Genomic DNA, 225,255 nt, shown 5'->3' on the forward strand with positions numbered 1-225,255 from the left:
CTCCAACACCTTCATCCAGGAAGTGACGGGTCTGTCGTACAACGCGGGTTTCGGCAACCTGTCCGCGCTCGATCGCTACGACCAGAACGCCAAGAGCATCGCGCTGTTTACCAACAACAGTTTCCATGTCACCGAGGCCTTCGACATCGTGCTTGGCCTGCGCTACACCAAGGAAGACAAGGAGCTGGATTCGCTGTACAGCAATCCGTCCGGCGGTGGTGCCTGTGGCACGCTGTTGACGATGATGCAGACTGCGGCTGGACGGGCCGCGCTGGCGACCCGCATCGGGACTTCGCTGACCAATCGCAGCGTGCCGTTTGGGTCGTTGCCGGCGCAAACTCAACAGACCATCATCAGCAATGTGGTCGGTTATTCCTGTCTGCCGTGGGTGAATCCGCTGCACAACGCGGCCTCGCGCGATTCCCACCAGGAACTCAGCGAAAAGGAATGGTCCGGCACGCTCAAGTTCGCCTACCGGATGAATGACAACGCGATGTTCTACCTGTCCGGTGCGCGCGGCTACAAGGCCGGCGGCTTCAACCTGGACCGCGTGCAGTCGTCGAATGGCCTGTCCAGTGGCGGTACGGGCGTGTTGCCGGTGCTGGATACGTCGTTCCCCGGCGAATTCGTCGACAGCTATGAACTGGGTACGAAGACCACCTGGCTGGGTGGCAACCTGCTGCTCAATGCCGCGTTGTTCCACCAGACCTACAGCGATTTCCAGCTCAACAGCTTCCTCGGCACCAGTTTCGTGGTGCGTTCGATCCCGGAAGTCGTCTCGCGCGGCATCGATACCGAGGTGCTGTGGCAGTCGGCCGCGATCAAGGGCCTGATGCTGCAAGGTGGCGTGACCTACGCCAAGACCGAATATGGCGACAGCATCCCGGGTTGCGACTTCGTCGGGCCTAGCCAGGTATCGGCCGCGTGTCCCACGGTCGGTGCCCTGTACAAGTTGCCGGGCAGCCAGATCAGCTTCGCGCCGGAAGTGTCCGCTTCCGCCGCGGTGACGTATGAGCGTGAAATCGATGAAGGCGTGATGGCGCGCTTCAATATCGGCGCCAAGTACATGTCCGAGTTCAACACCGGCTCCGACCTCGATCCGGAGAAGATGCAGGATGCCTACACGGTGGTGAACGCCCGCATCGGCGTGGGCGCCAGCGACCGTAGCTGGGCGTTGGAGTTGTGGGGGCTGAACATCTTCAACAAGTACTACAACCAGGTCGGGTTCGATGCGCCGCTGCAGAATCTGTCGCCGCTGCCGAACGTCGCGTTGAATTCGTTCAATGCCTTCCCGGGCGCGCCAGCAACTTACGGAATCACTTTCCGCAAGCGTTTCTGAGCCGTCTCCATGCGTCGCGAAGCCGGCCCGCAATGCGGGCCGGTTTCGTTTCGGGCGTGCATGTTGCGCAGGCATGCGCTACAACGCGCATGCCTGCCAGTGATGAGCCGCCGATGATCGTTCCCACCGATGCCGAACTTGATGCGCTTTCGCAAGCCACCGGTGCACGCCTGCAGGCTGCGCGGCAGATGCTGGTCACCGCCGAGAGCTGTACCGGTGGTTGGATCGCCAAGGCGGTGACAGACGTGGCCGGTTCCTCGGCCTGGTTCGACTGCGGCATGGCCGTCTACAGCTACGAGGCCAAGCAGGCCATGCTCGGTGTCAATCCGCACACCCTGGAAGTGCACGGTGCGGTCAGTCGCGAGTGCGTGGTGGAGATGGTCAGCGGCGCGCTGGTGCATTCCGGTGCCAGCATCGCAGTGGCGGTGACTGGCATCGCCGGCCCGGGTGGTGGCACGGAAGACAAGCCGGTCGGTACGGTCTGGGTCGCCTGGAAGCGGCGCGGCGGCTACCCGCGCGCCGAAATCTTCCACTTCGAAGGTGATCGTGACGCAGTGCGCCGGCAAACCGTGGCGGCGGCCCTGCGTGGCCTGGAGCACCAACTGGGTTGAAATCCTGGTTCGGGTGTTGACGGGTCAATTCGTTAGTAGTATTACTACTAACCATGAGCCTGACCGACACCCAGCGTGGCATCCACGCCTTCATCGCCGAACGCATCGAGGCGGACGGCTTCGCCCCTTCGCAAGCGGAGATCGCCCGCGCCTTCGGCTTCAAGGGGGTGCGCGCCGCGCAGTACCACCTTGAAGCGCTTGAGGCTGCCGGCATCGTCGAGCGCAGCCCAGGCCGTGCGCGCAGCCTGCGCCTGCTGCAGTTGCCGGACGGTCCGCAGCAACTGCCGCTGCCGACCAATGACGACGTGCTGCAACTGCCGGTACTGGGGCAGGTGGCCGCTGGCGTGCCGATCGGCGCGGACATCGGCTCCGAGCAGGTGGTGCTGATGGACCGCACCTTCTTCTCGCCGGCACCGGATTACCTATTGAAAGTGAAAGGCGATTCGATGCGCGACGAAGGCATCTTCGATGGCGACCTGATCGGCGTGCACCGTACCGCCGACGCGCGCAACGGGCAGGTGGTGATCGCCCGCATCGATGACGAGATCACCGTCAAACTGCTGAAGATCGGGCAGGGCCGCATCCGCTTGCTGCCGCGCAACCCCGACTACGCGCCGATCGAAGTACAGCCCGGGCAGGATTTCGCCATTGAAGGGCTGTATTGCGGCCTGGTGCGCCCGAATGCGTGACGCGCGCAAGCCTCAGTCGTGCTCAGGGCATTCTCTGATACCTGCGGGCATCTCCCATCGGCATCTTGAACGCACGGCGCGCATCGTCGCAGCATTTGCGATACCCGCCGCCTAACCTGCCCATATTCCGAATTCACACGCATTACCGACCTTGAGGAACACCACGATGGACGAAAACAAGAAGCGCGCGCTTGCGGCGGCCCTGGGCCAGATCGAGAAGCAGTTCGGCAAGGGCTCGGTGATGCGCATGGGCGAACGCGCAGTGGAAGCCGTGGAAACCATCGGCACCGGCTCGCTGATGCTGGACATCGCGCTGGGCATCGGTGGCCTGCCGAAGGGCCGCGTGGTGGAAATCTACGGCCCGGAATCCTCCGGCAAGACCACCTTGACCCTGCAGACCATCGCCGAATGCCAGAAGGCCGGCGGCACCTGTGCCTTCATCGACGCCGAGCACGCCTTGGATCCGGTGTATGCGCAGAAGCTGGGCGTGAACCTGGACGAGCTCTACCTGTCGCAGCCGGATACCGGCGAGCAGGCGCTGGAAATCGCCGACATGCTGGTGCGTTCCAACGCGATGGACATGGTGGTCATCGACTCGGTTGCGGCGCTGACGCCGCGGGCGGAAATCGAGGGCGAGATGGGTGACCAGCTGCCCGGCCTGCAGGCCCGCCTGATGAGCCAGGCCCTGCGCAAGCTGACCGGCAACATCAAGCGCAGCAACTGCATGGTGTTCTTCATCAACCAGCTGCGCCAGAAGATCGGCATCATGATGCCCGGCCAGAGCAACGAAGTGACCACTGGCGGCAATGCGCTGAAGTTCTACGCATCGGTGCGCCTGGATATCCGCCGCATCGGCTCGATCAAGAAGGGCGACGAGATCATCGGCAACCAGACCCGGATCAAGATCGTCAAGAACAAGCTGGCGCCGCCGTTCAAGCAGGTCATCACCGAGATCCTCTACGGCGAGGGCATCAGCCGCGAAGGCGAACTGATCGACATGGGCGTGGATGCCAAGCTGGTCGAGAAAGCCGGCGCTTGGTACAGCTACGACGGTGAGCGCATCGGCCAGGGCAAGGAAAACGCCCGCACCTACCTCAAGGAAAATCCGGCTGCGGCGCAGAAGCTGGAAGCCGCCCTGCGCGAGAAGTTCGTGCCGGAAGAAATCTCGCGCGACGAAAGCGCTGGTAGCGACGAATGACGGTGCCGGGCGGCGGTGGCGGTGAAACGTCCTCGTCAGCGCGTAAGTGCCGTCGCCGCCCGGAGCCTTCACCCACCCAGCGTGCGTTGGGTTTGCTGACCCGGCGCGAGCATTCCCGGCAGGAGTTGTCGCGCAAGCTGGCGCATCGCGGTGTCGAGGCAGGAGACGCGCGGGCCGCCATCGACAAGCTTGCAGCCGCTGGTTGGCAGGACGACACCCGTTTCGCGGAATCGCTGGTGCGTAACCGCGCTTATGCCGGCTACGGCCCCGCCTTCATCCGCGCCGAGTTGAGCACGCACGGACTGGCCAGCGAGGCGATTACCGCCGCGCTCGATGGCTTCGAAGGCGATTGGGTGGAAAATGCCCGCGACCTGTTGCGCCGTCGCCATCCGGGGGCGATGACGGGCGACCGGGTTGCGCAGCGCAAGGCAGGGGATTTCCTGCTGCGGCGCGGTTTCGGCATGGAGCAGCTTCGGCACGCCTTGCAGGCCGCGCCGGACGAGGACTGAGGCCGGACCGGGCCTGTAGAATTGCATGATTGGGTTGCCAACTCGATACCGCGCCCGCATCTTGACGGGATCGCGGCGCATTCAGGCGCCCGCCCATTCCCAGATGCCTGCATGAACATGCCTGCCAACAGCGCGCCCGTCAAAACCACTTCCGATATCCGCCAGGACTTCCTGGAGTTCTTTGCCTCGAAGGGCCACACCATCGTGCCGTCGGCGCCACTGGTGCCGGGCAACGATCCGACCCTGATGTTCACCAACTCCGGCATGGTCCAGTTCAAGGACGTGTTCCTGGGTGCGGAGAAGCGCAGCTACGTGCGTGCGGCCGATGTGCAGCGATGCCTGCGGGCAGGCGGCAAGCACAACGACCTCGACCAGGTCGGCTACACCGCGCGCCACCACACCTTCTTCGAGATGCTGGGCAACTGGTCGTTCGGCGATTACTTCAAGAAGGAAGCAATCGGCTGGGCCTGGGAGCTGCTGACAGAAGTCTGGAAGCTGCCGAAGGACCGCCTGCTGGCCACGGTCTACCACACCGATGACGAGGCCTACGACATCTGGTTGAACGACATCGGCCTGCCGCCGGAGCGCATCATCCGTATCGGCGACAACAAGGGCGCACCGTTCGCGTCGGACAATTTCTGGCAGATGGCCGATACCGGCCCCTGCGGCCCCTGCACCGAGATCTTCTACGACCATGGCCCGGGGCATTTCGGTGGCCCGCCTGGTTCGCCGGACGAGGATGGCGACCGCTACATCGAGATCTGGAACAACGTGTTCATGCAGTTCGATCGTGCGGCCGACGGCACCCTGACCCCGCTGCCGGCGCCTTGCGTGGATACCGGCATGGGCCTGGAGCGCATCACTGCGATCCTGCAGCGCGTGCACTCCAACTACGAGATCGACCTGTTCCAGGCGCTGATCAAGCACACCGCCGAACTGACATCTACCCCTGACCTCGACAACAAGTCTCTGCGGGTGATCGCCGACCATATCCGTGCCAGCGCTTTCCTGATCGTCGATGGCGTGCTGCCGTCGAACGAGGGTCGTGGTTACGTGTTGCGCCGGATCATCCGCCGTGCGCTGCGCCACGGCTGGATGCTGGGCGTGCGCGAGCCGTTCTTCTACAAGTTGGTGTCCACCCTCGATGCATTGATGGGCGATGCCTATCCGGTGCTGCGCGAAGGCCGCACCACCGCTGAGCGCGCGTTGAAGGCCGAAGAAGAGCGCTTCGCCGAAACGCTGGATTCGGGCATGCGCATCTTCAATGACGTGGCGGCGAAATCCGGCGCCATCATTCCCGGCGCCGATGCTTTCCGCCTGTACGACACCTACGGCTTCCCGCTGGACCTCACCCAGGACATGGCGCGCGAACGCGACATGTCGGTGGACGTGGCCGGCTTCGACGCGGCGATGGCGCAGCAGAAGGAAACCGCGCGTGCCGCGGGCAAGTTCGGCGGCGGCGTGCAGCTGCCGGCCGATCTTGTCGCGAAGCTGACGCCGACGAAATTCCTCGGCTACGAATCGCTGGCGGCTGGCGGACTCGAAGTGTTGGCGTTGTTGAAGGACGGCAAGCCGGTTGCGTCGATCGAAGCCGGCGATAGCGCCATCGTGATCCTCGACGCAAGCCCGTTCTACGCCGAATCCGGCGGCCAGGTTGGCGATACCGGTGAACTGGACGAGCAGGGCGTGCGCTTCGCCGTGGACGACACGCTCAAGCTCGCCGGCCAGTTCCACGGCCACGTCGGCACGCTGGCGGCGGGCACGCTGAAGCGCGGCGATCGCGTGCTGGCTTCGGTCGATGCCGCCCGTCGCGGTGCCACCATCCTCAACCACAGCGCCACCCACCTGCTGCACGCCGCACTGCGCAACGTGCTGGGCACGCATGTGCAACAGAAGGGCTCGTTGGTTGCGCCGGATCGGCTGCGTTTCGACTTCTCGCATTTCCAGCCGGTGACGGCGGCGGAGTTGGCGCAGATCGAGCGCCAGGTGAATGCCGAAGTGCGCGCCAACCATGAAGGCGAAATCCGCCACATGGGTATGCAGGAGGCGCTGGATTTCGGTGCGATGGCGCTGTTCGGCGAGAAGTATGGTGAGGAAGTGCGCGTGCTGCGCTTCGGCCCCACGTCCACAGAGCTGTGTGGTGGCACCCATGTGCGCCGCACCGGTGACATCGGCTTGTTCAAGATCGTGTCCGAAGGCGGCGTCTCCGCCGGCGTGCGCCGGATCGAAGCGCTGACCGGGCAGGGTGCACTGGACTACGTCGCCGAGGAAGAGCGCCGGCTGGGTGAGGCAGCATCACTGCTTGGCGGCACCGTCGGCGATGTCGGCGACAAGTTGCGTGGCCTGCTCGACCGGCAGAAGAAGCTTGAGCGCGAATTGGAAGCGTTGAAGGCGAAGGCAGCCTCGGGTGCGACCAGCGACCTCGCTTCGCAGGCGCAGGATGTGGCCGGCGTCAAGGTGTTGGCGGTTCGCCTGGAAGGCTTCGATGCCAAGGCCTTGCGTGATGCGGTAGATCGCCTCAAGCAGCAGTTGGGCGATGCCGTCGTGTTGTTGGCGGGTACCGAGGGCGGCAAGGCTGCACTGGTAGCCGGCGTCAGCGGATCTGCCGGCGGCAAGATCAAGGCCGGGGAACTGCTGGGCCATGTCGCCGGTCAGATCAACGGCAAGGGTGGCGGTCGCCCTGACATGGCGCAAGGCGGTGGCGATGATGGCCCTGCGCTGGTGACCGCGCTAGGCGGCGTACCCGAATGGATACGCAGCCGAATGGTGTAATTCCTGCCCCCCGGTTGTGAAAACTGAATGAAGGCCCGTATCATCGGACGCAATTGGATGCACTCCGTACCCGTACGCAGGACGCGTGTCGGGACGGCTGCAAGCGACAGGAGAGTTGCACGATGTTGATCCTGACCCGACGGGTAGGCGAGACACTGATGATCGGTGATGCGATCACCGTTACCGTGCTCGGCGTGAAGGGTAACCAGGTGCGCATCGGCATTACCGCACCAAAGGACGTGGCGGTGCATCGCGAAGAGATCTACCAGCGCATCCACGATGACGAAGGCGGCAAGGGCGGCGGCGATAAATCGCCCTGAAGGTTTGCCGGATCGAAGCGCAGCCTGTATCCTTCGCGCTCGCTTGAACAGCCTCGGAGACTTGCCCGAGAGGCCGAAGGGGCTCCCCTGCTAAGGGAGTATGGGGTCAAAAGCTCCATCGAGGGTTCGAATCCCTCAGTCTCCGCCACTTGGTTGTTCATGCGTTGGAATACACCTGATTGACGAGCGTTTCGTTGGTTCGGCATAATTCCACTACTGCGCCCGTAGCTCAGTTGGATAGAGCACCAGGCTACGAACTTGGGGGTCGGGCGTTCGAATCGCTCCGGGCGCACCATACGCAAGGGCCGATGGGAAACCATCGGCCTTTTTTTCGCCTGCGATTCGCCTTGTATTCGCACGCATGCCGATTGCACACTGCAGCGATGCAATCGCCCACTCGCGCGAAGAAGAAGACCAAGGCCACTTCGATGGACATCGCCCATCGTGCGGGCGTGTCGCAGGCCACCGTATCGCGCGTGTTGCGCGGCAGCCCGTTGGTCAACGCGGAGACCCGCAAGCGGGTCGAGGAGGCGGTGCGCGAGCTCAACTACAAGGTCGACCGCCACGCGTCCAGCTTGCGAACCCAGCGCGCCGGCACCCTGGCGCTGCTGCTGTTCGAGGATCCCACCCCGGACGACTCGCACATCAATCCGTTCTTCCTGTCGATGCTTGGCTCGATTACTCGCGCCTGCGCGCGCCACGGCCACGACCTGCTGGTGTCGTTCCAGCAGCTGTCGGACGACTGGCATGCCGATTACGAGGACAGCATGAAGGCCGATGGCCTGATCCTGCTCGGCTACGGCGATTACCTGGCCTACGAAAGCAAGCTGGCGCACCTGGTCGCGCAGGGCACGCATTTCGTGCGTTGGGGCGCGGTGCTGCCGGGGCAACCCGGCATCTCAATCGGTTGCGACAATGCCGAGGGCGGTGCGCTGGCCGGCCGTCACCTGGTCGGGTTGGGGCGCAAGAAGATCGCTTTCCTTGGCGATGCGTCCACCCACTTCCCGGAGTTCTTCGCGCGGTATTGCGGCTGTGATGCCGCGTTGCGTGAGGCCGGCCTGCGCATGAACCCGGCGCTGCAGGTGGATGCCGCCAGCACCGAGCAGGCCGGCTACGAGGCGGCAAGGATGCTGATTGCGCGCGAGCTGCCGTTCGATGCGGTGTTCGCCGCCAGCGACCTGATCGCCATTGGTGCGATGCATGCCTTGAAGGAAGCCGGTCTGCGCGTGCCCGAAGACGTGGCGGTGGTCGGTTTCGACGGTACGCCGATGTCGCGGTTCTCCAATCCGCCGCTGACCACAGTGGTGCAGGACACCTCCATGGCCGGTGAGCTGCTGGTGGACACCCTGCTGCACCTGGTGCGCGACGAGCCGGCGGAAAGCATCACCATCGCGCCGACGCTCGAGGTTCGCCAGTCCAGCGCGGGCTGAGCCGCCTCAGCGTGGGCGGCTGGCGTCGCCCATCGCCGTTGCCAGCGCGGCTTGCAGAGAAGGCTCGGTGACCGCGGCATCCAGCAGGTAAACCTGCACGCCGTGTGCGGGCACGTCGGCCTCCAGCCTGCCATTCGCGGCGACGTCGATCGCGCTGCCGTCCAGCGCGGAGCGCCAATTGCCGGCCTGCAGCATCGATGCGATCCCGAAACGCTGCGGCGCATCGCCCTTGTTGAGCAACACCAGCGCGATCTGGTGTTTGCCGTCGTGCTGGTACACGCGATAGAACGCGGCGCGGTCGCCCTTCAGCTCGATGTTGACCTGCACGCCGCGCTGCAACGCAGGCGATTGCACGCGTGCGTTGGCGATGCGCGAAAGCGCGGCATGGATCGGGCTGCGTTGCGCCGCGGCGATGCCTTCCACGCCGAAATAATTGCGGTTGCCGCCGTGCTCCGCGCGTCCGCGCATGAAGCCCATCTCCGAACCGTAGTACACGACCGGGATGCCGCGCGCGGTGAACAGCCAGTTGTGCGCATCGATGAAGCCCTCGTCACTAGCGTCCATGCGCGGCATGTCGTGGTTGTCGTAGAACGTGGCCAGGTCGTACGGATTCGCGTACGGCCCGCCCTGCAGGAACAGCGATGGTGCCAGCCGTTCGTAACCTGCGTCCTTGCGGCCGAACACTTCGTCCATCGCCTGCTTCATCGGGAAGTCGAGCACGCTGGTTTCGCCATGTCCGGGCAGCGTATGCGTCGCGATCTTCGCCGCGTCGTAATCGAACGCCTCGCCGAACATGAAGAAGCCCGGATGTTTGGCGCGAATGCGCGTGGTGAACTGCTGCCAGAAGGCATCCGGCATCCACGCGATGGTGTCGATGCGGAAGGCATCGGCGCCCTGGTCGATCCATTGTTCGTAGGCGCCGGCCAGGTAGTCGAGCACGGCCGGATTGGCAGCATCGAAATCCGCCAGCTGCGCCAGGTTGCCGTCAAAGATCGAACCGGTGGCGCCATCGACCGGGCCGGTGGTGTTGTAGAAGCGCTGCAGCGGGTTGTGCGCGGGATCGAGCTTTTGTGGCGGCAGGTTCTGGTGGTCGGCGATCAGCTTGCCGTCCTTGTCGAAGATCTGGCCGAATTTCGGCTGTGGCTTCGGCATGCCCCAGGCCGGCGAGCCGTGGTTGCCGACGATGTCCAGCACCAGCTTCATGTCCTTGGCATGCATGGCATCGGCCAGGCCTTTGAAGTCCAGGCCGGGGCTGGGCAGGTGTTCGTCGAGCTTGTAGAAATCCACGCCCCAATAGCCGTGGTAGCCGGACTTGCCCTGGTCGGTCAGGATCGTGCCGCAACCGGGCTTGCCGCCGCCGGTGAAGGCTTCGTCGGGGTTGTCGACGATGGGCGTGATCCACACCGAGGTGAAGCCCATGCCGCGGATGTAATCGAGATTGTCGGCGATGCCCTTGAAGTCGCCACCGAGGTAACCGATGTTGCCGGCCACGCCGTCGCAGGGCGGCAGCGGGATGTTGAAGGTGCGGTGCTTGCCACCCTGCGTGCGCTGATCGTTGGAGGTGTCGCCGTTGACGAAGCGGTCGGTGACCACGAAGTACACCGCGTTCGCGGCGAATGGCTCCAGCGTGCCGTAGTAGTCGGCGGGTGCAGCGGTCGCCGCGGCGCTGGCGTCTGGCGCCGGCGTGCGGGCGCAAGCGCCGATGGCAAGTGCAATGGCGGCGGCGAGTGCGGCAGTGGTGATGCGCATATTGGTGTCTCCTTCAGGCCGCATGTGCAGTGGGTTCAGGCACGCGCAGCACGCACAGGCCGGCCACGAGCATGCTGATGCCACCCATGATCAGGATTTTCGACGGGTCGTCGGCGAACAGGTGTTTGAGGATGTAGCCCAGCGTGGCCACCGCCACCAGCTGCGGGATCACGATGAAGAAATTGAAGATGCCCATGTACACGCCCATCTTCTGCGCGGGCACGCTGTCGGACAGCAGCGCGTAGGGCAGGGACAGGATCGAGGCCCAGGCGAAGCCGACGCCGACCATCGACAGGATCAGCCAGTTCTCGTTCGGCATGAACGGCAACGAGATCAACCCGAGACCGCCCAGCGCGACATTGATCAGATGGCTCTTGCGCAGGCCGAGGCGATTGGCCATGAACGGGATCGCGATGGCAGCCAGCGCGGCGAATCCGTTGTAGGCGGCGAACAGCACGCCTACCCAGTTGGCGCCGGTGTTGTAGGCGGCCGAGGTGGCGTCGGTGCTGCCGTAGTAGACCGAGGTGACGGTGGCGGTGGTGTAGATCCACATCGCGAACAGCGCGAACCAGGAGAAGAACTGCACGATGGCGAGTCGACGCATCGTGGTTGGCATCGCGTAGATATCGGTCATCACTTGCGAGAAGCCGTTGTCGCGGCCCACCACGTTCAACGTGAGCAGGGCGATGCCATAGGCCGCGAGCAGGCCGCCGAGCAGCAACAACTCGCGTGGCAGGCCCTGTATTGCGACCAACGCAAGTCCCAGCACGCCAAGCCCCAGCCACAACAGGCCGAAGCGCGTGGATCGCGCGCGGTCGAGTGGCGCGCGATCCAGCGGTGGCGCTTCGTCGTAGGCATGCAGCGTTTCCGGCGGATATTCGCGGGTGCGCAGCACCGTCCAGGTGATCGCGCCCAGCAACACGCCGGCACCGGCATAGAACGCGTAACGCACGGTGTCCGGCACGTGGCCGGCTTCCGCGGTATTGGCAACGCCCCATTTCTCCAGCATCCACGGCAGCATGCTGGCGACCACCGATCCCACGCCGATGAAGAAGCTCTGCATCGCGTAGCCCTTGGCGCGCTGGCTGACCGGCAATTGGTCGCCGACGAAGGCGCGGAACGGTTCCATCGAAATATTGATCGATGCGTCCAGCACCCACAGCAGGCCGGCGGCGATCCACAGCGTGGGCGAGTCCGGCATGAAGATCAGCGCGATCGATGACAGGATCGCGCCGACCAGGAAATACGGACGACGGCGGCCGAGTCCGGTCCAGGTGCGGTCGGACATGTAGCCGATGATCGGCTGCACGATCAGGCCGGTCAGCGGCGCGGCGATCCACAGCCCCGGCAGCGAATCCATCTCCGCACCCAGCGTCTGGAAGATGCGGCTGACGTTGGCGTTCTGCAGTGCGAAGCCGAACTGGATGCCGAGGAAGCCGAAACACATGTTCCAGATCTGCCAGAACGACAGCTGCGGCTTTTGAATCGTCCGGTGTGGGACTTCGCTGTTCGACGCCATCGGAAATCCGCCGCTGCATGGAGAGTTGCCCGAAGTGTGCTGCAGCGATCCGCCCGCGTCGTGATGCAGCGCCGCATATCCGCCGCATTTCTGGCCACATCCTGCATGTAAACGTATTCAATCCGAAAGCGTGTGCCATGTCAGGCGCACGAGGCGCGCCGACGCGGCATAGTCCGTGACCATCGCATCGGCGTGGAGCGGGGATGGCAGGGCAGCATTGGTGGCGCGGCGCGGTGATCTACCAGATATACCCGCGCAGCTTCCTCGATACGGATGGCGACGGCATCGGCGATTTGCCGGGCATCGTCGATCGCCTCGACTACATCGCCTCGCTCGGCGTGGACGCGATCTGGATCTCGCCATTCTTCAAATCGCCGATGGCCGATTTCGGCTACGACATCTCCGATTACCGCGATGTCGATCCATTGTTCGGCACGCTTGAAGATTTCGACCGCCTGCTCGCGCAAGCGCATGCGCGCGGGCTGAAGGTCATGATCGACCAGGTGCCAAGCCACTGCTCGATCGAGCATCCGTGGTTCGTCGAAAGCCGGGAAAACCGCGACAACCCGAAGGCCGACTGGTTCGTGTGGGCCGATGCCAAGCCCGACGGCAGTCCGCCCAACAACTGGCTGTCGATCTTCGGCGGCGTTGCGTGGACCTGGGAACCGCGCCGGCGCCAGTACTACCTGCACAACTTCCTGAGTTCGCAACCGCAACTCAATTTCCATTCGGCTGAAGTGCGCGCCGCGCAGCTCGACAACCTGCGCTTCTGGCTGGATCGCGGGGTGGACGGCTTCCGCCTGGATTCGATCAATTTCCCGTTCCACGACGCGCAGCTGCGCGACAACCCGGCCAAGCCGATGGAACTGCGGCAAGGTCGTGGCTTCAGCCCGGACAATCCTTACGCGTTCCAGTACCACACCTACAACAACACGCGGCCGGAGAACCTGGGCTTCCTCGAAGACGTCCGCCGGCTGATGGATGGCTACGCGGACGTGGCCGCGCTCGGCGAGATCTCGTCCGATGATTCGCTGGCGACGATGACCGAATACGTGCAGCCGCATCGGTTGCACATGGGCTACAGCTTCGAATTGCTGACCGACGACGGTTCGCCTGCGCATATCCGCCGCACGGTGGAAGCGCTGGAAGCGCAGCTGCAGGAAGGCTGGCCGTGCTGGGCGATCTCCAACCACGACGTGCAACGTGCCGTCACCCGTTGGGGTGGCAGCGAAGCCGGCGATGCGCTGGCGAAGCAGCTGGTCGCGCTGGTGTGCTCGCTGCGCGGCTCGGTCTGCCTGTACCAGGGCGAGGAACTCGGCCTGCCGGAAGCCGACGTGCCGTACGAATCCTTGCAGGATCCCTACGGCAAGGCGTTCTGGCCCAACTTCAAGGGCCGCGACGGCTGCCGCACGCCGATGCCGTGGGGCGGCACGGACAACGCGGGCTTCAGTGGCGCGAAGCCGTGGCTGCCGGTGCCGGAAGGGCATCGCCTGCGCAGCGTCGATGCGCAGAACGCGGATCCCGCATCGGTGCTCAACGCGGTGCGCGCGTTCCTGCACTGGCGCAAGACCCAGCCCGCATTGACCGGGGGGGCGATCCGGTTTGTTGACGCCCCGGCATCGATCCTCGCCTTCGTGCGCGAGCATGCGGGCGAGCGCATGTTGGTCGCGTTCAATCTTTCGCAATCGAGTGTCGAGTGGGTGCCGCCGGAGCGTATCGCGTTGATCGATGCGCCCGGTATCGATACGGCGCGTCTGCAGGGCGATGCGCTGCACTTCCCGCCGCATGGCGCGGCCTTCGCACGCGCGGTTTGATGACTCGCCTGCGCTGGGTATTGCCGCTGGCGGCATTGGCCGCAGTCCCGGTGCAGGCCGCAACGGCTGATTGCGACGGCCCCGTCGCCACAACGCTGCACCCCGCCGCGTACGCGGCCACCGACGCCCGTGCGTACTGGCTGGATGCCGACACGATCCGCTGGCCGAAGATGCCGGCGCAGGCAAGCTACCGGTTGTATGCATCGGCCACTGCAGGCCTGAAGGTCGAGCGCGGGGCGCCGGTACAGGGCGCCGATGCGGTGCTCGCGTTGCAGCCCGCAACGGCGTCCGCGGAAGCCGCAGCCCGTTTCGGTTTCACAAGTGCTGGCGCGGAGATGCGCATTGCGGCAAGCGACGCGACGCGCTTACACGGCCTGTTGATCGGGCAACTGCTGCTGGTGCAGGAAGATGCGCAAGGCCACGTGCTGGATGCGACCTATCTGCAGCACCCCGGCGCGCTGGATGACTTGTACGCGGCAGCCGATGCGGATCCCGCTCCGCTGGGCGCAACGCCTGGCAAGGGCTCGACGCACTTCCGCTTGTGGGCACCAACCGCCAGCAAGGCGTCGCTTTGTCTATATCGCGATGGTATGGCCAGCACGGAAAGCGCGTCGCCCTTGCAGCGCGATGAGCGAAGCGGCGTCTGGCAGCAAACGATTTCGCGTGACCTGCGTGGAAATTACTACGCCTACCTCGTCGATGTGTTCGTGCCGGGCATCGGCATCGTCCGCAATCGCGTCACCGATCCGTATTCGATCAGCTTGACCACGGATTCCGCGCGCAGCTACATCGCCGACCTCGATGATCCTGCCATGAAGCCCGCAGGTTGGGACGATACGCCGCGCCCACCCGCGCTGGCCTCGAATACCGACATGGCGATCTACGAATTGCATGTGCGCGATTTTTCGATTGGCGACGGCAGCGTGCCGCAGGCGCATCGCGGCAAATACCTCGCCTTCACCGATTTCGAAAGCGCCGGCATGCGCCATTTGCGCGCACTCGGCGAGGCGGGCATCACCGATATCCACCTGCTTCCGGTCTTCGATATCGCCACGATCCCGGAAGCGGGCTGCGAAACGCCCGCGATCCCGCAGGCCGCAGCGGACAGCGAGGCGCAACAGGCGGTCGTCATGTCGGCGGCGGCGAAGGACTGCTTCAACTGGGGCTACGACCCGTTCCACTTCAACGCGCCGGAAGGCAGTTACGCCAGTGACGCGGCCGATGGCATGGTGCGCATCCGCGAGTTCCGCGCCATGGTGCAGGCCCTGCATGCGGCCGGCCTGCGCGTCGGGATGGATGTGGTCTACAACCACACCACGGCATCGGGACAGTCGCCGCGCTCGGTGCTGGATCGCATCGTGCCGGGCTATTACCAGCGGCTTGATGCGAACGGCAAGGTCGAGACTTCGACCTGTTGCGACAACACTGCCACCGAGCACCCGATGATGGCGCGGCTGATGCGCGATTCCGTCGCCTTGTGGGCGAAGCAGTACCGCATCGATTCGTTCCGTTTCGACCTGATGGGCCACCAGCCGCGCGATGCGATGATCGAGGTGAAGCGCGCGGCCAATGCCGCTGCGGGGCGCAATGTGCCTTTGCTCGGTGAGGGTTGGAACTTCGGCGAGATCGCCAATGGCGCGCGTTTCCCGCAGGCTGCGCAGGGCATGTTGAACGGTACCGGCATCGCCACCTTCAGCGACCGCGCGCGCGATGCGCTGCGCGGTGGTGGCTGCTGCGACAGCGGTATCGAGCTGTTCGGGCAACAAGGGTTGCTCAACGGCCTGGCCTACGTGCCGAATGCGCGCGCGCGCGGCAAGGCGACACGCCGCGACCTGCTGCATGCCGCCGATCTCGCGCGTGCGGGGCTGGCCGGCACCTTGCGTGACTACCGCACCACGCTTGCAGACGGCCGCATCGCGCCACTGTCTGCAGTGGACTACAAGGGCATGGAAGCCGGTTATGCCAGCCAGCCGGGCGAAGTCGTCAACTATGTCGAGAATCACGACAACCCGACGTTGTGGGACATCCATGCGCTGAAATTGCCGCAAGGCACCAGCGCCGAGGAGCGTGCGCGGGTGCAATTGCTTGGTGCGGCGTTCGTCGCCTTCAGCCAGGGCGTGGCGTATTTCCACGCCGGCATGGACGTGCTGCGCAGCAAGTCGCTGGATCGCAACAGCTTCGATTCCGGCGACTGGTTCAACCGCCTTGACTGGACCTACGCGGACAACGGCTTCGGCTCGGGCTTGCCACCCAAGCAGGACAATGGCAAGGACTGGGAATTGCTGCAGCCGGTACTGCGCAACGCGAATGCAAAGCCGGCCCCGGCCGATATCGCCTGGATGCGCGATGCCTTCCGCGACATCCTGCGTATCCGTGCCAGCACGCCGCTGTTCCGTCTTGCCTCGGCTGACGAAATCTCGAAGTGGCTGGTATTCCGCAATGTCGGGCCGAAGCAGAATCCGCTGGTCGTCGTCGGCCACCTGGACGGCAACGGGATGGCGGGCGAATTCGCGGAAGTGCTGTACCTGCTCAATGTGTCGCCCGATGCGCAAACGCTGGTGTTGCCGGAGGAAGCCGGCAAGGCATACGTGCTGCATCCAGTGCTGGCGGCGGATGTCGCTGCCGACCCCCGCACAAGGCAGGCGCGCTATGCGCTGGGCGATGGCAGGTTCGAGTTGCCGGGGCGCACGGCCGTGGTATTCGTGATCGAAAAGGGAGCGCATGCGCGATGAAGGGATTACTGTTCGGACTCTTGTTGGTGCTGGCGTTGCCGGGTTTCGCGCATGCGGAGCAGGTGGCGCAGGCATCGTCGCCGGATGGGCGCATCGTGGTGCAGCTGGATCTCAATGGGGAAGGGCGGTTGGCGTACCGCGTGTTGCGCGATGGCAAGCCGGTGATCGCCGATTCGCGGCTGGGTTTCATCTTTCGCAATGGACGCCAGATCCTGCGCGGCCTGCAGTTGGACAAACAGGCATCGCGCAGCGCCGACGGTACCTGGGAACAGCCTTGGGGCGAACGCCGCTACGTGCGCGACCACTACAACGAATTGCGCGCAAGTTTCGTCGAGAAAGACCACGACAAACGCCACTTCGACATGGTGTTCCGGGTGTTCGACGATGGCGTCGGCTTCCGCTACGACATTCCCGAGCAGCCGAGACTGGCCGAGGCGCAGATCGTGCAGGAGTTGACCGAGTTCGCCATCGCGCGGCCGGCCACCGCGTGGTGGATACCCGCCTTCGAATGGAATCGCGAGGAATACCTGTACCACCGCACGCCGTTGGCTGAAGTCGGCGTGGCGCAGACACCGATCACCCTGCGCACCGATGATGGTGTGCACCTCAGCATCCACGAGGCGGCATTGGTCGATTACGCCGGCATGAACCTGATGCGCGATGGCGGCACGCTGCGCGCGATCCTGACCCCAGGCAGCCCGACCCCGGTAGTGCGCAAGACTCCGTTCGCCACGCCGTGGCGCACCATCACGATCAGCGACCGCGCTGGCGGATTGGTCGAATCCAACCTGATCCTCAACCTCAATGAGCCGAACAAGCTCGGCGATATCAGCTGGTTCAAGCCCAGCAAGTACGTGGGTGTGTGGTGGTCATTGCACATCGACAAGGAGACCTGGGCGACCGGGGCGAAGCACGGCGCGACTACGGCGAACACCAAGCGCTACATCGACTTCGCTGCTGAAAATGGTTTTCGTGGCGTGCTGGTGGAAGGATGGAACATCGGTTGGGATGGCGACTGGTTCGCCAACGGCTGGGACTTCGATTTCCGCAAGCCCACGCCGGACTACGACCTGAAAGGCCTCGCTGCCTACGCGAGAACAAAGGGCGTGCACCTGATCGGCCACCACGAGACCGGCTGCGCGGTCAGTCACTACGAACGGCAGATGGACGAGGCGTTCGCGCTGTTCGGCAGGCTTGGCATCGATGCGGTCAAGACCGGCTATGTCTGCGATGCTGGGCAGATCGAGCGGCAGGACGTTGCGAACGGGCCGGTGCTTCGCGAGTGGCACGAAGGGCAATGGATGAGCAACCACCACCTGCGCGTGGTGCAGGACGCGGCGAAACACCACGTCGCCATCAACGCGCACGAACCGATCAAGGACACCGGCTTGCGGCGCACGTATCCGAACTGGATTTCGCGTGAAGGCGCGCGCGGGCAAGAGTTCAATGCCTGGGGCGACCCGCCGAATTCACCGGAGCACGAAGTCACCCTGGTCTACACGCGCATGTTGGCCGGTCCGATGGACTACACGCCGGGCGTGGTCAGCCTGACTGGCAAGAACGGGCAGGAGATCGGCAGCACGCTGGCACGGCAACTGGCGCTTTACGTGGCGCTCTACAGCCCGATTCAGATGGCAGCCGACCTACCGGAGCATTACGCGCAGCACGCCGATGCCTTCCAGTTCATCAAGGACGTGGCGGTGGATTGGGACGAAAGCCGGGTGCTGGCCGGCGAAGTGGGCGAGTACGTCGCTATCGCACGCAAGCAGCGGGGCGGTGGCGAATGGTTCATCGGCGCGATCAACGACCGCAATGCGCGCACCGTGCCGCTGAAGCTGGATTTCCTCGATCCCGGCAAACACTACCGCGCCGAGATCTACCGCGATGGCGAAGGCGCCGGCTGGAAGGGCGAGTCGCGCTTCCGCTTCGCGCGCGAAGCGAAGACGGTGACGCGAGGCGATGCCTTGGCGCTCTGGCTGGCCGGCGGTGGCGGCGCGGCGGTGCGCTTCGTGCCCATCGATGGTTGACAGCGTGCGATTCATCGCCGGCCTGTGCCTGTTGTTCGCATGCGCGTTCGCACAGGCGCAGGGCATCCGCGTCGATACATTGGAACAGGCCGCTCCTGGCCTTTCCGACAAGCCGATCCGCGTGCGCATCTACTTGCCGCCGGATTACGGATCGACGCAGGCACGCTACGACACGCTGTACGTCAACGACGGCCAGGACATGGAAGCGGTCGGCATGCAGGCAACGTTGGAACGCCTGTATGCGCGGTATGAAATCCGCCGGATCATCGTGGTCGCCATCGACATGCCGCCGGATCGCATGGCTGGCTACGGATTGTTCGATCGGGCGAAAGGCGAAGCCATCGCCGCGTCGACGAAATATGGCGTGGTTGGCGCACATGCGCAGCTCTATGCGCGTTGGCTGACACACGATCTGGTGCCGACGATCGATACGCGCTACCGGACGGTGGCCAGCACGGAGGGGCGCGCCATACTCGGTTGGTCGTTGGGTGCGCTCAGTGCATTCGGCATCGGCTGGCAGTCTGCGGAGATGTTCGGAGACGTCGGCGCGTTTTCGCCGTCGTTCTGGTTGTCGGCGGACAACACGAATGCCGATGCGGTGCAGGCCACGCGCGTCGTGCATGCATTGGTCGACAGCAGTCCGCCAATGTCGCGCCCGCGATTGTTCTTCGGCATCGGTACGAAGGAAGAAACCGATGATCGCGATGGCGACGGCATCATCGATGTGATCGACGATACCCGCGAGCTGATCGATGGTTGGAAGGCACCCGACGGTACCGCGCGCAAGGGTGTTCGCGAGCTGGGTCAAGGCGCGAGCGGGGATGCGGCGACGCTGTTTCTCCTCGCTGGCGGTCGCCACGATCAGCCAAGTTGGGCGCGGATGTTGCCCGTATTCCTGCGTTGGGCCTATGGCGCATCGGATAAGCCACCGGGGTCGTGATCGCCGGCGGTCATGACAATGTCGCTGCGATATGTTGCGTCGCGACAAAACTGGGCTGCGGTCCATGCGATGGATGCCGCCGGACGTTCTCCCGCTTCCTCGAGACTCGCTGATAGCGAGCAATGACGCGGATTTCAGGATGTTCTTAACGGAATCGTCATGAATACGTATGCAGGTTCGCGTTGTCGGGAAACTCCGCGACTACTATCAGTCGCGTTCACGCATGGGCTGTCGATGCATGCGGGCCCGACGGAGCGGACGGCAACGATCGTCCGACCATTCAAACGATTCCTGGAGGGGAAGATGGTGCAGTTGAAGCGAAACCTGCTGAGCATGGCGCTGGCCTCGGCGACGATGATGTTGACCGCGCAAGTGCATGCGCAGTCCGCGCAGCCCGCGGGCCAGACCGAAGATGATGCTGCGGCTGCCAAGAAGAAGGCGGAGGATGCGAAGACCCTCGACAAGGTCACCGTGACCGGTATTCGTGGCGGCATCGAGCGCGCGATCGACATCAAGAAGGATGCGACCTCGATCGTCGAAGCCATCTCCGCCGAAGACATCGGCAAGCTGCCGGATGTCAGCATCGCCGAGTCGATTGCGCGCCTGCCCGGCATCGCCGCGCAACGCGTGGCCGGTCGTGCGCAGGTGATCAGCGTGCGTGGCCTGTCGCCTGATTTCGCCACCACCACCCTCAACGGTCGCGAATTGGTCAGTACCGGCGACAACCGCAGCGTCGAGTTCGACCAGTACCCGTCCGAACTGATGGCCGGCGTGACCATCTACAAGACCCCGGACGCGGCGCTGGTCGGCCAAGGCCTGTCCGGCACCATGGACATGCGCACCGTGCGTCCCCTGAACTACGACGAGACCGTGGTCGCGATCAGCGGGCGTTGGCAGCGCAGTTCGTTGGGCGACGCCGCGAATGCGGATGCCGATGGCAATCGCTTCAACGCGGCCATGATCACCCAGTCGGCGGACCGGAAGGTCGGCTTCTCGATCGGTTACTCGCATTCGGATACCCCGGTCCAGGAAAACCAGGTCGGCCTGTACGAACCGTGGCAGGCGATTGGCGACAACTGGCGGCCTGGCGTGCCTGCGGGTACCTACTATTCGGACGGTATCAAGGCGCTGCGTCGCACCGGCTACACCAAGCGCGACGGCGTGATGGCGACCCTTGAGTTCCGGCCTTCGGATGCCTGGATCAGCACCCTCGATTTGTTCTACACGAAGTCCAAGCAAGAGAACACCGCGAATCAGTTCGAGGTGCATATCGGCGACTACAACGGCAACTACGGGCGCCTGGATGTCGACAACCCCGTCATCAACGCGAACGGAACCTTCACGGGCGGCACCGCGAACAATGTGTATCCGCTGGTCCGCGGCATGTACAACGACCGCAAGGACACCATCAATGCGGTGGGTTGGAGCAACGAGTTCTTCGTCGGTCGCGCCAAGCTGGTCGCCGACATCAGCTGGTCGCGCGCCAAGCGCGATGAACTTAACCTGGAGAACAACCTGCAGTTGACGCCGGCGCCGCAACTGGATTCGGTGGTGCTGGACTTCGCGAACGGCGACTTCCCGCAGCTCAACCCGGGACGCGATTATTCCGACCCCAACAGCTTGTACCTGCGCGGCACGATCTACGGCTCGGGCTACGGCAAGGTGCCCAAGGTCGTCGACGAACTCGGCAGCATCCGGCTGACCGCCAACCTTCCTGCGCCGGAAGCGGCGAGCAACCTGTTCGCGGACATCGACTTCGGCATCAACTATGCCGATCGCGAGAAGCAGAAGTGGCAGCCCGAAGGCAATATCAATGTCGGTTCGCAGGGCGATACCACCATTGCCTCCGAGCTGCAGTACGGGCTGGTGGATCTCGGCTTCGCGGGCGTTGGCTTGATTCCCTCCTGGGACGTGCCGGGCGCAGTGGCGCGCTACATGACCTTCAACCCGACCGACGACACTGCCGCCTACCTGATCCCCAAGGCATGGACCGTCAACGAGGAGATCACCACCGGTTTCATCCGCGGCAACATCGATACCACGTGGGGTTCCATCCCCGTGCGCGGCAATATCGGCCTGCAGGTGCAGCGCACCGACCAGTCGTCGGATTCGCGCGTGTGGGACAGCTCGCAGCCGGCCGGACAGGAGATCCGCCCGTTCTCCAATGGCAAGACCTACACGGATGTATTGCCCAGCCTGAACTTGGCGTTCTCGCTGGCGAACGACCAGACCCTGCGCGTTGCGCTGGCGCGCCAGGTGGCGCGCGCACGCGTCGACCAGCTACGTTCCTCCGTTGAATTCGGGGTCGATACCGCCACCGGCAAGCCGGGTGCGGGCGGCGGCAATCCGCTGCTGGATCCCTGGCGCGCGAATGCGTTCGACATCTCGTGGGAGAAGTACTTCGGCAGCAAGGCCTATGTCGCCGCGGCCTACTACTACAAGGACCTGCGCAGCTACATCTTCACCCAGACCCGCGATGGCTATGACTTCACCGACCTGTTGCAGGGCTGGGTACCGCCGGCGGGCATGACCGTGCCGGTGCAGACGACCGGCACCATGTCTGCACCGTTCAACGGCAAGGGCGGAACCCTGCAGGGCATCGAGTTGACTGCATCGCTGCCGCTGGACCTGGTCTTCGGCCAGGCGTTTAACGGTTTCGGCATCGTGGCAAGCGCAAGCTTCAACGACAGCGACATCACCATCCTCGCGCCCGAGAACTCGAGCAGCGTGGGCAATGCCCCGATCTCGCTGCCGGGCTTGTCGGACCGCGTCTACAACTTCACCGCCTACTACGAGCGCAACGGCTTCGAGGTTCGCGTGAATAACCGTCGTCGTTCCGACTTCATCGGCGAGATCGGCAATTTCGACGGTGCACGCACGTTGCGATACGTGGTCGGCGAGAACATCACCGATGCGCAGGCCAGCTACACCTTCGGCGAGAACAGCAGCCTGAAGGGCCTCAGCCTGCTGCTGCAGGCGAGCAACCTGGGCAATGAGGACTACCGTACGTACGCAGGCAGCAAGGACCGCCCGCTGGAAACCATCGAGTGGGGCCGCACGCTGCTGTTCGGCGTCAACTACAAGTTCTGACCATCTCAGTGATGTGATGACGTGACCAAACCCCTGCCTGTCCCGTACAGGCAGGGGTCTTTTTTTGATGCGGGCCACGCGTGCGGGCCGCAGGGAGGAGGAGTCGATGGAAACCAACATGGTGCAGCTCGCGGTTTTCCTGGGATTGACCGCATTGGTCGCGCTGGCAACGTGGTTGCGTTATCGCAAGGATGCGAAAAGCGCGGATAACACGCAGGATTTCTTCCTGGCCGGCAAGCACCTGAGCTGGCCGTTCATCGCCGGCAGCCTGCTGCTGACAAACATCAGTGCCGAGCAGATCGTGGGCATGAACGGCGCGCAGAACCTGCTGCAGGTGTGGTGGGAGTTCGGTGCCGCCGCCGGCCTGCTGGTGCTGGCCTGGGTGCTGGTGCCGATGTACTACAAGTACAACTGCACCACGACCACCGAATTGCTGGAGAAACGCTTGCCGAATGGCGCGTCGTTGCGGCGCACGGTCTCGGTGCTGTTCCTGCTGGGCTACATGTTCATCCTGCTGCCGATGGTGCTGTACACCGGCGCGCGCTTCATGAAATCGATGTTCGAGCCGGACATGTCGATCATGACCATCGCCATCCTGTTCGCGCTTGCAGGGCTCGCGTATGCGGCGCTCGGCGGCCTGCGCGCGATCGCCATTTCCGACACCTACATGGGCGTGATCCTGCTGGTGATGGGCGGACTGGTGACATGGTTTGCGCTTGAGCGGATCGGCTGGGATTTCTCGGGCATTCCGGCGGATCGGCTGACGCTCTGGGGCGGGCCGGATTCGGACATCCCGTGGCCCACGCTGCTCACCGGCATGGTGTTCGCCCACATCTTCTACTGGGGCACCAACATGCTGATCGCCCAGCGCGCATTGGCGGCCAAGGACATCCGCGAAGCGCAGAAGGGTATCTATGCGGCGGCGGCGATGAAATTCCTCACGCCCTTCATCGTGATCCTGCCCGGCATCATCGCGTTCAAGCTGTATGGCGATATCGACGACAACGCCTATGGTCGCCTGGTCGGCGACGTGCTGCCGCCATGGCTGGCCGGCGCGTTCGCGGCGGCGATCACCGGCGCGGTGCTGTCCAGCTACAACGCCGGCCTGAACTCGGCGGCCGCGTTGTTCACCGTGGACCTGTACCTGCCACTGGTGAATCCGAAGGCGGACGGAAAACGCATCGGCCAGGTCGTGCAACTGGTCTTCATGCTGGTGTCGCTGGCACTGGTGCCGCTGTACCAGAACGCGACCAGCATCATCGGCACGTTGCAGAAGTTGAACGGCCTGTATTCGATGCCGGTGCTGGCGGCCTTCATCGTCGCGATCTTCGTCAAGGGTGCGAACGCGAAGGCGATTCGCATCGCGCTGGTGTTCGGCGTGGCGCTGTACGCGATGTTCACCTTCGTGTGGGCGCCGCCGCTGCATTACCTGCACCTGATGTTCATCACCCTGGTCGCGACCATCCTGGTCGCAGTGGGATTGAGCCGAGCGATGGGTGCGCCGGCTGCAGCTGCCGACGTCGCCTGATCAGCGCTTGAGCGCGGCGGCCTCGCTTGCGAGGCCGCCGATGCGTTGCCAGTCGCCGGTCTTCAGCGCATCGGCAGGCACCATCCACGAGCCGCCGACGCAGGCGACGTTCGGCAGCGCGAGATAGCCAGGGGCCTTCGCCGCATCGATGCCGCCGGTCGGGCAGAACCGCACCTGCGCGAACGGGCCGGCGAAACCGCGCAGGGCAGGCATGCCGCCGCTGGATTCGGCGGGGAAGAACTTGAAGCGTTGCCAGCCATGCTCCAGCCCGCGCATCAGTTCGCTGGCGGTGGCGATGCCGGGAATCAGTGGGACCGGGCCATCGGCCGCAGCGCGATACAAGGTGTCGGTGGCACCGGGCGAAATCGCGAAGCGCGCACCGGCCTGCGTGACCGCATCGAGGTCGCGTGCATTCAACACGGTGCCGGCGCCGACGCAGGCATTCGGCAGTTCGCGTGCGATCAACGCGATCGCATCGACGGCGCAGGCGGTGCGCAAGGTGATTTCGAGCACCGGCAGGCCGTTGTCGGCCAGTGCGCGCGCCAGCGGCAGGGCATCGTCGAGTCGTTCGATGGTGAGCACGGGGATGACCGGTGCAAGCGCGAACACGGCATCGACTTGGGCGGAATGGCGGGCGGTATCGAGCATGGCGTGGCTCACAGTTCCTTCGAGCGCAAGGCAGTGGCGGCACCAAGCAGCCCCGGTTGCGGATGGGTGATGACGTGGATCGGCACGGCTTCCAGCAGTGTCGCCATCCGGCCTTTTGCAAGGAAGCGTTCGCGGAAGGCGCTGCTGCGCAGGAACGGAATGAAGCGCGGCACGATGCCGCCGGCGATCACCACGGTGCGCGCGCCGTGGATCAGCGCGCAGTCGCCGGCCACGCTGCCGAGTACCGCGCAGAAGCGCGCCAGCGTTTGTCGCGCGGCGATGTCGTGGCCTTCCAGCGCCGCTGCCACGATCTCCGCCGGATCGCGCAGGGACTGGCGTTGCAGGCTGCTTTCTCCCGGCATCAGGTTGGTGGCGGGCGCAAGTGCAGCGCCGCCGCGCAACACCAGGTCAATCTCGGACAGGCCCTTGCCGCACAGCAGGCGTTCGGTCGAGGTACGTCCGTGTTGCGCGGTGAGCCAAGCGGCGATCGCGCGCTCCTCGTCGCCGAGCGGGGCGAAGCTGGTGTGGCCGCCCTCGGTTTCCACCGCATGCCAGCCGTGTGCGTGCGAACCGACCAGCAGCGCGACGCCCAGGCCAGTGCCGGGGCCCATCACCGTGACCGGCCCGCGCAACGGTGCGGCGGGATCGCCGTGCAGGGTGACCAAGCTGTCGGGCTGCAGCGAGGGCACGGCCCAGGCCACGGCGCCGAAGTCGTTGATCATCCGCAGCTCGTCCAGGCCCAGCGTGCGCTGCAGTTCGCGGCGGCTGAACGACCAGGCGCGATTGGTGAGGCGGATTTCGTCGTGGCCAACCGGACTGGCCACCGCCAACGCCGCGCGCGCGGGCTTGGCATCCACGCCGGACAGGTAGTGTTCGATCGCGTGTTGCATGCTGGCGAAGTCCGCATTGCGCAGCGACTGCGCCTCGTGCAGTTCGACGCCTGGCGTGGATAGGTCGGTCAGCGCGAAGCGCGCATTGGTGCCGCCGATGTCGCCGACCAGCGCAAGCTGACTCATGCGGCGTCCTCGTCGAGGAACAATGAGCACGCGCCTTGTTCGGCAGGGCTGACATTCCTGCGCATCAGCGCGAACAGTTCGCGGCCATGGCCGATGCGGTTGGCGGCGAGTGTCGGTTTTGCCAACGCGCGCGTCGCCCATTCGCCGGCATCCACCAGCGCCTCCATCGTGCCGGCCTCGGCATCGATGCGGACGATGTCGCCCTCGTGCAGCTTCGCCAGTGCGCCGGCATCGACCGCTTCCGGCGTCACGTGGATCGCCGCGAGCACCTTGCCCGAAGCGCCGGACATGCGGCCGTCGGTGAGCAGGGCGACGCGTTGGCCGCGATCCTGCAAGGCGGCCAGCGTCGGCGTCAGTTTGTGCAGTTCCGGCATGCCGTTGGCGCGTGGGCCCTGGCCGCGAACGACCGCGACGAAGTCGCCGACCAGTTCATCGGCCTTGAATGCGTCCAGCAAGGCGTCCTGCGATTCGAAGATGCGCGCGGGCGCTTCGATGCGGCGGAACTCCGGTGCCACCGCGGAAATCTTCACCACCGCACGGCCCAGGTTGCCCTGCAGACGACGCAGGCCGCCTTCGCTGTCGAACGGCGCGGCCACGCCGCGCACCACGCTGACGTCCTTCGATTGTGCGGGCGCGTCGCGCCACTGCAACTGCAGTCCGTCGAGGTGCGGTTCCAGCGCCTGCTGGCGCAGGTCGCCGCCATGCACGCAGGCGATGTCGGCATGCAGTAGGCCGGCATCGATCAGCTCGCGGATGACCAGTCCCAGGCCGCCCGCGGCGTGAAAATGGTTCACGTCGGCCGAACCGTTCGGATACACGCGCGCCAGCAGCGGCGTAGCCTTCGACAGTTCGTCCAGGTCGTTCCAGTCGATGATCAAGCCGGCGGCGCGGGCGATGGCGACCAGGTGCAGCGCGTGGTTGGTGGAACCGCCAGTGGCGGCCAGCCCGACCATCGCGTTGACCATGGCTTTCTCGTTCACGGTGCGCGCCAGCGGGCGGTAATCGTCGCCCAGTGCGGTGATCCGCAACACCTGCTCGGCGGCGGCGACGGTCAGCGCATCGCGCAGCGGCGTGCCCGGGTTGACGAAGGCGCTGCCCGGCATGTGCAGGCCCATCACTTCCATCAGCATCTGGTTGGAATTGGCGGTGCCGTAGAAGGTGCAGGTGCCGGGCGAATGGTAGGACGCCGCTTCGGCATCCAGCAGTTCCTCGCGGGTGGCTTCGCCGAGTGCATAACGCTGGCGCACCTCGGCCTTCTGCTTGTTGGGGATGCCGGAGGGCATCGGCCCCGCCGGCACGAAGATCGTCGGCAGGTGGCCGAAGCTCAGCGCGCCGATCAACAGGCCGGGCACGATCTTGTCGCATACGCCCAGCATCAGCACGCCATCGAACATTTCGTGCGAAAGCGAGACCGCCGTGGCCATCGCGATGGCGTCGCGCGAGAACAGCGACATCTCCATGCCGGCGCGGCCCTGTGTCACGCCATCGCACATTGCCGGCACGCCGCCGGCGACCTGCGCGCTGCCGCCGGCATTGCGCGCGGCCATGCGGATCAGCGCGGGGTACTGCTCCATCGGCTGGTGCGCGCTGAGCATGTCGTTGTAGGCGGTGACGATGCCGATATTGCCGCCACGACCGCTGCGCAATTCCTGCTTGTCCACGCCCGAGGCCGCGAAGCCGTGCGCAAGGTTGCCGCAGCCCAGGTCGCGGCGCGCCGGCCGGGTTTCGCGCGCGGCGTCCATCCGTGCCAGGTAGTCGTCGCGCAGGCGCTTGCTGCGCTCGGCGATGCGGGCGGTGACGCGTTCGACGACGGGATGCAGCGTGGACATCACGGACTCCAATGGATCTGCAGGCGATGGTCGCGCGCATGCAGCAGTGCGGCAACCGGATAGGGGATCGCGCCGCCATCATCCTGCTGTTGCGCTTGGCGCAGCACGCCTCGCTTGTCTTCGCCGGTGACGACCAGGTGGATCGAACGCGCGTGGAGCAGGCGCGGCAGGGTCAGGCTGATCCGCGCGAACGGCGCTTCCGGCGGCAACGGATCGGGCAGGGTGGCGATGGCGTCGATGCCGCTGTCCATCGCGAGGCCTTCGGCAAAATTCGCCGCACCGGGGAACAGCGAGGCGAAGTGGCCGTCCGCGCCCATGCCCAGCAGCACGAAGTCGAAGGGTTGCGCATTCAATGCAAGCAACGCGCGGGCTTGCGCCAGCGATGCGGTTTCGTCGCCATCGTCACGGGTGATGCCGTTCGCGGTGATGCCGGCACTCGATGCGAACGCCTTGCGCAGGGCGCGCAGGTTGCAGGCCGGATGGTCGTGCGGCACGCAGCGTTCGTCGGTCGGGATCGCGGTGATGCTGCCGTCGAATGCCGATGCGGCGAGCCGCGCGTAGATCGGCAGCGGCGTGCGCCCGCCCGCGAGCGCTAGCCAGGCAACGCCGCGTTCGCGTGTGGCATCGCGACAGGCGTGTTGCAATTCTTGCGCGACCTGTTCGATCAGCGCATCGGTGTTTGGGTAATCGTGCTCGATCCAGCCCATCAATCGCGCCAACTGTGGCCGTGGCGTTCGATCAGCGACACCGCCGCGCTCGGCCCCCAGGTGCCAGCCGGATACGGCTTCGGCGCGATATTCGCGCTGCGCCAGCCGTCGAGGATCGCATCCACCCATTGCCAGGCGGCTTCGGTTTCGTCGCGGCGCACGAACAGGGTGCCGTTGCCTTCGATCGCATCGAGGTAGAGGCGTTCGTAGGAAATGCGGCGGCGCGCGTTGGCGAATTCCTCGTGGAAGTCCAGGTCCAGAGCGACTTGCGACAGGCGCAGGCCGCTGCGATCCAGCCCCGGCGTCTTCGCCATCAGGTCGAGTTCGATGCGTTCTTCCGGTTGCAGGCGGATCAGCAGGCCGTTGGGCAGCATGTCGCTACCAGCGCGGCCGCCGAAGATCGAATACGGCACCTTGCGGAACTGGATGTAGATCTCGGTGCAGCGCGACGGCAATCGCTTGCCGGTGCGCAGGTAGAACGGCACGCCCGACCAGCGCCAGTTGTCCACGTGCGCGCGCAGGGCGACGAAGGTTTCGGTCCTGCTGTCGCGGCCGAGTTCCTGCGCATAGCCGGGCACCGCCACGCCATCGATCGCGCCGGCGCTGTACTGGCCGGCGACGGATTCGCTGGCGACGTGATCGCGGCCGATGGCGCGCAGCGAGCGCAGCACCTTGATCTTCTCGTTGCGCACGGCGGTCGGTTCGAAGCGCGCCGGCGGCTCCATCGCCACCAGGCACAGCAGTTGCAGCAGGTGGTTCTGCAGCATGTCGCGCATCGCGCCGGAATCGTCGTAATAGTCGCCGCGGCCTTCCACGCCGACGGTTTCGGCCACGGTGATCTGCACCTGCTCGATGTGGCGCGCGTTCCACAGCGGCTCGAACATCACGTTGCCGAAGCGCAGCGCGATCAGGTTCTGCACGCCTTCCTTGCCGAGGTAATGATCGACGCGATAGACGCGGTCTTCGTCGAAGTACTGCGCCACGCCGTCGTTGATCGCCTCGGCGCTGGCCAGGTCCTTGCCGATGGGTTTTTCCAGCATTACTCGCGTTCCAGCATCGGCAGCGCCGTGCGCGGCCAATGCGCGGCAGGCCGGTACATAGAAGCGCGGCGCGGTGCTGAGGTGGTAGAGCACGTCGCCATCGCGCAATTCCTCCACTTTCGCCGCGAGCTTCGCCATCGAGGCATCGTCGTCGACGCTGGCCGGGATGTAGTCGAGGCGATCCAGCAGGCCGCGTAGTGCGGCTTCATTGCATTCCTCGGCGGGGATGCGCTCGTGGATGGTGTTCGCCACCAATTCGGCGAAACCCTCGCGGGTCAGCTCGCTGCGCGCGGTGCCCAGGATGCGCAGTTTGTCCGGCAGCAGCTGTTCGGCCTGCAGGCTGTACAGCGAAGGGAGCAGCATGCGTTGGGCAAGATCCCCGGTGGCGCCGAAGATGGTCAGCAGCGAAGCAGGCGCAGGTCGCGTCACTCGTGTGTTCCGTGCAAAGTCGTCATCGAAGCTTAATACGCTTGCGTGTGTGTTGCCCGTGCATTCGATTTCACCCGGGTAAACGGCCAAAGCCGCGCCATTGCTCGCATACGCATAGGTATGTCGGGGGTTGGCCCGTAGAATCGAGTTTTTACTCCAGAGGTCGCGTGATGACCCGTTCGTCCTCGCTGGATCGCGAGCAACTCCTGGCCTGCGCTCGCGGCGAATTGTTCGGCATGGACAATGCGCGCCTGCCCGCGCCGCCGATGCTGATGTTCGATCGCATCACCGCCATCACCGAGGATGGCGGCGCTTACGGCAAGGGCTTCATCCGTGCCGAACTCGACATCCATCCGGATCTCTGGTTCTTCGGTTGCCACTTCCTTGGCGATCCGGTGATGCCCGGCTGCCTGGGCGTGGACGCGATGTGGCAACTCACCGGTTTCTTCCTGCCGTGGCTGGGCGAGCAAGGGCGCGGGCGCGCACTCGGCGCTGGCGAGATCAAGTTCACAGGCCAGGTGATGCCGGACGCGAAGGTGGTCAGCTACGAGATCGATATCCGCCGGGTCATGCGTGGCCGCCTGAAGATGGTGATCGCCGATGGCCGCACCTATGTCGATGGCCGCGAAATCTATGTGGCCCGCGACATGCGCGTGGGACTGTTCCAGTCCATGGAGGCCATGTGAACACGCAACGACGCGTTGTGGTCACCGGCATGGGCATCGCGTCCTGCCTGGGCAATGACCTGGATACGGTTTCCGCGTCGCTGCGCGACGGGCGTGCGGGCATTCGTCATTTGCCGGACGCCGCCGAGCGCGGCCTGCGTAGCCAGGTCGGTGGTGCGGTCGAAGTCGACCTGGAAGCCGCCATCGACCGCAAGCTCAAGCGCTTCATGAGCGATGCCGCGGCCTACAGCTATCTGTCGCTGCGCGATGCGATTGCCGATGCCGGTCTGGACGAAGCGGCAGTGAGCCACCCGCGCACCGGCCTGATCGCCGGTTCCGGCGGCGGTTCCAGCGAATGGCAGGTGGAAACCGCCGATCTCCTGCGCGATCGCGGCGTGCGCAAGGTCGGCCCGTACATGGTGCCGCGCACGATGTGCTCGACGGTCTCGGCCAACCTGGCCACCGCGTTCAAGATCAAGGGCCTGAGCTATTCGCTGTCCGCTGCCTGCGCGACCTCCGCGCATTGCATCGGCGCGGGTGCCGACCTGATCCGTCATGGCGCGCAGGACATCGTGTTCGCCGGCGGTGGCGAAGACCTGCACTGGACGATGACGGTGATGTTCGACGCGATGGGCGCGCTGTCCACCTCGTACAACGACACACCGGCGACCGCCTCGCGCCCCTACGATGCCAACCGCGACGGCTTCGTGATCGCCGGCGGTGGCGGCATGCTGGTACTGGAGGATTACGACCACGCTGTCGCACGTGGTGCGCGCATCCATGCCGAACTGCTGGGCTATGGCGTGACCAGCGACGGCGCCGACATGGTGGCGCCCAGCGGCGAAGGCGCGGTGCGCTGCATGCGCATGGCGATGGAAGGCGTGGACGCGCCGATCGATTACCTCAACACCCATGGCACTTCCACGCCGCTGGGCGATGTCACCGAATTGAATGCCGTGCGCGAGGTGTTCGGCGATGCGGTACCGCCGCTGTCCTCGACCAAGGCGCTGAGTGGGCATTCGCTGGGCGCGGCCAGCGTGCACGAGGCGATCTACAGCCTGTTGATGCTGCGCGACGGTTTCATCGCCGGATCGGCAAATATCGAGAACCTCGATCCGCGCTGCGAAGGCTTCCCGATCCTGCGCGAAAGCCGCGATGCGCAGCTGCGTACGGTGATGTCCAACAGCTTCGGCTTCGGCGGCACCAACGCCACGCTGGTGTTCGGCAAGGTCTAAGCGGTCAGGAAGTCCGCCACTGCGTCTGGCTGTTTCATCCAGGCGTAGTGGTCGGCGCGCGCGCCAAGCGTCGCAGCATCGAAGGTCGCAGCCTGCACGCGGGCGTCGCGCAGCTTGCCGGTGAGGAAGTCCATCGACGAAGGCGGTGCGAGCCAGTCGCTGTCCATCGACAGTGCGCGTACGGCGCCATTGAACTGCACCATCGCGGCATCGAGATTGGTGTCGATGCCGGCCGCGGCGTAGCGGCCGCTCAAGGCGGTGCGCGCCCACTCCTCGATCACGCCGCGCGCTTCATTGCCGCCGAAGCCCACGCTGCGGCCCGGCAGGAAGCCCTTGCGCTGTGCCAGCCACGGCAGGAAGCGGTAGGCCAGCGGCAACCACCAGCGTGAGGGTGCAGGGAATGCGCGCCAGTAAGGTGAGCCGCTGGCGACCAGCCACAGTGCGCTTGCTGCCTGTGGATCCAGCGCCAGATGGCAGCAGGCCAGCTGCCCGCCCAGGCTGTGGCCGCCGATGATGCGCTCGATGCCCGGCGCGGTATCGGTGGCGCATTGCTCGCTGGCGGCGATATCGGCCAGCAGTTCGCGATAGCCCCAGTCGATGTCGGGCGATGCGCGCAGGTTGCTGGAACCATTGCCGCGCCATTCGTGCAGGAACACCGCGATGCCGCGCGCTGCCAGCGCGTCGGCCAGCGGGATGTAGTGCTTGGCGGCGATGCCAAGCGCCGGCAGCCACAGCAGGCGGGCGCGGGGTGCATCCGGGATGCGCGCGATCAGCGTGGCGTGATGGGCGCCGTCGGTGCCGACCGGCAGTTCAAGCGCGCGCATCAACCGCGCACCACCGGCCCAGCGCCGAAATGATCGAGCACCAGTACATCGCCGCGACCCGGGCGATAACCCAGGCGCAGGGCGCGATGCACGTAGTCGGTAGCAGCCTCGCAGGCGGCCTGCATCGGCAGGCCGTGGCACAGGTTCGCGGCGATGGCCGATGCCAGCGTGCAGCCGGTGCCGTGGGCGTCGATGGCCAGGCGTTCGTGTGCGTACTGCGCGATGGAATCGCCATCCCAATAGCGGTCGATCACCCAATCCGTGGCCGGCAGGTGTCCACCCTTCAGCAGCACCGCGTTGGCGCCAAGGTCGTCGACGAATTCGGCCAGTGTGGACTCGGCTGCAGCATCGTCGGCAATGGTGTGGCCCAGCAGCAGTTCGGCTTCCGGGATGTTCGGCGTGACGATACTGGCCAATGGCAGCAGGCGCGTTCGCAGTGCGTGCAGCGCATCGTCCTGCAGCAGCTTGGCGCCGCTGGTAGCGACCATGACCGGATCCAGCACCACGAATGGGGGGCGATGCTGTTCCAGCGCACCGGCCACGGCATCGATCACCTCGGCGGTCGCCAGCATGCCGATCTTCACTGCGCCGATGCGGAAGTCCTCGAAGCAGGCATCCAGCTGTGCGCGCAGGAAATCGACATCCGGTACATGCACCGCCGTCACGCCGCGGGTGTGCTGCGCGGTCAGCGCGGCGACGGCACTGAGCCCGTGCACGCCATGTGCGGCGAAGGTCTTGAGATCGGCCTGGATGCCGGCACCGCCGCCGGAATCGCTGCCGGCGATGGTGAGGACGCTGATGGGGCGCGGATCGTTCACGAACGGATTCCCGGACAGGGGTGCGAATGATGCCGGTTCACGCGGCGTCCGTGTGGCGGTGCAATTGCAACTGGCGGTACAGCGCATAGCCCAGCCCGACACTGCCGGTGACCACGGCGGGCACCATCAGTGCTGCATAGCCGAAACGCACGAATAACAGCGCGCCCAACACCGCACCGGTGAAGAAGCCGCTGATGATCAGCCCGCACAGCAGCAGGCGGCGCTTCTGCAGCGGCATGCCGCGAATGGCATGACCCAGGCCGATGCCGAGGTCGGTGAACATGCCGGACAGGTGACTGGTGCGGATCACCGCGCCGCTGTAGGTGGTGGCCATCGCGTTCTGCAGGCCGCAGGCCATCGCCGCGAGCAGGGCGCCTGCGAGTTGGCCGTGGTGGAACAGCGGGATCGCCGCGAACAGCAGCAGCGATTCCAGCACCAGGGCGATGCCGTAACGGCGGCCGAGCCTGAGCGTGCTGTCCTGGATGATCATTCCGCTGAGCGCGGCGCCGGCCATGAAGGCCAGCACCATGCCGGCCAGGTGCGAGATCGCGCGAACATCGCGTTTGGCCACCGCTTCGCCCAGCAATGTGGTGGTGCCGGTCAGGTGGGTGATCGCTTGATGCTCGAAGCCGAGATAGCCGACCACGTTGACCATGCCGGCGACGCAGGCCAACAGGCCTGCGCCGACCCACACCCAGCGCGGCAACGCCACTCCCATCGTGAATTCGCCGCGGCGCTACAACACTTCCGACGCGAAGTCCGCCAAGCGCGAACGCTCGCCACGGCGCAGGGTGATGTGCGCGCTGTGCGCCCAGTTCTTGAAGCGATCTACGGCATAGGTCAGGCCGGATGTCGTTTCGGTGAGGTAGGGCGTGTCGATCTGCTCCACGTTGCCGAGGCAAACGATCTTGGTGCCGGGGCCGGCGCGGGTGATCAGGGTCTTCATCTGCTTGGGCGTGAGGTTCTGCGCTTCATCGAGGATGAGATACCGCGAGAGGAAGGTGCGACCGCGCATGAAGTTCATCGAGCGGATCTTGATCCGCGATGCCAGCAAGTCGTTGGTGGCCGCGCGGCCCCAGGCACCGCCATCCTGGTTGTGGGTGAGCACTTCCAGGTTGTCGGTGAGCGCGCCCATCCACGGTGTCATCTTTTCCTCTTCGGTGCCGGGCAGGAAGCCGATGTCCTCGCCCACGCTGACCGTGGCGCGAGTCATGATGATCTCGCGATAGCGCTGCGCGTCCATCGTCTGCGCAAGACCCGCAGCCAACGCCAGCAATGTCTTGCCGGTGCCGGCAGTACCGAGCAGGGTGACGAAGTCGATCTCCGGGTCCATCAACGCGTTCAGCGCGAAGTTCTGCTCGCGGTTACGGGCGAGGATGCCCCATACCGCATGCTGGCTGTGGCGGAAATCATCGACGATTTGCAGGACGACCTTGTCGGCGGTGACCTTCGCCACCTTCATCTCGGCGTCGTCGTCGCCCGGCAGGTACAGGAACTGGTTCGGGTACCAGTCGTCGTCCTCGCTGCGCGAGATTTCGTAATAGGTGCGGCCCTTGTCCGTCCACGAGCGCAGGTCCTTGCCGTGGCGCGTCCAGAAATCTTCTGGCAGTGCGGTGGCACCGGTGTAAAGCAGGCTGAAATCATCCAGCGCGCGATCGTTCTCGTAGTCCTCGCTGACGATACCGGCGATCGAGGCCTTGATCCGCAGGTTGATGTCCTTGGACACGAACACCACCGGCGCGCCGGGGTCGGACTCCTTCAGCGCCAGGATCGCGCCGAGGATGTGGTTGTCCGGGATCACCGCGCCGAAGCGCTTGCCGGCATCGAAATCACCGGTCTGGAACAGTAGCCGGCCGGCGCTTTCCGCGCCACGCAGTTGCAACCCGTTCGGACGCACCAGTGCCACACCGTTGTGCACGTCGGTGTTGCCGTGCGCCTCGATCAGTTCGTTGAGGAAGCGGCTGACCTGGCGTGCGTTGCGGCTGGCTTCGCTGGTGCCTTTCTTGCCGTTGTCGAGTTCCTCCATCACCTGCATCGGCAGGTAGACATCGTGCTCCTCGAACTTGAACAGCGCGGTCGGGTCGTGCATCAACACATTGGTGTCGAGAACGTAGATGCGCTTGCTTCGCGTCATGCTGAGATTCCTGCAGTCGGACAGCGGCGGGCCATCGCATCCCGCGGGGCGGGGCGATGGAAGTGGGTGGAAACGAGGTTGGTCACTTGGTCTTTGCGGCCTTCAATGCGTCGAGCACGGCCTGTGCGTGCCCGGACACTTTCACCGGTTGCCATTTCTCACGAATGACGCCGGCGGGATCGATCAGGAAGGTGCTGCGCACGATGCCGATGTATTCGCGGCCATACAGCTTCTTCGGCTGGATCACGCCGAAGGCATTGCAGACGGCTTCGTCGGCATCGCTGACCAGATCGAACTTGAAGCCCTGCTTGATGCTGAAGTTCTGGTGCGACTTCAACGAATCCTTCGACACGCCCAGCACCTGCGCGCCGGCGCGCTTGAAATTCGGCAGCAGCGCGTTGAAGTCCTGGCCTTCGGTGGTGCAGGCCGGCGTCGAATCCTTCGGGTAGAAGTACAGCACCAGCCACTTGCCGGCGTAATCGCCCAGCGATGCGGACTTGCCGCTGGACAGGGCGAGCGGGAGATCGGGGATGCGATCGCCGATATCTGCCATCAGTACTTCATCGGATCCATGATGGCATCGAGGTTCAGGTGGTCGCAGAACTCGAGGAAATCGTCGCGCAGTGCGGCGATGTGCATGTCCGAGGGCACGCCGATGGTCAACTGCGCGGAGAACATGTCCGCGCCAGTCTGCATCGCCCGGTAGCGCGAGCAATGCAGGCTTTCGATGGTGATGCCCTGGCGGTCGAAGAAGTCCGCCAGCTGGAACAGGATGCCGGGCTTGTCCGAGGCGATCACCTCGACCACGTAGGGCAACAAGCTGGATTGCACCGGCTTCGGCCCGGTGCGGTACCAGATGAGTTTCAGGCCTTCCTCGCGCTCCAGCTTGGTCAGCATGGTTTCGAGCTTCGCCACCGCATCCCACGAGCCGGTGGCGAGCGCGGTCACCGAGACATCGCGGCCGACCGTGGCCAGGCGGGTATCAACCAGGTTGCAACCGGAGTCGGCGATGCGGCGGGTGACGGCAAGCAGCGGCGACTGCGGATGCGTGCTGTACGCGTTGATCAGCAGGTGGTTTTCGTTCGGCGCTGGCCGTGCGGTGATGTCGGTCAAGGGGGCGTCCGAAGCGATTGGGGTCTGGCTCGAATCGGCGGGCGCAAGGCTCGCCGCACATGGCCAGCATACTTGCCGGGCCTTTCGCGCCGCAAGTAAGATCGACGGCGCGCAAGCACTCCTTTCCCTTCGCGTCCCGGCGATCCGCCGGGCGCCCAGCCGCGAGCACAGCCCTTGCAACTTTTCGGCAGCATCACCGCGCTGGCGACGCCGTTCACGGCGTCCGGCGAGATCGACCTATCCGCCTGGCAGCGCTTGCTGCAGGAGCAGCTTGATGCGGGCATCCGGGGCGTCGTCGTGGCCGGCTCGACTGGAGAGGCGGCGGCGCTATATGACGCCGAATACGACGCACTGCTGCGGACCGCGGTGGAGCAGGTCGGCGGGCGCATCCCGGTGCTGGCCGGCACCGGCCAGTCGAACACCGCCAAGACCATCGAAGCCAACCGCCGCGCCGCGGCGTTGGGCGCGGATGTCGCATTGGTGGTAACCCCGCCTTACGTACGGCCGACCCAATCCGGCCTGCTGGCGCATTACCGCGCGGTGGCCGATGACGGTGGGCTGCCGGTGGTGCTGTACAACGTGCCGGGACGCACCGGTTGCGACCTGGCGGCGGAGACCAGCGGCGAGCTGTCGCTACATCCGAACATCGTCGGGATCAAGGAAGCGCGGGCCGATGCCGAGCGCATGGAGACCCTGCTACCGCTGCGACGTGACGGCTTCGTCGTGCTCAGCGGCGACGACCCGACGGCCGCGCGGGCGATGCTGGCCGGTGCCGATGGCGTGATCTCGGTCGCCTCCAATGTGGTGCCGAATGCGTTTCGTCGCCTGTGCGAGCTCGCCATGGGGGGCGATGCCGAGGCCACCCAGGAGTTCGATGCGCGCCTGGACGCGCTGTACCACTTCCTTGGTAGCGAGCCGAACCCGATTCCGGTCAAAGCCCTACTGGCGCTGAACGGAATCGGCCATGGACTGCGCCTGCCGCTGCAGCCGCTATCATCGGCACATGCCGCCGAGGTTCAGCGCCTGCATGCGGACATCTTCCAACTTGAACAACGCTGCCGCGTCCGCGCGGCCTGACAGGAGCTCCTGATGCCCCGTTTCTCCCAAGCTTCCCGCCTTGCCGTGCCGGTGGCCGCCCTCGTGCTGGTCGCCGCCGTGTCCGGCTGCAGCATGTTCGGCAAGAAGAACGAGCTGTATACCCAGAGCGGCGAAAGCCGGCCGCTGGAAGTGCCGCCGGACCTGGATCGCCCCAGTGCAGATCGCGCCATGGCGCTTCCGTCTACCGGTGGCAGCGTGTCCGCCTCGGGCATGAACACGACGGGCGCCGCCGCACCGATCGGTTTCAACGCCAGTGGCGATCGCGACGCCATCTTCGCCAAGATCGGCGACGTACTGGGCGCGACTTCGGGCGTCAACGTGGTGAACAAGGCGCAGATCCTTGGCACCTACGATGTCGATTACATGGGCGCCAAGTTCCTGGTCCGAGTGACCAAGGCCGGCGACGGCGCCTATGTCTCCGCGGTCGATCCGCGCGGCCTGCCGCCCACCGGCGAGGCGCCGGCCAAGCTGATCGGGGCGCTGAAGGCGGCCATCGCGCCCTGATTCAACGGCCCGTGGAATGCGAAAGGGCGCCGCGAGGCGCCCTTTTTCGTGGCGGTGGCGTGGCTCAGCGTTCGAGCAACGGCAGCTTGTCCGGCTTGCCGTCCCACTCCGCGGCATCCGCCGGCGGATCTTTGCGAACGGTGAGTACCGGCCACTCCTTCGCCAGTTCCGCGTTGAGCGCGGCGAAGCCTTCCTGTCCGGCGGGCACGTCCTCTTCCGGGTAGATTGCGTTGACCGGGCATTCCGGTTCGCACAGGGTGCAGTCGATGCACTCGTCCGGATCGATCACCAGGAAGTTCGGGCCTTCGTGGAAACAGTCGACCGGGCACACCTCGACGCAGTCTGTGTGCTTGCACTTGATGCAGTTTTCGGTGACGACGAAGGGCATGGGGCGTGATCCGTGGTGCGGTACGGGTAGTTTAACGCTGCGGGTCACGGGATAGACGCGGCACGTCCTGTGCCGCGCCCTTCGCTACGCGACGCGGGCAGCCTTCGGCTGCCCAGATTCGCTCCAGGCGAATCTGTCGAACCCTGCGGGTTCTCATCTCGAAGGGCGGATCATGAAAAAAGCCCGAGTCATTCGACTCGGGCTTTTTTCATGATTGGTACTCCCAACGGGATTCGAACCCGTGTTGCTGCCTTGAGAGGGCGGCGTCCTAGGCCTCTAGACGATGGGAGCAGATGGAACGTAGCTTCGCCGGTTGGACGGCCGGCCCGGCAACGGCAAAGCCGTGCACCGAGCTTGCTAGTATAGAGGGCCGCGTCGTCCACTGGCAACGCGTCCGCCAGCCAAGGGAAGAACGCGGCACGACCGCAGCGCATGACCGATACCTCCGTACAACCCATCCAACCCACGCCCGAACTGCGCGTCATCCCGCGCGACGAGCACGACATCTCGCGCAAGCAGATGAGCCCGAACGCCCTGCGCGTGCTGTACCGCCTGCGCGAAGCCGGCTTCGGCGGCTACCTGGTCGGCGGCGCGGTGCGCGACCTGCTGGTTGGCGGCGCGCCTAAGGATTTCGACGTGGCTACCGATGCCACGCCTGAACAAGTCAAGGCGCTGTTCCGCAATTGCCGGTTGATCGGCCGCCGTTTCCGCCTTGCGCACGTGGTGTACGGGCGCGAAATCATCGAAGTGGCGACGTTCCGTGCCAACAGCGCCAACGACAACGACGATCGCGAGACCGACGACGGCGGCCGCCTGCTGCGTGACAACGTGTACGGCAGCATCGAGGAAGACGCGATCCGCCGCGACTTCACCGCGAATGCGTTGTATTACGCCATCGAGGATTTCTCGGTGCGCGATTACACCGGCGGCTACGACGACGTGCAGGCGCGCCTGCTGCGCCTGATCGGCGATCCCGAAGCCCGCTACCGCGAAGACCCGGTGCGCATGCTGCGCGCCGCCCGCCTCGCGGCCAAGCTGGGCTTCACCATCGAGGCCGCCACCGCCGAACCGATCCCGCGCTTGGCGCACTTGTTGGCCGAAGCCGCGCCGGCGCGCCTGTTCGAGGAAACCCTGAAGCTGTTCCTGTCCGGCCATGCGGTGGCCAGTTTCGAACTGCTGGAGTCGACCGGCCTGCTGCCGGCGTTGCTGCCGGAAACCGCGCAGGCGCTGGCCTCCAATAAATCCGGCGCGTTGCGGCGAATGCTGGTGCAGGGCTTGCGCAATACCGATGCGCGGGTGGCCAACGACGATTCGGTCTCGCCGGCCTTCCTCTATGCCGTGCTGCTGTGGCCGGCGTATTGCCGCGCGCTGGCGCTGCTGCAGGCGCAGGGCGTGCACGCGGCCGAGGCGCAACGCCGCGCCGCCGACCGCGTGACCTTGCACCAGGTCGGTCGCACGGCGCTGCCGCGCCGCTTCTCGTTGCCGATGCAGGAAATCTGGCTGTTGCAGCCGCGGTTCTCGCTGCGCCAGCGCAAGCGTGTGTTCCGCCTGCTGTCGCACCCGCGTTTCCGTGCGGCGTTCGATTTCCTGGAACTGCGCCTGTCCGCATCCGATTCGCATGCCGAGGACGTGGCGTTCTGGCGCGAGGCGCAGCTGCATCCCTCCGAAGCGGTTGCCGACGCGGAGCATGGGGCGCAGGAGCCCGCAGCGGAAGTGGGCGATGAAGACAGTGCGCCGCGCAAGAAGCGTCGTCGTCGCCGGCGCAACGGATCCGCTTCGCAAGCACCGGCATGACCCTTGCTGCGGTCGGGCTGGGTGCCAACCTGGGCGATGCGGCGGCGACGCTGCGTGATGCCATCGCCGAGCTTGCGCAGTTGCCGGAAACGACGCTGTTGCGTGCTTCACGCCTGTATCGCACACCGGCCTGGGGCCGCACCGAGCAGCCCGATTTCATCAATGCGGTGGCACTGGTCGAAACCGATTTGCCGGCGCGCGAGCTGCTCGACGCCTTGCTCACCATCGAACGACAGTTCGGCCGCGTGCGCCTGGATGGCGAACGCTGGGGCCCGCGCACGCTGGATCTCGACCTGTTGTTGTACGGCGACGTCGTGATCGACGAACCCGGCCTACGCGTTCCGCACCCGCATCTGCACGAACGCGCTTTTGCACTGCTGCCGCTGGCGGACATTGCGCCGGACATGGCGATTCCCGGCATCGGCAGTGTTGCCGCCATCGCCGCCGGCATGGCAGTGGACGGTATTGAAGCGTTACCTTAGCCAATGGATCGACGGGAGCCACGCATGAGCGATACGCCGCAAAAACCGTGGACGGTGCCGATGCTGGCGCAGGCGCGTGCCGAAGGCCGCAAGCTGGTGATGCTGACCAGCTACGACGCCAGTTTCGCCCGCGTGCTGGACGACAACGGCGTGGACCTGATCCTGATCGGCGATTCGCTGGGCATGGTGGTGATGGGGATGGCCTCGACGCTGCCGGTCACCGTCGATGCCATCGCGTACCACACCCGCTGCGTTGCGCGCGGCGCCAGGCACGCGTTGAAAATCGCGGATTTCCCCTTCGGCTCGGATGCCACGCCGGAACAGGCGCATGCCGCCGCGGTGCGTTTCATCCAGTCCGGTGCGGCCATGGTCAAACTGGAAGGTGCCGGCTACAAGTTGGACATCATCCGCTTCCTGGTCGAGCGCGAAATCCCGGTCTGCGCGCACCTGGGCCTGACGCCGCAATCCGTGCTGCGCATGGGCGGCTTCAAGGTGCAGGGGCGCGAGGATGCCGCCGCCGCAAAACTGCGCGAGGACGCTTTGGCCGTGGCCGAAGCCGGCGCGGCCTTGCTGGTACTGGAAGGCGTGCCGGCCGCGTTGGCGGCGCAGATCACCGCTGCCAGCCCGATCCCGACCATCGGCATCGGCGCCGGAGCGGATTGCGATGGGCAGGTGCTGGTGCTGCACGACCTGTTGGGGCTGGATACCGGCCATCGCAAGCCGAAATTCGTCAAGGATTTCCTCGCCGAGGGCGGTTCCGTCGCCGGCGCGATCCGCGCCTATGCCGATGCGGTGCGCGACGGCAGTTTTCCCGACGCCGACCACGCCTACGCCTGACGCCGACATGATCGAAACCATCACCGACCTTTCCATCCTGCGCGAACGCGTCCGCGGCTGGAAGCGCGAAGGCCTGCGTATCGGCTTCGTGCCGACCATGGGCAACCTGCACGCTGGCCATTACTCGCTGGTGGAACTTGCCCGCCAGCATGCGGACCGCATCGTCTCCAGCGTGTTCGTGAACCCGACCCAGTTCGGACCGAACGAGGACTTCACCCGCTACCCGCGCACGCCGGATGCCGATACCAGCGGGCTGCAAGCTGCCGGTTGCGACGCGCTCTGGCTGCCTGCCGTCGAATTCATGTATCCGTTTGGCGTCGAGCTGGCGGCGAAGGTGCATGTGCCCGGCGTGAGTTCGGTGCTGGAAGGTGCATTTCGCCCCGGCCACTTCGATGGCGTGTGCACCGTGGTCAGCCGGTTGTTCAACCAGGTGTTGCCCGACGTGGCCGTGTTCGGCAACAAGGATTACCAGCAGATGGCGGTGATCCGGCAGATGGTCGCCGACCTGCAATTCCCCATCGAGATCGTGGGTGGGGCTATCGTCCGCGAGGCCAATGGACTGGCGATGAGCTCTCGCAACCAGTACCTGTCGCCGGAAGAGCGCGCGCTGTCCGCGACGATTTACCGCGCGCTGCAGGCGATGCGCGATGCGATCCGCGCCGGCACGCCGCGCGCGCAGGTCGAAGCCGATGCCGATGCGTTGCTGCGCGATGCCGGCTTCGTGCCGGATTACGCAGTACTGCGCTCCCCGGATTTCAGCGAGCCGGCCGATGGCGAGGGTGGGGCGCGGGTTGCCCTGATTGCGGCCCGTTTGGGCCGCACGCGGCTCATCGACAACCTGGAATTTGACGCCGGCTGAACGCCGGAACGGCGATGTTGCAGTGCGGAATCAGACCCCTATACTGCGCCGTGCCGGGCGTTTGCCCGGGTCGTTCGCTGGAGCCGAAACAATGCAACTGACCCTGCTCAAGGCCAAGATCCATCGTGCCACCGTCACCCACGCGGAGCTGCACTACGAAGGCTCCTGCGCGATCGACGGCCGCCTGCTGGACATCTCCGGCATCCGCGAATACGAGCGCATCGAGATCTACAACGTCAACAACGGCAAGCGCTTCGCGACCTATGCGATCCGTGGCGAGGAAGGCAGTGGGGTGATCTCGGTCAACGGCGCCGCCGCGCACCAGGCGCAGCCGGGCGACCTGGTGATCATTTGCGCCTACGGCCATTGCGACGAAGCCGAGGCGGCGAAGTACAAGCCGACCTGCGTCTACGTGGATCGCGACAACCGGCTGACCCACACCAATCATTCGATGCCGAAGCAGGCCGCATGAGTGCGCTCGCCGGCCTCGATGCGCATGCGCAGCGGTTGGCCGGCACCTCGATTGCTGGGCTGATCGAAACCGACCCATCACGCGCGCGCGATTTCGCGCTGCGGGTCGGGCCGCTATACGCCAACTTCGCCCGCCAGCGCTACGACCGGGCGGCGCTGGATGCGCTGTTCGCGATCGCCGAACGCACCAATCTGAAAGCGGCGATGCGGCGCCAGCTCGACGGCGAGATCATCAATGCCACCGAAGGCCGCGCGGTGCTGCACACCGCGCTGCGCGGCGACAACTCGACGGCAGCGGTAGCGCGCGATGCGCGCGCGCAAGCAGTGGCTGCGCTGGGACGGATGCGCGAGCTGATCGCCGGGCTCGAAGCCAGCGATGTCACCGACATCGTCAGCATCGGTATTGGTGGTTCCGACCTCGGGCCGCGACTGGTGGCCGATGCGTTGGCCTTGCCCGGCGCCAGGTTTCGCGTGCATTTCATCTCCAATGTCGATGGCAACGCCGCGCAGCGCACGCTGGCCGGGCTGGATCCGAAGCACACGGCGGCCATCGTCATTTCCAAGACCTTCGGCACGCAGGAAACCCTGCTCAATGGCCGCATCGTGCACGAGTGGCTGCAGGACGACTCGCGCCGCCTGTACGCGGTCAGCACCAACGCGCAGCGGGTCGCCGACTTCGGCATCCCCGCCGAACGCACGCTGCCGATGTGGGATTGGGTCGGTGGGCGCTATTCGCTGTGGTCGTCGGTGGGTTTCCCGATCGCGCTGGCCATCGGCATGGACCGCTTCGAGCAATTGCTGGCGGGCGCCGGCGCGATGGATGCGCATGCCGCCGAAGCGCCGCTGCGCGCGAATATCGCCGTTTGGCATGCGCTGACCGCGATATGGAACCGCAATGCGTTGCACGCCGCGACGCAGGCCGTGCTGCCTTACGACGAACGCCTCAAGTTGCTGCCGAATTACCTGCAGCAACTGGTGATGGAGAGCCTCGGCAAGTCCGTGCATGTCGATGGCAGCGCTGTCGATGCCGAGACCGTGCCGGTGTGGTGGGGCGGTGCCGGCACCGATACCCAGCACAGTTTCTTCCAGGCCCTGCACCAGGGTACGCAGGTGGTGCCGGCCGATTTCATCGGCGTGCTGCAGGCTGCGCATCCGTTCCACGACAACCATGCCGCGCTGCTTGCGAACCTGTTGGCACAGACCGAGGCGCTGGCAAACGGACAGGCCAGCGATGATCCGCACCGCCGCTATCCGGGCGGTCGTCCAAGCACCTTGTTGCTGCTGGATGCGCTGACCCCGCAATCGCTGGGCATGCTGATCGCGCTGTACGAGCACAGCGTGTACTTGCAATCGGTGCTGTGGGGCATCAATGCCTTCGACCAGTTCGGCGTGGAACTCGGCAAGCAAGTCGCGAACCGCTTGTTGCCGGCGTTGCAGGGTGAAGGCGAGGCGGACGATACGGTCACTCGCGAACTGCTGCGCGAATTCAACGCGCGGCGCTGAGGCTCTTCTCTTTCTGCTGTCGGCTTTTCGGTCACGCAGCGGCAGAAATTCGATGGGACGGATGGCCCCGGTTTGCTCCGGGACCTTCGGCGACATGGATGTCGCCGATGAGCCTACATGGATGTATTCACGGCGTGTCCCGGAGTGAATCGGGGCCAGCCGGCCTGATCGTAAACCGTTGTTTCAATCGATCCGCCGTTGCTGCTGCAACGCCCATTCCACGTGCTCGCGCACCACGGGTGATGGATGCTCGCGGCGCGATTGCAGCGCGGCAATGACCGCATCGGTTCCTGGCGCATTGCCCAGCGCTACCGCGATATTCCGCAGCCAGCGCTCGTGCCCGCTTCGACGAATCGCCGAACCTTCGGTGCGTTGCAGGAATTCTTCCTCGTCCCAGGCGAACAACTGGGCCAAGGTCGCCTGGTCCAGGTTGTTGCGCACCCGGAAATCCGGCTCGTCCGTACGCTGCGCGAACTTGTTCCATGGGCAGACCAGCTGGCAATCGTCGCAGCCGAAGATGCGGTTGCCGATTAGCGGACGCAGTTCCTCGTCGATGCTGCCTTCGTGCTCGATGGTGAGGTAGCTGATGCAGCGCCGCGCATCCAGTCGATACGGCGCGGTGATCGCCTGGGTCGGGCAGACCTCAATGCAGCGCATGCAGCTGCCGCAATGTGCGCTGGCCGGCGGGTCGACGGGTAACGGCAAATCGACGAACAGCTCGCCGAGGAAAAACCAGCTGCCGCCATCCTTGTCGATCAGGCAGGTGTGCTTGCCGATCCAGCCCAGCCCGGCGTTGCGCGCCAACGCGCGTTCCAGCACTGGTGCGGAATCCACGAATACGCGATGCCCGAACGGCCCGATTTCCTTCGCCACATCGTCAGCCAGTTTCTGCAGGCGGTTGCGCATCAGCTTGTGGTAGTCGCGGCCCAGCGCATAGCGCGCCACGTAGGCGCGTTCGCCAGCGCGCAGGTTGTCCCAAGCGGCATCGGCATCGCGGCCGTAATCCAGCCCCACCGACACCACGCGCAAGGTTTCCGGCACCAGCTCGGCCGGGCGTGAGCGCTTGTCGCCGTGGCGCGCCATCCACTCCATCGAACCATGCAGGCCTTGTTGCAGCCAGTCGCGCAGGAAGGCTTCGTCCTCGGGCAATTCCACCCCGGAAATGCCGATTCGCTGGAAGCCGGCCGCCAGCGCCAACGCGCGGATGCGCTGGGCGAGTGCGATGTAGTCGGGCGTTTCGGCTGGCATGCGCGAAGTATAGGAGCGCGTTCTAGAATTGGCCGATGCACAGCCCGTTTCCCCTGTACGACGCCGACGCCCTGCGCCTGCTGGAAGCGCGCGGTACAGCGTCTTCCGATGGCGATGCCTTCGCATTGATGGCGCGCGCCGGGCAGGCCAGCTGGCGCCGCGTGTTGAAGCATTGGCCGCAGGCGCAACGGATCGCGGTGGTGTGCGGGCCCGGCAATAACGGTGGCGATGGCTATGTACTGGCGCGGCATGCGCAGGAAAGTGGCCGCAACGTGCAAGTCGTGAGCCTGCTGCCACCGGCCACGCCATTGGCACGACGCGCCTGCGATGAATACCTCGCGGCTGGCGGCCGCATCGTTGAAGCACCCGAGGGGTTGCAGGGTGCTGAACTCATCGTCGATGCGCTGTTCGGTATTGGCCTGTCACGAGAGCCGGATGCGGCAACGGCGGCGCTGATCGAAACGATCAACGCACACCCCGCACCCGTGCTGGCGCTGGACGTGCCCAGCGGTCTCGATGCACGCAGCGGTTCCGCGCCGGGCACGGCGATCGTCGCGGACCGCACCCTGCAGTTCATCGCCCGCCATCGAGGCCTGCGCACGGGCGTGGCGATGGATCATGTCGGCGAACTGGAACTGGCGACGCTCGACCTGCCGATGTCATCGTTCGATGGGATCGCTCCTGCGGCATCGGCTTACCGGCACGATGCGTTGCACGGTTTCTTCCCGCTGCGCCCGCGCGATTCGCACAAGGGCCGCAACGGCCATGTGCTGTGCATCGGCGGCGATGCCGGCAGCGGCGGTGCGGTGATGCTGGCGGCGGATGCGGCGCTGCATTGCGGTGCGGGCCTGGTCAGCGTCGCCACGCGTCCCGCGCATGTACCGGCCTTGCTGGCGCGGCGACCGGAGGCAATGGCGCACGGCATCGACGATGTCGAACAACTCACCCACTTGCTCGAACGCGCGGACGTGATCGCCATCGGCCCGGGAGTGGGGCAGGGCGCATGGGGACAGGCACTATTCGACCTCGTGCTGGCCTGTGCAAAGCCACGCGTGTTTGATGCCGATGCGTTGAACCTGTTGGCGCAATCGCCACGACGCTTGAACGAATGCGACGTGATGACGCCGCATCCGGGCGAAGCTGCGCGACTGCTCGGCATCGCCACGGTCGATGTGCAGCGCGACCGTTTCGCGGCCGCGAACGCATTACGTGAGCGCTACGGTGCGCAGGTGGTGCTCAAGGGCGCAGGCAGCATCGTTGCATCGCCAGAAGCGGTACCTGCCGTCATTTGTGCCGGCAATCCGGGCATGGCGGTGGGTGGCATGGGTGATCTGCTCACTGGCTGCATCGCCGCATTGCTCGCGCAAGGGTTCGCGCCGCGCGATGCCGCCATTGCCGGCGCATTGCTGCATGCAAGTGCAGGCGACGCCGCGGCGCGCGTGGATGGCGAACGCGGCCTGCTGCCCAGCGATCTGCTGCCATGGTTGCGTCGATTGGCCAATCCGATGCGACGATAGCGGCATGCAGACACTGACTTCGAACAATCTCCTGCTGGAGGATGCGGATGCCACCGCCGCGCTCGGTGCCCGACTTGCGCGGCACCTGCCTGAGCGTGCGGTCGTCCACCTGCACGGCGACCTCGGCGCGGGCAAGTCCACGCTGGCGCGGGCGTTGCTGCGTGCGCTGGGCGTGACCGGCACTATCCGTAGCCCGACCTACACCCTGGTCGAGCAATACCCGTTGGCGGTGGGCGGCACCGCCCTGCATCTGGATATGTACCGGATCGGCGATCCGGGCGAGCTGGAATTCCTCGGGCTGGACAGCGCAGACATCCGCCTGTGGCTGGTCGAGTGGCCGGAGCGCGGGCGGGGTGCCTTGCCCGCCAGTGACCTCGATATCGAGCTGGCGGTGGCGGGATCCGGCCGTCGTTGCCTGTTGCGTCCGAACAGCATGGCCGGGCAGGCTTGGCTGAACGGATTGGCGTCAGATTGAGCTTTCCGGGCAGGATCGTATTCCTGCCGCAGGAATATCCGGCAGGTTACGGATTATTAAGGGAAAAGTGCTTGCCAAGCGTTCTTGCAAGTGCTTAACTTCAGGCCATGCGCGTCAAGGGGATCCGCTTCGAGCAAGTAGTGATGGCCGCCATGTTGCTGGCCGCGCTCTGCTGGAATCTCGCAAATGCCTCTGAAATCAAGCAGTTGCGCGTCGATTCCGGCGCCACCGGAACACGTGCCGAGTTCCTGCTGGATCGCGAAGGCGCCTACAAGCTGATCGACCTACGCAATCCGGATCGCCTGGTGGTCGACTTCCCCGAAAGCCAACTTCGTCGCGGCCTGAGCCTTCCCAAGGCCGCAGGCGTGATCAAGGCCGTACGCTCTGGCCAGCCTGAACCGGGCACCGTCCGCATCGTGTTCGATCTTTCCGGCAGTGTGGCTGTGCTCAAGCCGCGCATCGAGCAATCCGCCGAAGGCCCGCGTCTGGTGCTGGAATGGCCGGGGGATGGGGTGGCCGATGTCGCGCTTGCCTCCAAGCCGGCAGTCGATGTGCCTGCGCCCGTGCGCGACCCGATCGCGGAGATCGCCAGGGCTTCCGCAACCGTGCCTGCGACTGCTGGCACGCCCGACAAGGGCATCGACAAGGCCGCCACGGTCTCTCAGTTGCCGGGCACTGTCGCAACAGGGGTTCCGACCCGCATTGCGACTGGCAAGCCGGAGCCCACTGTCGCGCCACTGCAGGGCGAACAGCCCTCCGTGCCGGTGCCGCGCCGCCCGATGCAGTCCGGCGTGCGTCCGCTGGTGATCGCGATCGATGCCGGCCACGGAGGCCAGGATCCTGGCGCGCATGGTCTGAACGGCACGCGCGAGAAAGACGTGACCCTGTCCATCGCCCGTGAACTGGCGCGGCAGATCAATGCCACGCCGGGCATGAAGGCGTTCCTTACCCGCGACACCGATGTTTTCATCCCGCTGGGCCAGCGCGCGCGCCGCGCCAGCGCCAACAAGGCCGACATCTTCCTGTCGATCCACGCCGATGCCGCGGAAAACCGCAATGCGCGCGGCTCCTCTGTCTACGTGCTGTCTACCCGTGGTGCATCCTCGCAACGCGCGCGCTGGCTGGCAGACAAGGAAAACGCGGCCGACGTGATCGGCGGCGAGCGCGTGCGCACCGCCGACAACACCCTGACCTCGGTGCTGCTCGACCTTACCCAGAGCGGCAACATGAAGGCCTCCGAAGACGCCGCCGGCCACGTGCTGGGCGGCCTGAAACGGGTCGGCAACAACCACAAGCCCGAGATCGAGCGGGCCAACTTCGCGGTGCTGCGCACCTCGGACAAGATGCCGGCGATGCTGGTCGAGACTGCCTTCATCTCCAACCCTGACGAGGAAAAACGGCTGATCGATCGCGACTTCCAGCGCACCCTGGCGACTGCGATCCTCGACGGTATCGACGATTATTTCTCGCGCCAGCCGCCGCCAGGCACGCTGTATGCGGCACGCGCGCAAGCCAGGCAAGATGGTGGCGTGGTCAGCGTCGGTGCCGGCGGAAGCCCGTAAAGCCAACAGGCGCGCACGTTAAACTTGGCGGGTGAGCATCCGCCAACTACCCGATACCCTCATCAACCAGATCGCCGCCGGCGAAGTGGTCGAACGTCCCGCGTCCGTGGTCAAGGAACTGGTCGAGAACGCGCTGGATGCCGGCGCGAAACGCATCGACATCGAACTCGAGGAAGGCGGGGTGCGCCTGATCCGTATTCGCGACGACGGCGGCGGCATCGATGCATCCGAACTTCCGCTCGCGGTGCAGCGCCACGCGACCAGCAAGATCGCCAGCATCGAAGACCTGGAATCCGTCGCCACGCTTGGCTTTCGTGGCGAGGCGTTGCCGTCGGTGGCCTCGGTCAGCCGCTTCCGCCTAAGCTCGCGCCGCAACGGCAGCGAGCATGGCGCGATGCTGCAGGTCGAAGGCGGCAAGCTCGGCGAAGTCGCGCCGCATCCGCATCCTCCCGGCACCACGGTGGAAGTGCGCGACCTGTTCTACAACGTGCCGGCGCGACGCAAGTTCCTGCGCGCGGAACGCACCGAGTTGTCGCATATCGAGGAATGGCTGCGCTCGTTGGCGCTGGCGCGACCCGATGTGGAGCTGCGCGTCTCCCACAACGGCAAGCCGTCGCGCCGCTGGAAAGGCGAGGGCGATCTGCTGAGCGACGTGCGCTTGCATGAAGCCCTCGGCGAGGACTTCGCGCGCAATGCGCTGCACGTGGATCACGAAGGCGCGGGCCTGCGACTGCACGGCTGGATTGCGCAGCCTGCCTACAACCGCGCCAGCGCCGACCAGCAGTACCTCTACGTCAACGGCCGTAGCGTGCGCGACCGCAATGTCTCGCACGCGGTGCGCCAGGCCTTCGCCGACGTGCTGTTCCATGGCCGGCATCCGGCTTACGTGTTGTTCCTGGAACTCGATCCGCGCGGCGTGGATGTCAATGTGCATCCGGCCAAGCACGAGGTGCGCTTCCGCGAATCGCGGCTGGTGCATGACTTCGTCTATCGCAGCCTGCATGCGGCATTGGCGGAAACCCGCGCTGGCAGTGCGTCGATGCCGATGCAGCAATCGCAGGCTTCGGTTGGTTGGTCGATGCCGCCACCGCAGCAATCGGCGATCGGCCTGCGCGTCAGCGATGCGCCATCGGCCTATGCCGCCTTGTATGCGCCGCGCGACACCTCGTCAGCGGAGCGGACGGAATCGTTCGCACCCATGTCGATGCCGGACGATGCGCCCGGCGGCATGCCGCCGCTCGGCTTCGCCATCGCGCAATTGCACGGCATCTACATCCTGGCCGAAAACGCCGATGGCCTGATCGTGGTGGACATGCACGCCGCGCACGAGCGCATCGGCTACGAAAAACTGAAAAACGCCCACGATGGCGCTGGCCTGCGCACGCAACCGCTGCTGGTGCCGGGCAGCATCGCCGTCTCTGAGCGCGAAGCGGAGATCGCCGAACGCGAGGCGGAGACGCTGGCGCAGCTCGGTTTCGAGGTGCAGCGCAGCGGCCCGCAATCGCTGCTGTTGCGCAGCGTGCCCGCGCTGCTGGCGCATGGCGATGTGGAAGCCCTGTTGCGCGACGTGCTGGCCGACTTGCGCGAACACGGCACGACCCGTCGCGTGGCCGAAACCCGCGACGAGTTGCTGGCGACGATGGCCTGCCACGGCGCGGTGCGCGCCAATCGCCGGCTGACCGTGCATGAAATGAACGCGTTGCTGCGCGACATGGAGGCAACCGAGCGTTCCGGACAATGCAATCATGGGCGTCCCACGTGGACGCGGTTCAACCTGGCGGAGATTGATCGATGGTTCCTGCGCGGACGATGAAAACACTCGGCATCGCACTGGCCTGCGTATTGGCGTTCACCGCCTGCGAACGCGGACCGTTGAAACCGACACCGGAACAAACCGCCCAGGCCAACCGCGATGCCGTCGAGTTCGCGCGCGAGCAATACCTGTGGCGCGCCAAGCGCGTGATCGACCTGAACCGGCCGGATGGCTGGACCAGCCTGGTTGGCCTGCATTGGCTCGACCCGGGGCCGCACCGCGTCGGCAGTGGCGCGGACAACGGCATCCGCACCGCCATGGGACCGGAACACCTGGGCGTGTTTACCGTGCGCGGCAAGCAGGTCGGTTTCGTGCCGGATACGGTGGTGACCGTGGACGGCAAGCCGCAGATCGGTGCCACGACCCTGCGCATCGACAGCGATCCGCAAGGCCCCAGCGAACTGGTGTTCGATGGCGGCAAGGGGCTGGCCACGGTGATCGAACGCGGTGGCCGGCTTGCGCTGCGGGTGAAGCACGCGGATGCCGAAACCCGCCTGCATTTCGCCGGCATCGATCATTGGGTCGGCGGCAGGGACTGGCAGATCCCCGCGAAGTTCATCGCGCATCCTCCTGGCAAGACCTTGCCGATCGCCAACATCATCGGCACCACCGACAACATTCCGAATCCGGGCGCAGTGGAATTCGAACGCGGCGGCAAGACGTATCGGCTGGAAGCCCTGGACCAAGGCGAGGGCACGCTGTTCCTGGTGTTCGCCGACCGCACCAGCGGCCATGGCAGCTACGGCGCCGGGCGCTTCCTCGATGCGACGATGCCGGATGCGCAGGGTCGCCTGACGCTCGACTTCAACCAGAGCTACAACCCGCCGTGCGCGTTCACCCCGTTCGCCACTTGTCCGCTGCCGCCACCGGAAAACCGGCTGGACCTGGCGGTGGAGGCGGGCGAAAAGGCGTACGCCAAACCCGCCCATTGACGACAGGATGCCCAACTTGAAACCCCGCCTGACCACCGTTGCCCTGGCCGCCGCGCTGGCCTTGCCGGCCGCGTTCGCCGAACAACCGCAGGCGACTGTCGCCAAGGCCCCGGCGCCGACGCAGCAGGCGTTGTTGTGGAAGGTGTCCGATGCCGACAACAGCATTTACCTGCTGGGCTCGTTCCACCTGCTCAAGCAGGACGACTATCCGCTGCCGAAAGAGATCGATGCGGCGTTCGAGGATGCCGAAGCGCTGCTATTCGAGGTCGATCCGCACGAGATGACCGCGCCGGAAACCATGGCGACCATCCAGAAATACGCGGCCTACGAGCCGGGCCAGAGCCTGAGCACGGTGCTGCCGAAGCCGACGCTGGACAAGCTGGGCAACCTGATCTCGATGACCGGCGGTTCGGTGCAGGCGCTGGAGCAGAGCGAACCGTGGATGGTCAGCCTGAGCCTGGTGCTGGGCATCACCAACGCGATGGGTTTCAAGGCCGAACTCGGCTTGGATCGCCACCTGATGGCACGCGCTGCGGAGGCAGGCAAGCCCGCGGCGGGGCTTGAAACCATCGACGACCAGATGAAGGCGATGGATTCAGTGCCCTATGTCGAACAAACGCAGGGCCTGGACGAATTCCTTGGCGATCCGAAGCATGCGATCCAGCAGATGCAGGACATGCACGGCTGGTGGCGCAGCGGCGATGTGGCCAAGCTGGACGGCGAAATGCGCGCGGAAATGGCGCAGAAAACGCCGGAATCCTACCGGTTGCTGGATGTGGATCGCAACAACGCGTGGCTGCCGAAGATCGAGGCCCGATTGAAGGATTCGAAGTCCGACGACACGCTGGTCGTGGTCGGCACCTTGCACCTGCTGGGCGCGGACGGCCTGGTCGAGAAACTGCGCGCGAAGGGTTACGCCGTCGAGCGCATGTGCGATGGTTGCGAGGCGCCGGCCGCGCAATAAACCCTCAATCGGCCGGTGGCTGCATCACGATGCAATCCACAGGGCAGGGCGGAATGCACAGTTCGCAGCCGGTGCACAGCGGTTCGATCACCACGTGCATCAGCTTGGGCGCGCCGATGATGGCATCGACCGGGCAAGCCTGGATGCATTTTGTACAGCCGATGCAGTCGGCTTCGATGACCGCTGCGACCAGCCTCGGCTTGTGCGTGCCGCGACTGCGGTCGTAGGGTTTCGCTTCGGCACCAAGCAGTTTCGCCAGCGCGCGTGCGCCGGCATCGCCGCCGGGCGGGCAGTGGTCGATGCCGGCATCGCCGCGCGCCATCGCTTCCGCGTACGGACGACAACCGTCGTAACCGCATTGCCCGCACTGGGTTTGCGGCAGCAGGCGGTCGAGGCGTTCGACCAGTTCGATGGAACCAAGCGGCGCGCGCGCGCTCACTTCACCGGCATGCCCGGTTGCGCACCGGCATCGGCATCCAGCAGCGACAGCCCGCCGCCGTCGAAACCGGCCGACAGGATCATCCCTTCGCTGGTGCCGAAGCGCATCTTGCGTGGTGCCAGGTTGGCGATGAACACCACGTTGCGGCCCACCAATTTTTCCGGCTCGCCGTAGCTGGCGCGGATGCCGGAGAAGATCTGGCGGCGGCCCAACTCGCCCGCATCCAGCAGGAAGCGCAGCAGCTTGTCCGAGCCTTCCACGAAGCCGCATTCCAGCACCCTGCCGATGCGCAGGTCGAGCTTGGCGAAATCGTCGATGCCGATGGTGGCCGGTGCGCTCGCGTCCTGCTTCGCGGCGGGCGCGGCTTCGGTTTTCTTCGCAGGCTTGGCCGCCGTCGCCGTCGCCGTCGCCGTCGCAGCGGCGAGCGTGTCCTTGCTGGCCTCGATCATGACGTCGATATGCTTCGGGTCGATGCGGGTGAACAGCGGTGAATACGGCTTGATGCCGCGTGCAAGCAGCGGCGAGGCGAGGTCGTTCCAGCCGGCAACCGGCGCATCGAGGAAAGCTTCGGCTTGCGCTGTGGTGCGCGGCAGCACCGGCTTCAACGCGGCCGCGAGCACGCGGAACAGGTTCAGGCCCTGCGTGCAGACGGCCTGCAGTTCGGCATCGGCGCCATCCTGCTTGGCGAGCACCCACGGTTTGTGTTCGTCGATGTACTTGTTGGCCTCGTCAGCCAGTGCCATGGTTAGGCGCAGTGCGGTGGCGGCTTCGTTGCGTTCGTAGGCGTCGATGATCGACGGCAACGCGGCGGCGAAGCGCTGGTGCTGCGCGGCATCCGGCAACGCCGTCGCCAGTTGGCCGTCGAAGCGCTTCTCGATGAAGCCGGCGCAGCGGCTGGCCAGGTTGATGAACTTGCCGACGATGTCGCTGTTCACCCGCGCGATGAAATCGCTCAGGTTGAGGTCCAGGTCATCGACGCCGCCCGAGGTCTTGCAGGCGAAGTAGTAACGCAGCGCTTCCGGATCCAATCCTGCTTCAAGGTAAGTACGCGCCATCACGAAGGTACCGCGCGACTTGCTCATCTTCGCGCCGTCGACGGTGAGATAACCGTTGACGTGCAGGCGCGTGGGCGCGCGATGGCCGGAACCGTGCAGCACCGCCGGCCAGAACAGACCGTGGAAATTGACGATGTCCTTGCCGATGAAATGGTGCAATTCCGCGTTGCTGTCCGCACGCAGATAGGCGTCGAAATCGATGCCGCGCGCTTCGCACAACGCCTGGAAGCTGGACAGGTAGCCGATCGGCGCGTCCAGCCAGACATAGAAATACTTGCCGGGCGCGCCGGGGATTTCGAAACCGAAGTAGGGCGCATCGCGCGAGATGTCCCAGGCGCGCAGGCCGCCCTCGGCATCCAGCCATTCGCGCAGCTTGGCTTTCACCCCCGGCGCGGCGACGTCGCCGTCCAGCCATTCGCGTAGGAAGGCTTCGAAGCGCCCGACCTCGAAAAAGTAGTGCTCCGAATCGCGCAGCTCCGGGGTGGCGCCAGAGAGCACCGACTTCGGTTCCTTGAGCTCGGTCGGTGCGTAAGTGGCGCCGCAGTTCTCGCAGTTGTCGCCGTACTGGTCGGGCGTGCCGCAGTTCGGGCAGATACCCTTCACGTAGCGGTCGGGCAGGAACATGCCCTTGTCCGGATCGTAGAACTGCTGCACCGAGCGCTGGCCGATGTGGCTGTTCGCCTTCAGTGCGGCGTAGATCGTCTCGGTCAGCGCGCGGTTGCGCGGCGAGTTGGTGGAATCGTAGTGATCGAAGGCGACGCCGAAATCGGCGAAGTCGCGTTCGTGCCCGGCCTGGATGTTGGCGATGAACGCCTCGGGCGTGATCCCGGCCTTTTCCGCCGCCAGCATGATCGGCGTGCCGTGTGTGTCGTCCGCGCACACGTAGTGCACCGTATCACCGGCCATGCGCCGCGCGCGCACCCAGATGTCGGCCTGGACATAGCCCACCAGGTGGCCCAGGTGCAGCGGGCCGTTGGCATAGGGCAGGGCGTTGGTGACGAGTGCGTTGCGGGGCATCGTGGGTAGGCGTGCGGGCGGTCGGCAATTATCGCATGGCAACAAAAAGCCCCGGCAGGCCGGGGCTTCAGGATGCGCATGCCGCGTTGATTACTGTTTGACCCAGACCTGCTGCCGGCAGAAGAACGCGATGCAGCCGGACATGCCGAGCTTCCTGCCGCCGTCCAGCAATTCGAGCTTCGATTTGTAGGTTTTGCCGTTTTCCGGATCCAGCACGGTGCCGCCGCTCCATTTGCCCTTGCCGTCCGGCTTCAGGCCCCAGAGGATGGCCATGCCCTTGATCGGCTTGCCGTGCAGCGCGCCTTTGCATTTGTCGCAGGCGGGATTGGGGCCGTCCTTGGTGTCCAGGATTTCGGCCACGCGCCCGGCGAAGCTGCCGTCGCGGGTCTGGTGGATTTCGACGATGGACTTCGTCTTGCCGGTGGCATCGTCGATGGTCTTCCAGCGGCCGGCCGGCGATTCCTGCGCCTGCGCCAGCAACGGGAGGGACAGCAATGCGATGAGGAGGATGCGCATCGGTTTTCCTGTGTCGAAATCACTCTTCGGAAATGGAAACGGCCCGGAATACGGGCCGTTTCGATGGATGCCGCGGCGCGATCAGTTCGCGCGTACCCAGGTGGCGGTCTTGCAGAAGAAGGCCACGCAGCCCTTCACTTCCAGCTTGTTGCCGCCATCGACCAGTTTCACCGATTTGGCGGTGAACTTGCGGTCATCGGACGGCTTGTAGCCGTTGCCGCCACCCCACGTACCGTCCTTGTTGGCCTTCAGGTTCCACAAGGTGACGATGCCGACGAAGGGCTTGCCCTTGTACTGTCCGCTGCATTCGTTGCAGTTGGGGGGCAGGCCAAGATTCTCGGTGATCTTCGCCGCCAGCGTGCCGTTCTTGGCTTCGTAGATTTCGGTGATGGTCATCGCCTTGCCGCTTTCGTCGTCAAGCGTCTTCCACTTGCCGAGCGGCGAGCCGTGGTTCTGCGCCGTGGCCGAAAACGCGATCGAAGCGAGCAGGCCGGCGAGGATGATCTTGCGCATGTGTGTATCCCCTCCCAGGGACGTAGCGGGGCGCGGCGCGCCCGTTGTGGGATTTATACCCCATTCGTCGCAGTATGGAATCCTGCTGTGCAGCGCGTTCAGCGCACGATGGCAAAAAACTCGGCCGCTGTTCATAAAGGCCTAGAATTAGCTAGTTAGGCCTAAAGTAGACGAATCAAACATGCCCCGTCTCCCCACCCACGCCGTCCAGGGCGAGCTCAAGCCGCTCGCCAACGTCCGCAACATCATCGCCGTGGGTTCCGGCAAGGGTGGGGTGGGCAAGTCCACCACCGCCGTCAATCTGGCGCTGGCCTTGGCCGCGGAGGGTCTGGCGGTGGGTGTGCTGGACGCCGATGTCTACGGCCCCAGCGTGCCGATGATGCTGGGCCTGTCGGGCAAGCCGGACAGCCCGGATGGCAAGACCATCGAGCCGATGCGGGCGCATGGGGTGGAGGCGATGTCGATCGGGCTGCTGGTCGACCAGGACACGCCGATGATCTGGCGCGGGCCGATGGCGACCTCGGCGCTGACCCAGCTGCTGACCGAAACCCGCTGGGGCGACCTGGACGTGTTGGTGGTCGACTTGCCGCCGGGTACCGGCGACATCCAGCTGACCATGGCGCAGAAGATCCCGGTGGCCGGTGCGGTGATCGTCACCACGCCGCAGGACATCGCCACGCTGGACGCGCGCAAGGCGCTGAAGATGTTCGAGAAGCTAAATATTGCCGTACTCGGCTTGGTCGAGAACATGGCCGTGCACGTCTGCACGAATTGCGGCCACGCCGAGCACATCTTCGGCGAGGGCGGGGCGGGGCGCATGTCCGCGCAGTACGGCGTGCCGGTGCTGGGCGCGCTGCCGCTGGAAGTGGGCATCCGCGAACAGGGTGATGCCGGCACGCCGATCGTCGCCGCGCAGCCGGATTCAGCGGTGGCCAAGGCCTATCGCGATGTTGCCCGGGCGATGCTCGGCCAGCTCGAGAAGCGGCCCAAAGTCCGCAGCGGAATCATGGCCAACCTGCTTGGCGGTTAGGCGGGCAGGTAGAATCACCGGCTTCACCTTGAGACCGAAGACGCGATGAGCATCAAGAGCGACCGCTGGATCCGCCGCATGGCGCAGGAACACGGCATGCTGGAGCCGTTCGAGCCCGGCCAGGTCAAGCAAGTCGACGGCCAGCGCATCGTCAGCTATGGCACCTCCAGCTACGGCTACGACGTGCGCTGCTCGCGCGAGTTCAAGGTGTTTACCAACATCAATTCCACCATCGTCGATCCCAAGCACTTCGACCCGAAGAGCTTCGTGGACGTGGTGGCAGACAAATGCATCATCCCGCCGAATTCGTTCGCGCTGGCGCGCACCGTCGAATACTTCCGCATCCCGCGCGACACCCTGGTGGTCTGCCTTGGCAAGAGCACCTACGCGCGCTGCGGGATCATCGTGAATGTCACTCCGTTGGAACCGGAGTGGGAAGGCCACGTGACGCTGGAATTCAGCAACACCACGCCGCTGCCGGCGCGCATCTACGCGAATGAAGGCGTGGCGCAGATGCTGTTCTTCCAGGCCGATGCCGACGATATCTGCGAGACCAGCTACAAGGATCGCGGCGGCAAGTACCAGGGGCAGACCGGGGTCACGCTGCCGAAGACCTGAGGTATTGCTGGACGCCGATTACTGGCAGACGTAGTCGCCAGCGGCGGACTTCGTGCACATATCCGGCGGGCCGTACTTGTCCCAGATTTCCGGGAAATGGAAGGCGCGAAGATAGGCGTCGAACTCGGGCAGGGCGCGGATCGGTGCGCCTTGGCGCGTCCAGATCCAGTTCATCGCGTCGATGCCTTCGCCCATTTGCCGCGTATTCAATATCTCCAGTCCCAATTTCGGCGCATCCAGCCGGAACAGGTACAAGGGCAACGTCGGCATCGCCCGTTTAGATCCAAGCTTGGCGAGCACGCCTTGCAACGTTTGTACGGCTTCCTGCTTGGCAGCGGCATTGCCGAAAATGCCACGATGCACGGCCGCCAGTTCATCGCGCGTCATGTTGAAGTCCAGCCCCATGTTGCCGTCCACCCACATGCGGGCCGAAGCCTCCGCGTCGCCGTGGTGCATGGCGATTTCCGACAGCGCGTTCGCAGTGTTCACCAGGCCAAGATCGTAGGCGCGTTGCAGCATCGGCTCTGCGCGCGTGAAGTCGCCATCCTGCAGGTACAGCATGCCGCGCCAACGCAGGGCATTCGGCATCATCGGATCCAGTGCCAGGGTGTGCTCGATCTGCGCCGTGCCTTGGCGTCGGTAACCGGTGGTCAGCAGGCTCAGTCCGTTCCAGAACACCGCGTTCGGGTCGTTCGGGTTGATCCGCATCGCCTGTTCGTAGGCGTCGCGGCTTTCCAGCTGCGTGTCGCGGAACTTGCTGAGCGAGGCACCGCGCGCTGCCCAGGCTTCTGCCGAATCGGGATCAAGGGCCAGCGCCTGGGCAGCGTGGCGCATGACCTGCTCACTCGCCTGCCTCGGATCGGCATCCGTATAGGAAGGGAGCACGACATACAGGGATGCCAGACGCGCGTAGGCGCGGGCGTAATTGGGATCGAGCTTGACTGCGCGCTGCAGGGCGGCGATGGCATCCAGGAAACGGGTGCGGTCGCGACGGTTGAAGATCGATGACGCTTGCAGGTACAGCTGGTAGGCCTCGGGGTTGCTGGTGCCGGTATCGACCAGTTGTGCTTGCTGGCGGTCGTTGAGCAGCAATTGCAGGCGTCCGGCGATGTTGCGGGCGATGCGTTCCTGCAGGGCAAACACGTCCTTCAAATCGCCGTCGTAGCTGTCGGCCCAGAGTTGGCGGTTGTCGCTGACGCGGGTCAGGCGCGCGCTGATCCGCACTTGCTCGCCCTGTTTGCGTACGGAGCCTTCCAGCACTGTCGCAACGGCGAGTGCCTTGCCGAGTTCCGCCAGCGGCAAGTTGCGCCCCTTGTAGTACGCGGATGATGCGCGCCCGGCCACCTTCAAGCCCTGCACCTGGGCCAACGCATTGAGCAATTCCTCGGCGATGCCGTCGGAGAAGTAGGCCTGATCTTTCGCCGGACTGAGATCGTCGAACGGCAGCACCGCGATGGATTTTTCGCTGACCGCAGTCTTGCTGATGCCGGCCTCGGCCTTGACCGCCTTGGTGGTGTCCGCCACCAGCGCCGCCTCGCGGCGCGGCGCCAACACGAATTTGTCGAAGGCGAAGAAGCCTAGCGCCAGTGCCAGCAACAACAGGAAGACGCGCTCCATTCGTCGCGCAGTCTGCGGGGCGATGGACTGCTCCGGCGGCACGTCGGCATCGCGCTTCAGGCCATCGGGGGTCAGCTCGAATGCCCAGGCGAACGCCACCGCCGGAATGAAGCCGGCTGCCAGCACGCCCACCACCGCCTTCATCGCCCATGCCGGCGCATCGAACACCGGCAGCAGTGTGGCTGCCACTTGCGTCACCAGCCACGCGCCGACCAGATACAAACCCGCCATGCGGATGACGTTGCGACGTTTGAGTTCGGTAAGAAGGGTCATGGTGTTGCGACCGACAGCGACGGATAGCGGATCGCCACCGGCGGCGGCCAGGGCAGGCCGGATTCATCCAGCCGCGCCTTGAAGTTGGGCGTGGCGGACAGGTCGAACGGCGCGCCGCAGCCGCAATAGGTCACCGCGATGGCGAGCAGCAAGCCGCCGGCCGGGCGCGCATCCAGCTGTGCGGCAAGACGATTGGCTTCTTCGCGTTGGCCGAACAGCGCGGCATCGACCAGATCCACGATCTGCCATTGCATCATCTTGATGTCGGTGCGTGTCCCCGGGCGAATCCAGGCGTGCGCCTGCGTGCGATCCATCCCGCGCAGCCGGGCCACCTGCATCGCGATGCCATAGGTGGTGCCTGCGGGATCGGCCAATGCGGCAGGGCGACCTTGCAGGGCGTCCTTGTGCCCAAGCATCGCCTGTGCGAGGTATTCCTGGGGGCTCTGCGGCAGTCCCGGCCTGTAGCCGCGCAACTGCGCATAGATCGACTGGACGCGCCCGGCGTTGCCGGCGGCGCGCGCCACCCACGCCCGCGTGTTCCAGTTGATCGAATTCAACGGATCGCACACGGTGGCGCGTTCGAGCACGGGCTCCAGCGCGTCGGCATAACCGAAGGCGCTGGCGAATACCGGCATCCAGTTCGGTGCGCCGCAGCCGGGCTGCGCCAGCGCATCCGACAGCCGGGTGGCGATGCCGCGCCAATCGTCGCTGAGCATCTGCCGCTCGGCCAGTGCGAACTCGCGTTGCTGCGCATCCGGGCCGGTCTCGGCGGCGCGCGCCAGCGTCTGCAGAACGGCGCGTTGTGCGTCCCGGCGCTCGGCCTGGGTGGTGCGGTCGTCGATCAGCGTGTGTTCGTACAGATCGGCCTTGGCGTAATGCGCCATCGAGTAGTTCGGTTCCAGCGCGATGGCATTGTCGAACTGCGCATTCGCCAGGCGCAGGCCATCGAGCAGGCTGATCTTCTCGTCGCGGTGCGCATCGAGGTACAGCTTCCAGCCTTTCTGGTAGGCGATGAAGGCATCCACATTGCCCACGCCGGCCTTGCGCATCATTGCGCGTTGCTTGTCGTCCAGCAGCACATTGAGCGCGCCGGCCACGTTTTCGGCGATGTCCAGCTGCACCGCCAGCGTGTCCTGCAATGTACGGTCGTAGGTTTCCGACCACAGAAGCTTGCCGTCGCTGGTGCGGATCAGTTGCGCGGTGATGCGCGCGCGCTGGCCTTCGCGGCGCACGCTGCCTTCCAGTACGTTGGCCACGCCGAGTTTTTCGCCGATGTCGTGTGGGCTGTCGTCCTTGCCCTTGAACTGGAAGGAAGAGGTGCGCCCGACCACCTGCATGCCGTCGATGCGCGCCAACGAATTGAGGATTTCCTCGGACAAGCCATCGGCGAAGAATTCGTTGTCGGCCTCGTTCGAGCGGCTGACGAAGGGCAGTACTGCGATGGAATGATCGCTCGCCTTGGCGACGGACTTGGCCGCAGTGCGCGCCGCCTCCTGTGTCTGCACCGAACTCACCAATGCGGCATCGCGGCGCGGCGACAGCACGAATTTGTCGAAGCCGAAATAGCCCAGCGCCAGCACCAGCACCACGATGATCATTCGATCCATCCGCCGCGCGGTCTGCGGGGCGATGGATTGCTCCGGAGAAACGTCTGCATCGCGCTTCAGCCCGCTCGGGGTGAGCTCGAACACCCAGGCGATGATCAGGGCAGGGACGAAGCCGATAGCCAGCACCACGATCACGCTGCGCGCCACCCAGTCCGGTGCACCGAACAGCGGCAGCACGGTGGCGGCAACCTGGGTGATCAGCCACGCGCCGACCAGATACAAGCCGGCCATGCGGATGACGTTGCGGCGGCGCAGTTCGGTGATGAGGTTCATCGTGCAGCCGCAGCCTTTTCACGCGCCAGCATGTTCTGCAGCAGCGGCGTGTAGTTTTCGATCACGCCCAGGGCTACGGTCTGGTTGGCCACCCAGAAGCGCAGTTCACGCAACAAGTTGGGATCCTTCATGTAGCCATCGAGTACGGCCTGCGCCTGCGCTTCGGTGATCGGTGCCTCGCAATCGAACAGGTACTGTTCGCCCGGATTGGGCTGCTGCCAGCACTTCGCCCAGATATGGTCGGCCACTACCGAAGGCGTCAGCCCGCGCACGATCCTGCGGTACTCCGGTTGCAGCATGAACAGGTAGGCGGTGCCGGAACCGTTCTCCAGGTAGTACTGCGACAGCGTATCGCGCAGCCCTTGGTCATGGATCAGGCCAAGCTCGCCGCCACTGCGCATTTCCTGATAGGTCGAGTCCGAGGTCACCCACTGCCACAGCTGGCTGGCCTGGTAGAACGCCAGCACCGTTTTCCAGGCGGAGCCATCGACCAACTCGCCGGTTTCCGCATAGTGCGTGGCGGCCTTGCCGTAGTTGATCACCTGGCCCCAGAACGCCTTGCGGCGCTGGATCGATGTCACGTCGGCTTCCAGGTTGACGCGGATGCGGGCCAGGTAGGCCTGCGCCTTGGCGTCCTCCGCGCGTTGCTCGTTCCAGTTGGCGGCCTGGATGCCGAGGAACACGCCGCAGACCAGCAAAACGAACTCGACCAGGATCGTCGTCCAGTTCTGTTCCTTCAGCGATTGCGGAAAGCGGCGAAAGATCATGGCGGCGTGCCCTCGGTGCGCTTGGCATCCGGTTCAAGCAGGGCTATCACGGCGACGGCTTTCTCTTGTTGCAAGCGGACGTTGAGCACGTGGGCAAACGAAGCACTGGCGAACGTGTTCAGGGCCGTCTCGATGCCCGGATCAGACGCCAATCGCGCAAGGTCCACATCGGCCCATGGTTCCCCGCCATCGCGCAGGATCTTCTGCGGGTCCAACTGCGCTGCATCGGCGCTGCGGTCGAACTGCATGTGCCTCACCAGGGTTGGCCGCTGCGGGTCGACGCGCTGCACCAGCACGTCGTAGGCCTTCAGGGTGAAGCCGGCCTGGGTGTCGTAGTCCGCAAGCGCCTCGCGCAAACGGCTGTCGCGGAGCAGTCCCAGCCGTCCGGCGGAGAGCAATTCGACATAGCTGGCGGCGCGCGGTGCGGGGATCCGACTGCCCATGGTGGCATCCAGGTCCCCCAGCATCTCGACCTTGGCACGCGGCCATGCGCGTCGCTGGCGGAACGCGTCCAGGTCGTTGATCAAGCGGACCGGCGCAGCGGCCGTGTCCTCCCAGCGTGTCAGGTTGATGGACAGGCGCGCATCGATGGCGCTGAAATCGCGTTGCAGCCGCGCAATGTATTCGGCTTCCAGCGCATGTTCGCGTCGCTGCTCGTTCCAGTTGGCGGCCTGGATGCCCAGGAACACGCCGCAGACCAGCAGCACGAACTCGACGACGATGGCCGTCCAGTTTTGCTCCTTCAGGTTCTTGGCAAGGCCGCGCAGGATCATGGCGAATTCCTCCGCGCGTTCATTTGCCAATCCCCATGCCGGGAGCGCCGATGGAAACCGTGATCTTTCGGTAATCGCGCCAATCCGCGATCGGCAGGCCCCGCGCCGTGCAGAACTGCGCCATGCCGGAATAGTCGGCGCCGGACGGGTGCTTGCCTGATGCGTTGAGAAACAGTTCGACGATGTCGGTTGACGGCGCGTTGCCGGCGTCGGCGATCCTGCGCATGCGCTGCTGGGCGGCGAGCGCCTCGTATCTGCCGAGGAAACGCAGTTCGTTGATGCTGGTCAGCAGATCCGCCCGTACCGCAGGATCGAGCGCGATGGGGTCGCGCATTGTCATCAATCGTCCATTGAGGTGGCGGGCTTCCGCCGTGCTCTCGCGGGCCTGAGCCATGTCGCCGCTGATGCGACCCAGGTAGACCTGGCGCTGCGGCGCGAAGTGGGCGGCGGTACCATCGGCCACCAGCGTGTCCCACACCGGGAATCGATGCGGACGGTTGGGCATGCGCACCACGTACTGCAGCGTGGTATTCGCGGTGTAGACCGGCTGCGGCGTCAGGGTGTCACCGCTGTCCAGCACGTTGCGGCTCAACGCCGCCAGTTGCGCGTCGATGCAGGGCTGGCTGACATAGACTTCCGCTCCCCACAGGAAGGCCCAGGCGATGTCGTCCCGCAGGCGCACCTCGGCATCCTGCACCTTGCTGCGCCAGGTCCAGTCCTGCACTGCTTCGTTGGCGGCGAGCGCGATCACCACGCCGACCACCACGATCAGGATCTCGCTCCAGAACGCGCGCCAACCCATCGAGGGCGAGAAGCGCCGCCAGTGCGAGCGGTGTGCGGAGCTCGCGGACTCCTCCAGCGGCCCACTCATGGCTGCTCCTTGGCGATGGCGCGCAGGTTCTGCATGAGTTCCCGGTTGTTGCTGGTCAAGTCGAACATGCGCGTTTGGAGGTCGGCGATGCGCAGGCGCAGGAAGCGCACGATGTCGGGATTGGAACGCAGCGCGCGCGCCGATTCGGCGATCACCTGCGCGGACAGGCCGGCGCTGCAGGGGTAATCGAGGTTGCCGTGGATGGTTGCGTAGTCGCCGGGCTGGATGACGTGGTCGCCGCAGTTCGTTGCCAGCGCACGCTGCACGTCGTTCGGCAGGCTCATGCGGAAGGCCTCGCGATAGCGCGACTGCATGCCTTCGCGCGTCAGGTTGTCGAAGGTGGCGATGTTGTTGGCCTGGATCGCGGTGTTGCGCAGTGTCTGGTCGCGAATCAGGCCGATGTTGCCGGTCGAGATCAGTTCGTCGTAGGTGGATCCGCGGCGGTTGCGCTGCCGGTATTGGGTGGCGCGGTAAGCGGCGACCAGCAGGGCCTCGTCCGACAGTGGCGCCTTGCCCTCCAGCGCTTCGACCGCCCGGTTCGCGTTGGCCAGCACTTCGCCGTTGTAGGCAAGCGCGAACTGATAGGCCCAGTCCTCCCCGCGCAGGTCGGTCCTCAGGCGTTGGGTAAAGACCTCGCCCTTCAGGCGGTCTTCGCGCTCGGCGTTCCAGTTGCTGACCTGGATGCCGAGGAACACGCCCAGCACCAGCAGCACGAACTCGACGGCGATGGCCGTCCAGTTCTGCTCCTTCAGCGATTGGCTGAGGCGGCGCAGGATCATGGTGCTTCCTCGCGCTCGATTCTTGCGATCATCGCGTTGGCTTCGATGCGCAGTTCGCGCATCAGCTTCAAGTGCCGGTTGGTGTAGAGCCAGTAGTTCCTGGCGGCGGCGAGCAGGCGTGGGTTCCCGGCGAAGGCGTGCACGATTTCGTCCGCCGGCATGTCATCGGCGGGGGACAGGCCGGCTTGCTGCTCCGCATCGATCAAGGCGACCCGGCTTTGCTTCATCTCGGTCTCGAAGACCAGTGCCCCGTCGACCGCCGCGTAATAGGCGCGAATGGCGCGGATCAGCGACGGATCGCGGATCACGCCGATGCCGGCGTTGTCGATCAGGGTGTCGTACGTCAGTCGATTGCCCTTCAATGTGGTCAGGATGAACATGGCGATCCCGATCGACCTTGGATCGCTTGCGTCGTAAGGCGGCACGTTCTCGATCGCGATCCTGCCGCGCGCGGAATCGAAGCCGGTGGGCAAGGCCTTGCCGCTCGCGTTGCGGATCAGGTAACCGAGCGCCGCCATGCGCTGGGTCGAGATACGGGTGATCTCGTCGCTCTCCGCGACATCGCTGCGGATGTCTTCGACCAGACTCGACAGATAGGTCGCTTCCAACGCGCGATCATGGCGCTCGGCATTCCAGTTGGACACCTGGATGCCGAGGAACACGCCCAGCACCAGCAGCACGAATTCGATGCCGATCGCCGTCCAGTCCTGCTTCCGGAAATGCTCGACGGCGCGGCGCAGGATCATGGGATCTGCCTTGCAAGGATGGATTCGGTAGACCTGTGGCGTCGGCTATATCCGTGGTGCCGCGGAATCCATTCCGGTTGCGTCAAACCCTTGATGCAGCGGTCGGCGATCTGCCGACTATTTGAAGGGAGAACGGCGGAAAGCCGGGTTTCAGGCCAAGGCCGCGCCGAGTGCCCGCACGCGCTGGATCAGTTCCTCCGGCGCATACGGCCTGGCATCCGCCGCGCCCCAGACCGGCCGCGGCCAGGCGATATCGGTCTTGTAGCGGGCGATCACGTGCACGTGCAGCTGCGGTACCAGGTTGCCCAGCGCGGCCACGTTGAGCTTGTCCGGCTTGAACAGGGCCTTGAGTGCGTGGCAGGCGGCATCGATCTCGGTGGTGAGCTGGGCGCGTTGGGCCGGATCCAGCTCGATGAATTCCACGATGTCGGCCACCCGCGGCACCAGCACCAGCCAGGGATGGTTGGCATCGTCCATCAAGCGGACTTCGCACAAGGGAAGCTCGATGACGGGCGCAGTGTCGTCCGCGAGTTGCGGGTGCAGGTGCCAGGCGTTCATGAGGTGTGCTCGGCGAGGAAGGCGAGGGTGCGTTCGCGCGCAAGCGCGGCGCTGGCGGCGTGGTAGTGGCGGGGATCGACATCGCGATTGAAGGCGTGGCCGGTATCGGCATACACGAACAGTTGCGCGTCCGGCTGCAATTCGCGGTGGAGCTGGATGTCCTCGGCGCTGATGCTGGGGTCGTGGCCGCCGAAGTGGAATTGCATGGGTGCACGCAGTTCCTCGCCCAGGACGGGCACGGTACGCGCGCCGTAGTAGCTGACCGCCGGCAGGCCGAGCCGGGTATTGGCGAGGAAGGCCAGCGTGCCGCCCCAGCAATAGCCCACCACGCCGGGACGATGGCCGGCTTCGTGCAGCCAGCGGGCGGTAGCCGCGATGACCTGCAGGGCGCGATCGGTGCCGAGTGCGTTGACGAACTCGCGGCCTTGGGCGAAGCCGGCTTCGTCATAGCCCAGCTCGGTGTCCGGCTGCACCGGATCGAACAGCGCCGGCGCCATGGCGACGAAGCCATCAGCGGCAAACCCGTCAGCCACCGCGCGCATATGCGCGTTCACCCCGAAGATTTCCTGCAGCACGATCACCGCGCCACGCGGCGGTTTGTCCGGTTGCGCCAGCCAGGCGCGGACGGGGCCGGCGGCGGTATCGAGCGGAATCCAGCGACCCATGGGCGTGCTCCAGGAGGGCGGTCAGGCCGGGGCGTATAATTTCGCACCTTTTCGCGGTGCCCGTGCATGTCCCTGCAGCAACCCAAAGTCGGATTCGTCAGCCTTGGCTGCCCCAAAGCGCTGGTCGATTCCGAGCGCATCCTCACCCAGCTGCGGGTGGAGGGCTACGACCTGGTGCAAAGCTACGACGATGCCGACGTGGTGGTGGTCAACACCTGCGGCTTCATCGACAGCGCAGTGACCGAATCGCTGGACGCCATCGGCGAGGCGATGGCGGAGAACGGCAAGGTCATCGTCACCGGTTGCCTGGGCAAGCGCAGCGAAGTGATCCGCGAGGCCTATCCGGACGTGCTGTCGATCAGCGGCCCGCAGGACTACGCCAGCGTGATGGACGCGGTGCATACCGCGCTGCCGCCGAAGCACGATCCGTTCATCGACCTGGTGCCGGATTACGGCCTGAAGCTCACGCCGAAGCACTACGCGTATCTGAAGATTTCCGAAGGCTGCAACCACCGCTGCAGCTTCTGCATCATCCCGTCGATGCGCGGCGACCTGGTCTCGCGCCCGGTCGATGAGGTGCTGCGCGAAGCCGAAAAACTGGTGCGTGGCGGGGTGAAGGAGTTGCTGGTGGTCTCGCAGGACACCAGCGCCTACGGCGTGGACCTGAAGTACGCGACGCGGTTGTGGCACAACAACGTCTACCAGACGCGGATGAAGGCGCTGTGCGAGGGGCTGAGCGAGCTCGGTGTGTGGACGCGCCTGCACTACGTGTACCCATACCCGCACGTGGACGAGATCATTCCGCTGATGGCGGAAGGCAAGTTGTTGCCTTACCTCGACATCCCGTTCCAGCACGCCAGCCCGCGCGTGCTGAAGCTGATGAAGCGGCCGGGTGCGGTGGACAAGACGCTGGAGCGCGTGCAGCGCTGGCGTTCGATCAGCCCCGATCTCACCATCCGCAGCACCTTCATCGTCGGCTTCCCCGGCGAGACCGAAGCCGAGTTCGAAGAGCTGCTGGACTTCCTCGACGAAGCGCAGCTGGATCGCGTCGGCGCGTTCGCCTATTCGCCGGTGGACGGCGCCAAGGCCAATGAACTGCCGGATCCGGTGCCGGAAGAGGTGAAGCAGGAACGCCTGGCGCGCTTCATGGAAAGGCAGGCGGCGATCAGCGAAGCGCGGCTGGCGGCCAAGGTGGGCAGCGTGCAGACCTGCATCGTCGATGCCATCGACGGCGACCTCGCCATTGCCCGTTCGATGGCCGATGCGCCGGAGATCGATGGCCTGGTGCAGATCCAGGACGGGCGTGAAGCCGGCCTTGCGCCGGGCGAATTCGTCGGGGTGCGGATCATGGGCAGCGATGAGCACGACCTGTATGGCGAGGTCGAATACAACGACTGAGCCTCAGTCGTTATAGCGAATCTCGAGAATGGCGAAGCGCACCACGCCACCCGGCAGTTGCGCTTCGAATTCGTCGTCTACCCGCTTCTTCAGCATCGCCCGCGCCAGCGGTGCGTCGATGCTGATCCAGCCGCGTTGCGCATCGGTCTCGTCCGGGCCGACGATGCGGTAACGCAGCAGTTCGCCACTTGCGGTGTTTTCAAGTTCGACTTCGGCGCCGAAGAACACCGCGTCACGGTCGGACGGCGCGGCATCGACCACTTTCAGCGCTTCCAGCCGCTTGCTGAGGTAGCGCACGCGGCGGTCGATCCCGCCCAGCTGTTTCTTGCGGTAGGTGTATTCGGCGTTCTCCGAGCGGTCGCCCTCGGCGGCGGCGGCGGCCAGCGCACGCACCACCTCCGGCCGCTGCACGCGCCACAGATCGTCCAGTTCCGCTTTCAGGCGGTCGTGGCCCTCGCGGGTGATCAGTGCGGTGCTGCCCGCGGCGGGCGGGCGCCAGCGCCCCATCGCTCAGCTGCGCTTGAGGCTGTAGTTCAGGCCGCTGTCGATCGGCTTGCCTTCGCCGTCCAGCATGCGCACTTCGGTGGGCGAGACCACTTCCACCCAGCTGTCGCTTTCTTCCTTGCTGGTCGGATCCAGCAGGATGCGCTTGCCATCGGCATCCAGCGTCCAGTTGCCTTCGCTGACGCTGCTGTTCTCGCGTTCCTGGTAGCGCAGGGTTTGCGTGTACTTGCCTTCGGGTGAGAAGGCGATGCTGGCATCGATGCCGGGGCAGTCGGCGCACGGGATGGTGCCGTTGTAGGTGCCGGCGAAGGCCTTGACGTCGAACGTGGGCGAGGCGCTGGCCGGCGAGTTGTGGTCGACTTCGGAAATCACCGCGCTCTTGATCTCTTCGGTAGGCGCGGTGGCGGTCTCAACCGGTGGCGGCGCTTCGGCTTCGCGCTTGCACGCGCTGAGGGCGAATACGGCAAGGCCCGCAAGGGCAATGGTGCGATATCGATTCATCGGAATGGCTCGTCTCTGGAAGTGGATGTATTCGAGAAAGGGCGCGCTCAGCGTTTGCCGCCGAGGATGCTGCCCAGCACGCCGCGCAGCACCTGGGTGCTCAGGCGCCGCGCTTCGTTGCGCGCGACTTGTTGCACGATGCCGTCTCGCTTGCCGCCGCGCGGGCCGGTGGAGCCGAACAGGAAATCATGGAAAAAGCCGCCGACGCTGCCTTCTTGCTGCGGCTGCGGTGCCTGCCCGGCGCCACTGCCGGCGTTGCCAGCGCCGGGATCCGGTGCGTCCGCTTGCGCGTGGCGCTGGGCCAGTTTCTCGGCAGCGGATTCGCGGTCGATGGGCTTGTCGTATTTCCCGCCGACCGGGCTACCGGCGCGCACCTGCGCGCGTTCGGCATCGGTGATTGCGCCCATGCGGCAACGCGGCGGCGCGATCAGGGTCTTTTCCACCGGCATCGGCACGCCTTTTTCCAGCAACATCGACACCAGCGCTTCGCCAACACCGAGCTGGCCGATGGTTTTCGCCACGTCGAGGTCAGGGTTGGTAACGAAGGTCTCGGCGGCGGTCTTCACCGCTTTCTGGTCGCGCGGGGTGAACGCACGCAGCGCGTGCTGCACGCGGTTGCCGAGCTGACCGAGCACGTTGTCGGGCACGTCGTCGGGGAACTGCGAGCAGAAATACACGCCCACGCCCTTGGAGCGGATCAGGCGCACGACCTGTTCGATGCGTTGCTGCAGCGCCGGCGGCGCATCGTCGAACAGCAGGTGCGCCTCGTCGAACACGAACACCAGTTTCGGTTTGTCGAGGTCGCCGACCTCGGGCAGGGTTTCGAACAGTTCAGACAGCAACCACAGCAGGAAGCTGGAATACAGACGCGGCTTCAGGATCAGCTGGTCGGCGGCGAGGATGGAGATCATGCCGCGCCCGTCCTGGGTGGTGCGCATGATGTCGGACAGTTCCAGCGCCGGTTCGGCGAAGAACGCGTTGCCGCCCTGTTGTTCGACCTGCAGCAAGGCGCGCTGGATGGCGCCGATCGACTGAGTGCTGACCAGGCCGTATTGCGTCGAGATGTCCTTGCGGTTCTCGCCGACGTGGCTGAGCAGCGCGCGCAGATCGTCGAGGTCGAGTAGCAGCCAGCCGTTGTCGTCGGCCAACTTGAACACGATTTCGAGCACGCCTTCCTGGGTGTCGTTGAGTTCCAGCATGCGGCCGAGCAGAGTAGGGCCGATCTCGCTCACCGTGCCGCGCACCGGGTGGCCGAGCTTGCCGTACAGATCCCAGAAGATGACCGGGTTCGCTTCGTTGCGGTAATCCTGCACGCCGATCTCGGCGACGCGCTGCAGCAACTTGTCGCTTGGCGTGCCCGCCACCGCCAGTCCGGCCACGTCGCCCTTCACGTCCGCCATGAACACAGGAACGCCCAAGCGCGAGAACCCCTCGGCCAGCGTCATCAGCGTGACCGTCTTGCCGGTGCCGGTGGCGCCCGCGACCAGACCGTGGCGATTGCCGTATTTCGGCAACAGGAACACGTTACCGCTGGTGTCGGTGGTGACGGCTTTGCCTACGAGGATCGGATCCATGCGTCTTCCTGTGTGTAATCGTCCGCGGTTCAAAGTGAATGCGGGATGCGTCGATTCTATGCGATGGCGGCCGCGCTTCCATGACTGGCGGCAGGTTGCCCCGGCACGCGCGCGACGGCTACCCTGCCAGCCCCACGCCGTCACCGAAGTTTCCATGTCCTCTCGCGTTTCCCTGTTCGCCGCACTTGCGGTTGCCTGCATCGCCGCCGTTCCTGCCCCCATTGTCCATGCGCAGTCCAAGCGCGACCTGGCCGCCACGGCGGTCTTGCAGCAGCGCATGGAGGCCGCCGAAAAACACTACCGCGACGCGATGCTGGCGGAGGACGAGGAAGCCGCCGCTACCGCAAGTAATGCGGCTTTGGCCGAAATCAGGGCGGTGGTCGAAGCCTGCGGCAAGCAGCGCGGATGCGCGGTACCGCCCATGCTGGAGACCTACGAGCGTCTGTTGAAGGCCACGCCGCAGCTGGGCGAGGAGGTGTTCGACGAGGACCAGGACCCGATCGACGAAGGCGATTTCACATCCACGAATGTGCCGGATTCGGCCAACGCGTCCTCACTGCTGAGCGATGACGGCCAGCGTTTCGTGCGCATGGTGCAGTTCAACCCGGCGGTGCAGGCCGGCATCCGCCGCTGGCTGACCGACATGCGGCCGTCGCTGATGGACAGCTACGAGAACTACCGCTACATGCAGCACTTGATGTCGCCGGCGTTCAAGCGCCACGGCCTGCCGGAAGCGCTACTGTTCGGGATCATGGCCAAGGAATCCAACGGCAAGGTGCATGCGGGTTCGCGCGCGGGCGCGGTGGGGCCGCTGCAATTCATGCCGGCCACCGGTCGCCGCTTCGGCTTGGGCAATGACGGTACGGGTTTCGATACCCGCTACGACCCGGCCGCCTCGGCCGACGCCGCGGCGCAGTACCTGAGCGAGCGCATGGCTCAGCTGGGCAACAGCATCGAACTGTCGCTGGCCGGCTACAACGGTGGCGAGGGCCGCGCACTGCGCGTGTACCAGGGCAGCGGCGGGCGCAGCTTCTGGAATTACGACGTGTACAACCAGTTCCCGGCGGAGACCAAGGACTACGTGCCGATGGTGATCGCCGCCGCCTGGTTGTTCCTGCACCCGAAGGAATACGGCATCCGCTGGCCGCGGGTCAGCGCCCGCCCGGCGACGATCACGCTGTCGCAACCTGCCTCGATCTACGAACTCACCATCTGCCTGGGCAACTACGGCTCGCGCGACGGCTACATGCGCGCGCTGCGCAATCTCAACCCGCGTTGGGATGCGGACAGCACCATTCCGGCCGGTTCGGCGATCAACGCCACCACCCGCATCGCCTGGCTGTACCGCTTCAACTGCGGCGCCAACAGCAAGCGCGCGCAACTGGCCGAACAGCTGGTGGCCAGCAATGTGCAGTCCGCGCTGGTGCGGATCGGGCCGATGACCACCGCACCCGACGCGGCCGCGGATACCAGCCTCCCCGCGCAGGACGCGCCGCCACCGCCCAAGCCCGCAACGCCGGCAAAGCCGAAAACCTACAAGGTGCAGCGTGGCGAGAACCTGACCGGCATCGCCCGCAAGTTCGATTGCGACCTGGGTGATTTCGCCAAGGCCAACAAGCTGAAGGCACCGAAGTACGCGATCCGCCCGGGGCAGGCGTTGAAGCTGGAAGGCTGCAAGAACTGACGCCTGCCGCCTGCATCGGCGGTGAGCGCCGCGGGCATTCGCTTCGCGCCTCGAAATGGCGCTGCGCTAACGCCCGCGGCACTCACCGCCGATGCGTGATGGTTACAGGCGCATCGCCAGCCGCTGCCCCAACTTCACTGGCGTTTCCGCCCCCAGCTGCGGTGCCAGCTGCGCCGCGCCCTTTGGCAGCAGCACGATCACCGTGCTGCCGTAATTGAAACGGGCCATTTCGGCGAAACGTTCCAGGGTGATGCCCTTGCCGCGATAGTCCTTGCGGGTGATGCGGTCGGCGTAGGCGGGGATTTCGACGCCGCTCCACACGGTTTCCACGCCCGAGACCAGCAGCGCACCGACCATCACCGAGGCCATCGGCCCGAAATCGGTATCGAACAGGCAGACCAGGCGTTCGTTGCGGGCGAACAGGCGCGGCACGGACGCCACCGCATCGGTGCCCACCGAGAACAGCCGGCCGGGGACATGCACGGTTTCGCGCAGGGTGCCGATCCACGGCATGTGCACGCGGTGGTAGTCGCGTGGCGACAGGTACACCGTTGCGAACAGGCCGTCGGCAAAGGGTGCGGCGTCGGCTTCGCTGCCCAGCAGTTCGGTGGCGGTATAGCTCTGGCCCTTGGCCTGGAAGATGCGCCCATCGACGATGCTGCCGCATTGGCTGATATGGCCATCGGCCGGCATCAGCAGTGCATTCGGATCGGGATCGGGCACGCGCGCGCCGGGCTTCAGGGCGCGGGTGAAGAAGGCGTTGAAGCTGGGGTAGGCGCGCGGATCGGGTTCGGCGGCTTCCGACAGGTCCACGCCGAATTTGCGGGTGACGGTATCGATCAGCCATTGCTTGACCGACGGGTTAGTCGAATACGCCAGCGAGCGCGCCAGCGAGGACAGCGCGCGATGCGGCAACACATAGGTGAGGGCGGTCAGCGGGCTCATGGCGTGGCCTTGCTCAGGACGGTCATGTCGGCGGCGATGGCCTTTACGTCGAATGGCGGCTGGATCACCCCGGCCATACGCGCCTGCGGATCGAGCACGACGAAACCAGCGGAGTGGTCGATGCTGTAGTCGTCCGGCTTGCCGCTGGTGCCCGGTACCTTCATGAAGACCAGCGACAGGCCGCGGGCGAATTCCTCCAGCGCCGGCAGTGGAGCGGTGGCGGCAAGCGAATCGGCATGGAACGCGTGCGCGTACTTGCCGGTGAGTGCGGGGCTGTCGCGTTCCGGGTCGGCGGAGATGAACAGCACGCGCGGGCGTGAAGCCTCCGGCATCGCCGCCCATTGCTTCTGTGCGCCGGCCAGCTGCGCCAGCGTGGTCGGGCACACGTCCGGGCAATGGGTGAAGCCCAGGAACACCAGTGTCCAGTGGCCCTTGAGCTCATCCGCGGTCAGCGGCGTGCCGTCCGATTGCTGCAGGGAAAAGGCGGGCAAGGTGCGCGGATTCGGCAGCAGGGTGATGCTGGTCACCTTGGGCTGCGCGCTGGTCACCGGCCCGAAATGACGTTGCGAGGCCCACAGGCCCAGTCCGGCGGCGAGGGCGACGATGACCAGCAGGAGGATGGCGCGTTTCGACATGAGCGATGGCAATGACGGCAGGGCGGCCATGATAACGGCCGGCCACCGCTATACTTCACGGCCTTGCAACGCCCGCGCCCGCCATGTCCGAAGAATTGCAGACGATCATCGACCTGATCCGCTACGGCGCCAGCCGTTTCAACGCGGCGGGCCTGACCTTCGGCCACAGCTACGACAACGCGCTGGACGAGGCCACCCAACTCACCCTGCATGCGCTGCACCTGCCGCACGACCTGTCGCCGGTCTACGGCAACGCGCGTGTCACCGAGGCCGAAAAAGAAGACGTGCTGGGCCTGTTCCTGCGCCGCATCGAGGAACGCATCCCGGCCGCCTACCTGACCGGCGAGGCCTGGTTCGCCGGGCTGAGCTTCAAGTCCGATTCGCGTGCACTGGTGCCGCGTTCGCCGATTGCGGAAATGATCGAGGCCGGTTTCCAGCCCTGGCTGGGCGATCGCGAAGTGCGTCGCGCTCTGGACTTGTGTACCGGCTCGGGCTGCATCGCCATCGCCATGGCGCATTACAACCCGGATTGGCATGTCGATGGCGTGGACATCAGCGACGATGCGCTGGCGCTGTCGCGCGAGAACGAAAAGCGCCTGCATGTCGAGAACGTGCGCTTCGTGAAGTCCGACCTGTTCGCCGGCCTGTCCGGCGAGCACTACGACCTGATCGTCACCAATCCGCCCTATGTCACCAATGACGAGACTGATGCCCTGCCGCGCGAGTATTCGCACGAGCCGGAGCTCGGCTTGCGTGCGGGCGATGATGGCCTGGACCTGGTGCTGAAGATCCTGCGCGATGCGCCGCTGCACCTGGATCGCGATGGCCTGCTGGTTTGCGAAGTCGGCGAGGCCGAACGCGCGCTGGTCAAGCTGCTGCCGGAGCTGCCGCTGGCCTGGGTGGAATTCAAGGTCGGGCAGATGGGGATCTTCGTGGCTGAATGTGTGGATCTCATCGCCCATCACGACCAGATCGCGAAGCTGGCCAGTGCGCGCGAAGCGCCGCGTACGCCACCTGGCGATTTGTTCTGACCCTTTGAACACCTTCGGCCAGCTGCTGCGCGTCACCACCTTCGGCGAATCGCACGGGCCGGCCATCGGCTGCGTCATCGACGGTTGCCCGCCGGGTATCGCCATCGCGGCGGAAGACTTCGCGCACGACCTGGCGCGGCGCGCGACCGGCAAGACCCGCCACACCTCGGCGCGGCACGAAGCCGATGCGGTCGAGATCCTCAGTGGCGTGTACGAAGGCAAGGCCACCGGCACGCCGATCGCCCTGCTGATCCGCAATACCGACGCGCGCAGCAAGGACTACAGCCGCATCGCCGAACAGTTCCGCCCCGGCCATGCGGATTACACCTATTGGCAGAAATACGGCATCCGCGATCCGCGCGGTGGCGGGCGCAGCAGTGCGCGTGAGACCACGATGCGCGTTGCGGCGGCGGTGATCGCCAAGAAATGGCTGGCGGATACGCACGGCGTGTGCGTGCAGGGCTGGATGTCGCAGATCGGCGAGATCGTGCCGCAGGGTTTCGATGCTTCGGTCATCGAAACCAATCCGTTTTTCTGGCCGCACGCGGCGCAGGTCGATGACCTCGAAAGCTACATGGATGCGCTGCGCAAATCCGGCGATTCGGTCGGTGCGCGAGTGACCGTGGTCGCCGATGGCGTGCCGCCGGGCTGGGGCGAGCCGATCTACGGCAAGCTCGATGGCGAACTGGCTGCGGCGATGATGTCGATCAATGCCGTGAAGGGTGTGGAGGTCGGCGACGGCTTCGCATCCGTTGTGCAAAAAGGCAGCGAGCATCGCGACGTGATGACGCCGGGCGGCTTCCTGTCGAATCATGCGGGCGGCATTCTCGGTGGAATTTCCTCCGGGCAGCAGGTGGTGGTCTCGGTGGCGTTCAAGCCGACCTCCAGCCTGCGCCTGCCGGTAGAGGGCCTGGATGCCGATGGCAACGTGGTCGACATCGTCACCACCGGCCGCCACGATCCCTGCGTCGGCATTCGTGCCACGCCCATTTGCGAGGCGATGCTGGCGCTCGTGCTGATGGACCAGGCGTTGCGCCATCGCGCGCAATGCGGCGACGTGGGCGAGGTTTCGCCGCGCATTCCCGCGATCATCGACAAAAAACGATAGCGGCCAGTCGCGCCATCGCCCCCACGGGCCACGACTGCGCCGCAGTGATAGCAGCAAACACATCCATCAGGCAGGCGCGTTGCGCGCCGCAATCAGGACAACCAACAAATGAGCAAGCAATTCAAGGTGGCAGTGGTCGGTGCAACCGGCGCCGTGGGCGAAGTGATGCTGTCGATCCTGGCCGAGCGCGATTTCCCGGCCAGCGAAGTGATCGCCCTGGCCAGCGAGCGTTCCGCCGGCAGCCTGGTCAAGTACGGCAACGACGACATCGTGGTGCAGGACCTGGCCACGTTCGATCCGGCCGGTGTCGATATCGCGCTGTTTTCGGCCGGTGGCGCCACATCGAAGGAATACGCGCCGAAGTTCGCCGCTGCGGGCGCAGTGGTGATCGACAATTCCTCGACCTTCCGCTACGACGACGACGTGCCGCTGGTGGTGAGCGAAGTGAACCCGGAGCAGGTGGGCAACCGCCCGCGCGGGATCATCGCCAACCCGAACTGTTCGACCATGCAGCTGATGGTGGCGCTGAAGCCGATCTACGATGCAGTCGGCATCCAGCGCATCAATGTGGCTACCTACCAGTCGGTGTCCGGTGCCGGGCGTTCCGGGCTGGAGGAACTCGGCATCCAGACCGGCCGCCTGCTGAACTTCCAGGACATCGAACCGAAGAAGTTCCAGGCGCAGATCGCCTTCAACCTGATCCCGCACATCGACGACTTCCAGGACAACGGCTACACCAAGGAAGAAATGAAGCTGGTGTGGGAGACCCGCAAGATCCTCGGCGACGATTCGATCCAGGTGAACCCGACCGCGGTGCGCGTGCCGGTGTTCTACGGCCATTCCGAGGCGGTGAACGTCGAGACCCGCGACAAGCTCAGCGCCGAGCAGGCGCGCGAGCTGTTGGAACGCGCGCCGGGCGTGGAAGTGGTGGATGAGCGCGTGCCGGGCGGCTATCCGACGCCGGTCACCCATGCCTCGGGCACCGATGCTGTATACGTGGGTCGCATCCGCGAGGATTTCTCGCATCCGCATGCGCTGAACCTGTGGATCGTGTCCGACAACATCCGCAAGGGCGCGGCATTGAATGCGGTGCAGATTGCGGAACTCGTTGCCAGCGAAGGCTGAGCACGGCTAGAGTCGGTGCGGGGAAGCAGGGCGGGAGTGCATGTGATCGGCAAATTGCGAATGACGGTGCTGGCTGCGTTGCTGCTGGCAGCGGGCAATGCCGCGGCGCTGGGCCTGGGCCAGATCGAGGTGAAGTCGCGGCTCAACCAGCCGCTGCTGGCCGAAATCCCGATCATCTCCACCACGCCGGGCGAACTGGAAGCGCTGCAGGCGCGGCTGGCCTCGCCGGACACGTTCCGTCGCGTTGGCCTGGCACCGCCCAGCGGCGCCGCCGCCAACCTGCAATTCAGCCTGGGTAGCGATGCGCGTGGCCGCCCGGTGATCCGGGTGACCACGGTGGCGCCGGTCGACCAGGCGGTGTTGAATTTCCTGATCGAGGTGGATTGGGGGCAGGGGCGCCTGGTGCGCGAATACTCGGCATTGGTCGATGCGCCGCGCACCACCAGTGCGCCGGTGCAGCCGCCGATCAGTGCGCCGGTAGTCGCGGCGCCGAACGTGGTACAGCGACCCGTTGAACTTGCGCCGCAGCCTGCGCCGGTCGCCGTACCGCCGCCTGCGCCGACACGTCCGTCACCACTGCCTCCGGTTGCGCAGTCGCCAATGCCGGCCCCGGCTGAGGCGGAACCCGTGCCGTCGCCGATCGCGATCGCCCCGTTGCCGCCAACGATGCCGTCGGCGGCGCGTCCCGCGCCGGTCCCGGCCGCCGCAACGCCACCCGCCGCCGCAGAAGCGCCAGCGCACTATGGGCCGATCAAGCAGGGCGAAACGCTGTCGAAAATCGCAAGCAAGCTTGATCTGCCCGGTGGCTACAGCCTCGACCAGGGCATGTTGGCCTTGCTGCGTGCCAACCCCGATGCCTTCCTTGGCGATGACATCAACCGGCTCAAGCGCGGCGCCGTCCTGCGTGTGCCGGGCGATACCGAACTGGGTCGCATCGGTGCGGACGAGGCGACATTGGTCGTACGCGAGCAGATGCAGCAGTGGCGGCAGGCGCGGCGCGCGGTTGCGCAGCCGACGGCCACTGCGGCCACTGACGGCAAGGCGCCGGCAGTCGCTGCTGCTACAACGGCGGTAGCCAAACCCGCGGCGAAATCTGCAGCAACGGCACCGCGCCGGCAGCAGGCGCAGGCGCGGCTCGAAATCGTGCCGCCATCGGCACCTGGCAAAGCCACGGGAACACGATCCGGCACCAATGCCGGGGGCGAGGGCAGCATGCTCCAACAACAATTGCGGCAGAAAGACGAAGACATCGCTGCGAAAACTTCCGAGATCGGCGATCTGAAAGAACGCGTTGCCGAGCTGGAAAAACTCCAGCAACAACAGCAGCAGTTGCTGACACTGAAAGACAGTGAACTGGCCGCCGCGCAACAGCGCCTGGCCGAGGCGCACAAGACCGCCGCGGCGGCGCCTGCGATGCCGGCCGCAACGACGGCGCAAGCCGCGCAAACTGCCCGGGCACCCGAAACGCCGCAAGCATCGAATACGTTGCCGTGGCTGTGGGGTGGGTTCGCCTTCATCGGCGTGGCATTGCTGGCCTGGTTGTTCGTGCGTCGCAGCAGGTCGGAGACATCGTCGAAGCCGGTCGTGCGGCGTGGCTTCGACAGCGAAGCATTGGCGGCCAGCATGGTGGCACCTACGCTTGATGCCGTGCCGCAGGACGCCATCGTTGCTGTTGCGGACGAGCCGCCTGCGCCTGCGGTCACGGTCGTCGAGTTGGACGCAGTACCGACAAGCCCATCGCCACGCAGCGAAGCGCCGAACTGGCATTCCGGTTGGGTGAAGGCAGAAAAGGCGCTGCCTCCGGCAACGGCCGCGCCGCAGCCGCGCTTCGTTCCGCTGACGGAGGCGGAACCGAGGACGCCGCCACCACAAGCCAGCGCCGAACAACGCATGAAACTGGCCCGCGCCTTCCTCGATATCGGCGACGATCATTCCGCGAAGGAATTGCTGCGCGAAGTGCTGGATGGCCCGGATCCGGCCATGCGCACCGAGGCCGCGCGCCTGCTGCGCGAGCTGGGCTGAGGATCGCGCAGGCAAGCATGCGTCTGGCGCTTGGAGTCGAATACGACGGCGGCGGTTTCTCCGGCTGGCAACGGCTGAGTGCGGCCGGATTACAGTTGCCGGATGGGAGCCTGCAGACGGCGCTGGAGATCGCGTTGTCGAAGGTCGCTGATGCGCGCGTCGACACCGTTTGCGCCGGCCGCACCGATGCCGGCGTGCACGGCCAGTGCCAGGTGGTGCATTTCGATACCGATGCCGTGCGTGATGCGCGCAGCTGGGTGCTGGGTGCCACGGCGAATCTGCCGTCGACCATGGCGGTGCGCTGGTGCGTGCCAGTTGCCGAGGATTTCAACGCGCGTTTTTCGGCGCGTGCGCGTCGCTATCGCTACCGCATCCTGAACCGGGGCACGCGCCCGGGGTTGGAGCGGCAGTACCTCGGCTGGGAGCGCCAGTCGCTGGATGCCGATGCCATGCACGCAGCCGCGCAAGCGCTGCTGGGCGAACGGGATTTTTCCGCGTTCCGCAGCGTGCAATGCCAGGCCACGCATGCGCGCCGCAATTTGCAGGACATCCATGTGCGTCGCGATGGCGGTATGGTGCAGGTCGAGGTGCAGGCGAACGCGTTCCTGCACCACATGGTGCGCAACATCGTGGGGTCGTTGCTGGTGGTGGGCCGTGGCGAGCGCCCGCCTGAATGGATCGGTGAATTGCTGGACAAACGCGACCGCACAATCGCCGGCCCGACCGCGCCCGCATCCGGACTGCTGTTCATCGGCCCGCGCTATCCGCGAGAATGGGGGCTTCCGCAGGAGGTCTGCGGCGACGAGTGACTGCCTGATGGTTCGTCCGCTGTTCCGCACCCGCGTCAAGTTCTGCGGCCTGACCCGCGCCGGCGACGTACGCCTCGCGGGCGAATTGGGCGTGGATGCCGTTGGCTTGATCTTCGCGCAGCGCAGCCCGCGGCGGGTCACGCCGCAAGCCGCGCGTGCCCTGCGCGATGCGATGGCGCCGCTGGTGGACGTGGTGGCGCTGTTCATGGACAACGGTGTCGACGAGGTGCGCGAGGCGATCGCGCACGCGCGGCCGACCCTGCTGCAGTTCCACGGCAGCGAGGACGACGAGTTCTGCCGTCGGTTCGGCCTGCCGTACTTGAAGGGGATCGGTTTGCGCGGCGCGGGAACTGGTGTGAATGGCCGGGTGTTGCACGCGCGTTACCCGCATGCGGCGGGTTTCGTGCTGGATGGTCATGTTGCCGGCGAACCCGGTGGCAGCGGCCAGCGCGTGGATATCGCCGCGATTCCTGCCGACATGAGCAAACCTTTCGTGCTTGCCGGCGGCCTGTCGGCGGATAATGTGTTTGCCGCGGTGCGCGCGGCATCGCCTTGGGGCGTGGATGTGTCCAGCGGCGTCGAGAGTGAACCGGGCATCAAGGACGGCGTGATGATGCGGCGTTTCGTGGAGGAAGTACGGCGTGCCGATTGCATCGAACTTGCCGAGAACAGCGAAGACGTCAGCGAGTGCTACGCCTGTGGCCGTTGAGTCCATTGATTTTCATGCATATCCGGACGCCAACGGCCATTTCGGCCGCTACGGCGGGCGCTTCGTCGCCGAGACCCTGATCGGGCCGCTGGAAGAGCTGGCGGCTGCATACGATGCCGCAAAAGTGGATCCGGCTTTCATCGCCGAATTCGAGGCGGATCTGGCGCATTACGTCGGCCGGCCCAGCCCGATCTACCACGCCGAGCGCCTCAGCCGCGAAGCCGGCGGCGCGCGCATCCTGCTCAAGCGCGAGGACCTGAACCACACCGGCGCGCACAAGATCAACAACACCATCGGCCAGGCCCTGCTGGCCAGCAGGATGGGCAAGACCCGGATCATCGCCGAGACCGGCGCCGGCCAGCACGGCGTGGCCAGTGCCACCGTGGCTGCGCGTCTGGGCCTGGAATGCGTGGTCTACATGGGCGCCACCGACATCGAGCGGCAGAAGATCAACGTCTACCGGATGAAGTTGCTCGGTGCGACGGTGGTGCCGGTCACCAGCGGTTCGGCCACACTGAAGGACGCGCTGAACGAGGCGATGCGCGACTGGGTCACCAACGTGCGCGATACCTTCTACATCATCGGCACCGTGGCCGGCCCGGATCCGTATCCGCGCATGGTGCGCGACTTCAATGCGGTGGTCGGCCGCGAGGCCCGCGCGCAGATGCTGGCCGAATACGGCTGCTTGCCCGATGCGGTCACCGCCTGCGTCGGTGGCGGCAGCAACGCCATCGGCGTGTTCCATGCCTTCCTGAACGACCCGGGCGTGCGCATCGTCGGCGCGGAAGCGGCGGGCGACGGCATCGAGACCGGCCGACATGCATCTTCGCTGGCGGCGGGCCGCCCCGGCGTGCTGCACGGCAACCGCACCTATGTGATCTGCGACGACGACGGCCAGATCATCGAAACCCATTCGGTCTCGGCAGGCCTGGACTATCCCGGCGTCGGCCCCGAGCACGCGTTCCTGAAGGACAGCGGCCGTGCCGAATACGTCGGTGTGACCGACGACGAGGCGCTGGCGGCATTCCACCTGCTGGCGAAGACCGAGGGCATCCTGCCGGCGCTGGAATCCAGTCATGCCATCGCCCAGGCGCTCAAGCTGGCACGGGACATGCCGAACGACGGCATCGTCCTGTGCAACCTGTCCGGGCGCGGCGACAAGGACGTGCACACCATCGCCGGACGCGAAGGCCTCGCTCTGTAATCCGGGCCAGGACGCCCGATCTGGCCTGTGGGCCCGGTTTCGGCGAGAATAACCGGTTCAATCACTTGATCAGGAGTCCCGGCCATGGCCGATGAACAGCAGGCCCAGACCGTGGCCGAGAACAACGAAGCCGCCACCCAGGGCGGCACGCAGGTCGATCCGGCGTTTTTCGATGCAGTCAACGCCTACCTGGCGGTGTCCGACGAACAGACCCGCAAGTTCGGGGTCAAGCCGGCTGCGATGGCGATGAACTACGCCGCGGCCCGCCACAGCGCGCACATGTATCTGGTCAGCGTGAAGCCGATCGATGCCGCGAACGAGCGCGCGGGCTTCCTCGACTACATGTCCACCATGTTCCGCCGCATGCTGAACGAGCATCTGGATGGCATGGGTGAGGAGCGCGGCATCGACGTGGGTGAGTCCGAACTGGCCGCCGAATATGCCGCTGCCGGCGTGCAGATCGGTCGCATGAAGCAGCAGACTCCGGCCAACGAGTACGTTGCCGCCGCAGGCGCGACGCCGCCGGCAGCGTCGAACGAATGAGCCGGCTCCAGACCCGGCTGGATGCGCTGCGTTCGGCCGGTCGCAAGGCACTGGTGCCCTTCGTCACCGCCGGCGACCCGTCGCTGGCGGCCACGGTGCCGGTCATGCATGCGCTGGTCGATGCCGGCGCGGACGTGATCGAGCTGGGCGTGCCATTTTCTGATCCGATGGCCGATGGCCCGGTGATCCAGCGCAGTTCCGAGCGCGCACTGGCGCGCGGCGCCGGTATTCGCTACGTGCTGGATTGCGTGCGTGCATTCCGTGCGCGTGATGCGCTGACCCCGATCGTGCTGATGGGTTACCTGAACCCGGTCGAGATCCGCGGTTCCGCCAGTTTCGCCGCGGCTGCGGCGGAGGCGGGCGTGGACGGCGTGCTGCTGGTGGACCTGCCGCCGGAAGAGGCGGAGGAATACCGGGCCGCGTTCGCGCACAGTGGACTGGCACTGATCTCGCTGGCTTCGCCGACCACGCCGGAAGCGCGGTTGCAGCGCCTGGCGACGCAGGCGGACGGTTATCTCTACTACGTCAGTTTCGCCGGCGTGACCGGTGCGGATCGCCTCGACATCGGCGATGCCGGCCAACGCCTCCGGCACCTGCGCACGATGGCCGAGATCCCGGTGTACGCCGGCTTCGGCATTCGCGATGCGCAAAGCGCGGTGGCGATGGCCGAACATGCCGATGGCGTGGTGGTCGGCAGTGCGCTGGTCTCCGCCCTCGAAGGCAGCGCGGACGAGGCCGAAGCGGCCAATCGCGCCGGTGATTTCCTGCGTCCGCTGCGGCAGGCGCTGGACGGACTGGCCGAGGCGGCCTGAGCTAGACTGCGATGCCGTCATCCCGGCTTTAGCCGGGATGACGAGCAAAGAAAAAATGCGCTCGACGAACTGCGGTGATCGAACCGAATGAGCTGGCTAAAAAAACTGATGCCCGCCCGCATCCGCACCGAAACCGGGGTGGATCGCAAGCGCAGCGTGCCGGAAGGCTTGTGGGAGAAATGCGAGCGCTGCGGCGCGGTGCTGTATCGCCCCGAGCTCGAGGAAAACCTCGAGGTCTGCCCGAAATGCGGCTTCCACATGCCGATCCGCGCCCGTGCGCGGCTGGCGGCACTGCTGGACGACGGCATGGGCCACGAGATCGGCGCCGAACTCGGTCCGACCGACGTGCTCAAGTTCAAGGATCAGAAGAAGTACTCCGACCGCATCAAGGCCGCGCAGAAATCCACTGGTGAGCGCGACGCGCTGATCGCGATGGAAGGCAAGCTCAAGGGCCACGAGATCGTCGCCGCGGCCTTCGATTTCGCCTATATGGGCGGTTCGATGGGATCGGTGGTCGGTGAGCGTTTCACCCTCGGCGCGGAACGCGCGCTGGAGTTGCGCTGCCCGTTCGTGTGCTTCTCCGCCAGCGGCGGCGCACGCATGCAGGAAAGCCTGTTTTCGCTGATGCAGATGGCCAAGACCTCGGCCGCGCTTGGCCGCCTGCGCGAAGCGGGGCTGCCCTATATTTCGGTGCTCACCCATCCGACCACCGGCGGCGTGTCCGCCAGCTTCGCGATGCTGGGCGACCTCAACCTGGCCGAGCCCGAAGCCCTGATCGGGTTCGCCGGCCAGCGCGTGATCGAACAGACCGTGCGCGAGAAATTGCCGGAAGGCTTCCAGCGCAGCGAGTTCCTGCTGGAGCACGGCACCGTCGACCAGATCGTCGATCGCCGCGAGATGCGCGATCGGCTGGCCGACCTGCTGGCGATGATGATGAAACAGCCGGCGCCGGCCAACGACGCCGAGGCCGCATGAGCCGCCGTTATTTCGGTACCGATGGCATCCGCGGTCGGGTCGGAGAAGGTGCGATCTCGGCCGATTTCGTCCTGCGCCTGGGCAATGCCTATGGCCATGCTCTGGTTGCCGCCGCGCGCGGCGGGCAGGAATGGCGAAAACCTGTCGTGGTGATCGGCAAGGACACCCGCATCTCCAACTACATGTTCGAGGCCGCGCTGGAAGCGGGCCTGGTGGCCGCCGGCGTGGACGTGCAGCTGATGGGGCCGATGCCGACCCCCGCCGTCGCGCACCTGACCAACTCGATGCGCGCCGACGGCGGCATCGTGATTTCCGCCTCGCACAACCCGCACCACGACAACGGCATCAAGTTCTTCTCCGCGCAGGGCGAGAAGCTGGACGACGCCACTGAACTGGCGATCGAAGCCGCCCTGGACGCGCCGTTCCGCACCGTGCCGTCGGAACAGCTGGGCAAGGCGGTGCGCACCCGCGACACCATCGGCCGCTATGTGGAAGCCTGCAAGAATTCGGTGCCGCGCGGTTTCAACCTGGGCGGCATGCGCATCGTGGTCGACTGCGCGAACGGCGCGACCTACCAGCTCGGCCCGCTGGTGCTGCGCGAACTCGGCGCGCGCGTCGATGCCATCGGCGTCGAACCGAACGGCATCAACATCAACGATGGCGTGGGTTCCACCCATCCGGAATTGCTGGTCGTGCGCGTGCGCGAAACCGGCGCCGACCTCGGCATCGCCTTCGATGGCGATGGCGACCGCGTGCTGTTCGTGGACGCGCAGGGCAACGTGCGCGATGGCGACGACCTGCTATACGTGTTGGCCTGCGATTGGCAGCTGAGCGGTCGCTTGCGCGGCCCAGTAGTCGGCACCCTGATGACCAACTACGGTTTCGAGCGCGCGCTGGCCGATCTTGGCATCGGCTTCATCCGCGCCAAGGTCGGCGACCGTTACGTGCACCAGCAATTGCTGGCGAACGACGCGATCCTGGGTGGCGAAGCCAGCGGTCACCTGCTGTGCCTGGATCGAACCAGTACCGGCGATGGCATCGTCAGTGCGTTGCAGGTACTGGAAGTGCTGCAGCGCCGCGGCATCGGCCTTGCGCAGGCACTTGAAGGGTTGCACAAGGTGCCGCAGAAGACCGTCAACGTGCGCTACACCGGCAATGCGAAACCGGTCGATGCAGAGAGCGTGAAAACCGCATTGGCTGAAGCCCAGCATGCAGTCCAGGGCCGTGGGCGCGCCTTCCTGCGCCCATCCGGCACCGAACCCGTGGTGCGGGTGACCGTGGAAGCAGACGACGCGGCCCTGGTCGAATCCACGCTCGCCGCGCTTGCGGATGCGGTACGCGTCGCGGCAACCTGATCCGGATCAATTCCCTTTCGCGGCAGCCGAGGCACACTGGTTGCACGCCTACTGAAGACATCGACATGGCCAGTCCGATCCCGACCCTCGACATCCGCCGTTTCACCCATCCGTCCAGTCCGGAAGACCGCCAGGCCTTCATCGATGAACTCGGTGCGGCCTATCGCGAATGGGGGTTCGCCGGCATCCGCAACCACGGCATCCCGCAGGTGCAGATCGACGAGGCATACCAGACCTTCCAGGCGTTTTTCGCATTGCCGGAAGAAGCGAAGAAGCGCTACCACGTCCCCGGTGGCGGCGGCGCGCGCGGCTACACGCCGTTCGGCGTGGAAACCGCGAAGGGCGCCAAGTATTCCGACCTCAAGGAGTTCTGGCACATCGGCCGCGAGATCCCGCGCGATTCCAGGCATGCCGGCGTGATGGCGGAAAACCTGTGGCCGGTCGAAGTCCCGGAATTCCAGCGAGTGGGCTATGGGCTGTACGAATCGCTGGATACGCTGGGCTCGCAAGTCCTGTCCGCGCTGGCGCTGCACATCGGCCTGGCGGAGGACTACTTCGCCGACAAGACCGACGAGGGCAATTCGATCCTGCGCCCGATCCATTACCCGCCGATCACCACCGACGACATCCCCAATGTCCGCGCCGGCGCGCACGAGGACATCAACCTGATCACCTTGCTTGTCGGCGCCAGCGCTGCCGGGCTGGAAGTCTTGTCTAAGAAGGGCGAGTGGGTGCCGTTCACCTCGGATGCCGACACCATCGTGGTCAACATCGGCGACATGCTGCAACGCCTGACCAACCATGTGTATCCGTCCACCACCCATCGGGTGGTCAATCCGCCCGGCGAGCAGGCGCGCCAGCCGCGCTATTCGACTCCGTTCTTCCTGCATCCGAATCCGGATTTCCTGATCGACGTGTTGCCGTCCACGATCACTGCGGACAATCCGAGTCGCTATCCGGAGCCGATCACCGCCCAGGGCTATCTCGAAGAACGCCTGCGCGAGATCAAGCTGAAGTGAATCGACAAGGTCACCGCAAGGTGGCCTTCGTCCATGAGGCGGTTACGCGCCCATCCAGAAGAACACCGCGGTCATCCGCTCGTCGGCAAGTATCTCGCCGCAATAGGCGGTGGCGCTGTGGATCATTGCTGCACTGTAGACCAGCAGGCGGTTGAAGCGGTTGGGCACGCGCACATCCTCGACGAACGCATCCGGCGGCACGAAGCGCGTACCGAGCGCCTCGACCAGATTGTTGTGCGGCTTGTTCACGGTGTTGCCGCCCAGTTGGCCATTCGGCATGCGTTGGCGGTAGAAGCTGGTGCCGCAGTCTTCCGGTGCGTTCGGGGTCAGGTACAGCACAGCGGCGTAACGGCACAATGCGCGCGAATCCGTATGCGGGCGCGCACTCGCTTCGCGCTTGCCCACTACTTGCACGCAGTTGTGGTTCAGCGTCTTGCCGTCCGGCGCATCCTGCACCCAAAGCTTCTTCATGCCGGTGGCATCGCGCACCTTGCCTTCCAGGTGCGCCAGCTCGTCCGGTTCAAGTGCCGGGATTGCGCGCCGACCCGGCCAGCTCTCGCCGGTGTGTGGAAACCCGAGTTCCCAGTCCTGCTTGCCCATGCAGCGTTCGCGTATGTCGCCGGCATTCGGCAGTACGTCATCGAACAGCCAGTAGTCGCGCCCTTCGGTCGGTTTGCGATAGGGCAGGATGCGCAGGGGCGGGAAGCGCTGGTTCATGCGCGGACTATAACGGCGGCACGGCCGGGATTGCTAAACTTCGCGTTTCATACGCAAGGAGTCGTGCATGCGCCGCAAGATCGTTGCCGGGAACTGGAAATTGCATGGCAGCCGCGCCTTCGCCACTGACCTGGTCGGCCAGATCGCCGCGATGTCGCCGCCAGGCGTCGATCTGCTGATCCTGCCGCCGCTGCCCTACCTGGGCGATCTCATCGAGGACTTCGAGGGAACTCCGCTGGCGTTCGGTGCGCAGGATGTCAGCTGCAACCGGCAGGGCGCGTACACCGGCGAGGTTTCGGCCGACATGCTGGTCGATGTCGGCGCGAAATACGGGCTGGTCGGCCATTCCGAGCGCCGGCAGTACCACTACGAAGGCAGCGCACTGGTCGCCGCCAAGTTCACCGCCGCCCGTGACGCCGGGCTGACGCCGATCCTCTGCGTGGGCGAATCCCTGCAGGAGCGCGAGGCCGGGCAGACCGAAGAACGGGTACGGGAACAGTTGCAGGCGGTGTTCGATGCCGCCGGGCCGCAGGCCTTCGCCGGTGCGGTGGTCGCGTACGAACCAGTGTGGGCGATCGGTACCGGCCTTACCGCCAGCCCGGAACAGGCGCAGGCGGTGCATGCCTTCATCCGTGGCGAGGTGGCCGCGCGCGATGCTACAATCGCCGGCTTGCTGCCGATCCTGTACGGCGGCAGCGTGAAGCCCGACAACGCGGCCAGCCTGTTCGCCCAGGCCGACGTGGACGGCGGACTGATCGGCGGCGCCTCGCTCGTCGCCGCGGATTTCCTGGCCATCGCATCCGCCGCGGTGGCCTGACTCACACCCTGATAAAAGATGGGATAAGAACCACGATGTTGCTGCAACTCATCCAAGTGCTGTACGTGCTGGTGGCGATCGCGATGATCGCGCTGATCCTGATGCAGCGCGGCGCCGGCGCGCAGGCCGGTTCCGGCTTCGGCGGTGGCGCCTCCGCCACCGTGTTCGGTGCGCGTGGCGCCTCGAACTTCCTCAGCAAGAGCACCAAGTGGCTGGCCATCGTGTTCTTCACGGTCAGCATGGGCATGGCCATCTACGCCAGCAAGGCCGCTCGCCAGGGCGATACACCGGCTGCGCCGGATCTTGGCGTGATGGCGCAGCCGGCGGTGCCGGCTGCGCCGGTGCAGCAAGTGCCGAGCGCGCAGGTGCCGTCTGCGCCGTCGCAGCAACCGGCCGCACCCGTCGCTGCACCGCAGCAACCGGCGACTGCGCCGGCCGCCGGGCAAGCGCCTGCACCGGCCAAGTAATCGGCAATCGGATTTACAATGCGGTCGCGGCGCAAGCCGCAACACCTGCCCAGGTGGCGGAATTGGTAGACGCACTACCTTGAGGTGGTAGCGATTTAGGTCGTAGGGGTTCGAGTCCCCTCTTGGGCACCATACAAAGCAAAACCCGCCGAAAGGCGGGTTTTTTTTGTGGCGCCGGGCCGCGGGGAGGCAGAAAGGAATCTCGTCCGTCAGGACTGTTCGAATTCGTCTTCCGGCAGGGCAAGGAATGCCCAGAAAGGAACGTCCCGCTGCGACCAGTCGGAGACGGCTTCGTCGAGGATTTCCAGCAAGGTATCGAAGCTGGTTTCGTCGGCATCGCGCAGGTCGCGGGCATCGTCGAACAGCAGGGCGTAGCCGGCGGCGGGCAGCCAGGACAGGTCGCGCAGGCGATCACTGAGCGCATCCCAGTTGCGGCCACTGCCGGGTGGGAAGTCCAGGGCGGTGGACAGGCGCAACATCAGGGTCGCCTTGTCGGCGCAATCGCGCAGGTCGATCCGCCGGGCCAGCAGGCCGGCATCACGGCTGGCCATGTCGAGGGTGCCGATGTCGTCGGCGGTGACGAAGTACACGCCGGTGCGCGACGCATCGTCCAGGCCCAGGTCGAAACCGGAATCGGTCACTGCAATCCTCCGGTGGCGTCGAAGCGGCGGAAGCTGTCGTAGTGGTCGTCGGTGTAGTACCACTCGCTCGGCGGATCGCCGCCGGTGATGATGCGACGTGCGCCACGATGGCTCAGCCGGGGGGTGTCCACGGTGTATTCGCGATACCAGCCGTGCGTCTTGCGCGGCAGGCGGCCTTCGCGATTGCCGAACACGCTGCCGTCCTGCCGGTGCGGGAACGGGCCGCCGCGCCTGATCAAGGCGATGGTGTCCGCCGCCTCGGGCGGCAGGAAATCGGGAAGCCGCGTACGCGACTGCGTGTCCGGTTCGGTAGGCGGGGATTCGCCGCGCGGTAGCGGCCGTGGCGCTTGTTCGGTGGCTGGTGGAGGCGAAACAGCACCGCTGGCGGGCATCGCGGGCGAATGCACCTGCTGTCGCGGCCAGGCCATCCAGCCGCCGACAAGCACGATGGCCAACAGCAGCCATGGGATCCATGCATTGGAATTGCGGTTCGTCATCGGTCAGCCGTGGCGGATGTCGAAGGGCGGATGCTCGTTGAGCGTGCCATCGGCTTCCAGCACGGCGTACGACTTGCGATCGCCGTCGAACACGACCGGGATCGACGGCTGGAAGATCGGGCGGCGGACGAATTTCAACTGCCAGCCGTAGCGTTCAAGCTCGGCAAGCGTGTCACGCTGCGCCTCGTTCAATTCGGCGCGCAGGTCGCGGGAAGATTTGTGTTCATCCTTGCGGCGTTCCTGCTGGGTCATGTGTAGCCCCCTTGCGGCATCCTGTCCTGAGCGCAGAATGGCCCCGTCCCCATACGCATGCAAGCCCATGGCCCGCGATCCCCGCATTGATGCCTATATCGAACGCGCTGCGCCGTTCGCGCAACCGATCCTCACCCGGGTGCGCGAGCTGGTGCGCGAAGCCTGTCCGGACGTCGAGGAAACCATGAAATGGTCGATGCCGACCTTCATGCACGCGGGCGCGATCCTGTGCGGCATGGCCGCATTCAAGCAGCACGCATCGTTCGGCTACTGGAAGCACGCGTTGGTGGTGGGCGAGGGCGAGCCGCGCGACGGCATGGGCAGCTACGGCAAGATGACGTCGCTAAAAGACCTGCCGCCGAAGAAGATGCTGCTGGCGCATCTCCGCAAGGCGATGAAGCTCAACGAGGACGGCGTGAAGTCGCCGGCCACGCGAAAGACCACGCCGAAACCGCTGCCGCAAGCACCGGACGACCTGCTTGTGGCGCTGAAGAAGAACAAGGCGGCGCAGGCGACGTTCGAAGGATTCCCTCCCGGCTGCAGGCGCGAATACATCGAATGGATCGTCGAGGCCAAGCGCGAGGATACCCGTGCGAGGCGACTGGCCCAGGCCATCGAATGGATGGCTGAAGGCAAGCGCCGCAACTGGAAGTACGAAAACTGCTAATGCGGCTCAGTGCGTGGAGTCGGTGCGCATGACCGGATAGCGGTTGGTGCCAGGATCCCATGCTTGGTGCCGGCGATAGAAGAAATCCAGGCGCGCACCGGGATTTTTCGCGAACTCGGCATCGTCCTTCAGTTTCTTCTCGAATTCCGCCTTCAGCGCGGGATCCTTGGCCAGCATCTTGCGTGCCTCTTCCTCGGCGACATAGCCCTCCATGTATTCCTTGCGCTCGAAGGCGTTGTTGAAATCGCCCCAGGCCGCCATCGAATCGCCCGCGGTCGGCTCAAGGATGTTGACCAGCAGGCGTGCGTTGGCCTGCGCGATCGGCACGAACAAGCCGCCGGCCGCGATGTTCGCCACCTGCGGCGTCCATTCGCCTTTCAGGTTCACGCGCTGGTGGCCTTCGACCGAGGTTGGCGAGAACTGCGCGCTGTCGGCGATGAACGCCTGTGCCTTGGCATCGCGCAGTGGCGCGGTCAGCACGCGGAAGTCGATGCCGTGCGTGAGCAGGTGCTTCGCCACGGCCACCGCGTACGGCTGCGGCACCAGGTAGCCGCCCTTCGGCGCGATCACGCTGTTGCCGGGCACGATCTCGTCGCGCAGCGGGATCTTCCAGGTTTGCGGCTTGGTTTCGTCGTAGCGCGTCATCAATGCGCCGGAAATTTCCGAAGGCGTGCGGGTGTATTCGTAGCCGAGGAAATCGATGGTGCGCACCTTATCGGTGGCCTTGTAATCGAGTGGCACCGGTTGGCCGCCGAGCTGCGCCGCGCGGGCGTCCGCGTCATGCGCAAGTTTCAGCCAGTGACCGCCATTGGCGGCAACCAGTTCCAGCGCGTCCAGCACCGTGTTGTAGGTGCTGCGCACGCGCTCCGGATAGGTCCGCCAGGAGTGGGTTTCGACCAGGATGCCGATGCGGTTTCGCAGCGGGAAATAGCCGTTGGAGAAACGCGGCGTGCTGACGCCGTGGATGAAGCCGGAAGCGGGATCATCGTCCTCCACGAAGCTCGGGTAGAAGCCGACCGGCTTCGAGCCTTGCCCGGCCAGCTTGGCGATGATGCCGTCTTTCAGTCCGTTGCCGGCTTCGCGCAGGGCGATGTCGCCTGAGTTGGTGGGCTCGCCGGTGATCGAAATATCGTGCTGGAACTTGGCGCCGTCGGTGACGTGCAGGTCGAGCATCGCCAGCGGATCCCACTGGTTGATGAGCCCCAGCATCGCCTGCATTTCGGCGCTGTCGGCCTTCACGTAATCGCGGTTGAGGTTGTAGCGTTGCGCGGTGACGCGAAAGCCCATCTGCTCCGGGCCGCGCTGGTTGGGTCGGTTCCAGGCGCGGAAGTTCTCGTGGCCATCGGCGTTGAATACCGGCACGAACAGCAGTACCTGCTTGTCCAGCAGGCCTTTACCGACCTTGCCCTGCAACAGGTCGCGGATCAGCCAGAAGCCGGCGTCCTTGCCGTCGATCTCGCCGGCGTGGATGCCGCCCTGTGCCAGTACGACCGGCAAGCCGCGCGCATGCGCCGTCTTGGTGTCCAGCGCGCCGCTGGTGGACACCGCCATCGCCTTCATCGGCCGCCCCTCGGGCGTGGTGCCGAAATTGAAGCAGCGTACCGCCTTCGGGTACGTCTGCTGGAAGGCGTTGCATAGCGCGATCACCTCGTCGTAGCGGCCGGTCTGTTTGAAGCCGCTGCGTTCGGCGACAGTGCTCAGCGCCGGGCTAGCGGCGAAGACGGGCAGGGTGCAAGCGAACAGGGCGGTACCAAGCAGGGCGAGGCGCATCGGCGTTTCTCTGGCGGGATGGCCCGATGGTAACCGCGCTGGCATTCCTGCCGGGCCTGCCCATGGTCATGCGTGCTGCGCCTGCGTCGCATGCGAAACTCCGCCATCGCCGTTTCCCGGATCGCACATGGACACCACGCTTTACTACGCCCCTGGCGCCGCCAGCCTGCTGGTGCATTGGCTGTTGATCGAACTCGACGTGCCGCATGCACTGCACTTGGTCGATACCGCGGCGAAAGCGCAGAAATCGCCGGAATACCTCGCGCTGAACCCGAACGGCGTAGTGCCGACCTTGGTGATCGACGGCAAGCCGCAGTACGAAGCGGCGGCGCTGGCGATCCTGCTTGCCGAGCGTTATCCCGATGCGCGCCTAGCGCCGGCCTTCGACGATCCGCAGAGCGCCGAATACCTGCAGTGGATGTTCAACCTCTGCAACATGGTGCAGCCGTTGTTCCGCCAGTGGTGGTACCCGGGTGAACCGGCAGGCGAGGCGAATGCCGAGGCCCTGCGTGCGCATTGCGCGCCGCGCATCGAAGCGGAGTGGCAGCGCATCGACGACCACTTGGCGACCAACGGCCCGTACTTGCTGGGTAACGACATCAGCGCCGCCGATTTCTACTTGACGATGTTGATGCGCTGGTCGCGCAACATGCCGAAGCCTGCAACCGAATGGCCGCAGCTGGCCGCGTTGGCGCAACGGATGAAGGCGCGGCCCTCGTTCAAGTCCCTGTACGAACGCGAAGGCCTGACCGAATGGGCCTGACCGCCGGATCGGTTAGGCTGCACCCACGATCAAAGTGAAGAACGACGCATGAGCCAAGCCACCGTTGCCGACCCGAACGCGCGCCTGCCGCGGCAGATTCCCTTCATCATCGGCAACGAGGCCTGCGAACGCTTCAGCTTCTATGGGATGCGCAACATCCTGGTGCAGTTCCTGGTCAGCAGCGTGATCCTGGCCTACGTGCCGGAGGCGGAGCGGCAGAGCGTCGCCAAGGACGTATTCCACAGCTTCGTGATCGGCGTGTATTTCTTCCCGCTGCTCGGCGGCTGGCTGTCGGACAGGTTCTTCGGCAAATACAACACGGTGCTGTGGTTCTCGCTGATCTATTGCGCAGGTCATGCCTGTCTTGCGATGTTCGAGGACAACCGCACCGGCTTCTACACCGGCCTGTTCCTGATCGCGCTGGGCAGTGGCGGCATCAAGCCCTTGGTGGTCAGTTTCTGCGGCGACCAGTTCACCACCGCCAACAAGCACCTCGCCAAGATCGTGTTCGACGCGTTCTACTGGACGATCAACTTCGGCAGCTTCTTCGCCTCGCTGCTGATGCCGCTGTTCCTGCGCAACTTCGGGCCGGCGGTGGCGTTCGGCATCCCCGGCATCCTGATGTTCATCGCCACCCTGATCTTCTGGTTGGGCCGCAAGCAGTACGTGCGGGTACCGCCGACGCAGGGCAAGGATCCGGATTCATTCTTCAACGTCGCGCGCACCGCGCTGACCACGCAGGTGGCGGGGCAGGGGCGTGCCGGCTTGCTGGTGGCAGGCTTCGGCGTGGCGCTGGCGGTGGCGATGCTGCTGTGCTGGGCGCTGCATGCGTGGTTCGGGGTGAGCCTGCCGTTCTGGCCGGAGGATTTCCATTTCGTGATCACCGCCTGCCTGGCATTGGGTGCATTGATCGCGTTCGGCGGCATCGGCGTGTCGATGCAACTGGAGCGCGCACGCGGCAAGCATCCGGATGCGGCGGTGGACGGCGTGCGCGCGGTGCTGCGGATCCTGATCGTGTTCGCGCTGACCACGCCGTTCTGGTCGCTGTTCGACCAGAAGGCCAGCACCTGGGTGATCCAGGGCAAGGAAATGGTGGTGCCGCACGATGCATGGTGGTGGCCCAGCTGGCTGGTGAAGGAAGCCGGGCAGATGCAGGCGCTGAACCCGCTGCTGATCATGCTGCTGATCCCGTTCAACAACATCGTGCTGTATCCGGCGTTGCGTCGCATGGGCTTCGAACCCACCCCGCTGCGCCGCATGGGCTGGGGCATCGCCTTCGCCGGCATCGCCTGGATCATCGCCGGCCTGATCCAGCTGAAGATCGACAGTGGCGTGCAGACCTCGCTGGCCTGGCAGACCTGGCCCTACCTGCTGCTGACCTTCGGCGAGGTGCTGGTCTCCGCCACCGCGCTGGAGTTCGCCTACAGCCAGGCCACGCAGTCGATGAAGGGCGTGATCATGGCGTTCTGGTACCTGACCAGCACCTTCGGCAGCCTGTGGGTTCTGATCACCAACGTTGCCGTGCGCAACGAGGCCGTCACCGCACAGATCGCCACCACCGGCTACAGCGAGAACGCGTTCCTGATGTTCTTCTTCGCCGTATTCGCTTTCATCGCCGCGCTGGCGTTCGCCGCCTATGCGCGTACCTATCCGATGCAGGACAACTACCGGGCGGCCTGACGCATGAATTTCTCGCTCACGATCGTCATCGTCGCCATCACCGTGCTGGTGTCGTGGCGCGCCTTCAATGATCGCGCGCTGCTGGAGCGGCTGATCCTGTGGCCGCCTGCGGTGGAACGGAACAAACAGTACGACCGCCTGCTGACCCATGGCTTCATCCACGCGGACTGGATGCACTTGCTGTTCAACATGATCACCCTGTGGTCGTTCGGTACCGCGGTGGAGCGGGTGTTCTCCGAATGGATCACGCCGATCGGCTACGTGCTGTTCTACCTGTCTGCGATCGTGATCGCGATCCTGCCGACCTACCTGCGCCATCGGCACGATGCGAACTACCGCAGCCTGGGCGCGTCCGGCGGCGTTTCGGCGGTGTTGTTCTCCTTCATCCTGTTCGATCCGTGGTCGAAGCTGATCATCTTCCCGATCCCGGTGCCGATCCCGGCCTTCCTGTTCGCGTTGCTGTACGTGGGTTACAGCATCTGGATGGATCGCCGCGGCGGCGACAACGTCAACCACAGCGCGCATCTCTGGGGCGCGGCGTACGGCGTGCTGTTCACACTGGTGCTGGAGCCGCGAGTTTTCAGCCACTTCACGCAAAGCCTGCTGCAATCGGGATCGCCATGACCCTGGAGCCTGCCATGTCCGAGATCCGCCACGATGCCGCCCACCACCGTTTCGTGACCGAAGTGGACGGCCACGTCGCCTTCGTCGAATACGAGCCGGGTGCCAGCGCGATCGCCATCACCCATACCATCGTGCCGGCGGCCATCGGCGGGCGCGGCATTGCCGGCAACTTGGTGCGCGCGGTACTGCTGCATGCAAGGAATGAGGGCTTGAAGGTCGAGCCTTTATGTTCCTACGCCGATGCGTGGATGCGCCGCCATCCGGAATTCGAGGCCCTGCGTGCCTGATCCAGACCCATGGGCGCGTAGAATGCGCCCCCATGCGCCTGAACCGACACATCGCCGATAGCGGCTTCTGCTCCCGCCGCGAGGCCGACCGCCTGATCGCGGAGGGCCGGGTCACCGTGAACGGGATCCGTGCGCGGATCGGCAGCGAACTGGGCGAAGGCGACGAGGTCCGCGTCGACGGCAATACACTGGCGGCACGCACGGCGGCAAAGGGTCAGCGCCGGCACGTCTACATCGCGCTGAACAAACCGGTGGGGATCACCTCCACCACCGATTCCGGGGTGAAGGGCAACATCGTCGATTTCGTCGACCACCAGCAGCGCATCTTCCCGGTCGGCCGGCTGGACAAGGATTCCGAAGGCCTGATCCTGCTGACCAGCAACGGAGACATCGTCAACCGCATCCTGCGCGCGGAGAACAAGCTGGAGAAGGAATACCTGGTTGCCGTGAACCACCCGGTGACCCCGGAATTCCTGCGCGGCATGAGCCGCGGGGTACCGATCCACGGGGAAATGACCTTGCCGTGCAAGACCGGCAAGCTGGGCAGCCAGGGCTTCCGGATCGTGCTGACCCAGGGCCTGAACCGGCAGATCCGGCTGATGGCCGCCCATTTCGGCTTCCGGGTGAAGCAGTTGCTGCGGGTGCGGATCGGCAACGTGAAGCTGGGCCGGCTCAAGCCCGGGCAGTGGCGGAACCTGACCGACGCGGAGTTGCGCGGCCTTCTGCCGGAGCAGATGGATTGGTGAGCAAGTGTTCGCCGGGCTCCGGGGCGGCAAAAAATAATTGCCACCCATTCACAAATGTCCAGAAAAGTGCGGTATGGTGCGCCCACTGTTTCAAGCGGGATCACGGTACATCGTGACCCGATGCGGTAGATCCATGTGATCCGCTACATCGTGTGCGTTACCCCTTGCTCGACAGTCGCGGTTCGCCTCGGTGGATCGTGTCACCATTTCAAACTGTTCTAGGAGTAACAAACATGTCGGATCGTCAGACCGGTACCGTCAAGTGGTTCAACGACGCCAAGGGCTTCGGCTTCATCACCCCGGAAAGCGGCCCGGACGTCTTCGTCCACTTCCGCTCGATCCAGGGCACCGGCTTCAAGTCCCTGCAGGAAGGCCAGAAGGTCTCCTTCAAGGTCGTGCAGGGCCAGAAGGGCCTGCAGGCCGACGAAGTGCAGGCGATGTAATTCGCCTGGCGCTCGCGCCAAGAAAAGCCCGGCCTTGGCCGGGCTTTTTCTTTCGTGGTGAAGCCACGGCTTGCAGATTTCTCACACGTTCTTCAACGTCCGCTGGCTAGCCTGAATCACGTTTCCGTTTCTGATATCCCAATTCATCGTGCTCATGCGTCCCCACCGCATCGTTTACATCCTCGTGTCATGCGCCGTGCTCGCCGCCTGCGATCGCGCCACCACCCCAGCGCCGGACGGGCAAACGCCCGCTGCGCCTGCGCCTGTCGTTGCGTTGCAGGACGTGGTCGAAACCCGGCCCGACTATATCGTCGGCATCAGTTATCCGAAATCGGCTGCCGGTCACCCGTTGTTGGCGCAGGCGCTGAAAGCCTATGCCGATGCCGCCCGTGGCGATCTGATGAAAGCCGTGGCCGGCCTGCAGGGGCAGAAGCCCACTGCGCCCTACGATCTCAGCCTGCAGTTCACCGGATTGGTGGACACCCCGCAAGTGGTCGCCGTGGCCGCCGACGGCAGCAGTTATACCGGGGGTGCGCACGGTAATCCGCTGGTGGCGCGTTTCGTCTGGCTGCCGCAGCGACAATCGATGTTGAAGGCGAATCAGTTGATCGCCGATGCCGCCGGCTGGCAGGCGATTTCCGATACAAGCCGCGAACAGCTGATGACCGCGCTGTCGCAACGGCTGGATGCGGATGAAGTGGAAGGCGCGGATCGCGCCCAGCAGCTCGAAAACGGCAGCCGGATGATCGACGATGGCACCAAGCCTGATCCAGCGAATTTCGCCCAGTTCGAGCCGGTGATGAATGCTGAAGGGCAGATCCGCGCGATCCGCTTCGTGTTTCCGCCATACCAAGTCGCGCCCTATGTGGAAGGCACGCGCACCGTGGAAATCCCGGCACGGGCGCTGCTGCCGCATCTGGCCGCCGACTACCGCAAACTGTTCCAGGGCGGCTGATCGAGTAGTGGCACACAGCCGCTGTCGCGGCGGCTGAGACGGAGCAAAGCCAGCATCGACCGATGCACGGTAGCGCCCAGATCCGTTTCGATTTCGACCATCAACGCGTTCATTCGTCGATGCCCGAGGCGGCGGATAATCCACGCATGTCTGCGCATCCTGCGCTCGCCGCGTTCCATCCCGCCGTGGCCGCCTGGTTCGCGGGCAGCTTCCCCGCGCCGACCGAAGCGCAGATCGCCGCATGGCCAGCCATCGCCAGCGGCCGCGATACCCTCATTGCGGCACCCACGGGCTCCGGCAAGACCCTCACCGCATTCCTGACCGCCATCGACGCGTTGGTGCGCGAAGGCCTGTCATTCGGCCTGCCGGATGCGACGTTGGTCTTGTACGTGTCGCCGCTGAAGGCGTTGTCCAACGACATCCACATCAATCTCGAGGCGCCGCTGGCCGGCATTCGCGAGGAACTCGCCGCGCAGGCGCTGCTCGATGTCGACATCCGCGCCGCGGTGCGTACCGGCGACACCCCGCAGTCCGAACGCGCGGCCCTGCGCAAACGCCCACCGCACATCCTGGTGACCACGCCGGAATCGCTCTACGTGCTGCTGGGCTCCGAGTCCGGGCGGTCGATGCTGGCCAGTGTGCGTACGGTGATCGTCGATGAAATCCATGCGCTGGTACAGAGCAAGCGCGGCAGCCACTTGGCGCTTTCACTGGAGCGGTTGGATGCACTGACCGGCAAGCGGGCGACGCGGGTGGGGTTGTCGGCAACGCAGAAGCCCATCGAGGCGGTGGCGAAGTTCCTGACCGGTACCGAGGGCGAAGACTGCGCCATCGTTGATATCGGTCATTCGCGCAAGCGCGACCTGGTGCTGGAACTGCCGCCGGTGCCGTTGGCGCCGGTCATGTCGAATGCGCAGTGGGAACTGGTGTACGCGCGGATCGCGCAGTTGGTGGAAACGCACGCGACCACGCTGGTATTCGTCAACACCCGGCGCATGGCCGAGCGCGCGGCGCGCCACCTCGGCGAACTGCTGGGCAAGGAACACGTGGCCGCGCACCACGGCTCGCTGGCCAAGGAATTGCGGCTGGATGCGGAGCAGAAGCTCAAGGCCGGGCAGCTGAAGGTGCTGGTGGCGACCGCGTCGCTGGAGCTCGGTATCGATATTGGCGACGTGGAGCTGGTCTGCCAGATCGGTTCGCCGCGTTCGATCGCGGCCTTCCTGCAACGCGTCGGTCGTTCCGGCCACCATGTCGGCGGTATTCCCAAGGGGCGACTATTCCCGAGTTCGCGCGATGAACTGATGGAATGCGTGGCGCTACTGGACAGCGTGCATCGAGGTGAGCTGGATGCCTTGATCATGCCGTCGGCACCGCTGGACGTGCTGGCGCAGCAACTGGTGGCCGAAGTCGCCTGCCGTGAATGGGACGAGGGCGCGCTGTTCGCGATGGTGCGCCGCGCATGGCCGTATGCGCAGTTGGAGCGCAAGACCTTCGACGACGTGGTGCGGATGCTGGCCGATGGCTTCAGCACCCGCTACGGCCAGCGAGCCAATTACCTGCATCGCGATGCCGTGCATGGCAAGCTGCGCGGGCGCAAGGGCGCGCGCCTGACCGCGACCATGTCCGGCGGCACCATTCCCGATGTCGGCGATTACACCGTGCTGCTGGAACCGCAGGCGATCACCATCGGGTCGGTGAACGAAGACTTCGCCATCGAGAGCATGGCCGGCGACGTGTTTCAGCTTGGCAACACCAGCTACCGCATCCTGCGCGTCGAGGCCGGCCGCCTGCGCGTGCAGGATGCCGAAGGTGCGCCACCCAGCATTCCGTTCTGGCTGGGCGAGGCGCCGGGCCGCAGCATCGAACTGTCGGCCAGCGTGTCGCGCTTGCGCGAGACGCTGCAGGCGCAGCTGGAGCAGGGCGGTGAGCCCGCGCTGCGACACTGGCTGCTGGCGGACTTGCAGCTCGATGAATCCGCCGCGCGCCAGGTTGCCGAATACGCGGCGGCGCAGTTCGCCGGTTTCGGCATGCTGCCCTCGCAATCGAAGATTGCGCTGGAACGCTTCTTCGACGAATCCGGCGGCACCCAGCTGATCATCCATTCGCCGTATGGCAGCCGCGTCAACAAGGCCTGGGGTCTGGCGCTGCGCAAGCGTTTCTGCCGCAAGTTCAATTTCGAATTGCAGGCTGCGGCGACCGAGGACGCCATCGTGCTGTCGTTGTCCACCAGCCACAGCTTCCCGTTGATCGAAGTGATGTCCTACCTGCATTCGTCCAGTGCCCAGCAGGTGCTGGTGCAGGCGCTGCTGGACGCGCCGATGTTCCCCACGCGCTTCCGCTGGAACGCGGCCAATGCATTGGCATTGCCGCGCTTCAGCGGCGGCAAGAAAGTCCCGCCGCAGTTGCAGCGGATGAAGTCCGAAGACCTGATGGCGACGGTGTTCCCGGATCAGGTCGCGTGCTTGGAGAATATCGTCGGTGAGCGCGAGGTGCCCGACCATCCACTGGTTGCGCAGACCCTGCAGGACTGCCTGCATGAGGCGATGGATGTCGACGGTTGGCTGGATTTGCTGCGCGCACTGGAAGCAGGCGCGGTACAAGTCGTCGCGCGCGACCTCACCGGCCCGTCCCCGTTTGCGGCGGAAGTGCTGAGCGCGCGGCCGTACGCCTTCCTCGATGATGCGCCGCTGGAAGAGCGCCGCACGCGTGCAGTGGTGGCACGCGGTTTCGGCGATGCCTCGCAGGCGCAGGATCTGGGCAAGCTGGACATGGATGCCATCGACGCGGTGCGCGAGGACGCATGGCCGCAGCCGACGGATGCAGACGGCATGCACGAGGCGCTGATGCAGCTGGGTGCCGCGGCTGCCGGTGAAGCCGAAGCGTCCGGTTGGACGGGTTTGCTGGAAGCATTGGCGAAGGCGAAGCGCGCGACCCGCTTGTCCGCAGGCGATCGCGTGCTGTGGGTCACCGCCGAGCGCCTGTCGCAACTGCTCGCGATCCATCCTCAGACAACGTTGCAGCCGATGATCGAAGCGCCGGCCGACTACGCGCAGGAATGGATGCGCGAAGACGCGCTGCGCGAGCTGGTGCGTTGCCGTTTGGGCGGGATGGGCGTGACCACGGCTGCCGCCATCGCCGATGCGTTGGTCGCGCCGTGTAACGACGTGGACTTCGCCCTGCTCGCACTGGAGCAGGAGGGTTATGTGATGCGCGGTCGTTTCACGCCGACTACGGCGGACGATGAATGGTGCGAGCGCCACCTGCTGGCGCGCATCCACCGCAATACATTGGGCAGGTTGCGGCGCGAGATCGAACCGGTCGACGTGCGCGATTACGTGCGCTTCCTGTGCGATTGGCAACGCGTCTCGCCGGCCACGCGGGTACAGGGTCCGGAAGCGCTGGCCGGCGTGCTGGCGCAGCTGGAAGGGTTCGAGGCCGCGGCGGGCGCGTGGGAAAGCGAGCTGCTGCCATTGCGGGTGAAGGATTATTCCATCGGCTGGTTGGACGATCTGTGCGCTGCCGGGCGCATCGCCTGGGCGCGGCTGCGCGCGGGTGGCGAATCGCTGGTGCGCGCGGCGCCGATCGTGTTGCTGCCTCGGCGTGAATTGCCGTTGTGGACACAGCTGGTGGCGAACCAGTCCGGCGAGGAGTCGCCGCTGTCCTCGCGCGCGCAGAAAGTGGCTGAGTGCCTGCGCGGCCACGGCGCGCTGTTCTTTGATGAACTGGTCGATGCCGCGCGCCTGCTGGAAACCGAGTTGGAAGATGCGCTGGCGGAACTGGTTGCACGCGGGCACGTGGGCTGCGACAGCTATTCCGGCTTGCGCGCACTGCTGCTGCCGGCATCGAAGAAACCGGCCAGTTACATGCGGCGTGGCGGTCGGCGGGCCTCGCTGAGCGCGATCGCCGACGCCGGACGCTGGAGCCTGATGCGCAAGCCCGTGGCGGACACCGCATCGCAACCGGCATTGATCGAACACGTTGCCCGTGTGCTGCTGCGCCGTTACGGCGTGGTCTGCTGGCGCCTGCTGGAACGCGAGGCATCGTGGCTACCGTCGTGGCGGGAACTCTTGCGCGAATACCAACGGCTGGAAGCGCGCGGAGAGATCCGTGGCGGGCGTTTCCTGTCCGGCGTGGTCGGCCAGCAGTTCGCACTGCCCGAAGCGGTGGCTGGCCTGCGCGCCGTGCGCAACCGCGCGCACGACGGCGCGATGATCGCGGTTTCCGCCAGTGATCCGCTCAACTTGCTGGGCGGCGTCATCGCCGGCGACAAGGTGCCGCGCCAGCCGGGCGCGCGGCTGTTGTTGCGCGATGGCCTGCCCATCGCCACGTTGATTACAGGTGAGTTCAAGCCGCTGCTTGGCCTGGACGCGAACGATGAACACGCGGCGCGGATGGCCCTGTTGCGCGATCCGGGCACGCAAGCCGTGCAGGCGCCGGGTTCGCGGCCGATGGCAGATCCGCTGGGCCTGCATCGCTGATGTCGTAAACGACAACGCCGCCTTGCGACGGCGTTGCGGTACGGCTGCGAGGCGCGATTACTTCGCGGTCAGGCCACGCTGTTCCAGCAGTGGCTCGATCTTCGCATCAAAGCCGGCGAAGTTCGGGAACAGCTTGCCGGGGGCGATCTCGCCACCGGGGGCCAGCACCTTGTCGCGCAGGCGGTCGCCGTTCTGCAGGGTCAGGCCGCCATGCTCGCGGATGTACTTGGAGGTATTGGCCGCCAGCACTTCCGACCAGATGTAGGCGTAGTAGCCGGCCGCATAGCCGCCCATGATGTGGCTGAAATAAGGCGTCTTGTAGCGCGGCGGCACTGGCGCGTAATCGAAGCCATCGGCCTTCAGCGCATTGGCCTCGAAGGCCATGACCTGGTTTGCGGCCGGGATCTTGTCGGCCGGCGCCTGATGCAGGCGCTGGTCGAGCATCGCGGCTTCCAGGTATTCGGTGGTGGCGAAACCCTGGTTGAACTTGGAGGCGGCGATCACCTTGTCCAGCAGCGCTTTTGGCATCGGTGCACCCGTCTGGTAGTGCTTGGCGTAGTTGGCCAGCACTTCCGGCCAGTCGGCCCACATCTCGTTGACCTGCGACGGATATTCGACGAAGTCGCGCGGCACGTTCATCGAGTAGTACGGATAGCGCACGTCCTGGAAGAAGCCGTGCAGCGCGTGGCCGAATTCGTGGAACGCGGTGGTGACCTCATCCCAGGTCAGCAGCGTCGGCTTGCCTTCGGACGGCTTGGGGATGTTGAGGTGGTTGGCGACGACGGGCTTGTTGCCGGTCAGGTCGTCCTGCGAAACGTAGGTGTTCATCCACGCGCCGCCGCGCTTGGATGCGCGCGCATACGGATCCCAGATGAAGATGGCGAGCGGCTTGCCGTCCTTGTCGAACACGTCGTAGGTCCACGTGTCGGCGATGTACTTCGGCAGATCGGTGCGCTGCTTGAAGGTGATCCCGTACAGTTTGGTGGCCGCGAAGAACACGCCGTCCTCCAGCACGTGCTTCATCTCGAAATACGGCTTGAGCTGGGACTCGTCGAAACTGTACTTGGCCTGCCGCACCTTTTCGCTGTAGAACGACCAGTCCCACGGCGAAAGCTGGAAGGACGCTTGGCCCTTGGCCTTCTGGTCGGCATCGATCATCGCCTGCAAGTCGCCGCCTTCGCGGCGCGCATTCGCCACCGCTTTCGGGGCCAGCTGGCGCAGCATCTTGTTGACGTTGTCCTGGTTGACCGCGGTTTCGTCGGCCAGCACGTAGTTGGCGTAGGTGTCGTAGCCGAGCAGCTTCGCGCGCTCGGCGCGCAGCTTCAGCACCTGCGAGACGAGGGCGGTGTTGTCCCACTGGTTGCCGCGGCTGCCGCGCGCGACGGAGGCCTCGTGGAGGCGCTGGCGCAGCGCACGATCCTCGAGCTGCGTTTCCGCAGGCTGGCCGGTGGTGTTGAGCAGGGCGATGACGTACTTGCCGTCGAGCTTGCGCGCCTTGGCGGCCTCGGCGGCAGCCGCAACCTGCTCGTCGCTGAAGCCTTTCAGCTTGTCAGCGCTGTCCACCACCACCGCCGAATCGTTCACTTCGGCCAGCACGTTCTGGTCGAACTGGGTGCCGAGTTTCGACAGCTCCCCGTTGATTTCGCGGATGCGTGCCTTCTGCGGTTCGCTTAGCGCCGCACCTGCCCGCACGAAGTCCTGCTGGTAGCGTTCCAGCAAGCGCAGGTCGATGGCGTCCAGGCCCAAGGTGGCGCGCGCGTCATACAGCGCCTTGATACGGGCGAACAGCTTCGGGTTCAGGTAGATCGCGTCGCGATGCGCGGCGAACTTCGGCGAGTATTCGGTTTCGATGGCGTCGCGTGCGTCGGTCTTGTTGGTGCCTTGCAGGTTGAAGAACACACCTGTGGCACGGCCGAGCACCTGGCCGGATTTCTCCATGGCCACCACGGTGTTCTGGAAGGTCGGCGCGGCCGGGTTGTTGGCGATCGCCTGAATTTCCTGCAATTGCTGGGCCATGCCGGCATCGAACGCGGGCACGTAGTCGCTGTCGGCGATCTTGTCGAATTCGGGGTAGTGAAGCGCGAGCGGGCTGGGTTGTGCGAATACGCCGTTGTAGGCGACGACGGGCATGGTGGAGGCCTCCTTGTCGGTGATCGCGGCAGGCGCGGTGGCACAGCCGCCAAGGGCGGTGGCGATGGCTAGCGCAAGCGCGCAGGCAATGGGCTGTTTCATGCGGTCCTCGTGAGGTGGATCGGGCGAAACTGCAAGCGTAGCGCAGGGTGGGAGCCAAAGCCCGTGACGAATGGCATGGCCGTCCGCGATGCAGCATCGCGTTGCCCAGGGTAGGCGCGGCTGGCGAGACCGCGCACAATCGCGTCTTCCCGACGCCGCAGGTGCCCATGGCCACCACTGCCTACGATTTCGACGCCACTGCCCTGGACGGCAGCCCTCAACCGCTCTCCGATTGGCGCGGCAAGGTGCTGCTGATCGTCAACGTCGCCAGCAAATGCGGCTTCACCCCGCAATACGCCGGGCTGGAGAAGCTGTGGCGCGACTATGGCGACAAGGGATTGGTGGTGCTGGGCTTCCCCAGCGACCAGTTCGGCCACCAGGAGCCGGGCAATGCCGATGAAATCCGCAATTTCTGCTCGCTGACCTATGACGTGAGCTTCCCGATGTTCGCCAAGATCGACGTCAACGGTGCGCACGCGCATCCGCTGTGGACGTGGCTGAAGGACGAGAAGGGCGGCTTGCTGGGCTTCGATGGCATCAAGTGGAACTTCACCAAGTTCCTGGTCGGTCGCGATGGCCGGGTGATCAAGCGTTATGCGCCGACCGACAAGCCCGAATCCATCGCGCGCGACATCGAGAAGGCGCTGGCGGGATGACAGCGAAGGTCGTCGATGCATCCGACTATCGCCTCGAGTTCCACTACGAGGCACCGCGCCTGACCGCACGGATCGTTGGCGGACGCGATACCGGGCTGGCAGTGAGCAGCGCGTACTGGCTGCGCATCGCCGAAGAGCTGCGCGCCGCAGGTGCAAGCGAATTGCTGGTGATCGACGGCCTGCAGGGCGAAGTGATGACCAATGCGGACCTGGAACGGTTCTTCGCGTTGATCGACGGCAGCGGGCTGGACCGCGCGCGCATCGCCTACGTGGAAGCGCGGATGGACCAGATGCCGCGGATCGAATTCGCCGAGCTGATGGCGCGCGAACGCGGCTACACCATTCGCATGTTCGGCAACGAAACCGACGCCGCGATCTGGTTGCGGCACGGGATGGCTTGATGCCAGGGGCGGCGTTCCATATCGACTACAGCCGCGAAGGCGAGTTGCTGCGTGCGCACGTGACTGGCGTCAACGGCACGCTGGAAACCACGCTGGCTTACTGGACGGCGCTGGCGGCGGAGCTGCGGCTTGGCCAGGTGCCGAAGTCGTTGCTGGTGGTGGACGACATGGAAGGCGATCCGCCACCGCCGGAACAACTCGAGCAATTCGTGCAGGCGATGGTGGGGATGGGGTTCGAGGGCGTGCGCGTGGCCTATGTGGAAGCGCATGCGCAGCAGATCCCCGAAGTCGAGTACGGCGAGATCCTGGCGCGTGAGCGCGGTTTCGATGCACGAGTATTCGGCAGCGAAGCGGCCGCGCGAATCTGGTTGCGCCACGGCATCGCTTGAGCACGGATTATTTTTCGACGAACGCCCGTTCGAACACGTATTCCCCGGCGGTGCCGATGCGCGGCGATGCGGTGAAGCCGCGCGCATCCAGGATGCCGCGGAAATCGGCCAGCATCTGCGGGCTGCCGCAGATCATCGCGCGGTCGTGCTTCGCGTCCAGCGCGTCCAGCCCCAGTACCTTGGCGATGTGGCCGTTGTCCAGCTGGTCGGTGATGCGCCCGCGGTGGTTGCGCCCCGCGTGCACGAAATCCTCGCGTGAAACTGCCGGGTAGTACAGCAGGCGGTCGCGGATGGTCTCGCCCAGCAGTTCGTGGTTGGGCAGCTCGCGTTCGATGTAGTCGCGGTAGGCCAGGTCATCGGCACCGCGCACGCCGTGGCAGAGCACCACGCGCTCGAAGCGTTCGTAGGTTTCAGGGTCCTTGATGATCGCAAGCCAGGGCGCGAGGCCAGTGCCGGTGCCCAGCAAATACAGGTTCCGGCCCGGGTGCAGGTCCGACACGAGCAGGGTGCCGGTGGGCTTGCGCCCGATCAGGATCGAATCGCCCGGCTGGATGTGCTGCAGGCGGGAGGTCAGCGGGCCGTCCTGCACCTTGATGCTGAAGAACTCCAGTTGTTCTTCCCAGTTCGCGCTGGCGATCGAATACGCACGCATCAGCGGCTTGGTGGAGCCGTCCGCCTGCTCGACAGGCAAGCCGATCATCACGAACTGGCCGTTGTCGAAACGGAAGCCATCGTCGCGGGTGGTGGTGAAGCTGAAATAGGCGTCCGTCCAGTGACGAACGTCGAGCACCGTTTCGGTGCCGAAAGGGGAGGCCATGCGATGCGGGGAACTGCGGGGTAGGCGCACATTTTACGCGGCGCGACGGCGCGGCGCTTGATCCTGCGCAAATCGCCAAGCCGTCGGCGCGCGGGCATGATGGCGGCATGGCGGCACCCCTCGACACGCTGTGGACCATCGGTCATTCCACCCGGCCCTGGGAGGCGTTCGTGGCGATGTTGGTGGATGCCGGGATCGAAGTCCTGGCCGATGTGCGTCGCTTCGCCGGCTCCCGCCACAACCCGCAGTTTTCGCGCGATGCGATGCCACAGGCATTGGCCGAGGCCGGCATTCGCTACTGGCCGCTGCCGGCGATGGGCGGGCGACGCAAGCCGCTGCCGGATTCGCCCAATACCGCTTGGCGAGTGGAAGCGTTCCGTGCCTATGCCGATTACCTGGCCGATCCCGAATACATCGCCGCGCGCGAGGCGCTGATGGCCGCCGCGCGGGTCGAGCGCACCTGCGTGATGTGCGCAGAGGCCGTGTGGTGGCGTTGCCATCGACGGCTGATCGCCGATGATTTCGTCGCCCGCGGCTGGACGGTGCTGCATCTGATGGCGCCGGGCAAGACCGAGCCACACAAGCTCAATCCGGATGCGGTGATGGTGGATGGCGTGTTGCGCTATCCGGGGCCGCAGGCCGGCTTGCTGTAGGGCGACCTATTTCGAGGTGGCGGGCGGCACCAGCCGCAGCAGCTGGCCGTCGTCCTCGTCGGTGAGTACGTAGACATTGCCGTCGGCGCCGACCCGCACATCGCGGATGCGCTTGCCGAGATCATTGAGCAGGCGTTCCTCGGACACGATGCGATCGCCGTCCAGCGTGAGCCGGATCAGGTTGCGATCGGCCAGTGCGCCCAGGAACAGGCTGTTGTTCCAGGCGCTGCCGGTGTGGCCGGTGTAGAAGTCCATGCCGGACAGGCCGGGCGACTTCTCCCACACGTGGTAGGGCGCTTCCATGCCCGGCTTGGTTTCGCCTACCGCCTCGGGAATCTTCAGGCCGGAGTAGTTGATGCCGTTGGTGATGACGGGCCATCCGTAGTTCTTGCCGGCCTGCGGCAGGTTGATCTCGTCGCCACCGCGCGGGCCGTGCTCGCTCTGCCACAGGGTGCCGGTGCGTGGATCCACTGCCATGCCCTGCATGTTGCGATGGCCATAGCTCCAGATCGCCTTGCGTACGCCAACGCCGCTGGCGAAGGGGTTATCGGCGGGCTGGGAGCCATCGATGTTGAGGCGTACCAGCTTGCCCTGCAGCACTTCCAGGTCCTGCGCCAGCGGGCGTTGGTTGCGCTCGCCCTGGCTGATGAACACGTGCCCCTTGCCATCGAAGGCGATGCGCGAACCGAAATGGTTGCCGCCTTCCAGCTTCGGCAGTTGCCGGTAGATCACCTGCACGTCGCTCAGCGCGGAGGCAGCAAGCGTGGCGGTGGCGACGGCGGTTCCTGCGGTGTCGCCATCGCCGGGTTCGGCGAAGCTCAACCAGATGCGCTTGTTGTTGGCGTAATCCGGATCGAGTACCACATCGAGCAAGCCGCCCTGGCCTTGTGCGAACACCTTCGGCACGCCGGCGATGGGCGCGGACAGCGTGCCGTCGGCGGCGATGCGGCGCAGCCGGCCGGGGCGCTCGGTGACCAGGAAGCCGCCTTCCGGCAGCAGCGCGAGCGACCACGGATGTTCAAGGTCTGACACGATGGCCTCGATGCGCATTTCGCCGGTTTCAGTGGCTTGCGTTTGCGCGGCCGGCTTGGCGTTGGGCGATTGCGCAGGTTGCGCGCATGCACTCAGCGCGAACGGCAGGGCGATGCAAAACACGAGCGTGGAAGTGTGGCGCATATCGATCTCCTCAGCGGTAACCGGCCGCCTGCAATTCGAACAGTTCGGCGTAGCGTCCGCCTTGTGCCATCAGCTGGGCATGCGTGCCGCTGGCCTCGACCTTGCCATCGGCCAGCACCAGGATGCGGTCGGCCATGCGCACGCTGCTGAAACGGTGGCTGATCAGCACCGCAGTCTTGTTGTCGGACAGTTCCTTGAAGCGTTCGAATACCTCGAATTCGCTGCGCGCATCCAGCGCGGCGGTGGGTTCGTCCAGGATCATCACCTGCGCATTGCGCATGTAAGCCCGCGCAATCGCGATTTTCTGCCACTGCCCGCCGGACAGATCCACGCCATCCTTGAAGCGACGGCCGATGACCTGGTCGTAGCCCCTCGGCAGCGAGGCGACGACTTCCTCCGCCATGCCCTTGCGTGCGGCGCGTTCGACACGCTCGCGGTCGTCCATCGCATCGATCTGGCCCACGCCGATGTTCTCCGCCGCGGTCAGGTGGTAGCGCACGAAGTCCTGGAAGATCACCCCGATATTCGCGCGCAGGTCGTCAAGGTCGTAATCCTTGAGGTCGCGGCCATCGAGCAGGATGCGGCCCTCGTCCGGGTCGTACAGCCGCGCCAGCAACTTCACCAGGGTGGTCTTGCCAGCACCGTTCTCGCCGACCAGCGCCAGAACTTCACCGGCGTGCAACTCGAAGCTCAGTCCACGCAGCGCCCAGCGTTCCGCACCTTCATAGCGGAAGCCGACGTTGTCGAACACGAAGCCGCTGCGGATCGGGTTGGGTATCGGCAATGCATCCGGCTTCGAGGCGATTTCAGGCTTCACCTCGAAGAACGAATACAGGTCGTCCAGATACAAGGCTTGGCTCGCCACCTGCGAGAACCCGGTCAGCAGGCTTTCCAGCAATTGCCGCAGGCGGCGGAAACTGCCGGCGAGGAAGGTCAAATCGCCGATGGTGAAATCGCCGCGCACGGTGCGCCAGGCGATGTAGGCATAGGCCACGTAATAGCCCAGCGTGCCCAGCGCGGCGAGCAGGGTGCCCCAGAACGCGCGCCGTCCGGCCAGCTTGCGGTTGGCCTCGAAGAACTTCTGCGACAGCGTGCGGAAGCGTTCGATGAAGAAGCGATTGAGGTTGAAGATCTTGACCTCTTTCGCGGTCTCCACGCTGGCGCCCATCTGTCGCAGGTATTCCAGCTGGCGGCGCTCCGGCGTCCACTGGAAATTCAACGAATAGTTCAATGCGTTGAAGTGCGATTCGCCGACGAAGGCTGGGATCAGCGCGACGGCCAGCAGTACCATCAGCCACGGCGCATAGGCCAGCAGGCCGGCGGCGAAGCTGATCACGGTGATCACGTCCTGTGCCTGGCCGAACAACTGGCCCATCAGGCTCATCCGGCCCATCGTTTGCCGGCGTGCGCGATCCAGCTTGTCCTGCAGGTCGGCGTCCTCGAAATCCTCCAGGTCCAGCGTGGCCGCGTGTTCCATCAGGCGGATGCTGGTGGCGTTGGTGAATTTCTCCGACAGCACCGAATCCACGTAACTCACCAGCCGGCCCAGCAGGTCGGAGCCGATCGCCAGCGCGAATTCGATGCCGAGCAGGGCGATCAGGTGGTTGAGTGCGCCGGACCGCCAGGCGGCCTGCAGTTCATGTGCCACGCCCAGGCCGATCAGGCGCACGGCCTCGTCGATGATCAGCTTGCCGATGTACAGGGTGATGATCGGCAGGAAGGCGCGGATCAGACGAATGCCGATGGCGGCAATGGTCAGCGGCTTGCTGGTGCCCCAGATCTCGCGCAGGAACGGCGGGATATTGCGCATCGCGCTGAAGCGCTGGCGCAGGTTGAGTTGGGCTGTAGGCAGGGGTGGGGGCATCGGCTCAGTCTGCGGAACAGTGCGTGCGGTACAGGTGAATGCGGCAAGGTCGTAAAATAGCCGTTTCCGCCCCGCGTATCGCCATGACCGACCGCAACGCCGTTTCGATCAAGCAGGAAGACCTGATCCAGTCCATCGCCGATGGCCTGCAATACATCAGCTACTACCACCCGGTCGACTACATCAAGAGCTTGTCCGCCGCCTACGAGCGCGAGGCATCGCCGGCGGCGAAGGACGCCATCGCGCAGATCCTGATCAATTCGCGGATGTGCGCCGAAGGCCACCGGCCGATCTGCCAGGACACCGGCATCGTGACCGTGTTCCTCGAGATCGGCATGGACGTGCGCTGGGACGACGCCACCATGGGCGTCGAGGACATGGTCCACGAAGGCGTACGTCGCGCCTACAACCACCCGGACAACAAGCTGCGCGCCAGCGTGCTGGCCGATCCGGCGGGCAAGCGCACCAACACCAAGGACAACACGCCGGGCGTGGTCAACGTGAAGATCGTGCCCGGCAACACGGTGGACGTGATCGTCGCCGCCAAGGGTGGCGGTTCGGAAGCCAAGTCCAAGTTCGCGATGCTCAATCCGTCCGATTCCATCGTCGACTGGGTGCTGAAGACCGTGCCCACGATGGGCGCCGGCTGGTGCCCGCCGGGCATGCTCGGCATCGGCATCGGCGGTACCGCCGAGAAGGCGATGCTGTTGGCGAAGGAATCGCTGATGGAAGCCATCGACATCACCGAGCTGCAGCAGCGCGGCGCTTCCAATCGCGCGGAAGAGCTGCGGCTCGAGTTGTACGAAAAGGTCAACGCGCTGGGCATCGGCGCACAGGGCCTGGGTGGCCTGACCACGGTGCTCGACATCAAGGTCAAGGATTACCCGACTCACGCGGCCAACCTGCCGGTGGCGATGATCCCGAACTGCGCGGCGACCCGCCACGCGCATTTCACCCTCGACGGCAGCGGCCCGGTGATGTTGGAGCCGCCGTCGCTGGAAGACTGGCCGCAGCTGACCTACAACCCGCAGAACGCGCGCCGGGTTGATCTTGATACGGTCACCAAGGAAGACGTGGCCAGCTGGAAGCCGGGTGAAGTGCTGTTGCTCAACGGCAAGCTGCTGACCGGCCGCGACGCTGCGCACAAGCGCATGGTGGGAATGCTCAATCGCGGCGAAGAATTGCCGGTCGATCTGCGCGGCAAGTTCATCTACTACGTGGGCCCGGTCGATCCGGTGCGCGATGAAGTCGTCGGCCCCGCCGGCCCGACCACGGCCACCCGCATGGACAAGTTCACCGAACAGGTGCTGGCGCAGACGGGCCTGATGGGCATGGTCGGCAAGGCCGAACGCGGCCCGGTCGCGATCGAAGCCATCAAGCAGCACCAGTCTGCCTATCTGATGGCGGTCGGTGGCGCGGCCTACCTGGTGTCGAAGGCGATCAAGGCGGCCAAGGTGGTCGGTTTCGCCGACCTCGGCATGGAGGCGATCTACGAATTCACGGTCAAGGACATGCCGGTGACCGTGGCGGTGGATTCGACCGGTGAATCCGTGCACCAGACTGGCCCGCGTGAGTGGCAGGCGCGGATTTCCAGCGGAATGCTCGGCAAGATCCCGGTGGTCATCACATGACCAATACCCGGGTCGTCAACGGGCCTGGCTTCCGCATCTGTTTCGATGACGAGCCGGATTACCTGCGCGCCTATGTGTTCGACGGCACCGATTCGTTGGAAGTGTCGTGCGTGATGTGGCACATGCTAGGCGAGGAATGCCGCGCGGTGTCGGCGCGCCGCCTGCTGGTGCTCGAGGATCTGCTGTCGAGCGTGGACCACGCGGAGATCGAGCGGGTGGTGGACGCCAGCACGGCTGCGGTGGGCGATGTCCGTACCGCCTTCGTCGAATTACGCGACGACATCCAGGGTAGCGAGCTGGGCGAAACCATGTGCCTCGAACGCGGGATGGCGGTGCGCACGTTCTCCAACGAAACCGAAGCGCGGCGCTGGCTGATCTACGGGGACTGACGGCAGGCTTGGCGAGTGCCGTAGGCGCTCACAGCCACCACGCCAATGCAAACAGGCCCAGCATCGTGAACGCCAGCCCGAGCTTCAGCGCCACGCCGAGCAGGATGCCTAGCCAGGTGCCGACCCCGATCTTGGCGGCATCCCCCAGGTGTGCCTTGTCCAGGCTGCGTCGATGCAGCAATTCGCCGGTCAATGCGCCGACGAAGGGACCGAGCACCACGCCGACCGGACCGAGGAACACGCCGCCGAGCGTGCCGAGCATCGCCCCGACGACCGCCTTGCGGCTGGCACCAACCCGCTTGGCGCCCAATGCGGTGGCCCAGAAATCGATCGCCAGCGACAGCAGGGTAAGCAAGCCCAGCAACACCAGTACCCAGATCGGCACGTGGTTGAAACCGTCGCTCCAAGCCGCGACCAGCATGCCCACGAACACCAACGGAAGGCCGGGTAGGGCTGGCAGCACGGTGCCGACCAGACCGATTAGGATCATCGCCGTAGCGATCAGGTAGTAGAGCGTCTTCGGATCCATGTGCGCCTGCCCCGATGCGAGCCCGCATTCTGACCTAGCTGCAGGCGAAAAAACGGCCCGCGATGCGGGCCGTTCACGTAGAAAGGAAAGGGTTGCCGGGCTCAACGCTGGTAAGCGCGCCCGTTGACCACGCGCACCGAGGAGCCCACGCGGATCGGGCCCAGGTCGTCCTGCATGGCCACTACTTCCTGTCCGCTGTTGAGCCGGACGTAGATGTTGTAGCCAGTACCGGCGCGATTCTGGATGGCGTTACCGATGACCGCTCCTGCCGCGGCACCTGCCACGGTGGCGGTGTTCTGGCGACCTTCGCTGTCGGTACGATCTTTGGCGACTTCGCGTGCCGCGGCTGCGCCGATCAGACCGCCGACGACGGCGCCGGTGGCATTCGGCGCACGACTGCCCACGCCGGTCTCGATGCGGGTCACGGTGCCGCAGTCATAGCAGTTCGCGCTGGCACCACCTCCGTACGAGCCGCCATTGGAATAGCCGGGATTGGTGCTGGCACAGCCGGTGCCCATGGCCAATGCAGCGGCCAGCGCCGCGATGCCAAGCAAACGCAGGTTGTTCGCGCGAATCGTCATGTGGAGTCCTTGGGTTGCCTTGGGGGGAGGCCGGGGCAACTGCCCTCGACATCCAGACCATAGGTAGCAGCGGATGAACTGGGGCATGACACAGCGGCTTCGCCGCCGTTCCGGCTCATTGATGGTTCACATAGCTGGGATGGATCCCGAAAAAACAGACGGCCCGCGAAGCGGGCCGTCTGGTGTTGCGTTGGAATGTGTCCGTTCAGTTCTGGGAGGGCGTGTTCTCGGCGAAGTACTCATGGCTGTCGGCGTTGTTCAGCGCGCCGTTCGGGTCGGTGATCGCCAGGTTCTTGGCGCCAGCCTGGCCATAGACCACGTCATCGGTGCCGGCCACCACGTTGAAGTGGCTCATCTCGTGAACCAGGGTGCCGGCCTTGGAGTCGGTACCGGTGGTCGACGCGCTCCAGAATGCGCGGCAGACGAAGATCTCGTACGGCTTGGTCGGATAGACGTAGGCGTAGTAGCTCTGGTTGCAGCCGCAGTTGATCTTGACCTTGTCGCCGGTCTGATCCATCGCGCTGTCAATCGATGCGAAGTGCTGGTTGGCGGTGTTGTAGCGGCTGGAGGTGTAGGCGCCGAACCAGGTGGTGTAGCGCGGGCCCTGGTTGTTGCCGGCGAGGTAGCCCTTCGCGTTTTCCGTATAGCTGCGCGCAGCGTTGATCGCACTGCCGATGCCGGTGATCTGGGTAGCCGAACAACCCACGGTGGCGACGCCGTTGATACTGGTGCCGCCGGTGCCGCCGCCCGGCTTGCCCTTGCCCTTGGTCGGGTTGGGCAGTTTGCCCGTGGCATACATGCGCAGCGGCGCACTGCCCAAGGTCAACGGTGCGCCGCGCGTGGTTTTCAGCATGCTGCCGTCGGACATCGAGGCGAACTGCATGGAAGAGGCTAGGTTGATGGTGTACGTGCCGCTCTTGCGCATGTCGTAGCTGTCGGCCAGCTGGATCACGCTGCGATAGCTCTGGCCTGGGCGCAGGATCGCGAAGTCGGAGGCGGAAGGCAGGCCGCGCTTGATCATCGGGCCTTCGTAGGCCACCTGCGCACCATCGCGGTTCACGTTGAACAGCTTGGCCTGCAGTTCGCCCAGCGGCAGCTGGTACTTCGGCACGCGCGCGATCTTGTTGCTGGTATTGGTCAGGACGACTTCGATGCCGCCGTTGCCGGTGGCGTACATGCTGACGCGCAATGGGTTGTTGCGGGTGATCGGCGCAGCGGCGGTAGCGGCGGCAATGGCGCCGGCAAGCAAGGTGGTGCCAGCGAGGGCACGGACAAGCGTGGCTTTCATTCAATTCCCCGATTGATGTACTGGAGCGGCAAGTCCGCGCGAGCGGATGACCGACATTAATCGTGAAATAGTTCACACGCATTTTGCAGCGCAGCAATCCATGACCGAACAAGGAAAAAGGCCGCAATTGCGGCCTTTCACCATGCTCGGGGATCGATCCAGGCAAGTCCCGCGCTGGTCAGTTGCGGAAGTCCTGATGGCAGCCCTTGCAGGTCTCGCCGATCTCCTTGATCGTCGCGCCCAGGCCTTCGCAGGTCAACGGCGGATTGGACACGGACTTGTCCATTGCCGCACGCATGGCGGTACTAGCGGTGGTGAAGCGCTGGTCGTCGCGCAGGTCGGGGAAGGCGGCTTCAAGATCATTGGAGGTCATGCGCAGTGCCTGCAGGTGCGGCAGCACATCGGTGGCATTGCAGTGATGCTGTTCCATGTCGGTCTTCAACTGCCCCATGTGCCATTGCTGCACATGCATCAGCGATTCTGGGAAGTGATCCTTGCGCGCCTGGATCGCACGCAGCGCCATCACGGTTGCCACCGCGCCAAGCACCAGGCCAAGGATGAGCAGGAACAGGTAGCGGCCGAAGTTGGATGGGCGACGGTTCGGGTCGACGTTGGACATGCGGCACCTGACATGGCTGGAAGGCTGATGAGACGATAACACGCAGTCCGACCAGTAAACTTGCATATATGGACAAGGCGCTACGCGAACGTTTTGGCGGCATTGATCGGTTGTATGGCAGCGGTGCATTGACGCGCTTCGCCGCCAGTCACGTCACGGTGGTCGGCATCGGTGGGGTGGGCTCCTGGGCGGTGGAAGCGCTGGCGCGCAGCGGCATCGGCAAGTTGACCCTGGTCGATGCCGACGATCTGTGCGTGTCGAATACCAACCGCCAGTTGCCGGCGTTGGAAGGCCAGTACGGGCGGGCCAAGGTCGAGGCGATGGCGGAACGCTGCCGCGCGATCAATCCCGCCATCGAGCTCGACCTGAAGCAGCAGTTCCTGACGCCCTCGAACATGGGTGAGTTGCTGGATGCGCCGGGCGACATGGTGCTGGACGCCTGCGACAGCTTCCGCACCAAGGTGGAAGCGATCGCTTATTGCCGCCGCCGCAAGCAGCCCATCGTTACCGTCGGTTCCGCTGGCGGGCGCAGCGACGTGACCCAGATCCGCGTGCGCGACCTGTCGCGCACGGAGCACGATGCGATGCTCTCGCTGATCCGCAAGAAGCTGCGCGGCGAGTTCAATTTTCCGAAGAACCACGATCGCTACTTCGGCGTGCCGGCGGTGTATTCGCTGGAGAACGTGCGCTATCCGCAGGCTGATGGCAGCGTGTGCGGCGTGCGTCCGCAGCTGGGCAAGGACGATGCGTTGAAACTGGACTGTGGCGCGGGCCTGGGTGCGGCCACGCATGTGACCGGCGCGTTCGCATTCGCGGCGGTAGGCAAGGTGCTGGAGATGTTGCTCAAGCCGAAGCGGGCCTGATTCTTGCGGCGCATCACGATATGGATAGTCCGAACAAGCGTTCCGCATTCGCGGTAGTGGCCGCGGCTACGTCCTCTGGTGACGCGCCGCGCAACTCTGCAACAACTTCAAGCACCTTGGTCAGGTACGCAGGCTCGTTGCGTTCACCACGATGGCCACTGTCGGGTTGATCGGGGGCATCGGTTTCAAGCAGCAATTGCCCCAGTGGCATCGTTGCGACGATGCCACGCAGCCGGTTTGCCCGGTCGTACGTCACCGGGCCACCGATGCCGAGCAGGAAACCGAGTTTGTACAGCTGCGTGGCTTGCTCGGCGCTGCCGGAAAAGCTGTGCACCACGCCGCGCAAGCCGCCGATCTTGCGGATCGAGGCGATCACCGCATCCACCGCGCGCCGCGCGTGCACGATCACCGGCAAGTCGAATTCGCGGGCGAGTTGAAGTTGCGCATCGAAGTAGAACTGCTGCGCATCGGCATCCAGTCCTTCGACGAAATGATCCAGTCCGCATTCGCCGACCGCCGTCGGCTGCTCGCGCTCGATCCAGTCGCGCAGCTCGCGCAGGTGCTCCGGCCTGTGTTCGGCCAGGTACATCGGGTGCAGGCCGTAAGCGGGATGCAAGCCGGGAGATTCCGCGCAGACGGCTTTCAGCTTCGGCCAGCCGGCGGCGTCGACGGCGGGGACGACCTGGACATCGACGCCGGCAGCGCGCGCACGCGCCAATGCGGCGTTGCGATCCGCATCGAACCCGGGCGCATCGAAATGGCTGTGGCTATCGACAAGTCGCATGCGACGAACGCAGGTCAGCGCCGGTTGGCTTCGCCGTCGATGGGCGGCTTGCCCGATGCCGCAGGTTCCTTGCGCTTCTTCCAGTTCGCCAGCAGCAGGGTGCCGAGCCCGAGCAGCAATTCGTCCGCGAACGGGACCAGATCCGGGGTCACCACGTCCACCGCGAACAGCGCCGCCGTGAGCATGAACAGGCGCGGGTAGCTCAGCTTGCCGAGGAAGCCGAGCAACGGGGCGAGCAGGGGATTGGCCATGGCAAACGGCATCGAGGGTGGACTAGCGCAAACGCTAGCATGCACATGGCGTGCACGTACGTGAACGCTTCCATTCGCATGCCGTGAAACTCCCGAACGATTCAGTTTCGAAATGCTGCAATCCGTGTCGTCAGGGGGGATCCACAGTCCATTGCAGGAGCACGACATGAAGAACAATACACTCGCCATCGCGCTCGCAGCGCTGCTGGTTGGCGGCGTGGCCACCGCGGGTTACATCAACAACCGCGACAACGCGCGCAACACGAATGCACCCAGTGATGTCGCCGGGGCGCACTTTGCCGATGCCAACGGCGAGCCACTGCCGATGGACGGCGCGATCCCGGCATCAGGCCGCCTGGACTATGCCGATGTCGTCGGCGTGGAACCGGTGGTCGAACGCGAAAAGCTCTATGCAACGGTGATCGGCACCGATCCTGTGCGTGAATCCAGCACCACCTCCACTCCGCAGCAGGTTTGCGAAGACGTGGTGGTGGCCGAGCGCATGCCGGAACGCGACGGCAACGTCGGCGGTACCGTGGCCGGTGCGGTGATCGGCGGCCTGGTCGGCAATCAAGTTGGCGGCGGCAACGGACGCAAGCTCGCGACCGTGGGTGGCGCCGTGGCCGGCGGCTATATCGGCAATCGCGTGGATCGTCGCCATGTAGGCGGCCAGGTGGTGAATCGCACCGATCGCCGCTGCCGCACGGTCAACAACACATCCACCAGTTCGCGCACCGTCGCCTGGAACGTGACCTACCGCAATCCGGACGGCACCACCGGCAGCATGCGTACCGAGTCCAAGCCCGGCAGCCGCATCGCACTGGGTGAGGGCAGCAAGACGGTGGGCTATGACGTGACCTATCGTCTTGATGGAGAAAACCACACCGTGCGCATGGACCAGCAGCCGGGTGCGCGCCTGCCGGTGATCGACGGCCAGGTGGTGACCCAAGTGGCCTCGGCTGCAGGCAACCCGAACGGTTGATCGCGGGCTGTACCAACCGCGTGATGCCCCACGGCGGGGCCGGAGTGATCCGGTCCCGCCATCTTTTTTGCCGAGTGGCTACCGCCGGCGAATTGCAGGGCTTCCCGACAAAGGCTGCGCACTTCGAAGGGCTCTGTTGCGCATATCGCAGGTGCCGAATGTGCGCCTTGCGCGATTACAATGGCGGTTTGCCAAACCGACCGCGCTGACATGGCCCTGCATCCCTACGATCTGTACGACGTCCGTTCCCTGCTGACCGAAGAAGAACGCGCGGTGCAGGACACCGTGGCCCGCTTCACCGACGAGCGCGTACTGCCGATCATCGGCGACGCCTTCGATGAAGGCCGTTTCCCCAAGGAACTGGTGCCGGAAATCGCCGAACTCGGCCTGCTGGGCTCCACCCTGCCGGAAAAATACGGCTGCGCTGGCCTCAATGCAGTCAGCTACGGCCTGATCTGCCAGGAACTGGAGCGCGGTGATTCCGGCATCCGCAGCTTCGTGTCCGTGCAGAGCTCGTTGTGCATGTATCCGATTTACGCCTACGGCAACGAAGAACAGCGCATGCGCTGGCTGCCGGACATGGCCGCCGGCAAGGTGATCGGCTGCTTCGGTCTGACCGAACCGCATGGCGGTTCCGACCCGGCCAACATGAAGACCCGCGCCGTCCGTGATGGCGACGACTGGGTGATCAACGGCTCCAAGATGTGGATCACCAACGGCAGCGTGGCCGATATCGCCATCGTCTGGGCGCAGACCGAAGACGGCATCCAGGGCTTCGTGCTGGAGAAGGGCATGGCCGGCTTCAGCACCCAGCTGATCAAGCACAAGATGAGCCTGCGCGCCTCGGTCACCAGCGCGTTGTTCTTCGACAACGTGCGCGTGCCGGACGCCAACCGCCTGCCCAACGTGAAGGGCCTGAAGGGCCCGCTGGGCTGCCTGACCCAGGCGCGTTATGGCATCACTTGGGGTCCGATCGGCGCGGCTGTGGCCTGCCTGTCCGAAGCGGTGGACTACACCAAGGAACGCATCCTGTTCGGTCGCCCGGTGGCGGCGACGCAGAGCGCGCAGATCAAGATGGCCGAGATGGCCCGCCGCATCACCTTGGCGCAGCTGCTGTCGCTGCAGCTGGGTCGGCTGAAGGATGCCGGCACCATGCAGCCGCAGCAGGTCAGCCTGGCGAAGTGGAACAACTGCCGCATGGCCATCGACATCGCCCGCGAATGCCGCGACCTGCTGGGCGGCGCCGGCATCACCACCGAACATTCGGCGATCCGCCACGCACTGAACCTGGAATCGGTCATTACCTACGAAGGCACGGAAACCGTGCACCAGCTGGTGATCGGCCGTGAGCTGACCGGCATCAACGCGTTCTGACCTGAAGGGAACCGGGGCATGGACTTCGGCCCGATACTGGAAACCAAGCGCCTGATCCTGCGCGTGCCGCAGGCGGGCGATTTCGAGCGTTATGCCGAAGTGCTCGGAAACGAGGACGCCGCGCGCTACATCGGCGGCATCCAGCCGCGCGCTGCGGCATGGCGGCGTTTCCTGCAGATGCCCGGCGCGTGGGTGGTGCAGGGCTTCGGCATGTTTTCGGTGGTCGAGAAATCCAGCGGCCGCTGGCTGGGCCAAGCTGGTCCATGGAAGCCGGATGGCTGGCCGGGCAACGAGGTTGGCTGGACCTTCCATCCCGACACGTGGGGGAATGGCTATGCGACCGAAGCCGCGGTTGCCGCCATCGACTGGGCGTTCGCCAACCTGGGTTGGGACGATGTGATTCATTGCATCGATCCGGGCAATGTTCCCTCGCAGGCGCTCGCGCAGCGGTTGGGTTCGCGCAACCTGGGCGCGGTGAAGCTGCCGCCGCCGTTCGAAGACGCGCTATCGGACGCCTGGGGCCAAACCCGCGCCGAATGGGCCGAGAACCGGAAACGCTTCGCATGATCACGGTCTACGGTTTCTCGCCTTCCGGCAATTGCCACAAGGTGAAGTTGTTGCTTGAGCAGCTCGGGCGCGACTACAACTGGATCGAAACCAACAGCGCGATTGGCGAAACGCGTACGCCGGCGTTCCTGGACAAGAACCCGAACGGGCGCGTGCCGATCATCGAGCTGGACGACGGCCGGGTCCTCGCCGAATCCAACGCGATCCTGTGCTGGCTGGCCGAAGGTACGGCCTTTTTGCCTGCCGATTCGTGGCAGAAGGCGCAGGCGCTGAGCTGGCTGTTCTTCGAGCAGTACAGCCACGAACCCTACATCGCCGTTGCCCGTTTCATCTGCGGCTGGACGCCGGGCGATTCGCCGCGCCGCGCCGACCTGCCGAAGCTGCGCGAGCGCGGCCACGCGGCACTAGCGGTGATGGAGAAACATCTCGCCTCGAACCCGTGGTTCACCGGCGCCGCATACGGCATCGCCGATATCGCGCTGTATGCCTATACCTGCGTCGCCCCGCATGGCGGCATCGCGCTGGACGCGTATCCGGCGTTGCGCGATTGGCTTGCGCGGGTCGAGGCAACCTCCAGTTTCGTGCCGCCGCCCGCGCCGGATGCGCAGGCGCAGGCCTTGATCGACCAATCTTCCTGATCCACATCGCGGCACGCCCGCACGACGGAAACCACATGTTCGCCAGCATTCCCAACCCGATCCCCGCCCGCATGAAGGGTCTCAACCGCGCCGAGATCTGCGACGTCAATTTCAGCGAGCTCGTGAAGGGCTGGGATGGTCGTGCCGATGCGAAGCCGGCGCCGAACGAGCCCATCCTGGACGGCAGCGCGCTGGACGCACAGGGTTTCCGCGAACTGTTCGAATCGCAGCTGATCTCGCGCCATCTGGACTTGATGGCGCGCGTGCTGCGCGTGCAGAACAAGGTCTTCTACACCATCGGTTCGTCCGGCCACGAAGGCAATGCGATGGTTGCGCGCGCCGCGCGCCACACCGATCCGGCCTTCCTGCATTATCGCAGCGGCGGCTTCATGGCGGAGCGCTTCCGCAAGCTGCCGGGCATGGATCCGATCATGGATTCGGCGCTGTCGTTCGCGGCAAGCGCGGAAGACCCGGCATCGGGCGGCCGCCATAAGGTGTGGGGCAGCAAGCCGCTGTGGGTGTTGCCGCAGACCTCGACGATCGCCTCGCACCTGCCGAAGGCGCTGGGTACGGCAGTCGCGATCGAAGCCGCACGCCGCATCGGCCACCAGTTGCCGATCCCCGACGATTCCATCGCGATCTGTTCCTTCGGTGATGCCTCGGCCAATCACGCCACCGCGCAGACCGCGTTCAACGCGGCCAGCTGGACGGCCTACCAGAAGCTGCCGGCACCGGTGCTGTACGTGTGCGAGGACAACGGCATCGGTATTTCGGTGAAGACCCCGACTGGCTGGATCGGCGAGAGCTTCCGCAACCGTCCCGACCTCGATTATTACTTCGCCGATGGCCTCGACCTGGCGAACGGGTACGGCGACGTGCTGCGCGCAGTCGAGCATTGCCGTCGCACCCGCCGCCCGACCTTCCTGCACCTGCGTACCACCCGCATCATGGGCCACGCCGGCACCGACTTCGAGATCGAGTGGCGCAGCATCGAGGAACTGGTGAAGGTCGAATCCGGCGATCCGTTGCTGCGTTCCGCGCAGATCGCGCTGGAATCCGGGTTGATGTCGAAGGACGAGATAATCGCCCTGTACGAGGACACCCGCCGCAAGTGCTTCGCTGCGGCGGAAGACGCGGACCAGCGCCCACGCATCGAGACGCTGGAGCACGTGATGCGCCCGTTGGCGCCGTACACGCCGGACAAGGTGCAGGCAGAAGCCACGCGCATGCCCCCGGCGGACGCACGCATCAAGGCGTTCGGAAGCGAGGACAAGTTGCCGGAGAAACAGGTGCCGAAGCACCTCGCCATCCAGATCAACCAGGCCTTGCACGACCTGTTCGCCAAGTACCCGGAGACGCTGCTGTTCGGCGAGGACGTGGCGCAGAAGGGCGGCGTGTACACGGTGACCAAGGGCCTGCACAAGGCGTTCGGCAACAAGCGCGTGTTCAACACCTTGCTCGATGAAACGATGATACTGGGCATGGCCCAGGGCTTCGCCAACATGGGCATGCTGCCGATCCCGGAGATCCAATACCTGGCTTACCTGCACAACGCCATCGACCAGATCCGCGGCGAGGCGGCCAGCCTGCAGTTCTTCAGCAACGATCAGTTCCGCAACCCGATGGTGGTGCGCATCGCCGGCCTGGGCTACCAGCGCGGCTTCGGCGGGCATTTCCACAACGACAACTCGATGACCGCGTTGCGCGACATCCCGGGCCTGGTGGTTGGCTGCGCGTCGCGCGGCGACGATGCGGCGATGATGCTGCGCACGCTGGCGGCCTTGTCGAAGGTCGATGGCCGGGTCAGCGTGTTCCTGGAGCCCATCGCGCTGTACATGACGAAAGACTTGTACGAAGCCGGCGACGGCCTGTGGCTGACCGAATATCCCGCGCCCGACCAGGCGCTGGTGCTGGGCGAGGAACGCGTCTACAACCCGGATGCGGCCGACTGCGTGATCTTCAGCTTCGGCAATGGCATGCCGATGAGCCTGCGTGCCGCGCGCGAAATCGAAAAGAAGCATGGCTGGAAAGTGCGCGTGGTCGATCTGCGCTGGCTGGTGCCGCTGAACGAATCGGCCATCGCCAAACATGCCGGCGAATGCGCGCGCATCCTGGTGGTGGATGAAGGCCGCCACAGCGCCGGCATCGGCGAGGGCGTGATCACCGCGATCACCGAAGCCGGCCATGGCGGCAAGCCGCTGAAGCGCGTGGTCGGCGCGGATACCTATACGCCGCTGGCCGGCGCCGCGTTCCTGGTGATCCCGAAGGACGAGGACATCATCGCGGCGGCGGACGTGCTGGCGAAGGAAAACAAGCGCAAGTAACGCGTTGCGCGAGGTTGGTCAGCGCAGCAGCCGCTGCGGGTGCGCGTACACGCTGCAATGGCCATCGCGGGCGAAACCGATCAGGCACAGGCTGGCCGATCCGGCCACCGCGATCGCCAGCGTGGTCGGTGCCGAAATCGCCGCCAGCAGCGGGATGCCGGCTTGCGCGGTCTTCATCGCCAATTCGTAGCTGGCGCGGCTGGTGACGATGGCGAAGCCGTTGCCGGCATCGATTCCGGCGCTCGCCATGCCGCCGATCAGCTTGTCCAGCGCGTTGTGGCGGCCCACGTCTTCGCGCACCAACAGCAATTCGCCTTCGCCATCGGCGAAGCCGGCCGCGTGTGTTGCGCCAGTCGCGGCATTCAAGGGCTGTCGTGCGTGCAGGGCGGCGAGGGCGCGATGCAGGGCGGCTTCGTCGATGCTTGTCGTGCTTTCGATGCGCGGCGGTGTGCGCAATGCCGATTCGATATCCGCACTGCCGCAAACGCCGCAGCCACCGTAGCCGGGCAGGTTGCGGCCGCGATTCGCCAATGCCTCCGCGCGTGTCTCTGGCACCGTCATGCGGATGGCGATGCCGTCCAGTGATTCCTCGAAGACATCGATGCGCAGCTCGCCGGCATCCGCGATCAACGCTTCGCTCAGCGAGAAGCCGAGGGCGAGGTCGGCCAGGTCGCAGGGCGTCGCCATCAATACGGCGAAGGAGGTGCCGTTGTAGTGCAGGGCGACCGGGATTTCGTCGGCAACCTGATCCTGCGCATCGTTCGTCCCGGCGGTCGAGCGGCGTTGCAGTGTGCGCAGGCTGGCGCCTTCGCGGCTCACCGTTGCAGGCCACCCAGCAAGGGGCGCGGGGTGAGCGCGGTTTCGCCGACCGTCAGCGACGCGGTGTCGGCATCCAACGGCATCACCGCGAGCGCCAAGCTGCCCGCCGTGCTGACGATACTGCCGATGGCGCGTTCGTCAGCGCGTACCTCGCTGCCGGCTTCGAAGGGCGTGGCGGACTCGAACAGCGCCAGCCCGCGTTTCACCTGGCCCAGGAAGTGCGTCCGCGCCACGATTTCCTGCCCGGGATAGCAGCCCTTTTTCACGCTGAAAGCTTTGAGCCGATCCAGCGACAGCTGCTGCGGCGTCCATGCTTCGACCTGTGCGTCGCGGAGGCGGGGCAGGCCGTAGGCGAGATCGGCGGCGTTCCAGCGGGCGGCAGCCTCTTCGTTTTCAGGTGCCGGTACGTAACTGATCTGCAGGCAGCGTGGGCCACCTTCGCCGCCCATATCCAGTTCGACTTCGCCTTCTTCGAATACGGCGAAACTCGCGCCAGTCGCTTTGTATGGGGCGTCAAAACTGCCGACACTGCACATATCCATCGGCTTCAGCGTGACTTTGCTGCGAAATACATAGCGCTGCAGCTGCGTGGCCAGGTCGCGGGACAGGACATCCGGCAGGACCAGCCAGAGCTTCTCGGCATCGAACCGCAACAGCGCAAACAGGGCGATTACCCGGCCTTTCGGGGTCAGCCAGCCGTTCCACTGCCATTGGCCGTCGGCCAATGCGGCGACGTCATTCATGAACTGCGCCTGCGCGAAGGCCACGGCATCGCGGCCTTCCAGGGCCAGTACGTCGTGGCCCGGAAGGTTGAATTCCAGTGCGGATGCGGCTTGCGGGTTGTGGGACATGGGGGCGGGACTTAAACTTGCAGGGTTGTGAATGCGTCGATCATAGGCCAAACCCCTTCCAGCCCCGAGCCTGCCGAGGCCGCGGTTCCGAACCCGGAACCCGCGTCGAAGCCGGCCTCGCAGCCTGAGCCCGCCATCGAGCACGCGCTCGAAATCGGTGGACGCGGCGGCCTCGAGCCGACCCGCTACGGCGACTGGGAAAAGAACGGCCGCTGCATCGACTTCTGATCCATCGCCACGCGGCGCAAGCCGCCCAGCCCGGAGAGCACAGCGCCCATGGCTGCTCCTGATTCGCCTCGTCGCGAACGTCCGTTGTCACCGCACCTGCAGGTCTACAAGTGGCAGGTCCAGATGGTCACGTCGATCCTGCATCGCGCCACCGGCATGGCACTCGCCGTCGGCATGCTGGCGATGGTCTGGGGCCTCTCGGCCCTGGCTGCCGGCCCGGAGCGCTGGGAAGCGTTCGCCGCCTGCGTCGGCTCGCCGTTCGGCAAGATCGTCCTGTTTGGTTTCAGCTGGGCACTGGCCTACCACCTGGTCAACGGTCTTCGCCATCTGATACAGGATGCAGGGCATGGTTGGTCGATCCCGGAATTCGTTCGCAGCAGCTGGGTCTCGATCATCGGCAGCGTGGTGCTGGTCGTCGTCGTCTGGGGCATCGTACTGATGCGTTGGGGGCAAGGGTGAGCATGCAACCGGATTTCCGGACGCCGCTGAAACGCGCCATCGGCTTGGGTTCGGCGAAGGAAGGCACGGGCCACTTCATGTGGCAGCGGATCACCGCGATCGCGCTGGCCTTGTGCGGCCTCTATCTGATCGGGCTGCTGTTCGGCATCGCGGGTGCCGAGTACCCCATCGCCCGCGCCATCGTGGCGGATCCGCTCAATGCCATGATCCTCATCGCTTTCTTGGTCGCCGCGTTCTGGCACGCCAAGCTGGGTCTGCAGGTGATCATCGAGGATTACGTGCACACGCCGCTGCTGGGTGGCATCGCCCACCTCGCCAATATCTTCGTCTGCGCCTTGGCGGCCATCGCCGGCGTGCTCGCGATCGTCCGCATCGCGCTCGGGAGCTGATCCACGATGTCCGCTTACAAGATCACTGAACACCAATTCGACATGATCGTGGTCGGGGCCGGTGGCGCCGGCCTGCGCGCCACCTTCGGCCTGGCCCAGAAGGGCCTGAAGACCGCCTGCATCAGCAAGGTGTTCCCGACCCGCAGCCACACGGTCGCGGCGCAGGGCGGCATCTCTGCCGCACTCGGCAACATGGGCGAGGACGACTGGCGCTTCCACTTCTACGACACCATCAAGGGCTCGGATTGGCTGGGCGACCAGGACGCCATCGAGTACATGTGCCGCGAGGCGATCCCGGCGATCATCGAACTCGAGCACCAGGGCGTGCCGTTCAGCCGCACCGACGAGGGCAAGATCTACCAGCGTCCGTTCGGCGGCATGACCACGCACTACGGCAAGGGCATCGCCCAGCGCACCTGCGCTGCCGCCGACCGCACCGGCCACGCGATCCTGCACACCCTGTACCAGCAGTCGCTGGCGCACGAGGCGCAGTTCTTCATCGAATACTTCGCACTCGACCTGATCATGGACGAGGACGGCGCCTGCCGCGGCGTGCTCGCGCTCGACATGGCCGAGGGCACCTTGCACCTGTTCCGCGCGCAGGGCGTGGTGCTGGCCACCGGCGGTTACGGCCGCGCGTATTTCAGCGCGACGTCCGCGCATACCTGCACCGGCGACGGCGGCGGCATGGCGTTGCGCGCCGGGCTGGCGTTGCAGGACATGGAGTTCGTGCAGTTCCATCCCACCGGCATCTACGGTGCCGGCTGCCTGATCACCGAAGGCGTGCGCGGCGAAGGCGGCATCCTGCGCAATAGCGCTGGCGAGCGCTTCATGGAGCGCTACGCACCGAACGCGAAGGACCTGGCATCGCGTGACGTCGTGTCGCGTTCGATGACCATCGAAATCCGCGAAGGCCGCGGCGTGGGCGAGCACAAGGACCACATCTTCCTCGACCTCACCCACCTCGACCCGAAGGACATCCACGAGAAGCTGCCCGGCATCGCCGAGAGCGCGCGGATCTTCGCCGGCGTGGACGTGGAGAAGGAACCGATCCCGGTGATCCCGACCGTGCACTACAACATGGGCGGCATCCCCACCAACTACCACGGCGAAGTGGTGCAGCTGAAGAACGGCGATCCCGATGCCGTGGTGCCGGGCCTGTACGCCATCGGCGAGGCCGCCTGCGTGTCCGTGCACGGTGCGAACCGTCTCGGTTCGAACTCGTTGCTGGATCTGGTCGTGTTCGGTCGTGCGGTGGCCAATCGCGCCGCGGAGACCATCACCCCGGGCGCAGCGCAGAAAGACCTGCCGGCCGATGCCTGCGACAAGGCGCTGGCCAACCTGGACAAGCTGCGCAACGCGCACGGCAGCACGCCGACCGCGGAAATCCGCAACAACATGCAGCGCGCGATGCAGCGCGATGCGGCGGTGTTCCGCACCGGCGAAACCCTGGCCGAAGGCGTCAAGGCGATCCGCGACATCAATGCCAGCTTCGCCGACGTCAAGGTCAACGACCGCTCGCTGGTGTGGAACTCGGACCTGATCGAAACGCTGGAGCTGCAGAACCTGCTGGGCCAGGCGCTGACCACGATCGTCAGTGCAGAAAACCGCACCGAATCGCGCGGCGCGCACGCTCGCGAGGATTTCCCGGATCGCGACGACGCCAACTGGCACAAGCACACCGTGTGCTCGGTGGACGATGCCGGCAACACCCACATCGACTACCGCCCGGTGCACATGTACACGCTCAGCAGCGATGTTGACGTGGTGCCGCCGAAGCCGCGCGTTTACTGATCGGGAGCACACACGATGGCCGAATTCACCCTCCCGAAGAACTCGCAGATCCAGAAGGGCAAGCACTTCCCGGCGCCTGCGGGCGCGAAGAAGCCGCGTACCTTCAAGGTCTATCGCTGGAATCCCGACGACGGCATGAACCCGCGCGTGGATACCTATGACGTCGACCTGGCCTCCACTGGGCCGATGGTTCTCGACGCGCTGATCAAGATCAAGAACGAGATCGACCCCACGCTGACCTTCCGTCGTTCCTGCCGCGAGGGCATCTGCGGTTCCTGCGCGATGAACATCGACGGCACCAATACGCTGGCCTGCACCAAGGCCATCGAGGATTGCGGCAAGGGCAACAGCGAAGTGCCGATTTACCCGCTGCCGCACATGGAAGTGGTCAAGGACTTGGTTCCCGACCTGACCCATTTCTATGCGCAGTACGCATCGATCAAGCCCTGGCTGCGCACGCAGACCGCCGCGCCCACCCGCGAACGCCTGCAGTCGAAGGAAGACCGGGCCAAGCTCGACGGCTTGTACGAGTGCATCCTGTGCGCCTGCTGCAGCACCAGCTGCCCCAGCTACTGGTGGAACGGCGAACGCTATCTCGGTCCGGCGATCCTGTTGCAGGCCTACCGCTGGATCATCGACTCGCGCGATGAAGACACCGGAAGCCGCCTGGACGACCTCGAAGATCCGTTCAAGCTGTACCGCTGCCACACCATCATGAACTGCGCGCGGACTTGCCCGAAGGGGCTGAATCCGGCCAAGGCCATTGGCGAGATCAAGAAGTTGATGCTCGAGCGTCGCGTCTGACAGACGCGATGGAAGCGGACGAAGTCGAACTGCGAAAACTGCGCTGGCGTTGCCGGCGCGGCATGCGCGAGCTCGACCAGCTGCTGGAACGCTGGCTGGATCGCGAATGGCGGCAAAGTCCTACCGCGCAGCGCGAGGTGTTCCTGCAGCTGCTGGACACAGAAGACGACAAGCTCTGGCGTTGGTTCCTTGGCCATGAAGTGTCGTCCGATGTCGAAATCGCGGCGCTCGTCGATCGCATCCGCTCCCTGCCGCCTTGAGTGGCGGCCTTCGCGCTGGCTGGGCGCGATGCTGTGGTCGTTGGCCTTCCTCGCGCCGTTATCGCTGATTGCCTCGGATTTGCCGCGTATCGCGGCTTGGCCGCTTGCATTGGTGGCATGCGGATGGGCCATCCATGATGCCAGGCGATACCGGGCGATGCCGCCCCGACAGCTGGTGATTCCCGCAGGACGCGGTACCGCCACCTGCGATGGCGAACGGATCGACGACCTGCAGCTTGGTTGGCGCGGTCCGCTGGCTTTCCTGCGTTGGCGCGATGGGGAAGGCCGCCGGCAGCGCGCCTCGCTGTGGCCAGATCGGTTGCCTGCCGGAATGCGGCGTGAACTGCGGATTGCCATGCAGCGCCGCGAAGCTGCATCGGACAGTGCATCGATGGCAGGATAGGCGGCCAAACCAAGGGTCCTCGATGTTCAAACCCGTCCCCGTCGCCATCGGCCTGCGCTACCTGCGCGCCAAACGCCGCAACGGCTTCATTTCCTTCATCTCGCTGGCCTCGATCCTGGGCATCGCCTTGGGCGTGACCGCGCTGATCACCACGTTGTCGGTCATGAGCGGGTTCCAGCGCGAGATCCGCGACCGCATGTTGCAAATGGCCGCGCATGCCACGGTCAGCGGCTACGGCGAACCCTTGCAGGAATGGCAGCGGGCGGTGGATGTCGCGTTGAAGGATCCGCGCGTGGAAGGTGCCGCGCCCTACATCGAGAAGGAAGCCTTGATCCTCGGCAGCAACAACCAGCCGGCGCTGTTGCGTGGCGTGGAGCCGGGGCAGGAAGAAAAAGTTTCCGTGATCGGCCAGAAACTGGTGCAGGGCAAGCTGGCGGATTTGCAGCCCGGGAGTTTCAAGATCGTGCTCGGGCGCGAACTGGCCGTATGGCTGGGCGTGAGCGTGGGCGATGACGTGGTCGTCATGCTCGCCGACTATCGAAACACGCCGATGGGCGGTGTCCAGACCCAGAAGCGATTCGTGGTCAGCGGCATTTTCGAAGCCGGCTACAACGAATTCGACAAGGGCCTGGCCGTGGTCAACCTGCACGACCTGCAACGCCTGCTGCGGATGGGCGATGGCGTGACCGGCGTGCGCCTGAAGATGCAGGACATGGACCAGGCCTTCAACGTGGCGCGCGACATCGCCACCAAGCTGCAAGCAGGGTCGCCCAGCAGCGGCTTCCGCGTCAGCGACTGGACCCAGGACAATGCCAACCTGTTCCGCGCGTTGAAGATGGAGAAGACGGTGATGGCGATCCTGCTGTCGCTGATCATCGCGATGGGTGCCTTCAACCTGGTCTCCTCGCAAGTGATGCTGGTCACCGACAAGCAGGCGGATATCGCCATCCTGCGCACGTTGGGTCTGACCCCGCGCCAGGTCATGCAGGTGTTCATGGTGCAGGGCAGCCTGATCGGGGTGATCGGCACCGTGGCTGGTGTTGTCGGGGGCATCCTGCTGACCCTCAACCTGGATCGCATCCTGAGCGCCATCGAATACGTATTCGGCGTGCAGCTGCTGCCCGAAGACGTCTACTACATCACTGGCCTTCCGACCGACCTGCAGGCGTCCGACGTGACCACCATTGCTTGCGTGGCCTTGGCGATGGCGTTCCTGGCCACGCTGTATCCGGCCTGGCGCGCGGCGCGTACCGCGCCTGCGGAGGCGCTGCGTTATGAGTGAACAGATGTCTGAAGAAGTGATCCGCGCGGAGCAGCTCGGCAAGACCTATGCCGAAGGCGACCTGCATACCAAGGTGTTCGACGGCCTCGATTTCCGCGTGCAGGCCGGCGAGACCGTGGCCATCCTCGGTGCGTCCGGCGCCGGCAAGAGCACCTTGCTGCACCTGCTGGGCGGGTTGGACGTACCCAGTGCCGGCGAAGTGTTCGTGGCCGGGCAGAAGATGAGCGCCTTGTCCGATGCCGAGCGCGGCCGCCTGCGCAACCGCGCGCTGGGGTTCGTTTACCAGTTCCACCACCTGTTACCGGAATTCACCGCGCTGGAAAACGTGATGATGCCGGTGCTGTTGGCTGGCAAGGCCGTGAACGAGGCGCACAAACGCGCGCAAGACCTGCTGGAATCGGTCGGACTTGGCCATCGCCTGCGACACAAGCCGGGCGAGCTGTCGGGCGGCGAACGCCAGCGTGCTGCTGTCGCGCGCGCGCTGGTCAATACTCCGGCCTGCGTGTTGGGCGATGAACCTACCGGCAACCTGGATGAAAAGACCGCTGCGAATGTGTTCGCGCAGATGCTGGAACTCAATCGCGCGCAGCGCACCAGCCTGGTGCTGGTGACCCACGACCGCAGCCTGGCGCGCAAGCTGGATCGGGTGCTGGAGCTGCACGAGGGCAAGTTGCGCGAATTGGCCGCGCACGAGGTCTGACGCCCGCCCGCATCGGGATTCCCTGACCCGTAGCAGCGTACAGCGCTGATCGCCTGCTGTCGGCTTGATGTCGATGCTGGCGACATGGCGATCAGCATTCCGATTTCCGCCCGCCGAGCATGGTCTTGGCCGCAGATCCGCGTGGCTGCAGTGCCCGCACTGTCCGGGCCGGCCTGCGCGACGGCGCTACTGGCTGGCATCGGTGCCTGCCTGGCTTTGCCGTGGCTGCCTGCGTGGCCGCTGCTCGCGCTGGCGCTGTTGGCGGGGATCGGCATCGCGTGGCGTTGGCGCGAAGCGCGTGTCGCGGGCGTGTTGCTGTTCGGTTTCGGGTTCGCCGGTTTGCATGCAACTTACGCGCTGCATCAGCAGATTCCGCTGACGTTGGAGGGCAAGCCGAACACCATCAGCGGGCGCATCGTCGATCTGCCGTTGCACGAAGCGCGCCGTACCCGTTTTGAATTCGTGGTCGATGGCGATGCCGGGCAGCCTGCCGATTTGCGCGGAAAACGCTTGCGACTAGCCTGGTTCGACCAGGATCCGAAAGCGCGCGCAGGCCTGATCGCCGGAAGTCGCTGGCAGCTGCAAGTGCGGTTGCGCGCGCCGCAGGCATTGCGCAACCCGGGCGGCAACGATGGCGAGAAACAGGCCATGGCCGCGCGCATCGCCGCCACCGGTTATGTGCTGGAACCGGCATCGGCGCAACGATTGGCGCCAGCGGCCGGCATCGATGCCTGGCGTGAGCGCACCAGCATGCGCATTGCCGCGATGGCCGCGCCTTCGTCGCGCTTCATCCGCGCGCTGGCGTTGGGCGATACCCGCAGCCTGAGCGACGAGGACTGGTCGCGGTTGCGCGCGGCTGGATTGACCCATCTGATCGCGATCTCCGGCTTCCACGTCGGCTTGGTCGCGGGTTTCTTCGCCTTGCTGGCGGCTGCGGTCTGGTGGGCGTTTCCCGGTCTGTGCCGCTTCGTCCCGCGCCCGTTCGCGGCGGGTTTCGGCGCGGTTGACGGCGCCTTCGCCTATGCAGCGATGACCGGCTTCGCGCTACCGACGTTGCGCACTGCGGTGATGATCGCAGCATTGGTGGCCGCGCGTTGCCTGCGTCGCCGGCAACGACTGGCGGACACGCTTGCGCTGGGTTGTATCGCGCTGTTGCTGCTGGATCCACTGTCGATATTGGGTGCCGGATTCTGGCTCAGCTTCGCCGGCGTGGCGTGGCTGCTGTGGTGCCTGCCGGCGGAGCAGGGGCCACGGCGTTGGGCGATGGTGCACGGCTTCGTCGCGGCGCAGGCGGTGGCGACGCTGGGCCTGTTGCCGTTGACGGTGATGCTGTTCGGACAGGCTTCGTTCGCCGGGCCCTTGGCCAATGTGGCGGCAGTGCCGTGGTGGAGCCTGGTGGTGATTCCGCTGGCCTTGCTCGGCGTGCTGGCCGACAGCGTGCACGCAGGCTTCGGCATGTGGCTTTGGCAAGCGGCGACCTGGGCGTTCGACCTGTTGTGGCCGGTGCTTGCGCGCATCGCCGACAGTCCGCTGGCGATGGCCTGGCTGCCGGAAGCGCGCTGGTACGCGCTGCCCTTGGCGTTGCTGTCCGCATTCTGGTTGATGCTGCCGCGCGGCGTGCCGGGCAAGCCGTTGGCGCTGCTGCTGTGGTTGCCCTTGCTGTGCCCGCCACGCGATTTGCCGAAGCGGGGCGAGGCCGAACTGGTGGTGATCGACGTGGGGCAGGGCTTGTCGGTGCTGGTGCAAACCGCGCATCACAGCCTGCTCTACGACACGGGGCCGGCCAACGAAGACGGTTTCGATGCCGGCGAACGTGCGGTCGTGCCGGCGCTGCATGCGCTGGGTGTGAGCGCGCTGGACGCCGCAGTGCTCAGTCATGGCGACAACGACCATGCCGGCGGTTGGGGCGCAGTGGACAGGGCCTTTCCGGTGGCCGCATTGCTGGCGCCTATCGGTAGCCCGGCGCCGGGGATCGTCAATTGTGTCGCCGGGCAAACCTGGGAATGGGATGACGTGCGTTTCCGCATGTTGCATCCGACACCGGACTTTCCCTATCTGGGCAACGAGGCCAGCTGCGTGCTGCGCGTCGAGACCGCGCATGGAAGCGCATTGCTGGCGGGCGACATCGGCCACTACGTGGAACGTGCGATGCTGCATCGCGATGCCGACCGCATGCGCAATGACGTGGTGATCGTCCCGCATCACGGCAGCGCTGGCTCGTCGGATCCCGAGTTCATCGCCGCCACCGGCGCGCGATTGGCGGTGGTGTCGTCCGGCGCGGGCAATCGTTTCGGCCATCCGAAACCGCAGGTGGTGCGGCGCTGGTGCGATGCCGGTGCGGAAGTCGTGGACACCGCACGCGCCGGCGCGGTACGGGTCTGGCTGGGCGGTGACGGCCTGCAACTGACCGAACGGCGCAGCGACAAGTCGCGATTATGGGATGCCGCGCGGCGGCGGCATGGAACGGCTGGGCTATGCTACGCACCGGAGTCGTAACGGCCATGCAGGCCGAAGGATTGACGCGTGCTGGAACTGATCCGCGCCGGTGGCTGGCCGATGATCCCGCTGTTGCTGCTCTCGGCCATCGCGCTGGCGATCATCGTCGAACGCTTCTGGAGCCTGCGCCGCGACCGCGTGCTGCCGCCCGGGCTGGGCGACGAAGTGCGCGCCTGGGTGGCGCGCGGCAAGCCGCTGGATCCCGCGCATGTGGATTCGCTGCGTTCGAATTCGCCATTGGGTGCGTTGCTCGCGGCTGCGCTCGATGTCCGCGATCGCGGCCGCGAGGTGATCCGCGAGCGGGTCGAGGATGTGGGCCGCCATCTCGTGCACCGGATGGAGCGCTACCTCAACACGCTGGGCACGATCGCCGCGGCGGGGCCGCTGCTGGGCCTGTTCGGCACCGTGGTCGGCATGATCGAGATGTTCCTGGGCATCCTCGACCACGGCATCGGCGATGCCAACCAGCTGGCTGGCGGCATCGGCAAGGCGTTGGTGTGCACCGCGACCGGCATGTTGGTCGCGATCCCGGCGCTGGCGTTCCATCGTTATTTCCGCGGGCGCATCGCCGGCTACATCGTCGACATGGAGCACGAGGCGATCCGCCTGATGGACGTGCTCGATGCCGCACCCGCGCCGAACGCGCCCGCGGCGAAGTCGACGAACTGAGGCGCTACGCGTGCGTATCCAGGACTTCCGCACCGACGACACCCCGGAGATCAACCTGATCCCGTTGATCGACGTGCTGCTGTGCCTGCTGATCTTCTTCGTGGTCACCACCACCTTCGATGCGCGCTCCGTGCTCAAGCTGGAATTGCCGCGCGCGGACGGCCAGCCGGCGGACGTCAAGACGCAGCCGCTGAGCGTGCTGATCAACGCGCAGGGCCGCTATTTCGTCGGTGATCGCGAAGTGCTGCGTACCGACGTGGAATCGTTGAAGCAGACCCTGCGCGATGTCGCCGGCGAAGATCGCGAGCGCGTGGTGCTGATCCGCGCCGACGCACGCACGCCGTGGCAGGCGGTGATCACCGTGTACGACGCGCTGGGCCAGCTCGGTTTCCGCCGGATCGCCAATGCGACCGCGCCACAGACCGGTAAGCCGAATGCCGGGGCCGCCAAGCAGTGAGCGAGATCGGAACATCCGCCACCTACAAGCGCCTGCGTCAGTACGCCAAGCCGTATTGGGGGCTGATCGCCGTCGGCATGCTGGGGATGGCGCTGGAAGCGGCGGCCAGCGCCGGCACGCTGAAGTTGCTCGGGCCCATCGTCGACAACATCTTCGTCGAGAAGAATTTTAGTTATTGGCTGCCGGCCGGCTTGGTGCTGCTGCTGCTGGCGCGCGGCCTGTTCGGACTGGTTGCGGACTACACCATCGCGCGCTCCGGGCGCGGCGTGGCGCGCGATTTGCGCATGCAGCTGATGGACAAGTACCTGCGCCTGCCCGGCGCACGTTTCGACACCGAGCCGGTGCCGTCCATGCTGACCCGGCTCGGTGCGGACAGCGAACAGGTGGCGCAAGCGGCGGTCGATGCGCTGAAGGTGATGGTCAGCAACACGCTGGGCATCATCGCCACCCTGGGGATCATGTTCTGGACCAGCTGGCGGGTCTCGCTGGTCTTGCTGCTGTTGGCGCCGGTGATGGCATGGATGATGGGCAAGGTCGGCAAGCGTTATCGCCGGCTCAACCATTCGATCCAGGAGTCCGCGGCCGACATGCTGCAGACCGCCGACCAGGCCCTGAACGCCCAGCAGGACGTGAAAGCCTATGGCGCGCAACCGGCGGAGATGGCGCGCTACGGCGTGCAGACGCTGAAGAACTTGCGCCTGGCGCTGAAGATCGAAGTCACCCGCGGCACCTTGTCGATGCTGGTGCAGGGGCTGGGCGCGGTCGGCGTGGCGGTGATGCTGGTTGCGGCAGGCATGGAGGCTCAGAAGGGACGACTGACCGCCGGCGACTTCATGACCCTCATGACCGCGATGGTGAGCCTGGTGCCGATGCTGCGCCAGCTCACCAATGTGCAGAGCATGCTGCAGCGTGGCATCAGTTCCGCGGATCGATTGTTCTCGGTGATGGATGCGCCAAGCGAACGCGACGAAGGCATGCGCCCGCTGCAACGCGCGCAGGGCCTGATCGAATTCAAGGACGTCGATGCGCGCTACGAAGGCCAGGACGCGCCGGCGCTGCACGGCATCAGCTTCATCGCGAAGCCCGGTACGGTGACCGCCATCGTCGGTCGCTCCGGCAGCGGCAAGTCGACGCTGGTCAAGTTGATCCCGCGTTTTTACGAGGCCGAACACGGGCAGATACTGCTTGATGGACAGCCGCTGGCGGACTATCCGCTACAAGACTTGCGCCGGCAGATTGCCATCGTCGGTCAGCAGGTGATGTTGTTCGACGGCAGCGTGGCCGATAACGTGGCTTATGGCGAACTGCAAGATGCAGCACGGGAGCGCATCGATTCCGCCGTGCGTGACGCCAACGCGATGGAATTCGTCGCCAAGCTGCCGGAGGGCGTGGACACCCATATCGGTGCCAAGGGCGGCAAGCTTTCCGGCGGTCAACGCCAGCGCCTGGCCATTGCCCGTGCGATGTTGAAGGACGCGCCGATCCTGATCCTGGACGAGGCCACCGCAGCGCTCGACAACGAATCCGAACGTCTGGTGCAGGACGCGCTGGCGCACCTGATCCCGGATCGCACCACGCTGGTCATCGCGCACCGACTCTCGACCATCGAACATGCCGACCAGGTATTGGTGCTGGACGGCGGCCGGCTGGTGGAGCAGGGCACGCACGCGGAATTGCTGGCACGTGGCGGGCTGTATGCGCACCTGCACGCGATGCAGTTCCGCGAAGGCAACGCGGCCACATGACCCGCAGGCGTTTGCCGCAAACCCCGGCGTACTGGTATGACGGCAGCATGCCGCCGTGGCCTGCGCGTATGCTGTCCGCGTTGTACGCCAGCGTTACCGCATTGCGCCGCAAGGCGTATGGCCGAGGCTGGCTGCGCAGCCGGCCGGCGGGTGCGCCGGTGATCGTGGTGGGCAACATCACCGCCGGCGGCACCGGCAAGACGCCATTGGTGATTGCGCTGGTCGAACGTTTGCGTGCACAGGGCTGGACGCCGGGCGTCGCCAGCCGCGGGCATGGCCGCGAAGATGAAGCGACCCCGCGTTGGGTCGATGCCGGCAGCAATGCCGCGCAGGCCGGCGACGAGCCTCTGCTGATCGCACGCGGTACGGGTGCGAAGGTGCGCGTGGATCGCGATCGCGTTGCCGCCGCGCGTGCACTGGTCGCCGCTGGCTGTAACGTGATCGTCTGCGACGATGGTTTGCAGCATTACCGACTGGCCCGCGACATCGAGATCGAAGTGCAGGACGCACGTCGCCGCTACGGCAATGGCCGCCTGTTGCCAGCGGGCCCCTTGCGCGAACCGGTGGAGCGCGCGGCGGATTGCGATTTCCGCGTGTTGAACCTCGGCACCACCAGCGAGGGTGAGGTGCAGCGTGAAGCCGGCTTCGGCGAATGGCCGATGCGCCTGCAGGTCGGTGCAGCACAACCCTTGCTTGGCGGCCGGCCGCAGCCGTTGTCCGCCTTCGCCGGGCAACGCGTGCACGCCGTGGCCGGGATCGGCGATCCGGAACGGTTTTTTTCGATGCTGCGGGAAGCCGGCATCGCGGTGGTGCCGCATGCCTTCCCCGACCATCACGCCTACCAGGCAGCGGATTTCGACTTCGGCAGCAAGTTGCCGATCCTGATGACCGAAAAGGACGCGGTGAAATGCGCCGGTCTTGTCGATGCCATGGCGTTCATGGTGCCGGTGCAGGCGCGGTTGCCGGAAGCGTTCTGGATCGCATTGCTGGATCGGTTGCCGGCTCGGCCATAATGGCCGCATGAGCGCTCCCGATTTCGTCGTCGCCATTCCCGCGCGTTACGCGGCTTCGCGCCTGCCGGGCAAGCCGCTGCGCCTGATCGGCGGCGAACCGATGGTGTTGCATGTCGCCCGTCGCGCGCTCGCCGCCGGTGCGCGCGAGGTGTGGGTGGCGACCGACGATACCCGCATCGCCGATACCTTGCAGGGCAGTGGCGTGCAGGTGGCGATGACCTCGGCCGCGCACCAATCGGGCACCGACCGCCTGGCCGAGTGTTCGCGCATCGCTGGTTGGGACGACGACACCATCGTGGTCAACCTGCAGGGTGATGAGCCCTTCGCGCCGGCCGACGGCATCGCTTGCGTGGCGCGTACCGTTGCCGACAGCGGTGCCGGCATCGCCACCTTGGCCGCGCCGATCGGCGATATCGAAACATTGCTCGACCCGAACGCGGTGAAAGTGGTGTTGGCCGATAGCGGCGATGCGCTGTATTTCAGCCGCGCGCCGGTGCCGTGGCCGCGCGATGCCTTCGCGACGCATGCTTCTGAAACGAAGCGCGACGCGATGCCGGAAGGCCGTTGGCTGCGACACATCGGTATTTATGGCTATCGCGCGTCTGCCCTGCGCGCATTCGCGGCACTGCCGGCGGGGACGTTGGAGCGCACCGAGTCGCTGGAACAGTTGCGTGCGCTGGAGGCAGGTTGGCGGATCGCGGTGAACCTCGCTCCATCGCCTTTTCCTCCGGGCGTGGACACGCCGGAGGATCTCGAGCGCGCTGAGCGCAGGTACCAAAAGCGGGAAAGGACTCGCACGTAATGGCAAGGAAGCTGGGTGTATTGATGGTCTGCCTGGGCAACATCTGCCGCTCGCCGATGGCGGAAGGCGTGCTGCGCGCGCGGCTGGAGGAAGCGGGGTTGGCCGACAAGGTGCGGGTGGATTCGGCGGCGACTGGCCGCTCGCATATCGGCCATGCGCCGGATGAACGCGCCATCGCCTGCGCGGCCAAGCACGGCATCGACATTTCCGCGCAGCGCGCACGCGCCCTGGAAATCGCCGATTTCGACGAGTTCGACTTCATTCTCTGCGCGGATCGCACCATCCTGCACGATGCGCGCGTGCGCAAGCCGCGTACGTCGCATGCGGATGTCGAGCTCTTGCTGGAATGGAGCGGCGTCGGCAAGAAGGACATCCCCGATCCGTATTACGGCGACACCCGCGATTTCGAAAAGGCCTTCAAGCTGGTCGATGCGGCGGCGCTGGGCATGGTCGAGCGCATCCGCCAGGGACGTTTCTGAGCCGCGCGGGCATGGACGGGCGCGAATGAGCAAGCGCAAGACCGACGCCGCCGTGCCGGAGTTCGACGGCAAGGCTGTTGCCGCTGCCATGCCCGCAGCGCCAGGCGTGTACCGGATGATCAATGCCGATAGTGGCGTGCTCTATGTCGGCAAGGCGCGCGCGCTGCGCAACCGCGTCGGCAGCTATTTCAACGCCACCCCGAAGTCGACCCGGATCATGGCGATGCTGGCGCAGGTGGCGCGCATCGAAGTCACCGTCACCCGCAGCGAGGCCGACGCGCTGCTGCTGGAAAACCAGCTGATCAAGTCGCTGGCGCCGCGCTACAACGTGATGCTGCGCGACGACAAGAGTTACCCGTTCGTGTTGCTGACCAGGGAGGAATGGCCGCGCATCGCCTTCCACCGCGGGCCGCGCGCGATCCCGGGGCGTTACTTCGGCCCGTACCCGAGCGCGGTGTCGGTGCGCGAAACGCTCAACCTGATGCACAAGCTGTTCCGCCTGCGCAGCTGCGAGGACAGCGTGTTCAAGAATCGCAGCCGGCCCTGCCTGCAGCACCAGATCGGTCGCTGCAGCGCGCCCTGCGTGGGGCTGGTCGACGCCGGCGATTACGCCAATGCGGTGCGTCGCGCTGGCCTGTTCCTCGATGGGCGCAGCGAAGAACTCGGCGATGAACTGACCGCGGCGATGCAGCGGGCCAGCGACGAGCTTGAATTCGAGGCGGCCGCGCGCCTGCGCGACCTGATCGCCACCATCCGCAAGCTGCAGACGCGGCAATACGTCGATGGACGCAACGCCGATCTGGATGTGCTGGCGGTGGCGATGCAGGGCGCATCGGCCTGCGTGCTGTTGCTGGCGTTCCGCGATGGCCGCAACCTAGGCACGCGTGCCTTCTTCCCCAAGACCAATGGCGAGGACAGCGCCGCCGAGGTGTTGGCTGCATTCGTCTCGCAGTACTACGCGGAACAGCCGCCACCAGGGGAAATCGTGCTCGATCGCGATATCCCGGAGCGCGAACTGATCGAACAGGCGCTGGCCGAACATGCCGGCCGCAAGGTCGAGTTGCGCAGCAATGTGCGTGGCGAACGCGCGGCGCACCTGGACCTGGTCAAGCGCAACGCGGAGCTGACGCTGGCGACCGAACTGACCAGCAGCAGCGCGCAACAGGCACGGGTGGAAGGGCTGCGCGAGTTGCTGGGCCTGGCCGAGGCACCGAAGCGAATCGAATGCTTCGACATCAGCCACACCATGGGCGAGGCGACGGTCGCCTCCTGCGTGGTGTTCGATGCGGCCGGCCCGGTACGCAACCAGTACCGACGCTACAACATCGCCGGCATCGAACCGGGCGACGACTATGCCGCCATGCACCAGGCGCTGCAACGGCGTTTCCGCCCGGTCGCCGAGGGCGAGCCGGATGCGGTACTGCCGGACGTGCTGCTGATCGATGGCGGCGCGGGGCAGGTGGCGCAAGCGCAGGCTGTATTGCAGGAAAGCGGCGTGGCCGGGGTGGCATTGGTTGGCGTGGCCAAGGGGCCGGCGCGTAAAGCCGGCGCGGAAACCCTGTTGCTGCTGGATGGGCGCGAAGTACAGCCGGGGGCAGCTTCGCCCGCGCTGCAACTGGTGCAACAGGTGCGCGACGAGGCCCATCGCTTCGCCATCACCGGCCATCGCGGCAAGCGACAGAAGGCGCGCAACAGCAGCCGGCTGGAGGAAATCGCCGGGATCGGTCCGCGCCGGCGCGCGGCCCTCTTGCGGCATTTTGGCGGTCTGTCAGGATTGAAGGCGGCGGCGGTGGACGATATCGCCAAGGTCGAAGGGGTCAACCGTGCGCTCGCCGAGCGTATCTGGGCTAGCCTGCACGGGTTGGAGCAGGGCGGAGCGGAGCGGGGCGGGGTGCAGGAGCAAGGATGAAACTGACGATACCTACATGGCTAACCCTGGCGCGGATCGCGATGATCCCGGTGCTGGTGATCGTCTATTACCTCGATTACCGCTGGACGAATATCGCCGCGACCGTGATCTTTGCCTTCGCCTCCATCACCGATTGGCTGGATGGCTGGATCGCGCGCCGTTACCAGCAATATTCGGTGTTCGGTGCCTTCCTGGATCCGGTGGCGGACAAGTTGATGGTGTCGACCGCATTGGTGATCACCGTGCAGCACCACCACACGGTGTGGATGGCGCTGTGGGCCAGTGTGATCATTGGCCGCGAGATCGCGGTCTCCGCCCTGCGTGAATGGATGGCCGAGCTCGGCCAGCGAGCGAAGGTGGCGGTGGCCACTGTTGGCAAGGTCAAGACCGTGGTGCAGATGGTCGCACTGGGCTTCCTGCTGTATCGGGAACCCCTGCTGGGAATCCCGGTGTTCCTGTTCGGCGAATGGTTGCTGGCCGCGGCCGCGATCCTCACCCTGTGGTCGGGCTACGAGTATGTGCGTGCCGCATGGCCTGTGTTGCGGGCGCAGGAAACAAAGGGTGTTGACACTCCGGAATGAAGCCGTAAAATGGCGGGCTCAACGCGGGAATAGCTCAGTGGTAGAGCACGACCTTGCCAAGGTCGGGGTCGAGGGTTCGAATCCCTTTTCCCGCTCCAGGTTCAGACGAAGCCCCGTACGCGGGGCTTCGTTGTTTCAGTAAGATGTAACCGTCATCCGGCCGGGTGGCAGAGTGGTTATGCAGCGGACTGCAAATCCGCGTACGCCGGTTCAATTCCGACCTCGGCCTCCATCATTCCGATGGAATCTGGAAACCCCGCTCCGGCGGGGTTTTTCTTTGGGCGATGCCAAGCGTGTCGTAAGCTTGCGTGCAAGCCTGGGTGGCGAAACCGGTAGACGCATCGGACTTAAAATCCGCCGGCCGCAAGGCCATGAGGGTTCGAGTCCCTCCCCAGGCACCATTCACCGGAGATGCTGTGTCCCGTTACGTCGCTTACATCACCAGTCTTGCCTTGACCTTGGTGGCGTTGTCGTTGGTACGTCTGCATCCGGGTTGGTGGTGGGGCGTCGCGGCGTTCGGTGGCCTGTCGCTGCTGGGCACGCTTGATCTCCTGCAGCGCAGGAGCACCCTGCGCCGCAACTATCCGATCCTGGCGCATTTCCGCTACGGGCTGGAATCGATCGGCCCGGAAATGCGGCAGTATTTCATCCAGTCCGATACCGCCGAGGTGCCGTTCTCGCGCGAGCAACGCGCATTGGTGTACCAGCGCGGCAAGGGCGTCAGTGACGTGCGTCCATTCGGCAGCCTGCACGATCCGTACGCGGTCGATTACGAATGGATCAACCATTCGATCGCACCGGCAAGCGTCGCCTCCGCCGATTTCCGCATCACCATCGGCGCAGGTCGCGCACAATCGTATTCGGCGAGTGTGTTCAACATTTCGGCGATGAGTTTCGGAGCGCTGTCCGCCGCGGCGATCCGTGCGTTGAACGCGGGGGCGAAGCGTGGCGGCTTTTACCACGATACCGGCGAGGGCTCGATCTCGCCCTATCATCGCGAGGCCGGCGGCGACCTGGTCTGGGAAATCGGCTCGGGCTATTTCGGTTGCCGCAACGATGCCGGTGGCTTCGACGAAGAACGCTTCACCGCCAACGCGCGCGATCCGCAGGTGAAGATGATCGAGGTGAAGCTGTCGCAGGGCGCCAAACCGGGCCATGGCGGTGTGTTGCCGGCAGCAAAGGTGACCGCCGAGATCTCGGCCACGCGCGGCGTGCCGATGGGTTGCGATTGCGTGTCGCCGGCACGGCATACGGCGTTCTCGACGCCGCTGGGATTGCTGCAATTCGTCGACAGGTTGCGCGATCGTTCGGGCGGCAAGCCCACCGGCTTCAAGCTGGCCATCGGCCATCCCTGGGAATGGTTCGGAATCGCCAAGGCCATGCAGGAAAGCGGCATCACCCCCGATTTCATCGTGGTCGATGGTGCCGAGGGCGGTACCGGTGCGGCGCCGGCCGAGTTCATCGATCATGTCGGTGTGCCGATGCACGAGGCCTTGATGCTGGTGCACAACACCTTGGTGGGATTGGAATTGCGCGACCGGATCAAGATCGGCGCGGCCGGCAAGATCACCAGTGCGTTCGACATCGCGCGCACGCTGTCGATGGGCGCGGACTGGTGCAACGCTGCGCGCGGCTACATGTTCGCGCTGGGTTGCATCCAGTCCATGAGCTGCCACACCGACCGCTGCCCGACCGGAATCGCCACCCAGGATCCGAAACGTTGGAAACGGCTGGACGTGCCCGACAAAGCCAGCCGCGTCGCCGAATTCCACGAAAACACCTTGCACGCCTTGCGCGACTTGTTGTGCGCGGCGGGGCTGGAACACCCCGACCAGCTCGGCCCGGAACACATCTTGCGGCGGGTGTCGCCGACCCAAGTGCGTTCGTTGCGTGCGCTGTACCGCTTCCTTGAGCCGGGCGAACTGCTAGGTGGGCGTATCCCGGAGCACGCGGTGTTCCAGGATTTCTGGCAGGCCGCCCGCAGTGATGCCTTCATGCCGCCCGAGAATGTCCTGCGCCTGCGCTCCGGCAAGAGCAGCTGATACTCTGCGCGATCATTGAAACGCATCGCATGACCTTGAACGCAGCACTTTCACATCTCGACCGGCTGGAAGCCGAAAGCATCCATATCCTCAGGGAAGTCGCGGCCGAATTCCGCAATCCCGTGATGCTGTATTCCGTCGGCAAGGACAGCTCCGTGCTGCTACACCTGTTGCAGAAGGCGTTTTATCCCGCGCGCGCGCCAATTCCGCTGCTGCACGTGGATACCGGCTGGAAGTTCCGCGAGATGATCGCGTTCCGTGATCGTCGCGCCGCGGACACCGGCATCGAGCTGCGCGTGCACACCAATCCCGAGGGCGTGGCGCAGGGCATCGGCCCGATCACGCATGGCGCCACCGTGCATACCGACGTGATGAAGACCCAAGCGCTGAAGCAGGCGCTGGACAAGTGGGGCTTCGATGCCGCTATCGGTGGTGCGCGCCGCGACGAGGAAAAATCGCGGGCGAAGGAACGCATCTTCAGCTTTCGCAACGCGCAACAACGCTGGGATCCGAAGAACCAGCGGCCCGAGTTATGGAACCTCTACAACACACGCGTCCACAAGGGTGAATCGGTGCGCGCGTTCCCGATCAGCAATTGGACCGAGCTCGACGTCTGGCTGTACATCTACCGCGAGAACATCCCGGTACCGTCGCTGTATCTGGCGCAGGAACGCCCAGTGATCGAACGGGATGGCGCGCTGATCCTGGTCGACGACGAACGCCTGCCGCTGCATGAAGGCGAAACCCCGGTGCTCAAACGCGTGCGCTTCCGCACCCTGGGCTGCTATCCACTGACCGGCGCGATCGAGTCCGAGGCCGACACGCTGGAGAAGATCATCGCCGAGATGCTGGTGGCGACGTCGTCGGAACGGCAGGGACGGGTGATCGACCACGATCCCACCGCCTCGATGGAGAAGAAGAAGCAGGAGGGCTATTTCTGATGAGCCTCCATGATGCAAACGCGCAGGTCGCCGCCTGCCTGCAGCAGCATGAAACCAAGGGTCTGCTGCGCTTCATCACCTGCGGCAGCGTGGACGATGGCAAGAGCACCCTGATCGGGCGCCTGCTGCACGATACGAAACTGCTGTTGGACGACCAAGTGGCCGCACTGGAATCCGACAGCCGCAAGCACGGCACCCAGAACGGCGAACTGGATTTCGCGTTGCTGGTCGATGGCCTGTCCGCCGAGCGCGAGCAGGGCATCACCATCGATGTGGCCTACCGTTTCTTCGGTACCGAGCGGCGCAAGTTCATCGTCGCCGATTGCCCCGGCCACGAGCAGTACACCCGCAACATGGCCACGGGCGCGTCCACTGCCGACCTTGCCGTGGTGCTGGTCGACGCGCGCAAGGGACTGCTGACGCAGACGCGCCGGCACAGTTACATCGTTTCGCTGCTCGGCATTCGCCATGTCGCGCTGGCGGTGAACAAGATGGATCTGGTGGGTTATGACCAATCGGCGTTCGACGCCATCGTCGATGACTACCGTGAACTTGCCGCGCAGCTCGGCATCCCGCACGTGCAAGCGATCCCGCTGTCGGCATTGAAAGGCGACAACATGATTTCGGCATCGAGTGCGATGCCGTGGTACGTGGGGCCGTCGCTGCTCGAATACCTCGAAACCGTGCAGGTCGAACCGGTATCGGCCGACGCTGCATTCTGCCTGCCGGTGCAATGGGTCAATCGACCGAACCAGGATTTCCGCGGCTTCGCCGGCACGGTCGTCGGCGGGCAAGTCGCGGTGGGCGATGAAGTGGCGGTGCTGCCTTCGGGTCGGCGCTCGACCGTGGCGCGCATCGTCACTGCCGATGGCGACCTCGCAAACGCGAGCGATGGGCAAGCGGTGACGCTGACGCTGGCGGACGAAATCGATGCCAGCCGCGGCGATGTGATCGCGGCAGCAATCGACCCGCCGGAAGTCGCCGACCAGTTCGCTGCGCACCTGCTGTGGATGGGCGATGAGCGCCTGCTGCCGGGGCGGCCGTACCTGCTGAAGATCGGTGCCCGCACCGTGGGTGCGTCGGTCACCGAGATCAAGCACAAGATCGATGTCAACACGCAGGAACACCTGGCCGCCAAGCACCTCGAGCTCAACGAGGTCGCCTACTGCAACCTGCACCTCGACCAGCCGGTCGCGTTCGAGCCGTACGCGCGCAACCGCGCGCTCGGCGGTTTCATCCTCATCGACCGCCAGAGCAATGCCACAGTTGCCGCCGGTACCCTGGATTTCGCCCTGCGCCGTGCCGGCAACATCCACTGGCAGCACATGGACGTGGACAAGCAGGCGAGGGCGCGGATCAAGCACCAGCAACCACGCTGCCTGTGGTTCACCGGTCTGTCCGGCGCCGGCAAGTCGACCATCGCCAACCTGGTCGAGAAGAAGCTGCTGGCGATGGGACAGCACACCTACCTGCTGGACGGCGACAACGTCCGCCATGGCCTGAACAAGGATCTTGGTTTCACCGACGAGGATCGCGTGGAGAACATCCGCCGCGTGGCGGAAGTCGCGAAACTGATGACCGATGCCGGCTTGATCGTGCTGGTCAGCTTCATCAGCCCATTCCGCGCTGAACGCCAGATGGCACGCAGCCTGTTCGGCGAAGGCGAGTTCCTGGAAGTGTTTGTCGATACGCCGCTGGCCGAGGCCGAACGACGCGACGTGAAAGGCCTATATGCCAAGGCGCGAGCAGGTCAGTTGCGCAACTTCACCGGCATCGATTCGCCTTACGAAGCTCCGGAGCATCCGGAACTGCACCTGCAGGCTGATCGCTCAAGCCCGGTCGAACTGGCTGAACAGGTGATCCAGGCACTGATCGCGGACTAGCCTGGCTAGCGCAATTGCGCAACGAAAAAGCCGGCGCAAGGCCGGCTTTTTCGTATCTGGTGGGCGGTGCAGGGTTCGAACCTGCGACCCTTGCCGTGTGAAGGCAATGCTCTACCGCTGAGCTAACCGCCCGTGGGCCGCGCATTGTACAGGATCGAAGCCCTTGGGCAATGGTTGCCATGGATACGCGTTGATCCAATGCTGATCGCGTCTTTTTGCCAGTGAAGCACGTTCATGTTCAGTCCCTGATGTTGCGTGCCACTGCGACTACTGTCGGTTGGCTTGTGGCACAACATTTGCAAGGCATAATTGGGATGGATTTCAAGGAATTGCCGATGCGCTTTCGCTGGTTTCATACATGGACGGCCCTGTTTCTGACCTGCTGCATGCTGGCGGCATGTGCATCTGGAGGTGGTTCGCCTGGAACCACCGTGTCCGGGAAGCAGGGAGTTCCGCTTCCGGCACCGGACACCACCAGTGCGTCAGGCTCCTACCAAGGCGCCTCCGACTACCGCATAGGTGCGCAGGATTTGCTGGCCATCAGCGTGTTCGGCGTGCAGGAACTGAACAAGGAAGTCCGGGTGAATTCCAACGGGCAGATATCGCTGCCGCTGATCGGTGGTGTGATGGCCGGTGGACGCACCATCCCCGAGTTGGAGGCTGACCTCGCCAGGAAGTACGCGGACGGATACCTGCAGAAGCCGCAGGTCAGCGTGTTTGTCAAGGAATTCACCAGCCAGAGGATCACCTTGGAGGGTGCGGTCGCCAAGCCCGGTATTTATCCGATCACCGGCAAGACCAGTCTGCTGCAGGCAATCGCCTTGGCCGGGGGCATCGACGACAAGACCGCCGATCTTGCAGGTGTCGTGTTGATGCGGCAGATCAACGGCAAGCGCATGGCTGCCGCGTATGACCTGCGTCAGGTTCGCAAAGGGATTGCTGACGATCCACAGATCTATGGCGATGACATCATCGTCGTCGAGCAATCGGCCAGCAAGACCGCGTTCCGCCGTTTCATCGAATCGGTGCCAGCACTCGGCATCTTCACCTTGCTCTGATCGTACGAGCTGCTTCGCCCCTTCTCCACGAGTGCCATTCGATTCCGATGACTGACGAGCACCTGCCCACCGGCCCAGCCGACGACCGAGACCGCCTGCCCGCGCAACTGCAACAAGACGCACGGCGCGATCTCGTAGCCGTCCACAGTCAGGGAGGGGCATTGAACCTCGACTTGCTGGATGAGCGCCGTGATACCGATCCCGACGAAATCGATCTGCGTGCCTATTGGCATATTCTGGTCAAGCGGCGTCGGCTGATTGCGAGCATCGCTGCGGCCACGGTCGCTGCAGCCATGCTGGTCACTCTCATGACTCAACCTCAATATCGCGCGTCGGCGTTGATGCAGGTTGAAAAAGAGGGGCCGCCGATCATCGCCACCCAAGGCGCAATGCCGTACTACGATGGCTGGGATCCGGAGTTTTTGAATACCCAGTACGAACTGCTGCGCAGTCGTGCATTGGCCGAACGCGTTGCCAACGAATTGAACCTCAGTGGTCAAACGCTCGATAGCCTCGACGATCCTGGTTGGGTGGCCAGGGTGATGGCGTTGCTTCGCCCCGCGCAAAAACCCAAACCGGCGTCCGAGACGCCGGCAACATCAGGCAAAGCCGAAGAGTTGCTCAAGCGGGCTACGGGGGTTATCCAGGGTGGCTTGAGCGTGGCGCCGGTCAAGGAATCACGCTTGGTGCGCTTGGATTTCGATAGTGCGGATCCGGCCTTCTCGGTGCGAGCCGTCAATGCGGTCGCCGAAGGATTCATTGCCTCCACATTGGAACGGCGCATGGGCACCACGTCCTACGCCAAGACTTACCTCGAAGACCAGCTGGCCCAGACCAAGAGCAAGCTGGAGGAGTCGGAAAGCAAACTCGTCAAATTTGCCCAGCAAGAGGGCTTGGTCAACACGGGTGTGGAAGGGACTTCGTTGGCTACCCAGAACTTGACGGAGTTGAATGCGTTGCTTGCGGAGGCCCAAAGCCAGCGTATCCATGCGCAAGCACGCTGGCGCCAAGCTTCCGGGGGTGGTCAGCTGCCGACGGAAATACTGGCTTCATCCAGCGTCGGCACGCTTCGGCAGCAACGCGCCGGGTTGCAAAGCCAATATCAACAGAAACTCCAGACCTTCAAGCCGGACTATCCGGAAATGGTTCAGCTGAAGGCGCAGATCGATGCTGCCAACCTTGAACTCGATGCCGAAATGGGGCGCTTGCGTGCCTCGGTCAAGGCCGAGTACGACGCAGCAAGTTCCAATGAGGCGATGCTCAAAGGGCAGATCGCGAACCTGCGTGGACAGGCGCTCGATACCGACAGCCGCAGCATCCAATACAATATCCTCAAGCGTGAGGCTGACACCAACCGTCAGTTGTACGACAGCCTGTTGCAGCGCTTCAAAGAGGTTGGCGCCGCAGGCGACGTGCGGACCAACAACATCTCGATCATCGATCGTGCACAGCAGGGGTCGCGTTTCAAACCGAACCCATCCAGGAACCTTGCAATGGGCCTGCTCGCGGGCCTGCTGCTGGGCGTGTTGCTGGCGTTCGTGCTGGAGTTCCTGGACGATACCCTCAAGACAGCGGAAGACGTCGAGCAGAAGTTGCGGCTGCCAGTGCTCGGGATAATTCCGAAACTCGAACCGAAGCAGACCGTGGCTGCCGCCGCAAGCAACCCGCAGTCGGCCTTCTCCGAGGCCTACCGTTCGGTACGTACCGCGCTGCAGTTCGCAACGGACCATGGCGTGCCGCGTTCACTGGTGATTACGAGCCCATCGCCTGGCGAGGGCAAGTCCACGACCGCTCTTGCCTTGGCCCGCAATCTGGCCCAGCAAGGGAGGCGCGTACTCTTGGTGGATGGCGATTTGCGCAATCCTTCGCTGCACAAGAGCATGGGCATCAAGGCAGAGCTTGGCCTTAGCAACCTGCTGGCTGGCGCGTGCAGCTTTTCTCAAGCGGTGCTGCCTTCCGGAGAGGAACGGCTGGAGATCATCCTGTCCGGCCCTTTACCGCCGAATCCGGCCGAACTGCTCTCGGGATCCAAACTGATTTCGCTGTTGGCGGTTGGTGCAGAGCGTTACGACCACATCATCGTCGATGGCCCTCCCGTGCTGGGCCTTGCAGATGCGCCGATCCTGGCGAATGCGGTCGAAGGTACATTGCTTGTCGTCACCTCAGGCAAAACCCGGATCAGCACGGCACAGCAGGCCGCGAAGCGATTGATGGCCGCACGAGCACGCCTCAACGGTACGTTGCTCACCAAGTACGATGCGAAGTCCACGGGCTATGGCTACCACTACGATGCCTACTACGCGTATGGACACAATCCGAGGCTGGGCAAGGGCTGACGATGTCGCGCGCAAGGGGAGATGCGCTGGAATGGGCCCTTGCCTTGGCAGAGGCCCCTGCCGAGTGCGTCACCTTGCGCCAACGTCCGCTGCCGGATGGCGTTGATTTACTGTTGCAGGTTGCGATCGGCAGTCCAGGGCGCGCCTTGGGCGATGCAATGATGCGCACCGGCGAGGGGCGCCAATATTTGATGGAAGCTTCTCGCTTCTACCTGCGTGAAGTGTTGCTCCATCGTGATGCGGATGCCTATCGCATTCTTGGAGTGAATCGAGACGCGAGTGTCGAGCAGATCAAGGCCCATCATCGATGGCTGCAGCAATGGCTGCATCCTGACCGTCATGCAGGTGGCGAGAATGCGGTCTTCGCTGGGAGGGTCAATGCTGCCTGGCACCAGCTGCGTGATGAGGCGCGTCGGGGCGCCTACGATGCCAAGTATCCGGTGGTGTCGTCTGCGCGGGCGGAAGCAATTTCACCAAGAGGCGGCTGGATGCATGCCGAGGCGCTGCCGCAAACATCGCATGAACGCTGGCGCCGCAGGTTGCCCATGCTGGTGCTGGTGTTGGCATGTATCGGGCTTGGCATGCTCGCCATGCGGGACGTCGCACGCGACGAGGTGCTGCTGTCTGGTTCAGCGGGTGCGGTTGTGAATGGACGAATGCATGTGCCTGATGACTCATTCGATGCCTTTGCCGGTTGGAGCGGGCCAGGCCAGGCCGAGGCGATTGCTGCAATTGTCGTTCCCGTTCGGATGCGTGAATCACGCAAGGAAGTGCACTCACCCTCAGTGGTAGTTCCCGTCGAACGGGGGGGCATGCCGCCCGCTGCGCCGCAGCCGCCAGCCGCCGATGGAATCGATGCTACGAAAGTGCCCACGACAAGTCGGAGCAGCCGGGCCGGGACGCACAATTTGATTTCGAGTCGTCCGGGCGAGATAGCCGTGACCAGCGGGGCACTTGTACAACCGTCAGCGGCTCCCATTGGGTTGCCATCTCCGTCTGCCACTGCAGCCGAACTTGCCGGCGTTGAAGTGGCCGTAACGCCGCGGGTTGTTTCCGCCGACATTCCGACCAGGCCGCTTGCCACCAACATGGTGGAGGTCGAGCAAGCTCGGCAAGTCGGCTCGCGCTTGCTGGAATACCTGCAGCGCCGGAATAGTGCGCTGCCGCCGATTTGGGACAACCTTCCAGTGCAAGAAAAAGCGGGGAAAATGCGGGATCAACTTGCCGTGCTCGGAACTGCAAGGGTTGCAGTTCCAATGTGGCGGGTAGGGGGCTATGAGGCACGGATGGAGACTGAATTACGCCACCCGGATGGTCATCTGACTAGGCTCAATGCTGAAATGGTCTGGCGGGAACAGCGCTGGCTTGTTCGCCAACTGAGCATGGGACGCGGCGAGTGAACCGGATTGCCCGCATTGCGGTGTTGGCAGGCGTGGTCATGCTTGCCCTGATATTGGCCTGCACCATCCTTGCCATCATACGTAGCGATGCCGCGCTCGATCGTGGCGATCCGGCAGCGGCTCTGCGCGCTCGCCCGGACAATCCCGAAACGCTCATGCGGCTCGCCGACGGACGCCTTGCGGCAGACGACATCGCCCAAGCCGAAGTCTTGGCCAAGCAGTTGCTTTCGGCGTCCCCTGCGGACGGGCGTGGTTACCGGTCGCTGGCGCAGGTGGCCGAATCGCGAGGCCAGCAGGATCGGGCGGCGAAGCTGTACGTCATTGCCGCCAAGCGCGCGCCTGGCGACCTCCAAGCGCGTGCCTGGCTAGCCGAGCATGCTCTGGCGGCCGGGGATTACAGCTTGGCGCTGGAACACATCGACCGTGTGCTGAGCATATCGGCTGGGTCCCATGCCCGGTTGTTTCCCGTATTGGTAAAACTTGCAGGCGATCCAGCTTTCGCAGATGCCCTCGCCCAAGTGATGAGTCTTCACCCGCAATGGCGCGACGCGTTGCTTGCAACATTGCTAGACCCCGGGAGCGGTAATCAACAAGCAGCGGATCTGGTCATGGCTGGCTTGCAACGTCGCCAAGACCTGGATGCCTCAAGCTTGCAGGCGTGGATCGAAGCACTGATGCGGCAAGGGCGCTGGGGGGCTGCATTTGCGCATTGGGCCGGGCCGCATGTGGCATCCGGACGCACACTTCCGTTGTTGTTCAACGGAGATTTTGCCAGTGCCCCGCAGGGCTCGGGCTTCGACTGGCGATGGCCGCCAAAGCCTGGTGTGATGATTTCGATCGAACCGGACGGTGCGGCTGGCATGTTGCATGTGCAATTCCTCGGACGCCGGGTAGCGGGTGGGGCGCTTGCCTCGCATGCATTGCTGCTGGCGCCGGGAAATTACCGTTTGACGTGGCTAGAACGCATGGATGCGATGCGTGCCAGTACCGGGGTGGCTTGGCAGATCCGCTGCGAAGGACAATCCACGCCACGGGCCGAATCCGAATCCTCCCTTGGCACGCGGCCATGGCACGCCAGACAGTTGGTATTCACGGTGCCTGCAATCGGCTGTACAGGACAATGGCTCCATTTGGCTGGTAGTGGCGATGCTGCTGCCGGGCAGATCCTGAGCGGAGATGTCTGGTACGGCAGCATGAAAGTGACCAGCCTGGTGGAAAACTGACGCAACGGGACATTCGCCTGCGGGTCGTTCAGTTTCAAGGCTGGAATTTGTGACGCATGTCTTGCATTACTGAGGGCTCTCCCGTACTTTTGGCATTGAATATGCATGCACTTACCATAGACATCGGTCATGACATGAAGAGACAAGGAAGGGTCGGCATGGCGAAGACGCTCAAGATCACGGCATTTGTTCTGTTCGCCGCTTTTTTCGCGGCCAACGTATCGGCTCGGGATTTCGGCAAGCCGGACAAGATCGTCTTGGAGGCAAAGACCGGTAGTGTCATGACCAGCACGGGTGGCCAATACGAGGCAGCCGGTGTTGGCAAGCTGCTCGTGGATGGCGAGAGCATGATGCTGGGGGACAGTTCGAAGGCCACCGTCGTCTATTACTACCTGGACGATGAGGGCAAGGTCGATCACAAATGTGTCGAAAAATACGATGGCGCCAATACGTATGTCATTGATGACAGCTGCAAGGTGGTTGCTTGGCTGCCCAGTGGGCGTGCCTCGGCAGGCATCATCATCGGTGCTGGCTTGGTTGGTGCTGCCATCCTCAGTGGCATGGATGATGCGCCCGTAGGGCCGATCAGCGTTGGACCGAATGGTGAGATTCGCCACTTCTGAATTCACCTAGCTACGCAATATCGATGGGACAGGCTTTCGAGCCTGTCCCATTTTCATTTGAGAGATCCGTTGTCTAGTAGGATGAATCGATGTCTTCGATTCTCGGTATATCAGTCTCCAATAGAGGGTATTCGCTTCTGCAGCGAACGCTACTGATCGTGCTGGCGATCTATCTTTCGCTGGCATGGTTCGGTGGTGGCCCCACAGTCGATGTGGGTTCCACTGACGAATGGTTGATGTTGCTGGCAGTGCCAGTCATCGTGATGTCTGCATCATCGATCTTGTTCGCACCCGCACCTCCGCGATTGACCTGCGTGGCTTCACTGGCGGCCCTGGCGGTTCTCGCCGTTCCCTTGTTACAGCTACTTCCCTTGCCTGAGTCGGTGTGGGAGTGGTCATCGGCCCGTGAGGGGGTGGCAAAGGATTTGTTGATTGCTGGCGTGGGGGCGGGGCGCGCCCCTGGACGTTATGGCCAGAATCGACGATCCGTGCCTCACTGGCACTGCTGCCGGCCATGGCCTGCTTTTGGGGTGCGCTCGCTTTGGGCGGAATGTTGAACAGGCGATTGGTGCCCCTGTTGCTAGGATTGGTGTTAATAAACTTGGCGTTCGGCTTGTTTCAAGTCGGCCTGCCGCCGAACAGCGCGATGCGTCTGTATATCGACAACGGAAGTGGCATAGGCGGTGTGCTTGTAAACGCCAATCATCAAGGCACCGCGCTCATTGTTGGAATGTTGCTTGCGGTCGGTCTATGGGCTGACGAGTACAAGAGGGCACGTGAGAGTAGGCGGCAACAAGCGCCGAAGGCGGTGGGATACGCGGCCGCGGCATTGATCTGTCTGGTTGCTGTGACGTTGACCGGATCCAGTGGTGCGATGGTAATCGCCATTCTTGCTTTCGCCATTGCAGTGCCGGCGACTGGCTTGCTGTCGATCAGGCGAATACGCAGTAGCGGTCGAGGCATGGCCGTCGCGATGACTATGGCTGTGTTGCTCGGGCTCGGGTTGTTTTCAGCGCAAGGCTGGGTGAACATGGGACAGACCGACGCGATGCGCTACGAGTTGGCGCACGAGGCGGTAACGTCTGGGATGCGTCATGCGCCATTCGGCAGTGGTGCGGGAACCTTTGTTGACAGCTTTGCGCAATCTTCATCTCCGCTTTTCGAACATGGCGGATACGTGAACCATGCGCACAACGAGTTCGCCCAATGGTGGTTCGAAGCTGGCTGGCCAGCGGTGTTGCTGATGATTGTCGTGTTGGGCATTGTCGCGCTTTGCGGTTGGAAGCTCCTGCGTAGCCGCCGCCCCGACCCGGTAGTCGTCGCATGCTGGCTTGCCGTGGTGGCAATTCTGGTCCATTCCTGGGTCGACTTCCCCTTGCGGACCCTTTCGCTGATGTCGCTGGCTGCGTTCATCTGCGGCGTGGTGGTGACGGCTGTGGGTATGCTTAATCCAAGTGTGACCCGACATGGGCCTTCAGCGTTCCGCCGGGCATAATCATCGGTTGTAGGCTGGGTACTGGAGAGCGATTTCGCATGGATTTGCAACAGCGCATGGTTGGCAGGCGCATCGCAATCGTTGGCCTTGGGTATGTTGGCCTGCCGCTTGCCGTGGAGTTCGGCAAGAAGTACGACACGGTGGGTTTCGACGTCAATACGGTGCGGGTGGCCGAATTGCGTCAAGGCAAAGACAGCACGCTCGAAGTCGAACCGAGGTTGCTTGCCGAAGCGACGCGACTGTCATTGACCGACCGGCTCGCCGATATCGCCGACTGCAGCATCTATGTCGTTACCGTACCAACCCCGATCGACAGCACCAAGCGTCCTGACCTTGGCCCCCTAGTGAAGGCATCCGAGGCCATCGGCAGCGTACTCAAGCTCGGCGATATCGTCATTTACGAATCGACCGTTTATCCCGGTTGTACGGAGGAGGCTTGCATCCCCATCCTGGAGCGCGTCTCCGGTCTGAGGTTCAACCAGGATTTCTTCGCGGGCTACAGCCCGGAGCGCATTAACCCCGGCGACAAGCAGCATCGTGTCACAAGCATCCTCAAGGTCACCTCCGGTTCGACGCCCGATGCCGCGGATTTCATCGATGCGCTGTACGCCAGCATTATCACCGCCGGCACTCACAAGGCCCCTAGCCTGAAGGTGGCTGAGGCCGCCAAAGTCATCGAGAACACCCAGCGCGACCTCAATATCGCCCTGGTCAACGATCTGGCCATCCTGTTCAACAAGCTTGGCATCGACACCCTCGACGTGCTGGAAGCCGCCGGCACCAAGTGGAATTTCCTGCCGTTCCGTCCGGGCCTGGTCGGCGGGCACTGCATTAGCGTGGATCCGTACTACCTTACTCACAAGGCGCAGGAGGTCGGTCACCACCCGCAGGTAATCTTGGCTGGTCGCCGCACAAACGATGGTATGGGTGGGTACGTGGCCGACCAAGTGATCAAGCTGATGGTGCGCAAAGGCATCAACCCTGTTGGCGCGCGGATATTGATCTTGGGTTTGGCGTTCAAGGAGAACTGCCCGGATCTGCGCAACACCCGCGTGGTGGATATCGTTCGTTCGTTGCAGGAGTACAACGCGCAGGTGGATGTGTTCGATCCGTGGGTGGATGCTGCAGAGGCGCAACACGAATACGGCCTCACCCCGATCGGAAAGCCGGAGTTGGGAGCGTACGACGCCATTGTACTGGCGGTGGGGCATGACCAGTTTCGCGTGCTGGGCGGGGAGGGGGTGCGCACCATGGGTAAAGCAATATCCATTGTGTATGACATCAAAGGCATTTTGCCTCGAAATAAAGTCGATGGCCGTCTTTGACTCTGGTAGACCCCGTCAACATGCTTGGGGGCAAGGCATTTGACGTGCTTGGCCATTAGCAGTGCTGCAAATTTGGCCCATGGAAGAATGCTGTTTTTGGGCTGCCTGTCTCGGTGTTGAGGAGGAAGGCAATCTCGGCGTCCTTTTGGAGCTTAGCGGACATTCTTATCCGTCAAGGGCTTCAGTTCGTGGTAACGCTAGTGCTCGCGCGTTTGCTGACCCCCGATGAATTTGGGGCGGTTGCGCTCATCGGTGTGTTCACAGGTCTAGCAACCGTTTTTGTAGATGGGGGGTTTTCTTTTGCACTAATACAGAGGCAAGACATAACTCCAGAGGATGTGGCGTCAGTGTTCTGGTTGAACTTGGGTATGGCGGCTCTGATATTTTTCGGGCTTGTCGCGGTTTCTGAACCAGTTGCGGTCTACCTCGGGATCTCGTCCGGCGAGCGGCTGGTAGTCGTCTTTTCATCGACTATCGTAATAAATGCAGCCGGCGCAGTTCAGATGGCGATGATGACGAAGGCCCTGGAATTTAAATCAATCTTGAGGGTAACCGCCTTTGCGACCCTATTGGCTGGATCAGTTGCGATATTGGCAGCTGTTCATGGGCTGGGAGTGTGGGCGCTCGGTTTGCAAACGCTAGTGTACGCCTCAGCGACCACTGCGCTGCTGTGGATTTACAGTCCGTGGCGACCCGCCCTTGTCGTTCGTATTTCGTCGTTGAAGCGTCTTTTCTCGTTCGGTAGCTATATGTTTCTGTCCGCCATCTTGGATCGGGCCAATTATGGTGTTCAGAATCTGCTGATAGGCAAGAGTTTTGGTATCCAGTCGCTCGGTATCTACAACCGGGCAGAAGCGACTCAGAACGTACCGCAGAGCATCGTGAATGGGTTGCTCTCGCGTGTACTGTTCCCGGTCTTCGCCAAAGTTGCGGACGACCAAGTCAGACTACGCCGTGGGTTTGGCCAAGCGATTCGATTGGCCATGCTTGTTAACGCGCCGCTGATGTTGGGTATGCTTGCGACGGCAGGTGATGTTGTTCAGATAGTGCTTGGGGATCAATGGAGCAAGGCTGTGCCTATCCTCCAGGTGCTCTGCATATGGGGGATAATTTGGCCGTTGCATGTAATCAATCTGAATGTGTTGTCAGGGCTTGGTCACTCTAAGCTGTTCTTTAAAGTGGAAGTGATTAAGAAGGTTGTCTCAGTCGCATTGTTAGTCGCTGCGAGCGCCGTAGGCTTGCTGTGGGTTGCATGGGCCCAAGTGGTGATGGCAGTGATCGCTTGCGCGATCACGATGTATCTGACAAATCGACTGATTGGCTACCGGTTTACCTCGCAAATGCGAGACATCCTTCCGCCTATTGCGGCTGCAGCCATGATGGCGATGCTGGTGTACACAGTCACTCCTGCTCTGAACCTGAGCGCTACAGTGAAACTAACAATTTTAATAGGAGTGGGCGGCGCCACTTACATGCTCCTGTGCTTTGGTATGCGCCTGACCGCTATGCACGAAGCGATGGAGCTGGTGGCCCCGAAGCTAGCCAATGCAATCTGGAAGGACGCCCCTCGGCTTGAAAAATGAGCATATGTCAGCTATCGATGTGGCGAAAGCTCCATTCTGAATCTTAAGAGCATGCCTCAACAGGGAGGGGGTCAACGTGACTTCCAAGTCCTTACTCAACAGGTAATTCATGTTCAGTAGTAATCGAAGTGTGAAATTTCAGCGCAAAACGAAAGCATTCTTGGTAAGGCTAATTGGCCGACTACAGCCTCTGCTGCCAGACTCTCTAGGGCATCGTATTGAGCTGATGCGGCAGCAGGCTGTTCATCCGCTTGAGCCTGAGCTTTCGGCACTGACTCGCGTTCTGGACACGTTTCTCCTCGACGCTCAGCTTGCAGTTGATGTGGGCGCGAACCATGGGCTTTGGACCGTTGAACTGGCTCGGCGTTACTCGCAGGTCATCGCAATCGAACCCAACCCTTACGTAGCGGTGGGACTTCGTAAGGTAGTGCCGGGCAATTGCAGGGTCATCGAGTGTGGGGTTTCGCGCAACACCGGCACATTGCGCCTTCACGTGCCGAGCGTGAAAGGCAGGATCCTGTCGGGCTGGGCGAGCTTTGAATCGAACAATTGCCCTGATGCTGACCAAATTCTGGACGTAGAAGTTGTCGTTCGGACACTGGATGAGATCTTAGAGAAAGTTACACCATCGTTCATCAAGATGGATGTGGAAGGCCACGAATTCGAGGCAATTGCGGGCGCCAAGGACGTGCTGACTCGCGCGAGGCCAGTGTTGATGATTGAGGTAAAGAGTCACGATGAGGATCGGCTAACCGAGGCGCTGCTGGCTATCGGTTACGTGGCAGTCGACCTTGATCGGATATGTGGAATTCCAGGTACTGCAGAGAATCGGTTCTTCGTGCCAACGGAGAAGATCGCCCTACTATCTCGTTCACAAAGGCACTAGGGTCGTGGAAAGTTTTGTTAGTGGGGTAGATAAACTGCCGACGGGAGGTGCCCGTTATCCCCCGCTAGAATCTTTAGTGCAGGTTGTAGTACCGCCAGGGTCGGGTGGAGTCGCCGACTATGCGCACTTGATTGCCGAGGTGTTTGAGCCTGCCGCAGTGGTTGTCCAGCTTACGGCCCATGATCGGTTGAGCGCAGCCAATGGTCAGCACATTTTCATTCAGTACAGCGGGTACGGTTACGCCAAGCGAGGAGCGCCGCTCTGGCTGGTGGAAGAAGTGCGTAGATTGAAGGCAGAGGGGTGCATTGTCGGCGTGCATTTCCACGAGATCTATGCGAGTGGGTCACCATGGCGCTCGTCGTTCTGGCTTTCTCCGGCGCAGAAATATGTGGCAAAAATGCTGGCTTCAATAGCTGATTACTGGATGACGAACCGCCAGAATTCGGCGGACTGGTTGCGACGATATGGTCATGCCAAACCGAACATCGTGCTGCCGACGTTTTCCAATGTTGGAGAGTCTTCATTTTATGTCGAACAACGTCAGCGGAAAGTGATAGTTTTTGGTGGCGCGGTCCTGCGAGCCAAAACATATCTGAGGGCGGGAGCTGAGTTGTTTCATTGGGCGCGTAGCCACGGACTTTTGATCCACGATATTGGCCCTCCTATGCCTGATCCTAAGATCAACGCCGCGCTTCAGAGAAATGGGGTTTTTCGGCACGGAGTCCTGACTTCTTCTTCTGTTCGCGAAGTTATGGCAGATGCCAAATTTGGAGTCGTTGCCTATCCTGCTGATTACATCGCTAAAAGCGGAGTCTTTGCCTCATATTGTGCGCATGGGTTATGTCCCATCGTGATGGCAGAGGTAATTGATGCTGCCGCGGATGGACTGGCCGTCAATGATCAGTTCTTAGCTCGATTGCCCGCAGGCGAAGCATTTGATGTGAGCGGTTCAATTGCGTATCGCGCTTGGCACTGGTATCAGTCTCACCGGATCGGTGCCCACGCTGTTGCCGTGGCCGACCTTCACCGGAGAGCGAAGGTGAAATGCTGAGCGTCAGCAACTACCTTGATCAGAAGAGGTACCGGCTCCCACTCGACGCCCGAGATGGGAAGGTTATGTATAGAAAGAGTCATGGCATTTTCCAGAAGCGGCGCAAACTTCTGCTGCGTGAGGGGGCTTGTGAATTGGGTGGATATTAGGGTGAGATCTAAAGCTGCCACTACGGGTCGCGGCGACCTTGCATTTCGCACAGCCTACCAAATCTTCGTTGCCTTCTGGTCGATCATGTTTGTGGAGGGTGCAATTAGAAAATGGATTGCTCCTGGGATAGGTGTGCCGATTCAAGTTTTCAGGGATATGTTGCCCGCGGCTATCCTATTGCTTCTTCTGCAGTCCAGAGTACGCACGCCCGTGCCACCACGCGCATTGCTACTCGCACTGATTGGGTACCTGCTGTTCGGAGCGCTTTCCGCTTTCATTTCGGGATTTTCCTACCCATTTCTTGTCCCTATTCTTGGGCTGCGTACTCACTTTGCCTATATCCCACTGATCGTGGCGTTTCCGGCGTTTTTTCGTTCGACTGAATCCCTTGTCTCGGCGGGCGAGAAGATCGCGATCATTTCCATGCCGATCGCATTACTGTGTCTCTATCAGACAACTCAGCCCACCGCTAGCTGGGTGAATATCTACGCTACGGGCGAAAGTTCCAACGCGGTTTTCGGCAATCAAAATCTGGTGCGAGCGGCTGGTACTTTTAGCTACATCACCGGAATGGCACAGTTTGCAGTGTTGGTTTTTGCAGTTAGCCTGGCAAGTGTCATCGCGGTAAAGCACCGCGGGCAGCGTTTGATTTTTGTTGCGGGGCTGCTGGCTGCTGTTGTGTCCGGCATTGCGACCGGCTCGCGAGGGCCAATCCTCGCGATGGTGGTCATTCTAGTGGGCGTATTGTGGTTGATGGTTCGGTTTTATCGACCGTTATTTACTCGTTTTCGCCGGCTAGTGGCGTGGCTGGTCATTGGCGGCACTGCAGTTGCCGGGTATGCGGCGGCTCAGTTCGATGCGATGTACGAGCGGATTACCGTTGTTGGTGGCGATACCGGAGGAAGAACGCTTGGAGCTATTTTTGGTTGGCTGGATGCAATAATCACGCACCCAGTTGGATTCGGTTTGGGTGCGGGTCATCAACAGGCATCAAGGTTCCTCGGCGGGGAAGCTGGATTCTCGCTTGGTGCGGAAGAAGAGCTGACTCGCATTGCGCTTGAGCTTGGCTTTTTTGGGTTTCTCGCGTTCGCGGCATCTCGACTGATTTTCTTTTGGCAGTTGTATCGGATCACCATGGCCACTCGTCAGCTCGATCTGAGGATGATTGCAGCCGCGGCGACCATGCTATTTGCGGCAAACATCACTGGTGGACTTTATACCCCGATCGCAAACGCGATGCTCTGGGGGCTGTCGGGGTTGTACTCGCAGTACGAAATATCCGCCTCCGCACGCAGGGGACAAGTTTGCAATGAAAATTGCGTGTTACGTGAGACCGTTTTTTCCAATGCGTGGCGGTCTTGAGGCTATCGCTGACCTGGTCAGTTCCCATTTCAGCGCGGTCGGACATGAAGTGGTGGTTCTAACGGAAGCGCCTCTCGGGCTACGCCAGAGCTTATTGGACGAAGGAGAGTCGTGCGTTGCCCCGGAGTCATCCGCCTCTGGCGGGAATTTCGTAGTGCGGATGCCGTGCTTTTCTTTGGTATGAGCCTACGCGCCTTGCCGTTTGCGGTTCTGTCGGGAGCTCCGTTGGTGCTATCCCATCACGGGATCTACCCTGGACAAGCAACCACACTGTCGATATTTCTCAGGTTGATTCGGCTCCTGCCAACACGGTGTTTCATCAATATCTGTGTGAGCCAATTTGTTGCTTCCTATATTCCTGGTCGAACAATTGTTATTCACAATGCCTTCGAGGACGCGCGATTTTTCTCGGACGGGTTCACCGACCGCGTCTTCGATTTCGGATTTTGTGGGCGGCTAGTGTCGGAAAAAGGTGTAAGTATTCTGTTGGAGGCATTTGCAGATATGTGCCGGAACGAGCGCAGATTACGTTTGGCGATCATGGGCGACGGTCCAGAGAGGGCGTCGCTCGAAGAGCAGGCGCGAGCAAAAGGCATCGAAGAAAATGTGACCTTTACTGGATCGAAGGACAGTGAAGGGGTTGCCAATATGATGCGAAGCTGCCGTGTTCTGGTGGTGCCATCCGTATACGAAGAGCCTTTTGGTATCGTCGCCTTGGAAGGATTGTCGAGTGGATGCCGTGTCGTCGTGACACGCAAAGGAGGGTTGCCGGAGGCGGTCGGTGCCTTTGGTATCGTCGTTGATGCGACACCGGAGTCCCTAAGGGTTGGAATGTCCAGTGCGCTGAGTGATTGCGATCATCCGGTTCAAGATCAAAGTGGACTGCGCCGATACCTTACTTCGCGTCGTAGCGAAATTGTCGGAAGACATTACGAAAGAGTCGTCAATTTGGTGGCGAAAAAGTGAAATCTCGGTGCGTAATGATTGGTCACCCGGGGCGCCAGCATTCACATCATTTCGCATCTGGACTGATGGAAGCAGGGCTTCTTGCGGAATATTGCAGTGGCCAGTTCAATGAGAAGCAGCTTGACGATATACCCAAGTTTATTCGTCGACTGCTTCCCTCTGCGATCGTGAGAAATGCAGTGCCTTTCCTTGGCAAACAGGTGAGTTCGACGCGGCCAATAGGGGCGATTCTCAACCATCTGGCTCTAAGAATGCCGACACAGGGGGCACAGTTTTGGGGCGAGCTGGCCGGTTTTACTTGGTATGACTGGCAGCTTTCGCGGTTGGTAGATAGAAAGAAGCCGCGCGTAGTGATCGGCTACGAAATGGCGTGCTTGCAGAGCTTTCGGACTGCGAAACGGCTGGGTATAGAATGTGTCCTAGACGCTGCGGCATGCCATCACGCGCTCCAGGATCGGCGCGTGCCGAATCGGAGAGCGAGCACCTCTCGCGTCGGACGTCTGATTCGCGAGCGCAAAGACGCAGAGCTTGCTTTGGCGGACCTGTTGATCTGTCCTTCCTTGTTGAGTGCTCAAAGTTACTTGGATGCTGGTGTTGCGCCAGAGCGGATTGTTATCAATTCGCTTGGAGTATCGCAGACGAAGTTTGCTGATGCGGCGTGTCGGCAGAGGGGGGGCAAATCAGTTTTGTGTTTGTCGCGAATGCCCGTATGGTTAAGGGCGCGGATTTTATCGAAAACGCTATACGTGCGTTGCAGGTAGCCGGCATACGGGCCACGATACATCTGGTGGGCGGTGCTAGGGTGGACGCGTATTACGGCGCTGGCGTCCAGGTGGTTCGTCACGGGCATGCGTCGCATCAAGAGTTGGCCGAGATCTTCGGTGGCGCTGACTGTCTGCTTTTGCCATCACGGCTTGAATCGTTCGGAATGGTGGTACTTGAGGCGATGGCTGCTGGCATGTCAGTTATCGTGTCTGACTGGGTGGGTGCCGCCGCGTTGGTCGATCATGGAGTTAATGGGTGGCGCTTCGGTGACACCTTTGAGGCTTTTTTGGAGAGAGTTCTCTGGTGTGCGGACAATGTTGATCTTGTCCGAGCAATGCGACCGGCCTGTGTTGAGACTGCTCGTCGTAATAGCTGGGAAGCCTACCAGCAGCGCGCGGTCAACATCGTAAGGAACGTAACGCGTGGCAGTTAAGAGCATGAGCGCTGGCCACGGCAGGTGTCGCGAGTTGCCGCGAATAGGGCTCATCGTTCCATCGCTGGACGAGGGTGGAGGCGTACCTGCTGTTGCGCGTTTTTTAGCAAATGTGGCTTGTAACTCCGGTGAGTTTTCCCTAAATTTAATCTCCCTTTCTACGTCATCCCGTGATCCGGCAAGCGTCCGAATTGTTTCGCCGAAGTCATGGATTAATGGTGTGGCGACTCGCCATGGCACCTGGAATCAACACTCTTATATTCACGTCGGCGCACACTTAGGTGAGTTGGAGTTCATGCGCTACTTGCCCCGGAAGGCGTTAGCGGAAGCCATCGAAGGTTGCGATCTCTTACAAGTGGTGGCGGGCTTTCCCGCGTGGGCAAACGCAGTAACGGGTTATGGAAAGCCGGTCTCTCTGCAGTGCGCGACGCGTGCAATTGTTGAACGACGCATGCGCGACAGAGGGGGCTGGAATCCGCCTAGGTTGCTGCGGATGGGGATGACGCAACTTACTGATGCGTTGGATCGCAAGGCGCTGCGTTCGGTGGATGCAGTCCAGGTTGAGAATCCTTGGATGCTGGACTATGTTTCTGCTGTCAGCAGAGGGCGAGATGTGGACATCCGCTATGCGCCTCCCGGGATAGACGTTGCAACCTTCAAGCCAATTACTCCTCGAGTCCCATCTGGGTTTTCATACATTCTTTGCGTCGGCCGTCTGGCCGATCCGCGCAAGAATATCGAGTTACTCCTGACTGCATACGCCAGGCTGGCTCCCGCGTTGCGGACGAGGGTTCGACTTCTGCTTGCCGGATCGACTCGCCCGTCGTTGTCTTTCTGGGAGAAGGCGGACGCTTTCGGAGTGCGCGAGCAAGTGACGTTCGTGGATTGCCCTTCGCAGGAAGAATTGGTGGCGCTCTACCAGGCAGCTACAGTGTTTGCGCTGCCATCAGATGAAGAAGGGCTAGGTATCGTATTGCTGGAAGCCATGGGCTGCGGCGTGCCGGTAGTCTCTACTCGCAGTGGTGGTCCAGAAGGGATCATCAGTGAGGGTGTTGACGGATACCTTGTGCCTCTGGGGATGCAGATGCACTGGCCTTTAGGCTAGCCCAGTTGCTCGAAGATTCAGAATTGAACACCTTGATAGGCAAAGAGGGGAGATTGACGGTCGAGCGTCGTTATGCAGAAGGCGTTACGGGTGCTGCCTTCATCGATATCTGGCGTGACCTGCTTAGAGATGTCGTGTCATGAAACCTACAATTTTGGTTTTCACGCGCTATTATCTTCCTGGATATTTGGCGGGTGGCCCCATTCGCACCATAGCTAATATGGTGGCACGCCTTGGCAGCGCTTTTAATTTCAAGATCGTCGCGCAGGATCGGGATTTCGGTGCGCAAAGTCCATATCGAGATGTGCGGCCAGATGCGTGGATTCCCGTACAGCAGGCGCTTGTGCGATATGTTCCACCCGCCCGAACTGACATGATAAAAATGGCGGAGATCATCAGATCTACCCCCCACGACGCCATCTACCTCAACAGTTTTTTCGATTTTCGTTTTACCCAACAAGTGCTGATCAATCGAAAGTTGGGCCGTTTACCAAATCGGCCGATCATTTTGGCCCCGCGTGGGGAGTTTTCAGAGGGAGCCCTGCAGTTCAAATCTCTGAAGAAGATGGCCTATATAGGGTTGGCGAAACGCGCTGGCCTCTACAGCGGGCTCACTTGGCAGGCTTCGAGCTCACTTGAGGCCGCGGATATAGAACGCACTATGGCTGTGCTGGGAGGCAATCCAAGAGAAGGGACGGGTGTTGTCGGCCATATCGCGGTTGCGCCTGACCTGGCGGATGTTGACGGCGGTGATGGGGCTGCTTGTCGAAGCGGCGCGGCGCAACGAAAACGGCCTGGGTTGCCTCTGCGTGTTTGTTTTCTCTCCCGGATAAGTCCAAAAAAGAATCTCGACTATGCATTGCGAGTATTGGCCGACGTGCGGGTGCCAGTTTGTTTCTCCATATACGGGCCGATCGAGGATGAGGCGTATTGGGCCACGTGCTCCGCACTCATTGACGAGTTGCCGGCCAATATACAGGTGATTCAAATTGGCGCGGTTTCGCCATGCCAGATCATGCCGACGTTGCAAGAGCATGATCTCTTTCTGTTTCCGACACATGGCGAGAATTTCGGGCACGTGATACATGAAGCGCTTCGGGCTGGATTGCCGTTGCTCATCAGTGACCAGACACCCTGGCAAAAGCTTGAAGATAAGGGGGTGGGGTGGGCCCTCTCGCTCGCCGAGCCCAGAGAATTTGTCTCGCGGTTGGAGGAAGTCGCTGCCTGGTCAGAAGATCAACATCACGCGGCGTCGCAACGCGCGAAGCGTTTCGCAGCTAATGTTAGCCAAGATCCTGACACCCTTGACTCAAATCGCAGGCTATTTTTCGATGCAATTCTCGGTGCGGATCCGTCACCGAATCATTCAGAAAGGAGTCGATAGTGTTTGAACACGAAGTGCTGCTAATCAGTGGCGGCACAGGCTCGTTCGGAAACGCCGTTCTCCGTCGCTTCCTGCAGACTGATATCGGCGAAATCCGGATACTAAGCCGTGACGAAAAGAAGCAGGACGATATGCGTAAGCGCTATGCGTCCGACAAGCTGAAGTTCTACATCGGCGATGTGCGCGACCCCGCCAGCGTGATGAACGCGATGCGCGGCGTGGACTACGTCTTCCACGCGGCAGCACTGAAGCAGGTGCCGTCCTGCGAGTTTCATCCGATGGAAGCGGTCAAGACCAATATCCTAGGTACCGAGAACGCCACCGAGGCTGCGATCCAGTGTGGCGTCAAGCGCATGATCTGCCTGAGTACGGACAAGGCGGTGTACCCCATCAATGCCATGGGTATCTCCAAGGCGATGATGGAAAAGGTGTTCGTGGCGAAGTCGCGCAATGTGGATCCGACCAAGACCACGATCTGCGGCACTCGCTACGGCAATGTCATGGCCTCGCGCGGGTCGGTGATTCCGCTTTTCGTGAGCCAAATCAATTCGGGTGTACCGATCACCATCACTGACCCGGACATGACCCGCTTCATGATGACCCTGGATGATGCGGTGGATCTGGTTCTATATGCCTTCAAACATGGCAATAGTGGCGACATCTTCGTGCAGAAAGCGCCAGCTGCGACCATGCATACCCTAGCTCGAGCGCTGGCGGAATTGCTGGGTAGGCCTGATTACCCCATACAGGTCATCGGTACGCGTCACGGCGAAAAGAAGCATGAGGCACTGATGAGCCGGGAAGAAATGTCCCATGCGCAAGATATGTCCGGTTATTTCCGCGTGCCGCCGGATTTGCGCGACCTCAACTACGGGAAGTTCGTCGAGCAGGGCGAAAAACGCATCAGCGAAGCACGTGACTACACTTCTGCGAATACCGAGCGTCTCGACGTGGGAGACATGCAGCGGTTGCTGATGAAGCTAGATTTCATACGCGACCTAGTAGCTGGTTGTCCGAGTCAACCGGTTGATTGAGTTGCGGAAAGCCTTTCAGCTTGCGATGGATAGGATGAGTTCGCACATTCCACAAACAGAGGATGAATAATGTCAACAGGCGAATACGCTGTCGCTGGCCTTCATGACCACATTGTAGGTACTCAGCTAGCTGCCAAGACTGACAAGACTCGGGGTGTACTTGATATCGGTTGTGGAAGCGGCGCATTTCTTCGCCGACTGCAGGTGTTAGGTTTCGAGAATCTGTGCGGGGTTGACATAAATCCCCCAGGTCAAATTGATGAAGGGATTGAGTACATCAAGCACGACTTGGACGATGTCTCAGATCCCTTGTATGGACGCACCTTCGATATCATTACTATGATCGAGTTAATCGAGCATCTTGACTCGATCGGAGTCGGTCTTCGCATGGCTGCGCGGCATCTCGCATCCGACGGGAAAATCCTGATAACCACCCCAAATATTGAGTCACTGAATGCTCGTGTTCGATTTTTGTTTTCAGGAGATATTCCTTTCTTCGATAAAAAATCCGATCCAACACACCTTTTCCCGGTTCGCCGCACTTCCTTGGAGAGACTCGCCGAGTCCGTCGGGCTAATTGTTGAGAGTGAAACATGGTTTCCTCAGGTGGGCTCTGATTCCAAATGCTTTTCCCCGAAGATTCGGGTGTTGTCCCGAGTATTGGCACTCATCATCCCGGATCTACGGCCCGGAGATATCAGCATTTACACATTGAGACACGCATGAGCCGGCTTTACATGACAGGTGCATTACCATGAATAACCATCGCGAGGGGGCTTGCATTGTCGTAGGTGGCGATCATGAAAGTCCTGATCACCGGTGCCGATGGTTTCATCGGCAAGAACCTTCGCGTGGCGCTGGCAGAGCGAGAGAGTATCGAGGTTTTGGCTATCACCCGCACCAATGGCGATGCGGATCTGGTTGCTGCTGCGGCGAACGCGGAAGCTGTGATTCATCTGGCCGGCGTCAACCGCCCGCAGGATCCGACAGACTTCGTCACCGGCAATACGGACTTCACCGAGCGGTTATGTGAACTACTATCGGCAAGCGACCGCGCTGTGCCGGTAGCGTTTGCATCTTCCATCCAGGCCGAGCGCGACAACCCTTATGGTCTCAGCAAACGTTATGCGGAAACCCATCTGTCCAACTACGGTCAGCGCACCGGTGCACCGGTAGCGCTGTACAGGCTCGCCAACGTGTTCGGCAAGTGGAGTCGCCCCAACTACAACTCCGTGGTGGCCACCTTCTGCCACAACCTCGCGCGCAGGTTGCCGATCCAGATCAACGATCCGGCCGCACCGGTGCAACTGGTCTATATCGACGACGTGGTGGCCGAATTCCTGCGCTTCCTTGACGAGCCGGGGCAGGGCGTGCGCCACGCGCAGGCCGGGCCGGTGTATGCGACCACCGTGGGCGAGCTGGCCCGCCAGATCGAGGCCTTCAGGGACGTACGCAGCACCTTGGTCACCGAGCGCGTTGGCACCGGGCTGGTGCGTGCGCTGTATGCCACCTATGTCAGCTTTCTGCCGAAGGAAGCATTCAGCTATGGCTTGGCCAAGCACGGCGACGCCCGCGGCGTGTTCGTGGAAATGCTGAAAACCCCGGACTGCGGCCAGTTCTCCTTCTTCACCGCACACCCCGGCATCACCCGTGGCGGTCATTACCACCACAGCAAGACTGAGAAATTCCTGGTGATCAAGGGTCGGGCGCGTTACCGCTTCCGCCACCTGCTCACCGACGAGGCCTTCATGGTTGACAGCGATGGTGACGAACCGCTCGTTGTGGAAACGATCCCCGGCTGGGCGCACGACATCACCAATATCGGCGATGACGAACTGGTGGTGATGCTGTGGGCGAACGAAATCTTCGATCGGCAACACCCGGATACGGTGGCGAGCAAGGTATGAACACACGCAAGCTGAAGGTCGCCACCATCGTCGGCACTCGTCCGGAAATCATCCGCTTGTCGCGGGTGCTGGCCGCGCTCGACGAGCATTGCGACCATGTGCTGATCCACACAGGCCAGAATTACGACTACGAGCTCAATGGGATCTTTTTCGACGATCTGGGTATTCGCAAGCCGGATCGGTTTCTAGAGGCTGCAGGGGCCACCGGTGCGGAGACCATCGGAAAGGTGATTATCGCCGTCGACCAGGCCTTGGCCGACATCCAGCCCGATGCGGTGCTCGTGTTGGGTGACACCAACAGCTGCCTGGCAGTGATCCCGGCCAAGCGGCGCAAGATACCCACCTTCCACATGGAAGCCGGTAACCGCTGCTTCGATATGCGTGTGCCGGAGGAAATCAATCGTCGCATCGTCGACCACACCGCGGATATCAACCTGACCTACAGCGACATCGCACGCGAATACTTGCTTGCCGAAGGGTTGCCGGCGGATCGTGTGATCAAGACCGGCAGTCCGATGCGTGAGGTGCTGACGCATTACGCTCCGAAGATCGCTGCATCCGATGTGCTGCAGCATCTTGGTCTCGAAGCGGGACAGTATTTCATTGTCAGCGCCCATCGTGAGGAGAACATCGAGTCCGACCGCAATTTCGCCGGACTGATCGAAATCCTCGATACCGTCGCCGCCGCATACGGTTTGCCGGTGGTAGTTTCCGCCCATCCGCGCACGCGCAAGCGCATTGACGCGGCCGGCATGCAGCTTCATGCCGGCGTGCAATTGCTAAAACCGCTTGGTTTCAGTGATTACGTCCGTTTGCAAAAGGATGCAAGAGCGGTGCTATCCGATAGCGGCACCATCAATGAAGAGGCTTCCATTCTGAACTTCCGCGCGCTCAATCTGCGCGACGCGCATGAGCGCCCGGAAGGCATGGAAGAAGCTGCGGTGATGATGGTTGGCACGAATGTCGAACGCGTGATGCAGGGATTGGCGATCCTCGAGTCGCAACCCGCTGGCGATACCCGGCTGTTACGTCTGGTGTCCGACTACAGCATGCCAAACGTATCCGAGAAGGTCGTGCGGATCATTCACAGTTACGTGGACTATGTGAACCGGGTAGTCTGGAAGCGTTACTGATGCGCTTGTTGCTGGTAGCCGATACCTACCCGCCATCATGCATCTCCGGTGCGCTGCAGATGCGTGATCTTGCGGTTGCGTTGGCTCGCCAAGGGCATCGGCCGCTGATCCTTACACCAACAGATCAGCCTGGACAGCGTGTACGTCTGGAAGAGCACGATGGGGTGCAGGTGCTGCGCGTGCGTGCGCCCCGAACCAAGGATGTGCCGTATATGCGGCGCACGCTTGCCGAATTGGTGTTGCCATGGGTATTGCTGCGCGGGTTGAATGCAAGTGTCCTCCGCCATGAACGCTGGGATGGCGTGATCTGGTATTCACCAACGATTTTCCTAGGGAAGGTAGCAAAGGCAATCAAGCGCCGGTCCCGGTGCCCTGGCTATCTCATCGTCCGCGACCTGTTCCCCGATTGGGCGGCTGATGCGGGGGTACTAAAGAAAGGCGGGCTGGCGTATCGGTGCTTCAAGCGGGTGGAACGGTTCCAGTATCGGCAGGCCGACATGATCGGTGTGCAAACGCCATCGAACGCGCCATTGGTGGCATGCGACGCACCCGCTGCACGGATCGAAGTTCTTCACAACTGGCTTTCACCGTTGACCGTGCCCGCTGGAATGCAATCGACTGATCCATCGTCCTTGCTCGGCGATTTTGAATCCCGTATCAATTTCGTCTATGCCGGCAACATGGGCGTGGCGCAGGACATGGGTGCGTTCATCGCATTGGCGAAGCGCATGCAGGGCCGTGCCGACGTAGGGTTCATTTTTATCGGTCGTGGCAGCGAAGTGGCGCGGCTAAAAGTTGAGGCGCAAGCCTTGTCCAACCTGTTGGTACTTGATGAAGTTAGTCCGGAACGTTTGAGCGAGGTTCTGGCGCACTGTCATGTCGGGATCGTGGCGCTACACCCGGCGCACGCGACCCACAATATTCCCGGCAAGTTGCTGACCTATCTGAATGCCGGGCTGCCGGTCTTGGCTCGAGTCAATCCAAACAATGATCTAGTGGCATTGGTGGAGAGGGAAGGGGTGGGGTTGACCGTCTCGGGTGACAACCCTGCATTGCTGCACGTGCATGCCTTGCGGCTGGCGGATGACTCGGGTCTGCGCGCTGCGATGGGGCAGGAAGGGCGGGCGCTTGCGCGGCGGCTGTTCTCACCTGAAAGTGCCGCTCGACAGCTGACAAGCAGGCTGATGGAACGTGCCGAATCTGATACTGGTACCCGCCGAGCCACGTAGAATGCATGACTGGAAACCCGAATGAAGGAGCGCTAGCGCATGAAGATACTGCTCACCGGCAGCGCTGGCTTCATCGGTTCGCACGTAGCGCAGGCATTGTTGGCACGCGGCGACACCGTCATCGGCCTGGATAGCCTGAACAGCTATTACGACGTCACCCTGAAGCAGGCGCGGTTGGCGCGTTTCATTGATCATCCGAATTATGTCCACGTGCAGGCGGAACTGGCCGACCGCGCGGCGGTGGAGCAGGTGTTCGCCACCCACAAGCCTGATCGCGTGATCAACCTTGCGGCACAGGCAGGCGTGCGTTACGCCGCCGAGAATCCGCACGTCTACGTCAGCAGCAACGTCACCGGCTTTCTGCACGTCTTGGAAGGCTGCCGCCACCATGGCGTGCAGCACCTGGTGTATGCCTCCACCAGTTCGGTGTATGGCGCCAATACCAATATGCCGTTCTCCGAGCACAACTCGGCCGAGCATCCGTTGACCCTGTACGCGGCAACCAAGAAAGCCAACGAACAAATGGCACACGGGTACGCGCATTTGTACGGCATCCCATGCACCGGCCTGCGTTTCTTTACCGTGTACGGGCCGTGGGGACGTCCGGACATGGCATTGTTCCTGTTCACCAAGGCGATCCTGGACGGCAAGCCGATCCGGGTGTTCAATCATGGCCGCCACAAGCGCAGCTTTACCTATGTAGACGATATCGTCGAAGGCGTGATCCGCACCTTGGATCGGATACCAAACAAAGACCCAGACTGGAGCGGTGCAAGCCCCGATCCGGCCACCAGTGGTGTTGCACCGTATCGGCTCTACAACATCGGCAATGAACAGTCGGTCGAGTTGCTGCGCTACATCGAAGTTCTGGAACAATGCCTGGGCAGGAAAGCACAAATGGAAATGCTGCCGCTGCAGGCCGGTGACGTACCGGACACGGAGGCCGATGTCTCCGATCTGATCGCAAATGTCGGTTATCGGCCTGTCGTATCGGTAGAGCAGGGGGTCGCGAATTTCGTCGAGTGGTACCGCGACTACTACAACGTGTGAGGGCGTGCGGATGTCGCGCTTGATCGGAGCCCGCGTTGTGGGACGCAACGCTGCCGCGCCAGCTTCCGAAGTGCGATCCTGGCTCGCATCCGTATTGTCCGATGGGCATGAGGCCATCGGACTTGGCGATCATTCGGCCGAAACTGTTGTTGCTGCGGCAGAAGCCGAGGGTGTGCTTCCTCTGCTGGATTGGCGCCTCCGCGGCAGGCGGGGGTGGGAACTCTTGCCGAAGCCATTGCAGCAGCGACTGCAGGGCGGGGCCCGCCAAGCCGCGATGACCACCTTGTTCCGGGAGCGCGAAATCCAGCGCATCGCGAAGGCATTGGCAGATGCTGGCGCACGCGCCTTGCTGTTGAAAGGCAATGCGCTTGGGTTGTGGCTGTACCCCCAGCCCTACTTGCGCGTGACCAGCGATATCGACTTGCTGTTCTCCGATCGCATGGCGTTGCAGCAAGTATCGAGCGTTCTCTCGAAGATTGGCTACAGCATGGAACCGATGCCAGGCAGCACGATCCACGAGATGAAGGGCAGGCTTGTCATCGACGGGGGCAGTCGTTGTGAGCTGGACGTCCATGAGCGCCTGCTCAATGCGCCCGCCTATGCGGAGATATTCTCCTTCGACGAGCTGTGGCAAGGAGCAATTGACCTGCCATCGATAGACGTGGCAGTGAAGGCGTTGTCGCCCGGGCATGCGTTCGCGCATGCATGCCTGAATCGTGCGCTCGACATGCAGGTCGGCGAACCCGACCAGCTGAAGCTGCTCTACGACGTGCATCTCTTGTGCAAGCAGATGGATACAGCCTCATGGGAGGCATTCGCGGAACTGACGCGGACAAAGCGGATCGCTGGAATTTGCCTGCGAACCCTGCAGGACGCATCAGAGGCATTCGGTTCAAGGGTGCCCGATGGGGTGGTGGATAAGCTTGGATCGCAAGCCGAGAATGAGCCCCTGGATTGGCGGGAGCTGCAGAATTGGCGTTACATGCAGTGGCAGAACCTGAAGGCGCTGCCGGATATGCGCGCGCGCATGAGTTGGTTATGGCAGCGGGTTTTCCCGACCCGCCAACAACTCCATGAGTTGCATGGCGACGGCAATTGGCTGCAACTGATCTGGCGGCGTTTTGCGCGGTTGCTATACAGGGTTTTCGGCCGCTGAGTCTGGCCTCGGCATTCGCATCAGGCGACGATATCCAGTGGAATCTGCCGCATTTTCTTCTGCTGCAGGTTCTTCGACGGCACGCCCGTGCGGGCGTAGGACTTCTCGCAGTCCTGGATCGATGGGCCGCGCATGTTGCCTTCCATGTAGGCGAGCCCCGGGCATCGGCTGCAACTGCTGCCGTGCACGCAGGACGAACAACCCTGCAGGTCCGATACGCGGATCGCGCGCACTTCGTTCAATTGCGGCGAATCGCGCCAGATGTCGATGAAGCCCTGCTCACGCACGTTGCCTACCTTGTACGGGAATTGCACGCAGGGGTAGACGTCGCCGTAAGGGGAGACATAGCACGCGGTGTGGCCCGCACTGCAGGGCAGCGTCTTGTAGGCTTCTTCCAGTGGGGTAGGGCCGCTGGGTGGCGCCAGCACGCGATCCGCCTGGTCGCCCAGTAGTGTTGCATCGCGCATCACCCCGGTCAGGCGGTCGGCATCCATGTTGAGGGAAACGATGGAGCGGTCGCCGTCCATCATCGGGGTGATGGTGGCATCCACCGTGTATCCGACGCCCATCTCGTCCGCCAGCGCCTGCACCTGCTTGTAGTCATCGGCGTTCTGCGTCATGAGTACGTTGGCGAGCGTGACCTTGACCCCGGCGTCGCGGAGGAAGCGGACGCCTTCGATGGTGCGCTTGAACGAGCCCGGGAGCTTGGTGATGTCGTCGTGGGTGGCGGCATCGTGCGAATACAGGCTGACTTGCACCGAATCCACGCCGAGCGCGGCGATCCGACGCGCCTTGGCCGCACGCACCATGACCGCATTGGTCTTGAGCTTGACCGAGAACCCCAGGGCACGAGCGCGCTCGACGATCTCGAACAAATCCGGGCGCATGAAGATCTCGCCACCGCTGATCGTGAGAAAGAACACCCCGGCGGCCGCCATTTGGTCGAGCAGCGCCAGGATTTCGGCGGTGTCCATCTCGCCGTGGTCTTCATGGTCGAGATAGCAATGGACGCAGCGCTCGTTGCAGCGGTAGGTGAGGTCGAGTTGCACGCTCAGCGGGAGGCCCAGCTCAAGCGCGCGCGCGCCCATCCGGTGCATCAGGCTCATGCGCCGTCCCCGGTCGCCGTGAACGGCATGTCGCCCACCTGCAGAATCCCGCGTTCGGCCAAACCAAGTGCGAGTGAGCGGGCATCCTCCAGTGCGGTTGCGGGATCGATGTCGAACACCGGCGCGATCAACTGCGCCACGATATCGGCCAACGGGGTGAGGCCATCAGCGGCGTCCCACAGGATGGCGGCGGTTTCGTTGAGGCTGAACAATGACGAGTCATGCGCGGACATGATCATCAATTCGTCGCCGATGCGCCGAGCCGCCACGTTGCTGGATCGCAGGATGTAGAGAGAATCATTCATGGTTGTGCATCGATCATGTCCCACACGTGCGCATCAGGGACGAAGGTGAGCTTTCGCACGGGCACGCGCGATGCCAGTGCGATGGCATTGTCGAACACGCGAGCGGTTAGCGCGTCGTCGTTGGCGAAATACAGGATGTTGGCCATCAACGCACGCACGGCGGCGGACGGCGTCAGCGTGTCGATCCGGTTCTCCTGGCCCTTGGCAAGCAGGAACACGCCAGCAAGTGGCGCGCGCAGGTTTTCCCCGGGACGTCCCAGCTCGCCCGAGAATGGCGTGCCGTACGCGAAATAACGGCCATCTTCCGGGCGCAGGAACGACATCTCGTCGGTCAGGATGTGACTGTGGGTTGGTGCCAGCCGCGAGATCGTGGTCTTGCCGGCCCCGGACACGCCGGTGAATGCCCAAGCCCGGCCACCGCTGACCACGCTGGAAGCATGCATCAGCATGCCGCCTTGTTCCGCGAGAAGCAGCGTGTGCAGGATACGGATCACCGAATCCAGTGAGTACGGACTGGGAACCATCCGTGCGCGGCCGTGGTGTGAGAGGGGATCCCACTCCGCGAAGAAATCTCCGCGGCGCACCTGCCAGAGCGCACCGTTGCGCGACACTTCGACGGTGTCCTTGTGTGCGTCGATCCCGTCGCGTTCAGCTTCAGGCAGGAATGGGGTCAACTCGATGTCGAAAACGTGATCCGGCTGTGCCGCATCTCCCAGGAAGCCGTCGAAACGCCCTCGCATCTCGGCCACGAACTCTGGTGAGTCGGTGCGCAGGCGCACCCAGATGTCGCCGATGCCGACATCCAATTGGCCAGTCGCGTCACAAGTGCTGCAGTCGTTCATGCGAGCAGCGTCGCCAGTAAAGGCGCCCGGGAAAATAGATGGTGAATGGGGTTGATGCGCCGGATCAGCCAACGTGCAGCGCGCTGGCGCCGCAGCCAGTGGCGTCCACCCGCATGTCGAAGCGTCGATGTGCCACGCTGCTGACCAACGAGGACGCCAAGGACATTGTGTGTGGCGACGGGGGCATCCGGCGCCGTGAGCGCATCGCCTTGGGTGAGCATCTCGTTGTCCTGGCGATGCAACAGGCGATGCGCGACCAGCCTCGCACCGTCCTGCACCAGCAATACCTGCCCAGGTGCGATGTCATCGATCATGCAGGCGTGGAAATGCAGCAAGTCACCGGGTGCGATTGCGGGCAGCATGCTGCCACCGGTGGCGCGAATCGTAAGCTTGCCGAAGTTGGCGAGTACATCGCTGGCCAACCCGGCGCGCATACAGGTCGTGGGCGAGCCCACGACCGAGCCGACATTCACGAATTGCTCAACACGCGGCGGCATTGATCCTGGACCTGACCGCGGATCTTGCCGCAGGCCAAGGCCATGGTCTCGAACACGCTTTCGTATTCGAAGGCGGGCTTGAGATAGGTGCGCTTACCCTTGGTGGTTTCTTGCGAGGGTGTTGAAGTGACTTGCGTGTCAGGCTGGTTCATTCGTTTGTCCCGATTTTGTCCGTACTGAACTGATTCAATCTAGCGCGCTCTGGCTTGCTTGCACAGCATTGCCGGTGTTGCCGGTGTGCGAGAAGTAGATTTGCGATGCGCCCTGTTCGGGGCGGACGTTGTCCACCACGATGCCGCCGGTGCCGCCTGGTACGGCAAGTCCAGCGCTAGACACGTTGCTGGTGCCCCACGCCGCACCGGTGCCGCTGGCGCTTCCGTTCAGGTCGGAGAGGTTGAACATGTACAGGCAGGCTGAACCATAGCTGCCGCTGCCGCAACCGTTAGCATCGCCATAACTCGCAATGCTGGCGTACAGATATTCGTTGCTGCCGTTCTTGACGAGGGTGACGGGGGACAGGTTTTGAACGTTATCCGTGGTGCCATCGGCCATGTATCGATCACGTGCGCCGATCTCCGGGCCACGCACAGGCGATTGCATCACGCCGTTGACAATCGGAATTTTCCACAGCGTGGCGTAGAAGGTGTTGTCCGGTCGTCCCCCCACGATATACATCGCGCCGGAGCCAGTGGGGCTGTTGTAGAACGCATCGTCGAATGTCCCTGCGTACAGGGCCCGCTCCGGGCCGTTGCCGCGACCGAGTTGTTGGCGAGAGCCCGTGCTGGCATCGGCGAAATTGGTGGGGAATTGAATCGCGGCGCGGCAGCCATCGATCTCGGCGGAGAAAAGCGTGCACCGGGCCGTGTCGGTATAAGTGAGCGTATTGTCGTTGAACACGAAGATGTAGACCTGGTTCGTGAACAGGTCGACGATCGGCGACTCGCGCAGGCCCGTGGTGCTCGCGCGTGCAAGTTTGGCGCTGGTGGCCTCGAGTGTTCCGGTGGCTGCATCTACACGGTACAGCTTGCCGCCGGCGGAGCCTGCGCCACTCTGGCTGCCGACGAATACCTTGTCGCCGGTGGACACCGGTGGCGATAGTTTCAAACCGGCTTCCAGGGTAAGCGGGAAGCCTCCCGCAACGACTTCTTGCGGATTGCCCTGGAACACCCCGGTGAACTTGTGCAGGCGACCGTTTCCATCGCCAGCCCAGAGGATATCCCCGCTGTAGTCCACGAATGGGGATGAGTATGTGGGCGTGCTTCCCGTGTTGCTGGTGCCGTTGAAGGAAATGGCGTAATAGCAATTGCTTGCGCAGGCGCGGTACGCGGCCGCGCTCAGCGACTGTACGGGCGTGGCCGGTGCTGAAGCCGATCCACTGCCGGCCAACGGCTTGAGCAGCACCAGTTGCAGAGTGTTGCCATTACGCTGGACGAAGGCGACTTGCTTGCCGCCATCAAGGTAGGACAGGACCGGCGAGGTCTCGGTGATATAGCCGTTGCCAGTCGTGTACGACCACATGACATTGGGCGCCTTCACCGCGCCGTTCTGGTTCCAGCTGCCAACACAGCCGCCTGCACCCTGATAGAGCTGGTTGAAGGCGATAGCGGTAGGCTGGCCAGCGGTACCACTGCCGTCCGTACCAGAAAGGTTGAAGTCGCTGTCGAGTGTTTCGCTGACTGAGCCGTTCGCAATATTGCCAGTGGTGTTTGAGGTGATGGTCACGCTCGCGCCACTGCCGCCAGCACTGAACCCAGTCTGGCTGCTCCAGCGATTGATGGCATTGCGCAAGTTATTGCCGCGAGCCGTGTTCGAGATGCCGTTTGTTAGGAAGTTGGTGCCGGTGTTGTCTGACGCGCTTGAGGTCAGCACTACTTGGCGTACGCCAGCTGGGCCAAGCGTGACAGTGCGATCAGTGCCTTGTGAGGGATTGCCGTTAAAAGTTCCGGTCCAGGTTTCCTGGAGGCCGCTCGAGGAAGCGCCCGCTGCATTCGTGGTGTACACCACGAAGTCGTTGGTGCAGCTCGGCGCGGCCGTGATATCGAAGTTGTACTTCGCCGGGAAAATGCCGGTGGTGCCGCTGCCGCCTTGGCCATCGGTGCCGCCGCCGAGCACGTTGCTCCAGTCACGCAGCATATTGCCGGTGGATTGTTGGCCACCACCACCACGGGGGGGCGGGTGCGGTCAGGGCCAGGTGCCCGCTGCCGGCCAGGAAGAGCCTTGGCTTGGCGAAGGGAAGGCGTCTCGCTTTCGATCCGACGCAGTACCGAGGCAACATAGCGCGGGTCGCGGTACAGCACGCGCATATCCGCACTGCGGCCAGCAGCTTCCAATTCATCCGGTGCAAGCGGCTGGCGATGGATCACCGCACGGCTGCTCCAGTCCTGCGGTGCGCCGATCGGTGTTTCCGCGGCCTGCACCCAGCCGATCCCGGCAATGCCCAAAGCCAAGGCACCCGCGATCCTGCATCCAACATGCTTCATGGTCTTCCCCCTGTGAGGTGCCCAACGTGCGGCACGTCCATATGATATCGCCAACTGCATCACAAATCGTTAGTGAAATATTGACGTCGCGTGCCGTTCATGAACTTAAATCTAGGAGCTTCGCGGATTTGTCGTGATTTCCATCCAGGGAATCGATTGACGGTATCCAGGGCGATGCCGTTTTCACGAACCAATGCGGGGTTAGACGGATTGGGGGCTGGGGCGCGGTTGCCCATGAATCGTCGCGATGGCCTGCGCGCTCCTGCGGCCTATCGTCGGGATAGGCGCTCGACACAGCATGCTTCACGCATGCGCGGCTCAGTCGGGGGCGGTCAATCGCGGCGTGGTGCGTGCGCGGGATCCGGGCCGTATTGGCCCGAGACGCGCGTGACCCATCTTAGGGCGACATGTTTCGTCGGGAACCTGCCGGGGAACCGTGCCTGGATTGCCTCGGCGATGTCACCCAGCGGCTGCGAAGTCGCCATGCCCTGCAGGATGGCAAGGTCGATCAGTCCGGTTTCCCCAAGTTCGGGCACATGGTCTTCCGCAGCCAGTCGCGCACGTTGTGCAACCGGCTTGGAATTGAAGGTCGATTGCCGGAAACGTGCCTTGGGCGATCCCGTGGCGGAGGTGATGCTCGTATCCCATTGATAGACGGGTGCGTCGTCCATCGTCACTGCCGCCAACCTGACCTTCGCCATGTCACCAGGTTCCAGCGCAACCTCCCGCTCGAGAGGGAAGAATGCGCGGCCATAGGCGATCGAAGGCAACAGCGGCGTGTTGCTGATCTGCAAGCCTTCGCCCAGTTCGGTATCGAACCAGACATAATAGCCGTGCATGGTCGTTGGGCGCTCGATCGTCCACTCGGCACTTCCGCGCAGGGAGGAGGTTTCGACGGTCATGTAGTCAATGTCGCCCCAGTTCACCGGCGTCCCCAGGAGGCTGGTTGCGTCCACCGAATCTCCGCGAACTTTCCACCAGCTGTTGGCGATCCAACGTCGCGCGGCACTGAAATCCACGCCATATTCGTTGTTCTGCCAAGGCTTGCGCACAGAGTCGTACTCGGCATCGGCGCACGCAGGCGCCACGTACATCCGATCGCGGTGGGGCAACAGCATGCCACCGGGCTTGAGGTGGCGGGTGCGCGCGTCCTTCAGTGATTCGATGTTGCGCTTGTAGAACGGCAGGGTGCCGTGCAGGTCGCCGATCACCACATCAACGCGTTCCGGCAAATCGATGTCCGTGGACAGGCCCTGGATCCACTGGATACGATCCGCGTTGATGTTGTTCGCCGCGCACAGGCGCGCTATTTCGATAGCGTCGTCGGGCTCGATGGCGTAGATGTGGGCCGCGCCCTGTTGCGCGGCGATGAAGGCGAACAGTCCGGTGCCGGTGCCGATGTCGAGCACGGCCGATCCGGGTTTCACCGCGCGCCTCAGCGCCTCCACGTAGGGGCGAGTGCGCCGCTGGTCGATCACCATGCCGCCATAATTCGAGATCGTATAGTCGTTGAAACTGGGCATGGCTCAAGATCCGGAGGCTGGCGTGGGCGCATGCGCTGCGGTGGCGATGGGCATGGCCGATACATGGGCTTCGATCAGCGACGCGACGTCCGTCATCGCGTCGTAGCGGCGCGGATAGGCGAGGCGGCAGGCAGGCAGCATGCGAGCCACTTCGCTGCACATGTGCAGATGGGTGGCCATGCGCCGTTTGTCGCCCGGGTCTAGCTGGAATGAATGGCGGATCAGGGCCAGGCAGCTTTCGGCGGCCGTCATCGGGGTGAGGGGCGCCGCATTTGCAGGGGCGGCATTGTCCAGCACCAGGAATCCATCGATCGGAAGCGTTGGCAAGCCGGTATCGACGGCTTGCGGGACTACGCGCTGCTTGGAGGAATAATGGGCCATCGGCCGCATGTCGGTGCCTGCCGGATACAGCGCTTCGATGCTGTCGGGCAGCAGGCGCAGGCTGGGATAGGTGGGCGTTGCAAGCGCGAGGCTGCCATCCAGTTCGACCAGCGTGCAGTCGTCGGATCGCAGGGTGTGGCCACGTACTGCAAGGAAACCGGACAGCGTAGATTTGCCGGCGCCGCTCTTGCCCAGGATCAGCACGCATTTGCCACCGATGACCAGGGTGCTGGCATGCAAGGACAGCATGCCCTCATGTGCCAAGTAGCGCGGCAGCACCTGGTCGATCAGCAGGTGCTCGAGGGTGGCGTCGTCGGTACTGGCGTTGCGCTGGATGATGCTGATGCGCGAGGCATGCGGTTGCAGCAGGAAGTCTGCGAGATCCGGGAAGCGGAGTAGGTAGCCGTCGCCTTGGCGAGCCAGCGAGAGGACGACGGCGTTGTCGTCGGTCCAGTGGTGGTGCCAGCTTTGTGGCTCAAATAACTGAGGCGCTTCGACGATTTCGATCGTCTTGCCTACGGCTCTTGCCATCGCATAAGCAAGTGAACTCAATGCCGTTTCACTGGCGATCCACCAAGGGCCGAATTGCAGTTTGGGATGCGGCAGACGAGGTACGCCAGATTGGTCGAGCGGAAATTCACGTGCGGCATGGAGCGTTGTTGCAGCGGACGTTGGCGAGTTGCTCGAGGCCCGCCTTTGATGGGCGCTCAGCACATATTGAAAGTGTTATTGATGTTGCCGTTGCAGGAGCCATTGTTGCCGTCCGAATCCTCAGCGCCAACCATTGATCCGGTTTCGGTCAATGCCCGGATATCACCCAGTATTGTCAGCATGGGGCGCGCGTAGTTCAGGCGAATGACGGCGTTGTCTGATGTATTTGCGGTGATCTTGTCCAAGAGGCCCCCTGTCGGTTACATCGGATGCGATGCGTGTGTGCAGTCTCAGCGCAATCTTATTACCTTTCCAGTCTATTTGTGAGCCAGATCAAGTTTTACCCTAAAATGCCCGAGAAGGTCGTTCAGGATTCGGCGAGGCGCGATTGATTCGCGTAGTGCCTGATGCGTGTTTCTGCGCTTCGCATGCTTGTTGCGGAGATGCATCGTGTGGCCCACCCCCTGCCGTTTCAGCGACACGTGCCAAGTCGGGACGCAAGCCATTGATCCAGAAGCACGATTCGCAGCATTGTTGGGGTGTTCCGCCAGTGTTCGGCTGATACTTGCAGCTTATTTGACGCCACGTATGCGGCAACCGGGGATGTCTGCAACTGTTCCGGCAGTGGAACCGGCAGGCCTTGCAGTAAGGTTGCGCTGAATGTGGCGCCCAGGTGTTCCTTGCCGGGTCGCCACAGCACCTCGGGCGGCAGCAGGTCGCGCATCGCCTGCCGCAGAATCCATTTGGGACGACCGTCCCGCAGCCGCAAATGCCAAGGGACGCGTGCCTGGAAGGCGATCAGGTCACGATCCGTGAAGGGTGGCCGTGGTTCGATGCCGAAGTGCGACGCGATCCGGTTGTAGCGTTCGATCCCGGCGGTGATATAGGCCACGCCCAGGCTGCTTTGCAACTTGGCATCTGGGCTGAGCTGTGCGTGTTGGGCGATGTTCCGGCGGTAGCGTCGGAAACGACCTTGCAGGTCGACGCGGATCGTGAATGCGGGATCGATCAAGCTGGCTTTGACCAGCCCCGCAAATTCCTTTCGCTCGCTGCGGATATGCCGGACCTGCATCAGTCCCTCGGCCAGCAGGCCACCAGGCAAGCGCATGGCAGCCTTCAAGCCAGCCCAGCGCGGACTGGAATACGCCGCGATGTACTCCCGCTTCACCTGCCAGGCCGCACGCCATTGTCCGCGGCGCACCAGTGCGTGGTCGTAGCCGGCGGTGGTGAAGAAATTGTCCGCCGGCACGCCGTCCATCAGGCTGCGAACGCCTGCCCGCGACGCCGAATGGAACACGCTGGCACCCAGAACCATGGTGCCGTCGAAGGGTTCCCCCATGCGCTGCCACCATTCAAGCAGGACGGGCGCGAGCGCATCCATGTCCTTGAGGTCAGTCAGGTGTCCATTGCTGTGCGTAGCGGCAAGCACTGCGTGGACTGCAGCGGTTTCTGCGCAGCCCGGATCCCGCGAGTTGATTGCGGAAAAGCTCGGGAATCGTGGTTCGTCTGCTTGCTGCCGCAATCGACCGGCAAGCGCCACTACCGAGGAGGAATCCAGCCCGCCGCTGAGCATCGAACCCACCGGGTGCTGGCTGCGCAAGCGCAGTTGAACGGCGCGCTGCAGTTGCTCGCGTTGGGCTTCGATCCATTCGTCGTCTGTCGTGGGTAGCCCGGTCAGCTGATCCTGTAGCGGATGCCAATACTTGTCCTGCCGTAGTCGGCCATCGTGCCACTCCAGCGTGTGCGCCGGCGGCAACCGCTGGACGGACAGGAAGAAGGTTCTGGTGGCGTCGATGCCTTCGGTCTCTCCGATCAGGGCGTCTGCGATGCGGCCTTCATCAAGGTTGCGGTCGATGCCGCCATGGGCGAGTACCGCATCCGCGCTGGACGCGAAGGCGATCAGTTGTCCGGGTCGATGATGCAGGTAGAACGGGCGCACCCCCATCGGGTCGCGTGCGCAGAACAGGCGGTGCTCACGCGGATCCCAGAGGGCGAAGGCGAAGTCGCCACGAAGTCGATTGGCACAGTCGCGCCCCCAGTGTTGCCACGCGGCGTGCAGGAGTTCGCCGTCGCCGATGGTGTCCGGATGGCCGTTGATGCCGAGTGCGCGTAACAGCTGCAGCCGGTTGTCGAGGCGGGAGTCGGACACCACGACGCACCCGGTCTGCGAGTGCTGCCAAGGTTGCGGAATGCGGGATTCCGGGGTGGTTACCAGCAGTGTTCGCCCAAGTGCCGCGTTCTCGCCTCGCCAGGCATGGCTACCATCGGGGCCACGTCGCTGCAGGGTGGCGAGCATGGCATCGACACGCGTACCCGCTGCCGGTGCGCCATCGAGATTGATGAATCCGGCGATCCCGCTCACGGGATCGGATCAATGGATGGGGCGGGCACGCGCTGCCGCTTCATGCGCGATCACGTTTCAGGAAGGGCGCATGAACAAGCGCTGTTTGCCCCAAGGCCTTGCCGTCGAGTTCAACCCACGCATGTGCATCGAATCGCCCTTGTTCGCGTCGTCCGCCGAGGCGTAGTTCAGGAGCCAGTCCCTTCCTCCGCAGCTGCCAGTAAACCAGCAAGGCTTGCGGCAAGCAGTTGGTGGAGAGCGGTCCGTGGGCGCCAGCCAAGGTGGTGAGCTGGGCGAGCCGTTCAGCGGATTGCACGTCGTCTGCCGTTGCATTGCGAATGCAGGCGTGGCGGCTTGTGTGTTCGATCAGGCGCAGGGTGCCGGAATAGCCGCGCATCGACAGCAGCGACGACATCATCGGCAAGCTGCACAGCACGAGCAGGAATTGCCGGCGCTCCGGGGCGGGCAGTCGCAGCCAGCCTTGCAGCCTTGCGCCCACTTCACTCGATTCGGATCAGGCCGGCATCAAGCAGGTCGCGTGCCAATGCCAGCAGGTCGCTTTCCAGTTGCGCGGCGTCGACATCGTATTCGCGCAGCAGCTGCTCGAATGCTACTTGCATGCCCGGATCGTGGCTGACCAACTCCCAGAAGCGTGTGCCGACGGCATCCAGCCCGAAATAGCGCTCGCTGGCCAGGTCCAGGATCACGGCCTCGCCATTGAGTTCCTGGAACAGGACGTCATCGGGAACCGTCACGCGGCTGGATAGAGTGACGTTTGCGGTCGTTGCGGTCATGCTTCCACGCGATGCTGCGGGGCTTACAGACTAGGCGAGGGCGCATGTTCGGTAAAGAGGAGGCAGGGAGGGCGGACGGATTCCCGCTGTTGATGGCGCTGCTGCGTCCACGGCTCCCGGTCTTGCTGGTGTCGTTGGCCCTGATGCTGGTGCAAAGCATCGCGACGCTGGCCCAGCCTTGGCTGGGCGGCGTGCTGACGGATCGCCTGTTGCTTGGTGCCGGCGTTGGTCCCTTGTTGTGGGTGTTGTTCGGCCTGATCCTGGCGCAGCAAGCCCTCGGTTATCTGGTCTCGATCCAGTTGCAGGCAGTATCCGGGCGTTTGGTATCGGACGCCGGCAGTCATGTGTACGAGCACTTGCAATCATTGCCGATGAGCTGGCATCACGAGCGGCAACGCGGCGACGTGCTGGCGCTGCTCACCGGTGATGTCTACCGTCTTGGGAATTACGTCACCGGGACGCTGGTTCCGTTGGTGCCCTTGCTCTTCACTTTCGTTGGCGCGCTGGTGATGATGTTGCGGGTCGCACCGGCGATCGCGATCGCCGTTGGCGTGCTGATGCCGGTTTTGTTCATTTTGTTGAAGCTGGTGGGTCGCCGATTGCGGCCGCTATCGCATCTGGCGATGCAGGCTTGGGCCGACCAGGCCGCCATGGCGGAGCAAAACCTCTCGATGCTTGCGGTGATCAAGGCATTCGCCACGGCTCCGACAGAGGCAAGCCGTTATTCCGCACGTGTCGAAGACGTGCGTGAGATCGATCTCCGTCGATCAAGGCTGGAAGGCGCCATCGCCCCCGTCGTTCACGTGCTTGGCGCAGGCGCGATCCTGTTGCTGCTGGGGACGGCTGGCCACTTTGTCGCGCGCGAGGAAATGCGCATGGGTGAGTTGGTCAGTTTGCTGCTGTATGGATTGGTGCTGGTGAGTCCGGTCAGTCAGCTGGCGCGCGTTTATGGCAGCACGCAAGCAGCGCGAGGCACGGCGCAGCGCATGTTGACCGCACTGCAGGCGGTGCCGGAAGCGGATGAAGGCGCGCGCGATTTTGACGGCGTGCGCGGGGAGGTGACGTTCGAGCGCGTCGATTTTCGCTACCCAGGGCGACCAGTCCTGTTGCAGGGATTCGATCTGCGCATCGCGGCCGGCGAGACGGTGGCATTGACGGGCTCCAATGGCGCGGGAAAGAGCACGTTGATGCACTTGCTGCTGCGGCTGGTCGAACCTGGGTCCGGATGCATTCGCATCGACGGCATCCACCTGCGCGATTACCGCTTGCCCGCCCTTCGCGAGGGCGTGGGCCTGGTCGCGCAGCAGGTCATGCTGTTCAACGCCACGGTGGCGGAGAACATCGCCTATGGCCATGCTGGTGCTGCACGCGAGCAGATCGAGGCTGCGGCGCGCGCTGCCCGTGCCCATGATTTCGTCACGGTGCTGCCGCTAGGTTACGACACCGTCGTCGGTGACCAAGGGGTGAAATTGTCTGGCGGACAGAAACAGCGCATCGCATTGGCACGCGCCTTGCTAAAAAATCCTCCTATCCTGATCCTTGACGAAGCTACCGCGATGTTCGATCCCGAAGGCGAAGCTGAATTCATTGCTGAATGCCACGACGTGATCAAGCAACGCACGGTGATCCTGATCACCCATCGCCCGGCCAGCCTGGCCTTGGCGGATCGGGTGTTGAGGCTGGAGCAGGGACGGTTGGTGGCTGCGGTTACGCTCGAAGGCGGCACATGAGAACTGGAATCATTCAGGTGGTAGTGATGCCCGTGGGTGCGCCCCATGCATGCTCGGCTGCCACCGCGGCAGGCAATGAGCACATCGATTACGGGAATTCGAGGGCCGGCATTTGTTTTCGATAGGGGATCTGAACACGGTGGCAGCCATCGTTGCCTTCGTCGCCACGGTGCTCGTTGTTGCGCTGTTGTTGCCGTTGGCGCCGCGCCTTGGATTGATCGATTTGCCGCAAGGCCGCAAGGATCACATGCATCCGACCCCGGTGGTCGGTGGCATCGCGATGCTCACCGGCAGTGCAACGGCAATGTTGTTCGTTCCCGGGGAAAGCCCTTCGCTGTGGGCATTCATGTCCGCGGCTTGCGTGATCGTGGCCGTCGGCATCTACGACGACCGCCACGACCTGCGCTGGTTCTGGCGATTGGGCGTGCAGATCCTTGCGGCGCTGTTTGTGGTGTATTGGGGCGGGGTGCGCGTGCAGCAGGTGGGGCCGTTGCTCGGCGTGCAGTCGACGGGCTTGGGTTTCCTGTCGGTACCATTCACGGTGTTCGCCACCGTCGGTTTGATCAATGCGATGAACATGATCGATGGTTGCGACGGGCTGGCGGGTTCGCTGGCATTCGCCGCATTGGCGATGTTGTGCGCTGCCGCCATGTACGCAGGCAACTTGCTGTTGGCCGACCGCACGCTGGTGGTGGCGGCCGCTGTTGCGGGCTTCCTGCTATGGAACCTGCGCTTCCCTTGGCGTGGCCGCGCGCGTACCTTCATGGGCGACGCCGGTAGCGGCTTCCTCGGGCTGGTGATTGCCTGGGTGGCATTTCGCCTGACCCAGAACCCGGGGCACCCGGTCAGTCCCGTGCTTGCGCTTTGGTTGCTGCCGATCCCGGTGATGGATTGCCTGTCGCTGATCGTTCGCCGACTGCAGGAGAAGCGTTCGCCGTTCGCCGCAGGTCGCGACCACATCCACCACCTGATGGCTGATGCGGGTTACAGCCCGATGCAGGTCGTGTTGTCGTTGACGTCGTTCAGCCTGCTGGTCGGGTTGCTGGCGGCGATCAGCATGCGAATCGACGTGCCGGATCATGTCTTGTTCGGCGCTTACCTGGCGATGTGTGTGGGTTGGTACTTGCTGACCCGTCGTCGCGAGCGAGCCGTCCGTTTCTTCGTTGCCTTGCGAGGCGCGCGCCGCGCCGCGGAGACCACCGAAGTCACGGAATCAGGATCCTAGGCGACTTACTCCAGCTGCTCTCGCGCATACGTCGCATCCAGCGCTTCCATCGCGTCCAGCGGCTTGCACTTGGCAGCCTTCTCGTAGGCTGCAGCTGCCGCGTCTTCGTTCTTGTTCTCGTCCAGCAGCAACAGCACATTGCCGTGTTCGACATGGGCGATGGGCGAGGCTGGGGTCAGTTTCAGCGCTTCCTTGATGTGCTTCTCGGCCTCTGCAGCCTTGGCGCCATAAGTCAGGCCGCCGATCATCGCGCCGATCTTGTTGATGATCTCGGCGTGGTACAGCGCCAGCGCGGTATGCGCTTCGGCATGCTTGGGTTCCAGTTTCAGCGTGGCATCGAGCGAGGCGCGTACCTTGCCCGCGATGCCCATCTTCAGCGCCTTGCCGATGCTCAGGCCCTGGCTGTAGCGGCCCAGCGCGAAGGCGTGGCGGTAATGGCAGTTGGCTTCATCCGGCAGCGCCTTGATCGCGGCTTCGGCAAGCTTGCCAGCTTGCTCGTAGCGCTTGAGTTGTTCGGCTTCGTCGTCGACCAGATACGTCGTGTGGATGCCGATCGCCTTCACCGCGACCGAGGCGCCAATCGGGCCGAGTTTCTCGCCGGCATCGAACGCGGCCTTGAAGTCGCCGTGGTGGAAGGCGCGCCATGCGTCCTGCAACGCTTCGGCCAATGCATCGGCATCGAGCTTGGGCGCGGCCTTGCCGGCGGCCTTCAGTAGCGCGGCGGCGCGCTTGGCATCGGGGAAGGGTTCGCAGTCGCCGGCATGCAGCTTGGGCCAGGCTTTCTTCAACGCGTCGTCAGCGTAGGCATAGGCCTTGGCATCGTGCGGAAAAGCGGCCCAGTTGGATTTGGCTGCCATGCGGATTCCCCTCGGTCGTCGATGTCGTAGGCGTCCAGCATCCCGCCATGCGCGTGCGCTGGCAAGGGGGATCGGTAGTGTGTTTGCTCGACAGGGCGACGGCAGGCTATGCGTATCGAATACCCCCTCGTCACCTACGGAGCCTGTCATGGCCGCCATCAAGAAGAAGCCGACCCGCAAGCCGAAAGCCGCCGCGCTTGAACCGACCCCACGCCACCTCTGGCTGGCGTCGCTCGGCATGCTGGTCGCTGCCCGCCGCGAATCCAAGGCTGCCGTGCAGCGTGCGACCAGCAAGGTCGAGAACACCGTCGCCGATGCGCGCTACGCGATCCGTCGTGCCGAAGCCGACCTGCGTGCCGGCGTCGATGGCGTGCGCAGTCAGGTTGAGCCGAAAGTGCAGAAGTTCAGCCACGACGTGGAGGCGCGTCTGGCGCCGATCGTCGCCAAGCTGGGCCTGAAGCCCAAGGCCAAGCGTGCGCCGCGCAAGGCCCGCAAGACGGCCGTCAAGACCACCCGCCGTGTCGTGCGCAAGCCGGCCAGGCAGGTTGCGAAGAAGGCCGCGAAGTAATTCCACCGATCTCCTGTCGGTGTTACGGCAACGCCCCGCATTGCGGGGCGTTGCCGTTTGCGGCATGCGCGAATCGTGCGGGCGGACTGCGCCTGCGGGATGCGATCAATCGAGGTAGGCGCGGGTCAGCGTGTTCAGGTGCACGCGTTCGGCATCGCGCAGGAACGGCGCGATCAGCATCATCACCTGGACGATGCCGTCGCGGATCGAGGTGCGCTCGTCCTTGTCGCCACGGGCCGCTGCGTAGTTGAGCCAGAATGTGGCGATCACCAGGATATTGGTGGCCGCAGCGTCCACTTCATCGGCCGACGCGCGCATTACTTCGGCTTGTACCAGGCCGCGCATGACCTGGTGGGCCTGTTCGTCCGCGCGTTTGAGGATGCGCGCGAAGCGCATGCGCAGGCGGCGGTTGCGGGTCAGGATGTCGACCAGGTCGCGGTACAGGAAGCGGTAGTCCCAGATGCACTCGAACACCAGGTGCAGCTGTAGCCACACGTCCTCCAGCCCGGGCAGGCGGCCTTCCGGTGCGGTCAGGGCGGTATCCATGCGCTGTTCGTAACCGCCGAACAGCTGCTCGATGATGTCGTCCTTGTTGCGGAAGTGGTAGTACAGGTTGCCCGGGCTGATCTCCAGCTCATCGGCGATATGGTTCGTGGTGACGTTGGGCTCGCCCTGCGCGTTGAACATCGCGAGTGACGCATCCAGGATGCGCTGGCGGGTTTGGCGGGCCATCGTCGCCTCGCTTACGCGGTGAGTTTCTTGACCAGGTCGACGTACTTCTTCATCGCATCGTCCTGGCCGGTGCCGGCCAGCTTGGCCCAAGCTTCGTACTTGGCAGTGCCGACGAAGTCGAAGAAACCGGGCTTCGGCCCGCTGACGTCGCCCTCGGCACCTTGCTTGTACAGGGCGTACAGACGCAGCAGGGTGTCGTTGTCCGGGCGCTCGGCCAGCGCGTGCACATCCTTGGCAGCCTGCTCGAACTTGGCCTTGAGATCGGACATCGGTGTTCTCCTCCCTGTGGAGTTGGCATCAGAGCATGTGCCCCGGGAGGGGTCAATACGCAGGGGAATTGTTTGATGGCGCGGCCTCTGGCAACGTAGCGTCTACAGGGCGCGTGTCGTGCCTGCAAACATCTGGAAGGGGAAGCGCGCATGAGCTATTTCGTGACCGGCGGCACCGGGTTCCTGGGCCGTTTCCTGATCGGCAACCTGCTCAAGCGCAAGGGCGCGATCTACGTGCTGGTGCGCAAGGAGTCGATGAAGAAATTCGAGGCCCTTGCGAAGAAGCAGGGTTGGGACGCCAGCCGGGTCATCGCGGTAGCCGGCGACATGACCGCGCCGAAATGCGGTTTGACGCCGTCGCAGGTTCGCACGCTGTCGGCGAAGAAGATCCAGCATTTCTTCCATCTCGCCGCGATCTACGATCTCACCGCCAGCGCGGAGGAGCAGCGTGCGGCCAATATCGACGGCACCCAACACGCGCTGGATCTCGCGGCGGCGCTGAAGGTGGGCTGCTTCCACCACACCAGTTCGATCGCCGCCGCCGGCCTGTACCCGGGCGTGTTCCGCGAGGACATGTTCGAGGAAGCCGAGGGGCTGGACGATCCCTACCTGCGTACCAAGCACGATTCCGAAGGACTGGTGCGCGACGAAAAGCGCATCAAGTGGCGCATCTATCGCCCGGGCATGGTGGTGGGCCATTCGCAGACCGGCGAAATGGACAAGATCGACGGCCCGTACTACTTCTTCACCTTCCTCAAGAAGCTGCGCGAGATGTTGCCGCCGTGGATGCCGACGCTGGGCATCGAGGGCGGGCGCATCAACGTGGTGCCGGTGGATTTCGTCGTCGATGCGATGGACCACATCGCGCACAAACCGAAGCTCGATGGCCATACTTTCCACCTGACCGATCCGGAACCGATGCGTGTTGGCGAGGTGCTGAACACCTTCGCTCGCGCCGGCCACGCGCCGGAAATGACCATGCGCATCGATGCGCGCATGTTCGCCTTCGTGCCGGGCGGGATCCGCATGGCGGTCGGCAACCTGCCACCGGTCAAGCGCTTCGTCGGCATGCTGCTACGCGACTTCAAGATCCCCAAGGAGGTGCTGAAGTTCATCACCTATCCGACCCGTTTCGACAACCGCGAAACCGAGCGCGCGCTGAAGGGCAGCGGGATCAAGGTGCCGGCGCTGGAGACCTACGCCTGGCGCCTGTGGGATTACTGGGAACGCCACCTGGATCCGGATCTGTTCATCGACCGCACGTTGAAGGGCAAGGTGCGCAACAAGGTGGTGGTGATCACCGGCGGTTCCTCTGGCATCGGCTTGGCAACTGCGCAGAAGGTGGCCGCTGCCGGTGCCATCACCATCATCGTGGCGCGTGGCGAGGAAGAACTGTTCAAGGTGCGAGACGAAATGAAGGCGACGGGCGGCAAGGTGTTTGCCTACACCGCGGACCTGGCAGAAATGGCTAGCTGCGATGCATTGGTGAAGCAGGTCCTCGAAGCGCACGGCCATGTCGATATCCTGATCAACAACGCCGGTCGTTCGATTCGCCGTTCGATCGAGGCCAGCTACGACCGCTTCCATGATTTCGAACGCACCATGCAGCTGAATTACTTCGGTTGCATCCGCCTGATCATGGGCTTCATGCCGACCATGACCCATCGCCGCAAGGGCCACATCATCAACATCAGCTCGATCGGCGTGCTGGCCAATTCACCGCGCTTTTCCGCCTACGTGGCGTCCAAGGCCGCGCTGGATGCCTTCAGCCGCTGCGCGCAGGGCGAGCTCTCGGGCAAGGGCATCAGCTTCACCACCATCAACATGCCGCTGGTGAAGACGCCGATGATCGCGCCAACCAAGATGTACGACAGCGTGCCCACGCTCAGCCCGGATGAGGCCGCCGACCTGCTGGTCAAGGCCATCATCGAGAAGCCAAGCCGTATCGCGACTCGCCTGGGCATCTTCAGTGCGTTGGTCAACGCGGTCGCGCCGAAGGCGTACGAAGTGGTGATGAACACCGCGTTCGAACTGTTCCCGGATTCCGCCGCGGCCAAGGGCGACAAGGCTGCGCTCAAGGGCGAGGCGCAGCCGAGCAACGAGCAAATCGCGTTCGCCTCGCTGATGCGCGGGGTGCATTGGTAATCAGGTGATTCCGATGCGCGATGCCAGTTGGCATCGCGCATCGGTCGATCGACTCAGTACGATCGACACTGCTTGAACCGTACCGGCTTCTCGCTGCCTTGCGGCGGCTGTAACTGCACGCGCGACGGGGCGAGCTCTGGATAGCGTTCCAGTAGCGGGCAGAGCGCGCTGCTGGGATCCGCCGCTTCCGATGCCAGATAGACCAGCAGGGTCGATTGCGTCGACCAGACTGCGCGGTCAACGCCGGGCAAGGTGGAGATCGCGTTTGCGGTTTCGCTGCGCCGTCGTTCCAGTATTGCCGGGTCGGAAGGAACGGCTTGCTGTTCGGCGGTTGTGGTCGAGGCTGTCGTGGCGGGCGCGGATCTGGCTGCAGTAGCCGTCACGCTCCCATCGACTGCCGCCTCCGTCGAGGGGGGCTGTATGCCTTGCACGAGCATCCAGGTGACCGCTGCCAAGACCGCCGCGCCCGACCAGGCAATCGTCGCGTTTTTCTTCTCGGTTTGAAGGCCCGCCTGGTGCGAGATGTCGTCGTCGATGAAGGGCTTCACCTCTGGCCACAGGGTTGCACCGTCGATGAGTTCCACGTGCTGGCGCTTGGCGACACGTTTTGCCTCTTCGTCGAAACGGCCGGGGGTTACCACGATGGCCATGTCCGCGCCGCGCAATTCTGCTGATTTCCCCAGCCCCAGGATCGGTTGCGTACCAACCACGGAAGCGTTGCCGTATTTGCACGACAACAACGTGAGTTGCCCATCCCGGCGCAGGAGGATGTCGCCGCCATCGGTGGGCAGGCCGTCCGCGGGGCCATCCTTGTCGCGAACGGTCTGGTATCCACGCGCATGCATGGCCTGCAAAACCAGTTTGGCGAAATCCCGCCAACGCAAACCCGCCAGGTGCGCGAGGCCCAGCTTCAATTCGTTGCTGTTTGCCGGCTGTTTTCGCAGCAGGACATTGGCGGCAAGACCCGCCAGCACGAACACGATCAGGGCGATCAGGAACGAAAACATGCTGCCGTCCAGTGGCGAGTCCGATACGGGAACTATAGTCTCGAACGCGACTTGGCGATGAGACCAGCCAACACTGCAGGCAAAAAAATGCCCGCCAGTCCGAATTCGCAGGGGGAGGGGAGCTAGCGAAACGGCGGACTGACGGGACTTGGGCGGTGCTTATTCGTCGGAAGACTTGGACGCGCGCTTGCTGGTGGCCTTCTTCGCGGTTGCGCGCTTGGCGGGCGCCTTCTTGGCGGCGACTTTGCGCGGGGCCTTGGCGGCCTTCGGTGCGGCGCCGCCGTTGGCCTTGCGCAGTTCCTCGGTCAGGCGTTCGACGCGCGCGGTGAGCGCGTTGAGATCGTCGCGGCCGGGCACGCCAAGCTTGACCAGCGCGCGCTGCACGCGTTCCTCGAACACCTTCTCCAGCTTGTCCCAGGTGTCGACGGCGCGCTCGCGGGCCTGGCCGACCTTGCCTTCGACCGCATCGCGGACGAAATCGGCGCGGGCGCCGGTGAACTTACGCGCGGTCTGCTCCAGCGACAGGCCGTCGCGGACCAGGCTTTCGAACAGCTTGCTGCCTTCGGCCTGCGCGCGGTTGAACGCACCCATGCCGGCCAGCCAGATCTGCTGCGCGGATTCGGTGATCGACTTGCCCAGGCGCTCGGCCTGCGCCTTGCTGTCCTTCGCGGCGCCGGCGGACTTCTTGTTTGCGGTTTTCTTCAGCTTGGCCATGTGCCCTCCAACGGGCGCAACGAGAATGGATTGCGAAGCAGAATGGCGTTCTTGTCTAGAGCATTCACACCATGCGACGGGATTGCGTGCGACGTCTTTTGTGCAGCGAATGTTCGATGTCGTCGAGCGCACGGCCAAGCACGGCGGTGGTTTCCGTATTGCGCGCCGAAGGCGGCAAATGGGCCAGGATCGAACGCGGCCGATCGGCGATCACGTCCTCGCGCAGGGTGATGCCGTGGCGCGCCAGCACCGGCGCCAGCACCTCGCGGCGGTTGCGCAGGTCGGCCAGGGTGTTGCGGTAGGCGAGTTGCGAAATGCGCCGGCGTGCGGCGAAGCTGAAAACGTTGGTGTAAAACAGTTCGCGGTCGGCGGCATTGGGCTCGAACACCAGCTGGTCGATGTCCGGATACTGCTGCGCATAACGCGCCAGGCCGACCTGCATGCGCGACTGCAGCATCGTGCGCAGGGTCTGCGAGAGCACGCCGGGTAGGCCGCCCTCGGCGATGCGGCGGTCACTGAAACGGTGCGATTCCGCTTCGGTATCCGCATCGTTGCCGGGGTTGAACGGCACCAGCGGGTTGATGCCGAGCATCAGGTCGACATCGCGGTCCAGCACCACCGAGGCATGCATTGTGCGGCGTAGCGCACCATCGACGAAATGCCGCCCGCGCCCGCTCTTGTCGAAAATTTCGACCGGCGGGTACAGGCCGGGCAGGGCGGCGCTGGCCTGCACCGCCTGCGAGATCGGCACGTCGTCCCAGCCTTCATCGCCGAAGCGCACCGCCTCGCCGCTGTCCAGGTCCACGCCGATCACGTACAGCGGGCGCGACAGCTTGCGGAAATCGTTGCTGCGGCCACGGCGGCTGAACACGTCGCGCAGGAAGCGTTCGACCTCGGCGTTGTCGAACAGGCCGGTTGGCACCAGGCCGCCGATGCGAGTGACCAGATCCGACCAGCGCGAATCGCCGCGGCCGAACCACAGGTCGTGGGTGAGCTTGGCAGCCAGGCGTGGAATCGACGCCGCCCGACGCACGTATTCCAGCAGCGCCGGGCGCAGGAAGGTTTCCGGACGGAAGGTCACATCCTGGCTGTCGCCGCTGATGAAGATGCGGCACAACTCGGCGGTGTCCATGCGGTTGGCCAATCCAGCGGCGAAGAACGCGCCGGAGCTGACGCCCACATAACAGTCCAGCCGGGTCAGGTCGAGGCCGTCGCAGGCCTCATCGAGTGCGCGCAACGCACCCAGTTCGTACATCGCGCCGATCGGGCCGCCACCGGCGATGGCCAGGCCGATGCGCGGCGCACCACCACGATTTGGACGGGAGTGTTCGGCGGCGTGCAATGACAGCATGCAAGGGACTCGTGCGGGACGCGGCCGAGTGTAGCGGAGCGCTACCGAGTATTGCGTCGATTCGCCCGGCTGCCGACACTTCATGCATGCCTGCCAGTCGCGAACACGCCAAGCCCGACCCGAGCGTGCGCCTTGCACGGCGCCTGACCTGCCACCAGGCGCTGTACGACCCGGTGCGCGAGCCGCGCAATGCCTTGCGCTGGCTCAAGCCGTTGCAAGCCTGGCAGGCGCAACGGCTGGAACGCAGTTTTGCGGGTTTCCTGCAGGATCCGGCGCGGCGGCCGGCGGCACGCTTCTTCCTCACCGATGTGTATGGCGACCACGATTTCACACGTCGTGATGCCGACATCGCGCGGGTGATCCCGATGATGCAGACGTTGCTGCCGGCGGCGTTGCTGAAGACAGTGGCGGACGGCATCGAGCTGGGCGCCCTGACCCACGCGTTCGACCTACGCATGGCCGAAGCCCTGCAAGCGTTGGCGGGTCGCCGTCGCGCCATCGACGCGGATTTGTACGCGCGCGCGTATCGCGAGGTCGGCCTGCCGCGGCTGCGCATGCGCCAGATCGCCGTGATTGCCGAGGTGGGGGAAGGGCTTGCCGCCGCATTGCGGATGCCGGGCGTCGGCATGCTGCTCAAGCTGTCGCGATTACCGGCGAAGGCGGCCGGGCTTGGTGAACTGCAGGTGTTCCTGGAACGCGGTTTTGCCGCCTTCGCCGACCTTGGCGATGCACAGGCCTTCCTGGCCGATATCCGCCGCAACGAAACCCGGGTGATGCAGCGCCTGTTCGCGGGGGTTGCGGACCCGTTCGGCGGCTGAGTTCAGCGCGCACCGAACAGCAACAGCGCAGCCAGTGCCGCGGCCAGCAGGATCGCCGTGATCAGCAGCCATGGCATGCGCTGCAGCCAGGATTTGCGGGGGACGCTGGGAGCTTCGTCCGCATTGTCGGCAAATGCCGCGCGCAGCCGTGCGCTGGGCGAAGGGCCGGGAACCGGCGGTGGCGGGCCCTCCACCACGAACCGGTGCTGTACATCGAACGCGATCTGGTCGCCGGCATGCAGTGCAGCCTCGCGAACGCGCTGGCCGTTGACCAGGACGTCGGCATCGGCATCGCGCAACACGGCTTGCCCGTTCACCGCTTCGACCAAGGCGTGGCGTTCGGCGATGCCGGGGCCTTCGATGCGGATGTCGGCATCCTGCGCACGACCGATCCTGCGTGGCTTGTCCAAGCTGATGCTGCGGCCGTGGTGGGTGCCGCCCACGCCACGCAGAACCAGGCGCAGGTTGCCGATCGGATCGCGCTGGCCGCTATCGGCAGGCGGCAGCGTGCGGCCGTCGTTGGCGGCGGTCAACAGCAGCTCGTTGCCGTCGACGTGGATGCTGTCGCCGGCGCGCAGCATCGCCACGTGCTGCACCGGACGGCCATTCACATGCACGCCACGCAGTTCGTCGGCCACCGTCATCCAGATGCCGCGGCGGTCGTTGCACAACTGCAGCAGCCACGACTGCTGGTCATCCACCGGGCCAAGTCCGGTGGGCAGCCGCCCAAGCGCATGCACGCCCGCGCCAAGTGGCAGATCGGCTTGGTCGCCATCGCAGAATCGCAGACGCAGTTCGTTCATTGGCGGGAATCTAGCACGCCATCCAAGGCTGGTTGGCTGCTGCGAGGCGGGGCACAATGCGGCACCGTCCGACACATGCCACGCCCATGTCCCGCATCGACATCCGCCACCCCCATTCGCTGCCCAAGCCCAAGGCCCGCAAGGCGATCGAGGAAGTGGCAAAGAAGCTCGCCGAGAAGTTCGACATGGATTACGACTGGGACGGCGACACGCTGAACTTCTCGCGCTCGGGCGTGGAGGGCGCGATCGAGTTGGCAGCGAAGGACCTGCATGTCCACGCCAAACTCGGTTTCCTGACCGCGATGTTCAAGGATCCGATCGAGAGCGAGATCAAGCGCGTGCTGAAAGAGAAGTTCTGACCCGCTGGCGCTTCCAGACCCTCCAGCCTAGCAGCAATGCGGCGATGCCGGCATATAGCGCCGGTTCGCGGATGTCGGATTTGACCAGCCACCAGAAATGCAGCACCGCCAGCACGGCCACGGCATAGACCAGCTTGTGCAGGCGTGCCCAGTTGCGGCCAAGCCGCTTGATCCAGCCAGTCGTGGACGTGATCGCCAGCGGCACCAGCAGCAACCACGCGATGAAGCCCACGGTGATGTACGGGCGCTTCGCGATGTCTTCGAATACTTGCGTCCAGTAGCCGCGCAGATCCAGGCCCAGGTAGGCAGCGAAATGCAGACTGGCGTAGGCGAAGGCGTACAGGCCAAGCATGCGCCGGAAACGCACCAGTACATTCCAGCCGGTCAGCTGGCGCAGTGGGGTGATCGCTAGCGTCAGCATCAGGAAGCGCAGTGCCCACAGGCCAAGCGTATGTTCGATCTCGGCGACGGGATCCGCGCCCAGCACGTTGCTGCCGGTTTTCGCCACGCTCCACATCTGCCATAGCAGGATCGCCAGGGGCGTCAGCGCGGCGAGGTGGACGATGCCTTTCGGAAGCGTCAACGAGCGCATGCGGGGTGGGCCAGCCTTTGAGCGGCCTTCGACGACATGGATGTCGTCGAAGAGCCTACATGGACGTATTCACAGCGTGTCGCGCAAAGGCTGGCCCACCCCGCATGCGCGAAGCGAAGCGCCATCAAAACCACTTCTTCAAATCCATGCCCGCATACAGCGATGCCACTTGGGCGGCATAACCATTGAACGGCAGGGTGGGAATGCGTTCTGCGAACAGCTTGCTGGCACTGCCGGCGATCCGGCGTTCGGTCTTCTGGCTCCAGCGCGGATGATCCACCGCCGGGTTTACGTTGGAAAAGAAGCCGTATTCCGAAGCCTGCGACATGTTCCAGCTGGTCTTGGGCATGTTCTCGACGAAGGTGATCGAGATGATCGACTTGATCCCCTTGAAGCCGTATTTCCACGGCACGATCAGCCGCAGTGGCGCGCCGTTCTGCTGCGGCAACGGCTTGCCGTACAGGCCAGTGGCGAGCAGGGTGAGCGGGTGCATGGCTTCGTCGATGCGCAGGCCCTCGCGGTACGGCCAGTCCAGCACGTCGGCGCGCACGCCCGGCATCTGTCGTGGATCGGCCAGGCTGGTGAAGGCGACGTACTTCGCCTTCGAGGTCGGTTCGAAGCGCTTCAGCACATCGCCCAATGGCACGCCCAGCCACGGGATCACCATCGACCAGCCTTCCACGCAGCGCATCCGGTAGATGCGTTCCTGCGGCGTAAATCCTTTCAGCAAGTCGTCCAGCGAGAGCTTGCCGGGCTTGGCGCAGTGTCCACCCACCGCAACCGTCCATGGTGAGGTTCGTAGCGTCTTTGCGGCGTTCGACGGATCGTCCTTGTTGGTGCCGAACTCGTAGAAATTGTTGTAGCTGGTGGCATCCAGCTCGCGGGTCTGTTCCTCCGCGGTGCGGAAGCCCGATTTGGCCTGTTCCGGCGTCACCACCACGTTCGACGGCGGCGGCGCGGCTTCGGAGCAGCCGGCCATGCCCAGTGCGGGCAGCAGGCCTAGTGCCGCCAGCACCCGGCGGCGGTCGCGATAGACGGCCTCGTCGGTTACCAGGTCGGCGGGGATGCGGAGTGCATCGCGCTGTTTCATCGGAATCTCCGGGCAGGTCTGCAGCATAGAGTGCTTTGCGCGACAAAAGTTGCAGCTGAAAGCACCATTCCGGCTCGTGCTGCGCTGCGGCATACTGCGGTAAATCCCTTGGAGCCGCCCCGATGTCGCGTGCCTACAACTTCAGCCCCGGTCCCGCCGCGTTGCCGGAAGCCGTCCTGCGCCAGGCGCAGGCGGAGATGCTGGAGTATCGCGATGCCGGCGCGTCCATCGTCGAGATCAGCCATCGCGGGCCGGAATTCCTGGAGGTCGCGCGCCGTACCGAGGCCGACCTGCGCACCCTGCTGTCGATCCCCGACGACTACGCGGTGATCTTCACCGCCGGCGGCGCCACCACGGTGCAGGCGCTGCTGCCGCTTAACTTCGCCGCCCCCGGGCAGGCGGCCGATTACGTGGTCACCGGTCACTGGGGCAAGACTGCGCTCAAGCAGGTCGCGCCGGTGATCGATGCGCGCATCGCCGCCAGCAGCGAGGGCGGCGGTTTCCGCGACATCCCGTCGCGGGCGAAGTGGATGCTGTCCGCTGATGCGGCGTATGTGCATGTCACCGCGAACGAAACGATCCATGGCGTCGAATTCCGCGACATTCCGTCGGTGGGCGATGTCCCGCTGATCGCCGATTTCAGCAGCTCGATCGCCTCGGAACCGCTGGATATTTCGCGTTTCGGCGCGATCTACGCCGGTGCGCAGAAGAACCTGGGGCCGGTCGGCATCGCCGTGCTGATCGTGCGTCGCGACCTCTTGCAGCGTGCCGGCCAACCGCGCGCGCCGATCTTCGACTATCGCGCCCAGCTCGAAGCCGAATCCATGCTCAATACACCGCCCAGCTGGAACTGGTACATGCTCGGGCTGACCGTGAAGTGGATGCTGGACGAAGGCGGCGTGGCCGAATTCGCCGCGCAGAACGCGCGCAAGGCCGCGCTGCTGTATGCGGCCATCGACGGTTCCGGCGGCTTCTATCGCAACGAAGTGGCGACTGACGCTCGATCGCGCATGAACGTGCCGTTCTTCCTGCACGACGAATCGCTGAACGATGCCTTCCTTGCGCAGGCGCGCGAAGCCGGGTTGATCTCGCTCAAGGGTCACCGCGTGCTGGGCGGCATGCGCGCCTCGATCTACAACGCGATGCCGGAAGCCGGGGTGCAGGCGTTGGCCGATTTCATGAAGGATTTCCAGCAGCGAAATGGCTAAGAAAGCAGACAAACAAGCGCAACAGAAGCAGGCGCAGCCGCCCGAGGCCAAGCCCGATCTTGCGCAAGTGCGCGAACAGATCGACGGCATTGACCGTCGCATCCAGGAGCTGATCGCCGAACGCGCCAATTGGGCGCACCAGGTCGGCAAGGCCAAGGGCAAGCTGGCGGCGGCGGTGGATTACTACCGCCCGGAACGCGAAGCACAGGTGTTGCGCCGCGTGGTGGATCGCAACGACGGCCCGCTGGCTGACGACGTGCTGGTGCGGTTGTTCCGCGAAATCATGTCGGCTTGCCTCGCCCAGCAGGAGCCGCTGAAGATCGGCTACCTCGGGCCGGAAGGCACGTTCAGCCAGCAGGCGGTTCACAAACATTTCGGCCATTCCGCGCACGGCCTGCCGCTGGCCAGCATCGAGGAAGTGTTCCAGGAAGTCGCCGCCGGTCATGCCGATTTCGGCGTGGTGCCGGTGGAAAATTCCGGGCAGGGCACCATCCAGGTCACGCTCGACCTGTTCCTGACTTCGCCGCTCAAGATCTGCGGCGAAGTCGAACTGCGCGTGCACCAGCATCTGCTGTCGCGCAGCGGCCGCATCGAAGACATCGAGCGGATCTATTCGCACCCGATGTCGCTGGCGCAATGCGGCGGCTGGTTGCGCGAGCACCTGCCGAAGGCGGAGAAGATCCCCGTTTCCAGCAATGCCGAAGCCGCGCGCCGCGCGCGCAATGCGGACGATGCCGCGGCGATTGCCGGCGAATCCGCCGGTCATGTGTACGGGCTGAAGAAGATCGCGGGCCCCATCGAGGATCGCAGCGACAACACCACGCGCTTCCTGGTGCTGGGCCGCGAATCGTTCCCGCCATCCGGTCACGACCGCACCTCGTTGCTGGTGTTCATCCGCGATCGTCCCGGTGCGCTGTACGGCGTGCTGGAACCGTTGGCGCGGCGCGGCATCAGCATGAACCGGATCGAGTCGCGGCCCGCGCACGGCCACTTGTGGCAGTACGCGTTTTTCATCGACGTCGCCGGCCATTGCGAGGAATCGCCGCTGAAAGACGCGCTGGCCGAAGTCGCCGAGAAGGGCGATGAAGTGCGCGTGCTGGGTTCCTATCCCGTCGCGATCCTCTGAACATGGTCGATTTCGAAACCCTCGCGCGCCCCGGCGTCCGCGGCCTGCGCGCTTACGATCCCGGTCACGACCTGGTCGCCTTGCGTCGCCGCTACGTCGAAGCGCAACTGGTCGAACTCGGTTCGAACGAGAATCCGTACGGCGCCAGCCCGAAAGCGAAGCAGGCCATCGTCGATGCGTTGGCCGGCATCCACATCTATCCGGATCCGCTGGGCGGCGACCTCAAGCGCGCGCTGGCGGCGCACCACGGCATCGCGACCGCGAACCTGTTGCTCGGCAACGGCTCGCATGAATTGCTGATGCAGTTCGCGCAGGTGTTTGCGGGGCCGGGCGATGAGGTCGTGGCCTCGAAATTCGGCTTCGCGGTGTACGCGCTGGCGGCGCAAGCTGCAGGCGCGGAGTTGCGGTTGGCGCCGGCGTTGTCGCGCGAACATGCGATGCCGCGTGGTCATGACTTGGCAGCGGTGCTGGAAGCGATCGGCCCGCGCACAAAGCTGGTCTACCTGGCCAATCCGAACAACCCGACCGGCACCTGGTTCGGCGCGGATCTGTTCGCCGATTTCGTGGCGCGCGTGCCTGAGCAGGTGATCGTGGTGGTGGACGAGGCCTATGCCGAGTTCGTCGATGCCGCCGATTTTGCGTCCGCGTTGCCGCTGGTTGCGCGGCATCCCAACCTGGTCGTGACTCGCACTTTCAGCAAGGCCTATGCATTGGCTGGCCTGCGCGTGGGTTACGCGGTGGCGCACCCGCAGCTGATCGCGGTGATGGAGCGCGTGCGCGAGAGTTTCAACGTCAATGCGCTGGGCCTGGCGGCGGCGGAAGCCGCGCTGTCCGATGCAGGACACCTGCAGGCATCCGTCGCCGGCAACACGGCGCAACGCGTGGCCTTGGCCGATGCGTTGCGTGCGCGCGGCTTGAAGGTATCGCCATCGCAAACCAATTTCCTGCTGGTGGAATTCGGCGACGATGCCGGGCGCATCGAAGCCGCATTGGTTTCGCGCGGCGTGGTGCTGCGGCCGATGGGCGGCTATGGGTTGGGCGAATGCCTGCGCATCACCGTTGGCACTGAAGCGGAGAATGCACGGCTGCTTGCGGTACTCGACGAGGTGATGGCGTGAGCGCCGACTGGATCGCTTCGCGTGGTGGCCCGCTACACGGTGAACTGCTGGTGCCGGGCGACAAGTCGGTCAGCCACCGCGCGATCATGTTCGGCGCGCTCGCCGAAGGCGTGACTCGCATCGATGGCTTCCTGGAAGGCGAGGACACCCGCGCCACCGCCGCGATCTTCCGCCAGCTGGGCGTGCGCATCGAGGCACCCAGCGATGGCGTGCGCATCGTGCATGGCGTCGGCTTGCATGGATTGCAGCCCACTGACGAAGCATTGGACTGCGGCAACGCCGGTACCGCGATGCGCCTGCTCGCCGGCCTGCTTGCTGGGCAGCGTTTCGACAGCACTTTGGTCGGTGATGAATCCCTGAGCAAGCGGCCGATGCGGCGGGTGATCGATCCGCTGGCGGCGATGGGCGCGATGATCGAATCGAATGACGGCAGTGCGCCACTACGTATCCGTGGCGGGCAAGCCTTGCATGGCGTCGACGCCACGTTGCCGGTGGCGAGCGCGCAGTTGAAATCCGCCTTGCTGCTCGCGGGCCTGTATGCGGAAGGCGAAACCCGCGTGCATGAGCCGCATCCCACCCGCGATTACACCGAACGCATGCTCACCGCGTTCGGCGTGCCTTGCGAGTTCGCGCCCGGCTTCGCCGCCGTGCGCGGCGGGGAGACGCTGCACGCGACCGATGTCAGCGTGCCGGCGGATTTTTCCTCGGCCGCGTTCTTCATCGTCGCCGCGAGCCTTGTGCCGGGCTCTGAACTGCTGCTGCGCCGGGTCGGCATGAACCCGCGCCGCACCGGCCTGTTGCAAGTGTTGCGTCTGATGGGCGCGGACATCGTCGAGGAAAACGCGGGCGAGCAGGGTGGCGAACCCGTGGCCGACCTGCGCGTACGGCATGCACCACTGCACGGCATCGAAGTGCCTGTCGAACACGTGCCGGACATGATCGATGAATTCCCGGTGTTGTTCGTCGCGGCGGCCTGCGCAACAGGTGCGACCGTGGTGCGAGGTGCTGCGGAATTGCGGGTCAAGGAATCCGACCGCATCGCGACCATGGCCACCGGCCTGCGTGCGCTTGGCATCAAGGTCGATGAAACGCCGGACGGCGCGACCATCCACGGCGGTTCCTTGCATGGTGGCAGCGTCGAATCGCACGGCGACCATCGCATCGCGATGGCATTCGCGGTGGCCGCGCAATTGGCCGATGGTGAAGTACGGATCGGCGAGATCGCCAACGTGGCGACTTCGTTCCCCGGCTTCGATGCACTGGCCTGCCGTATCGGAATGGAACTGCGTGCCGGCTAGCGCTTTCCAGTGCCGATGAAACGCAGGATTTCGTCCAGGACTCGTGGTTCGCGCTGCGGGGCATACAAGGCTGCAAGCGGGGCGATATGGCCGGCACCCTCCAGCATCAGCAGCCTGACGCTGCCGCCAACGGCTTGCAGGCGACTGGCCAACAACTTGCTATCCAGTGCCTCGACACGTTGGTCGGCATCCCCATGCACCAGCAGGAAAGGCGGTTCGTCGCCATCGACGAAGTTGATCGCTTGCGCGTCCGCCCATTGCGTGGCCGGGCCGAAGATCGGTATCAGGTCGCCGGTCACGTCGAAATCATAAGGGCCGGACAGGCCGATCACCCCGGCCAGGTCTTGCAGCTGCATGCCTTGCGCGCGCAAGTAGCGTGCATCGGTGCCAAGCAAGGCCGCGATTTGCGCACCCGCCGAGTGGCCGGCGATGAACAAGCGCGCGGGATCGCCGCCGAAGTCGCCGGCATGCTTCTGCGCCCAGGCCACGGCCTTTGCACTATCTTCCACGAATCCCGGGAAGCCGACAGTCGGCCATGTCCGATAGTCCGCGACCAGGGTGACGATTCCGGCAGCCGCAAGCCTGTGCCCAACAAAGCGGTAATCCTGGCGACGACCACTGTCCCAGGCGCCGCCATAGAAAAACACCAGGACCGGGGCGGGCTTGTCGGTTGGCTGGGTGGGTCGATAGACGTCCAGCGATACGCCGGATCCTTGCGAATAGACGATGCTGGTATCGGGAGGCGGCAAGCCATGGTTTGCCCACAGGAATGCGGTGCGCTGGCAGCCAGTGGCGAGTAACGCGAGTACTGCCGTTGCTGCGGCGCGCAAGGCGAGCGAGCCTTGCATCACCTGCGCGCATCCGCGGCGGTTTCCGGCCATTGCTGCGGGACCTTGCGCAGCTTGGCGATGTCGTATCCCAGTGCTTCCGCCTTTTCCACCAAGGCGGCGTAGTCGGCGTCGGCGATGGTCGGGGTGCGCGCCATGATCCACAGGTAATCGCGCTTGCTGCGGGCGACCAGGGTGCGCTGGTAGTCCGGCGAAAGATCGGCGATCACGTACTCGGCCTGGATCGGCCACACGAACTGCATGCCCCATACTGCGTTGTTGCTGCCCGGCACCACGCGGCCTACCGGTTCCATGGTCTTCAACGAAGCATCGAAACTTCCCTTGCGGAAACGGAAGGTGGTGCGGATCCGTTCGCCATCGAGCCGATACGATTCCACCGCGTTGTACGCCTCCTGCTCCGGATAGGAGGGGATATGCGCGATGACGTACCAGTCGCCCATGAAACGTTGCAGGTCGACCGTGTCGACGGGCGGGATGGTGGGCGGCGCGGAGGCGCAGGCGGAAACAAGCATGGCGAGTCCCAGTGCCGCGAATGATCGCTTGCTCATGCGGCACCCTTCGCGAAACGGTAATGGGCCACCATCCATTCGCGCCCGTTGTCGTAGCCGAACAGTTCCGCGCAGGCCATCCAGAACATTCGCCAGCGTTGGAACCACAACGGCGCGGCTTCGCCATATGCGTCGCGCAACACCGACATGGTCACGTCCCGCTGCGCGTCCTGGTTTTCCAGCCAATGGTTCGCGGTGCGCTGGTAGTGGGTGCCGTCGACCAGCCAGCGGTCCTCGATCTTCAAGCTGTCCTGGAACCACAGCAGGGTGTCGGCCGCCGGCATCAGCCCGCCGGTGAAGAAGTGGCGGCCCATCCAGTTGTCATCACCGGCGGTCTCGAACGGATACAGCAAGCTGCGGTGGCAGAAGATGTGCACGAATAGCCGGCCGTCGGGGCGTAGCCAACCGCTGATTCGATCCAGCAAGGTCGCGTAGTTGCGCATGTGCTCGAACATCTCGATCGATACACAGCGGTCGAAGTTGGCAGCAGGCAGTTCCAACCGGTTCACGTCGCAGGTGAGCACGCGGACGTTGGTGAGCCCGCGCTCGCGGCAACGCGCCTCGATTAATTCACGCTGGGGACGCGAGTTGGATACCGCGGTGATGCGCGAATGGGGAAGTTTTTCCGCCATCCACAAAGTCAGCGATCCCCAGCCGCAGCCCAGCTCCAGGATGTTCTGGCCATCGATCAGCTGCGCACGTTCGCCGTAAAGCGCGAGCATCGCTTCCTCGGCCTGCGCAAGGGTTTCCTTGCCGGTCGGGTAATAGCAGCCGGAGTATTTCAACCGCGGGCCAAGGCAACGCAGGAAGAACTCCGGTGGCAATTCGTAGTGCTGGCGGTTGGCGGCATCGGTCTGGATCGCGACCGGGCTCTGCCGCAGTTCGGCGATCAACGCGGCGTTGCGGCGCGCGGCGGCATCGGGATCATCGGCGTGCTCCTCGCGCAGGCGCTGCGCACACATGCGGCGGATACCCGCGCGCAACAGGGCGTCGGGGATCAACCCACGCTCGGCCAGTCCAAGCACGCCAGGGGCAGCACGGTCGCTGGACAATTCCATGGCATCGGCGCTTGCGTTCATCGGTCCTCCTTGGGAAACCACGGGAACAACATCGGGGTAGTACGCTGGTAGCGGGCGTAGTCTTCGCCGCGCGTGCGCAGTGCTTGCGCCTCGGTGAACGGGATGCCGCTCAGCCAGCGCAGGAACATGTACATGACGATGGGGCCGGACCATGCCAGCCATGCGATCGGCGAACCGATCGCCAGCAACACATAGGCGAACCAATGCAGCCATTCGAAGAAATAGTTCGGGTGGCGCGAATAACGCCACAGCCCGATTCGGCAGGTCTTGCCGCGGTTGGCGGGGTCGGCGCGGAATTGCGCCAGCTGGCGGTCGGCGACAGCCTCACCGAAGACACAGGCGAGCCAGGTCGCGATGCCACCGACGAAGGCGGGATGCCATGTGCCGACGGGATTGGCGGCCACCGCGAGGAAGGGCAGCGAAAACAGGGTGATCAGCAGCGCCTGGAACTGGAACATAGCGAACCACTTGCGCTGGTCATCACCCCAACGCCCACGCAGTGCGCGGTAGCGGCCGTCTTCCGATTCGCTGCGCACGCGTTGCCACAGATGCAGGCCCAGGCGCAGCCCCCACAGGCCGCCAAGCACGGCCAGGATGGTGCGTGGCAGGGCGGAACCGGAGCCAGTGATCGCGATGATGATGGCGGCGCTGCCCGTGCCGAGCGACCACACCACATCGACGATGCCGGCATTGCGGTTTCGCAACTGCCAACGCCATGCGAGCGCCTGGGCAACGGCGGCCAATATCCATACCAGCAAGAGTTGTTGCCAAACGGTCATGCGCGTGCCCCGGTGGATGAATGGCGATGCCAGGTCGCGATACGCAACAGCAGTGGCAGCGACAATGCCCATCCGATCGACAGCGCAGCCAGTGCGGGCCAAGGCGGGTTCGGGAACGTCACTGCGTCGAACCCGCGTGAAGCACCAAGGTAAGCGAGTGGTCCACCAATGGCCGCGAACAGCGCGGCGATCCATGGCCGATTGGAGAACCACGCCATCGAATGGTTCAAGGTCATGGCGAATGCGCCCCAGAGCAGCACGATCCAGATCGGGGCGGGCAGTGCCGGCACGGGTGTCGCGTAGTGCAGCAATCCACTGCCTGTCATCGCGCCGTCCAGCAGCAATCCGCAGGCGAACGCGGTGAGCAGCACCCGCATATCGGCGGCGCGCTTATCGGATGCATGCCACTGCCAGGCGATGAAGAGCAGGCAGGCACACATGCCAATCCAGGCCTGGCCCCGTCCCGCGCTCCAGACCACGGCGAACCATGTCGCCTGGTAGCCCAGCAGGTTGCTCCAGAACGCCATCTCAGGCTTCCAGCAGGCCGGGCAGGTAGGAGCCGCCGCGATAGCCGGGTTTGGCCAGCAGCAGGTGGGCCACGCCGATCGAGCGCTCGCGGAAGCCGCCTTCGCAATAGGCCAGGTAGAACTCCCACATGCGCAGGAAGCGCTCGTCATAGCCTTGCGCCTGTGCTTCGTCGCGGCGCGCGAGGAAACGTTCGCGCCATTCGTGCAGGGTGCGGGCATACGAGGGGCCGAAATCCTCCAGATGCACCAACGCTAGGTCGCTGCCACGGGTCTTGGCCGCCAGCATTGCCGTGATCGACGGGATGAACGAGCCGGGGAACACGTGGCGCTTGATGAAGTCCACCGTGCGCACGGCCTGTTCGTAGCGATGGTCCTCGATGGTGATGGCCTGCACCAGGGCCAGGCCTTCCGGTTTCAGCAGGCGGCCCAGCGTGGCGAAATAGGTATCGAGGTATTGCGGACCGATCGCCTCGATCATCTCGATCGAGACCAGTTTGTCGAACTGTCCCTGCAGGTCGCGGTAGTCGGAGAGCAGTACGGTCACCCGATCCTGCAGGCCGGCTTCGGCTACGCGTTCGCAGGCCAGCGCATGTTGTTCCTTCGAGATCGTGGTGGTGGTGACGCGGCAACCATGATGGCGAGCCGCGTGTACGGCGAACCCGCCCCAACCGGTGCCGATCTCCACCACGTGGTCGTCCACGCCCAGCTTCAGTTTTTCGCAGATGCGCTCCAGCTTTCGGGTCGACGCCGCATCCAGCGAATCCTCTTCGCCGGCGTACAACGCCGAGGAATACATGAGGTCGTCGGACAGGAACAGGCGGAAGAACGCATTGCCAAGGTCGTAGTGCGCGGCGATGTTGCGACGCGCGCCGTCGCGGGTATTCCGGCGCAGTGCGTTCCAGCCGCGCATGGCCAGGCCGCCGAGGCGCGCCGGGCCGCGCTCCATCGAATCGAGCAGGTCGCGGTTGCGCACCAGCAACTGCACCAGCTCAACCAGGTCACCGCAGTCCCAGTCGCCGGCCATGAAGGATTCCGCCGCGCCCACGCTGCCGTTCGCGGCCAGGCTGCGATAGAAGCCCGGCGTGCGTACCTCGATCCACAACGGTGGTTGCGCGCCGGTGCCTTGTCCCAACCGCTCGCGGCCAAGCGGATCGTTGAGGATGACCTCGCGGCCGTGCAATGCATCCAGTTGGCGCAACAGGCGGGCGCGCAGGAAGCGGTCGAGCGAGCCGAAACTGGCGGCAGATGTCTTGTCGACGAGGGCGTTCATCGCGTGAGTCCAGGTGGTGAGGGGTGGTCGTGCACCGGCGTGCGCTTGAGCCACAGGCGCAGGGCCTGCCAGTGGATGCCGCCGACGACCTGCGCGGTCATCAACGGATAGCGCCACAGCACGCGCGCCAGGCTGGCGGCATTCAGTGGCTGGCGTTCGAGTTGCAAGGTGGCGTCGAATTCGCGCGTGCTGCCATCGCTGACATCCATGTGCACGCGCAAATCGTTGCCCGGTTCGGTGAAGGACCAGCCATAGCGGCGCTGCATGGGCAGGAACGGCGAGACGTGGAAGGCCTTGTCGAAAGCCCAATGCAGGGCGCGACCGCGCCGCTCCGCATCTGCCAGCGGCAACACGTAGGCATGCCGTTCTTTCCACGGGGTGTTGGTGATTTCGGCCACGATGCTGTGCAAGGCACCGCTTGTGTCGTGGCAGTAGTAGAAGCTGACCGGATTGAAGCTGTAGCCGGCATAGCGCAGGTGACTGAGCAGGCGTATCGGACCGCCGGGTCGTTCGCCGGTCGCGTTCTGCACGCGGTCGCGCACGGCGTCCGCGAGCGGCTGCGATGGGTCGCCGAGGAAATCGCGACGCTGGAACGCGGCCAGGTTGCGGCGTTCCACCGACCACAGCCAGCGGTCGCGGAAGACGCTGTCGAGTTCATCCAGGTCCAGGTACAACTGCGCCATGCGATACGCGAACGCATGCGCGCGCGGCGCATATCGGCGATGACGCACGCTGCCTTCGTAGATCGCGCTGGCCAGTTCGCTCATGCCGGCACCGAGGTTGCGTGGTGGCGAGTGGGTAATGCCTCGGCTGCGTTGGTTGCAGGCCAGGCCACGCCGAGTCCGCGCGCGACATCCACCCCGGAGCGGATGCCGTCTTCATGGAAGCCCCAGCCCCAGTAGGCGCCGGCGAACCAGGTGCGGCGCACGCCCTGGATCTCGTGCCTGCGTGCCTGCGCCGCGACCGCGGCATGCGTATACACCGGATGGTGATAGGCGCGGCGGGCAAGGATGCGTGCAGGGTCGATGTCCTGCGTGCGGTTCAGGCTGACCACCAGCGGCGTGTCGCCGGGCAGGTCCTGCAACAGGTTCATGCAGTAACTCACCGTGCAGGCGCGCGCCGGGTCCGCGGGCAGGTAGGCGTTCCACGCCGCCCATGCCTTGCGATGGCGTGGCAACAGGCGTGCATCGGTGTGCAGCACGGTGTCGTTGGATTGATAGGCGATCGCACCGAGGATTTCGTGCTCGACGTCGCCGGCGTCCTCGAGCAAGGCCAGTGCCTGATCGCTGTGGCAAGCCATCACGACCTGGTCGAAGCGCTCCGTGCCGGTATCGCAACGCACGCTTGCACCGTGTTCGTCGCGCATCACGCCGCGCACCGGTGACGACAGCCGTACCTGCACGTTCCAATTCGCGGACATTGCCTCCACATAGCGGCGGGAACCGCCGCGGACCACCCGCCACTCGGGCCGTCCGGTCAATTGCAGCATGTGGTGGTTGGCCATGAAGCGGACCAGGTATTTCGCAGGAAAGCGCAGGATCTGGTCGGCCGGCGACGACCATAGTGCGCTGGCCATCGGCAGCAGGTGCTGGTCGCGGAAGGCATCGCCATAACGGTTGTCTTGCAGGTAGTCGCCCAGCGAGGGGCCGGTGTCCAGCACCTCCAGCAAGGCCGGTGCTTCGCGGTAGAAGCGGACCAGGTCCGCCAGCATGCCGAGGAAGCGGGGTGAGGCCAGGTTGCGGCGCTGACAGAACAATCCGTCCAGGGAGGTCGCGTTGTATTCCAGCCCGGTGCGCTCATCCTGCACCGAGAACCCCATCGTGGTGGGTTGCGAGGCCACGCCGAGCTGATCGAACAAGCGCGTCAGCAAAGGGTAATGCTGCGGGTTGTGGACGATGAAACCGGTATCGACGTGCAACGTGCGGCCATCGACATCGACTTCGTGGGTGTCGGTATGGCCACCGAGGTAATCGCCGGCCTCGTAGAGCACGACCTCGTGTTGGCGCGACAGCAGCCACGCGGCCGAAAGCCCGCTGATGCCCGATCCGATGATGGCGATGCGCATGTCAGCGACGCGCCTTCGCGATCACCCAGGCCGGTACCGGCTTGAGTCCGTGCACCAGCCCGAGCGCCTGCATTAGCCGCAGCCCGTACCAGGTCAGGTCGATTTCCCACCAGCGGAAGCCCTGGCGCGCGCTGCCCGGGAAGAAATGATGATTGTTGTGCCAACCTTCGCCGAAGGTCAGCAGGGCCAGCAACAAGTTGTTGCGGCTATCGTCGCGGGTCTCGAAACGACGACGGCCCCAGCGGTGGGCCAGCGAATTGATCGTCACCGTGGCATGGAACAGCACCACCGTGGACACGAAGAAACCCCACACCAACAGTTGCGGCCCGGATGTACCGAGTCCCGGAGCCCAACGCTCCAATCCCGCGCCGGCTGCATACAGCAACGCCGCCAGCACGACCGGGATGGCGGTGTCATAGCGATCCAGCCAGCGCAGTTCCGGGTAACGCATCAGGTCGCCGATCCGCGACGTGTCGGTGCGGAAACCGCCTCGGGTCAGGAACCAACCGGCATGGCTGCGCCAGAAGCCCTTGCGCGGGGTATGCGGATCCTGCTGCGTATCGGCGTGGACATGGTGGTGGCGATGATGCGCCGCCCACCACAACGGCCCGCGCTGTACCGACGCTGCCCCCAGCAGGGCAAACGCGAACTGCACGGGTCGCGAGGTGCGGAACGTGCGGTGCGAGAAATAGCGGTGGTAGAAACCGGTGATCGCGAACATCCGCAGCGCATACAACGCGGCGGCTACCCACAGTGCCGTCGCGGACACGCCGACCCACAACACGCCCAGGCACGCCAGGTGCATGCCGATGAAGGGCAGGGCACGCAGCCAATCGATGCGGTCGTCGAGCGCCGGGTCTTCCGCGCCGGCATCGATCGATGTGTCGATCCAGTGCAACAGGCGGTTCAGGCGCGTCGGTGGTGCGGCGGCGGGTGGCGGTGGTGCCGGCATGGAGCATCCTTGTCGTGTCCCTGTACTGGATGTACGGGACTGACGCAGCGATGGATGCACCAAGCGGACGCGATATTTCGCGTCCACGGGCGATAGGTCAGATGATGGCGATCACGCCCTTGGCGACGATCGGGCCAGTAGGTGCCGCGTGCGGGATTCCGGCCTGCGGTTCGAGGGTGACCGCGAGCGTTGCGCCAGCGGCAAACTCGGCCTGGATGGCGGCGGGAATCTCGATGGTGTGCGCCTTGTCGTTGGACACGAAGCCCAGCGACTGCGGTGCCTTGCCGGCGACGATGATCCAGAGCTCGTTCGCCTTGCCAGCGGCATCGGCGGGGCGTGGCACCGGCACCATCAGCACCTTGCTGCGATCGCTGGCGACACGGGCGATCCAGCCAGCCTTGCCGTCGTCCTGCGCAAGGACGGTGACGGGCATTGCGGCCGCTTCGTCTTGCGAGGGCGGTGCCTGCACGACGACCTGCGTTGGCGGCAACGGTGCCGGCATCGGCGGGCGACGCAGGCCGATCGCGATCGCGGCGACGCTGGCGGCGATGGCCAATGCGGTCGCGCCGCGCCAGAACCCCGTGTTGTCCCACAGCCCGCGACGTTCGGCCACTTCAACGCTGGGCCAACCCAGCTCACGGCGGATCCGCAGCCATACGTGGCTGCCCGGCTCCACGTTCTCGCCACGCAGCAGCCACGGTGAAAAACGGGTCTCCCATTGCGATACCCGCGTCGCGAAAGCAGGATCCCCGTTGATCCGTCGTTGCACGCCGAGACGCGCATCCGCATCCAGCACGCCCAGGACGTATTCGCCGGCGAGCAGATCGTCGTCGTCGATCGGTGGCAGCACGGGCGAAAGTTCGCTCATCCTTCGAGGCAGGCCTTGAGTTGCTGCAAGCCACGGCGGATCCAACTTTTCACCGAGCCGAGTGGTGCATCGATGCGCGCAGCGAGCACGTCATAGGTGACGTTCTCGAAGAATGCGGTGCGAATCAGGCCGCGACGCTTTGGTTCCAGTTGGCCGATGCAATCGTCGAGCTGCGCGCGTTCGCGCACCGCATCGATGCCGGCGGCCGGCGTGGGCGCATCTTCGTCGGCCAGCTCGATATCCTCGATCGGCACATGATGGGCCGGCGTGGGCCGCGCACGTACGCGGTCGATGGCGCGGTTGCGGGCGATGCTGCCGAGCCAGGTCATCGCGCGCGCGCGTTGCTGGTCGAATTGATTCGCCTTCGCCCAGACCGTGACGTAGACCTCCTGCAGCACGTCCTCGGCTTCCTCGCGGTCGCGCAGCACGCGCATGCAAATACCGAGCAGGGTCGCGGAGGTGTCCACGTACAGGGTTTCGAACGCGTCGCGCTTGCCATGCGCGACCTGCAACAGCAGTGCCGCGACGGCATCGTGGCTGTTGTCCGCATCCAGTGCCGTGGCGTTTGCGTTCATGCAGGTGTTGCGCTTGCGAACCGTGATCCGCTGCGCCTGTTTCCAACGGGAATATGGGCTCTTATGCCATGCCCGGCGCTGGCGCGGCAATGACCACGGTGTGAAGGAGATGCTTGCTTCTGCGTTCACATGCCCGCCCCGCAGCTCGATGCAAGCGCTGCATTGCGCGCGGATTGCAGCGCGGAGAGGGGGACGACAACCGGCGCATCCGGGAACTCGATGCGCAATTTCGGGTAGCTGCCAGCGGCGTTGCGGATGGTGCCGATGCCTTCGAAGCGCGACAGCCAACGGCCGGTCTTGCGATAGCGCAGGCGGAATTCCGGTGCCGCGAAGCCGTACCACGCATCCAGGCGCATGCCGAGATCGAGGAAGCCGGCCGGCGCGCCCTCGCGCTGCTGCAAGCGAATGCCGATCGCACCGAGGCGGCTTGGCACCAGGAAGCGGGCCCGCAAGGCATCGCCACGTTCAAGCGCCGTCCAATGCTGGCGTACGTACGCGTCGAAACCGGCATCGAACACCACGGCGCCTGTCTTGGCCACGGCGGTTTGCTTCAGTGGCTTGTCCGCACCATCACGCCAGAACACCTCGCGCACGTTGCCGGTGTTGCGCACGCCCTCGCGATAGCCATCGCGGCCATCGGAGAAATCAAAGTTCGGTGCTGCGCCGTCGCCCTCCACGTTCTTGCGCGCGAAGGCGCGCCCGTCGGTGCAGCGATACAGGATCAGGCGCGACCCGTCCTGGATGAAATGCGTTTCCCGGTAGAGTAGTCGCCCGCCGCTGTCGTAGGCATTGCCGGTGTAGCTCTTGATATCGGTACCGCTGCCTGCGGCATGGCCACAATGCAGCAGCGACAGCAAAAGCAGGCCGGTCGCCAATCGTTGGATTTGCATCGCTTACTCCTGCGGACTTGCAGGAGATACGTTGAAAGCGCCGCCACGGATGCAGCAGGCCCCGATCAGCGGCCCGGGTTGAACTCCAGCGGCACGACCACGGTGGATGCCACCGGCTGGCCGTTGCGCGTCGCCGGCCTGAACGTCCAGCGGCGCACGGCTTCCATCGCCGCGCGGTCGAGGTCACGGTTGCCGCTGCCTGCGGCCAGTTCCAGCCGTTCCACGCTGCCATCCGGTGCCACCGTTGCCTGCACGCGGACCGTGCCGCCGATGTTGCGGCGCATCGCCGATTGCGGATAGCGCGGTGGGGGCCGGCTGACCGGCACCGCATCGGTACTCGTCACTGAAGCCGGCGCAGCAGGCGCGGGTGCTGGCGCTGGCGGCGCCGGTGGTTCGATGATCCTGGGCTGGTCGGCTGTTTCGGGAACCCCCGGCCGCGTGTCTTCGCGTGGCATGGTCAGGCCGCTGGCGGTGCCGTCCTCGCTGGCTACGTCCGCCGGCACCGGCGCTGGCAGGGTTTCGATCTCGCCCGTGCTGGTGGTCGGGCCGCCGGCCTTGAAGAAATCGCTGTCATTGCGCTGGTCCAGCCACAGCAACAGGAACAGCAGCAGGCCGACGCCGAAGGCGATGGCCAGTGGTTTCACCAAATGGGGTGGCAACAAGGGTCGGCGCGGAGGTGTTGGCTCTGACATAGGGGCATTCTGGCATGCCCGCGTGAGAGTTTTGCCAAGCCGCGGGGCAGCGTCGCGGCGCATCGGCGATAATGCGCATTCATTCCCGGCAAGTCCCGTCCATGCTTGATCCAGCCCTGTTGCGCGCCAATCCCGCCGAACTCGCCGAACGCCTGCGCACCAGCCGCGGCTTCGAACTCGATGTCGGCCACCTCGAATCGCTGGAAGCGCAACGCAAGCAATTGCAGATCCGCACCCAGGAGCTGCAGAACCTGCGCAACACGCGCAGCAAGCAGATCGGCATGCTCAAGGCCAAGGGCGAGGATGTGTCCGCGGTCATGGCGGAAGTGGCCGGTTTCGGCGAGGAATTGAAGGCTTCGGAAGTCCGGCTGGACGAACTTCGTGGCGAGATCGAAGCCATCGCGCTGGGCATCCCGAACCTGCCCGATGCTTCGGTGCCACTGGGTGGCGACGAAAGTCAGAACGTCGAGCAGAAGACCTGGGGCACGCCGCGCACGTTCGATTTCGAAGTGAAGGATCACGTCGAACTCGGTGCCCGCCACGGCTGGCTGGATGGCGAAACCGCTGCCAAGTTGAGTGGTGCACGCTTCACCGTGCTGCGCGGCCAGCTGGCGCGGCTGCATCGCGCGTTGGCGCAGTTCATGCTCGATCTGCACACCGGCGAACACGGCTACGAAGAAACCAATGTGCCGTTGCTGGTGAATGCCGAATCGATGCGCGGCACCGGGCAGTTGCCGAAGTTCGAGGAAGACCTGTTCTCCACCCAGCTGGGTGAGCACAAGCGTTACCTGATTCCGACTTCGGAAGTGCCGCTGACCAACATCGTGCGCGACGAGATCGTCGAGGCCGAGAGCCTGCCGCTGCGGATGACTGCGCATTCGCTGTGCTTCCGCTCCGAAGCCGGCAGCGCCGGCCGCGATACGCGCGGCTTCATCCGCCAGCACCAGTTCGAGAAGGTGGAACTGGTCACCATCGCCAAGCCGGACGAATCCGACGCGGAGCACGAGCGTATGACCCGTTGCGCGGAAGTGGTGCTGGAGAAACTCGGCCTGCCGTACCGCAAGGTGCTGCTGTGCACCGGCGACATGGGCTTCGGCGCGACCAAGACCTACGACCTGGAAGTCTGGTTGCCATCGCAAGACACGTATCGCGAAATTTCGTCCTGCTCGAATTGCGGGGATTTCCAGGCGCGGCGCATGCAGGCGCGTTGGCGCAACCCGGCGACCGGCAAGCCGGAGCTGGCGCATACGCTCAATGGGTCCGGCGTGGCGATCGGCCGCGCGCTGATCGCGGTGATGGAGAACTACCAGAACGCCGATGGCAGCATCGATGTGCCGGAAGCGTTGCAGCCTTACATGGGCGGCGTCGAACGTATTTCCTGAGTTTGTTCGATGCATGAAAAATCGGGCCCGCAATGCGGGCCCGATGCGTTCCAGCGCAGGGGAGGGTGCGGAACGCGAACTGTTCAGGCTGCCAGCGGCAGCTCGGCATCGATCAGTGCATGTGCGGCGGAGATCGCCTGCGTGCGATGTTCCGGCGATACCGACAGGCCTTCGGCGCTGACGAATTCGATGTCGTCGATGCCAAGGAAGCCGAACACCTGGCGCAGGTAGGGCTCGACGAAATTGCGGCCGCTGTCCGCCGGATGCATGCCGCCGTAGGTCGCGGCCACGATCACCTTCTTGCCACCGGCCAGGCCTTGCGGGCCTTCGGCGGTGTAGCGAAAGGTCTTGCCGGCCACGGCCACCCGGTCGATCCAGGCCTTGAGCTGGCTGGGAATGCCGAAGTTGTACATCGGCGCACCGAGCACGATCACGTCGGCGGACAGGAATTCGTCCATCACCGCAGCCGCCGTGGCGGTTTCATCGGCATCGGCCTGCGCCAGCGAAGCGCCGCTCAGGTGCGGCAGCGGGTTCGCGGCCAGGTCGCGGTGGACGATTTCAAGATCGCGCACGTCGCGCTGCCAGCGGGCGACGATGGCAGCGCCCAGCTCGCGGCTGGCGGAGTGGGTGCCCAGGATGCTGGAATCGAGGTGCAGGAGTTTCATTGGATGCCCCATTTGCAGGCGGCGTGGTGCCGCGTTGGGGCGTACTTTGCGCTGTTGCATATTCGGAATAAACTAGGTTAAATATCACGGTACGTTCCATATACGGAATTATCGCCATGCAAGATCTCAATGATCTCTATTACTTCGCCGCCGTGGTTGATCACGGTGGTTTCGCTGCGGCCGAACGCGCTCTGGGTATCCCCAAGTCGCGGCTGAGCCGGCGCATCAGCGCACTGGAAAGCGAACTCGGCGTGCGCCTGTTGCAGCGCTCGACGCGGCGTTTCGCGGTCACCGATGTCGGTACCAGCGTGCACCGGCATGCGCAGTCGATGCTTGCCGAAGCGCAGGCCGCGCGCGAAGCGGTGGATCGGCTCAGCGTCGAGCCGCGCGGCGTGGTGCGGGTGAGCGTGCCAGTCGGCATCGCCCAACAGTCGATGCCCCTACTGCTTCCGGAATTCCTGGCGCGCTATCCGCAGGTGCGGGTGCAGATGCACATCAGCAATCGTCGCGTGGACGTGATCAACGAAGGTTTCGACGTGGCCATCCGCGTGCGCAACAAGCTCGACGACGATGGCAGCCTGGTGATGCGCAGCTTCGGCCAGATCCAGGAGCTACTGGTCGCCAGCCCGAAATACCTGGATCGCGCCGGCCGTCCGCAGGTGCCGGAAGACCTAGCCGGGCATGTCACCCTGACCATGAGCGAAGACGAGGCGCGCCAGCGCTGGGAGCTGCAGCGCGACGGCGAAACCCGACGGGTGGATCTGAAGCCGCGCGTGGCTGGCTTCGATTTTCCGATGCTGATGGCGCTTGCCAAGCAGGGCATGGGCATCACCCTATTGCCGGAAACTCTGTGTGCGGACGCCGTGCGCGCCGGCGAGCTGGAAGTGGTGCTGCCCGAATGGCGGCTGCCGCAGGGCATCGCCCACTTGGTGTTCGCCTCGCGCCGCGGCCTGCTGCCGGCGGTGCGGGTGTTCATCGACCATCTGGCCGAGAAGCTGCCGCCGTTGCTCGATGCCGCGCGCCTGCAATGCAGCGAGGAGGAATGCGCGGGCAAGGGCAAGAAGACGAAGAAGGCGTAAGTTGGCAGAGTCGAATTGGCGGAAGCGGTGAGATTCGAACTCACGGATGGTTTGACCCATCGCCGGTTTTCAAGACCGGTGCCTTAAACCACTCGGCCACGCTTCCGTACGTTGATTGTCGCATGGGCAAAGGGTTCGACAAATCGGCAGGAGTGCCGATTTGAACGGCGAAGCCGCCCGCAGGGCGAGGATCATGGATGACCTGAGTCAATCCCACTCTCTCCGCCACATCCCATGATGTAGGACTTTTCCTACCCAGCGATGGGGCATACCCTGCTTGGATGGGATGGGCTGGCTCGTTAGCGTGTTCCCATCAAGCAGGGGGAGCTGCCATGAGCATCAAGGTTTTCATCGTCGACGACCATGCGCTGGTGCGCGCCGGGTTCCGGCTGATCCTGGGGCGCGAGGTCGATCTCGAGGTCGTCGGCGAGGCCGAAAGCGGAGAAGAAGCCCTCCCGCAGATCCGCAAGCTCAGGCCCGACGTGGTGCTGTGCGACCTGCACCTGCCCGGCATCAGTGGGCTCGAAGTCACCGAACGGGTGGTACGCGGCGACTACGGAAGCAAGGTGATCGTGGTGTCGGTGCTCGAAGATGGCCCGATGCCGCGACGCTTGCTCGAAGCGGGGGCTTCCGGCTACGTGGGCAAGGCCTGCGATGCGACCGAACTGCTGCGCGCTGTGCGCGACGTGTCGCGGGGCAAGAAATACCTGGCCAATGCCATCGCCCAGGGGATGGCGTTGTCGGGTGTCGGCAACGCGGGCGTCTCGCCGTTCGATGCGTTGACGCCGCGCGAAATGGAAGTCGCCTTGCTGCTCAATCAGGGCATGCGTCAGGAAGCCATCGCCAAGCGCTTGAACCTCAGCGCGAAAACCATCAACACGCATAAGTCGCGGCTGTTCGAGAAGCTCGCGATCCGCGACAGCATCGCGCTGGCGCGGCTGGTCAGCCAGTACGGATTGGCCGATCCCGCGCACGCCATGCATTGACGGGGCGCGGTCGACACACCGTTCAGGTCGCTCAGGCGTTACGGCTCGCTTCTGTCGATGCTTCGCCCTGCGACGGCAGTGGTGAAGTGGCGGCATCTTCACGGGCCGTGTCGAACAGGCCACGCAGCTGCTCGGCGCGGCTGGGAGCGGCGTCTTCCGCTGCGATGACGACGTTTTCCGGAGCGGCACTGGCGCTGACGGTTTCGGCGGCCACGATCACTTCCTCCGCGGCATCCGCCTTCGCGATTTCAACGGCTTCGACGACCGTTTCCTCCACTGTCAGCGTCGGCTGCGAGGCTCCAGCGACGACTTCGGCTGTGATCGGCGGCGGTGCTTCGGCGACAGTCTCGACAACCGGCTCGCTGATCGCAGGTCCGCTTGCAATGGCGGCCGTGGCTGGCGCGACTTCTTCTGCCGTGATCGCGGCCGTTTCGATGGCGGCGACCGCCGCGATGGCGGGTGAGGGCATGCGGGCGGGTTCGGGTTCGGCAGATACGGCAGGTGCGGCCTCGACCACTTGGGCGGTTTCGCGCACGACGGCGACCGGCGCCGGCGCCTCGATATCGTCGAAATCGAATTCCGGCTGCGAACCGTCTACCGCTGGGGTTTCGTCCAGCGGACCGTCCTGATCCAGCAACAGCTCGTCGGCGGCGCCCGCGGCTTCACCGGCGCCGCGACGACGACGACGGCCACCGCGGCGGCCACGACGACGCTTGGAACCGCCTTCGCCATTGACGTCATCGGTTGCCGCGTTTGCGGTCTCGGATCCTGTGGTTTGTGCCGGTAGTGTGGTGGTTGCAGCGGCCTGTTCGGCCACGATGGCGGTGTTGATCACGGTGTCATCGACAACGGCAAGCGTGGTTGCGGCTGCGGCGACGGCAGCCTCGGCTGGTGCCGGCTTCGCCGCCTGTTGCGGCTTGTCCTGCTTCGGCTTCGGCTGCTGCTGCTGTTGCTGTTGCTTTTGCGGTTGTTGCTGCTTCTGCGCCTGCTGCTGCGGTTTGTCCTGCTTCGGCTGTTGTTGTTGCTTTTGCTGTTTCTGCGGCTGTTGCTGCTTTTGCGCATCGGCCTGCTTGTTGCCACCACGGTTGTCGTTCTGCGCGTTGCCGCGGTTGCCACGATCACTGCGGTCGTTCCGGTTGCCGCGGCCATCGCGATCATTGCGGTCACGACGATTACCGCGATCCTCGCGACGGCTGACTTGTGCTTCGGTCTTGACCGGCTGCGATGCCGGTGCAGGCGCGCCAGCGAACACCGACTTCAGCCAACCCATGATGCCGCCTGTCGCGGCCACCGCGACCGGTGCGGCCGCAGCAGTAGGACGCTGTTCGACTTCCACCGGCATCGGCTTGGGCTCGCGCAGCGGTGCAGGCTGCGCCGGCTTGACGTTGGTCACCACCGGTGCTGGCGGGATGTTGAGCTGGGCCTTGGTCAGCGCGATCGTCGCCAGCTTGCGCGGGGTGCCGCGCTGGTAGCTGGGGCGCGCGGTGTCCTCGCCCAGTTCGTTCTCGCGGATGCGGGTGACTTCGTAGTGCGGGGTGTGCAGCTGTTCGTCGGCGACGATCACGATCGGCGCATCGTGGCGCTGTTCGATTTCGCGCAGGGCGTTGCGCTTCTCGTTGAGCAGGAAATTGGCGATTTCCACTGGCGCCTGCACCAGCACCTGGCCGGTGTTGTCCTTCATCGCGTGCTCTTCGGCGACGCGGATGATCGACAGGCTCAGCGATTCGACGCTGCGCATGCGGCCGTGGCCTTCGCAGGTGGGGCAGACGATCTGGCTGGCTTCGCCCAGGCTCGGGCGCAGGCGCTGGCGGCTCATTTCCATCAGGCCGAAGCGGCTGATGCGGCCCAGCTGCACGCGTGCGCGGTCGTACTTCAGCGCGTTCTGCAGCTTGTTCTCGACGTCGCGCTGGTGCTTGTTCGAGTTCATGTCGATGAAGTCGATCACCACCAGGCCGCCCAGGTCGCGCAGGCGCAATTGGCGGGCCACTTCCTCTGCCGCTTCCAGGTTGGTGTTGAACGCGGTTTCCTCGATGTCGCCGCCCTTGGTGGCGCGCGCCGAGTTCACGTCGACCGCGGTCAGCGCCTCGGTCTGGTCGATCACCAGCGCGCCGCCGGAAGGCAGGCGGATGGTGCGCTCGTAGGCGCCTTCGATCTGCGATTCGATCTGGAACCGGTTGAACAGGGGGATGTCGTCGGTGTAGTGCTTCAGCTTGCGCTTGTTGTGCGGCATCACCTGTTCGACGAAGTCCAGCGCCTCGGCGTACATCTCCGGCGTATCGACCAGGATCTCGCCGATGTCCGAGCGCATGTAGTCGCGCAGGGCGCGCACGATCAGGCGCGACTCCTGGTAGATCAGGAACGGCGCGGGCTTGGTCAGCGCGGCCTCGGCGATCGCCTTCCAGATCGACAGCAGGTAATCCAGGTCCCACTGCAGTTCTTCGGCATCGCGGCCAACGCCGGCGGTGCGGATGATCACGCCCATGTCGTCGGGGATGTTGAGCGCATCCATCGCCTTCTTCAGCTCGGCGCGGTCGTCGCCCTCGATCCGACGCGAGACGCCGCCGGCGGTGGGCGAGTTTGGCATCAGCACCATGTAGCGGCCGGCCAACGAGATGAACGTGGTCAGGGCCGCGCCCTTGTTGCCGCGCTCTTCCTTGTCGACCTGCACCACGACTTCCTGGCCTTCGCGCAGGAGTTCCTTCAGGCCGGCCTTGTTCGGGTCGACGCCAGCCTGGAAGTAGTCGCGGGAGATTTCCTTCAGCGGCAGGAAGCCGTGGCGATCGCCGCCGTATTCGACGAAGGCGGCCTCCAGCGACGGCTCGAGCCGGGTGATGCGGCCCTTGTAGATATTGGACTTCTTGTTGTCCTTGGACGGTTGTTCGATGTCAACGTCGTACAGCGTCTGGCCTTCGACGATGGCCACGCGCAGTTCTTCTGCCTGCGTGGCGTTGATCAGCATGCGTTTCATGGTGGCGTTCCTCGCGCGCTACCTGCACGCGGAACACCGTGGGCGTTTCGCCTCTGGATACCGCAAGCGCCTCGGCTGCGCTGGCGCAGGCCGCGTCGCTCCAAGTTTTCCAGCGCTGCAACACCACGGCGAACCGCGGGAGCGCTTTTTCCTTATTCAAATCATGTTGCAGGGCCGGCGACAGCCAACCGGTCTCCCGAAGGAGGGGCGCGTCGCACGGGGCGTTGTTCAGCTCCGTCACGGATGCCCGTGCATCCGGCGATGGTGGGGTCTGCCGCGCAGCCGTTAACATGGCCGCCCCGAGGGCGGTGGCAACGACACTGCGGCGGGGATCGCGGGGAAGGCCGGCTTTCGGCCGGTGCGGTCTTCTCGGACCGTGGTGATCTTCCAGCGAAATCAAACCCTTAGATCGCCCCCCGAGTGTATCAGATCAGGCTTTACAGGAGCAGGCCCGCATGACCGATTCGACCCCTCCTGACGCCCCCACCCACGGTGCCCGCACCGTCCGGGTGATGGAGGACCGCGATGGCCAGCGCATCGACAATTTCCTGCTGGGCTACCTGAAAGGGGCCCCGCGTAGCCTGGTCTACAAGCTGTTGAGATCGGGCCAGGTGCGGGTGAATGGGGGCCGGGTCAAGGCAGAGCGCCGGCTGGAGGCTGGGGACCAGGTGCGGATCCCGCCTTTCCGCTTGCCGGATCCGGCCGAGAAAGGCACGCCTCCGCAGGGCTTCATGGACGCGCTGGATGCGGCGATCGTGTTCGAGGACGCCCGCTTGCTGGCCCTGAACAAGCCCTCCGGCGTAGCCAGCCATGGCGGCAGTGGGATTGCCTTCGGCGCTATCGAGACCCTGCGCGCGCTGCGGCCGAAGGACACCCTGGAGCTGGTGCATCGGCTGGATCGGGATACTTCGGGGTTGCTGATCGTGGCCAAGAAGCGCTCGGCGCTGGTCGAGTTGCAGGCCCTGTTGCGCGAGGACCACGGTGCCGGTATCACCAAGCGTTACTTGACGCTGCTCACCGGACGCATGCCGGACGGCGTGATGAGCGTCGACGCGCCGCTGCACGTCGGCCTGCGCCAGGGTGGCGAGCGGCATGTGCAGGTGAACGCCAACGGCAAGCCCTCTCTCAGCCATTTCCGGGTGTTGGAACGGCGCGGCGGGCAGAGTTACTGCGAAGTGCGGATCGAGACCGGCCGCACCCACCAGATCCGCGTACACGCCCAGCATATCGGCCATCCGATTGCCGGCGACGACAAATATGGCGATGAAGCCGTGAACAAGCGCTTGCGCGAACAGGTCGGCTTGAAGCGCCTGTTCCTGCATGCCTCGACGCTGGAGTTCGCGCTGGACGGCGGCAAAGCGCCGTACCTGCTCAATGCGCCGCTGGCGCCGGAATTGATCGACGTGCTGGATCGGTTGGTCTAACCGGCGAGTTGTTTCGGCAGGTCTTCGACATATCGCTTGCGGCTGGTGCGCGGGTATTCCACCGGCGAGAACGGCGCGCAGGCCTCGGCATAGCGCGTGATCAGTCCGTGCAGCACGAGCGCTTCGCTGGCGGAATACTGCTGTCGCGTCCCTGAGTCAGTGAGCTTGCCCAACATCGCCTGCGCGGTTTCCTTGTTGGCGATGGTGGCGATGTCCCCGGGACGTCGCACGCATATCCCGAAGATGCCTTCCAGATGCGCGTCCCAATGCGAGCCGATGCACGTGTCGAGCGCGGCGTCGTCGGGAGTTCCGTCGGCATGGAAGCAGTCCGGCGCGGAGATACTTTCGCGATGCAGATCGACCAGCGCCGTGCGCATATCGGTAGAGAAAGCCTGTTGCAGGGCGGCCTTGGCCTCGGATTCGCCGTGCTCCGCAACGGCATCCAACGCAAGGGCGATCCAGCTATGCATGTCCCGATGCATGTAGTCGCCGGCAATCAGTCCGCTGCAGGGCAGGGCTCCGAATGCGGCCGATATCAATTTCGAGTCAGTCGCCACATACGAAGGCGCGGGCACCATGCCGGCACCGACCAGTTCGCGCAAGCGTGCGGGCGATATCCCTGCCGTTTCGGCCATCGCATGCAGGCGCAGGAAATGCGCGTCGAGATACGCCTGGTTGGCCGTGCCCTCGCTCATCCCGCCAGCGCATCCGCCTTCGCCGCGCAGATGAAGTCGTTCTCGCTCAGGCCACCGACATCATGGGTGGAGAAGCGCACCACGCAGCGGTCGTAATGCACGGAGAGGTCGGGATGGTGGTCTTCGGCGTTGGCGACGTGCGCCAGCGCGTTCACGAACGACATCGTCCGGTAGTAGTCCTTGAAGGTGAAGGTCCGGCTCAACGCATGGCCGTTTTCGACCAGTTCCCACTCCGGGATCTGCGGCAGCCATTCGCGGATGCTGGCGTCGGTGAGCCGATGTTCGCTGCCCCGGCGTGGCATGCAACGGGCCTGGGCGAGAGGAATGAGGTCGTTCATCGGCGTTCTCCTGCGTGTGCGCATGAACCGCGGGCATCGTGCGCGTCGAGATCGGGGGATGCTGCGGCGCGTGGCGCGGCGGGATGGCTAGAATAGCCGCATGATCCAGATATCCGAAGCCGCGCAGTCCCACTTCCGCAAGTTGATCGAACGCGAAGCCATTCCCGGCTTGGGCGTGCGCTTGGCCGCACGCGATCCCGGTACGCCACGTGCCGACGTGCGCCTGGAGTTCGCCGAGACGGGCGAACTGTCGGGCGACGAATGGGCGGTGGATTGCGAAGGCTTCACCCTGTGGCTGGATGCGGCCAGCGTGCCGTTCCTGGACGGCGCGACCATCGATTACGAAGCCAAGGCAACCGGCGGCCAGTTGCAGATCCGCGCGCCGAAGATCAAGGGTGTGGCACCGGGTGATGCGGCATCGCTGGTGGAGCGCGTGCACTGGATGATCGAGCAGGAGATCAATCCGCAGCTGGCCCAGCACAAGGGCCATGTGTCCTTGCAGGAAGTGACGGCGGATGGCGTGGTGGTGTTGCGCTTCGGCGGCGGCTGCCACGGCTGCGGCATGGCCGATGTCACCCTGAAGCAGGGCATTGAGAAGACGCTGATGGAGAAGGTGCCGGGCGTGACCGCGGTGCGCGACGCGACCGATCATGCCACCGGCGACGCGCCCTACGTGCCGCGCGACGCGGCCTGACGGATCCGGGCGCGCGTGACGTTCGCCGCCGATCTCATCGCCGCGCTCAACCAGCGGCGCACGCGTTTCAGCAACCGCCCGGAGGCGTCTGGCCAGATGCCGCCCGGCTGGCAACGCTGGTTGGATGCGATGCCGGCGGTCAATGCGGATTCGGCGGGAGCATCGGCTTCGTCGCTTGCGGATGTCTTCGCGCAGCGGCCATTGCGCGACATCCCGCGTGCTGCAGCGAAGGACTTGGGCAAGTGGCAGGCATTCGGCCACCTATTCCGGCAAAACTGGGCGCCGAG

General features: G+C 64.2%; 216 protein-coding genes, 9 tRNA genes and 2 pseudogenes (2 of these 227 running past the window's edge). 134 read left to right on the top strand and 93 right to left on the bottom strand.

Going from position 1 to position 225,255, the window contains the following annotated elements; translation table 11 throughout:
* From G7079_RS06270 to G7079_RS06315, 10 genes are all read left to right on the top strand, one after another.
* Positions 1-1,339: the 3' portion of a TonB-dependent receptor gene (locus tag G7079_RS06270; RefSeq protein WP_240906257.1), read on the top strand. It extends 1,313 nt beyond the left edge of the window; only the last 1,339 of its 2,652 coding nucleotides appear in the window; the start codon falls outside the window, past its left edge; it ends in the stop codon at positions 1,337-1,339.
* A 113-nt stretch (positions 1,340-1,452) separates the two neighbouring features.
* Positions 1,453-1,950, top strand: a complete 498-nt coding sequence (locus tag G7079_RS06275; RefSeq protein WP_166056492.1) for a CinA family protein — start codon at positions 1,453-1,455, stop codon at positions 1,948-1,950.
* A gap of 53 nt (positions 1,951-2,003) precedes the next feature.
* Positions 2,004-2,639, top strand: coding sequence for a transcriptional repressor LexA (lexA, locus tag G7079_RS06280; RefSeq protein ID WP_166056493.1), 636 nt, complete (start codon positions 2,004-2,006; stop codon positions 2,637-2,639).
* A gap of 166 nt (positions 2,640-2,805) precedes the next feature.
* Positions 2,806-3,837 (top strand): recombinase RecA, encoded by a 1,032-nt coding sequence (gene recA / locus G7079_RS06285; protein WP_166056494.1) that lies wholly within the window; start codon positions 2,806-2,808, stop codon positions 3,835-3,837.
* Complete coding sequence (locus G7079_RS06290) at positions 3,834-4,346, top strand: regulatory protein RecX (protein ID WP_166056495.1); 513 nt, start codon at positions 3,834-3,836, stop codon at positions 4,344-4,346. The genes recA and G7079_RS06290 overlap by 4 nt, the downstream gene beginning before the upstream one ends.
* Before the next feature lie 117 nt (positions 4,347-4,463).
* A complete protein-coding gene (gene alaS, locus G7079_RS06295; protein WP_166057862.1) occupies positions 4,464-7,118 on the top strand; it encodes an alanine--tRNA ligase in 2,655 nt (884 codons plus the stop codon).
* A gap of 122 nt (positions 7,119-7,240) precedes the next feature.
* Positions 7,241-7,438 (top strand): carbon storage regulator CsrA, encoded by a 198-nt coding sequence (gene csrA / locus G7079_RS06300; protein ID WP_166056496.1) that lies wholly within the window; start codon positions 7,241-7,243, stop codon positions 7,436-7,438.
* A gap of 55 nt (positions 7,439-7,493) precedes the next feature.
* Positions 7,494-7,586 (top strand) — tRNA-Ser (locus G7079_RS06305).
* Between the two features lie 70 nt (positions 7,587-7,656).
* Positions 7,657-7,733 (top strand) — tRNA-Arg (locus G7079_RS06310).
* An 88-nt stretch (positions 7,734-7,821) separates the two neighbouring features.
* Positions 7,822-8,868: a LacI family DNA-binding transcriptional regulator gene (locus tag G7079_RS06315; protein ID WP_166056497.1), complete on the top strand. Its 1,047-nt coding sequence runs from the start codon at positions 7,822-7,824 to the stop codon at positions 8,866-8,868.
* 6 nt (positions 8,869-8,874) lie between these two features.
* Here the strand turns inward: G7079_RS06315 and G7079_RS06320 are convergent, their stop codons facing one another.
* Both G7079_RS06320 and G7079_RS06325 read right to left on the bottom strand, forming a co-directional pair.
* Positions 8,875-10,617 (bottom strand): alpha-amylase family glycosyl hydrolase, encoded by a 1,743-nt coding sequence (locus G7079_RS06320; RefSeq protein WP_166056498.1) that lies wholly within the window; start codon positions 10,615-10,617, stop codon positions 8,875-8,877.
* Positions 10,618-10,630: 13 nt separating this feature from the next.
* Positions 10,631-12,136 (bottom strand): MFS transporter, encoded by a 1,506-nt coding sequence (locus tag G7079_RS06325; protein WP_166056499.1) that lies wholly within the window; start codon positions 12,134-12,136, stop codon positions 10,631-10,633.
* A 203-nt stretch (positions 12,137-12,339) separates the two neighbouring features.
* Here G7079_RS06325 and G7079_RS06330 point away from each other — a divergent pair, with 203 nt between their 5' ends.
* The 6 genes from G7079_RS06330 to G7079_RS06355 all read left to right on the top strand — a co-directional run bounded on the left by G7079_RS06330 (position 12,340) and on the right by G7079_RS06355 (position 24,267).
* The gene (locus G7079_RS06330; protein WP_166056500.1) at positions 12,340-13,950 is read left to right on the top strand and encodes an alpha-glucosidase family protein; all 1,611 of its coding nucleotides are present in this window, start codon (positions 12,340-12,342) and stop codon (positions 13,948-13,950) included.
* The gene (locus G7079_RS06335) at positions 13,950-16,682 is read left to right on the top strand and encodes an alpha-1,6-glucosidase domain-containing protein (protein ID WP_166056501.1); all 2,733 of its coding nucleotides are present in this window, start codon (positions 13,950-13,952) and stop codon (positions 16,680-16,682) included. The genes G7079_RS06330 and G7079_RS06335 overlap by 1 nt, the downstream gene beginning before the upstream one ends.
* Positions 16,679-18,709, top strand: a complete 2,031-nt coding sequence (locus G7079_RS06340) for a glycoside hydrolase family 97 protein (protein ID WP_166056502.1) — start codon at positions 16,679-16,681, stop codon at positions 18,707-18,709. Before G7079_RS06335 ends, G7079_RS06340 begins: the two co-directional genes overlap by 4 nt.
* 4 nt (positions 18,710-18,713) lie before the next feature.
* Positions 18,714-19,649: an alpha/beta hydrolase-fold protein gene (locus G7079_RS06345; protein ID WP_240906258.1), complete on the top strand. Its 936-nt coding sequence runs from the start codon at positions 18,714-18,716 to the stop codon at positions 19,647-19,649.
* A gap of 303 nt (positions 19,650-19,952) precedes the next feature.
* Positions 19,953-22,739, top strand: coding sequence for a TonB-dependent receptor (locus G7079_RS06350; RefSeq protein WP_166056504.1), 2,787 nt, complete (start codon positions 19,953-19,955; stop codon positions 22,737-22,739).
* 106 nt (positions 22,740-22,845) lie between these two features.
* Positions 22,846-24,267, top strand: coding sequence for a solute:sodium symporter family transporter (locus G7079_RS06355; RefSeq protein WP_166056505.1), 1,422 nt, complete (start codon positions 22,846-22,848; stop codon positions 24,265-24,267).
* Here the strand turns inward: G7079_RS06355 and G7079_RS06360 are convergent, their stop codons facing one another.
* The 5 genes from G7079_RS06360 to zwf are packed head-to-tail and all read right to left on the bottom strand — an operon-like array spanning position 24,268 to position 29,936.
* The gene (locus G7079_RS06360) at positions 24,268-24,915 is read right to left on the bottom strand and encodes a bifunctional 4-hydroxy-2-oxoglutarate aldolase/2-dehydro-3-deoxy-phosphogluconate aldolase (protein WP_166056506.1); all 648 of its coding nucleotides are present in this window, start codon (positions 24,913-24,915) and stop codon (positions 24,268-24,270) included.
* An 8-nt stretch (positions 24,916-24,923) separates the two neighbouring features.
* Complete coding sequence (gene glk, locus G7079_RS06365) at positions 24,924-25,931, bottom strand: glucokinase (RefSeq protein ID WP_166056507.1); 1,008 nt, start codon at positions 25,929-25,931, stop codon at positions 24,924-24,926.
* Positions 25,928-27,760, bottom strand: a complete 1,833-nt coding sequence (gene edd, locus G7079_RS06370; RefSeq protein ID WP_166056508.1) for a phosphogluconate dehydratase — start codon at positions 27,758-27,760, stop codon at positions 25,928-25,930. The genes glk and edd overlap by 4 nt, the downstream gene beginning before the upstream one ends.
* The gene (gene pgl / locus G7079_RS06375; protein WP_166056509.1) at positions 27,760-28,467 is read right to left on the bottom strand and encodes a 6-phosphogluconolactonase; all 708 of its coding nucleotides are present in this window, start codon (positions 28,465-28,467) and stop codon (positions 27,760-27,762) included. Before pgl ends, edd begins: the two co-directional genes overlap by 1 nt.
* Positions 28,467-29,936: a glucose-6-phosphate dehydrogenase gene (gene zwf, locus G7079_RS06380; RefSeq protein ID WP_166056510.1), complete on the bottom strand. Its 1,470-nt coding sequence runs from the start codon at positions 29,934-29,936 to the stop codon at positions 28,467-28,469. The genes pgl and zwf overlap by 1 nt, the downstream gene beginning before the upstream one ends.
* Positions 29,937-30,106: 170 nt before the next feature.
* Here zwf and fabA point away from each other — a divergent pair, with 170 nt between their 5' ends.
* Entirely contained in the window at positions 30,107-30,622 is a 516-nt protein-coding gene (gene fabA, locus G7079_RS06385) for a 3-hydroxyacyl-[acyl-carrier-protein] dehydratase FabA (protein ID WP_166056511.1), read from the top strand.
* Entirely contained in the window at positions 30,619-31,836 is a 1,218-nt protein-coding gene (gene fabB / locus G7079_RS06390; RefSeq protein WP_255453191.1) for a beta-ketoacyl-ACP synthase I, read from the top strand. Before fabA ends, fabB begins: the two co-directional genes overlap by 4 nt.
* Here fabB and G7079_RS06395 read toward each other — a convergent pair.
* The 6 genes from G7079_RS06395 to G7079_RS06420 all read right to left on the bottom strand — a co-directional run bounded on the left by G7079_RS06395 (position 31,833) and on the right by G7079_RS06420 (position 36,725).
* On the bottom strand, positions 31,833-32,660 hold the full coding sequence (locus G7079_RS06395) for an alpha/beta fold hydrolase (protein WP_166056512.1): 828 nt from the start codon (positions 32,658-32,660) through the stop codon (positions 31,833-31,835). The two genes, fabB and G7079_RS06395, sit on opposite strands and share 4 nt — an antisense overlap.
* A complete protein-coding gene (thiD, locus tag G7079_RS06400) occupies positions 32,660-33,478 on the bottom strand; it encodes a bifunctional hydroxymethylpyrimidine kinase/phosphomethylpyrimidine kinase (RefSeq protein ID WP_166056513.1) in 819 nt (272 codons plus the stop codon). Before thiD ends, G7079_RS06395 begins: the two co-directional genes overlap by 1 nt.
* 37 nt (positions 33,479-33,515) lie before the next feature.
* The gene (locus tag G7079_RS06405; protein WP_166056514.1) at positions 33,516-34,196 is read right to left on the bottom strand and encodes a YoaK family protein; all 681 of its coding nucleotides are present in this window, start codon (positions 34,194-34,196) and stop codon (positions 33,516-33,518) included.
* Between the two features lie 18 nt (positions 34,197-34,214).
* Positions 34,215-35,612, bottom strand: coding sequence for a PhoH family protein (locus G7079_RS06410; RefSeq protein WP_166056515.1), 1,398 nt, complete (start codon positions 35,610-35,612; stop codon positions 34,215-34,217).
* Positions 35,613-35,694: 82 nt separating this feature from the next.
* On the bottom strand, positions 35,695-36,165 hold the full coding sequence (locus G7079_RS06415; RefSeq protein ID WP_166056516.1) for a peroxiredoxin: 471 nt from the start codon (positions 36,163-36,165) through the stop codon (positions 35,695-35,697).
* The gene (locus G7079_RS06420; RefSeq protein WP_166056517.1) at positions 36,165-36,725 is read right to left on the bottom strand and encodes a glycine cleavage system protein R; all 561 of its coding nucleotides are present in this window, start codon (positions 36,723-36,725) and stop codon (positions 36,165-36,167) included. Before G7079_RS06420 ends, G7079_RS06415 begins: the two co-directional genes overlap by 1 nt.
* Before the next feature lie 174 nt (positions 36,726-36,899).
* Between G7079_RS06420 and dapA the strand changes: the two are divergent.
* Both dapA and G7079_RS06430 read left to right on the top strand, forming a co-directional pair.
* Positions 36,900-37,736: pseudogene (gene dapA, locus G7079_RS06425) on the top strand (4-hydroxy-tetrahydrodipicolinate synthase); the annotation flags it as partial.
* Positions 37,737-37,814: 78 nt separating this feature from the next.
* Positions 37,815-38,327, top strand: coding sequence for a hypothetical protein (locus G7079_RS06430; protein ID WP_166056519.1), 513 nt, complete (start codon positions 37,815-37,817; stop codon positions 38,325-38,327).
* Between the two features lie 64 nt (positions 38,328-38,391).
* Here G7079_RS06430 and fdxA read toward each other — a convergent pair whose 3' ends face one another.
* On the bottom strand, positions 38,392-38,715 hold the full coding sequence (fdxA, locus tag G7079_RS06435; RefSeq protein ID WP_166056520.1) for a ferredoxin FdxA: 324 nt from the start codon (positions 38,713-38,715) through the stop codon (positions 38,392-38,394).
* Positions 38,716-38,930: 215 nt separating this feature from the next.
* Positions 38,931-39,006 (bottom strand) — tRNA-Glu (locus tag G7079_RS06440).
* Between the two features lie 141 nt (positions 39,007-39,147).
* Between G7079_RS06440 and pcnB the strand changes: the two genes are divergently transcribed.
* From pcnB to pgi, 6 genes are all read left to right on the top strand, one after another.
* Positions 39,148-40,509: a polynucleotide adenylyltransferase PcnB gene (gene pcnB, locus G7079_RS06445; protein WP_166056521.1), complete on the top strand. Its 1,362-nt coding sequence runs from the start codon at positions 39,148-39,150 to the stop codon at positions 40,507-40,509.
* Positions 40,506-40,991 carry a 2-amino-4-hydroxy-6-hydroxymethyldihydropteridine diphosphokinase gene (gene folK, locus G7079_RS06450; protein WP_166056522.1) on the top strand — a complete coding sequence of 162 codons (486 nt, stop codon included), beginning with the start codon at positions 40,506-40,508 and terminating at the stop codon, positions 40,989-40,991. The genes pcnB and folK overlap by 4 nt, the downstream gene beginning before the upstream one ends.
* Before the next feature lie 24 nt (positions 40,992-41,015).
* Positions 41,016-41,828 (top strand): 3-methyl-2-oxobutanoate hydroxymethyltransferase, encoded by an 813-nt coding sequence (panB, locus tag G7079_RS06455; protein WP_166056523.1) that lies wholly within the window; start codon positions 41,016-41,018, stop codon positions 41,826-41,828.
* 7 nt (positions 41,829-41,835) lie between these two features.
* Positions 41,836-42,687, top strand: a complete 852-nt coding sequence (gene panC, locus G7079_RS06460) for a pantoate--beta-alanine ligase (protein ID WP_166056524.1) — start codon at positions 41,836-41,838, stop codon at positions 42,685-42,687.
* Positions 42,688-42,778: 91 nt separating this feature from the next.
* Positions 42,779-43,159 carry an aspartate 1-decarboxylase gene (gene panD, locus G7079_RS06465; protein WP_166056525.1) on the top strand — a complete coding sequence of 127 codons (381 nt, stop codon included), beginning with the start codon at positions 42,779-42,781 and terminating at the stop codon, positions 43,157-43,159.
* The gene (pgi, locus tag G7079_RS06470) at positions 43,156-44,661 is read left to right on the top strand and encodes a glucose-6-phosphate isomerase (protein WP_166056526.1); all 1,506 of its coding nucleotides are present in this window, start codon (positions 43,156-43,158) and stop codon (positions 44,659-44,661) included. The genes panD and pgi overlap by 4 nt, the downstream gene beginning before the upstream one ends.
* A gap of 183 nt (positions 44,662-44,844) precedes the next feature.
* On the opposite strand, the gene queG is transcribed toward pgi, so the two are convergent.
* Positions 44,845-45,909: a tRNA epoxyqueuosine(34) reductase QueG gene (gene queG / locus G7079_RS06475; protein ID WP_166056527.1), complete on the bottom strand. Its 1,065-nt coding sequence runs from the start codon at positions 45,907-45,909 to the stop codon at positions 44,845-44,847.
* A 35-nt stretch (positions 45,910-45,944) separates the two neighbouring features.
* Between queG and G7079_RS06480 the strand changes: the two genes are divergently transcribed.
* The 6 genes from G7079_RS06480 (at position 45,945) to G7079_RS06505 (ending at position 53,172) form a co-directional block, all read left to right on the top strand.
* Positions 45,945-47,426, top strand: coding sequence for an NAD(P)H-hydrate dehydratase (locus G7079_RS06480; RefSeq protein ID WP_166056528.1), 1,482 nt, complete (start codon positions 45,945-45,947; stop codon positions 47,424-47,426).
* A 4-nt stretch (positions 47,427-47,430) separates the two neighbouring features.
* Positions 47,431-47,901, top strand: a complete 471-nt coding sequence (tsaE, locus tag G7079_RS06485; RefSeq protein ID WP_166056529.1) for a tRNA (adenosine(37)-N6)-threonylcarbamoyltransferase complex ATPase subunit type 1 TsaE — start codon at positions 47,431-47,433, stop codon at positions 47,899-47,901.
* 143 nt (positions 47,902-48,044) lie between these two features.
* Positions 48,045-49,463, top strand: coding sequence for an N-acetylmuramoyl-L-alanine amidase (locus G7079_RS06490; protein WP_240906272.1), 1,419 nt, complete (start codon positions 48,045-48,047; stop codon positions 49,461-49,463).
* A 31-nt stretch (positions 49,464-49,494) separates the two neighbouring features.
* Positions 49,495-51,276: a DNA mismatch repair endonuclease MutL gene (gene mutL, locus G7079_RS06495; protein WP_166056531.1), complete on the top strand. Its 1,782-nt coding sequence runs from the start codon at positions 49,495-49,497 to the stop codon at positions 51,274-51,276.
* Complete coding sequence (locus G7079_RS06500; protein WP_166056532.1) at positions 51,273-52,208, top strand: DUF1684 domain-containing protein; 936 nt, start codon at positions 51,273-51,275, stop codon at positions 52,206-52,208. Before mutL ends, G7079_RS06500 begins: the two co-directional genes overlap by 4 nt.
* A gap of 16 nt (positions 52,209-52,224) precedes the next feature.
* Positions 52,225-53,172: a TraB/GumN family protein gene (locus G7079_RS06505; protein ID WP_166056533.1), complete on the top strand. Its 948-nt coding sequence runs from the start codon at positions 52,225-52,227 to the stop codon at positions 53,170-53,172.
* Between the two features lie 4 nt (positions 53,173-53,176).
* On the opposite strand, the gene rnfB is transcribed toward G7079_RS06505, so the two are convergent.
* The 4 genes from rnfB to G7079_RS06525 all read right to left on the bottom strand — a co-directional run bounded on the left by rnfB (position 53,177) and on the right by G7079_RS06525 (position 56,712).
* Positions 53,177-53,611, bottom strand: a complete 435-nt coding sequence (rnfB, locus tag G7079_RS06510) for an Rnf electron transport complex subunit RnfB (protein ID WP_166056534.1) — start codon at positions 53,609-53,611, stop codon at positions 53,177-53,179.
* Positions 53,608-55,683, bottom strand: a complete 2,076-nt coding sequence (metG, locus tag G7079_RS06515) for a methionine--tRNA ligase (RefSeq protein ID WP_166056535.1) — start codon at positions 55,681-55,683, stop codon at positions 53,608-53,610. The genes rnfB and metG overlap by 4 nt, the downstream gene beginning before the upstream one ends.
* A gap of 90 nt (positions 55,684-55,773) precedes the next feature.
* Positions 55,774-56,199, bottom strand: coding sequence for a DUF2147 domain-containing protein (locus tag G7079_RS06520; protein ID WP_166056536.1), 426 nt, complete (start codon positions 56,197-56,199; stop codon positions 55,774-55,776).
* A gap of 81 nt (positions 56,200-56,280) precedes the next feature.
* A complete protein-coding gene (locus G7079_RS06525) occupies positions 56,281-56,712 on the bottom strand; it encodes a DUF2147 domain-containing protein (RefSeq protein ID WP_166056537.1) in 432 nt (143 codons plus the stop codon).
* Positions 56,713-56,893: 181 nt separating this feature from the next.
* Between G7079_RS06525 and apbC the strand changes: the two genes are divergently transcribed.
* Both apbC and dcd read left to right on the top strand, forming a co-directional pair.
* Positions 56,894-57,742: an iron-sulfur cluster carrier protein ApbC gene (gene apbC / locus G7079_RS06530; protein ID WP_166056538.1), complete on the top strand. Its 849-nt coding sequence runs from the start codon at positions 56,894-56,896 to the stop codon at positions 57,740-57,742.
* A 45-nt stretch (positions 57,743-57,787) separates the two neighbouring features.
* A complete protein-coding gene (dcd, locus tag G7079_RS06535; protein WP_166056539.1) occupies positions 57,788-58,360 on the top strand; it encodes a dCTP deaminase in 573 nt (190 codons plus the stop codon).
* A gap of 18 nt (positions 58,361-58,378) precedes the next feature.
* On the opposite strand, the gene G7079_RS06540 is transcribed toward dcd, so the two are convergent.
* The 9 genes from G7079_RS06540 to G7079_RS06580 all read right to left on the bottom strand — a co-directional run bounded on the left by G7079_RS06540 (position 58,379) and on the right by G7079_RS06580 (position 67,289).
* Entirely contained in the window at positions 58,379-60,250 is a 1,872-nt protein-coding gene (locus tag G7079_RS06540) for a tetratricopeptide repeat protein (RefSeq protein WP_166056540.1), read from the bottom strand.
* Entirely contained in the window at positions 60,247-62,130 is a 1,884-nt protein-coding gene (locus G7079_RS06545; RefSeq protein ID WP_166056541.1) for a hypothetical protein, read from the bottom strand. The genes G7079_RS06540 and G7079_RS06545 overlap by 4 nt, the downstream gene beginning before the upstream one ends.
* Positions 62,127-62,897, bottom strand: coding sequence for a hypothetical protein (locus G7079_RS06550; RefSeq protein WP_166056542.1), 771 nt, complete (start codon positions 62,895-62,897; stop codon positions 62,127-62,129). Before G7079_RS06550 ends, G7079_RS06545 begins: the two co-directional genes overlap by 4 nt.
* Positions 62,894-63,670 (bottom strand): hypothetical protein, encoded by a 777-nt coding sequence (locus tag G7079_RS06555; RefSeq protein ID WP_166056543.1) that lies wholly within the window; start codon positions 63,668-63,670, stop codon positions 62,894-62,896. Before G7079_RS06555 ends, G7079_RS06550 begins: the two co-directional genes overlap by 4 nt.
* 19 nt (positions 63,671-63,689) lie before the next feature.
* The gene (locus tag G7079_RS06560; protein WP_166056544.1) at positions 63,690-64,541 is read right to left on the bottom strand and encodes a hypothetical protein; all 852 of its coding nucleotides are present in this window, start codon (positions 64,539-64,541) and stop codon (positions 63,690-63,692) included.
* Positions 64,538-65,320 (bottom strand): hypothetical protein, encoded by a 783-nt coding sequence (locus G7079_RS06565; RefSeq protein WP_166056545.1) that lies wholly within the window; start codon positions 65,318-65,320, stop codon positions 64,538-64,540. The genes G7079_RS06560 and G7079_RS06565 overlap by 4 nt, the downstream gene beginning before the upstream one ends.
* Positions 65,317-66,066 (bottom strand): hypothetical protein, encoded by a 750-nt coding sequence (locus tag G7079_RS06570; protein WP_166056546.1) that lies wholly within the window; start codon positions 66,064-66,066, stop codon positions 65,317-65,319. Before G7079_RS06570 ends, G7079_RS06565 begins: the two co-directional genes overlap by 4 nt.
* Before the next feature lie 150 nt (positions 66,067-66,216).
* Complete coding sequence (locus tag G7079_RS06575; protein ID WP_166056547.1) at positions 66,217-66,624, bottom strand: HIT domain-containing protein; 408 nt, start codon at positions 66,622-66,624, stop codon at positions 66,217-66,219.
* Positions 66,621-67,289 (bottom strand): dienelactone hydrolase family protein, encoded by a 669-nt coding sequence (locus tag G7079_RS06580; protein ID WP_166056548.1) that lies wholly within the window; start codon positions 67,287-67,289, stop codon positions 66,621-66,623. Before G7079_RS06580 ends, G7079_RS06575 begins: the two co-directional genes overlap by 4 nt.
* 66 nt (positions 67,290-67,355) lie before the next feature.
* Between G7079_RS06580 and rimO the strand changes: the two genes are divergently transcribed.
* The gene (gene rimO, locus G7079_RS06585) at positions 67,356-68,687 is read left to right on the top strand and encodes a 30S ribosomal protein S12 methylthiotransferase RimO (protein WP_166056549.1); all 1,332 of its coding nucleotides are present in this window, start codon (positions 67,356-67,358) and stop codon (positions 68,685-68,687) included.
* Positions 68,688-68,690: 3 nt separating this feature from the next.
* Here the strand turns inward: rimO and greB are convergent, their stop codons facing one another.
* From greB to G7079_RS06600, 3 genes are read right to left on the bottom strand one after another with little or no spacing between them, the layout of a single operon-like run.
* Positions 68,691-69,194 carry a transcription elongation factor GreB gene (gene greB / locus G7079_RS06590; protein ID WP_166056550.1) on the bottom strand — a complete coding sequence of 168 codons (504 nt, stop codon included), beginning with the start codon at positions 69,192-69,194 and terminating at the stop codon, positions 68,691-68,693.
* A 3-nt stretch (positions 69,195-69,197) separates the two neighbouring features.
* The gene (locus G7079_RS06595; RefSeq protein ID WP_166056551.1) at positions 69,198-69,692 is read right to left on the bottom strand and encodes a copper resistance protein NlpE; all 495 of its coding nucleotides are present in this window, start codon (positions 69,690-69,692) and stop codon (positions 69,198-69,200) included.
* A gap of 47 nt (positions 69,693-69,739) precedes the next feature.
* Complete coding sequence (locus G7079_RS06600; protein WP_166056552.1) at positions 69,740-71,266, bottom strand: helicase HerA-like domain-containing protein; 1,527 nt, start codon at positions 71,264-71,266, stop codon at positions 69,740-69,742.
* A 154-nt stretch (positions 71,267-71,420) separates the two neighbouring features.
* Between G7079_RS06600 and G7079_RS06605 the strand changes: the two genes are divergently transcribed.
* Complete coding sequence (locus tag G7079_RS06605) at positions 71,421-72,950, top strand: transglycosylase SLT domain-containing protein (RefSeq protein ID WP_166056553.1); 1,530 nt, start codon at positions 71,421-71,423, stop codon at positions 72,948-72,950.
* Between the two features lie 102 nt (positions 72,951-73,052).
* Here G7079_RS06605 and asd read toward each other — a convergent pair whose 3' ends face one another.
* Complete coding sequence (gene asd / locus G7079_RS06610; protein ID WP_166056554.1) at positions 73,053-73,895, bottom strand: archaetidylserine decarboxylase; 843 nt, start codon at positions 73,893-73,895, stop codon at positions 73,053-73,055.
* On the bottom strand, positions 73,892-74,530 hold the full coding sequence (locus G7079_RS06615; protein WP_166056555.1) for an SCO family protein: 639 nt from the start codon (positions 74,528-74,530) through the stop codon (positions 73,892-73,894). Before G7079_RS06615 ends, asd begins: the two co-directional genes overlap by 4 nt.
* An 83-nt stretch (positions 74,531-74,613) precedes the next feature.
* On the opposite strand from G7079_RS06615, the gene prmB reads away from it, so the two are divergent.
* The 12 genes from prmB (at position 74,614) to G7079_RS06675 (ending at position 87,242) form a co-directional block, all read left to right on the top strand.
* Positions 74,614-75,561 (top strand): 50S ribosomal protein L3 N(5)-glutamine methyltransferase, encoded by a 948-nt coding sequence (prmB, locus tag G7079_RS06620; RefSeq protein WP_166056556.1) that lies wholly within the window; start codon positions 74,614-74,616, stop codon positions 75,559-75,561.
* Between the two features lie 4 nt (positions 75,562-75,565).
* A complete protein-coding gene (gene aroC / locus G7079_RS06625; RefSeq protein WP_166056557.1) occupies positions 75,566-76,669 on the top strand; it encodes a chorismate synthase in 1,104 nt (367 codons plus the stop codon).
* Between the two features lie 108 nt (positions 76,670-76,777).
* Positions 76,778-77,794 carry an aspartate-semialdehyde dehydrogenase gene (locus G7079_RS06630; protein WP_166056558.1) on the top strand — a complete coding sequence of 339 codons (1,017 nt, stop codon included), beginning with the start codon at positions 76,778-76,780 and terminating at the stop codon, positions 77,792-77,794.
* A gap of 60 nt (positions 77,795-77,854) precedes the next feature.
* Entirely contained in the window at positions 77,855-79,816 is a 1,962-nt protein-coding gene (locus G7079_RS06635) for a FimV/HubP family polar landmark protein (protein ID WP_166057864.1), read from the top strand.
* A 17-nt stretch (positions 79,817-79,833) separates the two neighbouring features.
* Positions 79,834-80,625, top strand: a complete 792-nt coding sequence (truA, locus tag G7079_RS06640) for a tRNA pseudouridine(38-40) synthase TruA (protein ID WP_166056559.1) — start codon at positions 79,834-79,836, stop codon at positions 80,623-80,625.
* A gap of 7 nt (positions 80,626-80,632) precedes the next feature.
* Entirely contained in the window at positions 80,633-81,334 is a 702-nt protein-coding gene (locus G7079_RS06645) for a phosphoribosylanthranilate isomerase (RefSeq protein WP_166056560.1), read from the top strand.
* Complete coding sequence (gene trpB / locus G7079_RS06650; RefSeq protein ID WP_166057865.1) at positions 81,285-82,538, top strand: tryptophan synthase subunit beta; 1,254 nt, start codon at positions 81,285-81,287, stop codon at positions 82,536-82,538. Before G7079_RS06645 ends, trpB begins: the two co-directional genes overlap by 50 nt.
* 84 nt (positions 82,539-82,622) lie before the next feature.
* Entirely contained in the window at positions 82,623-83,081 is a 459-nt protein-coding gene (locus tag G7079_RS06655; protein ID WP_166056561.1) for a DUF3144 domain-containing protein, read from the top strand.
* Positions 83,078-83,893 (top strand): tryptophan synthase subunit alpha, encoded by an 816-nt coding sequence (gene trpA / locus G7079_RS06660; protein WP_166056562.1) that lies wholly within the window; start codon positions 83,078-83,080, stop codon positions 83,891-83,893. The genes G7079_RS06655 and trpA overlap by 4 nt, the downstream gene beginning before the upstream one ends.
* 87 nt (positions 83,894-83,980) lie before the next feature.
* Entirely contained in the window at positions 83,981-84,868 is an 888-nt protein-coding gene (accD, locus tag G7079_RS06665) for an acetyl-CoA carboxylase, carboxyltransferase subunit beta (protein ID WP_166056563.1), read from the top strand.
* Positions 84,865-86,223: a phosphoglucosamine mutase gene (gene glmM / locus G7079_RS06670; protein ID WP_166056564.1), complete on the top strand. Its 1,359-nt coding sequence runs from the start codon at positions 84,865-84,867 to the stop codon at positions 86,221-86,223. The genes accD and glmM overlap by 4 nt, the downstream gene beginning before the upstream one ends.
* Positions 86,224-86,288: 65 nt before the next feature.
* Positions 86,289-87,242, top strand: coding sequence for an isopenicillin N synthase family oxygenase (locus tag G7079_RS06675; protein ID WP_166056565.1), 954 nt, complete (start codon positions 86,289-86,291; stop codon positions 87,240-87,242).
* A 42-nt stretch (positions 87,243-87,284) separates the two neighbouring features.
* Here the strand turns inward: G7079_RS06675 and G7079_RS06680 are convergent, their stop codons facing one another.
* The gene (locus G7079_RS06680; RefSeq protein WP_166056566.1) at positions 87,285-87,959 is read right to left on the bottom strand and encodes a DUF6445 family protein; all 675 of its coding nucleotides are present in this window, start codon (positions 87,957-87,959) and stop codon (positions 87,285-87,287) included.
* A 67-nt stretch (positions 87,960-88,026) separates the two neighbouring features.
* Between G7079_RS06680 and tpiA the strand changes: the two genes are divergently transcribed.
* From tpiA to G7079_RS06695, 3 genes are all read left to right on the top strand, one after another.
* Positions 88,027-88,776, top strand: coding sequence for a triose-phosphate isomerase (tpiA, locus tag G7079_RS06685; protein ID WP_166056567.1), 750 nt, complete (start codon positions 88,027-88,029; stop codon positions 88,774-88,776).
* Positions 88,777-88,811: 35 nt separating this feature from the next.
* Entirely contained in the window at positions 88,812-89,243 is a 432-nt protein-coding gene (gene secG, locus G7079_RS06690) for a preprotein translocase subunit SecG (protein ID WP_166056568.1), read from the top strand.
* A 47-nt stretch (positions 89,244-89,290) separates the two neighbouring features.
* Positions 89,291-89,375 (top strand) — tRNA-Leu (locus tag G7079_RS06695).
* Between the two features lie 77 nt (positions 89,376-89,452).
* Here G7079_RS06695 and G7079_RS06700 read toward each other — a convergent pair.
* Genes G7079_RS06700 through G7079_RS06710 form a run of 3 tightly spaced genes read right to left on the bottom strand, consistent with a single transcriptional unit; the run spans position 89,453 to position 90,633 of the window.
* Entirely contained in the window at positions 89,453-89,884 is a 432-nt protein-coding gene (locus tag G7079_RS06700) for a barstar family protein (protein WP_166056569.1), read from the bottom strand.
* The gene (locus G7079_RS06705) at positions 89,881-90,381 is read right to left on the bottom strand and encodes a ribonuclease domain-containing protein (protein WP_240906132.1); all 501 of its coding nucleotides are present in this window, start codon (positions 90,379-90,381) and stop codon (positions 89,881-89,883) included. Before G7079_RS06705 ends, G7079_RS06700 begins: the two co-directional genes overlap by 4 nt.
* A gap of 3 nt (positions 90,382-90,384) precedes the next feature.
* Complete coding sequence (locus tag G7079_RS06710; protein WP_166056570.1) at positions 90,385-90,633, bottom strand: hypothetical protein; 249 nt, start codon at positions 90,631-90,633, stop codon at positions 90,385-90,387.
* 67 nt (positions 90,634-90,700) lie between these two features.
* Between G7079_RS06710 and G7079_RS06715 the strand changes: the two genes are divergently transcribed.
* Positions 90,701-91,300: a YdeI/OmpD-associated family protein gene (locus G7079_RS06715; protein ID WP_166056571.1), complete on the top strand. Its 600-nt coding sequence runs from the start codon at positions 90,701-90,703 to the stop codon at positions 91,298-91,300.
* A 6-nt stretch (positions 91,301-91,306) separates the two neighbouring features.
* Here G7079_RS06715 and G7079_RS06720 read toward each other — a convergent pair whose 3' ends face one another.
* The gene (locus G7079_RS06720) at positions 91,307-93,070 is read right to left on the bottom strand and encodes a M14 family metallopeptidase (RefSeq protein ID WP_166056572.1); all 1,764 of its coding nucleotides are present in this window, start codon (positions 93,068-93,070) and stop codon (positions 91,307-91,309) included.
* 127 nt (positions 93,071-93,197) lie between these two features.
* On the opposite strand from G7079_RS06720, the gene G7079_RS06725 reads away from it, so the two are divergent.
* From G7079_RS06725 to G7079_RS06760, 8 genes are all read left to right on the top strand, one after another.
* Complete coding sequence (locus G7079_RS06725) at positions 93,198-93,833, top strand: glutathione S-transferase (protein WP_166056573.1); 636 nt, start codon at positions 93,198-93,200, stop codon at positions 93,831-93,833.
* Positions 93,834-93,881: 48 nt separating this feature from the next.
* Positions 93,882-95,513, top strand: coding sequence for an oligopeptide:H+ symporter (locus G7079_RS06730; protein ID WP_166056574.1), 1,632 nt, complete (start codon positions 93,882-93,884; stop codon positions 95,511-95,513).
* Between the two features lie 3 nt (positions 95,514-95,516).
* Positions 95,517-96,137 carry a rhomboid family intramembrane serine protease gene (locus tag G7079_RS06735; RefSeq protein WP_166056575.1) on the top strand — a complete coding sequence of 207 codons (621 nt, stop codon included), beginning with the start codon at positions 95,517-95,519 and terminating at the stop codon, positions 96,135-96,137.
* A 14-nt stretch (positions 96,138-96,151) separates the two neighbouring features.
* On the top strand, positions 96,152-96,424 hold the full coding sequence (locus tag G7079_RS06740) for a GNAT family N-acetyltransferase (protein WP_240906133.1): 273 nt from the start codon (positions 96,152-96,154) through the stop codon (positions 96,422-96,424).
* A 32-nt stretch (positions 96,425-96,456) separates the two neighbouring features.
* Positions 96,457-97,170 (top strand): pseudouridine synthase, encoded by a 714-nt coding sequence (locus tag G7079_RS06745; protein WP_166056577.1) that lies wholly within the window; start codon positions 96,457-96,459, stop codon positions 97,168-97,170.
* A gap of 233 nt (positions 97,171-97,403) precedes the next feature.
* On the top strand, positions 97,404-97,613 hold the full coding sequence (locus G7079_RS06750) for a cold-shock protein (protein ID WP_139717747.1): 210 nt from the start codon (positions 97,404-97,406) through the stop codon (positions 97,611-97,613).
* Between the two features lie 196 nt (positions 97,614-97,809).
* Positions 97,810-98,568 carry a DUF3298 and DUF4163 domain-containing protein gene (locus tag G7079_RS06755; RefSeq protein ID WP_240906134.1) on the top strand — a complete coding sequence of 253 codons (759 nt, stop codon included), beginning with the start codon at positions 97,810-97,812 and terminating at the stop codon, positions 98,566-98,568.
* Between the two features lie 146 nt (positions 98,569-98,714).
* A complete protein-coding gene (locus tag G7079_RS06760; protein ID WP_166056578.1) occupies positions 98,715-103,046 on the top strand; it encodes a DEAD/DEAH box helicase in 4,332 nt (1,443 codons plus the stop codon).
* A 57-nt stretch (positions 103,047-103,103) separates the two neighbouring features.
* Here G7079_RS06760 and G7079_RS06765 read toward each other — a convergent pair whose 3' ends face one another.
* Positions 103,104-105,278, bottom strand: coding sequence for a M3 family metallopeptidase (locus tag G7079_RS06765; RefSeq protein WP_166056579.1), 2,175 nt, complete (start codon positions 105,276-105,278; stop codon positions 103,104-103,106).
* Positions 105,279-105,439: 161 nt separating this feature from the next.
* On the opposite strand from G7079_RS06765, the gene G7079_RS06770 reads away from it, so the two are divergent.
* The 3 genes from G7079_RS06770 to G7079_RS06780 are packed head-to-tail and all read left to right on the top strand — an operon-like array spanning position 105,440 to position 106,724.
* Positions 105,440-105,934 carry a glutathione peroxidase gene (locus tag G7079_RS06770; protein ID WP_304940801.1) on the top strand — a complete coding sequence of 165 codons (495 nt, stop codon included), beginning with the start codon at positions 105,440-105,442 and terminating at the stop codon, positions 105,932-105,934.
* On the top strand, positions 105,931-106,335 hold the full coding sequence (locus tag G7079_RS06775; protein ID WP_166056581.1) for a hypothetical protein: 405 nt from the start codon (positions 105,931-105,933) through the stop codon (positions 106,333-106,335). The genes G7079_RS06770 and G7079_RS06775 overlap by 4 nt, the downstream gene beginning before the upstream one ends.
* On the top strand, positions 106,335-106,724 hold the full coding sequence (locus G7079_RS06780; RefSeq protein ID WP_166056582.1) for a hypothetical protein: 390 nt from the start codon (positions 106,335-106,337) through the stop codon (positions 106,722-106,724). Before G7079_RS06775 ends, G7079_RS06780 begins: the two co-directional genes overlap by 1 nt.
* A 7-nt stretch (positions 106,725-106,731) precedes the next feature.
* On the opposite strand, the gene G7079_RS06785 is transcribed toward G7079_RS06780, so the two are convergent.
* Positions 106,732-107,541, bottom strand: a complete 810-nt coding sequence (locus G7079_RS06785; protein ID WP_166056583.1) for a ferredoxin--NADP reductase — start codon at positions 107,539-107,541, stop codon at positions 106,732-106,734.
* Between the two features lie 107 nt (positions 107,542-107,648).
* On the opposite strand from G7079_RS06785, the gene G7079_RS06790 reads away from it, so the two are divergent.
* The gene (locus tag G7079_RS06790) at positions 107,649-108,194 is read left to right on the top strand and encodes a DUF488 domain-containing protein (RefSeq protein ID WP_166056584.1); all 546 of its coding nucleotides are present in this window, start codon (positions 107,649-107,651) and stop codon (positions 108,192-108,194) included.
* 6 nt (positions 108,195-108,200) lie between these two features.
* Here the strand turns inward: G7079_RS06790 and G7079_RS06795 are convergent, their stop codons facing one another.
* Positions 108,201-109,370: a PQQ-dependent sugar dehydrogenase gene (locus tag G7079_RS06795; protein WP_166056585.1), complete on the bottom strand. Its 1,170-nt coding sequence runs from the start codon at positions 109,368-109,370 to the stop codon at positions 108,201-108,203.
* 10 nt (positions 109,371-109,380) lie between these two features.
* On the bottom strand, positions 109,381-111,234 hold the full coding sequence (locus tag G7079_RS06800) for an ABC transporter ATP-binding protein (protein WP_166056586.1): 1,854 nt from the start codon (positions 111,232-111,234) through the stop codon (positions 109,381-109,383).
* Positions 111,235-111,317: 83 nt separating this feature from the next.
* Here G7079_RS06800 and G7079_RS06805 point away from each other — a divergent pair, with 83 nt between their 5' ends.
* The gene (locus tag G7079_RS06805) at positions 111,318-112,865 is read left to right on the top strand and encodes a fumarate hydratase (protein WP_166056588.1); all 1,548 of its coding nucleotides are present in this window, start codon (positions 111,318-111,320) and stop codon (positions 112,863-112,865) included.
* The gene (locus G7079_RS06810; RefSeq protein ID WP_166056589.1) at positions 112,862-113,254 is read left to right on the top strand and encodes a hypothetical protein; all 393 of its coding nucleotides are present in this window, start codon (positions 112,862-112,864) and stop codon (positions 113,252-113,254) included. The genes G7079_RS06805 and G7079_RS06810 overlap by 4 nt, the downstream gene beginning before the upstream one ends.
* Positions 113,255-113,282: 28 nt before the next feature.
* Here the strand turns inward: G7079_RS06810 and G7079_RS06815 are convergent, their stop codons facing one another.
* From G7079_RS06815 to G7079_RS06830, 4 genes are all read right to left on the bottom strand, one after another.
* The gene (locus tag G7079_RS06815; protein ID WP_166056590.1) at positions 113,283-113,783 is read right to left on the bottom strand and encodes a DUF456 domain-containing protein; all 501 of its coding nucleotides are present in this window, start codon (positions 113,781-113,783) and stop codon (positions 113,283-113,285) included.
* A gap of 101 nt (positions 113,784-113,884) precedes the next feature.
* Positions 113,885-114,364: a glycine zipper 2TM domain-containing protein gene (locus G7079_RS06820; protein ID WP_166056591.1), complete on the bottom strand. Its 480-nt coding sequence runs from the start codon at positions 114,362-114,364 to the stop codon at positions 113,885-113,887.
* A gap of 205 nt (positions 114,365-114,569) precedes the next feature.
* Positions 114,570-115,652: a M35 family metallo-endopeptidase gene (locus G7079_RS06825; protein ID WP_166056592.1), complete on the bottom strand. Its 1,083-nt coding sequence runs from the start codon at positions 115,650-115,652 to the stop codon at positions 114,570-114,572.
* A gap of 178 nt (positions 115,653-115,830) precedes the next feature.
* Positions 115,831-116,271, bottom strand: a complete 441-nt coding sequence (locus tag G7079_RS06830) for a cytochrome c (protein WP_166056593.1) — start codon at positions 116,269-116,271, stop codon at positions 115,831-115,833.
* Positions 116,272-116,339: 68 nt separating this feature from the next.
* Here G7079_RS06830 and G7079_RS06835 point away from each other — a divergent pair, with 68 nt between their 5' ends.
* Positions 116,340-117,134, top strand: a complete 795-nt coding sequence (locus tag G7079_RS06835) for a tRNA threonylcarbamoyladenosine dehydratase (protein ID WP_166056594.1) — start codon at positions 116,340-116,342, stop codon at positions 117,132-117,134.
* A gap of 13 nt (positions 117,135-117,147) precedes the next feature.
* On the opposite strand, the gene G7079_RS06840 is transcribed toward G7079_RS06835, so the two are convergent.
* Together G7079_RS06840 and G7079_RS06845 are read right to left on the bottom strand one after the other, a co-directional pair.
* Positions 117,148-117,918: a TatD family hydrolase gene (locus G7079_RS06840; protein WP_166056595.1), complete on the bottom strand. Its 771-nt coding sequence runs from the start codon at positions 117,916-117,918 to the stop codon at positions 117,148-117,150.
* 14 nt (positions 117,919-117,932) lie between these two features.
* Entirely contained in the window at positions 117,933-118,169 is a 237-nt protein-coding gene (locus G7079_RS06845; protein WP_166056596.1) for a DUF6116 family protein, read from the bottom strand.
* A gap of 166 nt (positions 118,170-118,335) precedes the next feature.
* On the opposite strand from G7079_RS06845, the gene G7079_RS06850 reads away from it, so the two are divergent.
* The 5 genes from G7079_RS06850 (at position 118,336) to G7079_RS06865 (ending at position 124,054) form a co-directional block, all read left to right on the top strand.
* Positions 118,336-119,151, top strand: coding sequence for a glycine zipper 2TM domain-containing protein (locus tag G7079_RS06850; RefSeq protein ID WP_166056597.1), 816 nt, complete (start codon positions 118,336-118,338; stop codon positions 119,149-119,151).
* A gap of 210 nt (positions 119,152-119,361) precedes the next feature.
* Positions 119,362-120,525 carry an acyl-CoA dehydrogenase family protein gene (locus G7079_RS06855; protein WP_166056598.1) on the top strand — a complete coding sequence of 388 codons (1,164 nt, stop codon included), beginning with the start codon at positions 119,362-119,364 and terminating at the stop codon, positions 120,523-120,525.
* A gap of 18 nt (positions 120,526-120,543) precedes the next feature.
* The gene (locus tag G7079_RS13350; protein WP_206203182.1) at positions 120,544-121,092 is read left to right on the top strand and encodes a GNAT family N-acetyltransferase; all 549 of its coding nucleotides are present in this window, start codon (positions 120,544-120,546) and stop codon (positions 121,090-121,092) included.
* The gene (locus tag G7079_RS06860) at positions 121,062-121,730 is read left to right on the top strand and encodes a glutathione S-transferase family protein (protein WP_206203183.1); all 669 of its coding nucleotides are present in this window, start codon (positions 121,062-121,064) and stop codon (positions 121,728-121,730) included. The genes G7079_RS13350 and G7079_RS06860 overlap by 31 nt, the downstream gene beginning before the upstream one ends.
* Positions 121,731-121,765: 35 nt before the next feature.
* Positions 121,766-124,054: a thiamine pyrophosphate-dependent enzyme gene (locus G7079_RS06865; RefSeq protein WP_166056599.1), complete on the top strand. Its 2,289-nt coding sequence runs from the start codon at positions 121,766-121,768 to the stop codon at positions 124,052-124,054.
* Positions 124,055-124,072: 18 nt separating this feature from the next.
* On the opposite strand, the gene fdhD is transcribed toward G7079_RS06865, so the two are convergent.
* Both fdhD and G7079_RS06875 read right to left on the bottom strand, forming a co-directional pair.
* The gene (fdhD, locus tag G7079_RS06870; protein ID WP_240906274.1) at positions 124,073-124,852 is read right to left on the bottom strand and encodes a formate dehydrogenase accessory sulfurtransferase FdhD; all 780 of its coding nucleotides are present in this window, start codon (positions 124,850-124,852) and stop codon (positions 124,073-124,075) included.
* A 17-nt stretch (positions 124,853-124,869) separates the two neighbouring features.
* The gene (locus G7079_RS06875) at positions 124,870-125,724 is read right to left on the bottom strand and encodes a folate-binding protein YgfZ (RefSeq protein ID WP_166056601.1); all 855 of its coding nucleotides are present in this window, start codon (positions 125,722-125,724) and stop codon (positions 124,870-124,872) included.
* Between the two features lie 27 nt (positions 125,725-125,751).
* Between G7079_RS06875 and G7079_RS06880 the strand changes: the two genes are divergently transcribed.
* The 24 genes from G7079_RS06880 (at position 125,752) to cysN (ending at position 147,060) form a co-directional block, all read left to right on the top strand.
* Positions 125,752-125,952, top strand: coding sequence for a DUF1674 domain-containing protein (locus G7079_RS06880; protein WP_240906135.1), 201 nt, complete (start codon positions 125,752-125,754; stop codon positions 125,950-125,952).
* Between the two features lie 48 nt (positions 125,953-126,000).
* Complete coding sequence (sdhC, locus tag G7079_RS06885) at positions 126,001-126,411, top strand: succinate dehydrogenase, cytochrome b556 subunit (RefSeq protein ID WP_166056602.1); 411 nt, start codon at positions 126,001-126,003, stop codon at positions 126,409-126,411.
* 2 nt (positions 126,412-126,413) lie between these two features.
* The gene (sdhD, locus tag G7079_RS06890) at positions 126,414-126,800 is read left to right on the top strand and encodes a succinate dehydrogenase, hydrophobic membrane anchor protein (protein ID WP_166057870.1); all 387 of its coding nucleotides are present in this window, start codon (positions 126,414-126,416) and stop codon (positions 126,798-126,800) included.
* A gap of 6 nt (positions 126,801-126,806) precedes the next feature.
* Entirely contained in the window at positions 126,807-128,594 is a 1,788-nt protein-coding gene (gene sdhA / locus G7079_RS06895) for a succinate dehydrogenase flavoprotein subunit (RefSeq protein ID WP_166056603.1), read from the top strand.
* Positions 128,595-128,609: 15 nt separating this feature from the next.
* On the top strand, positions 128,610-129,398 hold the full coding sequence (locus G7079_RS06900) for a succinate dehydrogenase iron-sulfur subunit (RefSeq protein ID WP_166056604.1): 789 nt from the start codon (positions 128,610-128,612) through the stop codon (positions 129,396-129,398).
* An 8-nt stretch (positions 129,399-129,406) separates the two neighbouring features.
* Positions 129,407-129,658, top strand: coding sequence for a succinate dehydrogenase assembly factor 2 (locus tag G7079_RS06905; RefSeq protein ID WP_166056605.1), 252 nt, complete (start codon positions 129,407-129,409; stop codon positions 129,656-129,658).
* Between the two features lie 157 nt (positions 129,659-129,815).
* Positions 129,816-130,061 (top strand): hypothetical protein, encoded by a 246-nt coding sequence (locus tag G7079_RS13410; protein WP_240906136.1) that lies wholly within the window; start codon positions 129,816-129,818, stop codon positions 130,059-130,061.
* A gap of 22 nt (positions 130,062-130,083) precedes the next feature.
* Positions 130,084-131,343, top strand: a complete 1,260-nt coding sequence (locus G7079_RS06915; protein ID WP_166056607.1) for a lipoprotein-releasing ABC transporter permease subunit — start codon at positions 130,084-130,086, stop codon at positions 131,341-131,343.
* Positions 131,336-132,043 (top strand): lipoprotein-releasing ABC transporter ATP-binding protein LolD, encoded by a 708-nt coding sequence (lolD, locus tag G7079_RS06920; protein WP_166056608.1) that lies wholly within the window; start codon positions 131,336-131,338, stop codon positions 132,041-132,043. The genes G7079_RS06915 and lolD overlap by 8 nt, the downstream gene beginning before the upstream one ends.
* 84 nt (positions 132,044-132,127) lie before the next feature.
* A complete protein-coding gene (locus G7079_RS06925) occupies positions 132,128-134,539 on the top strand; it encodes a DNA internalization-related competence protein ComEC/Rec2 (RefSeq protein ID WP_166056609.1) in 2,412 nt (803 codons plus the stop codon).
* 27 nt (positions 134,540-134,566) lie between these two features.
* Complete coding sequence (locus tag G7079_RS06930; RefSeq protein WP_166056610.1) at positions 134,567-135,208, top strand: MotA/TolQ/ExbB proton channel family protein; 642 nt, start codon at positions 134,567-134,569, stop codon at positions 135,206-135,208.
* Between the two features lie 10 nt (positions 135,209-135,218).
* Complete coding sequence (locus tag G7079_RS06935; protein WP_166056611.1) at positions 135,219-135,665, top strand: biopolymer transporter ExbD; 447 nt, start codon at positions 135,219-135,221, stop codon at positions 135,663-135,665.
* Entirely contained in the window at positions 135,662-137,410 is a 1,749-nt protein-coding gene (msbA, locus tag G7079_RS06940; protein ID WP_166056612.1) for a lipid A export permease/ATP-binding protein MsbA, read from the top strand. Before G7079_RS06935 ends, msbA begins: the two co-directional genes overlap by 4 nt.
* Positions 137,407-138,423 carry a tetraacyldisaccharide 4'-kinase gene (lpxK, locus tag G7079_RS06945; protein ID WP_166056613.1) on the top strand — a complete coding sequence of 339 codons (1,017 nt, stop codon included), beginning with the start codon at positions 137,407-137,409 and terminating at the stop codon, positions 138,421-138,423. Before msbA ends, lpxK begins: the two co-directional genes overlap by 4 nt.
* Before the next feature lie 7 nt (positions 138,424-138,430).
* Positions 138,431-139,225, top strand: coding sequence for a 3-deoxy-manno-octulosonate cytidylyltransferase (gene kdsB / locus G7079_RS06950; RefSeq protein ID WP_166056614.1), 795 nt, complete (start codon positions 138,431-138,433; stop codon positions 139,223-139,225).
* A gap of 11 nt (positions 139,226-139,236) precedes the next feature.
* Positions 139,237-139,704 (top strand): low molecular weight protein-tyrosine-phosphatase, encoded by a 468-nt coding sequence (locus G7079_RS06955; protein ID WP_166057871.1) that lies wholly within the window; start codon positions 139,237-139,239, stop codon positions 139,702-139,704.
* A 25-nt stretch (positions 139,705-139,729) separates the two neighbouring features.
* Positions 139,730-141,613: an excinuclease ABC subunit UvrC gene (gene uvrC / locus G7079_RS06960; protein ID WP_166056615.1), complete on the top strand. Its 1,884-nt coding sequence runs from the start codon at positions 139,730-139,732 to the stop codon at positions 141,611-141,613.
* Positions 141,610-142,194, top strand: coding sequence for a CDP-diacylglycerol--glycerol-3-phosphate 3-phosphatidyltransferase (gene pgsA / locus G7079_RS06965; RefSeq protein ID WP_166056616.1), 585 nt, complete (start codon positions 141,610-141,612; stop codon positions 142,192-142,194). Before uvrC ends, pgsA begins: the two co-directional genes overlap by 4 nt.
* Before the next feature lie 23 nt (positions 142,195-142,217).
* Positions 142,218-142,292, top strand: a tRNA-Gly gene (locus tag G7079_RS06970).
* 60 nt (positions 142,293-142,352) lie between these two features.
* Positions 142,353-142,426: transfer RNA gene (locus tag G7079_RS06975), tRNA-Cys, on the top strand.
* 82 nt (positions 142,427-142,508) lie between these two features.
* A tRNA-Leu gene (locus G7079_RS06980) sits at positions 142,509-142,595 on the top strand.
* A 15-nt stretch (positions 142,596-142,610) separates the two neighbouring features.
* On the top strand, positions 142,611-144,236 hold the full coding sequence (locus G7079_RS06985) for an FMN-binding glutamate synthase family protein (protein WP_166056617.1): 1,626 nt from the start codon (positions 142,611-142,613) through the stop codon (positions 144,234-144,236).
* 29 nt (positions 144,237-144,265) lie between these two features.
* Positions 144,266-145,177: a sulfate adenylyltransferase subunit CysD gene (gene cysD / locus G7079_RS06990; protein WP_166056618.1), complete on the top strand. Its 912-nt coding sequence runs from the start codon at positions 144,266-144,268 to the stop codon at positions 145,175-145,177.
* Positions 145,177-147,060 carry a sulfate adenylyltransferase subunit CysN gene (cysN, locus tag G7079_RS06995; protein ID WP_166056619.1) on the top strand — a complete coding sequence of 628 codons (1,884 nt, stop codon included), beginning with the start codon at positions 145,177-145,179 and terminating at the stop codon, positions 147,058-147,060. The genes cysD and cysN overlap by 1 nt, the downstream gene beginning before the upstream one ends.
* Positions 147,061-147,117: 57 nt before the next feature.
* Here cysN and G7079_RS07000 read toward each other — a convergent pair.
* Positions 147,118-147,192, bottom strand: a tRNA-Val gene (locus G7079_RS07000).
* A gap of 182 nt (positions 147,193-147,374) precedes the next feature.
* Here G7079_RS07000 and G7079_RS07005 point away from each other — a divergent pair.
* The 23 genes from G7079_RS07005 (at position 147,375) to G7079_RS07120 (ending at position 173,714) form a co-directional block, all read left to right on the top strand.
* Positions 147,375-148,118, top strand: coding sequence for a polysaccharide biosynthesis/export family protein (locus tag G7079_RS07005; protein WP_166056620.1), 744 nt, complete (start codon positions 147,375-147,377; stop codon positions 148,116-148,118).
* A gap of 47 nt (positions 148,119-148,165) precedes the next feature.
* Positions 148,166-150,454, top strand: a complete 2,289-nt coding sequence (locus tag G7079_RS07010) for a polysaccharide biosynthesis tyrosine autokinase (protein ID WP_166056621.1) — start codon at positions 148,166-148,168, stop codon at positions 150,452-150,454.
* 74 nt (positions 150,455-150,528) lie between these two features.
* Positions 150,529-151,854: a J domain-containing protein gene (locus G7079_RS07015; RefSeq protein WP_206203184.1), complete on the top strand. Its 1,326-nt coding sequence runs from the start codon at positions 150,529-150,531 to the stop codon at positions 151,852-151,854.
* A complete protein-coding gene (locus tag G7079_RS07020; protein ID WP_166056622.1) occupies positions 151,851-153,077 on the top strand; it encodes a hypothetical protein in 1,227 nt (408 codons plus the stop codon). The genes G7079_RS07015 and G7079_RS07020 overlap by 4 nt, the downstream gene beginning before the upstream one ends.
* 158 nt (positions 153,078-153,235) lie before the next feature.
* Positions 153,236-153,700 carry a hypothetical protein gene (locus G7079_RS07025; RefSeq protein ID WP_166056623.1) on the top strand — a complete coding sequence of 155 codons (465 nt, stop codon included), beginning with the start codon at positions 153,236-153,238 and terminating at the stop codon, positions 153,698-153,700.
* Positions 153,701-153,789: 89 nt separating this feature from the next.
* Positions 153,790-154,257 (top strand): hypothetical protein, encoded by a 468-nt coding sequence (locus tag G7079_RS07030; protein ID WP_166056624.1) that lies wholly within the window; start codon positions 153,790-153,792, stop codon positions 154,255-154,257.
* A gap of 44 nt (positions 154,258-154,301) precedes the next feature.
* Complete coding sequence (locus G7079_RS07035) at positions 154,302-155,195, top strand: O-antigen ligase family protein (protein ID WP_166056625.1); 894 nt, start codon at positions 154,302-154,304, stop codon at positions 155,193-155,195.
* 56 nt (positions 155,196-155,251) lie between these two features.
* Entirely contained in the window at positions 155,252-156,520 is a 1,269-nt protein-coding gene (gene tviB / locus G7079_RS07040; RefSeq protein ID WP_166057873.1) for a Vi polysaccharide biosynthesis UDP-N-acetylglucosamine C-6 dehydrogenase TviB, read from the top strand.
* A 113-nt stretch (positions 156,521-156,633) separates the two neighbouring features.
* On the top strand, positions 156,634-158,103 hold the full coding sequence (locus G7079_RS07045; RefSeq protein ID WP_255453130.1) for a lipopolysaccharide biosynthesis protein: 1,470 nt from the start codon (positions 156,634-156,636) through the stop codon (positions 158,101-158,103).
* A 130-nt stretch (positions 158,104-158,233) separates the two neighbouring features.
* Complete coding sequence (locus tag G7079_RS07050) at positions 158,234-158,989, top strand: FkbM family methyltransferase (RefSeq protein ID WP_166056627.1); 756 nt, start codon at positions 158,234-158,236, stop codon at positions 158,987-158,989.
* Positions 158,990-159,116: 127 nt separating this feature from the next.
* Positions 159,117-160,040 (top strand): hypothetical protein, encoded by a 924-nt coding sequence (locus G7079_RS07055; protein WP_166056628.1) that lies wholly within the window; start codon positions 159,117-159,119, stop codon positions 160,038-160,040.
* Between the two features lie 81 nt (positions 160,041-160,121).
* Complete coding sequence (locus G7079_RS07060) at positions 160,122-161,552, top strand: O-antigen ligase family protein (protein ID WP_166056629.1); 1,431 nt, start codon at positions 160,122-160,124, stop codon at positions 161,550-161,552.
* Positions 161,553-161,882: 330 nt separating this feature from the next.
* Positions 161,883-162,518 (top strand): glycosyltransferase, encoded by a 636-nt coding sequence (locus tag G7079_RS07065; protein WP_166056631.1) that lies wholly within the window; start codon positions 161,883-161,885, stop codon positions 162,516-162,518.
* A gap of 658 nt (positions 162,519-163,176) precedes the next feature.
* Positions 163,177-163,716, top strand: a complete 540-nt coding sequence (locus G7079_RS07075) for a glycosyltransferase family 4 protein (RefSeq protein WP_255453131.1) — start codon at positions 163,177-163,179, stop codon at positions 163,714-163,716.
* The gene (locus G7079_RS07080) at positions 163,706-164,821 is read left to right on the top strand and encodes a glycosyltransferase family 4 protein (RefSeq protein WP_166056634.1); all 1,116 of its coding nucleotides are present in this window, start codon (positions 163,706-163,708) and stop codon (positions 164,819-164,821) included. Before G7079_RS07075 ends, G7079_RS07080 begins: the two co-directional genes overlap by 11 nt.
* 139 nt (positions 164,822-164,960) lie before the next feature.
* Positions 164,961-166,205: a glycosyltransferase gene (locus G7079_RS07085; protein ID WP_166056635.1), complete on the top strand. Its 1,245-nt coding sequence runs from the start codon at positions 164,961-164,963 to the stop codon at positions 166,203-166,205.
* Positions 166,205-167,239: a polysaccharide biosynthesis protein gene (locus G7079_RS07090; protein WP_166056636.1), complete on the top strand. Its 1,035-nt coding sequence runs from the start codon at positions 166,205-166,207 to the stop codon at positions 167,237-167,239. The genes G7079_RS07085 and G7079_RS07090 overlap by 1 nt, the downstream gene beginning before the upstream one ends.
* Positions 167,240-167,308: 69 nt before the next feature.
* The gene (locus tag G7079_RS07095) at positions 167,309-167,965 is read left to right on the top strand and encodes a class I SAM-dependent methyltransferase (RefSeq protein WP_166056637.1); all 657 of its coding nucleotides are present in this window, start codon (positions 167,309-167,311) and stop codon (positions 167,963-167,965) included.
* A 74-nt stretch (positions 167,966-168,039) separates the two neighbouring features.
* Positions 168,040-169,146: an NAD-dependent epimerase/dehydratase family protein gene (locus G7079_RS07100; protein WP_166056638.1), complete on the top strand. Its 1,107-nt coding sequence runs from the start codon at positions 168,040-168,042 to the stop codon at positions 169,144-169,146.
* The gene (wecB, locus tag G7079_RS07105) at positions 169,143-170,279 is read left to right on the top strand and encodes a UDP-N-acetylglucosamine 2-epimerase (non-hydrolyzing) (RefSeq protein ID WP_166056639.1); all 1,137 of its coding nucleotides are present in this window, start codon (positions 169,143-169,145) and stop codon (positions 170,277-170,279) included. The genes G7079_RS07100 and wecB overlap by 4 nt, the downstream gene beginning before the upstream one ends.
* Positions 170,279-171,508 (top strand): glycosyltransferase family 4 protein, encoded by a 1,230-nt coding sequence (locus G7079_RS07110; RefSeq protein WP_166056640.1) that lies wholly within the window; start codon positions 170,279-170,281, stop codon positions 171,506-171,508. The genes wecB and G7079_RS07110 overlap by 1 nt, the downstream gene beginning before the upstream one ends.
* A 39-nt stretch (positions 171,509-171,547) precedes the next feature.
* Entirely contained in the window at positions 171,548-172,558 is a 1,011-nt protein-coding gene (locus G7079_RS07115) for an NAD-dependent epimerase (RefSeq protein WP_166056641.1), read from the top strand.
* A gap of 10 nt (positions 172,559-172,568) precedes the next feature.
* Positions 172,569-173,714 (top strand): nucleotidyltransferase family protein, encoded by a 1,146-nt coding sequence (locus G7079_RS07120; RefSeq protein ID WP_166056642.1) that lies wholly within the window; start codon positions 172,569-172,571, stop codon positions 173,712-173,714.
* Positions 173,715-173,734: 20 nt separating this feature from the next.
* On the opposite strand, the gene G7079_RS07125 is transcribed toward G7079_RS07120, so the two are convergent.
* The 12 genes from G7079_RS07125 to G7079_RS07180 all read right to left on the bottom strand — a co-directional run bounded on the left by G7079_RS07125 (position 173,735) and on the right by G7079_RS07180 (position 184,634).
* Positions 173,735-174,820, bottom strand: a complete 1,086-nt coding sequence (locus G7079_RS07125) for a radical SAM protein (RefSeq protein ID WP_166056643.1) — start codon at positions 174,818-174,820, stop codon at positions 173,735-173,737.
* A complete protein-coding gene (locus tag G7079_RS07130; RefSeq protein WP_166056644.1) occupies positions 174,817-175,125 on the bottom strand; it encodes a PqqD family protein in 309 nt (102 codons plus the stop codon). Before G7079_RS07130 ends, G7079_RS07125 begins: the two co-directional genes overlap by 4 nt.
* Positions 175,122-175,904: a hypothetical protein gene (locus G7079_RS07135; protein WP_166056645.1), complete on the bottom strand. Its 783-nt coding sequence runs from the start codon at positions 175,902-175,904 to the stop codon at positions 175,122-175,124. The genes G7079_RS07130 and G7079_RS07135 overlap by 4 nt, the downstream gene beginning before the upstream one ends.
* 59 nt (positions 175,905-175,963) lie before the next feature.
* Positions 175,964-176,440 (bottom strand): S24/S26 family peptidase, encoded by a 477-nt coding sequence (locus tag G7079_RS07140; RefSeq protein ID WP_206203185.1) that lies wholly within the window; start codon positions 176,438-176,440, stop codon positions 175,964-175,966.
* Positions 176,437-176,616, bottom strand: a complete 180-nt coding sequence (locus tag G7079_RS07145) for a hypothetical protein (protein WP_166056647.1) — start codon at positions 176,614-176,616, stop codon at positions 176,437-176,439. Before G7079_RS07145 ends, G7079_RS07140 begins: the two co-directional genes overlap by 4 nt.
* Positions 176,617-176,650: 34 nt before the next feature.
* A complete protein-coding gene (locus G7079_RS07150) occupies positions 176,651-178,597 on the bottom strand; it encodes a hypothetical protein (protein ID WP_166056648.1) in 1,947 nt (648 codons plus the stop codon).
* A gap of 679 nt (positions 178,598-179,276) precedes the next feature.
* Complete coding sequence (locus tag G7079_RS07155; protein WP_166056649.1) at positions 179,277-180,467, bottom strand: class I SAM-dependent methyltransferase; 1,191 nt, start codon at positions 180,465-180,467, stop codon at positions 179,277-179,279.
* A gap of 3 nt (positions 180,468-180,470) precedes the next feature.
* Complete coding sequence (locus G7079_RS07160; RefSeq protein WP_166056650.1) at positions 180,471-181,562, bottom strand: hypothetical protein; 1,092 nt, start codon at positions 181,560-181,562, stop codon at positions 180,471-180,473.
* Positions 181,556-181,744: a hypothetical protein gene (locus G7079_RS07165; protein WP_166056651.1), complete on the bottom strand. Its 189-nt coding sequence runs from the start codon at positions 181,742-181,744 to the stop codon at positions 181,556-181,558. The genes G7079_RS07160 and G7079_RS07165 overlap by 7 nt, the downstream gene beginning before the upstream one ends.
* A gap of 227 nt (positions 181,745-181,971) precedes the next feature.
* On the bottom strand, positions 181,972-183,795 hold the full coding sequence (locus G7079_RS07170) for an asparagine synthase-related protein (RefSeq protein WP_240906276.1): 1,824 nt from the start codon (positions 183,793-183,795) through the stop codon (positions 181,972-181,974).
* A 106-nt stretch (positions 183,796-183,901) separates the two neighbouring features.
* Positions 183,902-184,339, bottom strand: a complete 438-nt coding sequence (locus tag G7079_RS07175; RefSeq protein WP_166056653.1) for a lasso peptide biosynthesis B2 protein — start codon at positions 184,337-184,339, stop codon at positions 183,902-183,904.
* 1 nt (position 184,340) lies between these two features.
* A complete protein-coding gene (locus G7079_RS07180) occupies positions 184,341-184,634 on the bottom strand; it encodes a PqqD family protein (protein WP_166056654.1) in 294 nt (97 codons plus the stop codon).
* Here G7079_RS07180 and G7079_RS07185 point away from each other — a divergent pair.
* Both G7079_RS07185 and G7079_RS07190 read left to right on the top strand, forming a co-directional pair.
* Entirely contained in the window at positions 184,616-186,364 is a 1,749-nt protein-coding gene (locus tag G7079_RS07185; protein WP_166056655.1) for an ABC transporter ATP-binding protein, read from the top strand. The genes G7079_RS07180 and G7079_RS07185 overlap by 19 nt on opposite strands.
* Before the next feature lie 139 nt (positions 186,365-186,503).
* Complete coding sequence (locus tag G7079_RS07190; RefSeq protein ID WP_166056656.1) at positions 186,504-187,589, top strand: MraY family glycosyltransferase; 1,086 nt, start codon at positions 186,504-186,506, stop codon at positions 187,587-187,589.
* Between the two features lie 5 nt (positions 187,590-187,594).
* Here G7079_RS07190 and G7079_RS07195 read toward each other — a convergent pair whose 3' ends face one another.
* Positions 187,595-188,446: a hypothetical protein gene (locus G7079_RS07195; RefSeq protein WP_166056657.1), complete on the bottom strand. Its 852-nt coding sequence runs from the start codon at positions 188,444-188,446 to the stop codon at positions 187,595-187,597.
* Positions 188,447-188,594: 148 nt separating this feature from the next.
* Here G7079_RS07195 and G7079_RS07200 point away from each other — a divergent pair, with 148 nt between their 5' ends.
* On the top strand, positions 188,595-189,014 hold the full coding sequence (locus G7079_RS07200; protein WP_166056658.1) for a hypothetical protein: 420 nt from the start codon (positions 188,595-188,597) through the stop codon (positions 189,012-189,014).
* Positions 189,015-189,119: 105 nt separating this feature from the next.
* Here G7079_RS07200 and G7079_RS07205 read toward each other — a convergent pair whose 3' ends face one another.
* On the bottom strand, positions 189,120-189,746 hold the full coding sequence (locus tag G7079_RS07205) for a TetR/AcrR family transcriptional regulator (protein WP_166056659.1): 627 nt from the start codon (positions 189,744-189,746) through the stop codon (positions 189,120-189,122).
* Between the two features lie 11 nt (positions 189,747-189,757).
* On the bottom strand, positions 189,758-190,015 hold the full coding sequence (locus tag G7079_RS07210; RefSeq protein WP_166056660.1) for an acyl-CoA-binding protein: 258 nt from the start codon (positions 190,013-190,015) through the stop codon (positions 189,758-189,760).
* Between the two features lie 150 nt (positions 190,016-190,165).
* Here G7079_RS07210 and G7079_RS07215 point away from each other — a divergent pair, with 150 nt between their 5' ends.
* Entirely contained in the window at positions 190,166-192,160 is a 1,995-nt protein-coding gene (locus tag G7079_RS07215; RefSeq protein ID WP_166056661.1) for an SDR family oxidoreductase, read from the top strand.
* A 53-nt stretch (positions 192,161-192,213) separates the two neighbouring features.
* Here the strand turns inward: G7079_RS07215 and G7079_RS07220 are convergent, their stop codons facing one another.
* The 3 genes from G7079_RS07220 to G7079_RS07230 all read right to left on the bottom strand — a co-directional run bounded on the left by G7079_RS07220 (position 192,214) and on the right by G7079_RS07230 (position 195,232).
* Complete coding sequence (locus G7079_RS07220) at positions 192,214-193,167, bottom strand: restriction endonuclease (protein ID WP_166056663.1); 954 nt, start codon at positions 193,165-193,167, stop codon at positions 192,214-192,216.
* Between the two features lie 159 nt (positions 193,168-193,326).
* Positions 193,327-193,881 carry a phasin family protein gene (locus G7079_RS07225; RefSeq protein ID WP_166056664.1) on the bottom strand — a complete coding sequence of 185 codons (555 nt, stop codon included), beginning with the start codon at positions 193,879-193,881 and terminating at the stop codon, positions 193,327-193,329.
* Positions 193,882-193,945: 64 nt separating this feature from the next.
* Positions 193,946-195,232 carry a patatin-like phospholipase family protein gene (locus G7079_RS07230; RefSeq protein WP_166056665.1) on the bottom strand — a complete coding sequence of 429 codons (1,287 nt, stop codon included), beginning with the start codon at positions 195,230-195,232 and terminating at the stop codon, positions 193,946-193,948.
* A gap of 86 nt (positions 195,233-195,318) precedes the next feature.
* On the opposite strand from G7079_RS07230, the gene G7079_RS07235 reads away from it, so the two are divergent.
* Positions 195,319-196,050: a hypothetical protein gene (locus tag G7079_RS07235; RefSeq protein WP_166056666.1), complete on the top strand. Its 732-nt coding sequence runs from the start codon at positions 195,319-195,321 to the stop codon at positions 196,048-196,050.
* A gap of 2 nt (positions 196,051-196,052) precedes the next feature.
* Here G7079_RS07235 and G7079_RS07240 read toward each other — a convergent pair whose 3' ends face one another.
* Positions 196,053-196,853, bottom strand: coding sequence for an FHA domain-containing protein (locus tag G7079_RS07240; RefSeq protein WP_166056667.1), 801 nt, complete (start codon positions 196,851-196,853; stop codon positions 196,053-196,055).
* 86 nt (positions 196,854-196,939) lie between these two features.
* On the opposite strand from G7079_RS07240, the gene G7079_RS07245 reads away from it, so the two are divergent.
* A complete protein-coding gene (locus tag G7079_RS07245) occupies positions 196,940-197,212 on the top strand; it encodes a polyhydroxyalkanoic acid system family protein (protein WP_166056668.1) in 273 nt (90 codons plus the stop codon).
* Here the strand turns inward: G7079_RS07245 and msrQ are convergent.
* Complete coding sequence (msrQ, locus tag G7079_RS07250; RefSeq protein ID WP_240906137.1) at positions 197,184-197,795, bottom strand: protein-methionine-sulfoxide reductase heme-binding subunit MsrQ; 612 nt, start codon at positions 197,793-197,795, stop codon at positions 197,184-197,186. The genes G7079_RS07245 and msrQ overlap by 29 nt on opposite strands.
* Before the next feature lie 133 nt (positions 197,796-197,928).
* Entirely contained in the window at positions 197,929-198,894 is a 966-nt protein-coding gene (gene msrP / locus G7079_RS07255; RefSeq protein WP_166056670.1) for a protein-methionine-sulfoxide reductase catalytic subunit MsrP, read from the bottom strand.
* A 122-nt stretch (positions 198,895-199,016) separates the two neighbouring features.
* On the opposite strand from msrP, the gene serC reads away from it, so the two are divergent.
* From serC to aroA, 4 genes are read left to right on the top strand one after another with little or no spacing between them, the layout of a single operon-like run.
* Positions 199,017-200,102 carry a 3-phosphoserine/phosphohydroxythreonine transaminase gene (gene serC / locus G7079_RS07260; protein WP_166056671.1) on the top strand — a complete coding sequence of 362 codons (1,086 nt, stop codon included), beginning with the start codon at positions 199,017-199,019 and terminating at the stop codon, positions 200,100-200,102.
* Positions 200,095-201,228, top strand: a complete 1,134-nt coding sequence (gene pheA / locus G7079_RS07265; protein ID WP_166056672.1) for a prephenate dehydratase — start codon at positions 200,095-200,097, stop codon at positions 201,226-201,228. The genes serC and pheA overlap by 8 nt, the downstream gene beginning before the upstream one ends.
* Before the next feature lie 2 nt (positions 201,229-201,230).
* Positions 201,231-202,346, top strand: a complete 1,116-nt coding sequence (hisC, locus tag G7079_RS07270; RefSeq protein WP_166056673.1) for a histidinol-phosphate transaminase — start codon at positions 201,231-201,233, stop codon at positions 202,344-202,346.
* Positions 202,343-203,644 carry a 3-phosphoshikimate 1-carboxyvinyltransferase gene (gene aroA / locus G7079_RS07275; RefSeq protein ID WP_166056674.1) on the top strand — a complete coding sequence of 434 codons (1,302 nt, stop codon included), beginning with the start codon at positions 202,343-202,345 and terminating at the stop codon, positions 203,642-203,644. The genes hisC and aroA overlap by 4 nt, the downstream gene beginning before the upstream one ends.
* Here the strand turns inward: aroA and G7079_RS07280 are convergent.
* The 13 genes from G7079_RS07280 to G7079_RS07340 form a co-directional block, all read right to left on the bottom strand.
* Positions 203,641-204,492, bottom strand: a complete 852-nt coding sequence (locus G7079_RS07280; RefSeq protein WP_166056675.1) for an alpha/beta hydrolase — start codon at positions 204,490-204,492, stop codon at positions 203,641-203,643. The two genes, aroA and G7079_RS07280, sit on opposite strands and share 4 nt — an antisense overlap.
* Positions 204,492-205,004, bottom strand: a complete 513-nt coding sequence (locus G7079_RS07285; RefSeq protein ID WP_240906277.1) for a lipocalin family protein — start codon at positions 205,002-205,004, stop codon at positions 204,492-204,494. Before G7079_RS07285 ends, G7079_RS07280 begins: the two co-directional genes overlap by 1 nt.
* 32 nt (positions 205,005-205,036) lie before the next feature.
* Positions 205,037-206,098, bottom strand: coding sequence for a class I SAM-dependent methyltransferase (locus G7079_RS07290; RefSeq protein WP_240906278.1), 1,062 nt, complete (start codon positions 206,096-206,098; stop codon positions 205,037-205,039).
* Positions 206,099-206,115: 17 nt separating this feature from the next.
* Entirely contained in the window at positions 206,116-206,898 is a 783-nt protein-coding gene (locus G7079_RS07295; RefSeq protein ID WP_166056678.1) for a DUF1295 domain-containing protein, read from the bottom strand.
* Entirely contained in the window at positions 206,895-207,425 is a 531-nt protein-coding gene (locus G7079_RS07300) for a DUF2878 domain-containing protein (RefSeq protein ID WP_166056679.1), read from the bottom strand. The genes G7079_RS07295 and G7079_RS07300 overlap by 4 nt, the downstream gene beginning before the upstream one ends.
* Position 207,426: 1 nt before the next feature.
* Complete coding sequence (locus G7079_RS07305; protein ID WP_166056680.1) at positions 207,427-208,695, bottom strand: cyclopropane-fatty-acyl-phospholipid synthase family protein; 1,269 nt, start codon at positions 208,693-208,695, stop codon at positions 207,427-207,429.
* The gene (locus G7079_RS07310) at positions 208,692-209,462 is read right to left on the bottom strand and encodes a DUF1365 domain-containing protein (protein WP_166056681.1); all 771 of its coding nucleotides are present in this window, start codon (positions 209,460-209,462) and stop codon (positions 208,692-208,694) included. Before G7079_RS07310 ends, G7079_RS07305 begins: the two co-directional genes overlap by 4 nt.
* The gene (locus G7079_RS07315; protein WP_166056682.1) at positions 209,459-210,760 is read right to left on the bottom strand and encodes an FAD-dependent oxidoreductase; all 1,302 of its coding nucleotides are present in this window, start codon (positions 210,758-210,760) and stop codon (positions 209,459-209,461) included. Before G7079_RS07315 ends, G7079_RS07310 begins: the two co-directional genes overlap by 4 nt.
* A gap of 1 nt (position 210,761) precedes the next feature.
* Positions 210,762-211,712, bottom strand: coding sequence for an acyl-CoA desaturase (locus G7079_RS07320; RefSeq protein WP_166056683.1), 951 nt, complete (start codon positions 211,710-211,712; stop codon positions 210,762-210,764).
* A gap of 97 nt (positions 211,713-211,809) precedes the next feature.
* Entirely contained in the window at positions 211,810-212,580 is a 771-nt protein-coding gene (locus tag G7079_RS07325; RefSeq protein ID WP_166056684.1) for an anti-sigma factor, read from the bottom strand.
* Entirely contained in the window at positions 212,577-213,155 is a 579-nt protein-coding gene (locus G7079_RS07330; protein WP_166056685.1) for a sigma-70 family RNA polymerase sigma factor, read from the bottom strand. The genes G7079_RS07325 and G7079_RS07330 overlap by 4 nt, the downstream gene beginning before the upstream one ends.
* Positions 213,156-213,280: 125 nt before the next feature.
* The gene (locus G7079_RS07335; protein ID WP_166056686.1) at positions 213,281-214,045 is read right to left on the bottom strand and encodes a hypothetical protein; all 765 of its coding nucleotides are present in this window, start codon (positions 214,043-214,045) and stop codon (positions 213,281-213,283) included.
* A gap of 65 nt (positions 214,046-214,110) precedes the next feature.
* Positions 214,111-214,689, bottom strand: a complete 579-nt coding sequence (locus tag G7079_RS07340; RefSeq protein WP_240906138.1) for an energy transducer TonB — start codon at positions 214,687-214,689, stop codon at positions 214,111-214,113.
* A gap of 149 nt (positions 214,690-214,838) precedes the next feature.
* Here G7079_RS07340 and serS point away from each other — a divergent pair, with 149 nt between their 5' ends.
* Positions 214,839-216,119, top strand: a complete 1,281-nt coding sequence (gene serS, locus G7079_RS07345) for a serine--tRNA ligase (protein WP_166056688.1) — start codon at positions 214,839-214,841, stop codon at positions 216,117-216,119.
* Between the two features lie 83 nt (positions 216,120-216,202).
* On the opposite strand, the gene G7079_RS07350 is transcribed toward serS, so the two are convergent.
* The gene (locus tag G7079_RS07350) at positions 216,203-216,784 is read right to left on the bottom strand and encodes an NAD(P)H-dependent oxidoreductase (protein WP_166056689.1); all 582 of its coding nucleotides are present in this window, start codon (positions 216,782-216,784) and stop codon (positions 216,203-216,205) included.
* Between the two features lie 116 nt (positions 216,785-216,900).
* Between G7079_RS07350 and G7079_RS07355 the strand changes: the two are divergent.
* A pseudogene (locus G7079_RS07355) lies at positions 216,901-217,815 on the top strand (LysR family transcriptional regulator); the annotation flags it as partial.
* Between the two features lie 64 nt (positions 217,816-217,879).
* On the opposite strand, the gene G7079_RS07360 reads toward G7079_RS07355, so the two are convergent.
* Positions 217,880-217,969 (bottom strand) — tRNA-Ser (locus tag G7079_RS07360).
* 226 nt (positions 217,970-218,195) lie between these two features.
* Between G7079_RS07360 and G7079_RS07365 the strand changes: the two genes are divergently transcribed.
* Complete coding sequence (locus G7079_RS07365) at positions 218,196-218,849, top strand: response regulator (protein ID WP_166056691.1); 654 nt, start codon at positions 218,196-218,198, stop codon at positions 218,847-218,849.
* Positions 218,850-218,880: 31 nt separating this feature from the next.
* Here G7079_RS07365 and G7079_RS07370 read toward each other — a convergent pair whose 3' ends face one another.
* The gene (locus G7079_RS07370) at positions 218,881-221,817 is read right to left on the bottom strand and encodes an Rne/Rng family ribonuclease (RefSeq protein WP_166056692.1); all 2,937 of its coding nucleotides are present in this window, start codon (positions 221,815-221,817) and stop codon (positions 218,881-218,883) included.
* Positions 221,818-222,329: 512 nt separating this feature from the next.
* On the opposite strand from G7079_RS07370, the gene G7079_RS07375 reads away from it, so the two are divergent.
* Positions 222,330-223,241: an RluA family pseudouridine synthase gene (locus G7079_RS07375; RefSeq protein WP_240906279.1), complete on the top strand. Its 912-nt coding sequence runs from the start codon at positions 222,330-222,332 to the stop codon at positions 223,239-223,241.
* Here the strand turns inward: G7079_RS07375 and G7079_RS07380 are convergent.
* Entirely contained in the window at positions 223,238-223,936 is a 699-nt protein-coding gene (locus G7079_RS07380; RefSeq protein WP_166056694.1) for a DUF6058 family natural product biosynthesis protein, read from the bottom strand. The two genes, G7079_RS07375 and G7079_RS07380, sit on opposite strands and share 4 nt — an antisense overlap.
* Positions 223,933-224,274, bottom strand: a complete 342-nt coding sequence (locus tag G7079_RS07385) for a 4a-hydroxytetrahydrobiopterin dehydratase (protein WP_166056695.1) — start codon at positions 224,272-224,274, stop codon at positions 223,933-223,935. Before G7079_RS07385 ends, G7079_RS07380 begins: the two co-directional genes overlap by 4 nt.
* A gap of 100 nt (positions 224,275-224,374) precedes the next feature.
* Here G7079_RS07385 and G7079_RS07390 point away from each other — a divergent pair, with 100 nt between their 5' ends.
* Entirely contained in the window at positions 224,375-224,968 is a 594-nt protein-coding gene (locus G7079_RS07390) for an NfuA family Fe-S biogenesis protein (RefSeq protein WP_166056696.1), read from the top strand.
* Here the strand turns inward: G7079_RS07390 and G7079_RS07395 are convergent.
* A complete protein-coding gene (locus G7079_RS07395; RefSeq protein WP_166056697.1) occupies positions 224,944-225,210 on the bottom strand; it encodes a hypothetical protein in 267 nt (88 codons plus the stop codon). The genes G7079_RS07390 and G7079_RS07395 overlap by 25 nt on opposite strands.
* A 19-nt stretch (positions 225,211-225,229) precedes the next feature.
* Positions 225,230-225,255, bottom strand: the 3' portion of a protein-coding gene (locus G7079_RS07400; protein WP_166056698.1) for a hypothetical protein. The gene runs 505 nt beyond the window's last position; the window shows 26 of its 531 coding nt (coding positions 506-531); its start codon lies beyond the right edge, outside the window; it ends in the stop codon at positions 225,230-225,232.

Source organism: Thermomonas sp. HDW16 (genome assembly GCF_011302915.1).
Classification (GTDB): domain Bacteria; phylum Pseudomonadota; class Gammaproteobacteria; order Xanthomonadales; family Xanthomonadaceae; genus Thermomonas.

What these genes read in the sequence shown, in the direction of transcription:
- G7079_RS06275 (WP_166056492.1), top strand. Translation starts at nt 1,453, where the DNA reads ATGATCGTTCCCACCGATGCCGAACTTGATGCGCTTTCGCAAGCCACC.
- lexA (WP_166056493.1), top strand. Translation starts at nt 2,004, where the DNA reads ATGAGCCTGACCGACACCCAGCGTGGCATCCACGCCTTCATCGCCGAA.
- recA (WP_166056494.1), top strand. Translation starts at nt 2,806, where the DNA reads ATGGACGAAAACAAGAAGCGCGCGCTTGCGGCGGCCCTGGGCCAGATC.
- G7079_RS06290 (WP_166056495.1), top strand. Translation starts at nt 3,834, where the DNA reads ATGACGGTGCCGGGCGGCGGTGGCGGTGAAACGTCCTCGTCAGCGCGT.
- alaS (WP_166057862.1), top strand. Translation starts at nt 4,464, where the DNA reads ATGCCTGCCAACAGCGCGCCCGTCAAAACCACTTCCGATATCCGCCAG.
- csrA (WP_166056496.1), top strand. Translation starts at nt 7,241, where the DNA reads ATGTTGATCCTGACCCGACGGGTAGGCGAGACACTGATGATCGGTGAT.
- G7079_RS06315 (WP_166056497.1), top strand. Translation starts at nt 7,822, where the DNA reads ATGCAATCGCCCACTCGCGCGAAGAAGAAGACCAAGGCCACTTCGATG.
- G7079_RS06320 (WP_166056498.1), bottom strand. Translation starts at nt 10,617, where the DNA reads ATGCGCATCACCACTGCCGCACTCGCCGCCGCCATTGCACTTGCCATC.
- G7079_RS06325 (WP_166056499.1), bottom strand. Translation starts at nt 12,136, where the DNA reads ATGGCGTCGAACAGCGAAGTCCCACACCGGACGATTCAAAAGCCGCAG.
- G7079_RS06330 (WP_166056500.1), top strand. Translation starts at nt 12,340, where the DNA reads ATGGCAGGGCAGCATTGGTGGCGCGGCGCGGTGATCTACCAGATATAC.
- G7079_RS06335 (WP_166056501.1), top strand. Translation starts at nt 13,950, where the DNA reads ATGACTCGCCTGCGCTGGGTATTGCCGCTGGCGGCATTGGCCGCAGTC.
- G7079_RS06340 (WP_166056502.1), top strand. Translation starts at nt 16,679, where the DNA reads ATGAAGGGATTACTGTTCGGACTCTTGTTGGTGCTGGCGTTGCCGGGT.
- G7079_RS06350 (WP_166056504.1), top strand. Translation starts at nt 19,953, where the DNA reads ATGGTGCAGTTGAAGCGAAACCTGCTGAGCATGGCGCTGGCCTCGGCG.
- G7079_RS06355 (WP_166056505.1), top strand. Translation starts at nt 22,846, where the DNA reads ATGGAAACCAACATGGTGCAGCTCGCGGTTTTCCTGGGATTGACCGCA.
- G7079_RS06360 (WP_166056506.1), bottom strand. Translation starts at nt 24,915, where the DNA reads ATGCTCGATACCGCCCGCCATTCCGCCCAAGTCGATGCCGTGTTCGCG.
- glk (WP_166056507.1), bottom strand. Translation starts at nt 25,931, where the DNA reads ATGAGTCAGCTTGCGCTGGTCGGCGACATCGGCGGCACCAATGCGCGC.
- edd (WP_166056508.1), bottom strand. Translation starts at nt 27,760, where the DNA reads ATGTCCACGCTGCATCCCGTCGTCGAACGCGTCACCGCCCGCATCGCC.
- pgl (WP_166056509.1), bottom strand. Translation starts at nt 28,467, where the DNA reads ATGGGCTGGATCGAGCACGATTACCCAAACACCGATGCGCTGATCGAA.
- fabA (WP_166056511.1), top strand. Translation starts at nt 30,107, where the DNA reads ATGACCCGTTCGTCCTCGCTGGATCGCGAGCAACTCCTGGCCTGCGCT.
- G7079_RS06395 (WP_166056512.1), bottom strand. Translation starts at nt 32,660, where the DNA reads ATGCGCGCGCTTGAACTGCCGGTCGGCACCGACGGCGCCCATCACGCC.
- G7079_RS06405 (WP_166056514.1), bottom strand. Translation starts at nt 34,196, where the DNA reads ATGGGAGTGGCGTTGCCGCGCTGGGTGTGGGTCGGCGCAGGCCTGTTG.
- G7079_RS06410 (WP_166056515.1), bottom strand. Translation starts at nt 35,612, where the DNA reads ATGACGCGAAGCAAGCGCATCTACGTTCTCGACACCAATGTGTTGATG.
- G7079_RS06415 (WP_166056516.1), bottom strand. Translation starts at nt 36,165, where the DNA reads ATGGCAGATATCGGCGATCGCATCCCCGATCTCCCGCTCGCCCTGTCC.
- G7079_RS06430 (WP_166056519.1), top strand. Translation starts at nt 37,815, where the DNA reads ATGCCCCGTTTCTCCCAAGCTTCCCGCCTTGCCGTGCCGGTGGCCGCC.
- fdxA (WP_166056520.1), bottom strand. Translation starts at nt 38,715, where the DNA reads ATGCCCTTCGTCGTCACCGAAAACTGCATCAAGTGCAAGCACACAGAC.
- pcnB (WP_166056521.1), top strand. Translation starts at nt 39,148, where the DNA reads ATGACCGATACCTCCGTACAACCCATCCAACCCACGCCCGAACTGCGC.
- folK (WP_166056522.1), top strand. Translation starts at nt 40,506, where the DNA reads ATGACCCTTGCTGCGGTCGGGCTGGGTGCCAACCTGGGCGATGCGGCG.
- panB (WP_166056523.1), top strand. Translation starts at nt 41,016, where the DNA reads ATGAGCGATACGCCGCAAAAACCGTGGACGGTGCCGATGCTGGCGCAG.
- panC (WP_166056524.1), top strand. Translation starts at nt 41,836, where the DNA reads ATGATCGAAACCATCACCGACCTTTCCATCCTGCGCGAACGCGTCCGC.
- panD (WP_166056525.1), top strand. Translation starts at nt 42,779, where the DNA reads ATGCAACTGACCCTGCTCAAGGCCAAGATCCATCGTGCCACCGTCACC.
- pgi (WP_166056526.1), top strand. Translation starts at nt 43,156, where the DNA reads ATGAGTGCGCTCGCCGGCCTCGATGCGCATGCGCAGCGGTTGGCCGGC.
- queG (WP_166056527.1), bottom strand. Translation starts at nt 45,909, where the DNA reads ATGCCAGCCGAAACGCCCGACTACATCGCACTCGCCCAGCGCATCCGC.
- G7079_RS06480 (WP_166056528.1), top strand. Translation starts at nt 45,945, where the DNA reads ATGCACAGCCCGTTTCCCCTGTACGACGCCGACGCCCTGCGCCTGCTG.
- tsaE (WP_166056529.1), top strand. Translation starts at nt 47,431, where the DNA reads ATGCAGACACTGACTTCGAACAATCTCCTGCTGGAGGATGCGGATGCC.
- G7079_RS06490 (WP_240906272.1), top strand. Translation starts at nt 48,045, where the DNA reads ATGGCCGCCATGTTGCTGGCCGCGCTCTGCTGGAATCTCGCAAATGCC.
- G7079_RS06500 (WP_166056532.1), top strand. Translation starts at nt 51,273, where the DNA reads ATGAAAACACTCGGCATCGCACTGGCCTGCGTATTGGCGTTCACCGCC.
- metG (WP_166056535.1), bottom strand. Translation starts at nt 55,683, where the DNA reads ATGCCCCGCAACGCACTCGTCACCAACGCCCTGCCCTATGCCAACGGC.
- G7079_RS06520 (WP_166056536.1), bottom strand. Translation starts at nt 56,199, where the DNA reads ATGCGCATCCTCCTCATCGCATTGCTGTCCCTCCCGTTGCTGGCGCAG.
- G7079_RS06525 (WP_166056537.1), bottom strand. Translation starts at nt 56,712, where the DNA reads ATGCGCAAGATCATCCTCGCCGGCCTGCTCGCTTCGATCGCGTTTTCG.
- apbC (WP_166056538.1), top strand. Translation starts at nt 56,894, where the DNA reads ATGCCCCGTCTCCCCACCCACGCCGTCCAGGGCGAGCTCAAGCCGCTC.
- dcd (WP_166056539.1), top strand. Translation starts at nt 57,788, where the DNA reads ATGAGCATCAAGAGCGACCGCTGGATCCGCCGCATGGCGCAGGAACAC.
- G7079_RS06540 (WP_166056540.1), bottom strand. Translation starts at nt 60,250, where the DNA reads ATGACCCTTCTTACCGAACTCAAACGTCGCAACGTCATCCGCATGGCG.
- G7079_RS06545 (WP_166056541.1), bottom strand. Translation starts at nt 62,130, where the DNA reads ATGAACCTCATCACCGAACTGCGCCGCCGCAACGTCATCCGCATGGCC.
- G7079_RS06550 (WP_166056542.1), bottom strand. Translation starts at nt 62,897, where the DNA reads ATGATCTTTCGCCGCTTTCCGCAATCGCTGAAGGAACAGAACTGGACG.
- G7079_RS06555 (WP_166056543.1), bottom strand. Translation starts at nt 63,670, where the DNA reads ATGATCCTGCGCGGCCTTGCCAAGAACCTGAAGGAGCAAAACTGGACG.
- G7079_RS06560 (WP_166056544.1), bottom strand. Translation starts at nt 64,541, where the DNA reads ATGAGTGGGCCGCTGGAGGAGTCCGCGAGCTCCGCACACCGCTCGCAC.
- G7079_RS06565 (WP_166056545.1), bottom strand. Translation starts at nt 65,320, where the DNA reads ATGATCCTGCGCCGCCTCAGCCAATCGCTGAAGGAGCAGAACTGGACG.
- G7079_RS06570 (WP_166056546.1), bottom strand. Translation starts at nt 66,066, where the DNA reads ATGATCCTGCGCCGCGCCGTCGAGCATTTCCGGAAGCAGGACTGGACG.
- G7079_RS06575 (WP_166056547.1), bottom strand. Translation starts at nt 66,624, where the DNA reads ATGAACGCCTGGCACCTGCACCCGCAACTCGCGGACGACACTGCGCCC.
- G7079_RS06580 (WP_166056548.1), bottom strand. Translation starts at nt 67,289, where the DNA reads ATGGGTCGCTGGATTCCGCTCGATACCGCCGCCGGCCCCGTCCGCGCC.
- rimO (WP_166056549.1), top strand. Translation starts at nt 67,356, where the DNA reads ATGTCCCTGCAGCAACCCAAAGTCGGATTCGTCAGCCTTGGCTGCCCC.
- greB (WP_166056550.1), bottom strand. Translation starts at nt 69,194, where the DNA reads ATGGGGCGCTGGCGCCCGCCCGCCGCGGGCAGCACCGCACTGATCACC.
- G7079_RS06595 (WP_166056551.1), bottom strand. Translation starts at nt 69,692, where the DNA reads ATGAATCGATATCGCACCATTGCCCTTGCGGGCCTTGCCGTATTCGCC.
- G7079_RS06600 (WP_166056552.1), bottom strand. Translation starts at nt 71,266, where the DNA reads ATGGATCCGATCCTCGTAGGCAAAGCCGTCACCACCGACACCAGCGGT.
- G7079_RS06605 (WP_166056553.1), top strand. Translation starts at nt 71,421, where the DNA reads ATGTCCTCTCGCGTTTCCCTGTTCGCCGCACTTGCGGTTGCCTGCATC.
- asd (WP_166056554.1), bottom strand. Translation starts at nt 73,895, where the DNA reads ATGAGCCCGCTGACCGCCCTCACCTATGTGTTGCCGCATCGCGCGCTG.
- G7079_RS06615 (WP_166056555.1), bottom strand. Translation starts at nt 74,530, where the DNA reads ATGTCGAAACGCGCCATCCTCCTGCTGGTCATCGTCGCCCTCGCCGCC.
- prmB (WP_166056556.1), top strand. Translation starts at nt 74,614, where the DNA reads ATGTCCGAAGAATTGCAGACGATCATCGACCTGATCCGCTACGGCGCC.
- G7079_RS06630 (WP_166056558.1), top strand. Translation starts at nt 76,778, where the DNA reads ATGAGCAAGCAATTCAAGGTGGCAGTGGTCGGTGCAACCGGCGCCGTG.
- G7079_RS06635 (WP_166057864.1), top strand. Translation starts at nt 77,855, where the DNA reads ATGACGGTGCTGGCTGCGTTGCTGCTGGCAGCGGGCAATGCCGCGGCG.
- truA (WP_166056559.1), top strand. Translation starts at nt 79,834, where the DNA reads ATGCGTCTGGCGCTTGGAGTCGAATACGACGGCGGCGGTTTCTCCGGC.
- G7079_RS06645 (WP_166056560.1), top strand. Translation starts at nt 80,633, where the DNA reads ATGGTTCGTCCGCTGTTCCGCACCCGCGTCAAGTTCTGCGGCCTGACC.
- G7079_RS06655 (WP_166056561.1), top strand. Translation starts at nt 82,623, where the DNA reads ATGGCCGATGAACAGCAGGCCCAGACCGTGGCCGAGAACAACGAAGCC.
- trpA (WP_166056562.1), top strand. Translation starts at nt 83,078, where the DNA reads ATGAGCCGGCTCCAGACCCGGCTGGATGCGCTGCGTTCGGCCGGTCGC.
- accD (WP_166056563.1), top strand. Translation starts at nt 83,981, where the DNA reads ATGAGCTGGCTAAAAAAACTGATGCCCGCCCGCATCCGCACCGAAACC.
- glmM (WP_166056564.1), top strand. Translation starts at nt 84,865, where the DNA reads ATGAGCCGCCGTTATTTCGGTACCGATGGCATCCGCGGTCGGGTCGGA.
- G7079_RS06675 (WP_166056565.1), top strand. Translation starts at nt 86,289, where the DNA reads ATGGCCAGTCCGATCCCGACCCTCGACATCCGCCGTTTCACCCATCCG.
- G7079_RS06680 (WP_166056566.1), bottom strand. Translation starts at nt 87,959, where the DNA reads ATGAACCAGCGCTTCCCGCCCCTGCGCATCCTGCCCTATCGCAAACCG.
- tpiA (WP_166056567.1), top strand. Translation starts at nt 88,027, where the DNA reads ATGCGCCGCAAGATCGTTGCCGGGAACTGGAAATTGCATGGCAGCCGC.
- secG (WP_166056568.1), top strand. Translation starts at nt 88,812, where the DNA reads ATGTTGCTGCAACTCATCCAAGTGCTGTACGTGCTGGTGGCGATCGCG.
- G7079_RS06705 (WP_240906132.1), bottom strand. Translation starts at nt 90,381, where the DNA reads ATGACGAACCGCAATTCCAATGCATGGATCCCATGGCTGCTGTTGGCC.
- G7079_RS06710 (WP_166056570.1), bottom strand. Translation starts at nt 90,633, where the DNA reads ATGACCCAGCAGGAACGCCGCAAGGATGAACACAAATCTTCCCGCGAC.
- G7079_RS06715 (WP_166056571.1), top strand. Translation starts at nt 90,701, where the DNA reads ATGGCCCGCGATCCCCGCATTGATGCCTATATCGAACGCGCTGCGCCG.
- G7079_RS06720 (WP_166056572.1), bottom strand. Translation starts at nt 93,070, where the DNA reads ATGCGCCTCGCCCTGCTTGGTACCGCCCTGTTCGCTTGCACCCTGCCC.
- G7079_RS06725 (WP_166056573.1), top strand. Translation starts at nt 93,198, where the DNA reads ATGGACACCACGCTTTACTACGCCCCTGGCGCCGCCAGCCTGCTGGTG.
- G7079_RS06730 (WP_166056574.1), top strand. Translation starts at nt 93,882, where the DNA reads ATGAGCCAAGCCACCGTTGCCGACCCGAACGCGCGCCTGCCGCGGCAG.
- G7079_RS06735 (WP_166056575.1), top strand. Translation starts at nt 95,517, where the DNA reads ATGAATTTCTCGCTCACGATCGTCATCGTCGCCATCACCGTGCTGGTG.
- G7079_RS06740 (WP_240906133.1), top strand. Translation starts at nt 96,152, where the DNA reads ATGTCCGAGATCCGCCACGATGCCGCCCACCACCGTTTCGTGACCGAA.
- G7079_RS06745 (WP_166056577.1), top strand. Translation starts at nt 96,457, where the DNA reads ATGCGCCTGAACCGACACATCGCCGATAGCGGCTTCTGCTCCCGCCGC.
- G7079_RS06750 (WP_139717747.1), top strand. Translation starts at nt 97,404, where the DNA reads ATGTCGGATCGTCAGACCGGTACCGTCAAGTGGTTCAACGACGCCAAG.
- G7079_RS06760 (WP_166056578.1), top strand. Translation starts at nt 98,715, where the DNA reads ATGTCTGCGCATCCTGCGCTCGCCGCGTTCCATCCCGCCGTGGCCGCC.
- G7079_RS06765 (WP_166056579.1), bottom strand. Translation starts at nt 105,278, where the DNA reads ATGAAACAGCCCATTGCCTGCGCGCTTGCGCTAGCCATCGCCACCGCC.
- G7079_RS06775 (WP_166056581.1), top strand. Translation starts at nt 105,931, where the DNA reads ATGACAGCGAAGGTCGTCGATGCATCCGACTATCGCCTCGAGTTCCAC.
- G7079_RS06780 (WP_166056582.1), top strand. Translation starts at nt 106,335, where the DNA reads ATGCCAGGGGCGGCGTTCCATATCGACTACAGCCGCGAAGGCGAGTTG.
- G7079_RS06785 (WP_166056583.1), bottom strand. Translation starts at nt 107,541, where the DNA reads ATGGCCTCCCCTTTCGGCACCGAAACGGTGCTCGACGTTCGTCACTGG.
- G7079_RS06790 (WP_166056584.1), top strand. Translation starts at nt 107,649, where the DNA reads ATGGCGGCACCCCTCGACACGCTGTGGACCATCGGTCATTCCACCCGG.
- G7079_RS06795 (WP_166056585.1), bottom strand. Translation starts at nt 109,370, where the DNA reads ATGCGCCACACTTCCACGCTCGTGTTTTGCATCGCCCTGCCGTTCGCG.
- G7079_RS06800 (WP_166056586.1), bottom strand. Translation starts at nt 111,234, where the DNA reads ATGCCCCCACCCCTGCCTACAGCCCAACTCAACCTGCGCCAGCGCTTC.
- G7079_RS06805 (WP_166056588.1), top strand. Translation starts at nt 111,318, where the DNA reads ATGACCGACCGCAACGCCGTTTCGATCAAGCAGGAAGACCTGATCCAG.
- G7079_RS06810 (WP_166056589.1), top strand. Translation starts at nt 112,862, where the DNA reads ATGACCAATACCCGGGTCGTCAACGGGCCTGGCTTCCGCATCTGTTTC.
- G7079_RS06815 (WP_166056590.1), bottom strand. Translation starts at nt 113,783, where the DNA reads ATGGATCCGAAGACGCTCTACTACCTGATCGCTACGGCGATGATCCTA.
- G7079_RS06820 (WP_166056591.1), bottom strand. Translation starts at nt 114,364, where the DNA reads ATGACGATTCGCGCGAACAACCTGCGTTTGCTTGGCATCGCGGCGCTG.
- G7079_RS06825 (WP_166056592.1), bottom strand. Translation starts at nt 115,652, where the DNA reads ATGAAAGCCACGCTTGTCCGTGCCCTCGCTGGCACCACCTTGCTTGCC.
- G7079_RS06830 (WP_166056593.1), bottom strand. Translation starts at nt 116,271, where the DNA reads ATGTCCAACGTCGACCCGAACCGTCGCCCATCCAACTTCGGCCGCTAC.
- G7079_RS06835 (WP_166056594.1), top strand. Translation starts at nt 116,340, where the DNA reads ATGGACAAGGCGCTACGCGAACGTTTTGGCGGCATTGATCGGTTGTAT.
- G7079_RS06840 (WP_166056595.1), bottom strand. Translation starts at nt 117,918, where the DNA reads ATGCGACTTGTCGATAGCCACAGCCATTTCGATGCGCCCGGGTTCGAT.
- G7079_RS06845 (WP_166056596.1), bottom strand. Translation starts at nt 118,169, where the DNA reads ATGGCCAATCCCCTGCTCGCCCCGTTGCTCGGCTTCCTCGGCAAGCTG.
- G7079_RS06850 (WP_166056597.1), top strand. Translation starts at nt 118,336, where the DNA reads ATGAAGAACAATACACTCGCCATCGCGCTCGCAGCGCTGCTGGTTGGC.
- G7079_RS06855 (WP_166056598.1), top strand. Translation starts at nt 119,362, where the DNA reads ATGGCCCTGCATCCCTACGATCTGTACGACGTCCGTTCCCTGCTGACC.
- G7079_RS13350 (WP_206203182.1), top strand. Translation starts at nt 120,544, where the DNA reads ATGGACTTCGGCCCGATACTGGAAACCAAGCGCCTGATCCTGCGCGTG.
- G7079_RS06860 (WP_206203183.1), top strand. Translation starts at nt 121,062, where the DNA reads ATGGGCCGAGAACCGGAAACGCTTCGCATGATCACGGTCTACGGTTTC.
- G7079_RS06865 (WP_166056599.1), top strand. Translation starts at nt 121,766, where the DNA reads ATGTTCGCCAGCATTCCCAACCCGATCCCCGCCCGCATGAAGGGTCTC.
- G7079_RS06875 (WP_166056601.1), bottom strand. Translation starts at nt 125,724, where the DNA reads ATGTCCCACAACCCGCAAGCCGCATCCGCACTGGAATTCAACCTTCCG.
- sdhC (WP_166056602.1), top strand. Translation starts at nt 126,001, where the DNA reads ATGGCTGCTCCTGATTCGCCTCGTCGCGAACGTCCGTTGTCACCGCAC.
- sdhD (WP_166057870.1), top strand. Translation starts at nt 126,414, where the DNA reads ATGCAACCGGATTTCCGGACGCCGCTGAAACGCGCCATCGGCTTGGGT.
- sdhA (WP_166056603.1), top strand. Translation starts at nt 126,807, where the DNA reads ATGTCCGCTTACAAGATCACTGAACACCAATTCGACATGATCGTGGTC.
- G7079_RS06900 (WP_166056604.1), top strand. Translation starts at nt 128,610, where the DNA reads ATGGCCGAATTCACCCTCCCGAAGAACTCGCAGATCCAGAAGGGCAAG.
- G7079_RS06905 (WP_166056605.1), top strand. Translation starts at nt 129,407, where the DNA reads ATGGAAGCGGACGAAGTCGAACTGCGAAAACTGCGCTGGCGTTGCCGG.
- G7079_RS13410 (WP_240906136.1), top strand. Translation starts at nt 129,816, where the DNA reads ATGCCGCCCCGACAGCTGGTGATTCCCGCAGGACGCGGTACCGCCACC.
- G7079_RS06915 (WP_166056607.1), top strand. Translation starts at nt 130,084, where the DNA reads ATGTTCAAACCCGTCCCCGTCGCCATCGGCCTGCGCTACCTGCGCGCC.
- lolD (WP_166056608.1), top strand. Translation starts at nt 131,336, where the DNA reads ATGAGTGAACAGATGTCTGAAGAAGTGATCCGCGCGGAGCAGCTCGGC.
- G7079_RS06925 (WP_166056609.1), top strand. Translation starts at nt 132,128, where the DNA reads ATGGCGATCAGCATTCCGATTTCCGCCCGCCGAGCATGGTCTTGGCCG.
- lpxK (WP_166056613.1), top strand. Translation starts at nt 137,407, where the DNA reads ATGACCCGCAGGCGTTTGCCGCAAACCCCGGCGTACTGGTATGACGGC.
- kdsB (WP_166056614.1), top strand. Translation starts at nt 138,431, where the DNA reads ATGAGCGCTCCCGATTTCGTCGTCGCCATTCCCGCGCGTTACGCGGCT.
- uvrC (WP_166056615.1), top strand. Translation starts at nt 139,730, where the DNA reads ATGAGCAAGCGCAAGACCGACGCCGCCGTGCCGGAGTTCGACGGCAAG.
- pgsA (WP_166056616.1), top strand. Translation starts at nt 141,610, where the DNA reads ATGAAACTGACGATACCTACATGGCTAACCCTGGCGCGGATCGCGATG.
- cysD (WP_166056618.1), top strand. Translation starts at nt 144,266, where the DNA reads ATGACCTTGAACGCAGCACTTTCACATCTCGACCGGCTGGAAGCCGAA.
- cysN (WP_166056619.1), top strand. Translation starts at nt 145,177, where the DNA reads ATGAGCCTCCATGATGCAAACGCGCAGGTCGCCGCCTGCCTGCAGCAG.
- G7079_RS07005 (WP_166056620.1), top strand. Translation starts at nt 147,375, where the DNA reads ATGGATTTCAAGGAATTGCCGATGCGCTTTCGCTGGTTTCATACATGG.
- G7079_RS07010 (WP_166056621.1), top strand. Translation starts at nt 148,166, where the DNA reads ATGACTGACGAGCACCTGCCCACCGGCCCAGCCGACGACCGAGACCGC.
- G7079_RS07025 (WP_166056623.1), top strand. Translation starts at nt 153,236, where the DNA reads ATGGCGAAGACGCTCAAGATCACGGCATTTGTTCTGTTCGCCGCTTTT.
- G7079_RS07030 (WP_166056624.1), top strand. Translation starts at nt 153,790, where the DNA reads ATGTCTTCGATTCTCGGTATATCAGTCTCCAATAGAGGGTATTCGCTT.
- tviB (WP_166057873.1), top strand. Translation starts at nt 155,252, where the DNA reads ATGGTTGGCAGGCGCATCGCAATCGTTGGCCTTGGGTATGTTGGCCTG.
- G7079_RS07060 (WP_166056629.1), top strand. Translation starts at nt 160,122, where the DNA reads ATGGCATTTTCCAGAAGCGGCGCAAACTTCTGCTGCGTGAGGGGGCTT.
- G7079_RS07085 (WP_166056635.1), top strand. Translation starts at nt 164,961, where the DNA reads ATGAAACCTACAATTTTGGTTTTCACGCGCTATTATCTTCCTGGATAT.
- G7079_RS07095 (WP_166056637.1), top strand. Translation starts at nt 167,309, where the DNA reads ATGTCAACAGGCGAATACGCTGTCGCTGGCCTTCATGACCACATTGTA.
- G7079_RS07100 (WP_166056638.1), top strand. Translation starts at nt 168,040, where the DNA reads ATGAAAGTCCTGATCACCGGTGCCGATGGTTTCATCGGCAAGAACCTT.
- wecB (WP_166056639.1), top strand. Translation starts at nt 169,143, where the DNA reads ATGAACACACGCAAGCTGAAGGTCGCCACCATCGTCGGCACTCGTCCG.
- G7079_RS07110 (WP_166056640.1), top strand. Translation starts at nt 170,279, where the DNA reads ATGCGCTTGTTGCTGGTAGCCGATACCTACCCGCCATCATGCATCTCC.
- G7079_RS07115 (WP_166056641.1), top strand. Translation starts at nt 171,548, where the DNA reads ATGAAGATACTGCTCACCGGCAGCGCTGGCTTCATCGGTTCGCACGTA.
- G7079_RS07120 (WP_166056642.1), top strand. Translation starts at nt 172,569, where the DNA reads ATGTCGCGCTTGATCGGAGCCCGCGTTGTGGGACGCAACGCTGCCGCG.
- G7079_RS07125 (WP_166056643.1), bottom strand. Translation starts at nt 174,820, where the DNA reads ATGAGCCTGATGCACCGGATGGGCGCGCGCGCGCTTGAGCTGGGCCTC.
- G7079_RS07130 (WP_166056644.1), bottom strand. Translation starts at nt 175,125, where the DNA reads ATGAATGATTCTCTCTACATCCTGCGATCCAGCAACGTGGCGGCTCGG.
- G7079_RS07145 (WP_166056647.1), bottom strand. Translation starts at nt 176,616, where the DNA reads ATGAACCAGCCTGACACGCAAGTCACTTCAACACCCTCGCAAGAAACC.
- G7079_RS07150 (WP_166056648.1), bottom strand. Translation starts at nt 178,597, where the DNA reads ATGCTGCGTGACTGGAGCAACGTGCTCGGCGGCGGCACCGATGGCCAA.
- G7079_RS07155 (WP_166056649.1), bottom strand. Translation starts at nt 180,467, where the DNA reads ATGCCCAGTTTCAACGACTATACGATCTCGAATTATGGCGGCATGGTG.
- G7079_RS07170 (WP_240906276.1), bottom strand. Translation starts at nt 183,795, where the DNA reads ATGCTCGCCACCCTGCAGCGACGTGGCCCCGATGGTAGCCATGCCTGG.
- G7079_RS07180 (WP_166056654.1), bottom strand. Translation starts at nt 184,634, where the DNA reads ATGACCGCAACGACCGCAAACGTCACTCTATCCAGCCGCGTGACGGTT.
- G7079_RS07195 (WP_166056657.1), bottom strand. Translation starts at nt 188,446, where the DNA reads ATGGCAGCCAAATCCAACTGGGCCGCTTTTCCGCACGATGCCAAGGCC.
- G7079_RS07200 (WP_166056658.1), top strand. Translation starts at nt 188,595, where the DNA reads ATGGCCGCCATCAAGAAGAAGCCGACCCGCAAGCCGAAAGCCGCCGCG.
- G7079_RS07205 (WP_166056659.1), bottom strand. Translation starts at nt 189,746, where the DNA reads ATGGCCCGCCAAACCCGCCAGCGCATCCTGGATGCGTCACTCGCGATG.
- G7079_RS07210 (WP_166056660.1), bottom strand. Translation starts at nt 190,015, where the DNA reads ATGTCCGATCTCAAGGCCAAGTTCGAGCAGGCTGCCAAGGATGTGCAC.
- G7079_RS07215 (WP_166056661.1), top strand. Translation starts at nt 190,166, where the DNA reads ATGAGCTATTTCGTGACCGGCGGCACCGGGTTCCTGGGCCGTTTCCTG.
- G7079_RS07220 (WP_166056663.1), bottom strand. Translation starts at nt 193,167, where the DNA reads ATGTTTTCGTTCCTGATCGCCCTGATCGTGTTCGTGCTGGCGGGTCTT.
- G7079_RS07225 (WP_166056664.1), bottom strand. Translation starts at nt 193,881, where the DNA reads ATGGCCAAGCTGAAGAAAACCGCAAACAAGAAGTCCGCCGGCGCCGCG.
- G7079_RS07230 (WP_166056665.1), bottom strand. Translation starts at nt 195,232, where the DNA reads ATGCTGTCATTGCACGCCGCCGAACACTCCCGTCCAAATCGTGGTGGT.
- G7079_RS07235 (WP_166056666.1), top strand. Translation starts at nt 195,319, where the DNA reads ATGCCTGCCAGTCGCGAACACGCCAAGCCCGACCCGAGCGTGCGCCTT.
- G7079_RS07240 (WP_166056667.1), bottom strand. Translation starts at nt 196,853, where the DNA reads ATGAACGAACTGCGTCTGCGATTCTGCGATGGCGACCAAGCCGATCTG.
- G7079_RS07245 (WP_166056668.1), top strand. Translation starts at nt 196,940, where the DNA reads ATGTCCCGCATCGACATCCGCCACCCCCATTCGCTGCCCAAGCCCAAG.
- msrP (WP_166056670.1), bottom strand. Translation starts at nt 198,894, where the DNA reads ATGAAACAGCGCGATGCACTCCGCATCCCCGCCGACCTGGTAACCGAC.
- serC (WP_166056671.1), top strand. Translation starts at nt 199,017, where the DNA reads ATGTCGCGTGCCTACAACTTCAGCCCCGGTCCCGCCGCGTTGCCGGAA.
- pheA (WP_166056672.1), top strand. Translation starts at nt 200,095, where the DNA reads ATGGCTAAGAAAGCAGACAAACAAGCGCAACAGAAGCAGGCGCAGCCG.
- hisC (WP_166056673.1), top strand. Translation starts at nt 201,231, where the DNA reads ATGGTCGATTTCGAAACCCTCGCGCGCCCCGGCGTCCGCGGCCTGCGC.
- G7079_RS07280 (WP_166056675.1), bottom strand. Translation starts at nt 204,492, where the DNA reads ATGCAAGGCTCGCTCGCCTTGCGCGCCGCAGCAACGGCAGTACTCGCG.
- G7079_RS07285 (WP_240906277.1), bottom strand. Translation starts at nt 205,004, where the DNA reads ATGCTTGTTTCCGCCTGCGCCTCCGCGCCGCCCACCATCCCGCCCGTC.
- G7079_RS07290 (WP_240906278.1), bottom strand. Translation starts at nt 206,098, where the DNA reads ATGGAATTGTCCAGCGACCGTGCTGCCCCTGGCGTGCTTGGACTGGCC.
- G7079_RS07295 (WP_166056678.1), bottom strand. Translation starts at nt 206,898, where the DNA reads ATGACCGTTTGGCAACAACTCTTGCTGGTATGGATATTGGCCGCCGTT.
- G7079_RS07300 (WP_166056679.1), bottom strand. Translation starts at nt 207,425, where the DNA reads ATGGCGTTCTGGAGCAACCTGCTGGGCTACCAGGCGACATGGTTCGCC.
- G7079_RS07305 (WP_166056680.1), bottom strand. Translation starts at nt 208,695, where the DNA reads ATGAACGCCCTCGTCGACAAGACATCTGCCGCCAGTTTCGGCTCGCTC.
- G7079_RS07310 (WP_166056681.1), bottom strand. Translation starts at nt 209,462, where the DNA reads ATGAGCGAACTGGCCAGCGCGATCTACGAAGGCAGCGTGCGTCATCGC.
- G7079_RS07315 (WP_166056682.1), bottom strand. Translation starts at nt 210,760, where the DNA reads ATGCGCATCGCCATCATCGGATCGGGCATCAGCGGGCTTTCGGCCGCG.
- G7079_RS07320 (WP_166056683.1), bottom strand. Translation starts at nt 211,712, where the DNA reads ATGCCGGCACCACCGCCACCCGCCGCCGCACCACCGACGCGCCTGAAC.
- G7079_RS07325 (WP_166056684.1), bottom strand. Translation starts at nt 212,580, where the DNA reads ATGAGCGAACTTTCGCCCGTGCTGCCACCGATCGACGACGACGATCTG.
- G7079_RS07330 (WP_166056685.1), bottom strand. Translation starts at nt 213,155, where the DNA reads ATGAACGCAAACGCCACGGCACTGGATGCGGACAACAGCCACGATGCC.
- G7079_RS07335 (WP_166056686.1), bottom strand. Translation starts at nt 214,045, where the DNA reads ATGCAAATCCAACGATTGGCGACCGGCCTGCTTTTGCTGTCGCTGCTG.
- serS (WP_166056688.1), top strand. Translation starts at nt 214,839, where the DNA reads ATGCTTGATCCAGCCCTGTTGCGCGCCAATCCCGCCGAACTCGCCGAA.
- G7079_RS07350 (WP_166056689.1), bottom strand. Translation starts at nt 216,784, where the DNA reads ATGAAACTCCTGCACCTCGATTCCAGCATCCTGGGCACCCACTCCGCC.
- G7079_RS07365 (WP_166056691.1), top strand. Translation starts at nt 218,196, where the DNA reads ATGAGCATCAAGGTTTTCATCGTCGACGACCATGCGCTGGTGCGCGCC.
- G7079_RS07370 (WP_166056692.1), bottom strand. Translation starts at nt 221,817, where the DNA reads ATGAAACGCATGCTGATCAACGCCACGCAGGCAGAAGAACTGCGCGTG.
- G7079_RS07375 (WP_240906279.1), top strand. Translation starts at nt 222,330, where the DNA reads ATGGAGGACCGCGATGGCCAGCGCATCGACAATTTCCTGCTGGGCTAC.
- G7079_RS07380 (WP_166056694.1), bottom strand. Translation starts at nt 223,936, where the DNA reads ATGAGCGAGGGCACGGCCAACCAGGCGTATCTCGACGCGCATTTCCTG.
- G7079_RS07385 (WP_166056695.1), bottom strand. Translation starts at nt 224,274, where the DNA reads ATGAACGACCTCATTCCTCTCGCCCAGGCCCGTTGCATGCCACGCCGG.
- G7079_RS07390 (WP_166056696.1), top strand. Translation starts at nt 224,375, where the DNA reads ATGATCCAGATATCCGAAGCCGCGCAGTCCCACTTCCGCAAGTTGATC.